The 226,672-nt window shown below is 68.6% G+C and carries 218 protein-coding genes, 2 tRNA genes and 3 pseudogenes; 67 read left to right on the forward strand and 156 right to left on the reverse strand.

What is annotated here, in order from left to right:
- The 4 genes from ACXMYJ_RS02665 to rimP all read right to left on the reverse strand — a co-directional run.
- Window positions 1–366 (reverse strand): translation initiation factor IF-2 N-terminal domain-containing protein (locus tag ACXMYJ_RS02665; protein ID WP_460353811.1); only part of this gene is annotated, 366 nt, incomplete at its 3' end.
- A gap of 113 nt (window positions 367–479) precedes the next feature.
- Complete coding sequence (locus tag ACXMYJ_RS02670; RefSeq protein ID WP_396884386.1) at window positions 480–791, reverse strand: YlxR family protein; 312 nt, start codon at window positions 789–791, stop codon at window positions 480–482.
- A 92-nt stretch (window positions 792–883) separates the two neighbouring features.
- Window positions 884–1,945: a transcription termination factor NusA gene (gene nusA / locus ACXMYJ_RS02675; RefSeq protein ID WP_260751580.1), complete on the reverse strand. Its 1,062-nt coding sequence runs from the start codon at window positions 1,943–1,945 to the stop codon at window positions 884–886.
- Window positions 1,946–1,947: 2 nt separating this feature from the next.
- Window positions 1,948–2,472: a ribosome maturation factor RimP gene (gene rimP, locus ACXMYJ_RS02680; protein ID WP_260751579.1), complete on the reverse strand. Its 525-nt coding sequence runs from the start codon at window positions 2,470–2,472 to the stop codon at window positions 1,948–1,950.
- A gap of 139 nt (window positions 2,473–2,611) precedes the next feature.
- Here rimP and ACXMYJ_RS02685 point away from each other — a divergent pair, with 139 nt between their 5' ends.
- Together ACXMYJ_RS02685 and ACXMYJ_RS02690 are read left to right on the forward strand one after the other, a co-directional pair.
- Window positions 2,612–3,121: a hypothetical protein gene (locus ACXMYJ_RS02685; protein ID WP_260751578.1), complete on the forward strand. Its 510-nt coding sequence runs from the start codon at window positions 2,612–2,614 to the stop codon at window positions 3,119–3,121.
- Window positions 3,118–3,588: a ferritin-like domain-containing protein gene (locus ACXMYJ_RS02690; RefSeq protein WP_260751577.1), complete on the forward strand. Its 471-nt coding sequence runs from the start codon at window positions 3,118–3,120 to the stop codon at window positions 3,586–3,588. The genes ACXMYJ_RS02685 and ACXMYJ_RS02690 overlap by 4 nt, the downstream gene beginning before the upstream one ends.
- A gap of 9 nt (window positions 3,589–3,597) precedes the next feature.
- Here the strand turns inward: ACXMYJ_RS02690 and ACXMYJ_RS02695 are convergent, their stop codons facing one another.
- The 8 genes from ACXMYJ_RS02695 to mqo form a co-directional block, all read right to left on the reverse strand.
- Window positions 3,598–5,358 (reverse strand): proline--tRNA ligase, encoded by a 1,761-nt coding sequence (locus ACXMYJ_RS02695; RefSeq protein WP_260751576.1) that lies wholly within the window; start codon window positions 5,356–5,358, stop codon window positions 3,598–3,600.
- A 46-nt stretch (window positions 5,359–5,404) separates the two neighbouring features.
- Window positions 5,405–7,036 carry an MFS transporter gene (locus ACXMYJ_RS02700; protein ID WP_260751575.1) on the reverse strand — a complete coding sequence of 544 codons (1,632 nt, stop codon included), beginning with the start codon at window positions 7,034–7,036 and terminating at the stop codon, window positions 5,405–5,407.
- Between the two features lie 33 nt (window positions 7,037–7,069).
- Window positions 7,070–8,278 carry a uroporphyrinogen-III C-methyltransferase gene (cobA, locus tag ACXMYJ_RS02705; RefSeq protein ID WP_260751574.1) on the reverse strand — a complete coding sequence of 403 codons (1,209 nt, stop codon included), beginning with the start codon at window positions 8,276–8,278 and terminating at the stop codon, window positions 7,070–7,072.
- A 23-nt stretch (window positions 8,279–8,301) separates the two neighbouring features.
- Window positions 8,302–9,666, reverse strand: a complete 1,365-nt coding sequence (locus ACXMYJ_RS02710) for a cobyrinate a,c-diamide synthase (RefSeq protein WP_460353818.1) — start codon at window positions 9,664–9,666, stop codon at window positions 8,302–8,304.
- 301 nt (window positions 9,667–9,967) lie between these two features.
- Window positions 9,968–10,582, reverse strand: a complete 615-nt coding sequence (gene cobO / locus ACXMYJ_RS02715; protein WP_260751572.1) for a cob(I)yrinic acid a,c-diamide adenosyltransferase — start codon at window positions 10,580–10,582, stop codon at window positions 9,968–9,970.
- Window positions 10,583–10,593: 11 nt separating this feature from the next.
- On the reverse strand, window positions 10,594–12,435 hold the full coding sequence (locus ACXMYJ_RS02720; RefSeq protein ID WP_260758055.1) for a VWA domain-containing protein: 1,842 nt from the start codon (window positions 12,433–12,435) through the stop codon (window positions 10,594–10,596).
- A 74-nt stretch (window positions 12,436–12,509) separates the two neighbouring features.
- The gene (locus tag ACXMYJ_RS02725) at window positions 12,510–12,956 is read right to left on the reverse strand and encodes a GNAT family N-acetyltransferase (protein ID WP_260751570.1); all 447 of its coding nucleotides are present in this window, start codon (window positions 12,954–12,956) and stop codon (window positions 12,510–12,512) included.
- 14 nt (window positions 12,957–12,970) lie between these two features.
- Complete coding sequence (gene mqo, locus ACXMYJ_RS02730) at window positions 12,971–14,530, reverse strand: malate dehydrogenase (quinone) (protein WP_260751568.1); 1,560 nt, start codon at window positions 14,528–14,530, stop codon at window positions 12,971–12,973.
- Window positions 14,531–14,648: 118 nt separating this feature from the next.
- On the opposite strand from mqo, the gene ACXMYJ_RS02735 reads away from it, so the two are divergent.
- Complete coding sequence (locus ACXMYJ_RS02735; protein ID WP_260751566.1) at window positions 14,649–15,671, forward strand: alpha/beta hydrolase; 1,023 nt, start codon at window positions 14,649–14,651, stop codon at window positions 15,669–15,671.
- Window positions 15,664–17,076, forward strand: coding sequence for a mycothione reductase (gene mtr / locus ACXMYJ_RS02740; RefSeq protein ID WP_460353822.1), 1,413 nt, complete (start codon window positions 15,664–15,666; stop codon window positions 17,074–17,076). The genes ACXMYJ_RS02735 and mtr overlap by 8 nt, the downstream gene beginning before the upstream one ends.
- 53 nt (window positions 17,077–17,129) lie before the next feature.
- On the opposite strand, the gene ACXMYJ_RS02745 is transcribed toward mtr, so the two are convergent.
- Window positions 17,130–17,732, reverse strand: a complete 603-nt coding sequence (locus ACXMYJ_RS02745; RefSeq protein WP_460353825.1) for a sigma-70 family RNA polymerase sigma factor — start codon at window positions 17,730–17,732, stop codon at window positions 17,130–17,132.
- Window positions 17,733–17,989: 257 nt separating this feature from the next.
- On the opposite strand from ACXMYJ_RS02745, the gene ACXMYJ_RS02750 reads away from it, so the two are divergent.
- Both ACXMYJ_RS02750 and ACXMYJ_RS02755 read left to right on the forward strand, forming a co-directional pair.
- Window positions 17,990–18,694, forward strand: coding sequence for a response regulator transcription factor (locus tag ACXMYJ_RS02750; protein WP_460354064.1), 705 nt, complete (start codon window positions 17,990–17,992; stop codon window positions 18,692–18,694).
- Window positions 18,691–20,202 (forward strand): sensor histidine kinase, encoded by a 1,512-nt coding sequence (locus tag ACXMYJ_RS02755; protein ID WP_460353828.1) that lies wholly within the window; start codon window positions 18,691–18,693, stop codon window positions 20,200–20,202. The genes ACXMYJ_RS02750 and ACXMYJ_RS02755 overlap by 4 nt, the downstream gene beginning before the upstream one ends.
- On the opposite strand, the gene ACXMYJ_RS02760 is transcribed toward ACXMYJ_RS02755, so the two are convergent.
- The 10 genes from ACXMYJ_RS02760 to ACXMYJ_RS02805 all read right to left on the reverse strand — a co-directional run bounded on the left by ACXMYJ_RS02760 (window position 20,194) and on the right by ACXMYJ_RS02805 (window position 28,326).
- Window positions 20,194–20,943, reverse strand: coding sequence for an energy-coupling factor ABC transporter ATP-binding protein (locus tag ACXMYJ_RS02760; RefSeq protein ID WP_260751561.1), 750 nt, complete (start codon window positions 20,941–20,943; stop codon window positions 20,194–20,196). The genes ACXMYJ_RS02755 and ACXMYJ_RS02760 overlap by 9 nt on opposite strands.
- The gene (gene cbiQ, locus ACXMYJ_RS02765) at window positions 20,928–21,707 is read right to left on the reverse strand and encodes a cobalt ECF transporter T component CbiQ (RefSeq protein ID WP_260751560.1); all 780 of its coding nucleotides are present in this window, start codon (window positions 21,705–21,707) and stop codon (window positions 20,928–20,930) included. The genes ACXMYJ_RS02760 and cbiQ overlap by 16 nt, the downstream gene beginning before the upstream one ends.
- Window position 21,708: 1 nt before the next feature.
- Window positions 21,709–22,077 carry a PDGLE domain-containing protein gene (locus tag ACXMYJ_RS02770; protein WP_260751555.1) on the reverse strand — a complete coding sequence of 123 codons (369 nt, stop codon included), beginning with the start codon at window positions 22,075–22,077 and terminating at the stop codon, window positions 21,709–21,711.
- The gene (locus ACXMYJ_RS02775) at window positions 22,074–22,760 is read right to left on the reverse strand and encodes an energy-coupling factor ABC transporter permease (RefSeq protein ID WP_396885468.1); all 687 of its coding nucleotides are present in this window, start codon (window positions 22,758–22,760) and stop codon (window positions 22,074–22,076) included. The genes ACXMYJ_RS02770 and ACXMYJ_RS02775 overlap by 4 nt, the downstream gene beginning before the upstream one ends.
- Before the next feature lie 99 nt (window positions 22,761–22,859).
- A complete protein-coding gene (locus ACXMYJ_RS02780) occupies window positions 22,860–23,180 on the reverse strand; it encodes an ArsR/SmtB family transcription factor (RefSeq protein ID WP_396884377.1) in 321 nt (106 codons plus the stop codon).
- 87 nt (window positions 23,181–23,267) lie between these two features.
- Window positions 23,268–23,966: a FadR/GntR family transcriptional regulator gene (locus ACXMYJ_RS02785; protein WP_260758052.1), complete on the reverse strand. Its 699-nt coding sequence runs from the start codon at window positions 23,964–23,966 to the stop codon at window positions 23,268–23,270.
- Window positions 23,967–24,060: 94 nt separating this feature from the next.
- On the reverse strand, window positions 24,061–24,834 hold the full coding sequence (locus ACXMYJ_RS02790) for a 3-oxoacyl-ACP reductase (protein ID WP_260751553.1): 774 nt from the start codon (window positions 24,832–24,834) through the stop codon (window positions 24,061–24,063).
- A complete protein-coding gene (locus ACXMYJ_RS02795) occupies window positions 24,835–26,202 on the reverse strand; it encodes an aldehyde dehydrogenase family protein (protein ID WP_260751550.1) in 1,368 nt (455 codons plus the stop codon).
- Window positions 26,199–27,011, reverse strand: a complete 813-nt coding sequence (locus tag ACXMYJ_RS02800; RefSeq protein ID WP_396884375.1) for a gamma-glutamyl-gamma-aminobutyrate hydrolase family protein — start codon at window positions 27,009–27,011, stop codon at window positions 26,199–26,201. Before ACXMYJ_RS02800 ends, ACXMYJ_RS02795 begins: the two co-directional genes overlap by 4 nt.
- Window positions 26,962–28,326: a glutamine synthetase family protein gene (locus ACXMYJ_RS02805; RefSeq protein WP_260758051.1), complete on the reverse strand. Its 1,365-nt coding sequence runs from the start codon at window positions 28,324–28,326 to the stop codon at window positions 26,962–26,964. Before ACXMYJ_RS02805 ends, ACXMYJ_RS02800 begins: the two co-directional genes overlap by 50 nt.
- 281 nt (window positions 28,327–28,607) lie before the next feature.
- Between ACXMYJ_RS02805 and ACXMYJ_RS02810 the strand changes: the two genes are divergently transcribed.
- Window positions 28,608–30,413, forward strand: coding sequence for an N-acetylglutaminylglutamine amidotransferase (locus tag ACXMYJ_RS02810; protein WP_460353833.1), 1,806 nt, complete (start codon window positions 28,608–28,610; stop codon window positions 30,411–30,413).
- Window positions 30,410–32,185, forward strand: a complete 1,776-nt coding sequence (gene ngg / locus ACXMYJ_RS02815) for an N-acetylglutaminylglutamine synthetase (protein ID WP_260751544.1) — start codon at window positions 30,410–30,412, stop codon at window positions 32,183–32,185. The genes ACXMYJ_RS02810 and ngg overlap by 4 nt, the downstream gene beginning before the upstream one ends.
- A 4-nt stretch (window positions 32,186–32,189) precedes the next feature.
- On the opposite strand, the gene ACXMYJ_RS02820 is transcribed toward ngg, so the two are convergent.
- The 3 genes from ACXMYJ_RS02820 to map all read right to left on the reverse strand — a co-directional run bounded on the left by ACXMYJ_RS02820 (window position 32,190) and on the right by map (window position 34,362).
- Entirely contained in the window at window positions 32,190–32,753 is a 564-nt protein-coding gene (locus ACXMYJ_RS02820; protein WP_260751543.1) for an alpha/beta fold hydrolase, read from the reverse strand.
- Window positions 32,754–32,826: 73 nt separating this feature from the next.
- Window positions 32,827–33,483 (reverse strand): hypothetical protein, encoded by a 657-nt coding sequence (locus ACXMYJ_RS02825; RefSeq protein ID WP_260751542.1) that lies wholly within the window; start codon window positions 33,481–33,483, stop codon window positions 32,827–32,829.
- A gap of 21 nt (window positions 33,484–33,504) precedes the next feature.
- Window positions 33,505–34,362, reverse strand: coding sequence for a type I methionyl aminopeptidase (gene map / locus ACXMYJ_RS02830; protein ID WP_260751540.1), 858 nt, complete (start codon window positions 34,360–34,362; stop codon window positions 33,505–33,507).
- 22 nt (window positions 34,363–34,384) lie between these two features.
- On the opposite strand from map, the gene ACXMYJ_RS02835 reads away from it, so the two are divergent.
- Window positions 34,385–34,771, forward strand: a complete 387-nt coding sequence (locus ACXMYJ_RS02835; protein ID WP_260751539.1) for a PaaI family thioesterase — start codon at window positions 34,385–34,387, stop codon at window positions 34,769–34,771.
- 16 nt (window positions 34,772–34,787) lie between these two features.
- On the opposite strand, the gene ACXMYJ_RS02840 is transcribed toward ACXMYJ_RS02835, so the two are convergent.
- From ACXMYJ_RS02840 to dxr, 7 genes are all read right to left on the reverse strand, one after another.
- Window positions 34,788–35,417, reverse strand: a complete 630-nt coding sequence (locus ACXMYJ_RS02840) for a DUF1707 SHOCT-like domain-containing protein (RefSeq protein WP_260751538.1) — start codon at window positions 35,415–35,417, stop codon at window positions 34,788–34,790.
- Between the two features lie 28 nt (window positions 35,418–35,445).
- Window positions 35,446–37,260 carry a penicillin-binding transpeptidase domain-containing protein gene (locus ACXMYJ_RS02845; protein ID WP_260751537.1) on the reverse strand — a complete coding sequence of 605 codons (1,815 nt, stop codon included), beginning with the start codon at window positions 37,258–37,260 and terminating at the stop codon, window positions 35,446–35,448.
- A 127-nt stretch (window positions 37,261–37,387) separates the two neighbouring features.
- Window positions 37,388–38,041 (reverse strand): GNAT family N-acetyltransferase, encoded by a 654-nt coding sequence (locus ACXMYJ_RS02850; RefSeq protein ID WP_460354068.1) that lies wholly within the window; start codon window positions 38,039–38,041, stop codon window positions 37,388–37,390.
- 158 nt (window positions 38,042–38,199) lie between these two features.
- Entirely contained in the window at window positions 38,200–39,063 is an 864-nt protein-coding gene (locus ACXMYJ_RS02855) for a GNAT family N-acetyltransferase (protein ID WP_260751536.1), read from the reverse strand.
- Window positions 39,064–39,118: 55 nt separating this feature from the next.
- A complete protein-coding gene (ispG, locus tag ACXMYJ_RS02860) occupies window positions 39,119–40,297 on the reverse strand; it encodes a flavodoxin-dependent (E)-4-hydroxy-3-methylbut-2-enyl-diphosphate synthase (RefSeq protein ID WP_260751534.1) in 1,179 nt (392 codons plus the stop codon).
- A 28-nt stretch (window positions 40,298–40,325) separates the two neighbouring features.
- Complete coding sequence (locus ACXMYJ_RS02865; RefSeq protein ID WP_460353840.1) at window positions 40,326–41,564, reverse strand: M50 family metallopeptidase; 1,239 nt, start codon at window positions 41,562–41,564, stop codon at window positions 40,326–40,328.
- 16 nt (window positions 41,565–41,580) lie between these two features.
- On the reverse strand, window positions 41,581–42,750 hold the full coding sequence (dxr, locus tag ACXMYJ_RS02870) for a 1-deoxy-D-xylulose-5-phosphate reductoisomerase (protein WP_260751532.1): 1,170 nt from the start codon (window positions 42,748–42,750) through the stop codon (window positions 41,581–41,583).
- A 159-nt stretch (window positions 42,751–42,909) separates the two neighbouring features.
- Here dxr and ACXMYJ_RS02875 point away from each other — a divergent pair, with 159 nt between their 5' ends.
- Together ACXMYJ_RS02875 and ACXMYJ_RS02880 are read left to right on the forward strand one after the other, a co-directional pair.
- The gene (locus ACXMYJ_RS02875) at window positions 42,910–43,593 is read left to right on the forward strand and encodes a fasciclin domain-containing protein (RefSeq protein WP_460353843.1); all 684 of its coding nucleotides are present in this window, start codon (window positions 42,910–42,912) and stop codon (window positions 43,591–43,593) included.
- A 38-nt stretch (window positions 43,594–43,631) separates the two neighbouring features.
- On the forward strand, window positions 43,632–44,216 hold the full coding sequence (locus ACXMYJ_RS02880) for a fasciclin domain-containing protein (RefSeq protein WP_313901308.1): 585 nt from the start codon (window positions 43,632–43,634) through the stop codon (window positions 44,214–44,216).
- Between the two features lie 97 nt (window positions 44,217–44,313).
- Here the strand turns inward: ACXMYJ_RS02880 and ACXMYJ_RS02885 are convergent, their stop codons facing one another.
- Window positions 44,314–45,189 (reverse strand): TIGR03619 family F420-dependent LLM class oxidoreductase, encoded by an 876-nt coding sequence (locus tag ACXMYJ_RS02885; protein WP_460353846.1) that lies wholly within the window; start codon window positions 45,187–45,189, stop codon window positions 44,314–44,316.
- A 70-nt stretch (window positions 45,190–45,259) separates the two neighbouring features.
- On the opposite strand from ACXMYJ_RS02885, the gene ACXMYJ_RS02890 reads away from it, so the two are divergent.
- Window positions 45,260–46,603: a cryptochrome/photolyase family protein gene (locus ACXMYJ_RS02890; RefSeq protein ID WP_260751528.1), complete on the forward strand. Its 1,344-nt coding sequence runs from the start codon at window positions 45,260–45,262 to the stop codon at window positions 46,601–46,603.
- A 48-nt stretch (window positions 46,604–46,651) separates the two neighbouring features.
- Here ACXMYJ_RS02890 and ACXMYJ_RS02895 read toward each other — a convergent pair whose 3' ends face one another.
- Window positions 46,652–47,488 carry a mycofactocin-coupled SDR family oxidoreductase gene (locus ACXMYJ_RS02895; RefSeq protein ID WP_260751527.1) on the reverse strand — a complete coding sequence of 279 codons (837 nt, stop codon included), beginning with the start codon at window positions 47,486–47,488 and terminating at the stop codon, window positions 46,652–46,654.
- A 100-nt stretch (window positions 47,489–47,588) separates the two neighbouring features.
- Between ACXMYJ_RS02895 and ACXMYJ_RS02900 the strand changes: the two genes are divergently transcribed.
- Window positions 47,589–47,843 carry a DUF2631 domain-containing protein gene (locus tag ACXMYJ_RS02900; RefSeq protein ID WP_260751526.1) on the forward strand — a complete coding sequence of 85 codons (255 nt, stop codon included), beginning with the start codon at window positions 47,589–47,591 and terminating at the stop codon, window positions 47,841–47,843.
- Between the two features lie 19 nt (window positions 47,844–47,862).
- Here ACXMYJ_RS02900 and ACXMYJ_RS02905 read toward each other — a convergent pair whose 3' ends face one another.
- The gene (locus tag ACXMYJ_RS02905; RefSeq protein WP_260751525.1) at window positions 47,863–48,480 is read right to left on the reverse strand and encodes a hypothetical protein; all 618 of its coding nucleotides are present in this window, start codon (window positions 48,478–48,480) and stop codon (window positions 47,863–47,865) included.
- A 124-nt stretch (window positions 48,481–48,604) separates the two neighbouring features.
- Window positions 48,605–50,035: a WS/DGAT/MGAT family O-acyltransferase gene (locus tag ACXMYJ_RS02910; protein WP_460353850.1), complete on the reverse strand. Its 1,431-nt coding sequence runs from the start codon at window positions 50,033–50,035 to the stop codon at window positions 48,605–48,607.
- A gap of 255 nt (window positions 50,036–50,290) precedes the next feature.
- On the opposite strand from ACXMYJ_RS02910, the gene ACXMYJ_RS02915 reads away from it, so the two are divergent.
- Genes ACXMYJ_RS02915 through ACXMYJ_RS02925 form a run of 3 tightly spaced genes read left to right on the forward strand, consistent with a single transcriptional unit; the run spans window position 50,291 to window position 52,859 of the window.
- Window positions 50,291–50,980, forward strand: coding sequence for a DUF427 domain-containing protein (locus ACXMYJ_RS02915; protein WP_460353853.1), 690 nt, complete (start codon window positions 50,291–50,293; stop codon window positions 50,978–50,980).
- 12 nt (window positions 50,981–50,992) lie between these two features.
- Window positions 50,993–51,796 carry an acyl-CoA thioesterase gene (locus ACXMYJ_RS02920; RefSeq protein ID WP_460353856.1) on the forward strand — a complete coding sequence of 268 codons (804 nt, stop codon included), beginning with the start codon at window positions 50,993–50,995 and terminating at the stop codon, window positions 51,794–51,796.
- 46 nt (window positions 51,797–51,842) lie between these two features.
- Window positions 51,843–52,859, forward strand: a complete 1,017-nt coding sequence (locus ACXMYJ_RS02925) for an NADP-dependent oxidoreductase (RefSeq protein WP_260751518.1) — start codon at window positions 51,843–51,845, stop codon at window positions 52,857–52,859.
- 30 nt (window positions 52,860–52,889) lie between these two features.
- Here ACXMYJ_RS02925 and ACXMYJ_RS02930 read toward each other — a convergent pair whose 3' ends face one another.
- The gene (locus ACXMYJ_RS02930) at window positions 52,890–53,807 is read right to left on the reverse strand and encodes an LLM class F420-dependent oxidoreductase (RefSeq protein WP_460353858.1); all 918 of its coding nucleotides are present in this window, start codon (window positions 53,805–53,807) and stop codon (window positions 52,890–52,892) included.
- Between the two features lie 106 nt (window positions 53,808–53,913).
- Here ACXMYJ_RS02930 and ACXMYJ_RS02935 point away from each other — a divergent pair, with 106 nt between their 5' ends.
- Together ACXMYJ_RS02935 and ACXMYJ_RS02940 are read left to right on the forward strand one after the other, a co-directional pair.
- Entirely contained in the window at window positions 53,914–54,846 is a 933-nt protein-coding gene (locus ACXMYJ_RS02935) for an LLM class flavin-dependent oxidoreductase (protein WP_460354071.1), read from the forward strand.
- Between the two features lie 117 nt (window positions 54,847–54,963).
- Window positions 54,964–56,529, forward strand: coding sequence for an HNH endonuclease signature motif containing protein (locus tag ACXMYJ_RS02940; RefSeq protein ID WP_460353861.1), 1,566 nt, complete (start codon window positions 54,964–54,966; stop codon window positions 56,527–56,529).
- On the opposite strand, the gene ACXMYJ_RS02945 is transcribed toward ACXMYJ_RS02940, so the two are convergent.
- Window positions 56,526–57,671 (reverse strand): acyl-CoA dehydrogenase family protein, encoded by a 1,146-nt coding sequence (locus ACXMYJ_RS02945; protein ID WP_460353864.1) that lies wholly within the window; start codon window positions 57,669–57,671, stop codon window positions 56,526–56,528. The genes ACXMYJ_RS02940 and ACXMYJ_RS02945 overlap by 4 nt on opposite strands.
- Before the next feature lie 102 nt (window positions 57,672–57,773).
- Between ACXMYJ_RS02945 and ACXMYJ_RS02950 the strand changes: the two genes are divergently transcribed.
- The gene (locus ACXMYJ_RS02950) at window positions 57,774–58,256 is read left to right on the forward strand and encodes an SRPBCC family protein (protein ID WP_460353867.1); all 483 of its coding nucleotides are present in this window, start codon (window positions 57,774–57,776) and stop codon (window positions 58,254–58,256) included.
- Here ACXMYJ_RS02950 and ACXMYJ_RS02955 read toward each other — a convergent pair.
- From ACXMYJ_RS02955 to ACXMYJ_RS02985, 7 genes are read right to left on the reverse strand one after another with little or no spacing between them, the layout of a single operon-like run.
- Window positions 58,233–59,168 carry an alpha/beta hydrolase gene (locus ACXMYJ_RS02955; protein ID WP_260751511.1) on the reverse strand — a complete coding sequence of 312 codons (936 nt, stop codon included), beginning with the start codon at window positions 59,166–59,168 and terminating at the stop codon, window positions 58,233–58,235. The two genes, ACXMYJ_RS02950 and ACXMYJ_RS02955, sit on opposite strands and share 24 nt — an antisense overlap.
- A 6-nt stretch (window positions 59,169–59,174) precedes the next feature.
- On the reverse strand, window positions 59,175–60,683 hold the full coding sequence (locus ACXMYJ_RS02960; RefSeq protein ID WP_460354075.1) for a flavin-containing monooxygenase: 1,509 nt from the start codon (window positions 60,681–60,683) through the stop codon (window positions 59,175–59,177).
- 8 nt (window positions 60,684–60,691) lie between these two features.
- Window positions 60,692–61,420 (reverse strand): SDR family NAD(P)-dependent oxidoreductase, encoded by a 729-nt coding sequence (locus ACXMYJ_RS02965; RefSeq protein ID WP_460353869.1) that lies wholly within the window; start codon window positions 61,418–61,420, stop codon window positions 60,692–60,694.
- Window positions 61,420–62,199 carry an HpcH/HpaI aldolase family protein gene (locus ACXMYJ_RS02970; protein WP_460353872.1) on the reverse strand — a complete coding sequence of 260 codons (780 nt, stop codon included), beginning with the start codon at window positions 62,197–62,199 and terminating at the stop codon, window positions 61,420–61,422. Before ACXMYJ_RS02970 ends, ACXMYJ_RS02965 begins: the two co-directional genes overlap by 1 nt.
- A 1-nt stretch (window position 62,200) precedes the next feature.
- Window positions 62,201–63,169, reverse strand: a complete 969-nt coding sequence (locus ACXMYJ_RS02975; RefSeq protein ID WP_460353874.1) for a zinc-binding dehydrogenase — start codon at window positions 63,167–63,169, stop codon at window positions 62,201–62,203.
- A 1-nt stretch (window position 63,170) separates the two neighbouring features.
- Window positions 63,171–64,343 (reverse strand): cytochrome P450, encoded by a 1,173-nt coding sequence (locus tag ACXMYJ_RS02980; protein WP_460354077.1) that lies wholly within the window; start codon window positions 64,341–64,343, stop codon window positions 63,171–63,173.
- A gap of 56 nt (window positions 64,344–64,399) precedes the next feature.
- A complete protein-coding gene (locus tag ACXMYJ_RS02985) occupies window positions 64,400–65,104 on the reverse strand; it encodes an NIPSNAP family protein (RefSeq protein ID WP_260758040.1) in 705 nt (234 codons plus the stop codon).
- Window positions 65,105–65,179: 75 nt separating this feature from the next.
- Here ACXMYJ_RS02985 and ACXMYJ_RS02990 point away from each other — a divergent pair, with 75 nt between their 5' ends.
- Both ACXMYJ_RS02990 and ACXMYJ_RS02995 read left to right on the forward strand, forming a co-directional pair.
- Entirely contained in the window at window positions 65,180–66,001 is an 822-nt protein-coding gene (locus ACXMYJ_RS02990) for an SMP-30/gluconolactonase/LRE family protein (RefSeq protein ID WP_460353876.1), read from the forward strand.
- 31 nt (window positions 66,002–66,032) lie between these two features.
- Window positions 66,033–66,863: a thioesterase family protein gene (locus ACXMYJ_RS02995; protein WP_260751506.1), complete on the forward strand. Its 831-nt coding sequence runs from the start codon at window positions 66,033–66,035 to the stop codon at window positions 66,861–66,863.
- Window positions 66,864–66,905: 42 nt separating this feature from the next.
- Here ACXMYJ_RS02995 and ACXMYJ_RS03000 read toward each other — a convergent pair whose 3' ends face one another.
- The gene (locus ACXMYJ_RS03000) at window positions 66,906–67,100 is read right to left on the reverse strand and encodes a ferredoxin (RefSeq protein ID WP_260751505.1); all 195 of its coding nucleotides are present in this window, start codon (window positions 67,098–67,100) and stop codon (window positions 66,906–66,908) included.
- Between the two features lie 118 nt (window positions 67,101–67,218).
- Here ACXMYJ_RS03000 and ACXMYJ_RS03005 point away from each other — a divergent pair, with 118 nt between their 5' ends.
- The gene (locus tag ACXMYJ_RS03005) at window positions 67,219–67,782 is read left to right on the forward strand and encodes a TetR/AcrR family transcriptional regulator (RefSeq protein WP_260751504.1); all 564 of its coding nucleotides are present in this window, start codon (window positions 67,219–67,221) and stop codon (window positions 67,780–67,782) included.
- A 26-nt stretch (window positions 67,783–67,808) separates the two neighbouring features.
- On the opposite strand, the gene ACXMYJ_RS03010 is transcribed toward ACXMYJ_RS03005, so the two are convergent.
- Window positions 67,809–68,999 (reverse strand): CaiB/BaiF CoA transferase family protein, encoded by a 1,191-nt coding sequence (locus ACXMYJ_RS03010; RefSeq protein WP_260751503.1) that lies wholly within the window; start codon window positions 68,997–68,999, stop codon window positions 67,809–67,811.
- 80 nt (window positions 69,000–69,079) lie between these two features.
- On the opposite strand from ACXMYJ_RS03010, the gene ACXMYJ_RS03015 reads away from it, so the two are divergent.
- From ACXMYJ_RS03015 to ACXMYJ_RS03035, 5 genes are read left to right on the forward strand one after another with little or no spacing between them, the layout of a single operon-like run.
- Window positions 69,080–70,231, forward strand: a complete 1,152-nt coding sequence (locus ACXMYJ_RS03015) for a phosphotransferase (RefSeq protein WP_396885464.1) — start codon at window positions 69,080–69,082, stop codon at window positions 70,229–70,231.
- A gap of 52 nt (window positions 70,232–70,283) precedes the next feature.
- Window positions 70,284–70,820, forward strand: coding sequence for a TetR/AcrR family transcriptional regulator (locus tag ACXMYJ_RS03020; protein ID WP_260751501.1), 537 nt, complete (start codon window positions 70,284–70,286; stop codon window positions 70,818–70,820).
- A gap of 44 nt (window positions 70,821–70,864) precedes the next feature.
- Window positions 70,865–72,352, forward strand: coding sequence for an aldehyde dehydrogenase family protein (locus ACXMYJ_RS03025; RefSeq protein ID WP_260751500.1), 1,488 nt, complete (start codon window positions 70,865–70,867; stop codon window positions 72,350–72,352).
- Window positions 72,349–72,747, forward strand: coding sequence for a nuclear transport factor 2 family protein (locus ACXMYJ_RS03030; protein WP_460353881.1), 399 nt, complete (start codon window positions 72,349–72,351; stop codon window positions 72,745–72,747). The genes ACXMYJ_RS03025 and ACXMYJ_RS03030 overlap by 4 nt, the downstream gene beginning before the upstream one ends.
- Entirely contained in the window at window positions 72,747–73,190 is a 444-nt protein-coding gene (locus tag ACXMYJ_RS03035; RefSeq protein WP_260751498.1) for a nuclear transport factor 2 family protein, read from the forward strand. The genes ACXMYJ_RS03030 and ACXMYJ_RS03035 overlap by 1 nt, the downstream gene beginning before the upstream one ends.
- Window positions 73,191–73,194: 4 nt before the next feature.
- Here the strand turns inward: ACXMYJ_RS03035 and rlmN are convergent, their stop codons facing one another.
- The 13 genes and pseudogenes from rlmN to rpsB form a co-directional block, all read right to left on the reverse strand.
- A complete protein-coding gene (gene rlmN / locus ACXMYJ_RS03040) occupies window positions 73,195–74,292 on the reverse strand; it encodes a dual-specificity RNA methyltransferase RlmN (RefSeq protein ID WP_460353883.1) in 1,098 nt (365 codons plus the stop codon).
- 51 nt (window positions 74,293–74,343) lie between these two features.
- Window positions 74,344–75,222: a phosphatidate cytidylyltransferase gene (locus ACXMYJ_RS03045; RefSeq protein ID WP_460353885.1), complete on the reverse strand. Its 879-nt coding sequence runs from the start codon at window positions 75,220–75,222 to the stop codon at window positions 74,344–74,346.
- Between the two features lie 2 nt (window positions 75,223–75,224).
- A complete protein-coding gene (gene frr, locus ACXMYJ_RS03050; RefSeq protein WP_443186743.1) occupies window positions 75,225–75,782 on the reverse strand; it encodes a ribosome recycling factor in 558 nt (185 codons plus the stop codon).
- A 40-nt stretch (window positions 75,783–75,822) separates the two neighbouring features.
- Window positions 75,823–76,578 carry a UMP kinase gene (pyrH, locus tag ACXMYJ_RS03055; RefSeq protein WP_443186742.1) on the reverse strand — a complete coding sequence of 252 codons (756 nt, stop codon included), beginning with the start codon at window positions 76,576–76,578 and terminating at the stop codon, window positions 75,823–75,825.
- Window positions 76,579–76,839: 261 nt separating this feature from the next.
- Window positions 76,840–78,858: a primary-amine oxidase gene (locus ACXMYJ_RS03060; RefSeq protein WP_460353888.1), complete on the reverse strand. Its 2,019-nt coding sequence runs from the start codon at window positions 78,856–78,858 to the stop codon at window positions 76,840–76,842.
- A complete protein-coding gene (locus tag ACXMYJ_RS03065) occupies window positions 78,855–80,378 on the reverse strand; it encodes an APC family permease (protein ID WP_460353891.1) in 1,524 nt (507 codons plus the stop codon). Before ACXMYJ_RS03065 ends, ACXMYJ_RS03060 begins: the two co-directional genes overlap by 4 nt.
- Window positions 80,379–80,403: 25 nt before the next feature.
- Entirely contained in the window at window positions 80,404–81,105 is a 702-nt protein-coding gene (locus ACXMYJ_RS03070; RefSeq protein WP_260751492.1) for an ABC transporter ATP-binding protein, read from the reverse strand.
- A gap of 2 nt (window positions 81,106–81,107) precedes the next feature.
- Window positions 81,108–81,677 (reverse strand): FtsX-like permease family protein, encoded by a 570-nt coding sequence (locus ACXMYJ_RS03075; protein ID WP_260751491.1) that lies wholly within the window; start codon window positions 81,675–81,677, stop codon window positions 81,108–81,110.
- Window positions 81,674–82,849, reverse strand: a pseudogene (locus tag ACXMYJ_RS03080) (FtsX-like permease family protein). The gene ACXMYJ_RS03075 and the pseudogene ACXMYJ_RS03080 overlap by 4 nt, the downstream one beginning before the upstream one ends.
- A 125-nt stretch (window positions 82,850–82,974) precedes the next feature.
- A complete protein-coding gene (locus ACXMYJ_RS03085) occupies window positions 82,975–84,381 on the reverse strand; it encodes an amidase (protein WP_460353895.1) in 1,407 nt (468 codons plus the stop codon).
- Window positions 84,382–84,433: 52 nt separating this feature from the next.
- Entirely contained in the window at window positions 84,434–85,921 is a 1,488-nt protein-coding gene (locus tag ACXMYJ_RS03090) for a sugar transferase (protein ID WP_260751489.1), read from the reverse strand.
- A 314-nt stretch (window positions 85,922–86,235) separates the two neighbouring features.
- Window positions 86,236–87,051: a translation elongation factor Ts gene (gene tsf / locus ACXMYJ_RS03095; RefSeq protein ID WP_260751488.1), complete on the reverse strand. Its 816-nt coding sequence runs from the start codon at window positions 87,049–87,051 to the stop codon at window positions 86,236–86,238.
- A 29-nt stretch (window positions 87,052–87,080) separates the two neighbouring features.
- Window positions 87,081–87,917: a 30S ribosomal protein S2 gene (gene rpsB / locus ACXMYJ_RS03100; RefSeq protein WP_260751487.1), complete on the reverse strand. Its 837-nt coding sequence runs from the start codon at window positions 87,915–87,917 to the stop codon at window positions 87,081–87,083.
- Between the two features lie 307 nt (window positions 87,918–88,224).
- Here rpsB and ACXMYJ_RS03105 point away from each other — a divergent pair, with 307 nt between their 5' ends.
- Window positions 88,225–88,725: a M23 family metallopeptidase gene (locus ACXMYJ_RS03105; RefSeq protein ID WP_260751486.1), complete on the forward strand. Its 501-nt coding sequence runs from the start codon at window positions 88,225–88,227 to the stop codon at window positions 88,723–88,725.
- Window positions 88,726–88,770: 45 nt separating this feature from the next.
- Here the strand turns inward: ACXMYJ_RS03105 and ACXMYJ_RS03110 are convergent, their stop codons facing one another.
- The 7 genes and pseudogenes from ACXMYJ_RS03110 to ACXMYJ_RS03140 all read right to left on the reverse strand — a co-directional run bounded on the left by ACXMYJ_RS03110 (window position 88,771) and on the right by ACXMYJ_RS03140 (window position 95,408).
- Window positions 88,771–89,673 (reverse strand): tyrosine recombinase XerC, encoded by a 903-nt coding sequence (locus ACXMYJ_RS03110; protein WP_460354080.1) that lies wholly within the window; start codon window positions 89,671–89,673, stop codon window positions 88,771–88,773.
- 68 nt (window positions 89,674–89,741) lie between these two features.
- Window positions 89,742–90,902 carry a lactate 2-monooxygenase gene (locus ACXMYJ_RS03115; protein ID WP_260751485.1) on the reverse strand — a complete coding sequence of 387 codons (1,161 nt, stop codon included), beginning with the start codon at window positions 90,900–90,902 and terminating at the stop codon, window positions 89,742–89,744.
- Window positions 90,903–90,972: 70 nt separating this feature from the next.
- On the reverse strand, window positions 90,973–91,818 hold the full coding sequence (locus tag ACXMYJ_RS03120) for a siderophore-interacting protein (protein ID WP_260751484.1): 846 nt from the start codon (window positions 91,816–91,818) through the stop codon (window positions 90,973–90,975).
- Between the two features lie 173 nt (window positions 91,819–91,991).
- Window positions 91,992–92,303: a hypothetical protein gene (locus ACXMYJ_RS03125; protein ID WP_460353900.1), complete on the reverse strand. Its 312-nt coding sequence runs from the start codon at window positions 92,301–92,303 to the stop codon at window positions 91,992–91,994.
- A 107-nt stretch (window positions 92,304–92,410) separates the two neighbouring features.
- A pseudogene (gene dprA / locus ACXMYJ_RS03130) lies at window positions 92,411–93,532 on the reverse strand (DNA-processing protein DprA).
- Window positions 93,532–95,043 (reverse strand): YifB family Mg chelatase-like AAA ATPase, encoded by a 1,512-nt coding sequence (locus ACXMYJ_RS03135; RefSeq protein WP_460353903.1) that lies wholly within the window; start codon window positions 95,041–95,043, stop codon window positions 93,532–93,534. The pseudogene dprA and the gene ACXMYJ_RS03135 overlap by 1 nt, the downstream one beginning before the upstream one ends.
- Complete coding sequence (locus ACXMYJ_RS03140; protein WP_460353906.1) at window positions 95,043–95,408, reverse strand: YraN family protein; 366 nt, start codon at window positions 95,406–95,408, stop codon at window positions 95,043–95,045. The genes ACXMYJ_RS03135 and ACXMYJ_RS03140 overlap by 1 nt, the downstream gene beginning before the upstream one ends.
- Window positions 95,409–95,602: 194 nt before the next feature.
- Here ACXMYJ_RS03140 and aqpZ point away from each other — a divergent pair, with 194 nt between their 5' ends.
- From aqpZ to ACXMYJ_RS03155, 3 genes are all read left to right on the forward strand, one after another.
- Entirely contained in the window at window positions 95,603–96,391 is a 789-nt protein-coding gene (gene aqpZ, locus ACXMYJ_RS03145; RefSeq protein WP_460353909.1) for an aquaporin Z, read from the forward strand.
- Between the two features lie 126 nt (window positions 96,392–96,517).
- A complete protein-coding gene (locus ACXMYJ_RS03150; protein ID WP_260751480.1) occupies window positions 96,518–97,369 on the forward strand; it encodes a DUF1206 domain-containing protein in 852 nt (283 codons plus the stop codon).
- 41 nt (window positions 97,370–97,410) lie between these two features.
- Window positions 97,411–99,906: an AMP-binding protein gene (locus ACXMYJ_RS03155; protein ID WP_460353913.1), complete on the forward strand. Its 2,496-nt coding sequence runs from the start codon at window positions 97,411–97,413 to the stop codon at window positions 99,904–99,906.
- Here ACXMYJ_RS03155 and ACXMYJ_RS03160 read toward each other — a convergent pair.
- The 7 genes from ACXMYJ_RS03160 to rplS are packed head-to-tail and all read right to left on the reverse strand — an operon-like array spanning window position 99,866 to window position 105,026.
- Complete coding sequence (locus tag ACXMYJ_RS03160; RefSeq protein ID WP_460353915.1) at window positions 99,866–100,687, reverse strand: acyl-CoA thioesterase; 822 nt, start codon at window positions 100,685–100,687, stop codon at window positions 99,866–99,868. The genes ACXMYJ_RS03155 and ACXMYJ_RS03160 overlap by 41 nt on opposite strands.
- Window positions 100,684–101,892 carry a CoA transferase gene (locus ACXMYJ_RS03165; protein ID WP_460353917.1) on the reverse strand — a complete coding sequence of 403 codons (1,209 nt, stop codon included), beginning with the start codon at window positions 101,890–101,892 and terminating at the stop codon, window positions 100,684–100,686. Before ACXMYJ_RS03165 ends, ACXMYJ_RS03160 begins: the two co-directional genes overlap by 4 nt.
- Before the next feature lie 24 nt (window positions 101,893–101,916).
- Window positions 101,917–102,690 (reverse strand): HAD-IIA family hydrolase, encoded by a 774-nt coding sequence (locus ACXMYJ_RS03170; protein ID WP_260751476.1) that lies wholly within the window; start codon window positions 102,688–102,690, stop codon window positions 101,917–101,919.
- A gap of 35 nt (window positions 102,691–102,725) precedes the next feature.
- Window positions 102,726–103,031 (reverse strand): DUF2469 domain-containing protein, encoded by a 306-nt coding sequence (locus ACXMYJ_RS03175; RefSeq protein ID WP_011895015.1) that lies wholly within the window; start codon window positions 103,029–103,031, stop codon window positions 102,726–102,728.
- Entirely contained in the window at window positions 103,028–103,774 is a 747-nt protein-coding gene (locus ACXMYJ_RS03180; RefSeq protein WP_460353921.1) for a ribonuclease HII, read from the reverse strand. Before ACXMYJ_RS03180 ends, ACXMYJ_RS03175 begins: the two co-directional genes overlap by 4 nt.
- A gap of 10 nt (window positions 103,775–103,784) precedes the next feature.
- Entirely contained in the window at window positions 103,785–104,636 is an 852-nt protein-coding gene (gene lepB, locus ACXMYJ_RS03185; RefSeq protein ID WP_460353923.1) for a signal peptidase I, read from the reverse strand.
- Window positions 104,637–104,684: 48 nt separating this feature from the next.
- On the reverse strand, window positions 104,685–105,026 hold the full coding sequence (gene rplS, locus ACXMYJ_RS03190) for a 50S ribosomal protein L19 (protein WP_260751473.1): 342 nt from the start codon (window positions 105,024–105,026) through the stop codon (window positions 104,685–104,687).
- Window positions 105,027–105,330: 304 nt separating this feature from the next.
- On the opposite strand from rplS, the gene ACXMYJ_RS03195 reads away from it, so the two are divergent.
- A complete protein-coding gene (locus ACXMYJ_RS03195; RefSeq protein WP_460353926.1) occupies window positions 105,331–106,278 on the forward strand; it encodes a serine hydrolase in 948 nt (315 codons plus the stop codon).
- On the opposite strand, the gene trmD is transcribed toward ACXMYJ_RS03195, so the two are convergent.
- From trmD to rpsP, 4 genes are read right to left on the reverse strand one after another with little or no spacing between them, the layout of a single operon-like run.
- Window positions 106,275–106,988 (reverse strand): tRNA (guanosine(37)-N1)-methyltransferase TrmD, encoded by a 714-nt coding sequence (gene trmD / locus ACXMYJ_RS03200; RefSeq protein WP_260751470.1) that lies wholly within the window; start codon window positions 106,986–106,988, stop codon window positions 106,275–106,277. The genes ACXMYJ_RS03195 and trmD overlap by 4 nt on opposite strands.
- Before the next feature lie 13 nt (window positions 106,989–107,001).
- A complete protein-coding gene (rimM, locus tag ACXMYJ_RS03205; RefSeq protein WP_460353930.1) occupies window positions 107,002–107,520 on the reverse strand; it encodes a ribosome maturation factor RimM in 519 nt (172 codons plus the stop codon).
- 11 nt (window positions 107,521–107,531) lie between these two features.
- On the reverse strand, window positions 107,532–107,774 hold the full coding sequence (locus tag ACXMYJ_RS03210) for an RNA-binding protein (RefSeq protein ID WP_003928628.1): 243 nt from the start codon (window positions 107,772–107,774) through the stop codon (window positions 107,532–107,534).
- A gap of 8 nt (window positions 107,775–107,782) precedes the next feature.
- Window positions 107,783–108,259, reverse strand: a complete 477-nt coding sequence (gene rpsP / locus ACXMYJ_RS03215; protein WP_260751452.1) for a 30S ribosomal protein S16 — start codon at window positions 108,257–108,259, stop codon at window positions 107,783–107,785.
- Window positions 108,260–108,490: 231 nt separating this feature from the next.
- Between rpsP and ACXMYJ_RS03220 the strand changes: the two genes are divergently transcribed.
- A complete protein-coding gene (locus ACXMYJ_RS03220) occupies window positions 108,491–108,982 on the forward strand; it encodes a nuclear transport factor 2 family protein (RefSeq protein ID WP_260751451.1) in 492 nt (163 codons plus the stop codon).
- 20 nt (window positions 108,983–109,002) lie between these two features.
- Here the strand turns inward: ACXMYJ_RS03220 and ACXMYJ_RS03225 are convergent, their stop codons facing one another.
- A complete protein-coding gene (locus ACXMYJ_RS03225) occupies window positions 109,003–109,422 on the reverse strand; it encodes a nuclear transport factor 2 family protein (protein WP_443186702.1) in 420 nt (139 codons plus the stop codon).
- Window positions 109,423–109,466: 44 nt separating this feature from the next.
- Between ACXMYJ_RS03225 and ACXMYJ_RS03230 the strand changes: the two genes are divergently transcribed.
- Complete coding sequence (locus tag ACXMYJ_RS03230) at window positions 109,467–110,351, forward strand: D-alanyl-D-alanine carboxypeptidase family protein (protein WP_443186701.1); 885 nt, start codon at window positions 109,467–109,469, stop codon at window positions 110,349–110,351.
- A gap of 78 nt (window positions 110,352–110,429) precedes the next feature.
- Window positions 110,430–111,266: a D-alanyl-D-alanine carboxypeptidase gene (locus tag ACXMYJ_RS03235; RefSeq protein WP_443186700.1), complete on the forward strand. Its 837-nt coding sequence runs from the start codon at window positions 110,430–110,432 to the stop codon at window positions 111,264–111,266.
- 120 nt (window positions 111,267–111,386) lie between these two features.
- Here ACXMYJ_RS03235 and ACXMYJ_RS03240 read toward each other — a convergent pair whose 3' ends face one another.
- The 6 genes from ACXMYJ_RS03240 to ftsY form a co-directional block, all read right to left on the reverse strand.
- Window positions 111,387–112,481 (reverse strand): amidohydrolase family protein, encoded by a 1,095-nt coding sequence (locus ACXMYJ_RS03240; protein WP_460353939.1) that lies wholly within the window; start codon window positions 112,479–112,481, stop codon window positions 111,387–111,389.
- Window positions 112,478–114,043, reverse strand: coding sequence for a signal recognition particle protein (ffh, locus tag ACXMYJ_RS03245; RefSeq protein ID WP_260751447.1), 1,566 nt, complete (start codon window positions 114,041–114,043; stop codon window positions 112,478–112,480). Before ffh ends, ACXMYJ_RS03240 begins: the two co-directional genes overlap by 4 nt.
- Before the next feature lie 51 nt (window positions 114,044–114,094).
- The gene (locus tag ACXMYJ_RS03250; RefSeq protein ID WP_443186698.1) at window positions 114,095–116,563 is read right to left on the reverse strand and encodes a [protein-PII] uridylyltransferase; all 2,469 of its coding nucleotides are present in this window, start codon (window positions 116,561–116,563) and stop codon (window positions 114,095–114,097) included.
- Window positions 116,564–116,644: 81 nt separating this feature from the next.
- A complete protein-coding gene (locus ACXMYJ_RS03255; protein WP_460353942.1) occupies window positions 116,645–116,983 on the reverse strand; it encodes a P-II family nitrogen regulator in 339 nt (112 codons plus the stop codon).
- 33 nt (window positions 116,984–117,016) lie between these two features.
- Window positions 117,017–118,369, reverse strand: a complete 1,353-nt coding sequence (locus ACXMYJ_RS03260; RefSeq protein WP_460354082.1) for an ammonium transporter — start codon at window positions 118,367–118,369, stop codon at window positions 117,017–117,019.
- Window positions 118,370–118,586: 217 nt separating this feature from the next.
- Window positions 118,587–120,011 carry a signal recognition particle-docking protein FtsY gene (ftsY, locus tag ACXMYJ_RS03265; protein ID WP_460353945.1) on the reverse strand — a complete coding sequence of 475 codons (1,425 nt, stop codon included), beginning with the start codon at window positions 120,009–120,011 and terminating at the stop codon, window positions 118,587–118,589.
- 28 nt (window positions 120,012–120,039) lie between these two features.
- Between ftsY and fni the strand changes: the two genes are divergently transcribed.
- The gene (gene fni, locus ACXMYJ_RS03270; RefSeq protein WP_260751442.1) at window positions 120,040–121,068 is read left to right on the forward strand and encodes a type 2 isopentenyl-diphosphate Delta-isomerase; all 1,029 of its coding nucleotides are present in this window, start codon (window positions 120,040–120,042) and stop codon (window positions 121,066–121,068) included.
- Between the two features lie 9 nt (window positions 121,069–121,077).
- Here fni and smc read toward each other — a convergent pair whose 3' ends face one another.
- The 14 genes from smc to ACXMYJ_RS03340 form a co-directional block, all read right to left on the reverse strand.
- Window positions 121,078–124,662 carry a chromosome segregation protein SMC gene (smc, locus tag ACXMYJ_RS03275; protein ID WP_460353949.1) on the reverse strand — a complete coding sequence of 1,195 codons (3,585 nt, stop codon included), beginning with the start codon at window positions 124,660–124,662 and terminating at the stop codon, window positions 121,078–121,080.
- A gap of 26 nt (window positions 124,663–124,688) precedes the next feature.
- Window positions 124,689–124,973 (reverse strand): acylphosphatase, encoded by a 285-nt coding sequence (locus tag ACXMYJ_RS03280; RefSeq protein WP_443186694.1) that lies wholly within the window; start codon window positions 124,971–124,973, stop codon window positions 124,689–124,691.
- The gene (locus ACXMYJ_RS03285; protein WP_260751437.1) at window positions 124,957–125,382 is read right to left on the reverse strand and encodes an OsmC family protein; all 426 of its coding nucleotides are present in this window, start codon (window positions 125,380–125,382) and stop codon (window positions 124,957–124,959) included. Before ACXMYJ_RS03285 ends, ACXMYJ_RS03280 begins: the two co-directional genes overlap by 17 nt.
- 84 nt (window positions 125,383–125,466) lie before the next feature.
- Complete coding sequence (gene mutM, locus ACXMYJ_RS03290; protein WP_460353953.1) at window positions 125,467–126,348, reverse strand: bifunctional DNA-formamidopyrimidine glycosylase/DNA-(apurinic or apyrimidinic site) lyase; 882 nt, start codon at window positions 126,346–126,348, stop codon at window positions 125,467–125,469.
- A 5-nt stretch (window positions 126,349–126,353) separates the two neighbouring features.
- The gene (gene rnc / locus ACXMYJ_RS03295; protein ID WP_260751435.1) at window positions 126,354–127,046 is read right to left on the reverse strand and encodes a ribonuclease III; all 693 of its coding nucleotides are present in this window, start codon (window positions 127,044–127,046) and stop codon (window positions 126,354–126,356) included.
- Window positions 127,043–127,633 (reverse strand): YceD family protein, encoded by a 591-nt coding sequence (locus ACXMYJ_RS03300; protein ID WP_460353956.1) that lies wholly within the window; start codon window positions 127,631–127,633, stop codon window positions 127,043–127,045. The genes rnc and ACXMYJ_RS03300 overlap by 4 nt, the downstream gene beginning before the upstream one ends.
- A 30-nt stretch (window positions 127,634–127,663) precedes the next feature.
- Complete coding sequence (sepIVA, locus tag ACXMYJ_RS03305) at window positions 127,664–128,401, reverse strand: cell division protein SepIVA (protein WP_460353959.1); 738 nt, start codon at window positions 128,399–128,401, stop codon at window positions 127,664–127,666.
- Between the two features lie 148 nt (window positions 128,402–128,549).
- Complete coding sequence (locus ACXMYJ_RS03310; protein WP_460353961.1) at window positions 128,550–129,116, reverse strand: hemerythrin domain-containing protein; 567 nt, start codon at window positions 129,114–129,116, stop codon at window positions 128,550–128,552.
- 85 nt (window positions 129,117–129,201) lie between these two features.
- Window positions 129,202–129,684, reverse strand: a complete 483-nt coding sequence (coaD, locus tag ACXMYJ_RS03315; protein WP_460353963.1) for a pantetheine-phosphate adenylyltransferase — start codon at window positions 129,682–129,684, stop codon at window positions 129,202–129,204.
- Window positions 129,685–129,695: 11 nt separating this feature from the next.
- Window positions 129,696–130,262 (reverse strand): 16S rRNA (guanine(966)-N(2))-methyltransferase RsmD, encoded by a 567-nt coding sequence (rsmD, locus tag ACXMYJ_RS03320; RefSeq protein WP_460354085.1) that lies wholly within the window; start codon window positions 130,260–130,262, stop codon window positions 129,696–129,698.
- On the reverse strand, window positions 130,259–133,687 hold the full coding sequence (locus ACXMYJ_RS03325) for a pyruvate carboxylase (RefSeq protein ID WP_460354089.1): 3,429 nt from the start codon (window positions 133,685–133,687) through the stop codon (window positions 130,259–130,261). The genes rsmD and ACXMYJ_RS03325 overlap by 4 nt, the downstream gene beginning before the upstream one ends.
- Before the next feature lie 91 nt (window positions 133,688–133,778).
- Window positions 133,779–134,414 carry a vitamin K epoxide reductase family protein gene (locus ACXMYJ_RS03330; RefSeq protein ID WP_460353965.1) on the reverse strand — a complete coding sequence of 212 codons (636 nt, stop codon included), beginning with the start codon at window positions 134,412–134,414 and terminating at the stop codon, window positions 133,779–133,781.
- Complete coding sequence (locus tag ACXMYJ_RS03335; protein ID WP_460353967.1) at window positions 134,411–135,184, reverse strand: DsbA family protein; 774 nt, start codon at window positions 135,182–135,184, stop codon at window positions 134,411–134,413. Before ACXMYJ_RS03335 ends, ACXMYJ_RS03330 begins: the two co-directional genes overlap by 4 nt.
- Window positions 135,185–135,217: 33 nt before the next feature.
- Window positions 135,218–136,354 carry an alpha/beta hydrolase gene (locus ACXMYJ_RS03340; RefSeq protein ID WP_460353969.1) on the reverse strand — a complete coding sequence of 379 codons (1,137 nt, stop codon included), beginning with the start codon at window positions 136,352–136,354 and terminating at the stop codon, window positions 135,218–135,220.
- A 91-nt stretch (window positions 136,355–136,445) separates the two neighbouring features.
- Between ACXMYJ_RS03340 and ACXMYJ_RS03345 the strand changes: the two genes are divergently transcribed.
- From ACXMYJ_RS03345 to ACXMYJ_RS03365, 5 genes are all read left to right on the forward strand, one after another.
- Window positions 136,446–137,285, forward strand: coding sequence for an aldo/keto reductase (locus tag ACXMYJ_RS03345; RefSeq protein ID WP_460353971.1), 840 nt, complete (start codon window positions 136,446–136,448; stop codon window positions 137,283–137,285).
- 57 nt (window positions 137,286–137,342) lie between these two features.
- A complete protein-coding gene (locus ACXMYJ_RS03350) occupies window positions 137,343–137,882 on the forward strand; it encodes a hypothetical protein (protein WP_460353974.1) in 540 nt (179 codons plus the stop codon).
- Window positions 137,883–138,013: 131 nt separating this feature from the next.
- Complete coding sequence (locus ACXMYJ_RS03355; RefSeq protein ID WP_460353977.1) at window positions 138,014–139,438, forward strand: PepSY-associated TM helix domain-containing protein; 1,425 nt, start codon at window positions 138,014–138,016, stop codon at window positions 139,436–139,438.
- On the forward strand, window positions 139,431–139,943 hold the full coding sequence (locus tag ACXMYJ_RS03360; RefSeq protein ID WP_460353979.1) for a copper chaperone PCu(A)C: 513 nt from the start codon (window positions 139,431–139,433) through the stop codon (window positions 139,941–139,943). The genes ACXMYJ_RS03355 and ACXMYJ_RS03360 overlap by 8 nt, the downstream gene beginning before the upstream one ends.
- A complete protein-coding gene (locus ACXMYJ_RS03365; RefSeq protein WP_460354092.1) occupies window positions 139,936–141,138 on the forward strand; it encodes a Dyp-type peroxidase in 1,203 nt (400 codons plus the stop codon). Before ACXMYJ_RS03360 ends, ACXMYJ_RS03365 begins: the two co-directional genes overlap by 8 nt.
- An 83-nt stretch (window positions 141,139–141,221) precedes the next feature.
- Here ACXMYJ_RS03365 and ACXMYJ_RS03370 read toward each other — a convergent pair whose 3' ends face one another.
- Genes ACXMYJ_RS03370 through ACXMYJ_RS03380 form a run of 3 tightly spaced genes read right to left on the reverse strand, consistent with a single transcriptional unit; the run spans window position 141,222 to window position 145,868 of the window.
- Window positions 141,222–141,929, reverse strand: a complete 708-nt coding sequence (locus ACXMYJ_RS03370; protein ID WP_460353981.1) for an HNH endonuclease family protein — start codon at window positions 141,927–141,929, stop codon at window positions 141,222–141,224.
- Window positions 141,926–144,223 (reverse strand): ATP-dependent DNA helicase RecG, encoded by a 2,298-nt coding sequence (recG, locus tag ACXMYJ_RS03375; protein WP_460353983.1) that lies wholly within the window; start codon window positions 144,221–144,223, stop codon window positions 141,926–141,928. The genes ACXMYJ_RS03370 and recG overlap by 4 nt, the downstream gene beginning before the upstream one ends.
- Before the next feature lies 1 nt (window position 144,224).
- Complete coding sequence (locus ACXMYJ_RS03380) at window positions 144,225–145,868, reverse strand: DAK2 domain-containing protein (protein ID WP_460353986.1); 1,644 nt, start codon at window positions 145,866–145,868, stop codon at window positions 144,225–144,227.
- Window positions 145,869–146,091: 223 nt separating this feature from the next.
- Here ACXMYJ_RS03380 and rpmB point away from each other — a divergent pair, with 223 nt between their 5' ends.
- Both rpmB and ACXMYJ_RS03390 read left to right on the forward strand, forming a co-directional pair.
- Entirely contained in the window at window positions 146,092–146,286 is a 195-nt protein-coding gene (gene rpmB, locus ACXMYJ_RS03385; protein ID WP_104864700.1) for a 50S ribosomal protein L28, read from the forward strand.
- Between the two features lie 147 nt (window positions 146,287–146,433).
- Window positions 146,434–146,736 (forward strand): hypothetical protein, encoded by a 303-nt coding sequence (locus ACXMYJ_RS03390; protein WP_460353989.1) that lies wholly within the window; start codon window positions 146,434–146,436, stop codon window positions 146,734–146,736.
- Between the two features lie 16 nt (window positions 146,737–146,752).
- Here the strand turns inward: ACXMYJ_RS03390 and ACXMYJ_RS03395 are convergent, their stop codons facing one another.
- Complete coding sequence (locus ACXMYJ_RS03395; RefSeq protein WP_443186685.1) at window positions 146,753–147,430, reverse strand: uracil-DNA glycosylase; 678 nt, start codon at window positions 147,428–147,430, stop codon at window positions 146,753–146,755.
- Window positions 147,431–147,451: 21 nt separating this feature from the next.
- A complete protein-coding gene (locus ACXMYJ_RS03400; protein ID WP_460353991.1) occupies window positions 147,452–148,414 on the reverse strand; it encodes a thiamine-phosphate kinase in 963 nt (320 codons plus the stop codon).
- A gap of 97 nt (window positions 148,415–148,511) precedes the next feature.
- Between ACXMYJ_RS03400 and ACXMYJ_RS03405 the strand changes: the two genes are divergently transcribed.
- Both ACXMYJ_RS03405 and ACXMYJ_RS03410 read left to right on the forward strand, forming a co-directional pair.
- Window positions 148,512–148,754, forward strand: a complete 243-nt coding sequence (locus tag ACXMYJ_RS03405) for an Lrp/AsnC ligand binding domain-containing protein (RefSeq protein ID WP_443186683.1) — start codon at window positions 148,512–148,514, stop codon at window positions 148,752–148,754.
- A 10-nt stretch (window positions 148,755–148,764) separates the two neighbouring features.
- The gene (locus tag ACXMYJ_RS03410) at window positions 148,765–149,388 is read left to right on the forward strand and encodes a DUF3515 domain-containing protein (RefSeq protein WP_260751408.1); all 624 of its coding nucleotides are present in this window, start codon (window positions 148,765–148,767) and stop codon (window positions 149,386–149,388) included.
- A gap of 3 nt (window positions 149,389–149,391) precedes the next feature.
- On the opposite strand, the gene ACXMYJ_RS03415 is transcribed toward ACXMYJ_RS03410, so the two are convergent.
- From ACXMYJ_RS03415 to ACXMYJ_RS03425, 3 genes are read right to left on the reverse strand one after another with little or no spacing between them, the layout of a single operon-like run.
- A complete protein-coding gene (locus ACXMYJ_RS03415) occupies window positions 149,392–150,495 on the reverse strand; it encodes a D-alanine--D-alanine ligase family protein (RefSeq protein ID WP_260751406.1) in 1,104 nt (367 codons plus the stop codon).
- A 29-nt stretch (window positions 150,496–150,524) separates the two neighbouring features.
- Window positions 150,525–151,634: a cystathionine gamma-lyase gene (locus ACXMYJ_RS03420; RefSeq protein WP_260751405.1), complete on the reverse strand. Its 1,110-nt coding sequence runs from the start codon at window positions 151,632–151,634 to the stop codon at window positions 150,525–150,527.
- A 6-nt stretch (window positions 151,635–151,640) separates the two neighbouring features.
- Window positions 151,641–152,618, reverse strand: a complete 978-nt coding sequence (locus tag ACXMYJ_RS03425; RefSeq protein ID WP_260751404.1) for an NAD(P)H-dependent glycerol-3-phosphate dehydrogenase — start codon at window positions 152,616–152,618, stop codon at window positions 151,641–151,643.
- 71 nt (window positions 152,619–152,689) lie between these two features.
- Here ACXMYJ_RS03425 and cofC point away from each other — a divergent pair, with 71 nt between their 5' ends.
- Genes cofC through mutT1 form a run of 3 tightly spaced genes read left to right on the forward strand, consistent with a single transcriptional unit; the run spans window position 152,690 to window position 156,558 of the window.
- Window positions 152,690–153,337, forward strand: a complete 648-nt coding sequence (gene cofC / locus ACXMYJ_RS03430; RefSeq protein WP_443186771.1) for a 2-phospho-L-lactate guanylyltransferase — start codon at window positions 152,690–152,692, stop codon at window positions 153,335–153,337.
- Between the two features lie 48 nt (window positions 153,338–153,385).
- A complete protein-coding gene (locus ACXMYJ_RS03435) occupies window positions 153,386–155,587 on the forward strand; it encodes an RNA degradosome polyphosphate kinase (RefSeq protein ID WP_260751402.1) in 2,202 nt (733 codons plus the stop codon).
- 38 nt (window positions 155,588–155,625) lie between these two features.
- Entirely contained in the window at window positions 155,626–156,558 is a 933-nt protein-coding gene (mutT1, locus tag ACXMYJ_RS03440) for an 8-oxo-(d)GTP phosphatase MutT1 (RefSeq protein ID WP_460353996.1), read from the forward strand.
- Between the two features lie 86 nt (window positions 156,559–156,644).
- Here the strand turns inward: mutT1 and ACXMYJ_RS03445 are convergent, their stop codons facing one another.
- The 3 genes from ACXMYJ_RS03445 to leuC all read right to left on the reverse strand — a co-directional run bounded on the left by ACXMYJ_RS03445 (window position 156,645) and on the right by leuC (window position 159,556).
- Window positions 156,645–157,298 (reverse strand): HU family DNA-binding protein, encoded by a 654-nt coding sequence (locus ACXMYJ_RS03445; RefSeq protein WP_443186682.1) that lies wholly within the window; start codon window positions 157,296–157,298, stop codon window positions 156,645–156,647.
- A 201-nt stretch (window positions 157,299–157,499) separates the two neighbouring features.
- The gene (leuD, locus tag ACXMYJ_RS03450; RefSeq protein ID WP_443186681.1) at window positions 157,500–158,093 is read right to left on the reverse strand and encodes a 3-isopropylmalate dehydratase small subunit; all 594 of its coding nucleotides are present in this window, start codon (window positions 158,091–158,093) and stop codon (window positions 157,500–157,502) included.
- A gap of 17 nt (window positions 158,094–158,110) precedes the next feature.
- Window positions 158,111–159,556 carry a 3-isopropylmalate dehydratase large subunit gene (gene leuC, locus ACXMYJ_RS03455; protein ID WP_460354000.1) on the reverse strand — a complete coding sequence of 482 codons (1,446 nt, stop codon included), beginning with the start codon at window positions 159,554–159,556 and terminating at the stop codon, window positions 158,111–158,113.
- A gap of 38 nt (window positions 159,557–159,594) precedes the next feature.
- Between leuC and ACXMYJ_RS03460 the strand changes: the two genes are divergently transcribed.
- Window positions 159,595–160,296: an IclR family transcriptional regulator gene (locus ACXMYJ_RS03460; protein WP_260751398.1), complete on the forward strand. Its 702-nt coding sequence runs from the start codon at window positions 159,595–159,597 to the stop codon at window positions 160,294–160,296.
- A 138-nt stretch (window positions 160,297–160,434) separates the two neighbouring features.
- Here ACXMYJ_RS03460 and ACXMYJ_RS03465 read toward each other — a convergent pair.
- The 4 genes from ACXMYJ_RS03465 to ACXMYJ_RS03480 form a co-directional block, all read right to left on the reverse strand.
- A tRNA-Glu gene (locus ACXMYJ_RS03465) sits at window positions 160,435–160,507 on the reverse strand.
- Between the two features lie 61 nt (window positions 160,508–160,568).
- Window positions 160,569–160,643 (reverse strand) — tRNA-Gln (locus tag ACXMYJ_RS03470).
- Between the two features lie 117 nt (window positions 160,644–160,760).
- Window positions 160,761–162,248 (reverse strand): glutamate--tRNA ligase, encoded by a 1,488-nt coding sequence (gene gltX / locus ACXMYJ_RS03475; RefSeq protein ID WP_443186679.1) that lies wholly within the window; start codon window positions 162,246–162,248, stop codon window positions 160,761–160,763.
- Window positions 162,245–163,033: a fumarylacetoacetate hydrolase family protein gene (locus ACXMYJ_RS03480; RefSeq protein WP_460354003.1), complete on the reverse strand. Its 789-nt coding sequence runs from the start codon at window positions 163,031–163,033 to the stop codon at window positions 162,245–162,247. The genes gltX and ACXMYJ_RS03480 overlap by 4 nt, the downstream gene beginning before the upstream one ends.
- A 116-nt stretch (window positions 163,034–163,149) precedes the next feature.
- Here ACXMYJ_RS03480 and ACXMYJ_RS03485 point away from each other — a divergent pair, with 116 nt between their 5' ends.
- Window positions 163,150–164,361 carry an MFS transporter gene (locus tag ACXMYJ_RS03485; protein WP_460354005.1) on the forward strand — a complete coding sequence of 404 codons (1,212 nt, stop codon included), beginning with the start codon at window positions 163,150–163,152 and terminating at the stop codon, window positions 164,359–164,361.
- On the opposite strand, the pseudogene ACXMYJ_RS03490 reads toward ACXMYJ_RS03485, so the two are convergent.
- The 3 genes and pseudogenes from ACXMYJ_RS03490 to serA form a co-directional block, all read right to left on the reverse strand.
- Window positions 164,350–164,908: pseudogene (locus tag ACXMYJ_RS03490) on the reverse strand (hypothetical protein). The gene ACXMYJ_RS03485 and the pseudogene ACXMYJ_RS03490 sit on opposite strands and share 12 nt — an antisense overlap.
- 38 nt (window positions 164,909–164,946) lie before the next feature.
- Window positions 164,947–165,957, reverse strand: a complete 1,011-nt coding sequence (locus ACXMYJ_RS03495; protein WP_460354096.1) for a 3-isopropylmalate dehydrogenase — start codon at window positions 165,955–165,957, stop codon at window positions 164,947–164,949.
- Between the two features lie 8 nt (window positions 165,958–165,965).
- On the reverse strand, window positions 165,966–167,579 hold the full coding sequence (gene serA / locus ACXMYJ_RS03500) for a phosphoglycerate dehydrogenase (RefSeq protein ID WP_260751394.1): 1,614 nt from the start codon (window positions 167,577–167,579) through the stop codon (window positions 165,966–165,968).
- A 32-nt stretch (window positions 167,580–167,611) separates the two neighbouring features.
- Here serA and ACXMYJ_RS03505 point away from each other — a divergent pair, with 32 nt between their 5' ends.
- Window positions 167,612–169,051 (forward strand): phytoene desaturase family protein, encoded by a 1,440-nt coding sequence (locus ACXMYJ_RS03505; protein ID WP_260751393.1) that lies wholly within the window; start codon window positions 167,612–167,614, stop codon window positions 169,049–169,051.
- Between the two features lie 66 nt (window positions 169,052–169,117).
- Window positions 169,118–169,714 (forward strand): NAD(P)H:quinone oxidoreductase, encoded by a 597-nt coding sequence (gene wrbA, locus ACXMYJ_RS03510; RefSeq protein WP_260751392.1) that lies wholly within the window; start codon window positions 169,118–169,120, stop codon window positions 169,712–169,714.
- On the opposite strand, the gene ACXMYJ_RS03515 is transcribed toward wrbA, so the two are convergent.
- From ACXMYJ_RS03515 to ACXMYJ_RS03530, 4 genes are all read right to left on the reverse strand, one after another.
- Entirely contained in the window at window positions 169,711–170,337 is a 627-nt protein-coding gene (locus ACXMYJ_RS03515) for a DUF3159 domain-containing protein (RefSeq protein ID WP_443186677.1), read from the reverse strand. The genes wrbA and ACXMYJ_RS03515 overlap by 4 nt on opposite strands.
- 109 nt (window positions 170,338–170,446) lie before the next feature.
- A complete protein-coding gene (ilvC, locus tag ACXMYJ_RS03520; protein WP_460354098.1) occupies window positions 170,447–171,448 on the reverse strand; it encodes a ketol-acid reductoisomerase in 1,002 nt (333 codons plus the stop codon).
- Between the two features lie 51 nt (window positions 171,449–171,499).
- A complete protein-coding gene (ilvN, locus tag ACXMYJ_RS03525) occupies window positions 171,500–172,000 on the reverse strand; it encodes an acetolactate synthase small subunit (protein ID WP_396884309.1) in 501 nt (166 codons plus the stop codon).
- 64 nt (window positions 172,001–172,064) lie between these two features.
- Window positions 172,065–173,942 (reverse strand): acetolactate synthase large subunit, encoded by a 1,878-nt coding sequence (locus tag ACXMYJ_RS03530; protein ID WP_396884307.1) that lies wholly within the window; start codon window positions 173,940–173,942, stop codon window positions 172,065–172,067.
- A gap of 267 nt (window positions 173,943–174,209) precedes the next feature.
- On the opposite strand from ACXMYJ_RS03530, the gene ACXMYJ_RS03535 reads away from it, so the two are divergent.
- Window positions 174,210–174,605, forward strand: coding sequence for a PH domain-containing protein (locus ACXMYJ_RS03535; RefSeq protein WP_460354009.1), 396 nt, complete (start codon window positions 174,210–174,212; stop codon window positions 174,603–174,605).
- A gap of 7 nt (window positions 174,606–174,612) precedes the next feature.
- On the opposite strand, the gene ACXMYJ_RS03540 is transcribed toward ACXMYJ_RS03535, so the two are convergent.
- The gene (locus tag ACXMYJ_RS03540) at window positions 174,613–175,443 is read right to left on the reverse strand and encodes a DoxX family protein (protein WP_460354012.1); all 831 of its coding nucleotides are present in this window, start codon (window positions 175,441–175,443) and stop codon (window positions 174,613–174,615) included.
- A 136-nt stretch (window positions 175,444–175,579) separates the two neighbouring features.
- On the opposite strand from ACXMYJ_RS03540, the gene ACXMYJ_RS03545 reads away from it, so the two are divergent.
- A complete protein-coding gene (locus ACXMYJ_RS03545; RefSeq protein ID WP_460354014.1) occupies window positions 175,580–176,701 on the forward strand; it encodes a PQQ-dependent sugar dehydrogenase in 1,122 nt (373 codons plus the stop codon).
- On the opposite strand, the gene ACXMYJ_RS03550 is transcribed toward ACXMYJ_RS03545, so the two are convergent.
- From ACXMYJ_RS03550 to gatC, 5 genes are read right to left on the reverse strand one after another with little or no spacing between them, the layout of a single operon-like run.
- Window positions 176,698–178,050: a sensor histidine kinase gene (locus ACXMYJ_RS03550; RefSeq protein ID WP_260751386.1), complete on the reverse strand. Its 1,353-nt coding sequence runs from the start codon at window positions 178,048–178,050 to the stop codon at window positions 176,698–176,700. The genes ACXMYJ_RS03545 and ACXMYJ_RS03550 overlap by 4 nt on opposite strands.
- On the reverse strand, window positions 178,051–179,562 hold the full coding sequence (gatB, locus tag ACXMYJ_RS03555; protein WP_260751384.1) for an Asp-tRNA(Asn)/Glu-tRNA(Gln) amidotransferase subunit GatB: 1,512 nt from the start codon (window positions 179,560–179,562) through the stop codon (window positions 178,051–178,053).
- A 20-nt stretch (window positions 179,563–179,582) separates the two neighbouring features.
- The gene (locus ACXMYJ_RS03560) at window positions 179,583–180,614 is read right to left on the reverse strand and encodes an ATP-dependent 6-phosphofructokinase (RefSeq protein ID WP_260751381.1); all 1,032 of its coding nucleotides are present in this window, start codon (window positions 180,612–180,614) and stop codon (window positions 179,583–179,585) included.
- A gap of 17 nt (window positions 180,615–180,631) precedes the next feature.
- On the reverse strand, window positions 180,632–182,113 hold the full coding sequence (gatA, locus tag ACXMYJ_RS03565) for an Asp-tRNA(Asn)/Glu-tRNA(Gln) amidotransferase subunit GatA (RefSeq protein WP_260751380.1): 1,482 nt from the start codon (window positions 182,111–182,113) through the stop codon (window positions 180,632–180,634).
- The gene (gene gatC / locus ACXMYJ_RS03570) at window positions 182,110–182,409 is read right to left on the reverse strand and encodes an Asp-tRNA(Asn)/Glu-tRNA(Gln) amidotransferase subunit GatC (RefSeq protein ID WP_260758027.1); all 300 of its coding nucleotides are present in this window, start codon (window positions 182,407–182,409) and stop codon (window positions 182,110–182,112) included. The genes gatA and gatC overlap by 4 nt, the downstream gene beginning before the upstream one ends.
- An 82-nt stretch (window positions 182,410–182,491) precedes the next feature.
- Between gatC and ACXMYJ_RS03575 the strand changes: the two genes are divergently transcribed.
- Window positions 182,492–183,151: an ACT domain-containing protein gene (locus ACXMYJ_RS03575; protein ID WP_443186672.1), complete on the forward strand. Its 660-nt coding sequence runs from the start codon at window positions 182,492–182,494 to the stop codon at window positions 183,149–183,151.
- Window positions 183,152–183,159: 8 nt separating this feature from the next.
- On the opposite strand, the gene ligA is transcribed toward ACXMYJ_RS03575, so the two are convergent.
- Complete coding sequence (ligA, locus tag ACXMYJ_RS03580; protein WP_260758026.1) at window positions 183,160–185,265, reverse strand: NAD-dependent DNA ligase LigA; 2,106 nt, start codon at window positions 185,263–185,265, stop codon at window positions 183,160–183,162.
- Between the two features lie 88 nt (window positions 185,266–185,353).
- Between ligA and ACXMYJ_RS03585 the strand changes: the two genes are divergently transcribed.
- Both ACXMYJ_RS03585 and ACXMYJ_RS03590 read left to right on the forward strand, forming a co-directional pair.
- On the forward strand, window positions 185,354–185,797 hold the full coding sequence (locus tag ACXMYJ_RS03585; RefSeq protein WP_260751378.1) for an MmcQ/YjbR family DNA-binding protein: 444 nt from the start codon (window positions 185,354–185,356) through the stop codon (window positions 185,795–185,797).
- Window positions 185,794–187,419: a 4-coumarate--CoA ligase family protein gene (locus tag ACXMYJ_RS03590; RefSeq protein WP_443186671.1), complete on the forward strand. Its 1,626-nt coding sequence runs from the start codon at window positions 185,794–185,796 to the stop codon at window positions 187,417–187,419. Before ACXMYJ_RS03585 ends, ACXMYJ_RS03590 begins: the two co-directional genes overlap by 4 nt.
- Here the strand turns inward: ACXMYJ_RS03590 and ACXMYJ_RS03595 are convergent.
- Window positions 187,416–189,212 carry a sensor domain-containing diguanylate cyclase gene (locus ACXMYJ_RS03595; protein WP_443186670.1) on the reverse strand — a complete coding sequence of 599 codons (1,797 nt, stop codon included), beginning with the start codon at window positions 189,210–189,212 and terminating at the stop codon, window positions 187,416–187,418. The two genes, ACXMYJ_RS03590 and ACXMYJ_RS03595, sit on opposite strands and share 4 nt — an antisense overlap.
- Window positions 189,213–189,299: 87 nt before the next feature.
- A complete protein-coding gene (locus ACXMYJ_RS03600) occupies window positions 189,300–190,310 on the reverse strand; it encodes a uroporphyrinogen decarboxylase/cobalamine-independent methonine synthase family protein (protein WP_260751375.1) in 1,011 nt (336 codons plus the stop codon).
- Window positions 190,311–190,345: 35 nt separating this feature from the next.
- Here ACXMYJ_RS03600 and ACXMYJ_RS03605 point away from each other — a divergent pair, with 35 nt between their 5' ends.
- Window positions 190,346–190,984 carry a sensor domain-containing protein gene (locus ACXMYJ_RS03605; RefSeq protein WP_260751374.1) on the forward strand — a complete coding sequence of 213 codons (639 nt, stop codon included), beginning with the start codon at window positions 190,346–190,348 and terminating at the stop codon, window positions 190,982–190,984.
- 4 nt (window positions 190,985–190,988) lie between these two features.
- Here ACXMYJ_RS03605 and mnmA read toward each other — a convergent pair whose 3' ends face one another.
- The 7 genes from mnmA to ACXMYJ_RS03640 form a co-directional block, all read right to left on the reverse strand.
- On the reverse strand, window positions 190,989–192,062 hold the full coding sequence (gene mnmA / locus ACXMYJ_RS03610) for a tRNA 2-thiouridine(34) synthase MnmA (RefSeq protein WP_460354022.1): 1,074 nt from the start codon (window positions 192,060–192,062) through the stop codon (window positions 190,989–190,991).
- A 2-nt stretch (window positions 192,063–192,064) separates the two neighbouring features.
- The gene (locus tag ACXMYJ_RS03615) at window positions 192,065–193,252 is read right to left on the reverse strand and encodes a cysteine desulfurase family protein (protein ID WP_460354025.1); all 1,188 of its coding nucleotides are present in this window, start codon (window positions 193,250–193,252) and stop codon (window positions 192,065–192,067) included.
- Between the two features lie 46 nt (window positions 193,253–193,298).
- Window positions 193,299–194,180 carry a lysophospholipid acyltransferase family protein gene (locus tag ACXMYJ_RS03620; RefSeq protein ID WP_260751371.1) on the reverse strand — a complete coding sequence of 294 codons (882 nt, stop codon included), beginning with the start codon at window positions 194,178–194,180 and terminating at the stop codon, window positions 193,299–193,301.
- Window positions 194,177–195,040 (reverse strand): GNAT family N-acetyltransferase, encoded by an 864-nt coding sequence (locus tag ACXMYJ_RS03625; protein WP_260751370.1) that lies wholly within the window; start codon window positions 195,038–195,040, stop codon window positions 194,177–194,179. Before ACXMYJ_RS03625 ends, ACXMYJ_RS03620 begins: the two co-directional genes overlap by 4 nt.
- Window positions 195,041–195,123: 83 nt before the next feature.
- Window positions 195,124–195,867, reverse strand: a complete 744-nt coding sequence (locus ACXMYJ_RS03630; protein ID WP_460354028.1) for an SDR family oxidoreductase — start codon at window positions 195,865–195,867, stop codon at window positions 195,124–195,126.
- 119 nt (window positions 195,868–195,986) lie between these two features.
- The gene (locus tag ACXMYJ_RS03635) at window positions 195,987–196,943 is read right to left on the reverse strand and encodes an electron transfer flavoprotein subunit alpha/FixB family protein (RefSeq protein WP_260751368.1); all 957 of its coding nucleotides are present in this window, start codon (window positions 196,941–196,943) and stop codon (window positions 195,987–195,989) included.
- A 41-nt stretch (window positions 196,944–196,984) separates the two neighbouring features.
- Window positions 196,985–197,776 carry an electron transfer flavoprotein subunit beta/FixA family protein gene (locus ACXMYJ_RS03640; protein ID WP_260751367.1) on the reverse strand — a complete coding sequence of 264 codons (792 nt, stop codon included), beginning with the start codon at window positions 197,774–197,776 and terminating at the stop codon, window positions 196,985–196,987.
- 207 nt (window positions 197,777–197,983) lie between these two features.
- Between ACXMYJ_RS03640 and ACXMYJ_RS03645 the strand changes: the two genes are divergently transcribed.
- From ACXMYJ_RS03645 to ACXMYJ_RS03655, 3 genes are read left to right on the forward strand one after another with little or no spacing between them, the layout of a single operon-like run.
- Window positions 197,984–198,781, forward strand: coding sequence for a class I SAM-dependent methyltransferase (locus tag ACXMYJ_RS03645; RefSeq protein ID WP_260751366.1), 798 nt, complete (start codon window positions 197,984–197,986; stop codon window positions 198,779–198,781).
- Window positions 198,778–200,376, forward strand: a complete 1,599-nt coding sequence (locus ACXMYJ_RS03650; protein WP_460354032.1) for a 1,4-alpha-glucan branching protein domain-containing protein — start codon at window positions 198,778–198,780, stop codon at window positions 200,374–200,376. Before ACXMYJ_RS03645 ends, ACXMYJ_RS03650 begins: the two co-directional genes overlap by 4 nt.
- A gap of 2 nt (window positions 200,377–200,378) precedes the next feature.
- Complete coding sequence (locus ACXMYJ_RS03655) at window positions 200,379–201,605, forward strand: glycosyltransferase family 4 protein (RefSeq protein ID WP_260758024.1); 1,227 nt, start codon at window positions 200,379–200,381, stop codon at window positions 201,603–201,605.
- Window positions 201,606–201,672: 67 nt separating this feature from the next.
- Here the strand turns inward: ACXMYJ_RS03655 and ACXMYJ_RS03660 are convergent, their stop codons facing one another.
- Entirely contained in the window at window positions 201,673–202,410 is a 738-nt protein-coding gene (locus ACXMYJ_RS03660) for an acyltransferase (RefSeq protein ID WP_260751365.1), read from the reverse strand.
- A 119-nt stretch (window positions 202,411–202,529) separates the two neighbouring features.
- Between ACXMYJ_RS03660 and ACXMYJ_RS03665 the strand changes: the two genes are divergently transcribed.
- Window positions 202,530–203,828: an outer membrane protein assembly factor BamB family protein gene (locus ACXMYJ_RS03665; protein ID WP_460354035.1), complete on the forward strand. Its 1,299-nt coding sequence runs from the start codon at window positions 202,530–202,532 to the stop codon at window positions 203,826–203,828.
- 117 nt (window positions 203,829–203,945) lie between these two features.
- Window positions 203,946–205,499: an alanine/glycine:cation symporter family protein gene (locus ACXMYJ_RS03670; protein ID WP_460354038.1), complete on the forward strand. Its 1,554-nt coding sequence runs from the start codon at window positions 203,946–203,948 to the stop codon at window positions 205,497–205,499.
- Here the strand turns inward: ACXMYJ_RS03670 and ACXMYJ_RS03675 are convergent.
- From ACXMYJ_RS03675 to ACXMYJ_RS03710, 8 genes are all read right to left on the reverse strand, one after another.
- Window positions 205,486–206,199: an esterase gene (locus ACXMYJ_RS03675; RefSeq protein WP_260751363.1), complete on the reverse strand. Its 714-nt coding sequence runs from the start codon at window positions 206,197–206,199 to the stop codon at window positions 205,486–205,488. The two genes, ACXMYJ_RS03670 and ACXMYJ_RS03675, sit on opposite strands and share 14 nt — an antisense overlap.
- Before the next feature lie 75 nt (window positions 206,200–206,274).
- Window positions 206,275–207,477: a THUMP-like domain-containing protein gene (locus ACXMYJ_RS03680; protein WP_460354101.1), complete on the reverse strand. Its 1,203-nt coding sequence runs from the start codon at window positions 207,475–207,477 to the stop codon at window positions 206,275–206,277.
- Entirely contained in the window at window positions 207,435–208,433 is a 999-nt protein-coding gene (locus ACXMYJ_RS03685) for a class I SAM-dependent methyltransferase (protein WP_260751361.1), read from the reverse strand. Before ACXMYJ_RS03685 ends, ACXMYJ_RS03680 begins: the two co-directional genes overlap by 43 nt.
- A 10-nt stretch (window positions 208,434–208,443) precedes the next feature.
- Complete coding sequence (locus ACXMYJ_RS03690; RefSeq protein ID WP_460354042.1) at window positions 208,444–209,124, reverse strand: enoyl-CoA hydratase; 681 nt, start codon at window positions 209,122–209,124, stop codon at window positions 208,444–208,446.
- A complete protein-coding gene (locus ACXMYJ_RS03695; RefSeq protein WP_460354045.1) occupies window positions 209,121–209,954 on the reverse strand; it encodes an NUDIX hydrolase in 834 nt (277 codons plus the stop codon). Before ACXMYJ_RS03695 ends, ACXMYJ_RS03690 begins: the two co-directional genes overlap by 4 nt.
- A complete protein-coding gene (locus ACXMYJ_RS03700; RefSeq protein WP_460354104.1) occupies window positions 209,951–210,790 on the reverse strand; it encodes an ABC transporter ATP-binding protein in 840 nt (279 codons plus the stop codon). Before ACXMYJ_RS03700 ends, ACXMYJ_RS03695 begins: the two co-directional genes overlap by 4 nt.
- Window positions 210,791–210,830: 40 nt before the next feature.
- Complete coding sequence (gene yczE, locus ACXMYJ_RS03705) at window positions 210,831–211,562, reverse strand: membrane protein YczE (protein WP_460354047.1); 732 nt, start codon at window positions 211,560–211,562, stop codon at window positions 210,831–210,833.
- The gene (locus ACXMYJ_RS03710) at window positions 211,562–211,714 is read right to left on the reverse strand and encodes a hypothetical protein (RefSeq protein WP_156448342.1); all 153 of its coding nucleotides are present in this window, start codon (window positions 211,712–211,714) and stop codon (window positions 211,562–211,564) included. Before ACXMYJ_RS03710 ends, yczE begins: the two co-directional genes overlap by 1 nt.
- Before the next feature lie 62 nt (window positions 211,715–211,776).
- Between ACXMYJ_RS03710 and yczR the strand changes: the two genes are divergently transcribed.
- Entirely contained in the window at window positions 211,777–213,219 is a 1,443-nt protein-coding gene (gene yczR / locus ACXMYJ_RS03715; protein ID WP_443186664.1) for a MocR-like transcription factor YczR, read from the forward strand.
- Window positions 213,220–213,226: 7 nt separating this feature from the next.
- On the opposite strand, the gene serB is transcribed toward yczR, so the two are convergent.
- Together serB and ctaD are read right to left on the reverse strand one after the other, a co-directional pair.
- A complete protein-coding gene (serB, locus tag ACXMYJ_RS03720) occupies window positions 213,227–214,486 on the reverse strand; it encodes a phosphoserine phosphatase SerB (protein WP_460354050.1) in 1,260 nt (419 codons plus the stop codon).
- 25 nt (window positions 214,487–214,511) lie between these two features.
- Window positions 214,512–216,257, reverse strand: a complete 1,746-nt coding sequence (gene ctaD / locus ACXMYJ_RS03725; protein WP_260758022.1) for an aa3-type cytochrome oxidase subunit I — start codon at window positions 216,255–216,257, stop codon at window positions 214,512–214,514.
- 196 nt (window positions 216,258–216,453) lie between these two features.
- Here ctaD and ACXMYJ_RS03730 point away from each other — a divergent pair, with 196 nt between their 5' ends.
- On the forward strand, window positions 216,454–217,596 hold the full coding sequence (locus ACXMYJ_RS03730; RefSeq protein WP_460354052.1) for an iron-siderophore ABC transporter substrate-binding protein: 1,143 nt from the start codon (window positions 216,454–216,456) through the stop codon (window positions 217,594–217,596).
- Window positions 217,597–217,726: 130 nt separating this feature from the next.
- Window positions 217,727–218,773, forward strand: a complete 1,047-nt coding sequence (locus ACXMYJ_RS03735) for an NAD(P)-dependent alcohol dehydrogenase (RefSeq protein ID WP_260751354.1) — start codon at window positions 217,727–217,729, stop codon at window positions 218,771–218,773.
- A gap of 3 nt (window positions 218,774–218,776) precedes the next feature.
- Here ACXMYJ_RS03735 and ACXMYJ_RS03740 read toward each other — a convergent pair whose 3' ends face one another.
- Window positions 218,777–219,112, reverse strand: coding sequence for a DUF3349 domain-containing protein (locus ACXMYJ_RS03740; RefSeq protein ID WP_443186662.1), 336 nt, complete (start codon window positions 219,110–219,112; stop codon window positions 218,777–218,779).
- 230 nt (window positions 219,113–219,342) lie between these two features.
- On the opposite strand from ACXMYJ_RS03740, the gene ACXMYJ_RS03745 reads away from it, so the two are divergent.
- Window positions 219,343–219,996: a response regulator gene (locus tag ACXMYJ_RS03745; RefSeq protein WP_260751351.1), complete on the forward strand. Its 654-nt coding sequence runs from the start codon at window positions 219,343–219,345 to the stop codon at window positions 219,994–219,996.
- Here the strand turns inward: ACXMYJ_RS03745 and ACXMYJ_RS03750 are convergent.
- The 6 genes from ACXMYJ_RS03750 to ACXMYJ_RS03775 form a co-directional block, all read right to left on the reverse strand.
- Entirely contained in the window at window positions 219,974–220,342 is a 369-nt protein-coding gene (locus ACXMYJ_RS03750; RefSeq protein WP_443186661.1) for a response regulator, read from the reverse strand. The two genes, ACXMYJ_RS03745 and ACXMYJ_RS03750, sit on opposite strands and share 23 nt — an antisense overlap.
- 150 nt (window positions 220,343–220,492) lie before the next feature.
- A complete protein-coding gene (gene nrdF, locus ACXMYJ_RS03755) occupies window positions 220,493–221,455 on the reverse strand; it encodes a class 1b ribonucleoside-diphosphate reductase subunit beta (protein ID WP_443186766.1) in 963 nt (320 codons plus the stop codon).
- A 194-nt stretch (window positions 221,456–221,649) separates the two neighbouring features.
- Entirely contained in the window at window positions 221,650–223,161 is a 1,512-nt protein-coding gene (locus tag ACXMYJ_RS03760; protein ID WP_460354057.1) for a flavin-containing monooxygenase, read from the reverse strand.
- A 125-nt stretch (window positions 223,162–223,286) separates the two neighbouring features.
- A complete protein-coding gene (locus tag ACXMYJ_RS03765) occupies window positions 223,287–224,852 on the reverse strand; it encodes an HD domain-containing phosphohydrolase (protein WP_460354060.1) in 1,566 nt (521 codons plus the stop codon).
- A gap of 32 nt (window positions 224,853–224,884) precedes the next feature.
- Complete coding sequence (locus ACXMYJ_RS03770; RefSeq protein ID WP_260751331.1) at window positions 224,885–225,631, reverse strand: hypothetical protein; 747 nt, start codon at window positions 225,629–225,631, stop codon at window positions 224,885–224,887.
- A 133-nt stretch (window positions 225,632–225,764) separates the two neighbouring features.
- Window positions 225,765–226,505, reverse strand: coding sequence for a TetR/AcrR family transcriptional regulator (locus tag ACXMYJ_RS03775; RefSeq protein WP_260751330.1), 741 nt, complete (start codon window positions 226,503–226,505; stop codon window positions 225,765–225,767).
- Between the last annotated feature and the right edge of the window lie 167 nt (window positions 226,506–226,672).

The following is a 226,672-nucleotide window of genomic DNA, read 5'->3' on the forward strand; positions in this document are numbered from 1 at the left end:
GGCAGCCGGGCTGGGCGGTGCGGCCGGGGGCTGCGCCGGCGCGGCCGGCGGTGCCGGAGGCGCAGGCGGTGCGGCCGGTGCCGCGGGCTGCTGGACTACGGGAGGGCCGGGCTTGGGCGCCGGCCGGCTCTGCGGCGCGGCCGGCTTGGCCGCGGCTGCTGCGGAGCCGTTTCCGCCGGCGGCACCGGCGGACTTGTCCGGCTTGGATCCGCCGAACGATTCACGCAGCCGGCGCGCGACGGGAGCCTCCACCGTCGAGGACGCCGACTTGACGAATTCACCCTGCTCACTGAGCCGGGCGAGCACTTCCTTACTCGTGACACCGAGTTCCTTAGCCAACTCGTGCACGCGGGCCTTACCTGCCACTACATCTCCTGTCTGGGAGGCGACAGCGGTGGTAGGCGCCGCGCCTCGGTTTAGCTATGACGCATGGTCATCGGGACTTCACGGTGTGCTCATGTTCTTCGCTTACCTGTTCTCTAGCCCGAGTGTGTCGTGGCGCCCCCGGTCGGGAACGCGTCGGACAACGCGGTGATGTCCGGTGAACCGGTGATCCGTAGCGCTCGGCTGAACGCCCGCCGCCGAACTGCGGCTTGCAGGCAACCCGGATCGGGGTGCAGCCAAGCGCCCCGCCCAGGAAGCCGTCTCGCTTCGTCAACGGTCACGGCGTGCTCGCCATTCCCGGAGTCGACAGCGACAACCCGGAGCAAATCGACGGCCAGCTCTCGTTTCCGGCATCCGATGCAGGTCCGCACCGGTGCACCCGAGGGTTTGACGGTGTTTTTCCGCATCCGAGCCGATGTCTCGCGCTGGACCACGGCTGAGTCTACCGTCACCGCAGTGCTGAGAGGAAAACCGGTGCGCAATGGCCAGTGGTGTCGGCTCAGTGTTCGCCGGACCGTTCGCCGGACCTCTCCGGTCGCGGCGCGTGCGCGGACGGGCCGGGATGCCCTTCGGCCGCCGCATCGTCGCTGCGGATGTCGATGCGCCAGCCGGTCAGCCGCGCCGCCAGGCGCGCGTTCTGACCTTCCTTGCCGATCGCCAGGGACAGCTGGAAGTCCGGCACGATGACCCGCGCCGCCCGTGCGGCCTCGTCGATCACCGTCACCGAGACCACCTTGGCCGGCGAGAGCGCGTTGGCAACGAACCGGGCGGGGTCCTCGTCGTAGTCGATGATGTCGATCTTCTCGCCGGACAACTCGCTCATTACGTTGCGCACCCGCTGCCCCATCGGCCCGATGCAGGCGCCTTTGGCGTTGAGCCCGGGCGCCCTGGACGCGACGGCGATCTTGGAGCGGTGCCCTGCCTCCCGCGCCACCGCGACGATCTCCACCGAGCCGTCGGCGATCTCGGGCACCTCCAGCGAGAACAACTTGCGCACCAGGTTCGGGTGCGTCCGCGACAGCGTGATGAGCGGTTCCCTGGCCCCGCGGGTCACCCCGACGACGTAGCAGCGCAGTCGGTCGCCGTGCTCGTAGCTCTCACCGGGCACCTGTTCGGCGGCCGGAATCACGCCCTCGGAACCCTTGGTCTCGCTACCCATCCGCACCACCACCAGACCGCGGGCATTGGCGCGGGCATCGCGCTGGATCACCCCGGCGACGATGTCACCCTCGCGGGCCGAGAACTCGCCGTAGTTCTTTTCGTTCTCGGCGTCGCGCAGGCGCTGCAGGATCACCTGCCGAGCCGTGGTCGCCGCGATCCGGCCGAAACCCTCAGGGGTGTCGTCCCATTCGTGCAGCACATTGCCGTCTTGATCGGTCTGCCTGGCCATGACCTTGACCACGCCGGTCTTGCGGTCGATGTCGATGCGGGCGTCGGGCTCGTGGCCTTCGGTGTGCCGGTAGGCCGTCAGCAGCGCCGTCTTGATGGTGTCGACCACCACGTCGACGGTGATTCCTTTGTCGGCTTCGATGGCATGCAGGGCCGCCATGTCGATGTTCATGCTCAGGCTTCCTCTCCGGAGACGCCGGCCAGCTCCAGCTCCCGTGGGTTCGGCGGCGAAAACTCCACCTGGACAACAGCTTCGGCGATCGAGTCGATCGCGATGTCGCGGACCGTCAGGTTGTTCCGGGCCTCACGCACGACGACCCCGACGGTGCCGTCGCCGACGCGGCCGATGCGGCCGGTCAGCGTCGAGCCGTCGACCAGCGCGATCCGGGCGAGCCGGCCCTGCGCTCTGCGGTAGTGCTTCTCGGTGGTCAGCGGGCGGTCCACCCCAGGTGACGTCACCTCGAGCACGTAGGGTGCGGTGTCGAGATCGTCGAGTAGCGCGGACGCCGTGCGGGACAGTTCGGCGATCGAATCGAGGTCCAGGCCCCGATCACTGTCGGTGACGACGGTGATGCGCGGCGGACGCGCGGCGGTGTCGATGACCACGTCCTCGATGTCGTATCCGGCGCGCGCGAATTCGCCGTCGAGCAGTTCGACCACCTGTCGTTGCGACGGTAATCCCGCAGACCGCTCCGCCACGGCGAGCTCCTCGTCTTGAGTTGTCCGGACACGGCCCGCAGGAAGGGCTCCTGCGAATCCGACACCCCACGATACGCCAGCGCCGAGGGGTCAAGGACCGAAAGCACGCGGCACCGGGACGGGGTGGCAGGATGTGGTCGTGCCGAGCCAGCCGCCGACCGTCAGCCGTCGACGTGTGCTCGTCGGTACGGCCGCCCTGGCCGCCTTGGGTGTCGGCGCTGCGGCCTGCGGCGCCCCGTCGCCTCCCCCTGACCTCGACGATCTCACCACCGCACTGGACCGGGCCCGCTCCGACAGCCGGCTCGCCGGCGACCTCGCCACCACGTCGCGCGGACAGCTCGCCGACGCGCTGACAGAGGTCGCCGCGCAGCGCTCGGCGCACGCCGAGGCGCTGGCCGAGGAGATCGTGCGCATGACCGGGCAGGCCGCCCCGACCACCAGCGCCACCGCCACGACGACGTCGACCCCGGCGTCGGTGCCCGAACCGCGGGTCGACGACGTGATCGGCGCGCTACGCACGTCGGCTGACAGCGCCGCGGCCGCGGCCGGCGCGCTGTCCGGATACCGGGCCGGACTGCTGGCGTCCATCGCCGCCTCCTGCACGTGCGCCTACACCGTCGCCCTGGCCGGCGCGGGGGGTGCGCGATGACCTCACCCCGCCCGGACGCGCCGTCGCGGCCCGACGACGCGGCCGACGGCGCGCTGTTCGACGCCCTGGCCACCGAGCACGCCACCATCTACGGGTACGGCCTGGTGTCCGCGCACTCGACTCCGGAGGTGAACTACCTGGTCTCGGACGCGATGGCAGAGCATCGCAAGCGGCGCGAAGCGGCCGTCGCCCTCCTGGAGGAGCGCGGGGTCGAGCCCGCCCTGCCCGCGGCCGGCTACCGGATGCCGTCGGAGGTGGACACACCGAAGGACGCGGTCAACCTCGCGATCACGATGGAGGAGGACGCCGCGGTGGCCTGGCGCGCCGTTGTCGAGCAGGCCACCGACCAGGACGTCCGAGCCTTCGGCGTGACCGCACTGACCGAATGCGCGATCACCGCCGCACGGTGGCGCACGATCCGCGGAGACACCTCGGTCACCGTCGCGTTCCCCGGCGGAACCGAATAGAGCCTCCCGTCACGCCCCGGCGAGCGCGGCGCTGATCAGCTCGGCCGCCTCCGCCGCGGGGATCTCGCGCTTGTCGCCGCCGAAACGGTCCCGCAGCTCGACCACCCCGTCGGCCCATCCGCGGCCCACCACGACGATCCACGGCACCCCGAGGAGTTCGGCGTCCTTGAACTTCACCCCCGGCGAGGCCGTGCGGTCGTCGAGCAGCACCTCGACACCGCGCCGGTCGAGTTGAGCGGCCAGTTCGGTGGCGCCGGTGCGCGCGTCGGCGTCCTTGTTGGCGATCACCACGTGCACGTCGAACGGCGACACCGACGACGGCCAACGCAGGCCGAGTTCGTCGTGGTGCTGTTCGGCGATCACCGCGACCAACCGCGACACCCCGATGCCGTACGAGCCCATGGTCAGCCGCACCGGTTTGCCGTCCTCGCCGAGCACGTCGGCGCTGAACGCATCGGCGTATTTGCGACCCAGCTGGAACACGTGACCGATCTCGATGCCGCGCGCGGCGACCAGCGGCCCGGCGCCGTCCGGGGACGGGTCACCCTCGCGGACCTCGGCGGCCTCGATGGTGCCGTCGGGGGTGAAGTCGCGGCCGGCGACCAGGTCGACGTAGTGCTTGCCCGACTCGTCGGCGCCGGTGATCCAGGAGGTGCCGTCCACCACCCTCGGATCGACCAGGTAGCGAACACCGTTGGCCAACAGCGCCTTCGGGCCGATGTAGCCCTTCACCAGGAACGGGTAGCGGGCGAAGTCGGCGTCGTCGAGCATCGCGTACTCGGCCGGTTCCAGCGCCGCACCGAGGCGTTTGTCGTCGACCTCGCGATCGCCGGGCACCCCGACGGCGAGCAGTTCCCAGTCCCCGCCCGGCTCCCGCACCTTCATCAGCACGTTCTTCAACGTGTCAGCGGCGGTGACGGCCCGCCCGGAGAAGCTCGGCAGGTTCGCGCCGTTGGCCCAGTCGACCAGCGCGGCGATGGTCGGGGTGTCGGGTGTGTCGTGGGCGACGGCGTCGGGCAGGCCGTCGAAAGGGATCGGTTCGGGCGCGGTGGTGATGACGGCCTCCACGTTGGCCGCGTAGCCGGACTGCACGCAGCGCACGTAGGTGTCCTCACCGACCTCGCTTTCGGCCAGGAACTCCTCCGAGGCGCTGCCGCCCATCGCCCCGGACACCGCGGAGACGATCACGTAGCGAACCATCAACCGGTCGAAAATCCGTTGATAGGCCTCGCGGTGGGCGATGTAGGCGTTCTTGAGGCCGGCGTCGTCGATGTCGAACGAGTACGAGTCCTTCATCAGGAACTCGCGGCCGCGCAGGATGCCGGCACGCGGCCGCGCCTCGTCACGGTACTTGTTCTGGATCTGGTACAGCCGCAGCGGGAAATCCTTGTACGACGAGTACTCACCCTTGACGGTGAGGGTGAACATCTCCTCGTGGGTGGGCCCGAGCAGGTAGTCGTTGGCGCGGCGGTCCTGCAGCCGGAACAGGGTGTCGCCGTACTCGGTCCAGCGGTTGGTGGTCTCGTAGGGCGCACGCGGCAGCAGTGCCGGGAAGAGGATCTCCTGTCCCCCGATGGCGTCCATCTCGTCGCGCACGATCTTCTCGATCTTGCGCAGCACCTTCAGTCCGAGAGGCAGCCAGCTGTACAGGCCGGGGCCGACCGGCCGGACGTATCCGGCCCGGATGAGCAGCTTGTGGCTCGGGACTTCGGCGTCGGCCGGGTCGTCGCGCAGCGTGCGCAGGAACAGCTCGGACATGCGGGTGATCACAGGCGAACACCTTACTGACCCCGCACCTTCCGGCGGATTTCGGGACTTAGAGCTCCCCCGCGTCGATCGCGTCCTTGACTTCCTGGGCGTGCGCGACCTGCTCGGCGGTGTACTTGATGAACAGCGCCGCCCCGCCGACGACGATCGCGACCGCGGCCACCCACAGCAGGCCGTAGGCGTAGCCCTGATCCAGGGCGTGCAGCTGCGCGGGGTTCATGTCTTTGACCGGGCCGGTGGTGCCGCCGAGGTACAGCGTGCGCGACGTGATGACCGCCTGGATGATCGCGAGCACCACGGGACCGCCGAGGTTCTGCAGCATCAGCGCGATCGCCGACACCGGGCCGATCTGGTCGAAGCCGACGCCGGCGATCGCCGAGATCATCAGCGGCACGACGATCATGCCGATACCGAAGCCGCCGATCGTGATGGGCAGCACCAGATTCGGGAAGTACGGGATTCCGGCGTCCAGGGTCGAGCCGTAGAGCATCGCGGCCAGAACCAGGACGCCGCCGCCGATCACGAGCACCCGGGGCGGGAACTTCGACACCAGCGCCGAGGACAAGCCCAGCCCGATGCCGAGTGCGATCACGAACGGGATGAAGCCGACGCCCGCCTTCAGCGCGCTATAGCCCATGATGTCCTGCACGTACAACCCGATGGTCACGGTCAGGGTGAACATCACGCCGCCGGCGAGGAAGATGGCCGCGAACGTGGCGACCCGGTTGCGGTCGTGGAACAGCTCGAACGGCACGACCGGGTTTTCGGCGGTGCGCTCGACCCACAGGAATGCGAGCAGGCAGCCGACGGCGGCGACGCCCGAGGCGATGGTCACCGGCGAGACCCAGCCGGCCTCCGGGCCCATCGAGAACGCGAACACCGCCGCGGTGCAGCCCATGGTGGCCAGCAGGGCGCCGGCCGCGTCGAGCTTCAGGCGCTCGCGGTTGGTCTCGCGCAGAGTCTTGCGGGCCAGATAGATCATGATCAGCCCGATCGGCACGTTCACCAGGAACGCCAGCCGCCAGGACACCTCGGTCAGCGCGCCGCCGACCACCAGGCCCATCACCGAGCCGACGCCGGTCATCGCGGCGAACACCGCGGTGGCCGCGTTGCGTGCGGGGCCCTTCGGGAACGTTGTGGCGATCAGCGCCAGCGCTGTCGGCGACGCGATCGCCGCGCCCACCCCCTGCAGCAGCCGGGCGATGACCAGGGTGGCCTCGTCCCATGCGATGCCGCACAGGATCGAGGCGATGGTGAACAGCGTGACGCCGACGATGAAGGTGCGCTTGCGGCCGATGGTGTCGCCGAGTCGGCCACCGAGCAGCATCAGGCCGCCGAAGGTCAGCACATAGGCGGTGATGACCCAGCTGCGGCCCGCGTCGGAGAGGTTGAGTTCATCCTGAATCTTCGGCAGTGCGACGATGGCGATGGTGCTGTCCATCGTGGCCAACAGCTGCATGCCGCCGATCGCGATGACCGCGGCGATGAAGCGCCGCGACGGCAACCATGCCGGTGTCTTGCCAACTCGTGCTCCGTCGCCTCCGCGGCCGCCGGCCGTCTCACCCGTCCCCGTGACGCGGGCGGGCAGGGCTCGCTTCGGGGCCCGCTCCGAGCCCCGCTTGTCCCTGCCCTCTGCATCACGTCGGATGGCGGCACGCTCCGCATCGTTGAGAGCCGTCATAACGGGCTACCCTACAGTAATATTAAGAATCCTCTAAGCCCCGAAGCCGGCCACAGCGCCGATCACGATGATCGCCGGGGGCCTGATGCCGTCGGACCGGATCCGCTCAGGGGCGTCGGCGAGCGTCGCTCGCAAAGTCCGCTGCGCGGCGGTCGTGCCGTGCTGAACCACCAGAACCGGCGTATTCGCTGGTCTGCCGCCTCTTAGCAGCACTTCCACGAACTGTTCGATCCGTTCCACAGCCATCAGCAAAACGATGGTGCCGCTCATCGCGGCCAGCGCATCCCAATTCACTAACGATTCGGGGTGGTCCGGCGCAACATGGCCGCTGACCACCACGAACTCGTGGGTCAGACCGCGGTGCGTGACCGGTATCCCGGCCAGCGCGGGGACCGCTATGGCACTGGTCACACCCGGTACGACGGTGACCGGAACCCCGGCTTCGGCGCACGCGATCACCTCTTCGTACCCGCGGGCGAACACGAACGGGTCGCCACCTTTGAGCCGGACGACGAACTTGCCCTCCCGGGCCCGCGCGACGAGCACCTCGTTGATCGCGTCCTGCGCCATCGCGCGCCCGTACGGGATCTTGGCCGCGTCGATCACCTCGACCTCGGGCGAGAGCTCGGAGAGCAGGTCCTGCGGGGCGAGCCGGTCGGCGACCACGACGTCGGCATGCGCGAGCAGCCTGCGGCCCCGCACGGTGATCAGCTCGGGATCCCCGGGTCCCCCGCCGACCAGAGCGACGGTGCCCTTCGTCACCCCCGGCGCCGCCGAGCTGTCCACCCCGATCAAGCCCTGCGCAAGGGCCTCGTGAATCGCGGTGCGGATGCCGGCGGAGCGACGGTGCTCGCCGCCGGCCAGCACGCCGACGGACAGACCCTCGTAGTCGAAGGTCGCCGGCGTGACGGCGGTGCCCTCGACCGCGACGTCGGCGCGCACGCAGAACACATGCCTGCGCTCGGCCTCGGACACGATCGCGGCGTTCACCGCGGGGTCGTCGGTGGCGGCGATCACATACCAGGCGCCCTCCAGGTCGCCTTCACGAAACTCGCGCAGCGTCAGCGTGATTCCGTCGATGGCCTCGACCGCCGGGGTGGCGGCCTTGGTGATGACGTGGACGTCGGCGCCGCTGGCGACCAGCAGCGGCAGGCGCCGCTGCGCGACGGTGCCCCCGCCCACGACGACGACCTTCTTGCCGGCCAGACGAAGGCCCACCAGATAGGCGTTCTCGGAACTCACACTGCTCCTCGCGTCCGCCGAACTCACCCGGCGAGCTTAGAGGTTGCCGCGGCCGCGACGAAGCGGGCGACTGCCTGCGGGTGCGCGGCAGGGTGGGTGTGCAGATAGCCGGCGTGCACCCCGCCGAGCACCGCGCCGTCCTCGACCGGGCGTCCACCGCGGCCCGCGTAGCGCCATGCGGGTGTCCGGTCGGAGGCGAATTTCACTGTGGTCCGGTGGAATTCGTGACCGACCACCCGGTCTCCGACGGCGTGCAGCGACGAGTCCGCGACCGCCACCGCGTCACGGTAACCCAGCGTCAGCGAGTCGGTGAACGCCGCCGATCCGGACACCACGCCGCACATCGGGTGTCCGTCGAGGTCGTCCACCAGGTAGGTCAGGCCGGCGCATTCGGCGTGCACGGGGGCGCCGCGCCCGGCCAGCGCCCTGATCTGCGCCCGCACGGGTTCGTTGGCCGACAGCTGCGGCCCGAACTCCTCGGGGAACCCGCCGGGCAGCACCAGCGCCGCGCAGCCCTCGGGCAACGGCTCCGCCAGCGGGTCGAAGTCCACCACATCAGCTCCCGAAGCGGTCAGGATCTCGCGGTGCTCGGCGTATCCGAAGGTGAACGCCCGGCCCGCCGCGAGCGCGACGGTGACCCGCTCGGTCGGCGCGCACTGGGACGGGGTCCACGACGGACCGTCGACTCGGCTGGCGGCGACGGCGACGACGGCGTCGAGGTCGACGTGGCGGGCCACCAGCTCCGTCATCGCGGCGACCGCGGCGGTGGCCCGGCGGCCGTGTTCGACGGCGGTGACCAGGCCGAGGTGGCGCGACGGGACGGCGAGTTCGTCGGCGCGCGGGATGGAGCCGAGCACCGGCACCCCGGCCTGCTCACACGCTTGGCGCAGCACGTCGTCGTGGCGGGGCGAGCCGACCCGGTTGAGGATCACCCCGGCCAGCCGCACGGACCGGTCGAACGTGGCGAAACCGTGCAGCAGTGCGGCGATGCTGTGACTCTGGCCCCGCGCATCGACCACGAGCACCACGGGAGACCCGAGCAGCCCCGCCACGTGTGCGGTGGAGCCCCGGGCCGGGCCGGCAGCGATGTCGGCGATGCGGCCGTCGAACAGTCCCATCACCCCCTCGACCACCGCGATGTCGGCGTCGTCGCTGCCGTGCCGGTACAGCGGCCCGATCAGCGGCTCGCCGACCAGCATCGGGTCGAGGTTGCGGCCCGGCCGGCCGGTTGCCAGCGCGTGATAGCCCGGGTCGATGAAGTCGGGTCCGACCTTGAACGGCGCCACCCGGCGGCCGGCCCGGCCCAGCGCGCCCATCAGCCCGGTGGCCACGGTCGTCTTCCCGCTGCCGGAAGCCGGCGCGGCGATCACGACGGCCGGGGTGCTCACGCGCCGCTCCCCCACCTGCGCGAGCGTGCGTGTCTGCGGGCGACACTCCGCGGAAACTCCGAATATTGCGCACGCTCGGCGGCGGTACCACCGGTTGGGCGACACGCGTGCGCCGCGCTGGGACGAACCTGCGTTGATGGCGGGTGAGTGAGAGAGGCCGACCAACGTGCGCCGGCGCGGGACGAGTACAAGCTGAAACCGAACGAGCGTGCGCCGAATGCGGTGCGAGTGTGCGCTTTCTTCGGGAAATGCACGGCGTGTCGGTCGCAGACACGCACGCTCGCGCAGGGGGGGACGGCGCTCACCACTCGATGCCCTTCTGGCCCTTGCGGCCGGCGTCCATCGGGTGTTTGACCTTGGTCATCTCCGTGACCAGATCGGCCGCGTCGAGCAGCTTCTGCGGCGCGTCGCGGCCGGTGATCACCACATGCTGGGTGCCGGGACGGGCCGTTAGCGTGGCGACCACCTCATCGACGTCCACCCAGCCCCACTTGAGTGGATAGGTGAATTCGTCGAGCACATAGAAGTCGTGGCGCTCCTCGCCGAGGCGGCGCGCGATCTCGGCCCAGCCGTCCGCCGCCGCGGCTGCGTGGTCCACCTCGGAACCCGCCTTGCGCGTCCACGACCAGCCGGCGCCCATCTTGTGCCATTCCACCGGACCGCCGACCCCGCGCTCGTCGTGCGCGCGGCCGAGTTCGCGCAACGCGGTCTCTTCGCCGACCTTCCACTTCGCGCTCTTGACGAACTGGAACACCGCGATGTCGAAGCCCTGGTTCCACGCGCGCAGCGCCATTCCGAACGCGGCCGTCGACTTACCCTTGCCCGGCCCGGTGTGCACCGCCAGCAGCGGAGCGTTGCGCCGCGCGCGGGTGGTCAGGCCATCGTCGGGAACAGTCAGCGGTTGCCCCTGTGGCATCGCGCCACCTCCTATGCAGCGCCCCGGTCGGCCTGCGCCTTGACCAGGGAGGTGAGATTGTCGGCCCGCAGTTCGGCCAGCCGCACCGCCGGCGCGCCGAGCTGACGAGCCAGCTCCTGTGCCAGATCGAGCCTGATGTAGGACGTCTCGCAGTCGACGACCACCGCGGCCGCGCCTTCGGCGACGAGCCGGGCCGCCGCGGTCCGCGCGCGCCCCAGCGGGTCCGGCCCGCCGGTCGCGCGGCCGTCGGTCAGCACCACGACCAGACTGCGACGGGCGCGGTCCCTGGCACGTTCCCGGACCACCATGTCGCGTGCCGCGAGCAGCCCCTGCCCCAGGGGTGTCCGGCCGCCGGTGTCGAAGCGCGAAAGCCGCCGGCTCGCGATGTACACCGACGACGTCGGCGGCAGCAGCACACTGGCGTCCTGGCCGCGAAACGTGATGACCGCGACCTTGTCCCGGCGTTGGTAGGCATCCCGCAGCAGCGACAGGGTGGCACCCGCGACGGCCGACATCCGGTCCCGCGCCGCCATCGACCCCGACGCGTCGACGACGAAGATCACCAGATTGCCCTCGCGTCCCTCCCGGACCGCGCGTCGGACGTCGTCGGGGGCGGGCCGCACCGCGCCGGGACCGGCTTGCCGGCCCGCGGCCGTGAGCAGCGTGGCGAACACGTGCATCCCGTGGCCGGCGTCCGGCTCGGCGGTCTCCGACACCACGGTGCCGGTCCGGTTGCGTGCCCGGGAGCGACGCCCGGGCGCCCCTTCGCCGACGCCGGGGACGACGAGAGCGCGGGTTTTGAAGGTGGTCGACGGCGGTGCGCTCTGGCGCGGCGGCGCACCTGAACGGCGTTGCTGCCCTTGACCATCAGAAGGCTGCTCAGACTCGGGAGCCCCGCCGCCGGACGGATCCGGGTCCGGCTCGGGATCCGGCTGCGCCTCTGCTGATTCGGCCGCCTGCTCCATGGCCTCGTCGAGCCGATCCTGGTCCAGTCCGGGATCATCGAACGGGTCGCGGCGGCGGCGGTGCGGCAGCGCGAGTTCGGCAGCCACACGGATGTCCTCTTCATCGACCGTCACGTCACCCGTCGTTTGGCTCGCCCCGGGGGTCGAACCGCGCCACGCCGCGTGGGCCACCGCGGTGCGAGCCACCACCAGGTCTGCGCGCATGCCGTCGACGTCGAAGGCTGCGCACAGTGCCGCGATGCGCCGTAACTCGCTGTCGGGCAACACCACTTCGGCGACCAACGCCCGTGCCGCCGCGATCCGGGCGGCCAGTTCGGCGTCCTCGGCGGCGTACCGGGCGGCGAACGCGGCCGGGTCTGCCTCGTAGGCCAGCCGGGCGCGGATCACTTCGGCACGGACATCGACGTCGCGCGACGCCGCCACGTCGACGGTGAGCCCGAACCGGTCGAGCAACTGCGGACGCAGTTCCCCCTCTTCGGGATTCATCGTGCCGATGAGCACGAACCGCGCGTCGTGGCTGTGCGAGACGCCGTCCCGTTCGATGTGCACCCGCCCCATCGCCGCGGCGTCCAGCAGCACGTCGACCAGATGATCGTGCAACAGGTTGACCTCGTCGACGTAAAGCACTCCGCGGTGTGCGCGCGCCAGCAGCCCCGGCGAGAACGCGTGTTCGCCGTCTCGCAACACCTTCTGCAGGTCCAGGGATCCGACGACCCGGTCCTCGGTGGCGCCGATCGGCAGTTCCACCAGCTGCCCGCCCTCGTCGCCGGCCGTCCTGAACGCAGCGGCCAGCACCTGCGCAAGGCCGCGCACCGCAGTCGACTTCGCGGTGCCCTTCTCCCCGCGGATCAGGACTCCACCGATGTCGGGCCGAACAGCGCACAGCATCAACGCCAGGCGAAGCCGGTCGTGGCCGACGACCGCGCTGAACGGGTAGATCGGAGGGGACGGATCCAACGAGGTCACGGCTTCACCATCGGCACGTGCGGGATCCCGTCGTCGAGGAACTCGTCACCGTTGCGGACGAACCCGTGCCTGCCGTACATCTCCTCCAGGTAGGTCTGGGCGTTGATATGGCAGGGGAAGTCACCCACCTCGGCCAGCGCGGCCTGCAGGAGCCGGGCGGTGTGTCCGCGGCCGCGGTCACCGCGTTTGGTGCACACCCGGCCGATCCGGAACGCCTTCTGCCCAGCCGGATGTTCCTCCATCAGGCGCAATGTCGAAATAACTTCTCCTTCAGGGTTTTCCAGCCAGAAGTGGCGCGTCTCGGCAAGCAGATCCCGACCGTCGAGCTCAGGGTAGGGGGTGGCCTGCTCGACCACGAACACCTCCACGCGGAGCTTGAGCAACTCATAGAGGGTCGCGGCGTCGAGGTCCTTAGCCCAGCTGCGGCGCAGCGCCACTGTCATCCGGTGGTCCCGGCTCAGACGGTCGCCGCGGTGGTCGGGGTGTGTTCGGTGCCCGCCGTCGATCCGTCGCCGGTGATCGCCGGGACACCGCTGGCCGGCTGGTCAAGCTTGAGCACCTTGGTCCCGTGCGCCCATATTTGCTCGAAAAGCGCAGGCTCATCGGATAATTGGACCCCAAGTGACGGAACCATCTCCTTGAGCTTGGGTTCCCAGCCGGCGTAGCGGTCGGCGAAGCACCGCTTCATCACGTCGAACATGGCGGGCACCGCGGTCGACGCGCCCGGCGACGCGCCGAGCAGGCCGGCGATGCTGCCGTCGGCCGCGGCGAGCACCGTGGTGCCGAATTCCAGCACCCCGCCCTTGCCCTTGGCCTTGCGGATCACCTGCACGCGCTGTCCGGCGATGACGAGTTCCCAGTCGGAATCCCTTGCGCTGGGTGCGAAGTCACGCAGGTTCTCGACGCGGGCCGACTCACTGAGCAGCAGCTGACCGATCAGGTACTTCAGCAGCCCCATCTCGGTGAGGCCCACACCCAGCATGGACACCAGGTTGTCGGGTTTGACCGAGAACGGCAGGTCGGTGATCTTGCCCTGCTTGAGGAACTTCGGCGACCACCCGGCGAACGGGCCGAACAGCAGCCACGACTTGTCGTTGATGACACGGGTATCGAGGTGGGGCACCGACATGGGCGGGGCACCCAGCGGTGGAAGACCGTAGACCTTGGCCTGGTGGGCCGCAGTCAGCACCGGGTTGTCGGTGCGCAGGAACTGGCCGCCGACCGGGAAGCCGCCGAACCCCTTGGCTTCCTTGATGCCGGCCTTCTGCAGCAGCGGCAGCGCGCCGCCGCCGGCACCCACGAACACGAACTTGGCGTTGATGGTGCGCTTCTGCCCGGTGCGGCGGTTGACGATCTTGACCGTCCACGAGCCGTCGGAGTCCTGGCTGAGGTTGCGTACCTCGTGGCCGAACAGCGTGGTCATCCCGTTCTGGGCCCCGAAACCGATGAGCTGGCGGGACAGCGCGCCGAAGTCGACGTCGGTGCCGTCCTGCGTCCAGTTCAGGCCGACGGGCTCGGAGAAGTCACGCTTCTCGGCCATCAGCGGCAGCCGGCGCGCGAACTCGGCGGGATCGTCGATGAACTCCATCGTCGCGAACAGCGGGTTGGTGACCAGCGCGTCGTAGCGCTTGCGCAGGTACTGCACATTGTCGGCCCCGCTGACGAAGCTGACGTGCGGGATCGGGTTGAGGAAGCTGCGCACGTCGGGCAGCACGCCGGTCTCGACGGCGTAGGACCAGAACTGCCGAGACACCTGGAACTGCTCGTTGACGTTGACCGCCTTGGCGATGTCGATCGAGCCGTCGGGGCGCGCCGGCGTGTAGTTGAGCTCACACAGGGCGGAGTGGCCGGTGCCGGCGTTGTTCCACGGATCGCTGCTCTCGGCGGCCGCCCCGTCGAGGCGCTCGACCAACGTCATCGACCAGTTCGGCTCGACCAGCCGCAGCAGCGCGCTGAGGGTGGCGCTCATGATGCCCGCTCCGACCAGCAGGACGTCTGTCTTCTGTGGTTCTGACACCTTTTCGATGGTCCTTCGTGGTCGCTGCCCGTTGAACACGGCTTACCGGTGTTCAGGTTATCCCGCCGACCTCCGGCGTAACCCGCCGACCACTGCCCCGACCACTAGGGTGGCGAACGTGTCTGGATGGGTGCCCGACGTGCTGCCCGGATATTGGCAGCGCACCTTCGCGCTGGGCCCCGACCCGGACGGCGAGGGCGCGCTGGAGGCGACGCTGGTGCGCCGGGGTGACCCGGATCCGTCGGCACGGCATGCGGTGTTGATGGTGCATGGTTTCACCGACTACTTCTTCAACACCGAGTTCGCCGACCACCTCGCGGCCCGGGGGTTTCGCTTCTACGCACTCGACCTGCATAAATGCGGACGTTCGCACCGCGAGGGACAGACTCCGCACTTCACCACGGACCTGGCCCGCTACGACGTCGAGCTGCAGCGTTCGCTCGCCGCGATCACCGCCGAGGCCCCGGGCAGAGTGCTGGTGTACGGACACTCGGCGGGCGGCCTGGTGGTGTCGCTGTGGCTGCACCGGCTGCGTGCCCGGCAGCCTGCCGCGCACCGCAGCGTGTCCGGGCTGGTGCTCAACAGCCCGTGGCTGGACCTGCAGGGTCCCGCGATCCTGCGCACGCCGCCCACGACGGCGGCGTTGACGGCCATGCGCCGGCTGCGCAAGCACTCGGTGGTGCGACGTCCGAGCCAGGGCGGCTACGGCGCCACGCTGCACCGCGACTACTTCGGTGAGTTCGACTACAACCTGCAGTGGAAACCCGTCGGCGGTTTCCCGGTGAAGGCCGGCTGGATCCATGCCGTGCGGCGGGCGCAGGCCAAGCTGCACCGCGGCCTCGACGTCGGCGTGCCCAACCTGATCCTGCGCTCGGACCGCAGTGTGCGCGAGGTCGCCGACCCGGAGCGGATCCAGCGCGGCGACGCGGTGCTCGACGTCAGGCAGATCGCCCGCTGGGCAGGGTGCATCGGCAACCGGACGACCATCGTGCCGATCACCGACGCCAAGCACGACGTGTTCCTGTCCCTGCCGGAACCGCGCCGGGCCGCCTACATCGAGCTGGACCGCTGGCTGGACTGGCATCTGACCGGAACCGCTGGTGGTACAACGAATTTCGACGAAAGAAGAGGCCATGGCTGACTTCGACATCGCCATCATCGGGACCGGCTCCGGGAGCTCGATCCTCGACGAGCGTTATGCCGACAAGCGGGTGGCGATCTGCGAGCAGGGCGTGTTCGGTGGCACCTGCCTGAACGTGGGATGTATCCCGACGAAGATGTTCGTCTACGCGGCCGGGGTCGCGCATCAGATCGTCGAGTCGAGCCGTTTCGGCGTGGACGGCCGCCTCGACGGCGTGCGCTGGCCCGACATCGTGTCGCGGGTCTTCGGCCGCATCGACCCGCTGGCCAGCGGCGGTGAACACTACCGGCGCTCGTCGCCCAACGTGGAGGTCTTCGCCGCCCACACCCGGTTCGCCGGGCGCAGGACCGGTGACGGCTACCGGCTGCGCACCGACGACGGTGACGAGTTCACCGCCGATCAGGTGGTGATCGCGGCCGGCGCGCGCGCCACCGTGCCGCCGGCGATCGCCGAGTGCGGGGTCAGGTACCACACCAGCGACACCATCATGCGGATCTCGGAGCTGCCCGAACACCTCGTCATCGTCGGCGGCGGCTTCGTCGCCGCCGAGTTCGCGCACGTGTTCTCCTCGCTGGGATCACGGGTGACGATCGTGCTGCGCGGCACCACGATGCTCTCGCACTGCGATGACACCGTCTGCGAACGGTTCACCGACCTCGCAGGCAAGAAGTGGGAGATCCGCAGCCGGCGAAACATCGTGGCCGGCGAATCCGACAGCTCGGGGGTGCGTCTGCGCCTCGACGACGACTCGACTGTCCACGCCGACGCGCTGCTGGTGGCCACCGGCCGCGTCCCCAACGGCGATCTGCTCGACGCGCACCTCGCCGGCGTCGACGTCGTGGACGGCCGGGTGGTCGTCGACGAGTTCCAGCGCACCACGGCGCGCGACGTGTTCGCGCTCGGGGACGTCAGCTCCCCCTATCAGCTCAAGCACGTCGCCAACCACGAGGCCCGGGTGGTCAAGCACAACCTGCTGCAGAACTGGGACGACACCGACGCCCTGATGCCCGCCAATCACCGCCACGTCCCGTCAGCGGTGTTCACCGAGCCTCAGATCGCCTGCGTGGGGCTCACCGAGAACGAGGCGCGCGCAGCCGGGTATCGCATCCGCTCCAAGGTGCAGGACTACAGCGACGTCGCCTACGGGTGGGCGATGGAGGACTCGACCGGGTTCGCGAAGCTGATCGTCGACGACGAGACCGGGCTGCTGCTCGGCGCGCACATCATGGGGCATCAGGCGTCGTCGATCATTCAGCCGCTGATCCAGGCGATGACGTTCGACCTGCCCGCCCGGGACATGGCCCGCGGCCAGTACTGGATCCACCCGGCCCTGCCCGAGGTGGTCGAGAATGCGCTGCTGGCGCTGTGCGGCGAGCCGCCTTGGCCGCCGTCGAAGAGGCACTGAAGACGCGGCAGAAGAACCCGCCCGGGATCTCCCGATGACACCAGCGGCCGGCCTCAGGCGGCCACGACGTTCCTCAGGTAGCCGCGGTCGACCGCGACATCGACCAACAACTTGCGCAGCGCGCGACGGCCACGGTGCAGTCGCGACATGACCGTGCCGACCGGAACGTCGAGAATGTGCGCAATCTCCCTGTAGCGCAAACCTTCTACGTCGGCGTAGTACACCACCAGACGCTGGTCTTCACGCAATGCGCCGAGGGCATCCCTGACCTCGTCGTCTCCGAGCGCCTCGAGTGCGGCGACCTCGGCTGACGGCAGGCCGGTGGACGAATGGCGCGCCTGTCCGGCGAACTGGGCGTCGGTGATGTCTTCGGACAGAAGCTCTTCCGGCCGGCACCGAGCCCTGCGGTAGGAGGTGATCCACGTGTTGGTCATGATCCGCAGCAGCCAGGCCCGCGTGTTCGTGCCGTCCTCGAAACGGTGGAATGCGCGGTACGCCTTGACCATCGTCTCCTGCACCAGGTCCTCGGCGTCTGCGGGGTTGCCGGTGTGGCGGACCGCGGCGCGGTAGAGCTGATCGAGCAACGGCAGCACGTCGCGCTCGAATCGTTTTCCGACCAGGTCCTCCTGCACGGTGTCTTCGGACTGTCGCGCCATGGGTGAAACCTCCAATTGGATTCTCCGACTGTTGAATCCACTCTATGGACGAAATACGCGGCCAAGCGGTTCACATAGGAACCACAAACATTTGAGATTCGTGTGAATAGGTTCGAGGGCCGCACATGCAGGTGCACATATGAGATCTCTATGAGGGTGGTGACGTACCGCGGCACGGCGGCGACAATGGTCGGGTGACATTTGCGCCGATCGAGGACCAGGGGCCCCGTCGCGCGATCCTGGGCAAGCTGCCTCGGATGTACCGCGCGGACGGGTCACCGATCCGCGTGTTGCTCGTCGACGACGAGCGGGCCTTGACCAATCTGGTCAGGATGGCGCTTCAGTACGAAGGGTGGGAGATCGACGTCGCCCATGATGCCGCCGAGGCCGTCGCCAAATATCAGTCCGACACGTTCGACCTGCTGGTTCTGGACATCATGCTGCCGGACATGGACGGGCTCGGCGTGCTGGCGCGGCTGCGCGAGTCCGGTCCCTATACCCCCGCGCTGTTCCTGACCGCCCGGGACTCCGTCGCCGACCGCGTCACCGGCCTGACCGCCGGCGGCGACGATTACATGACCAAGCCGTTCTCGCTGGAGGAGCTCGTCGCGAGGCTGCGCGGACTGCTGCGCCGCTCGGCCTTTCTCACGCCGGCGGACGACGAGTCGCTGACGGCCGGAGACCTCACGCTCGACGCCGCGAGTCGGGAGGTGACGCGGGCCGGCGAGCCGGTCTCGCTGACCTCCACCGAATTCGAGCTGCTGCGACTGCTGATGCGCCATCAACGGAAGGCGTTGAGCCGCAGCGATATTCTCAGACAGGTCTGGGACTACGACTTCGGCGGACGCACCAGCATCGTCGATCTGTACGTGTCGTATCTGCGTAAGAAGATCGATGCGGGCCGGGAGCCGCTCATCCACACCGTCCGCGGCGTCGGCTACATGCTGCGGCCGGCCCGATGACACGCACCTGGCAGAGGTGGACGCTGTTGCGGCAGCTCGTCGTCGGGGTGTCGGTGGTCGTGATGCTCGCCCTCGTCTCCGTCGGCGCGCTGACAGTGATGACGATGCGGTCCTCGGTGCTGGGCATCATCGACACCCAACTGTCGGGCGCGGCCGACGGCAGCGTGAACTCGGTGGCCAAATATCGCAGCACACCGGGCCCGGACGGGCAGATGCCCGGACCCGCTGAGATGAAACCGCTGACCCATCTGATCGGCCAGGCACCCGGCAACGTCGTCGCGCTGATCCAGAACGGTCAGGTGGTGGACTCGGCCTACTTCGGTGACGGCGATGCGCAGGCGGCCCCCGCCGAGGCCGTCGCGAAGATCGCCGAACTGTCGTGGACCGACCCGCGGGCCCGCACCGTCGAACTGCCCGCGCTGGGCTGGTACCGGATGGTGAGCCGGCCCGGTGACGGAGACGAGGTGCTCGTCACCGGGGTGTCGCGGGCGCCGGCGTGGGACGTGATGGTCCGCGAGACCGTGATCGTCTCGGGGATCACCGCGGTCGCACTGCTGCTCACCGCGCTGAGCACGCTCGCCATCGTCCGATTCGCGCTGCGGCCGTTGCGTCGCGTCGCCGCGACCGCGGCGGAGGTGGCCGGTCTGCCCCTCGACCGCGACAACCACGCGATCACCGCGCGTGTGCCCGCCGGTGACACCGATCCCAGTACCGAGGTGGGGCTCGTCGGCCACACCCTCAACCGGCTCCTCGATCACGTCGAGCACGCGCTGGCCGATGCCGCGGCGTCCGATCGGCGGATGCGCCAGTTCATCACCGACGCCAGCCACGAGCTGCGCACGCCCCTGGCCGCCATTCATGGGTATGCGGAGTTGACCCGTCAGGACAGCTCGGTGCTGCCCGAAACCACCGAATACTCGCTGTCGCGCATCGAGTCGGAAGCCCGGCGAATGCACTCTCTGGTGGCCGATCTGTTGTTGCTCGCCCGCCTCGACGAGGGCCAGGACCTGCAGACAACCGAGGTGGATCTCACCGATCTGGTCGTCGACGCCGTCAACGACGCGACGGTGTACGCGCCGGAGCACCACTGGCTGGCCTCGGTGCCCGCCGATGTCACGCACGTGCTCGGCGATCGCGCCCGGCTGCACCAGATGCTGGCCAACCTGTTGTCCAACGCGCGCGTGCACACCCCGCCGGGCACCACTGTGACCACCACGGTTTGCCACGGCACAGCGGCCGACGGCACCGGGTACGTGGAGGTGACGGTGGCCGACGATGGACCGGGGATCGACCCGCACCTGTTGCCGCATCTGTTCGAGCGGTTCGTGCGCGCCGACAGGTCGCGGTCCCGCCAGACCGGCAGTTTCGGTCTCGGGCTGGCCATCGTCGCGTCGATCGTCGAGTCGCACGGTGGCGCGATCGCCGCCACCTCGGGGTCGGGGAATACGACGTTCCGCATCCAGCTGCCCACCGTGGCGGTCAGGGCCGAGCAGCCGGCGTCAATGTGAGCCGACCGTGAAACCCCAGGGCAGTTCGAGGCGGTGTGCGGCAAGCAGTTCAGTGTCGGAGAGCACGTCTTCGACGGGCCCGTCGGCGACGATCACGCCGTGGTCCATCACGATCGCCCGTCGGCACAACTGAGCCGCATAGGGCAGATCGTGGGTGACGATGAGCATGGTCGCGTCCAGCCCGGACAACGTCTCGGCCAGCTCTCGGCGTGCGACGGGGTCGAGGTTGGCCGACGGTTCGTCGAGCACGAGCACCTCGGGTGCGCATGCCAGCACGGTCGCCAGCGCGGCGCGGCGCCGCTGCCCACCGGACATGTGGGCGGGGCTGCGTTCGGCGAGCTCGCTCATCGACACCGCGGCCAGCGCGTGGGCGACGCGCGCGTCCAACTCGGCTCCGCGCAGACCGAAGTTCGCCGGGCCGAAGGCCACGTCCTGGGCCAGGGTCGGCATGAACAACTGGTCGTCAGGATCCTGGAAGACAAGGCCAACCTTGCGCCGTATCTCGCGAAGGGTACTGCGGGACAACCGGATTCCGCCGATCTCGATGGTTCCTTCGAGCGCGGACAGCACACCGTTGAGGTGCAGCATCAGCGTGGTCTTGCCCGCCCCGTTGGGTCCGAGCAGAGCCACCCGCTCGCCGGGGGCGATGTCCAAGTCGATGCCCCCGAGCGCGACGTGCCCGTCGGGATAGGCGTAGCGCAGACCGCGCACCCGCACCGCCGGCGTCATATCGTCAGCCATGCGCTCGTGGCCACCACCGCGGCGGCCGCCGCGGGCAGCAGCGCCGCCGCCCACTGCCGCGGTGTCGCTGCGGCGGCGCATCCGGCGCCGACCGCGAGCGCGGGGACTCGGCCATCGAACCCGCGGGACAGCATCGCCAGGTATACCCGTTCCCCTCGCTCGTAGGACCGCAGGAACAGCGACCCGACGCCGGCAGCGGTCGCGCCGATCTGGTGCAGCATCCGCGGTGAGTCCCCGCGCGAGATGCGCGCCATCCGCATCCGGCGGACCTCGGCGGAGAGCACGTCCACGTAGCGGATCATCAGGGTCAGCACCGACACGATGACCGGCGGCACCCGAAGTCTGCTCAGCGCGACCGGCAACTCGCGGGCCGTGGTGGTGGCGGCGACGGTCAGCGACGCGGCCACGCCCAGAGTGCCCTTGATCACGATGCCCCACGCCGCATACAGACCGGCGACCGAGAGCTGCATGCCCGCGACGGTGATCCGCTCACCGCCCTCGGCGAACGGCAGCAGCACGGCGAGCACGATGAACGGCGCCTCGATCAGCATGCGCGGCGCGATCCAGGCCACCGGGATCCGCGCCACCCGCCACACGGCGAGCAGGATCAGCGCGTAGATCGCGAAGGGCCAGAACAGCTCTCGCGGGGTCGCCACGACTGCCAGGACGAAGACCACCAGGCCGACGATCTTCACCTCGGCCGGCGCGCGGTGGACCGGGGAGTCACCGTCGCGGTAGAGCGGATGCGAGTGACCGCCGCCCACGTCAATCCCCTACTGTGGGTTCGGGTTTGGACCGGGAACGCGCGATCAACCAGAACCCGGCGCCGGCGACCGCCACCGTGACGACAACGCCGATGATCCCGGCCAGCCCTCCGGTCCCGTCCCGGCCACCGATCGAGTAGTCCGCCAGTGGTGATTCACCGAGCGGGTGGTCCTCGGCATGCTGGGCGATGCACTCGCCGCGCAGTTGCTCACCGTCGGCGGTCTCGACGACCTCGCAGCCGCGCAGCGTCGCCGAATCAAGGCCGTCGGGGCTGGAACTGGCGAAGTACGAGACGCCACCGGCGATCAGCAGCGTGGCGAGCACGAACCCGATCCAGAACCACCGGCGGCGCGGTGTCGTCACGGTCATGCCGGAACCGCCGTCCGCGAGCGGTCGGTGCGCAGCAGGTACACCAGGTCCGGACGCGCCCTGACCACCGCCACCACCGTCAGCGCGGTGATGGCGCCCTCGCCGATCCCGATCAGGACGTGGGTGCCGAACATGTACGCCGCGACGGTGCCCAGTGATGTGGTCGCCGCCCCGCCGAGTGCGTACTCAAGCACGAATCCCATGGCCGCGCAGACCGTTCCTACCAGCCCCGAGACGAACGCGATGACCCCGACGCCCGCAACGGCGACGTTGTCGCGGCCGCGACGGATGAGCCGGTAGAGCAGCAGCGCCGTGCCGTAGCCGGCAGCCACCCCGAACACCGACATGTTCGTGATGTTCGTGCCGAGCGCGGTCACGCCGCCGTCGGCGAACAACAGCGCCTGCACGACAAGCACGATCGCCACGCACAGCGCTCCGGTGAACGGGCCCACCAGGATGGCCGCGAGCGCGCCGCCGAGGAGGTGGCCGCTGACCCCGGGCAGGATCGGGAAGTTCACCATCTGCACGGCGAAGATGAACGCGGCCACCAGTCCGGCCAGCGGCACCGTGCGCTCGTCGAGTTCCTCGCGGGCCCGCCACGCGCAGACCGCGAGCGCGGCGATCGCGACCATCATGAAGAACACGGAGACAGGCGCGCCGACGATGCCGTCGCTCATGTGCATCGCGACGAGTTGGGTGTTCACACCGCGAGCCTATTCCTGCATCTGAACATCTGTCTACCTGAACAGATGACTAGGGCGGGACCTGCCCGTCCGGACGGTTCAGCCGTGCCTGGCGCCGATCCAGTGCAGAAGATCGTGCACCGTCTCGTCCTCCAGGCGGTAGGTCACCGACCGGCCGGCGCGGGTGCTGTTGACCCAGCCCTGCTGGCGCAGCACCCGCAGGGCCTGCGACACGGCGTTCTCCGAACGTCCCAGCGCGGCGGCCAGATCGCTGACGCAGATGCCGGGCGCGCGGTGCAGGCACAGCAGGATCTCCAACCGGTGCGGGTCCGAAACCAGATCGAACCGCTGCGCCCAACCGGGAGTGTCCACTTCGGCCAGCGCCGACGACGCCCGCTCGACGAGTTGCTGATCCTCCACACGTGCAATCTAGCCCCCGCTCAGGACGCACTGACTGCCCGCTTCGGCGGCGTGTCGACGGGCCGTACGCGCCCCGGCGCCCCGATCTCAGTCCAGAAACCCGTGCAGCAGCGCCGCCGAACCCCACACGTGCGCGGCCATCGTCTCGGCCGCGGCGTCCGCGTCCCCGGCCAGGATCGCCATCACGATCGCCTCGTGCTGTTCATCGGAGTGCGCGATGTTGCGTGTCAGCAGCGGGATGCAATCCAGCAGTTCGTTCAGCCGCATCCGGTTCTGCGCCACCAACGGCACCAGTGACGGCACCCCGGCCGCCTCGGCGATCGCCAGGTGCAGCCGCGAGTCCAGCCGGCGGTAGTCCTCGGGGGCGCAACCGCGGACATCGAGCAACCGGCTCCACAGCGCCTCGCGTTCGGTCGCGGTCAAGGTACGCGCGGCCGCCATCCGCGCCGCGCCCGTTTCGAGGATCTCGCGCAGCCGCACCGCATCGTCGATGTCGGCCCGGCTAAACGCCACCTTCCCGGTCCTCGGCGCCGGAAGCGCATCGGCGAGAAACGTGCCGCCGTACCGTCCGCGACGCGACACCAGGTAGCCGGCGTCGGCCAACGACTTGATCGCCTCGCGGACGGTGTCCCGGCTGACGCCCATCTGCGCGGCGAGTCCCCGCTCCGGCGGCAGTGATTCGCCTGGCTGCAGCACACCGAGCCGGATCGTCTGCAGCAGCCGCTGGACGGTGTCCTCGAACGCGTTGAGCGGGCGCACCGGACGCAGGAGCGCATCTGTGGCCATCTCCTCGCGCAAGCGCTCGTCGGTAGCTGTCTGCTCCTCGCGCAAGCGCTCGTCGGGACCCTCCCGAGCATCCGGTTCCGCCATCGGGCACCTGCTACAGCGGCGTCACGTAGTGACCGCTGATGCCGCCGTCGACGAGGAAGGACGACGCGGTGATGAACGACGCGTCGTCGCTGGCCAGGAAAGCCACCGCGGCGGCGAGTTCCTCGGGCTCGGCGAATCGGCCGACCGGCACGTGCACCAGCCGGCGCGCCGCGCGTTCGGGATCCTTGGCGAACAGCTCCTGCAGCAGCGGGGTGTTGACCGGTCCGGGGCACAGCGCGTTCACGCGGATGCCCTGGCGCGCGTACTGCACGCCGAGTTCACGCGAGATCGCCAGCACACCACCCTTGGACGCGGTGTAGGAGATCTGCGACGTCGCCGAACCCATCACCGCCACGAAGGACGCGGTGTTGATGATCGAGCCCTTCTGCTGCGGCACCATGTGGCGCAGTGCGGCTTTGCAGCACAGGAAGACCGATTTGAGGTTGATGTCCTGGACCCGCTGCCAGGCGTCGAGACCGGTGTTCTCGATGAGGTCGTCCTCCGGTGGCGAGATGCCGGCGTTGTTGAACGCGATGTCGACCGAACCGTGCACCTCGGCCGCGGTGTCGAACAGCGCGTCCACCGCCACCTGATCCGACACGTCGACCTGGACGAACGTCCCATTCAGATCATCGGCCACGCTCTTGCCCGCGGTCGGGTCGATGTCGCCGATGACGATCGTGGCCCCTTCGGCGCGCAACCGGCGCGCGCTCGCCAGCCCGATACCGCTGGCGCCGCCGGTGATCACGGCGACCTTGCCGGCGAGTCGTTGGGTCAGATCCATCTAGTTGGCCTCCTGAACTGCGAAGAAAACATTCTTGGTTTCGGTGAACGACAACGGCGCGTCCGGCCCGAGCTCGCGCCCGAGACCGGACTGCTTGAACCCGCCGAACGGCGTGTTGTAGCGCACCGAGGAATGCGAATTGACCGACAGGTTGCCGGCTTCCACCGCCCGCGACACCCGCATCGCGCGGGACAGGTTCTCGGTCCAGATCGAGCCGGACAGACCGTACACGGTGTCGTTGGCCAGTGCGATCGCGTCGGCCTCGTCGTCGAACGGCAGCACGGTGACCACGGGCCCGAAGATCTCCTCGGTGACCGTGCGGTCGTCGCGCTGCGGCGTCAGCACCGTCGGCGGGAACCAGAACCCCGGCCCCGACGGCGCGTCGCCGCGGAACGCCACCGGCGCCCCGTCCGGGACGTAAGCCGCCACCGAGTTCCAGTGCGCCTTGGACACCAACGGGCCCATCTCGGTGGCGTCGGAGGCCGGGTCGCCGACGGCCACACCCTTGACGGCGGGCTCGAACAACTCCATGAACCGGTCGAATACGTTGCGCTGCACCAGGATACGGCTGCGTGCGCAGCAGTCCTGCCCGGAGTTGTCGAACACCCCGTAGGGCGCCGTCGCCGCGGCACGCTCCAGGTCGCAGTCGTCGAAGACGATGTTGGCGCTCTTGCCGCCCAGTTCCAGGGTGACGCGTTTCACCTGCGTCGCCGCCCCGGCCATCACCCGCATGCCGACCTCGGTGGAGCCGGTGAACACGATCTTGCGGACATCGGGATGGCTGACGAACCGCTCCCCGACCACCGAGCCGCGCCCGGGCAACACCTGGAACAGATCGGCGGGCAACCCGGCCTCGGCGGCGAGTTCACCGAGGCGCATCGTGGTCAGCGGTGTCCACTCGGCGGGTTTGACCAGCACCGCGTTGCCTGCCGCCAGCGCCGGCGCGAACCCCCATGCCGCGATCGTCATGGGGAAGTTCCACGGCGTGATCACGCCGACCACGCCGAGCGGCTCGTTGAACGTCACGTCCAGCCCGCCGGCGACCGGAATCTGCTTGCCCGACAACCGTTCCGGCGCCGCGGCGTAGTACTGCAGCACGTCGCGGACGTGCCCGGCCTCCCACCGGGCGTTGCCGATCGGGTGACCGGAGTTCGCCACCTCGAGCTGGGCGAGCTCTTCGACGTGGGCGTCGACGATCGTGGCGAAGGCGCGTAGCGCGGCGGCCCGCTCGGCCGGCGCCTGCGCGGCCCAGCGGCGCTGGGCCGCCTTCGCCCGCGCCACCGCGTCGTCGACACCGGCCTCGTCGGTGTGCTCGACGCTGCGCAGCACCTCCTCGGTCGCCGGATTGATCACATCGCTGACGGTCATCGACTCACTTTCTGTCTCGTCTGCGCGGCATAACCGGCCGCGGCGCTCACCAGACCCGCGAACAGCCGCAGGTCGTCCAGTCGTTCCTCCGGGTGCCACTGCACCGCCACCACCCAGTGATCGGGGTAGCGCGCCGGGTCGGTCTCGACGGCCTCGATCACCCCGTCGGTGGTATCCGACGCACCGACGATCAGCCCGTCACCGAGCCGGTCGATGGCCTGGTGGTGGTAACACTGCGCCTGGGTGTCCGGCCCGACCAGGGCCGCCACCCGGGTGCCCGGCACGGTGGCGATCGACGACGTGCTGAACACCGCATTGCCCTGCTGGTGGCGGGTGTGTCCGACAACGTCGGGCAGGTGCTGGTGCAGCGTCCCGCCGAGCGCGACGTTGAGCACCTGCGCGCCCCGGCAGATGCCCAGTACCGGCACCCCGCGGCGCAGCGCGGCCCGCAGCAGCGCGAACTCGAACGCGTCGCGGGCAAGCCCGTCCGGAACGGCTTCGTCGGTGTTCGGATGCCGCCCAGCCCCATAGCTTGCCGGGTCCACATCGCGCCCGCCGGTGATGACCAGCCCGTCGAGTCCGTCGATCACACGCTCGGCGACGGCGTCGTCGGCCGGTTGCGGCGGCAGCAGCACCGAGATACCGCCCGCCATGCCGACGCCCTCGAAGTAGATGGCGGGCAGGAAACTGGCCCGCACATCCCACACTCCGGTCTGGGCTTGTTGCAGATACGTCGTCAGGCCGATCACCGGGCGCGCATCAGAGTCGCTCAAAGCCACGTTTCCTTTCCCAGTCCGTGACGGCGGCATTGAAAGCCTTGAGTTCAATCGCCGCATTGTTGAGGTAGTGGTCGACGACGTCGTCGCCGAACGCCTCCCGTGCGACCTTCGACTTGTCGAGCAGGTCGGCGGCCTCGGCCAGCGTGGTCGGCAGCCGGTCGGCGCCGCTGGTGTAGGCGTTGCCCTCCAACGGGTCGCCGAGCTCGAGCTCGTTGTCGATCCCGTACAGGCCGCCGGCGATCAACGCCGACACGGCCAGGTACTGGTTGACGTCACCGCCGGGGGCGCGATTCTCGACCCGCATCGCGTGGCCACGGCCGACCACGCGCATCGCGCAGGTGCGGTTGTCCAGTCCCCAGGCGACGGCGGTCGGAGCAAAACTGCCTTCCACGTATCGCTTGTAGGAATTGATGTTGGGCGCGTAGAACAACGTCATCTCGCGCATCGTGGCCAATTGCCCGGCGATGAAGCTGCGGAACATCTTCGACATTCCCAAGGGGTCCGAGTCGTCGGCCAACACCGCGCTGCCGTCATCCCCCCGCAACGAGATGTGGATGTGACAGCTGTTGCCCTCGCTCTCGTCGAACTTCGCCATGAAGGTCAGGCTTTGGCCGTGCTGGTCGGCGATCTCCTTGGCCCCGTTGCGGTAGATCGTGTGGTTGTCGCACGTCACACGGGCGTGGTCGTACCGGAATGCGATCTCCTGCTGGCCGAGGTTGCACTCGCCCTTGACGCCTTCGCAGTACATGCCCGCGCCGTCCATGCCGAGTCGGATGTCGCGCAGCAACGGCTCCATCCGGGTCGACGCGTGGATTGCGTAGTCGACGTTGTAGTCCGTCGCGGGCGTCAACCCGCGGTAGTCGGCCTTCCAGGCGTCGCGGTAGGTGTCGTCGAAGACCATGAACTCCAACTCGGTGCCGACGTAGGGCACCAGACCGCGCCCGGCGAGGCGATCGATCTGCTTGTTGAGGATGCTGCGGGGCGCCTGCGTGACGGGTGTGTGGTCGGTCCACGACAGGTCGGCCATGACCAGCGCGGTGCCCGGCAGCCAGGGCACCACCCGCAGCGTGTCGAAGTCCGGGGTCATCACCATGTCGCCGTAGCCGGTCGCCCAGCTGGAGATGGCGTAGCCGTCCACGGTGTTCATGTCGACGTCCACGGCCAGCAGGTAGTTACAGCATTCGGCGCCGTGGTCGGCGACGTCCTCGACGAACAGCCGTGCGGACACCCGCTTGCCCGTGAGCCGGCCCTGCATGTCGCAGAACCCGACGATGACGGTGTCAATCACTCCGTCCACCACCAGCTGCTCCAGCGCCGCCTTGGTCAACATGCCGCGTTTATTCATCACCAGCCCGACCTTCCTCGAGGTTTCGTCTGCCGACCGACCATTGCGGGGGCATCGGTGGCGGAATGCCCACTTTGCACGAACACATTTCCATGTCCAAAGGTAGGACACCAGACCAATAGCCGATCTGCTTGTGACGAGCGTCTCGATCTTGATCGCCGTGCCGGGGGTTAGGCGCGTTGACGCCGGGGTAATTACGACCGCACTGCCGGGCGTTGGCGCACGGCTGCGCCATTGGTCAGGTAGAGCCCGTCAAGCCGTCACAGAGTAGGGTCGAAAAGGTGTGTGGAGCCACCGGCGAGGTGCGCCTCGACGGAACAACCCCGAATATCAGCGCCGTCGCGGCGATGGCCGAGGTCATGGTCCCGCGCGGACCGGACGCCGCGGGGGCGTGGTCGCAGGGCCGCGTCGCCCTCGGACACCGGCGGCTGAAGATCATCGACCTGTCCGAGGCGGGCGCACAGCCCATGGTCGACTCCGAGCTGGGCCTGACCGTGGCCTGGAACGGCTGCATCTACAACTACGAGCAGCTGCGCGACGAACTGTCCGGCCACGGCTACCGCTTCTTCTCCCACAGCGACACCGAGGTGCTGCTGAAGGGCTACCACCACTGGGGCGACCGCTTCGTCGACCACCTCAAGGGGATGTTCGCGTTCGCGATCGTCGAACGCGACAGCGGGCGGGTGCTGCTGGGCCGTGACCGGCTCGGCATCAAGCCGCTCTACCTGAGCCGCACCAACGACCGGGTCCGGTTCGCTTCCTCGCTGCCCGCGCTGCTCGCCGGCGGTGACATCGACACCCGGATCGACCCGGTGGCGCTGCACCACTACATGACCTTCCACTCGGTGGTGCCCGCGCCCCGCACCATCCTGCGCGGCGTCGAAAAGCTGCCGCCGGCCACGCTGATGGCGATCGAGCCGGACGGCCAGGTCGCCACCACCACGTACTGGGAGCCCGACTTCACCCCCCGAGACGACCGCGCCGACTGGTCCGAGAAGGACTGGGAGGACGCCGTGCTGGAGTCGCTGCGGGTGGCGGTCAAGCGCCGCCTGGTCGCCGATGTCCCGGTGGGCTGCCTGCTCTCCGGGGGAGTCGACTCCAGCCTGATCGTCGGGTTGCTCGCCGAGGCGGGTCAGCACGGGCTGGCGACGTTCTCGATCGGCTTCGAATCGGTGGGCGGCGTGGCGGGCGACGAGTTCAAGTACTCCGACATCGTCGCCGAGCGCTTCGGCACCGACCATCATGAGATCCGCATCGGCACCGACCGGATGTTGCCCGCGCTCGGCGGGGCGATCGCCGCGATGAGCGAGCCGATGGTCAGCCACGACTGCGTGGCGTTCTACCTGCTCAGCCAGGAGGTCGCCAAGCACGTCAAGGTGGTGCAGTCTGGGCAGGGCGCCGACGAGGTGTTCGCCGGCTACCACTGGTACCCGCCGATGGGGGAGCCCGACGCGGCGTCGCTGGAGGGGTCGGTGGCCGGCTACCGGGCCGCGTTCTTCGACCGCGACCAGGCCGGGTACCGCGACATCGTCTCCCCCGCCTACCTGACCGCCGACGACCCGAGCGAGCTGTTCGTCACCGAGCATTTCGCCCGGCCGGGCGCACAGACCGGCGTCGACAGGGCGTTGCGACTGGACACCACCGTGATGCTCGTCGACGACCCGGTCAAGCGGGTCGACAACATGACGATGGCCTGGGGTCTGGAGGGCCGGGTGCCGTTCCTCGACCACGAGCTCGTCGAGCTCGCCGCCACCTGCCCGCCGCAGTACAAGACCGCCCACGGAGGCAAGGGTGTGCTCAAACAGGCTGCCCGACAGGTGATCCCGTCGGAGGTGATCGACCGCCCGAAGGGGTACTTCCCGGTGCCGGCGCTGACCCATCTCGAAGGCCCGTACCTGGACATGGTGCGTGACGCGCTGTACGAGCCGGCCGCCAAGGAGCGCGGGCTGTTCCGGCCCGAGGCGGTGGAGCGGCTGCTCGCCGACCCCAACGGCCGTCTCACACCGCTGCGCGGCAACGAGCTGTGGCAGATCGCGCTGCTGGAACTGTGGCTGCAGCGCCACGGCATCAACGGGCCGGCCGCATGACCGCAGACCCCACCGCCGACAACCCGGAAGCCATCACCCTGGCGCTGCACGAGGCCGCCACGCCCGACGTGCTCGACACCATGGCCGACGATGTGGTCCTCGAACTCGGTTGGGGCCGGCTGATTTTCGGCCAGACATTCGCCGATCCGGAGCATCTGGCCGACGTCCTGCGGCAGGAGGGACAGGGCCGGCGCGACATCTGCATCTACGCCCGCGAGCCGCACGTGCTGGTGTCCCGGGCCCCCGCCGAGCTGTTCATCGATCCGAGCCACACCTACCGGCTGAGGTTCGCCGACACCGCGATCGACACCAAATCACCGACCGGTTTCCGGGTCCGCGGACTGGAGAGCCGCGACGACGCCGACGAGATGAACCGGGTCTACGTGCGCTGCGGCATGGTGCCGGCACCGACCGACGTCATCTGGGACAACCAGCACGAGCAGCCCGCCGTCGACTATCTGGTGGCGGTCAGCGACGAGGACGGCTCGGTGCTGGGCACCGTCACCGGTGTCGACCACCGCGCGCTGTTCTCCGACCCGGAGAACGGGTCGAGCCTGTGGACCCTGGCCGTCGATCCCGCCGCCGCCCTGCCCGGTGTCGGGGCCGCACTGACGCGCGGCCTGGCCGAGCTCTACCGCGAGCGCGGCCGCGCCTACATGGACCTGTCGGTCACCCATGACAACGACGCCGCGATCGCGCTCTACGAGAAGCTCGGGTTCCACCGGGTTCCGGTGATGGCGGTGAAACGAAAGAACGCGATCAACGAGCCGCTGTTCACCCATCCGCCCGAGACCGTGGAGGATCTCAACCCGTACGCCCGGATCCTCGCCGACGAGGCGCTGCGCCGCGGAATCTGGGTGGAGGTGCTCGACGCCGAGGCGGGCGAGATGCGGCTGTCCCACGGCGGTCGCAGCGTGGTGACCCGGGAGTCGTTGTCCGAGTACACCTCTGCGGTCGCCATGGCGCGCTGCGACGACAAGCGCCTGACCCGCCGCATCGTGTCGGAGGCAGGCATCGCGGTGCCGAAGGGGCGGCTGGCCACCTTCGACAAGGCCGACCACGACTTCCTGGCCCAGGTCGGCGACGTCGTGGTCAAACCCACCCGCGGCGAGCAGGGCAAGGGCATCACGGTCGGGGTCGACGGACCGGACGAGCTCGACGCCGCGTTGGCCCGGGCCCGCGAACAACACCCGGAGGTGCTGATCGAGCAGCGGGCCGAGGGCGACGACCTGCGCCTGGTCGTGATCGACGGCAAGGTGGTGGCCGCCGCGTTGCGCATGCCTGCCGAGATCACCGGCACCGGCCAGCACACCATCGGCGAGCTGATCGAGACGCAGAGCCGGCGCCGCGCGGCCGCCACCGGCGGCGAGTCACGCATCCCGATGGACGCGGTGACCGAGAACACGGTCCGGGAGGCCGGTTACTCCTTCGACGATGTACTGCCCGAAGGCGAGCGGCTGCGGGTCCGCAGAACCGCGAACCTGCATCAGGGTGGCACCATCCACGACGTCACCGCGATCGTCCATCCCGAGCTGTGCCGGGTGGGTGTCGCGGCCGCCGAGGCGATCGGCATCCCGGTGACGGGCATCGATCTTCTCGTGCCCGACGTCACCAAGCCGGAGTACGTGTTCATCGAGGCCAACGAGCGGCCCGGGCTGGCCAACCATGAGCCGCAGCCCACCGCGGCGGCCTTCATCGACTTCCTGTTCCCCGGCCAGCCCGGTCTGCCGCAGGCATGGACCCCGGACGAGGTCCCGGGCGCGCGCGCGTGACCGGCTACCAGGTGCTGGTGCGCATCACGATCTCGGCGGCCAACTGAGCGGTCGAATCGGCGGCGTTGCGCCGTCCGAGCAGATCGACGATGCGGTACTCGCCGTACACATAGCGCTGGCTGGCTTTGGCGACCGCTCGGGCGGCGCTGGTACTGACCAGTGCGGTGGTGTTCAGCTCCACCGGCGGACAGTGTTCGTCACGCACCACACCGTTGAGATCCGCGACCCGCGGGTGTCCCCGGTCGATGACGACCAGCCCGATGAACCGGTCCAGCCGGGTGGCGGCCAGCTCCCAGGCCAGCTCGCCGCCGAGCTTGTCGCCCACCAGCAGTGCCCACCGCACCTCGAGCGTGTCCAGGATGCTGATGACGGCCTTGGCGGTCAGGCGCGGGTCCGGGCCGATCACCACGGTTCTCAGCGAGGCGGTGTGCAGCCGCTGGCACACTCCCGCGTACGCGGCGGGTGACTGCTGGGCTGCACCGAGCAGCACCACCACCGACCCTCGCTCGGGACCGGTGACCTGGACGGGCACCGAGAAGCCGTCGACAGTCACCATGGGAGAGGGCATTGCGCCACGCTACAGTGCAGAGCCGAGTCGGCGCGGCGGTTTTCACGCTGTTGACCTGAGCCTGCGCCGGGCGTCAAACCGCTTGTGCGCGTTGGGCCTGCTTCCCGGTGACCTCCAGAAAGATCTGTGGGAGCGTGCCTTTGACGGCGATCGACGCGTCGTCGGTCGGGAACGCGATGCCGAAGACCGCCATCTGACCGACGTTCTCGAATGCGAAGTACACGCTGTTGTCGGCGCCGCGCAGGCGCATCGTCTGCTGATAGACCAGGGCGTCGCGACGCGGACTGGGCAGCGCCGTAGTAGTCATGGGGATGCCGGGGTCGCCCGGCTCGAAGAAGGTCTCGTACTCGGCGCACCGCCGCGCGGTGTCGGCGAGCCGCTCCAGATCCAGCCGCCAGGTCAGCAGCGTGATCACCATGCGGGCGCCGTCGTAGGCCGCCACATACTCCGCGGCGCTGCCCGGCCCCCATTCCGCGGTCACGGCGATGTCGCGGGTCAGCGCGTCGGCGCATCCTTCGGGGCGGGACAGCATGGCCGGGGGCCGTTCGACGTTGTCCCCGCGCGGTTCGTTGACGACGCGCTCGTAGCGCACCCCGGGAGGGAAGTCGGCCTCGGTGAGCACCGCACGCTCCAGCTTGGCGCCGGGCCAGGTTGCGGTGCCGGTGACGGCGTGACCGCACCCGGCGAGCAGGCAGCAGACCGCCACCGCGACGAGCCCGCGCCTGCCCATGGCGCCAGGCTACCGAGAACCTCAGAGTTGGGTGAGAATCTCTGCCCCGCTGTCGGTGACCACCAGCGTGTGCTCGAACTGGGCCGTCCACTTCTTGTCTTTGGTGGCCACCGTCCAGTCGTCGTCCCAGATCTCGTAGTCCAGGCTGCCCAGGTTGATCATCGGTTCGATGGTGAAGGTCATCCCCGGCTCGAGCACCGTCTCCACCGCGGGCTGGTCATAGTGCAACACCACCAGACCGTTGTGGAAGGTGGTGCCGATCCCGTGTCCGGTGAAGTCGCGAACCACGTTGTAGCCGAAGCGGTTTGCGTAGGACTCGATGACGCGGCCGACGATCGACAGGGCGCGGCCGGGTTTGACGGCCTTGATCGCGCGCATGGTGGCCTCGTGCGTGCGTTCGACGAGCAGCCGGTGCTCCTCGCTGACGTTGCCGGCCAGGAAGGTGGCGTTGGTGTCGCCGTGCACGCCGTCGATGTAGGCCGTGACGTCGATGTTGACGATGTCACCGTCCTCGATGACGGTCGAGTCGGGGATGCCGTGGCAGATGATCTCATTCAGCGACGTGCAGCAGGATTTCGGAAAACCCTTGTAGCCCAGCGTGGACGGGTACGCGCCGTGATCGACCATGTACTCGTGGGCGATCCGGTCGAGGTGATCGGTGGTCACCCCGGGCGCCACCGCCTTGCCGGCCTCGGCGAGCGCGCCCGCCGCGATCCGGCCGGCCACCCGCATCTTCTCGATCACTTCCGGGGTCTGCACCCACGGCTCGTGGCCCTCGGCCGCGGTCGGCTTACCGACATACTCCGGGCGCGGAATCGACTTGGGCACCGGCAGCACGGGCGAGACCGTGCCGGGCCGGAGGGCGGTCCTTACTGACATGTGGCAATGCTAGCGTTCCGCCATGCAGGTCACCCCGGGCCACTTGTTCGCCCAGATGGACTTTCGCGACGTCGAGGTCTCCGATGAGAGCGTGGTGATCGAACTGGACAACCGGCCCGATCTGACGAATCGGCGCGGCGCCCTGCAGGGAGGTCTGGTCGCGACGCTGATCGACATCGCCGCCGGCCGGTTGGCCGAACGCCACGTCGGGCCCGGCCAGGACGTGACCACCGCCGACATGACCATCCACTACCTGTCTCCGGTGTTGGAGGGTCCCGCCCGCGCCGAGGCGACCGTCGTCCGGGCCGGACGCCGCCTCTCGGTGATCGCCGTCGACGTCACGGACGTCTCCCGCGACCGGCTGGCCGCGCGCGGCACGGTCAGCTTCGCCGTCCTCGATCCGCGTTAGCGGAACGGGATCGACGTCAGTTCGTGCGCAGCGGTCCCACACGCCACGACTTGCGCGGTCCGCGGATGTCGACCGATCCGCACACCACCTTGCCGGTGAGAATCACGTGCGGGTTACCTTCGGCCGGAGCGTCCCTGCGGTGGTCACGGGCACTGCCGACGTTGACCTCGACGTCGTCGATGGATGCGCTGGCCCCGTCGGGAAGGCGCAGGTCCAGACCGCCGAACTTCAGGTCCAGCTCGATGACCACGATGGGGCCCGCGAACCGGGCCTTGGTCAGATCGAGATCGACCGAACCCATCCGCCGGTGCAGCGCGAGCCGCGACGGCACCACCCACTCGCCCTGACGTTTGAGCGAGCCGAGCACGCCGCGCAGCTCGATGCGGTCGGCTGCCGACGTCACGATCGCGCCCGGGCCAGGCAGGTCGCCGACAAGGGCGTCGAGTTCTGAACGCATCCGCGCCTGCGACACCGCCGCCGACCGTTCCTCGAATTCGCCGATGTCGATGAGGCCGAGGGCCACGGCGTTGTGCAGCCGGCGCAGGGTGCCGTTGCGGTCGACGTCGGAGATGCGCATTTCGACGGCGTCGGCCGCGCGGGATCCCGAGTTGTCCGGGCGGCGTCGGCCGTGGTTGATGTCCGTCATGACGGTGTCCACGGTACCGCCGTGGGCGTCAGGCCAGATAGTCCGGCGGCAGGGCGTCGAGCATGCCCTTGAGCATCCGCACCGCGTACTCCGAACTGCCGCCGCCGACGATGAGCGCCGAGAACGCCATGTCTCCGCGGTATCCGGTGAACCACGAGTGCGATCCGCCGGCGAACTCGGCCTCGCCGGTCTTACCGCGCACGTCGCCGGCGCCCTGTAGGTCCTTGGCGGTGCCGTTGGTCACGACCAGGCGCATCATCGGGCGCAGACCGTCCACCACCTCGGCCGGGATCGGCTGCTGGTCGCCGGTGACCTGGGTGTCGCGCCCCTCGATCAGGCGCGGCACCGGAGTGCGGCCGGCTGCGACCGTGGCCGCGGCCAGCGCCATCCCGAACGGACTGGCCAGCACCTTGCCCTGACCGAAGCCGTCCTCGGTGCGTTCGGTGAGGTTCACCGTCGGAGGCACCGACCCGCTGACGGTGCTCAACCCGGGGATGTCGTAGTCGGCGCCGATACCGTACTGCGAGGCGGCCTGAGTGAGCCCCCGCGGCGGCATCCGGCTGGCCAGTTCGGCGAAGGTGGTGTTGCACGAGCTGGCGAACGCCCGGGACATCGGCACGGTGCCGAGGTCGAAACCGCCGTAGTTGGGCACGGTGCGGTGACCGATGTCCATACGCCCGGGGCAGCCCAACAGGGTGTTCGGCGTGGCCATCTGGCGTTCGATCGCCGCGCCCGCGGTCACGATCTTGAACGTCGACCCTGGCGGGAACAGGCCCATGGTCGCCAGCGGTCCCTCCCGATCGGCGGCGGTGTTCTGCGCCACCGCGAGGATTTCCCCGGTCGAGGGTTTGATCACGACGATCATGGCCTGCTTGTCGGTGACGTCGACGGCGTTCTGCGCCGCGGTCTGCACCGCACGGTCCAGGCTGATGCTCACCGACGGCGCCGGCTGGCCGGGCACCTCGTTGAGTACATCGACATCGACGCCGTTCTGGTTCACCGTGACGACGCGCCAGCCGGGGTCTCCGTCGAGATCCTCGGCGACCGTCTTCTTGATCTCGTTGACCACCGCGGGCGCGAATGTCGGGTCGGTGGGCACCATCTCCGGCTGCGGAGTGATCACCACCCCGGGCACCGACGCGAGGGCACCGGCCACCGCATCGTGGTCGGCCTGATTCAGCGTCAGCAGGCTCAGCGCGCCCTTCTTCGAGCTGGCCAGCTCGGCGAGGCGCTGCGCGTCGAGGGTGTTGTCGAACCGGTGCAGCGCGCCGACGATCTTGTGTGCGGTGGGCATCAGGTCGGCGCCGGCGGCCTCGGCGTCGAGCGCGAAGTGATACCGGTAGCCGGGCACCAGCACGTTGGTTCCCGTGCGCTCGTGCACCGAGGCCCGCGGCGGGGCGTCGGCACGCAGCGCGAACGTCTGGTTCTCCCCCAGCCTCGGGTGCAGTCCGGTGGCGCCCCAGCGCACCTCCCACCGGCCTTCGTCACGCACCATGTTGAGTTGGCCGTCGTAGGTCCAGGTCCGGTTCTTGGGCAGGTGCCACGTGTAGCGGTAGGTCACGCTGCCGGTGTCCTCCGCGTATTTCGAACTGAGGATCTGTGCGTCCAGCCCGGTCGCCTGCAGCCCCGCCCAAGCCTCGTTGAGCGCCGCCCGCGCCTCCTCGGGCCGGTCGGCCAGCTGCGCGGCGGCGCCGGTGTCACCGGTGGCCAGCGCGGCGAAGAACTCCTCGGCGGTTGGTTCGGGCCCGTTGGGCCGTGGCGTACACGCCCCGAGCGCCATCACCACCGCAGCCACGGTCGCGAGTCCGGTCATGCGCGTTGCAGATGTGAACAGTGATGCCATTGAGGCAAATGTTAAGAAGAAACGATCCGATTTCGGTGCAGGCGCGCGGCCCCTCCGCGCCGAAATTGCATTCCACGCGCGTCAAGTTGCGATATGCGCGCGCGGAACGCAATTTCGGCGGACGGGCTCACCCGCCGGCGGCGGGTGCGCGGACCACCAGCGGCACAGCCGGGAAGTAGGCGGCCATCTCCGAGCGCGACGCGCGCAGCGCCGCGGTGCCGTATCCCTGCTTGCGGTGAGCGGGGTGGATCCAGACCCGCACGCCGACCTCGCCCTCGGCCAGGTCGCCGAACACCATGCCGACCTTCGTCGATCCGACCTCGGCGACCAGCCAGGCAGACTCCTCGGCGGCCACCCGGGCCGCCGCCGCGGCGATCTCATCGCCGAGATCACCTGCGGGCGCGGCGGTTCCGTCCCCGGCCGAGCGCATGTCGTCGGTGCGCGCGGCGAAGATGTCGCGGTCCCGTTCAGGAGCGAACGGCCGCAGCATCAGCCGGCGCGCCGACCCGGCGGTCTGCTCGGGCGGGCGGTAGTCCTGCTCCTGACTGTTGAGGTCCTCCAGCTCGGCGGCGATCCGGCGCCGCGAGACCTTGGTGAGCCGGTCGAACGACAACCGCAGCACGGCCTCGGCAGCCTCGCCCGAGGTGTCGAGCAGATCGGCCAGCGCCTCGATCGCCGCGTCGTAGTCGTCGGAGGCGACGACCGCGTCGAGCACCTCGTGCCGGCGTTCCAGCGCCTGGACGAGCGCGGTCGCCATCTCGCGGCTCGCCGCGGTCGCCATCTCGCGGCTCGCCGCGGTCGCCATCTCGCGGCTCGCCGCGGTGGCCATCTCGCGGCTCGCCGCGGTGGCCATCTCGCGGCTCGCCGCGGTGGCCATCTCGCGGCTCGCCGCGGTCGCGTCAGGCTCGGTCATAGAGGAAGCGTAGGCGCAGTTTCAGATCAGTCGAGCAGCACTGTCGCGAACGACGCGATCTCGGTGAAGCCGATACGGGCGTAGGTCGCCCTCGCCACGGTGTTGAAGCTGTTCACGTACAGGCTGGCGATACGGCCGCCGCCGACGATCGCGGCGGCGACCGTCGCGGTGCCGGCGGTGCCGATCCCCCGGCCGCGCTGGTCGGGGTGCACCCACACGCCCTGGATCTGCCCGACCGCCGGGGACTGCGAGCCGACCTCAGCCTTGAAGACCACCTCACCGCGGTCGAACCGGGCCCAGGCCCGCCCGGCGGCGATCAGTCCGGCGACCCGGCGGCGGTAGCCGCGGCCACCATCACCGACTCGGGGATCGATGCCGACCTCACCGATGAACATGTCAATCGCGGCGACGAGATAGGCGTCGATCTCCTCCATGCGCACCTGGCGCACGGCGGGATCGATGGCGCACAACGGCGCCGCGCTCAGCGCCATCAACGGCTGATGCGCCCGCACGTCGCGGGCCGGGCCCCAGACGGGTTCGAGGCGCTGCCACATCGGAAGCACCAACTCGGCGCGGCCGACCAGGGACGAACAGCGGCGGGCGCTGCTCATCGCCTTGTCCGCGAACGCATTCAGGTCGCCGGGGGCCCCACGCAGCGGAATGAGGTTGGCGCCGGCGAAGCACAGCGACTCGCTGGCGCGCCTGCGGGTCCACAGTTCCCCGCCGATCGCCGACGGTTCGATGCCGTGCTCGGCCACCCGCGAGGCGACCATGCAGGCGGCCACCGGGTCCTCGTCGAGAACCTGCCGGACGGCCACCATGTCGCGGATGTCGCGCACCACCGACACCCTTCGCTCATCTACGAGGCGAAATAGCGGAGGAGCCGACATCTGGACTCTTTCTGAGCTGACCCTGAGCCAATGGCCCCACGCGTGGGGCCGTCTCTCAGCTTACGGTCACAATAGGCGAACCGGTGGCACCTTCAGAACCCTGTGCGTCGCCCATCTCCGCACCCATCTCGCCGGCAAGGCGCAGCGCCTCCTCGATCAACGTCTCGACGATCTGCGCCTCCGGGACGGTCTTGATGACCTCACCCTTGACGAAGATCTGCCCCTTGCCGTTGCCGGACGCCACCCCGAGGTCGGCCTCGCGCGCCTCGCCGGGTCCGTTGACGACGCAGCCCATGACCGCCACGCGCAGCGGCACGTCCATGCCCTCCAGGCCGGCCGTGACCTCGTTGGCCAGCGTGTACACGTCCACCTGCGCGCGTCCGCACGACGGGCACGACACGATCTCCAGGCCGCGCGGCCGCAGGTTCAGCGACTCCAGAATCTGGTTGCCCACCTTGACCTCTTCGGCCGGCGGCGCCGACAGCGACACCCGGATGGTGTCGCCGATGCCCTTGGACAGCAGCGCGCCGAACGCGACGGCGGACTTGATGGTGCCCTGGAATGCCGGCCCGGCTTCGGTGACGCCGAGATGCAGCGGATAGTCGCACTGCGCGGCGAGCTGCTCGTAGGCGGCGACCATGACGACGGGGTCGTTGTGCTTGACGCTGATCTTGATGTCGCCGAAGCCGTGTTCCTCGAACAGCGAGGCCTCCCACAGCGCCGACTCGACCAACGCTTCCGGGGTCGCCTTGCCGTACTTCTGTAGGAAGCGCTTGTCCAGCGATCCGGCGTTGACGCCGATGCGGATCGGGATGCCCGCGTCGGCCGCCGCCTTGGCGACCTCGGCGACCCGGCCGTCGAACTCCTTGATGTTGCCCGGATTCACCCGCACCGCAGCGCATCCGGCGTCGATCGCGGCGAAGATGTACTTCGGCTGGAAGTGGATGTCGGCGATCACCGGGATCTTCGACTTCTTCGCGATGACCGGCAGCGCGTCGGCGTCCTCCTGGCGCGGGCAGGCCACCCGCACGATGTCGCAGCCCGACGCCGTCAGCTCGGCGATCTGCTGCAGCGTGGCGTTGATGTCGTGGGTCTTGGTGGTGCACATCGACTGCACCGAGATCGGGTGGTCACTGCCGACGCCGACGTCACGCACCATCAGCTGGCGGGTCTTGCGGCGGGGAGCCAGTACCGGCGCCGGCGCCGCCGGCATCCCCAGACCGATTGAGGTCATTGTTCGAGTCTCCTACTGGAACCTGCGTTCATTGGAACAGCGTGATCGGGTTGATTACGTCGGCGGTCACGGTGAGCAGCGTGAAGCCCAGCATCGCGATGATCACCACGTACGTCAGGGGCATCAGCTTGAGATAGTTGACGGGAGCCGCGGCGACTTTGCCTCGCGTCTGGCGGACCATGTTGCGGACCTTCTCGTAGAGCGCGATCGAGATGTGCCCGCCGTCCAGCGGCAGGAGCGGGATCAGGTTGACCGCGCCCAGCACGAAGTTCAGCTGTGCGAGAAAGAACCAGAACGCCACCCAGATGCCGTGCTCGACGGTCTCGCCGCCGATCCGGGACGCGCCGACCACGCTGATCGGCGTCTCGGGGTCGCGCTCGCCGCCGGTGATCGAGTGCACGAGCGCCCCGATCTTGGTCGGGATCTTCACGATCGCCTTGCCGAGTTCCACGGCGAGGTCCTTGGTAAACACCAGCGTCCCGGGGACCGCGGTGAGCGGGTTGTACTGCGTCGGCCCGAACTGCGCGGCCGTGACGCCGATGCTCCCGACGTCGACTGGCACGGCGGGACCCTCGTTCCCGCCGACGACGTAGCGCTGGCTCGGGGTGACGTCGACGGTGGTGGTGAACTCGCGCGTCTGACCGTTCTCGTCCCTTTGCACGGTCAGCGCGGTGGGGCCGTTCTCCTTACGCACCGCCTCGACGAGGGCGTCGAACGTGGCGACCTCGGTGTCGCCGACCTTGACGATGACGTCGCCGGCCTGGATGCCGGCGGCGGCCGCCGGGCTGTTGGCGATGCAGTCACCCAACTGGCCCTGCGCCACCTCGGATTTGATGCATGACGTCTCCCCGACCACCCCGGTGGTGGGGGCCTTGATGTTGGGCAGACCCCAGATGATCGCGATCGCGTAGATCAGCACCAGCCCGATGACGAAGTTCATCGCCGGCCCGGCGAACAGCACCGCGACGCGCTTCCAGGTCTTCTGCTTGTACATCGCGTACGGCCGGTCCTCGGGGTCGAGTTCCTCGACCGCGGTCATGCCGGCGATGTCGCAGAATCCGCCGAGCGGCACCGCCTTGACGCCGTACTCGGTCTCGCCCAGCTTGTTGGGCCGCCGGGTCGACCACAGCGTCGGGCCGAAGCCGACGAAGTAGCGGCGCACCTTCATGCCTGTGGCGCGCGCCACCCACATATGGCCGCATTCGTGCAACGCCACCGACACCAGAATGGCGATCGCGAACAGCGTCACGCCGAGCACGTACATCATCGGGCGGGGAGTCCTATCATCTGCGACCTGCGGGTTCCTGCTCGACCGCCTGTCGGGCCCGATCACGGGCCCAGTCCTGGGCGTCGAGTACGTCATCCACGGTAGCTGGTTCGGCCGCCCATCGGTCGGCAGCGCGCAGCACATGGTCGACGGTGCGCACGATGGCCGGGAACCGGATCCGTCCGGCGAGGAACGCCGCCGCCGCCTCCTCGTTGGCGGCGTTGTAGACCGCGGTCAGGCAGCCGCCACCCCGGCCGGCCTCGCGGGCCAGCGCCACCGCCGGGAACACGTCGTCGTCGAGCGGTTCGAAATCCCAGCGCGAGGCCGTGGTGAAATCGCAGGCCGCCGCGGCGCCGGGGACGCGTGACGGCCACCCCAGTGCGAGCGCGATCGGCAGCTTCATGTCAGGCGGGCTGGCCTGCGCGAGGGTGGACCCGTCGGTGAACGTGACCATCGAGTGCACGATCGACTGCGGATGCACCACCACCTCAATGCGGTCGTAGTCGATCCCGAACAGCAGGTGCGTCTCGATCAGTTCGAGCCCCTTGTTCACCAGCGAGGCCGAGTTCAGGGTGTTCATCGGGCCCATCGACCAGGTGGGGTGCGCAGCGGCCTGCTCGGGGGTGACGTCCTCGAGTCGCTCCGCGGTCCAGCCGCGGAACGGCCCCCCGGACGCGGTGAGCACCAGCTTCGCGACCTCGTCGCCGCTGCCGCCGCGCAGGCACTGCGCCAGCGCGGAGTGTTCCGAGTCGACCGGCACGATCTGGCCCGGGGCGGCCGCCTTCTGCACCAGCGGACCGCCCGCGATCAAAGACTCCTTGTTGGCCAGCGCCAGCCGCGCGCCGGTGGCCAGGGCGGCCAGCGTGGGTTTCAGGCCCAGCGCCCCGACCAGCGCGTTGAGCACCACGTCGGCCTCGGTGTTCTCGACGAGACGGGTGGCGGCGTCGGGACCCGAGTACATGGTCCCGCCCAGCGCGGCCGCGGCGGCCTCGTCGGCGACGGCGATGTTGGTCACCCCGGTCTCGGCACGCTGCCGCGCCAGCAGGTCGGCATTGCCGCCGCCGGCCGCGAGCCCGACGACCTCGAAGCGGTCCGGGTTGGCGGCGATCACCTCGAGCGCCTGGGTACCGATGGAGCCTGTGCTGCCCAGGATCAGCACACGCCGTCGCGCTCCGCTTTCGCTCACCGACCCATTGTGCCGGTCGCGCGGCCCCGGTCTCCAAGTGTGACGCGAGTGTGACGTCGGCGCCTGGGACCCATCCGCAGGCACGGCAGCTGGGAATCACCCGTGTGCGAACTCCAGTGCGGGCAACGGAGCCCCGTACTTGACGAAAGGGATCAGGAAATGATGACAGCTCGTCGGAAGACCGCTGCTGTGGCAGGAATCGCTGCCGTGGCCCTCTTCGGTGCCGCTTGTTCGAGCGAGGAAGCCGAAAGCACCGCGACGTCGGCCAGCGTCACAGCCTCGTCGGCCATGGAGTCGGCGACCAACGGGATGACGACGTCGTCGGCGGCGCCGATGGCGGATCCCGCGGCCGACCTCATCGGTTCGGGTTGCGCGGCCTACGCCGAGCAGGTTCCGGACGGGCCCGGCTCCGTGGCCGGGATGGCGGCCGATCCGGTGACGGTGGCCGCGTCGAACAACCCGATGCTCACCACACTGACCCAGGCGCTGTCCGGTCAGCTCAACCCGAACGTCAACCTCGTCGACACGCTCAACGGCGGCGAGTTCACCGTGTTCGCCCCGACCGACGACGCGTTCGCCAAGATCGACCCCGCCACGATCGAGACGCTCAAGACCGACTCCGACCTGCTGACCAGCATCCTGACCTACCACGTGGTGCCAGGCCAGGCCGCGCCCGACCAGGTCGCCGGCGAGCACACCACGGTGCAGGGCGCACCCGTCACGGTCACCGGCGCAGGCAACGACCTCAAGGTCAACGAGGCCGGACTGGTGTGCGGCGGGGTCACGACTGCCAACGCCACCGTGTACATGATCGACACCGTCCTCATGCCGCCCGCTAACTGATCCACCAATCCATCACTGCAGGAAAGGAATTCACGATCATGACCGTCAAGTTGAAGTCTCTGGCCGGTGCGGGCATCGCGGTGGCAGCCGCCGTCGGGCTGTCCTTCGGAGCGGCCGCGACGGCCTCCGCGGCGCCGGTCGGGCCGGGGTGCGCGGGCTACGTGCAGCAGGTCCCGGACGGCCCCGGGTCGGTGCAGGGGATGGCGGCTTCGCCGGTGGCAACTGCGGCGTCGAACAACCCGTTGCTGACCACGCTGACCCAGGCCGTCTCCGGTCAGCTCAACCCGCATGTGAACCTCGTCGACACGCTCAACGGCGGCGAGTTCACCGTGTTCGCGCCGACCGACGACGCGTTCGCCAAGATCGACCCCGCCACGATCGAGACACTCAAGACCGACGCCGACCTGCTGACCAGCATCCTGACCTATCACGTGGTGCCGGGCCAGGCCGCCCCTGACCAGGTGGTCGGTGAGCACGTGACGGTGCAGGGCGCTCCGGTCACCGTGACCGGGTCCGTCGACGACCTGTTGGTCAACGACGCGTCGGTGGTGTGCGGCGGCGTGCAGACGGCCAACGCCACGGTGTACCTGATCGACACGGTGCTGATGCCGCCGGCAGCGTAGCCGGATCAGCACCACTGCAGAGGATCCCCCGCACGCAGTTCCCCCGGCCGGTGCGGGGGATCCTCCTGTCCACCGGAGTTGGGGCGGGAAGGTCTGGTCAGCGTCGCACCTTCGCGATCACGGTCTCGGCGAACCGCTCGATCGGCGCGCGGAACCGTTCCACGCCGCGGACGCCCCCGGTCTCGGCGCCCAGCCACGGCGCGACCATCACCGAGGTGATGCCGGCCTCCTCGGCGCGCAGATACAGATCGGGGGAGGCGGGCTCCATCAGGGCCAGCAGGATGTCGAACGGCTCGTCGGCCCGACCGTACTCTCGCCGCAGTTCGGTGAGTCGGCGCGCGTAGCCGACCGCGTCGTCCCACCGGTAGGCGTACCCGACCCAGCCGTCACACAGCCGGGCGGCGCGCCGCAGCGCGGCCTCGGACTCTCCCCCGGTCAGGATCGGCACCGGGCCCGGCGGGTGCGGTTCGATCATCATCTCGGGCACCCGGTAGTGCTCACCGCTCCAGGACACCCAGCCGCCCTGCCACAGCGCCCGAAGCGCCGGGATCATCTCGTCGAGCCGTCTGCCGCGGGTGCGGAAATCCTGGCCCATCAACGCGTACTCCTCGCGCATCCAGCCGATGCCTGCGGCCAGGCTCACCCGCCCGCCGGACAACACCGCCGCGGTGGCGACCTGTTTGGCCACCTCCAGCAGCGGCCGGGCCGGCGCGATGTACACGGCGTTGGAGAACCGCAACCGGGCGGTGACCGCAGCCATCGCCCCGGTCAGCACCCACGCGTGCGGCCATTCGGTCTCGGGCTGCCACGGCGGCGCCCCGCTCGCCGAATCGGGATAGACCGAGTTCAGCGCGCGCGGATAGATCATGTGGTCGGAAGTCACCATGCCGTCGTATCCGGCTTCGTCGAGCATCCGCGCCAGCGGCACGGCCTCGGTCGCCTTCAGGAATGCCGCACCCGACCAGAACTGCACAGTGCTTACCCTTTCGTCACTTTCGCCGGCTCCTGTTTCTCTAGCGGAGTTTGGGGGCAGCATCAACGACATGCCCGCCGTGTTGTGGTTGCGCCGCGATCTGCGGCTCTCCGACCTTCCGGCCCTGCTGGCCGCCGCCGACGTCGACGGCGCCGACACCGAGGTGCTGGCCTGCTATGTGCTCGACCCCCGGCTGAAGGCTTCGTCGGGTCCACGGCGGCTGCAATACCTGTACGACGCGCTGCGCGACGTACATGACCGGCTCGACGGGCGGCTGCTGGTGACCGAGGGCCATCCCGGGACCCGGATCCCCGCTCTCGCGAAAGCCATCGGGGCATCGTCGGTGCACGTGTCGCAGGACTTCACCCCGTTCGGCCGGCGTCGCGACGACCAGGTGCGCGACGCGCTCGGCGACATCGAGTTGGTGGCGACCGGCTCGCCCTACCTGGTCTCCCCCGGCCGCGTGACCAAGGGCGACGGCACCCCCTACAAGGTGTTCACGCCGTTCTTCGCGGCGTGGCGCAAGCACGGCTGGCGCCGCCCCGCCGAATCGGGGCCGAAGTCGGCGCACTGGATCCACCCGTCCGACGTGAAGGGCGCTCGCGCGGTGCAGATCCCCGACGCCGGGGTTGAGCTCGAGCTCCCCGCCGGCGAGACGGCGGCGCTGCGGGCGTGGCGACAGTTCGTCGCCGATGGGCTCACCGGCTACGCGGAGGACCGCAACCGTCCCGATCTTTCGGCCACCAGCCGCATGTCGGCGCATCTGAAATTCGGGGCGATTCATCCGCGGACGATGGCCGCCGATCTGGGCCGAGGCAACGGCGCGCAGGCCTATCTGCGCGAGCTGGCGTTCCGGGATTTCTACGCCTCGGTGGTGTGTGAATGGCCGGACAGCACGTGGTGGAACTGGAACCGGAGTTTCGACACGATCGAGGTCGACGACGGCCAGGATGCCGAGACATCCTTCGAGGCCTGGAAGAAGGGCAGGACCGGTTTCCCGATCGTCGACGCCGGTATGCGGCAGCTGGCCGAGGTCGGCTTCATGCACAACCGGGTGCGGATGATCGCGGCGTCGTTTCTGGTCAAGGATCTGCACCTGCCGTGGCAGTGGGGTGCCCGCTGGTTCCTCGAACAGCTCGTCGACGGCGACATGGCCAACAATCAGCACGGCTGGCAGTGGGCGGCCGGCTGCGGCACCGACGCCGCACCGTACTTCCGGGTGTTCAACCCGACGACCCAGGGCAAGAAGTTCGATCCGTCCGGTGACTACGTGCGGCGCTGGGTGCCCGAGCTGGCCGGTGTCGACGACGTGCACGACCTCGGGGCCGACCGGCCCGAGGACTATCCGGCACCGATCGTCGACCACGGGCGGGAACGCGCCGAGGCGCTGCGCCGGTACGGCGCCATCGGCTAAAGCCGGTACGGCGCCATCGGCTAAAGCCGGTACGGCGCCATCGGCTGACTACTTCAGCGTCTGGCCCGCATCCAACGGGATCGCAGCGCCGGTCAGATAGCGGCCCGACGGCCCACACAGGTAGACCATCGTGTCGCTGACGTGGTGCGGTTCCATCATCGGCAGTTGCAGTAGCGCCTGCTGCGCGGCGCTGAACGACGGGTGCTCGCCGGCCCACTCGGCCAGTGCCTCGTTGAGCACCATCGGCGTGGCCACGCCGCCGGGGTGCACGGAGTTGACCCGGACGTTCTTCTCGGCCAGCGAGCGGGCGAAGTGGCGCATGACCCCGACGACGCCGTGCTTGGCGGCGGTGTAGCCGGCCGCGCCGTGGTTCATGGTGGCGAATTCGGTACTCACGGAGGTGAACCCGGCTGCCGAACTGGTGATCACGATCGCGCCGCCGTCTGGGTTGCGCAGCAGCGCGGGCAGGGCGGCCTCGATGGTGAAATACACCCCGTTCAGCATCACGGCGATCGCGTCGGTGAACGCGGTGATGTCGCGGCCCTGCGCTCCGGCGGCAGGAAGAATGCCGGCGTTGGCGAGTACGAAGTCGAGCCGGCCGAATTCTGCCACTCCCTTGGCCACCACGTCGGCGAGCCGGTTCCGGTCGCGGACGTCGCCCTGCTCGGCCACGATCCGGCGGCCGGTCTTCTCGACCAACCGCACCGTCTCGTCAAGGTCCTCGGGGGTGGCCATCGGGTAGGCGACGCACTCGAGTTGGTCGCACAGATCCAGCGCGATGACGTCGGCGCCCTCCTCGGCGAACCGAACGGCATGGGCGCGGCCCTGGCCGCGTGCCGCGCCGGTGATGAAAACGACCTTGTCCTGCAGGACCTGCGGTGCCATGACCGCCCAGCCTACCGAGTAGGCCCAAGGTCTACGGCGGTCCGTAGTAGGCCTGTGTCAGAATGACCGTTGACTGTCAGCCCGATCATGAGGAGCAGCCGTGGCAAGCACCGAGGTGGAACGACGCACTGGTGTCGACGTCGAGGACGTGCCGTCTGCCGAATGGGGCTGGTCGACGGAGAACTACCGCTTCTACCAGATCGGTGGGCTGCTGGTGGCGGGCTTCCTGCTGCTGATGATCCACGGCAATCACACCGGACGGGTGGAGGACTGGTTCATGGTCGGCTTCGCGGCCGTGGTGCTCGCGTTCGTCGCGCGCAGCTGGTACATCCACCGCCACCGCGACACGCAGTAACGGCGGGCGCCGGCGTCCACTAGCGATTCGGGAGCGGCACCAGATCGGCGCCGTCCGGCGGATACCAGAGCGCCGCGCTGACGAATTCCTCGACGGTCAGATCGGCAACGATCTGACCGGTTGTCTGCAATGCCCTGCTCTTGAACGCACGGGCGGCGGCACTGAGCCGGTGCCTTACCCGGTCGAATCGTCCGTCGGGACCGAACGAGCCCGCATCGCCCCAGACGGTGATCTCGGCGCGGGCAGTGTCGGCCAGAGCCGACATTTCTGCCCGCAACCCGGCGTTCTCCCGCAGCACTCGCGCGTCCATCGCCACGGCTGCGCCTGCGGTACCGCACAGCGCCTCGAGGAGGGACTCCTGCACCTCGACGTCAACGCCGAGGATCCTCAGGGCCCGGGTGTCGTGGCCCGGCGGAATCGTGACGGTGACCTGCCAGCCCGCCCGCGCCCGGTCGCACAGCCAACCGCCCGCGGCGCCGACCACGCCGTCGACGTCGGCGGCGAACACGGTCAGGTCGTAGGTGCGCAGGGTCTCGCCGGCGATGCGAACCCCGGACCGCCGTCGTTCGAACTGCGCGAAGTCGTCTGTCTCGAACGTCCGGCCTCTCACCGTCTGCCTCCAGTCTGCGTCGCGCATCGCGTGACACTCCAGACAGGGTGACATTTTGGAGTCGATCTGTAAAGTCTCCATCCGATTTCCGCGCGCAGCGGCAGGACCTGCGACGCCGCGAAAGCGCGCGCCGATCAACAGGTTCCGAGGTTCAGAGGGCCGGAGCCAGCGGCAGGGTCTTCTCGACAGGTGTCAGCTTGTCGGACAGACCGGCCGCGGCGCGAATCTCGGCGAACGAGGCGATCAGCGCGTCGGTCGCCTCGTGCGGGTCTTTCAGCGTCCGGTCGTCGGTGAGCACCGAGATCGACAGTTGGTCGACATAGCTCCACACCGTGATGTTCATCCCGCTGCCCGCGACGATCGGCCCCACCGAGTAGATCTCGTCCACGACCGCACCCTTTATCACCCCCCGCTCCTTCGGGCCCGGCACGTTGGAGATGGTCAGGTTCATCACCATCGCGGACTCCACCCGGCGGGCCTGCGTCCGGAAGATCGGCGGAGTGGCGGCCGGCGGCAGATAGGTCAACCAGGACGGCAGCAGTGTCGGCCCGAGCAGGCCGTGGTTCTCCTTCGCGATGGCGGTCGCGGTCGCGGTGAGCCGCACCCGCGCGATGGGATCGGGTACATGAACCGGTAAAGACGGTGTCATGTAAGTGAATTCGTTACCGACGAGCCGCCCGGGTGAGGTGTCGAAACTGACGGGCACACCCGCGATCAACGGCGAGTCGGCCTTCTTGTCGTAGCGCAGCTGCAGTTCACGCAGAGCTCCGGCCGCCGTGGCGAGCACGATGTCGTTGAGGGTGACCCCGAGGTGTCGGGCGGTCTCCTTGACGTCCGCGAGCGCCAGCGGGGCGGTGGCGAAGCGGCGGCCCGGCGTCACCACATGGTTGAGAAAGGTCGGCGGCGGCGCGAAGTTGCGCGCCAGGTCGGGATGCCGGCCACGCTCGCGGGCCTGCCTGCGCACCCGCGAGACACCGGCGGCGGTTTCGTTGACCAACCTGGGCAGCCGGCGCAGCTGACGCACGTGATCGCGGGCCGCGGCCTTTAGTAGGGCGCGCGGCGCTGTCGAGTCCGGGGGCACCTCGGCGAGCTGACCCCCCACCTCGGGCTCGCGGGGCTGGATCGCCATCGCTAGCTGATTCGCCGACGCGACACCGTCGGCGAGCACGTGATGTACCTTGTGGATCACGGCAATCCTGTTGCCCGCCAATCCTTCTGCGACATACATCTCCCACAGCGGGTATCGGCGGTCCAGCGGCGTGCTCGCGATCTCGCCGATGAGCTGGTCGAGCTCGCGCCGCCCGCCGGGAGCCGGCACCCGCGCGCGGCGGATGTGGTAGTCGACGTCGATCTGCGCGTTCTGCACCCACATCGGGTGATGGAACTTCAGCGGTATGTCCACCAGCTGGTAGCGCAACGGCGCCAGCGCGTGCAGCCGCGGCAGCGCGGCCCGGCGGAAGAACTCGAAGTCGAAGCCGTCGACGGCGGTCACATCGAGCACGCCGACCTTCAAGGTGTGCATGTGGATTTCCGGCGTCTCGCTGTAGAGCATCATGGCGTCCACGCCGTTGAGTCGTTTCACCCGCCACCTCGTTCGTCGTCCACCCGGCCTGCAACGTGGTACCCGTTTCGTCGATTTTCGCCACTTCGCCGGTGCGCGGTCGCCCGAATCGCCGTTCCCGCGGGGGCGATGTCAGGAATGTCTCACCGTCCGGGCCCTCGAAGACGGACGCTGCTGTGACAATCCACCAGGAGTTTGTAAACTCCTGCAGGACGTCGCCGAGCGAAGGGAAACCGCTGTGATTTGTCCGAGAGTTGTTGGGGCCGGGGATCTTCGATGAGCCTGGTGGCCGGGAACGGTCCACTCAGCCGGGAGCGTGCCGGTCGGTTCAGTCCGCCGGTCGCCGGAGACCTGGTCTACCTTGAGCCGCATCCGCGGCGCGTACAGGCGTTTCTCGACGGCCTTCCGGTGATCGACACCGAGGACGCGTGGATGGTGCACCGCAGGGGTGCGCCGCTGAGCTACGCGTTCCGATCCGCCGACATCGGCGAGCTGCCGAGCACGCCGGTTCCAGAGCTGCCCGGTTATGTCGTGGTGGCCTGGACCGCGGTCGACACCTGGCTGGAAGAGGGGCGCCGTCTGGTGCACTACCCGCCCAACCCGTACCACCGGGTGGACTGCCGCCCCACCGCACGGAGACTGCGGGTGACCGTAGGGGGCAGCACGCTCGTCGACACCGACGACACGGTGATCGTGTTCGAGACGGCGCTGCAGCCTCGGCTCTACGTGGCCCCGGCGTTCGTCCGAACGGACGCGCTGCGGCGGTCGGACACCACCAGTTACTGCAACTACAAGGGCTACGCCACGTACTGGACCGCGGTCGTCGAGGGGACCGTCGTCGAGGACGTGGCGTGGAGCTATGCGGACCCGCTGCCCGAGAGCCTGGGAATCAAAGACATGCTCAGTTTCGACGGCGACAAGGTCGACATGACCGCCGACCTGCCGGGATCAGTTGCGGCCCGCTAGGGTCGACTTCTTGTGACAGGTGTCAAACAGAGCTGGATCGCCGATCTAGTGCGGTTGGACTGCCGCGACGACGTATTTGTGGCCTGCCCGGCGGCCGCCGGTCCCGGGTCGCGGTTGTTCGGCGGTCTGATCGCCGCGCAGGCGCTGGCGGCGGCCGGCGCCACGGTCGGCGCCGGCAAGCTGCCTCAGTCGCTACACCTGTATTTCGTGCGGGGCGGCCGCTACGGGGTCGAGGTCGAACTCCACGTGGAGCGCACCCGGGACGGGCGCTCCTTCGACACCCGCCGCGTCACCGCAATCCAGCAGGGCGCAGTGATCCTGGAGATGATCGCGTCGTTCCACGTCCCCGAGCTCGGCCCCGATGAGCACCCCACCCCGGCGCAGTCGGTGACCCTGACCGAAGCCGGGGGCAAGGAACCGGACATCGAGTTCGCCGACCGCTTCGACATCCGCACCAGGCCCGACGACGATTCGGTGTTCGCGGTACCGCCGTTCTGGATCCGCACCCGCGACGAGATCGAGGGCGACCCGCTGATCCGGGCATGCACGCTGACGTTCCTGTCCGACTTCGGTCCGGTGCCGGTGGCGCGGCCGTCCGGGGCGCCGCTGGAGCCGGAAGCAGGGTCGGGGACCTTTGCGGCCAGCCTGGACCACTCAGTGTGGTTCCACCGGCCCTTCACACCGCACAACTGGCACCGCTACGAGGTGCACCGGCTCAACGTCGGCGATTCCCGCGGCCTGGTCCAGGGCTCGCTCTACGACACCGCCGGCACGTTGATCGCCACCACGACGCAGGAGGCGCTGTGGCGGTTGTGACCCGATAGGGGCTCGGCGGCCGTGTCGCTTCGGTAGGTTCGGCCGGGTGTCGACGTTGACGAACCGACAGATCGTGTTGCGCCACCGACCGCACGGGTTGGTCGCCCCCGGCGACACCGAACTGGTGACCGCCCCCGTGCCGGAACCCGCCGACGGTGAGGCACTGGTGCGTACGACGTACGTGGGCATCGATGCGGCGGTGCGGACCTGGCTCGACGATCAGCCGAGCTACCTTCCCCCGGTGCAGCTCGGCGAGGTGATCCGCGCGGCGGGGATCGGCGAGGTCGTCGAATCCCGTTGTGCCGCCTACGCGGTCGGGGACATCGTGACCACGCTGACCGGGTTCCAGGAATACACGATCGTCCGCGACGACCTCTTCACCACACCGGTGCCGGGCCCGGGCGACCAGGTGGATCAGCTCGCGGTGATGTCCATCTACGGCCCCACCGGCGCCACCGCGTACTTCGGCATGACGGGCATCGGACGTCCGCAACCGGGCGAGACGGTCGTGGTGTCGGCCGCCGCCGGGGCCACCGGCTCGGTCGCCGGGCAGATCGCCAAGATCGCGGGTGCGCGGGTGGTGGGCATCGCCGGCGGCCCGCACAAATGCCGTGCGGTGGTGGAGGACTTCGGCTTCGACGCCTGCATCGACTACCGCAACGACGACCTGCGCGCGGCGCTGCGGGAGCACTGCCCGCGTGGGGTCGACGTGTATTTCGACAACGTCGGCGGCCCGATCCTTGACGCGGTGCTCGGCCGGCTCGCCCAGAAGGCGCGGGTGGTGCTCTGCGGGGTCATCTCCAGCTACCTCACCGGTGAGCATCCGGGGCCGGCCAACTACGTCAATCTGCTGTCCAAGACCGCGATGATGCAGGGATTCAACGCCCTCGACGAATGGGGCCGCTTCGACGAGGCGTTCGCGGCGCTGCGGAGCTGGGAGGAGCAGGGGCTGATCACCCACCGCGAGCACATCTTCGACGGCATCGAGTCCTGCGTCGACGCACTCAACGGTCTGTTCACCGGAGCCAACATCGGCAAGACCCTTGTCAAGGTCGCCGGGTGACCGGCACCGATGCGACGCGTGTCGCGGCTACTACGCCCCGATGACCGATCCGCCGAACTCCTCGATGGCCTCCAGCGTGTGCGCGAGGCTGTCCCCCGGCACGCTCACCTGAATCCAGGTGACTCCGGCCTTCTCGAGATCGGCGACGCCGGAAAGGAACTCGTCGGCGTTGAAGTCCGCGGCACCGGGAGCGCCACCCGCATCGTTGGTGAACGTGATGTCGATGTCCGACGGATCGCGGCCCTCGCCCTCCAGGCGACGGCGCAGATCGTCCACACCGGCCTGGAGATGGTCCACCGTCTCCAACGGCGCCGTACGGGCGGTCTGCGCCAGCACAGCCGGGGCCCGGAACGGACACCAGCCCTGCGCGTACCTCGCGACCCGCGCCCGCGCGGCCGAGGTGTTGCCACCCACCCAGATCGGCGGATGCGGAGCGCTGACCGGCCTCGGATGCGCGGTGATGCCTGTGGCGCTGAAATGCTTGCCGTCGAAGGTGATGTCATCGCTGGTCCAGACCTCGCGGATCACCTGCAACGCCTCTTCGAAGAGTACCGCCCGCTCGTCGAAATCCACACCAAGGGCGGTGAATTCGCGCTTGAGGTAGCCCACGCCCACCGCGAGGGTGAACCTGCCCTCGGAGATCAGGTCCAGCGTCGCACCGGCTTTGGCCACGACAAAGGGGTTGCGGTACGGCAGCACCACGATGTTGGGGATCAGCTGCAGCGTCGTGGTGTGGGCGGCGGCGAATCCCATCGCCACGAAAGGATCGAGTGCGTCGTGTCCACCGGCCTCCAGCCACCGTTGGGTCGGCGCGGGATGGTCGGTGAAGCCGAAGCCGGCGAACCCTGCCTTCTCAGCGGCCGCAGCCACCTTCGCGATCCCCGCGCCCGTGACGAGCTCGGGGTTGTAGGGATGGCTGTGCATCGGATGGGTGATCGCGAACCGCATGGGCAGCCCTTTACGTCTCGTCGTCGTCAGAATTTGCTTCTCACCTTGCGAGAATGTCGTTACCATGCAGGCGACCGAAAGTACAGCACTGTCGATGGGGAGGGTGATGAGCAGGCCGGAGATCGGCATCTACCTGCCCCAGATGGGCTTCTCATTCGACGAGGTGTTGCACCGCGCCCGGCGCTGCGAAGAACTCGGCATCGAATCGCTGTGGCTCTACGACCACCTGTACGGGCCCGGCATGCCCGACTATCCGTCGATGGAGGCCTGGACGCTGGCCACCGCGCTGCTCAGCCGCACTGACCGTCTGCGGGTCGGACATATGGTGCTGTGCAATCAGTTTCGGCATCCGGTCACGCTGGCCAAGATGGCCACCACGCTGGATCAGATCTCCGGCGGCCGGCTGAGCCTGGGCATCGGCAGCGGATCGATCGAGGACGAACACCGCCGGGCCGGTCTGCCGTGGGGCACCTTCGCCGAACGCTCCGAACAGCTCGGCGAGACATTGCAGATCTTGCATCAGGCCTTCACCGAAGAGCGGATCGACTTTGCGGGCAATCATTTCACCGTGCCCGACATGCCGATCAAACCGGGAGCGGTGCAGCAGCCGCGGCCCCCCATCGTCGTGGGCGGCGTCGGCGAGAAGTTCACGCTCCCTCTGGTGGCGCGATATGCCGACGTGTGGAACGTACCGACCTACGCACTGGGCCAGATCAAGGAGAAGATCGCTGCCCTGCGGTCCATCTGCGACGACGTCGGCCGCGACCCGGACACCATCACGCTCTCGATCGAGGCGGTGATGGCGCTGGCACCGGACGACGCCGCGCTGCCGAAGGTGCGAGGCCTGGCGGAAAAGCGGTTCGGTGGTGAAGGTTTCGGGCTACACGACACCGACTTGATCGGCACGCCGGCAGTGATGGTCGATCGGCTCGGGGGGCTGGTCGAAATGGGCTTCGGGCAGATCGTGCTTTTCACGCACGATCGGGGTTCCGATCGCACGCTCGAACTGCTGGCAGGGGAAGTGATTCCCCAGCTCTGATCGGAGCTTCGGCGCCCGCCAGGCGCTTCACGCATGCTTATCCACAATTGGCGAATCGGTTCACAGCCGGCCAACTACCGACCTGATTCGTCACAGCCCGCCGGTAGAATCGCACACATGTTCGAAGTATCGGTTCCGGAGCCCGGCCAGCTCACCGGGCTCTCGGATGCCGAGCTCATCGACGCCGCCGCGACCGCCTCGCGGATGGAGAACGCGGTGTGTGCCCGCAAGCTGGCGGTGATGGCCGAACTGTTCACCCGCCGCGTCGACCTCGCCCCCGAAGACCGACTGGACTGGTGGGTCGACCCCGAAGCCGCGGTCACCGCCGAACTGGCCGCGGCGTATCGGATCACCCACGGGTTGGCGCTGCACCAGGCCTACCGCGCGGTGGTGCTGCGCGACCGCCTCCCCAAACTCGGGGCGCTGTTCCTGCAGGGGCTGATCAGCGAGATGTTGGTGCGCGCGATCATCACCCGCACCGACCTGATCACCGACCCGGACTTGATCGCCGCCGTCGACGCCGACCTGGCTGCCGACATCCTCGGTTGGGGACCGTTGTCGGTGAAGAAGACCGAAGCCGAGATCGACACCATCGTCGAACGCCACGACCCCGACGCCGTGCGCCAAAGCCGTGGAGGCGACTTGGGGCGCACGATCGAGTTCGGCAACCTCGGTGACGCGCCTGGGTTCACCACGGTGTGGGCGCGGATGTTCGACGGTGACGCCGCTGCTGGGGAACGCACCCTGACCGCGATGGCCTACAGCGTCTGCGACGCCGATCCCCGCACCCTCGACGACCGCCGCAAGGACGCCCTGGCCGCCCTGTTCCACGGGATCACCACCCTGGCCTGCCGCTGCGGCAACGGGGATTGCGAGGCTGCCACCAACCCCCGCCCAGTGCGCGAGATCATCGTCTACGCCCTCACCGACCACACCACCAAGCAGCAGGCAGACACCGACCGGGCGCCCGCCGAACTGCGCGACGACCCGCCCGGCGGCGCCGAGTCTGACGGGCCGCGGGGTGGGGGCACGGCGGCCACACCGCGGCGCAGCGCACCCACCCTGGTCCCGGGGCGCTCGGGCTATATCTTCGGGGCCGGGTTCATGCCTGCGCCGTTCTTCGACGCCATGCTCGACGGCGCCAAAATCCGCGAAGTCGTCCACCCCGGCAATTCCGGGCCGCAGCCTCGCTACACCCCGTCGGCCGCGCTTGCTGAGTTCGTGCGTTGCCGCGATCTGACCTGTCGCTTCCCCGGCTGTGACCAACCTGCCACCACCGCTGACATCGACCACACCGTCCCGCACCCTGTCGGGCCCACGCACGCGTCAAACTTGAAGTGTCTGTGCCGTTTTCATCATTTGCTGAAAACTTTTTGGACCGGACTCGGCGGGTGGCGTGACCGTCAAGACCCCGACGGCACCATCACCTGGACCTCGCCCACCGGCCACACCTACACCACCCACCCCGGCTGCCGTCTCCTCTTCCCGGCCCTGTGCAGGCCGACGGCCACCCTCTGGACCGGTGACCCACCCACCGTCCCCATGACCGACAACCGCGGGGCGATGATGCCCCGGCGCACACGCACCCGCGCGCAGGGCCGCGCCGCCTACATCACCGCAGAACGACAACGCAACGCCGAAACACGCGCCGAAGGCCCGGGCGGCAACGACCCGCCCTTTTAGCGGGGCGGCGAATAGTTCGGCCGGCCGAGCCCGAGGACGTGCTGGGCGATCATGTTGCGGAACACCTCGAGCGTGCCGCCGTAGATGCCGGTCGGCCCGGCCAACCGGAACAGGTACTCGCCGCTGAGTCCGTCCGGCACCGCGGCCACCGCCCCGCGGACGTCCATCAGTTCCGGGGTGATGTCGCGGAGCGTCTGCGCGATGGCCACCCGGCCGAACATCTCCGGCGTGCTCAGGGCCGCTTCCAATCGGGCGATGCTGCGCCCCAGCCGATATGCCACCGAGTCGTCGTCGAGCCGCCCGTTCGCGAATACCTCGCCGGCCACCCGGTCGACCTCGTCGGCGAGTAGTAACGCGTGTTCGGACATGACTGCGATCTTGCTCAGCCCGCCGGCGTCACGCTCGACGGTGCCGTGCTCGGCGTTGAGCGCCTCCCGCAGCACGGCCCAGCCGCCGTTGACGGCGCCGACCCGGTATCTGTCATCCACGCGCACATCGCTGTAGTAGGTGATATTGGTGCGGTCGCCGTCAACGGTCCGGATCGGCTGGATGTCGACGCCGGCCGAGTCGAGTGGCACCAGGAACATCGTCAGGCTCTGATGTTTGGGCGCCGCCGGGTCGGTGTTGGTGATCAGGAAGACGTACTGCGCGTGGTGGGCGTTCGACGTGAACATCTTCGAGCCGTTGATGATCCACCCGTCACCGTCACGCACCGCGCGGGTCTTGCACGTGGCTACGTCGGAGCCGCCCTCGGGCTCCGTGTAGCCCAGACAGAGCCGGAACCGTCCGCTCAGCACCTCGGGCAAGATTTCGTCCCTCAGCTCGTCGGACCCGAACCGGTCGACCGCATTCGCGACCATCGACGTGGTGCCCCAGTGGAACCACGGTGTGTGCGCCCGTCCGATCTCCAGCTCCCAGATCCGCCGTTGGACCGGGGTGAAGCCCTCGTCGTGCGCGGCGCGCCAGTCCCGTTCGAGATACCCCGCTGATCCGAGAGCCAGGTGGACCGTCTCGTCGAAGTTATCGCCTGTGCGCCGGTCCCTGGCGATGACGTCGTCAGTCACCACCGACGCCAGGAATTCCCGCAGCTCTGCCTGGAAAGCTCTGTCCTCCTCGGACAGTGCGACTTCGGAGAAGTCCATCGTGATACCTCCCGCTCCCGGCACTGCTGTGGCAAGCCACTCCGCAGCGTGACATTATGGCGTGGATTTGTAAAGCAGGTGGGACGTCGAAGAGGAGTCGGTGTGGGAATCGTGACGACGACGTCGGAGACCGCGTTCACCCAGTCCCCCGAAGTCATCTACGACTTCGTGACCAATCCGGTGAACTGGACGAAGACGTATCCGGGCAGCGCGCACGTCGGGAAGGTGCCGGACAAATTGCCGCTGGAGGTCGGTGACACCTGGACCGAGACCGGCCCGGACGCCGAACGGATCTTCACCTGGCATCTGGCCATCGCGATGCGGCCGAAGTTGTGGATGTTCAACTCCGTGGGCAACCTCGGCCACGACCGGGACGGCAACGGCGGTATGCCCGGCCGGATCAGCGTCCAGTACAAGTTCACCCGGCCCGGCGAGGGAATCACCCTGTTCAGCAGGACCATGACGGTGGAGGCGTACAAGGACGCGCCGATGCCCGACGGCTTCTTCCGGATCGTGAACCCGGCCAACATCGACGCCTACCACCAGGCGATCGCCCGGGAATTAGCGAACGAAGGCACGGCGTAACGCCGCACCCTGGAGGTTGAAGAGCGCTTCGCTGATCTCCCATTCCGGGACCAGCGAATCGAAACCGTGGCAGGTGCCGCTGAACACATGCAGATCGGTGGCTACACCCGACCACAGCAGTCGTAGCGCATAGTCGATCGCTTCATCACGCAGCGGATCGAGCTCCGAGCAGGTGATCAAGGCGGGCGCCACTGCGGAGAAGTCCTGCGCGCGGGCCGGCACCGCGTCATCTGGAACCGGCCCGTCCGCCCCGTAGTGCCGCCACATCCAGTGCACGGCTTCGCCGTCGAACCCCGGCGTGGTGGTGAACTCCGCCTTCGACGGCGACGGACGGTCGTCGAGCACCGGTTGGTGCAGCATCTGGAACACCACAGGCGGCGCGTCGCCGGCCGCGGCCCGTTGCGCGAGGCCCGCCGCCAGGGCCGCTCCGGCACTGCTGCCCGCCACGGCGATCGTCGCGGCATCGACACCGAGCTCTGCGGCACTGTGGGCCGCCCAGTCCAGGATGGCGGCGGCATCGTCGAGCGCTGCCGGGTACGGGTGTTCGGGGGCCAGCCGGTAGTCGACCGACAGCACGATGCATCGTCCCCGGCGGGCCAGCTCGATGCACTGCCGGTGGTCGGTGTCCAGATTGCCGAGCACGAACGCCCCTGAGTGGCAATAGATCACCGCACCGCACCCGGGCGGTCCGCCGCGGTAGATCCGCACCGCGACCTGGTGCCCGTGCGGGACCGGGACGAAGCGCTGCTCGATCTCCACGCCGACGGGGTCGAGGGTCTCGGCCGTCTCGGCGCGCCGTTGGTTCAGCGAGTCCCGCACCGCGCCGAGGACCGGCGGCGACAGGTCGGTGCGAGCCTGCGCGAGGTGGCGCAGCGCCGGGTCGAGACGCTCGACGATGTCACGCTCGGTCACGGCGGCCTACCGCTGTCCCGCGGTCTGGGCGCCGACACGGATGGCCGACCGGCTCTGCGGTGCGGCGAAGACGTAGTCGCGCGGCCTGAACCGGCGCGTCATCTGCCAGAAGGCCCGAGCGCTGCGCGGCCACTGGGTCACCACGCGGCCGTTGGCGGCGCGGAAGTAACTGCTGCACCGGGTCAGCCACACGGTGCCCTGCATCCAGGCGTCGATCGACTCCAGGTAGCGCGTCATCACGTCGGACCGCACCTCGATGTAGGCCCTGTTCCTGCGCCGCATGTGCTTCAGCGCCCGCACGACGTAGTGCGCCTGCGCCTCCAGAATGAAGATGACGCTGTTGGAGCCGACGTTGGTGTTGGGGCCGTAGAGCATGAAGAAGTTGGGAAAACCGGGCACGGTCATCCCGAGGTAGGCGAACGCCCCGTCGCGCCAGGTGTCACGCAGCAGCGCCCCGTCGGCGCCCCGCACCTCGATCTGCCCGAGGTAATCTGCTGCCGCGTATCCGGTGGCGCACAACACGACGTCGACGTCGAGTTCGGTGCCGTCCTCGGTGACCAGTGATCGCGACCGGAGTCGGCGTGCGGGGCTGGACACCACCTCGACATGCGGCTGGGTCAGCGTCTGCATGTAGTCGGTGGCGAACACCAGACGCTTGCAGCCCAGCGGATGGTCCGGGGTCAGCTTGGCGCGGAGTTCCTCGTCGGGCACGGTCGCTTCCAGCGATCGCAGCGCAACGCTGGTGAATTCCTCGGTCTTGTCACTGCCGTTCTCGATGACCGAGATGTTCGATTCGCTGCGCAGCCACAGCCGGGTCCGGTAGATCTTCTTGGCCAGCGGGACGTGGGCGAACACCCACTTCTCCCGCGCGGTGTACTCGCGGTCCGGTTTGGGCAGCACCCAGGTGGGTGAGCGCTGCACCGAGTACACTTTGGCCGCCTGCTTGGCGACCTCCGGGACCAGTTGGGCCGCAGTCGATCCCGTGCCCAGCACGGCGACGCGGACGCCGCGCAAGTCGACGGAATGATCCCAGCGCGCGGTGTGCATCATCGTCCCGGTGAACGGTTCCTCCTCGACGAGGTCGGGCATCACCGGCTGGGTGAACATCCCGATGGCGGAGACGACGACGTCGAAAGTGTGTTCGTCGCCCGCGGCGGTGGTCAGCAGCCAAGTGCGGGATTCGGGAACCCATTCCGCCGACGCGATCTCGGTGTTGCAGCGCAGGTTCTCGTGCAGGCGGTAGCGCTGCGCGCAGCGTTCGAAGTAGTCCAGGATCTCCTGCTGGCCCGACCACAGTCGCGACCAGTGCGGGTTCAGTTCGAAAGAGTAGGAGTACAGGTGCGATTTCACGTCGCAGGCCAGGCCGGGATAGGTGTTGACGCGCCACGTACCGCCGACGCCGTCCTCGCGGTCGAAGATGGTGAAGTCGGTGAAGCCCGCCTTGCGCAGGAAGACCCCGAGTGCAAGGCCTCCCGGACCGGCGCCGATGATCGCCACGGAGAGCGTCTTGGCCATAGAGATCGTCATCCAATCTGCAGCGACTGCCCACCGTCGACGATGAGCTCCGAACCGGTGATGAAGGAGGCATGCTCGGAGACCAGAAACGCGACCGCGTCGGCGATCTCGGTGGGTCTGCCGATGCGGCCCATCAATGCCGCGCCCGCCAGCCGCGACTGGGTGGCCGGATCCAGCATCGGTGTCTCGACGGGGCCGGGGAACACCGCGTTCACCCGGATCCCCGCAGGCGCCAACTCGACGGCGGCGACCTGGGTCAGGCCGCGCAGAGCCCATTTGGACGAGCCGTAGGCGCTGTGGTTCGGGAACGGGCGGATCGCCCCGGTGCTGCAGGTGTTCACGATCGACGCGTTGGGGACGCCGCGCAGATTCGGCAGTGCCGCCTGGATGCCGAGGAACGGCCCCAGACAGTTGACCCGCCAGCTACCTTCGAAGCCTGCCGCAGTCTCGTCCGACAACGGAGCGCGGTGCAGCACACCGGCATTGTTCACCAGTGCAGTCAGCGCACCGAACCTCTCCACTACCGACGCGACCGCGCCGCACCACTGTTCCTCGGAGGTGACGTCCAGGTCGACGGCAACCGCCCTGTCGCCGAATTCCGCCACGGTCTGCCGCAACACGTCAGCACGCAGATCGCATGCGGCGACGCAGAACCCGTCGCGCACCAGCCGGGCTGTGATCGCCGCACCCTGCCCGCGGGCGGCACCGGTGACCAGTGCGACGCGGTTCGGCGTCATCAGGAGTACCTCGTCGACGCCGGCGCGTCGGTCTGCCCGCGCGCCTCGGCCAGGTGCGCGGCGGCGCCGCGGCGCAGCGCTTGCGACTCCGAGGCCAAGGTGATCATCCGGAATCCTCTCTGCGCCATCTCATTACCGACCAGGCCGGTGTTGGCGTGAACGCCGGCCACCAGGCCGGCACCGGTGGCGACGTGCTGGAGGCGACACATCGCGTCCAGCACATCGGGGTGCGTCCACGCGTCGACCGGGCCGTGCCCCATCGAGATCGCGAGATCGGCAGGGCCGACGTAGATTCCAGCCAGTCCGTCGACACCACAGATGTCGTCGATCGCGGCGAGACCACGGGCGGTCTCGACCATCGCGAACACCGACACACGTTCCTGCAACGCCCTCGGATCGCTGCCCAGGCTCGCGCGCAGCGGCCCGAAGCTGCGTACGCCGGCGGGGGCGTACCGGGTCGCGGCCACCGCCGCGGCGGCCTGTTCGCCGGACTCGACCATCGCTACCACCACACCGTCGGCGCCGGCGTCGAGCACCCTGCCGATCGGCGCCGCGTCGGGGCCCGGCAACCGCACGACCGTGGCGATCGGAACGTGCTCCAGCCGGCGCAGCATCAGCGCGACGTCGGCGTCGCGCAGATACCCGTGCTGGACATCGAATCCGACGTAGTCGTAACCCGCGGCGGCGAACTCCTCCGGCCCGAGCACCGTCGGACCAACCACCCAGCCGCCCCAGATCTGCGACTTGCCCGACAGGGCCTCCTGCAATCGGCTCGCCATGTCAGGCCACGATCACGATCTTGATGCGGCCAGGCATGGGGCGCGAGGCCATCTCGAACGCCGCCGTCGCCTCGTCGACCCCGAAGGTGTGGGTCAGGTAGCGGTCCAGCAGCCCCGGGTGGTCGCGGGCGAACGCGTCGGCTTCGGCGAGCACCCGCCTGCGCTCCAGGGTCACCCCCGACTTCAGTGTCAGGTTGTTACGCAGCATGGTGCGCATGCTGATCGGGTACCAGTCGTCGTCGGGCACACCGAAATAGAACACGGTGCCGCCGAACGCCGCGGCCTCGACCGCATGCGACAGCGTGGCGACCTGGTGTCCCACCGCCTCGATCACGATGTCGGGCTTGGTATCTGGACCCAATCGGCTGACCCAGCGGTCGCTGGTGGCCCGCACCACCGTGTCGACCCCGAAGTCCGGGCCGGCGGCAGTACGGTCGACGGGGTCCACGCCGGTGACGTGCGCGGCCCCGGCGGCCTTGGACACATACGAGAACAGCAGACCGATCGAACCCTGCCCGAGCACGGCGACGTGGCGGCCCCTCAGGTCCGGTAGTTGCTCGACGGCGTAGAGCACACACGCCAACGGCTGCAACGCCACAGCATGAGCGGGGCTCAGCGACCCCGCATAGGCCGCCAACCCGTCGCCGTCGGCGACCACCTGCTCCATCAGGCCGTCGAAGCCGGACGCCCACCCGACCACCCGGTCTCCGGTCCGGTGTTCGGGATGCCGGCTCGCGATCACCTCACCGGCGATCTCGTGGATCGGGAAGCCGTTCATCTCGGCAGCGCACGCACCGGTGTCGCCCGCAAGTTTGCCTTGGGCGCCCCGGAACCCGGGCAGATCGGACCCGCAGATGCCCGCGGCGAGGAAGCGCAGCAGCACCTGGCCCTCGGCGAGCGACTCCGGAGAGCGTTGCGGCACCTCGGTTTTCTCGAAGGTGAACGGCGCGACGAGACGGTAGGCCCACACGTCAAATCTCCACGGGGAGGTTGTTCCAGCCCCACTGGAAGCTCGACGGGGGCCGCGACGCGGCTTCGGTGTCGACGCGGAAGTCGGGCACCCGTTTGAGCCATTCGGTCACCATGATGGCGATCTCCAGTCGCGCCAGATGCGCTCCGAGGCAGAAGTGCTGCCCGCGGCCGAACGCGAGCAGCCTGGCCATCGGCCGGTTCCAGAGGAACTCGTCGGGCTGCAGGTATTCGCGCTCGTCCCGGTTGGCTGAGGCGAGCAGTGAGATGATGCGCTGGCCCGGGCGGATGGTGGTGCCGTGCAGGGTGAACGGCCGGCGCAGCGTGCGCGCGAACCACTGGGCGGGCGCGCAGTAGCGGATCATCTCCTCGCGCGCGACGGGCACGTTGGCGTCCAGATCCGAACGCACCTCGGCGAGTTGACCGGGCTGCGCCGACAGCTCCCACAGTCCGTGCGCGACGATCTTGGGCACGGTCTCGGTGCCGCCGATGAAGACACCCAGCATCTGCACCGCCGCTTCGGTGTCGGACAGCGCCGACCCGTCGGGCAGCCGGTAGGCCAGCAGGTTGTCGACGATGGACAGCGCGTCGCCCTGCTGTGCGCGCCTGCGCTGCACCACCGGGGTGAGGTACTCCAGGTAGCCGGGCCGCGCGTTGGCCACTTCGACGCCGCTGCCCGGTTGCGCAAGGCTGCCCGCGTTGACAGTGGCCAGCACGTCGCCGGCGAGATCGGTTGGCAGGCCGACGAGTTCGCACACCACTGAGGCCGCGACGATCCCGCCGTAGTCCTGCGTCAGGTCGAACCGGCCCAGTGGTAGCAGTTCGTCGAGCCGCTCGTTGGCCAGCACCCGGATGCGCTCGCCGAGCCTGGCGACGTTCTTGGGCCGGAACGGCGCCGCGGTGCAGCGGCGGACCTCGTCGTAGATCGGCGCATCGAAGTTGGCGTGGAACGGCATCGGGTGCAGGGGCGGATCCGCGACCGGTCCGTCGTTGTGTTCGGCGAGCACCGCCGCGGCCGGCAGCGTCCCCTCCGACGCGACGAACGTCCCGTCGTTGATCTCCAGCACCCGCCAGATGTCGTCGAACCGTGACAGCGCGTAGGTGTCCCACTTGTCCAGGTAGTAGACCGGGTGCTCGTCGCGCAGAATGCGGTAGTACTTCAGCGGGTCGGCCATCACCGCCGGATCGAACGGGTCGTACGTGAAGTCTTGTGCCACAGTCACATTCGCCCTCACTGCAGCGGGGACGGGGGCAGCGCGGCCAGGATGGAATCCTCCCAGCCGTCACGCAACGCGGGAGCAACGCTCATCCAGGTCACGATCTCGGCCGGCGGACTGTCCTTCCACGACGGGTAGTGGTTCTCGAAGCAGTCCCAGTCCCCTTCCAGCGCCCAGTAGTGGATCACCTCGTTGAACCGGAAGGTGGTGATGAACGAGCCCAGCCAGCGCTTGCCGGTCGATTCCGACCACGGCACGTAGAGACGTTCGAGCTCGCGGATGTAGTCGTCCTGGCGGCCGGGCTTGGTCTGCATGATCTCCTGAATCACCAGTCCGGCCTTGAAGTCCGACTGTTGCAGCTGTGCCAGGGTCTTGTTGCTGCGCCCGGCGTACATGATTCGGCCCTCGCCGCGCGCCCCGGTCTCGCGCAGGAATGCCGCCCACTTGCCTGCTGCGGCCTCGTGGCTGCCGCTGCGGGCCTGGGCTCGGCCGATGCGCGCGTAGTCGGCGAACGCGTCGATTTCCCAGACGACGGTGACCTGCGGCCAGTGTCCGTTGTACGGCGTTGTCTCCCAGAGGGCGAACAGCCGGGCGCCGAGCTCGGTCATCATCGGGTGGTACAGGCCGTCGAACTCGGCGACGAACCGCTGGCTGCCCGCCGACCCGAGGTCGATCGTCTCGTGCAGGTAGAGCAACGTGTGGCTGTGGTATTTCTTCATGTTCACGACATGCTCCCGGTTGACAGCTGCACCCAGCGAGCGTGACACTTATCCGGTGTTTTGTAAAGTCATGACATGACGTTCACTCCGCTGGCCAACGGCTTCTGCTTCGGCGAGGGGCCGCGCTGGTTCGAAGGCCTGCTGTGGTTCTCCGACATGCTCGGCGAAGCGGTGCACACCGTGACGCTGGCCGGTGAGATGAGCACGCTCAGTCTGCCCGGCCACGCCCCGTCCGGGCTCGGCTTTCGGCCGGATGGATCGCTGTTGATCGTCTCGACCGAACACCGGCACGTGCTCGGCTACGACGGCGAGTCCGTGACCACCGTCGCCGACCTGTCCGCGATGGTCCCCGCCGCGCTCGGGGACCTGGTGATCGACCGGCACGGTTGCGCCTACGTCGGTTCCCAGGCCCGCGAGGGCGGCGTGATCGTGCGCGTCGATCCCGCCGAACAGCGCGCCGACGTGGTGGCCGACGGGCTGGACTTCCCCAACGGGATTGCCATCACCGCCGACGGACAGACCCTGATCGTCGCCGAATCGACCGGGCGGCGCCTGACGGCGTTCAGCATCGACGACGGCGGATCTCTATTCGCTCCAAGGGTTTTCGCCGATAGCCTGGACGGCCCCCCGGACGGCATCTGCGTTGACGCCGCGGGCGGGGTGTGGGTGGCGATGACGCTGGCGCACCGGTTTGACCGCATCGAGGACGGCGGCACGGTCACCGACCGGATCGATGCCGACGGCCGCGCCGCCATTGCGTGCACCCTGGGTGGCCCCGAGGACCGCACCCTATTCCTGCTGACCGCTCCGGACGCCTACCCTGAGCGCCTGCGCGGCACCAAGCTGTCCCGTCTGGACGCCGTGACCGTCGACATCCCGGCCGCCGCGCCGGCCTGACCCGCCCCGATCGGCCCCGAGAAAGGCAGCGATGTCCGATTCCTATTACGAACTCGTCGACACCGCCGAGGACCGCGGAGAGAAGTTCACCGCCACTGACTTGGTGCGCAGTACGTGGTCGGCGGCCATCCAGCACGCCGCACCGGTGTCGGCACTGCTGGTGCGCGCCCTGCAACGCTGCGAGCCACGGGCCGACACCAGACTCAGCCGCGTGCTGGTCGACCTGCTCGGCCCGGTGCCCGCCGACGGTGAATTCTGGGTCCGCGCGCGACGGGAGCGTCCCGGTACGCAGATCGAACTGATCAGCGCCGAGATGCTGGCCCCGGGGCCCGGCGGCCGGCTGCGGCCGGTGGCCAGGGCCAGCGGCTGGCGGTTGCAGACACTGGACACCGCCGCGGTGGCGCACGCCCCCGCCGAACCGCTGCGCCCGCTCTCGGAGGCCCGCGGCCGGGACATGAAGAAGGACTGGGACCGCAACTACGTCCACAGCCTGGACTGGCGGTGGCTGACCACGCCGATGGCCGCGGGTCCCGGCGAGTCGTGGATCAAACCCGAGGTCGACCTGGTCAGCGGCGAAGCGATGACGCCGCTCGAGCGGTTGTTCGCCGTGGCCGACGACGCCAACGGGATCGGCACCAGACTCGACATCCGCACGTGGACGTTCCTGAACACCGATCTGGCCGTCCACATCCATCGGGTGCCCGCCGGCGAGTGGATCGGGATCCGCGCCGAAACCAGCTACGGCCCGGATGGAATCGGTGCCACACTGGGCACCTTGTTCGACGAGTCCGGACCCGTCGGAGCGATCCAGCAGTCGGTCCTCCTCCGCCCCCGCCCGCCCAAACCCTCTCCCGCGGAATAGCGTTCCTGGCTGCCGCCGGGCCCTCGGCCACGACCAGGAACTCTATTCCGCGGCGAAGTACAGGGCGGCCGCGGGGCACTGCGTCACGGCCTGCTGCATCCGCTCCCGGTCCGACTCAGGACGCTCGGCGCCACGGATGACGACGGTGCCGTCGTCCTGCACCTCGAACACGTCCTCGGCGAGCGATTCGCAGATGCCGTGCCCGGTGCACTTGGTGAGATCGACTCCGACCCTCATGAACGCTCCGATCCTCAGCGCAGATTCCGCAGCTCCGTCTTGGCGGGCTGATCTCCCAGGCGGGGTGCAGTCACCGAAATAGCGTGACACTTAGCCGTAAATTTGTAAAGCTATCCTCATGCCGCAACGGACGCCGGATGCTCGGCCAACTCACGATGCCGACGACCCGGACATCTCCGCGCGTCAACGCATTCTGAGTGCTACGGCAGAAGTGTTGGGCCGCAACGGTATGACAAAGCTCTCGCTGTCGGAGGTGGCGGCCCAGGCCGGGGTCTCGCGGCCGACGTTGTACCGATATTTCGCCGACAAACGGGAACTGCTCGACGTGTTCGTGGTGTGGGAGCGGCAGTACTACGAACAGGCGATCGCGCGCGCCACAGCCGGCCTACCCGAATCCGAGCGCCTCGACGCGGCTCTGCGGGTCATCGTGGAATATCAACTGTCCTACCCAGGTTTGCGCATGGTCGACGTCGAACCCGACCAGGTGATCCGGCGACTGGCCCGCGTGCTGCCGCTGATGCGCGAGCGGCTGCAGCGACTGTGCACCGGACCGGACGCCGCGCTCGCCGCCGCCACCGCCGTGCGGGTCGCGATCTCGCAGTACCTGGTCCGCAGCGACGATGCCGAGCAGTTCCTCGACCAGCTGCGCCACGCCGCGCGGGTCAGGAACCCAGGACCGTAGATACGTCCGCGCGGTACAAGGATCGCCTATTCCGAGCTGAGCGCACGCGCAGCGACCTCGGCCAGCACCTCGTCGGTGTGCTCACCCAGACCGGGTGCAACACTACGTATTTGGGCGGGAGTGCCGTGAAAGTCGGCCGGGGTGGCAACCATCGGCACCGAACCGCCGCCAGCGTCGGGGACGTACACGATCCCGCCCGCGGCATGGAACTGTTCGTCGGCGACGACCTGCTCCAGCGAGTTGATCGGCGACCAGAACAGATCCGGCTGTCCGGCAAAGACTTCCGCCCAACCGGCGAGGGTCCTGCTGGCGAAGATCTCGTCGAGCTCGGCGATCAACTCGGTTGCGTGGGCGGCCCGGGCGCGGCCCGTGGCGAACCGTTCGTCGGTCAACCACCCGGGTCGCTGCACCGCCGCGCACAGCGCGGGCCAATGCCGATCACCCTGCAGGCCCACCAGCCAGAACCGTCGTCCGTCGCCGGCGGTGTAGTTGTTCATGCACGGGTTTGCCATCGACTCGCGTTGTCCGATGGCGATCGGATGGCCGGTGATCAGGAACGTGTTGAGGTCGAAGCTGACCGTGTAGGCGCCCTGGCGGTACAGCGAGGTCGTCACGAGTTGCCCTGTCCCGGTGCGGTTACGCGCCACCAACGCAGCACAGACCGCCCCGGCGAGCGTCATACCCGCCATGTGATCGCCCATGCCGCCGCGCTGAAACGGCGGGGTCTCCCCCGGGCGCGTGAGCAGATGGGCCAGGCCGGCCCTGGCCCAGAACGCGGCCACGTCGTAGGCCGGCCGGTCCGCGTCAGGGCCCTGGCTGCCGTATCCGGTGATCAAGCCGTAGACGAGCCGCGGGTTGGCCGTCGCGACCTCGTCGAAGTCCAGCCCGATGCGGCGCAACGCCCCGGTGCGGATGTTGGTCAGGAACACGTCGGCGCCGGCCAGCAGATCGCGCGCTGCGGTGTTGCCGTGAACCGTCGTCAGGTCCAGCACGACGCTACGCTTTCCGCGGTTGTCCATCTCGAACGGCGGGCTGACGTGGTGGCGATCCTGCGGATCGATACCGAGCATCCGGCCGAACGTGCGCGCCGGATCGCCCTCGGGAGGTTCGATCTTGACGACGTCGGCCCCCCAGTCGGCAAGGATTCCGCCGGCGGCCGGACCCGCCACCCACACGCCGAGTTCGACGACTCGAACACCCGCCAACGGACCCGTCATACCGACCACCTCGCGACACTTTACAAAAACACGTGGATTTGTAAGCCTTTGTGAGCTACCGGTCCAAGCCTAGGAGTCAACTGGTGTCCGTCATCGCCAATCGGATCGCTCCCGCCGCGGGGTTGGCCTCCCATCTTGGCCGCGGTATCCGCCGGATCGGGACCGACGCGCTGATCGGCCACCGGCGCGCACTACCCCGCACCCTCGCCGACCTCGACGCGACGGCGATGTCGTCGCTCATGGGACGCACCGTCACATCGGTGACGGTGCTCGACGGCGACGCCGGCACCTCCTCCCGTGCCCGGCTGGCGCTGACCGGCGACGACGTGCCGGGGTCGGTGTTCGTCAAGATGGCGGCGGAGACCGTCGCCATCCGAATCATGGGTGAGCTGGGCAACCTCGCCGCGACCGAGACGCGCTTCTACCGCCAGCTCGCCCCGGAGCTGACCGGCGTACCGGGCAGCTACGGCTCGCGGTTCGACCCGGTCACCGGACGCTTCGTTCTGGTGCTGGAGGATCTGGCCGACCCCTCGAAGGCGCCGTGCGAGTTCCCCGACACCCTGCACCCGATCGATCCGGAGCGGGCCGCTCTGGTGGTCGAACTGCTCGCCCGGCTGCACGCGACGTTCTGGGGCCGATTGCCGGAGCGCAGCGGGACCGGTCCGCTGGGCTGGCTCTACACCGCGTCCGGCGACAGCGCGTCACTGCTCACCGCGCCGCTGCTGCGGACCTCGGCACGGCGGCTGGCCGAGCGCACCGATCTACCGGTGTACCGCGGCCACTTCATCTGCGAGAACTACCGCGCCGCGGCCTCGCTGATCGACCGGCCGCCACACACCGTGATGCACGGCGACGCCCACCCCGGCAACCTGTACTTCCGCGCAGGCCACCCCGGCCTGCTGGACTGGCAGGCGGTCAGGCGTGGACACCCCAGCCGGGAGCTGGCGTACACGCTGGTCACCAGCATGACCGGCGAGGACCGGCGACAGTGTCAACGCGATCTGCTCGACGTGTACCGGGGGGCGCTGGCGGCGTCCGGCGGTCCGGAGCTCGACCGCGACGAACTCTGGGACCGCTACCGGCAGGGCGCGATGTACCCGTATGTCGCGGCACTGATCACCGCCGGGATGGGCGGAATGCAGGACGAGCAGATCGCGGTCAAGGGAGTGGAGCGCAGCCTTGAGGCGCTGGAGGACCTCGACACCGTCGCGTTGCTCGACAAGAGTTTGTGACCGACAGGCCACGCTTTACGATCGACACCGAACCCGTAAGTGAGGCCCCTACGTGAATCAATCCGCAGCCGACGCCGCCGAGGACACCTCGACGAGGACCAGGATTCTCGCGGCCACCGCAGAGGTGCTGGGCCGTTCCGGTCAGACCAAGCTGAGCCTGTCCGAGGTCGCGTTGCAGGCCGGGGTGTCGCGACCGACGCTGTACCGCTGGTTCGCCGACAAGCAGGCGCTTCTCGAGGCGTTCGGCGTTCATGAACGGCAGATGTTCGAGACCGGCATCGCCAAGGCCACGGCCGGCCTGCGGGGTAACGACCGGGTCGATGCGGCGATGCGGTTCATCGTCGAATATCAGCAGTCCTATTCGGGAGTGCGGCTCGTCGACATCGAACCCGAGGTCGTCATCTCCCGGTTGTCCCACATCATTCCGGTGATGCGCGCGCAGTTGGAGAAGCTGCTGCCAGGCGCCAACGGTGCGGTCAAGGCCGCCACCGCGATCCGAGTTGCGGTCTCGCATTACATCGTGCGCGCCGACGACGACGATCAGTTCCTGGCTCAGTTGCGCCATGCGGTGGGAATCAAGACAAGCTAACCGAAACGCGTGACACTCGGCGGAAAACTTGTAAAGCTGTCCCCATGACGACAGCGGAGACCGAAACCGGAGTGCTCGCCGGCGACGAGCGCATGCTCATCGACGGGGAACTGCAAGCCACCGGAAGCGGAGCCACCTTCGAGGTCATCCATCCGGCCAGTGAGCAGGTCGCCGGACACGCCACCGACGGCACGGTCGAGGACATCCAGCGTGCCGTCGGCGCGGCGCGGCGGGCCTTCGACGAGACCGACTGGTCGCGCGATCTCGACTTCCGCTATCACTGCCTCAGCCAGTTGCACGATGCGCTGGAGCGCAACAAGGAGCGGCTGCGTCGCATCTTGATCACCGAGGTGGGCTGTCCCGTCTCGGTGACCGGCAGCCAGATCGAGAGCCCGATCGAAGAGGTCAGGCACTGGGCAGAACACGGCCGCAACTTCGACTATCTAATCGACAACGGCGTCCATGACACGCCGCTCGGGCCGGCACGACGCAAGATCCACTACGAGGCGGTCGGCGTCGTGGGCGCGATCACCCCCTGGAATGTGCCGTTCTATCTCAACATCGCCGAGACGGTGCCGGCGTTGATGGCCGGCAACACCGTGGTGCTCAAGCCCGCCCAGCTGACCCCGTGGTCGGGCACCGAGTACGGCCGAATCGTGGCCGAGGAGACCGACATTCCGGCCGGGGTGTTCAACGTAGTGGTCTCCAACGCCAACGAGGTGGGTGCCGCGCTGTCCGCCGATCCCCGCGTGGACATGATCACGTTCACCGGGTCCACCGCGACCGGGCGGGCGATCCTGGCCGCGGGCGCGCCGACGGTCAAGAAGACGCTGCTCGAACTCGGCGGCAAATCGGCCCACATCGTGCTCGACGACGCCGACTTCAACGCCGCGCTGCCGATGGCGGCGATGATGGCGTGCGTGATGTCAGGCCAGTCCTGCATCCTGCCGTCCCGGATCCTGTTGCCGCGCAGCCGGTATGACGAGGGCATCGATACGCTTCGGACGATGATGGAGAACTTCCCGGTCGGGGATCCGTGGACGCCGGGCAACATGCAGGGACCCCAGATCAGCGAGACGCAGCGGCAGAAGGTCCTCGGCCTGATCTCCTCGGGTATCGACTCCGGTGCGCGGCTGGTCACCGGCGGTGGCATCCCGGAGAACCTGCCGGTGGGGTACTACACACAGCCCACCCTGCTCGCCGACGTGGATCCGAATTCGGTGGTGGCGCAAGAGGAGATCTTCGGGCCGGTACTGACCGTCACCCCCTACGGCACCGACGACGAAGCCATCGCGATCGCCAACAACACGATCTACGGTCTGTCCGGCGAGGTCAGCAGCGCCGACGTTGACCGCGCGTTCGCCGTCGCCTGCCGGATGCGCACCGGCAATGTGACCATCAACGGCAAGAGCCACTTCGGCATCGGCAGCCCGTTCGGCGGCACCAAGCAGTCCGGCCTGGGGTACCGCAACGGTGAAGAGGGTTACAAGGAGTATCTGGAGGCCAAGACGATCGGCATGCCGGACCAGTGAGTCTGCGGCAGCTGGCCGATCGTCTGGAGATCGAGAACCTGCTGACGCGCTACTGCCGTGCCGTCGACTCCAAGGACTGGGCGCTGTACCGGTCGATGTTCGCCGACGGCGCCCGCGTGGACTATTCGGCGGCCGGCCTGTTCGCAGGCACCTCCGACGATGCGGTCGGATATCTCACCAGGCACCAGGGGTCGATCACGGTCGGCATGCACTACGTCACCAACATCGAAGCCGAGATCGACGGCGACACCGCCCGCGTGGTGGCCATGTGGTTCAACGCCGTTGAGCTGCCCGGGAAGTCGGGCATCAGTTTCTTCGCCGGGCGGTGGCACGACGAGATGACACGGACTCCGCAGGGCTGGCGGATCCGCGCCCTGCGACTGGAGGTGGTGTGATGACCGACGCTTCCCGGGTGAGCGACGAACTGGAGATCCGTGATCTGTTGAGCCGCTACGCCCGCGGCGTCGACACCAAGGACTGGGAGCTGTACCGCTCGGTGTTCACCGAGGACGCGGTGATCGACTACTCGTCGGCAGGCATCCCGCCGGGCTCCCGGGACGAGATCACCGGCCTGTTCAGCAAGGCGTTCGCGGCGATTCCGTGGACGATGCACTACATCACCAACATCGAGGCCGAGTTCGATTCGGGGCCCGATGGCGACACCGCCACCGTGCGCGCGATGTTCTACAACCCGATGCAGCTGCCGGGCATGGCGGAACAGAGTTCGTGCGGCGGGTACTACTTCCACGACCTCGTCCGCACGCCGGACGGCTGGCGCAGCCGCCACCTGCGGGAGGACAACGTGTGGTTCGTCAACCGGCCCGGCGCCACGCCGTGACGCGTCAGCTCTGAGCAGCGAGTTGGCCGCAGGCGGCGGCGATTTCGCGGCCGCGGGTATCACGCACGGTGCAGGAGACCCCACGCTCGCGCACCCGCCGGACGAACTCGCGCTCGACCGGCTTGGGGCTGGCGTCCCACTCACTGCCCGGGGTCGGGTTCAACGGGATCAGGTTCACGTGCACCAGGGGGCCGAGCTTGCCGTGCAGCTTCTTGCCCAGCAGATCCGCCCGCCACGGCTGGTCGTTCACGTCGCGGATCAACGCGTATTCGATCGACACCCGGCGCCCGGTCACGTCGGCGTAGTAGCGGGCCGCGTCGAGGACTTCGTCGACCTTCCACCGGTTGTTCACCGGCACCAGGGTGTCGCGCAGCTCGTCGTCGGGGGTGTGCAGCGACACCGCCAGCGTCACGTTGAGCCGCTCGTCGGCCAGCTTGCGGATCGCCGGGGCCAGGCCGACCGTCGACACCGTCACCGACCGGGCCGAGATGCCGAAGCCGTGCGGCGCGGGCGCGGTGATTCGCTTCACGGCGGCCAGGACGCGGTTGTAGTTGGCCAGCGGTTCGCCCATGCCCATGAAGACGATGTTGGACAGCCTTCCCCCATCGCGGTTGCGCAGTTCGGCGCCGGCGAAGCGGACCTGTTCGAGGATCTCCGCCGTCGACAGGTTGCGCTTCAGTCCGCCCTGCCCCGTCGCGCAGAACGGGCACGCCATCCCGCAGCCGGCCTGTGACGAGATGCACACGGTGTTGCGGTCGGGATAGCGCATCAGCACCGACTCGAACGTGGTGTTGTCGCCCGCGCGCCACAGCACCTTGCGGGTCTCACCGGAGTCGCACTCGATCTCGCGATCGGCGTGCAGCAGCGTCGGGAACAGCGTGGCGCCGACCTGGTCGCGTACCGCAGCAGGCAGGTCGGTCATCTCGCGCGGGTCGGCGATCAGCCGGCTGAAGTATTGGTTGGCCAGCTGTTTTCCCCGGAAGGCGGGTAACCCGAGCTCGGCGACCGCGGCTGACCTCTCGGCGTCGGTGAGGTCGGCGAAATGCTTCGGCGGCAGCGCGCGGCGCGGAGCGTCGAAGACCAGAGGAAGTGGATTCGGCATGACTGCCGTCCAGTATCCCCTGCTGACGGGCGCTCAAGCCAACAGCGGCGGTCAGGCCAGCAGCGTCAGCACGATCCAGGTGGCGACCGCCGACGGCAACATGGCGTCGATGCGGTCCATCATGCCGCCGTGGCCGGGCAGCAGATTGCTCATGTCCTTGATGCCGAGGTCGCGTTTGAACTGGGACTCGACCAGATCCCCGAGGGTGCCCGTGATCACCAGCATCAGGCCGAGCGCGACGCCGGCCCACCACGGCTTGTCGAGCAGGAAGACCACGGCAAGCACCGACGCGGTCACGCCGAACAGCAGCGAAGCGGCCAGTCCCTCCCAGGACTTCTTGGGACTGATCGCCGGGGCCATGGTGTGCTTGCCGAACAGCACTCCGGCGATGTAGCCGCCGATGTCGGAGAACACCACGCCGAGCATCAGGCAGAACACGCGGTTGGCGCCGTCCTCGGGGTAGATGAGCAGCGCGCCGAAGCTGGCGAACAGCGGCACCCAGGTCGCGAGGAACACCGCGGCGCCGATGTCACGCGAGTAGTTCTCCGGTGCGTGTTTGAGGCCTTGCCCGACCAGCCGCCAGATCATGCACACCACGACGGTGGCGGCGAAGCCGCCCAAGGCTCCCGCCGGACCGAACGGCCAGGTCAGCCATAGCGTGGCCTGACCGCCGACCAACAGCGGCACCATCGGGATGCGGTATCCGGCCTCCCGGAGGCGGCTGCTGACCTCATAGGTGGCGATCGCGACCGCGGACGCCACCAGGGCGAGCCACAGGTAGGGCGCGAAGAGCAGGATCGCGATGAGTCCGCCGCCGAGGGCGGCGCCCACGGCGATGGCGGCGGGCAGATTGCGCCCGGCACGTGACGACTTCGTCGGCGGCTCGTCGACCGGCTGGGGTCCCACGGGGGTCGAGTGCTGGTCGGTCATGGTCAGACCTCCAGCAACTCGCCTTCCTTGTGCTTGACCAATTCGTCGATCTGGTTGGTGTACTGGTGGGTGGTCTTGTCGAGGTCCTTCTCCGCGCGGGTCACCTCGTCCTCACCCGCGTCGCCGTCCTTCTTGATGCGCGACAGCTCCTCCATCGCCTTGCGGCGGATGTTGCGCACCGACACCTTGGCGTCCTCGCCTTTGGCCTTGGCCTGCTTGACCAGGTCGCGGCGCCGTTCCTCGGTGAGCTGCGGGATCGACACCCGGATGACGTTGCCGTCGTTGGTCGGGTTCACCCCCAGGTCGGAGTTGCGGATCGCGTCCTCGATGTTGCGCAGCTGGTTGGACTCGTAGGGCTTGATGACGACGAGCCGGGCCTCGGGCACGTTGATGCTGGACAGCTGGGTGATCGGGGTGGCGGCGCCGTAGTAGTCGACGTGGATGCGGTTGAACATCCCCGGGTTGGCGCGGCCGGTGCGAATCGACGCGAGGTCGTCGCGTGCCACCGAGACGGCCTTCTCCATCTTCTCCTCGGCATCGAAGAGGGTTTCGTCGATCACTGCTTGTCTCCCGTCGCTGTCGCTGCCCCGGTGCCCACGGCTAGGTGGTGACCAGTGTCCCGATCTTCTCACCCGCGACGGCGCGCGCGATATTGCCGTCGACGAGCAGATTGAACACCAGGATCGGCATACCGTTGTCCATGCACAAACTGAACGCCGTCGCGTCGGCGACTTTGAGCCCGCGGTCGATGACCTCGCGGTGACTGATCGCGGGGAGCAGTTCTGCGTTCTGGTCCACGCAGGGGTCGGCGGTGAACACCCCGTCGACCGCCTTGGCCATCAGCACCACGTCGGCCCCGATCTCCAGCGCACGCTGGGCGGCGGTGGTGTCGGTGGAGAAGTACGGCAGCCCCATGCCGGCGCCGAAGATCACGACGCGGCCCTTCTCCAGGTGCCGTACCGCGCGCAGCGGAATGTAGGGCTCGGCCACCTGTCCCATGGTGATGGCCGTCTGCACGCGGGTGTCGATGCCCTCCTTCTGCAGGAAATCCTGCAGCGCAAGGCTGTTCATCACGGTGCCGAGCATGCCCATGTAGTCCGAGCGGGTGCGCTCCATGCCCCGCTGCTGCAGTTGGGCACCGCGGAAGAAGTTGCCGCCGCCGATGACGACCGCGACCTGCGCCCCGCTGCGGACGACTTCGGCGATCTGGCGGGCCACCAGTGCGACCACGTCGGGATCGAGCCCGACCTGCCCGCCGCCGAACATCTCGCCGCCGAGTTTCAGCAGGACCCTGCCGTACGCGGGTCTGATCGGGGAGGACGGGTCGGCGATCGGCTTGGCCGTTGGGTCTGCCATCGGGCTCCTTCCGGACTGCGAACGCGACACGATTGCCCCAATCCTGCCAAACTCGCGCGCCACTTTTTCCCGCGACCGTGCGAGTCTGCGGCCGCCACGCCGAGAAATCCTCCGACTCGGCGCACGCTCGCCGCCGCCACACGTGTCGCCGCGGTCTCGCCAGCCCAGGTAGAGGGGGTGACGCCACGGCTTTTCCCGGCGCTGACCCCGGCCGCCGGCGCCGCGCCGGCGGTGGTCGGGAGGTAGGTGAGTGCGTTCGGCTCAGGACTCCAGGGCCCGGTCCGCCACGGGCAGGGCGGCGTGACCGCTGTGGCAGGCCTTGGGTGGTGACGGCGGCAGATCCAGCGCCGGGTTCCCGTCGAAGAAGCCGATCGGCTTCAGATGGAACCCGGTGTACGCGCACGGCATCACCGGCCAGTCCTCGGGCCGCACGACGTGGTGGGCGCCGAGGGTGTACCAGAGCACGACGTCGGTGTTCTCCAGCGGCGCGTCGTCGGCGATGAACTCAGGCAGACCCTGGACGTCCGCCGACTGGTACATGTAGTCGCCCGCCGCGAACCGCTCGGCCGGGTCGTACTTGGTCACCCAGAGATTGTGTTGCAGGAACCGGGCGCGGTCGTAGATGTAGGACCCCTCCTGCACCATCACCGGCACGATGTCCTTGGGCACCAGCTTGTAGGCCACCGGGATGCCGAGTTCGTTGGTTTTCGACGGGTTGGTGATCTTCCAGTACCGGCCGGTGGACCAGTTCCAGTCACGCGCGCCGCAGGCCTCGGAGGCCACCACGGTGTCCTTGGTGATCCACGCGTTGCGGTGCGGGTTGAGCGCCGGATCCGGTTCCGGCACCGAATCGACTTCGTAGACACTGTTTCCCGGACCGTCGATGCACATGTCGAGGCGGAAGTTGAAGAAGTGCTGGTGATTCGGGCCGTAGATTCCGGGCGCGACCATCTTGCCCCAGCGCGGCTGCTCCCCCGGACCGACCTCGACCGCCCCGGTGGTCAGCACACCGGAGAGCTTGACCTCGACCTCGATTGACGCGTCGTTGTAGAAGTACCAGAAGAACCCGTACTCGTAGTTGCCCACGGTGCAGATCATCGAGATCACCAACCGGCGGGAGCGCCGGACCTCCACCTCGCCGGTGCGGAAGTCGGTGTGCTTCCAGGAGATTCCGAAGTCCTCTTCGTGCATGCAGATCGCGTTGGGGATGGTGACGGCGTTGCCGTTGGAATCGTTGACCGTGCCGTCGAAATAGTGGATCTCGCCGAGGCAGTCGCAGCCGAGCGTCAGTGGGTTCGCCGAGAACCCCATCCCGACCTCGCCCATGTCGAAGACGTTCTTGTTCCAGTGGGTGGGCGCGCTGTCGCCGTAGGGCACCACCATCTCCGACAACGATGCCCGGTACATGATCGGGCGGGTCTCGCCGCGGTCGGTGTAGGTGACCTCGTGCAGTGTGATGCCCTCGCGAGGGTTGAACCCGATCCGCAGAGACCACTTCTGCCACTGCACTTTCCAGCCGTCGACGGTGAAGCTGGGGCCGTCAGGCTGGGTGATCTCGATGGCTTTCACGTCGTCGCGGAACTGGGTGAACGCCGGCCGGTTGTTCGGGTCGAACATGAACTGCTCGGTGTAGTTGCCCGCGGTCGGGGGCAGCGGCACCACGCCGTGGTCTTCGACGTCGAGGACGGTCATGGCGTCGAGGTCGAACGTGACGATCAACCCCTCGACCGGACGGGCATACCCGTGTTCGGAGGGGGCGGCACGCACGAAGGTCAGCGGCCGGCAGATCAGCGCGGAGCGCTCGTAGTGGTCCTGCGCACCGTAGTAGCCCGCCGGCCACGGGTCGATCATCGCCAGGCCGAAATCGGTGACCCCGCGCTTTCGCATCGCGTCCTGCCAGCGGGGGTCCTCCCGGACCTTCTCCTCCACCCCCGTCATGTGCTCGACGAGATACGACGGAAATCGTCCCGGGATGGGGGTCCAGGAGTCGATCACGCGCGCGGTGAGGTCGACGACGGCCTCGTAGATCAGCTTCGCCGCGGCGTCGTACATGGTCAGGAACGCCCGCCGGGCGACGGCCTGCCCCTCGAAGGTCAGCGCCGGGTTCTTGTCCGGCTCGGCAAGCTGGATCATCACGAATTTCAGCGTGGTCGTTGCATATTCGGAGGCCGTCACCACCGCCGCGGCGGCCTCGATCTCAGCTCCGGTCAACGGATCGAGCGGGTAGGCCCCGAGCGCCGCATCGTGCTCGCCGCGAGTGCGGGTGTCCTCCATCGTCATTTCGCGGTTTCCTTGTTCCCTGTGGTTTCTTCTGTGGTGGTGAGATCGAAGACCGCAAGGTGTGCCAGCGCGTCCTCCTGACTGACCTTGTGCGCCGACCGCCGGCCGAAGATGTACACCGTCAGGCCGAGGACGAACATGCCCAGGCTGATGCCGCCGACCCAGGTCATCCAGGTGGCGCCGGGCACGTCGATCCACGGCGTGACGAACGAGTAGTAGATGCCGCCGACGGTGCCGACAGACCCGACGACGACCGCAGTCCACACCCCGGCCATACCACCGGGAATCCGCCAGAACTGTTCGCTGGCATACCGATCCGCGTACTTCTTGCGTGCCACCACCACCGGGATCAGGAAGAAGAAGCCGGACAGCAGCCACACCGTCGACAGGCCGCCCTGCAGGTAGATGGTGACGTTGGCCATGCTGCTCTGCGAGTACAGACCGACCAGGATCACCGAGGAAATCACGCCCTGGATCAGGATGGCGGTCACCGGGTTCCGCGTGCGCGGGTTCAGATGGGTGAAGAGCCGGGGCAGGTGGCGCTCCAGACCGGACACGAAGATCAGTCTCGAGTAGGCGACCTGGTAGGTCATCAGGGCCACGATGATGATGAACGCCAGCACGACCGCGCAGACCTCCATCAGACCGGGGAAGCCGGCGACGTCGAGCATGCCGATGACGCCGGTCACGGGATCGATTTCGTCGCCGGGCAGCGCCATCATGGTCCCGAGCGTGGTCATCAGGTAGATGGCGACCAGAGCCGTTGATCCCCAGAGGATCATCTTCGGACCGCTCTTGCGCACCGACAGGAACTCCGCGCCCATGTTGTAGGGCGTCTCGACGCCGAGCAGGTACAGCAGCACCGTTCCGTACAGGAATCCGGCGACCGCGAAGTTCGGGATGGTGGCTTCGGCCCAACTGAACGGAGTCGCCGACCCGTTGTCGACGGCAAACAGCAGACCACTGAGGAAGATGGTCAGTGCCAGCACCCCGTAGACCACGAAGACGACATTCATGATCTTCTGGTTGGCGGCCAGCTTCGCCAACGCCAGACCGATCACCGTCCACAGGATGACCAGCTGACAGATGATGCTGGTGGTGAGGCCGAGTTCGGCGTGGAAGGCCAGCAGCAGGAACTGCAGCACCACCGCCGGCGAGGACGCGGCGTTGAGGATCACCGGCACCCAGGACAGATAACCGCCGATGAATCCCCACGTCTCCCCCATGGTCCGGGTGGCCCAGATGTAGACCCCGCCCTGGCCCGGCCACAGGTTGCCGAGTTCGACGACCGCCATCCCCGCGGGGACCAGGAAGGTGAGGATCCCCAGCACCCACATCGGAATCGCCGTCCACCCTCCGGCTGCCATCACCGAGGAGCCGGTGATCCAGCAGATGATGAAGACGTAGGCGGCCGTGAGGCCGAAGGTGGTCATCACCTTGGGCAGGATCTGTTCGGGGACCAATTCGGTGGTCATGAGTTTGTCGCGCTGAGCCGACGCCGCGGGCTCGGTTTGGGTCATTGTGCTCTCCCACTGGGATTCTCGTTCAGTTGACGATCTGTCCGTCTTTCATCCGGACGACACGGCTCGCTTCGTCGGCCACCGTGGGGTCGTGGGTACTCGCGACCACGGTCACGCCGAGGGTCGAGCACAGGTCGCGCAGCATCCGCACCACCGTCTCGCCGGTGCGGTGATCGAGATTGGCGGTGGGTTCGTCGGCCAGCACCAGCTTGGGGTTGCTGATCAGCGAGCGGGCGATCGCGGTGCGCTGCTGTTCCCCGCCCGACATCTTGGTGGGCTGATGGTTGATGCGATGTCCGAGCCCGACCAGCTCCAGAAGCTCGATGGCGCGGGTACGCAGCGCTTTGCGGTCATAGGGCTCGAACATCAGTGGCAGCTCGACGTTCTCGACGGCCGACAGGAACGGGATCAGGTTGTAGCTCTGGAAGATGAACCCGATCGTGTCGTGGCGCAGGGCCGCGTACTGGCTCTCGGTCAGCGTCGCGGTGTCTTGACCGGCGATGCGCACGGTGCCCTTGGTGGGCCGGTCCAGACCGCCGATGATGTTGAGCAGCGTGGACTTTCCGCTGCCGCTGGGTCCCATCAGGCACACGAACTCACCGGGTGTCACCGTCAGGTCGGCGGCCTTGAGCGCCTTGACGACCTCGTCGCCGAGTTTGTGCAGCTTCCACACGTCGGCGATCTCGATCACCGGTGCGGCGCCGGTGGTCTCCTCGAGAGCGGTCACGGTCAGCCTCCTGAGGCCAGGGAGCGGATCGGCGGCCGCGACGCCGCCTTCCAGGTGGGCACGATGCTGGTGGCCAGCGCGGCCACGACGCTGACCAGGACCGCGACCGCGGCCCCGACGGCCAGACCCGGGTAGGAGACCCCGGTCGCGACGACGCCCAGCAGCGCCAGCACGATCCCGGCCGCGACCGCCAGGGCGGCACCGGCCAGCGCGCCGAGTACGGCGGCGGTCACCGGCTCGACGAGCAGCGCGGCCACCACCGGCCCGCGCCGCACACCGTTGGCGGCCAGCACACCGAGTTCGCGGGTGCGGTGGGCAACGGTCCTGGTGGTCGCCACGGCGACCTCGGCGATACCGACGAGAAGGACGGCGATGGCGATCAGCACCACGGCACGAGCGATTTCGTCGGCATGTCCGAGCGAGGCCGATTGGGCGCGGATGCCGTCGGACATCGCGAAGACCAGCACGACCAAGAACGCGCCGGTGGCCGTCGTGACGGCGGGCAGCACCAGTTCCTGCGCCCGCCGGCGGGTCGCCAGCCAGCCGTATGCCAGACCTCTGCGGGTGCTCATCGGTCCCCCAGCAGCGCGACCGGCCGTTGTTGCAACAGGCGGTGGACCGGGACCAGCGCGCCGACGATCGCCATGGCCGGTAGGAACATCGCGGTCAACGCCGCGCCCTGCAGCCAGGACCCCAACGACGAGATCTCCGGAATCACCACCGCGACAACAGCACCGGCGGTCACGACGCCGACGACGTACGCGGTGAGGAAGATGAGTGCCGACTCGACGAGAAAGAAGTACAGCACCTCGTCGGCGAGGCCGATGCTCGACATGATCCCGAACTCGCGTCGCCGTTCGGTCACCGCGCCCAGGAACGACGACACCGCGATCACGAAACCCAGCCCCAGCCCGACGGTCGAGATCAGTCCGAGCGTCGATCCGGTAACCTTGCCCGAGAACAGCGCGGAGTACTTCTGTTCGAACGTCAGGGGTCCGGAGCCGCCGACGGTGTCGTAGATCAGCCCCGCTCCGGCGGGATCCGGTGCCACCGCTGGATCCGGCGTCGCCGGAAGACCCACCGCCGCGCCGAAGATCTGGGCGAGATCACGGCGTTGCTGCTGGCCCTCGGGCGCCCACACCGTCCACCAGCCGTGGTCACCGATCACGGACCGCGCCACCGAGGTCGGGACCGTCAGCGACTGCCCGGTGCCGTCGATCGAAACTGCCAGTTGTCGGGTGCCGACGGTGATACGGTCGCCGTAGGAGAGCGAAAGACGCTCTGCTGCAGCCCCTCCCAGCAGAGCGTCACCGGTGGGGACATCATCTGCGCCGCGCAGCGCTACGGTGTGACCGCCGAGTTGGATGACGCCGGATACCGTGCGCGTCGCGGTCCAGCCGTCGGGTAGGGCGATGGCCGGGGGCGGTCCGTCGGCGACCAGCGCCTCCGCGGCGGGGTCGAAGTGCACGCCCGCGGCGGGCACCACCCAGAGTTGTGCTCCGCCAAGCACTTCGGCGACCGAAGCTTCACCGGTGGTGGCGAATCCGGCGGAGACGGTGCGCACCACCGTCACTCATGCGATGGCCAGCGCGATGCCGAGCACCGAGAGCACGAAGCGCTCCGGGCGGCGTGCGACATTGGCCAGCGCGAACCGGATCAGGCACATGAACGTGCTTGCTGACCCGGTGGGGAGCTGCGGCGATCGCACTGCGGTCGGCGCTGCACCGGCCTGACTGGTCTCCACGAGAAGCGATGGTGCGAGCCGAACGTTTCGCGCACCGCGCTGCGCAGTGTCGGGGTTGTTAACAGCACCCCGGTGCCGTTACGGCGTCGTGTCGTCGCCGCAACGGATTTCGCCGGTGGGGCCGGTCAATCCTGGATCCGACGCCAGGGTTGCGCCTCTTCGAGCTCGAACGCCAGCCGCAGCAGGCGGGCCTCCTCTCCCACACCGGCGGAGAACATCATGCCGACGGGGAGCCCGTCCTCGGACTGCGCCAGCGGCAACGAGATTGCCGGCTCGCCGGTGGCGTTCTGCAGCGGGGTGAACGCCACCCAGTCGACGAGCCGGTCGATGATCTGCCGGTACGGCGCGGTCGGGTCGAGATGCCCGACGCGCGGCGGCACGTCGGCCAGGGTCGGCATCAGCACCACGTCGTAGCTCGCGTGCAGTCGCGACGTGACGCGGCGGACCCGGGCCAGCCGCGCGATCGCGGTCGGCAACCGGTGCAGATTGCGGGCGGCGTGCTGCTCGAGGCCCAGCGACAGGTTGTCGAGGCGACTGCGGTCGAAGGTCGGACCGAAGCTGCGCCGGCCGCCACGCACGAGGGCGAACGCCAGGAACGACCAGTAGAGCAGGAAGTCGTCCATGAACCGCTGCGGCACCGGGTTGTCGATGACGGTGATGCGGTGGCCGAGGGACTCCAGAAGGGCCGCCGTCTTGAGGGTGAGTTCGCTGACCTCGGGCCCGGCTTCACGTGCGATGGACTGCGTGCACACCGCGATGCTCAGGCGCCGCGGGTCGGGTCCGGCGACGTCGCCGATCCTCGGCAGCTTCGGGTTCATCACGACCTTCTCCATCTCGCGGTAGAAGGCCGCGGTGTCGCGCACCGACCGCGTCACCACGCCGTTGGCCACGATGCGCAACGGCATCTGACGCATTTCCTTGTCCAACGGCAGCCGGCCGCGGGACGGCTTGAGCCCTACCAGCCCGTTGCACGAGGCCGGGATACGGACGGAGCCGCCGCCGTCGTTGGCGTGCGCGATCGGCACCACACCGGCGGCGACGAACGCCGCGGATCCGGAGGACGAGGCGCCGGCGGTGTGGTCGGTGTGCCACGGGTTGCGCACCGCCCCCAGTCGGGGGTGCTCGGCGGCGGCACTGAATCCGAACTCCGACATGCGGGTCCGCCCGAGGGGTACCAAACCGGTGGCCAGGTACGCGGCGGCGAAGTCACCGTGGTCGGGGGCGGGCACCGGATCCCAGGCGTCGGTGCCGTTCATCGTGGGCATTCCGGCGACGGCCACGTTGTCCTTGACGAAAGACGGCACGCCGTCGAAGAACCCGCCGTGGGGGCGATGCGCCCGGCCGCGGGCCCTGGCCCGGTCGTAAGCCTCGTAGGCGAGACCGTTCAGAGCGGGGTTGACCTTCTCGGTGCGGGCGATGGCGGCCTCGAAGAGTTCGCCGGCGGACACCGCCCCGCGCTTGAGTGCGTCGACCAGGCCGACGGCATCGGAGTCACCCAGGGCGTCGTCGCCGAACGCGTGCACACGATCCATGGCCGAACGGTACCAAAGCGTACCGAGTGGGACGGGATGTTCGCCGCGGCCGTCACTCCGCGCGGCGCAGCACCGCTCCCACGGTCATCGCCAGGACCTTCCAGTCCAGCCACAGCGACCAGTTCTCGATGTAGAAGTTGTCCCATTCGGCGCGGTCGGCGATCGAGGTCTGCCCGCGGAGGCCATGCACCTGCGCCCAGCCGGTGATACCGGCCTTGACCCGGTGCCGATCGCCATAGCGCGCGATCTGGATGTTGAACAGGTCGACGTACTCGGGTCGTTCCGGCCGCGGTCCGACCAGGCTCATCTCGCCCTTGATGACGTTGATCAACTGAGGCAGTTCGTCCAGCGACGTGGCCCGCATGATCTTGCCGATCGCGGTGCGCCGATCCTCCCCCTCGACACCGCCGGGCGCCGAATCCGGGTTCAGCGTGAACGCGGCATCGGATTCCCTGGGCGGGCGCATCGAACGGAACTTCAGGCATCTGAACACCCGGCCGTCGCGGCCGACCCGAGGCTGACCGAAAAAGATCGGCCCCGGGGAGCTCAACCGCACCAGCAGCATCAGGGTGAGGAACAGCGGCGAGATCGCGACGAGGCCCAGTGTGGCGACCACGCGATCGGACACGTGCTTGGCCACGAACTGCCAGCTTCGCGGATCGGTGCGTGGCGCGGCGATCAGCGGCAGGCCACCGATGTGGTCGATGCGGGCGTGCACGCCGATGGTGTCGAAGATCCGCGGCACGATCCAGACCGCCACCCCACGGTCGTGCGCGATGCGGACCGCCGCGGACAGCGCCTCGTCGCGGGTGCGGGAGAACGCGACGACCATGCATTCGGCGCCGGTGAGGGTGATCGCCTCATCGAGGCGGTCCAGCTTGCCTAGATACGGGATGCTCGACGGCTTGTCCCTGTCGATCCCCATCGACGGCGCCTCGTCGTCGACCAGTCCGACGGGCCTCAAGCCGTACTCCGGGGTGACGTCGAGCCGGTCGACGACCTTGGCGGCGATGCGCCCGTTGCCCACGATCAGGGTGGGCGCGGTGAGGATGTTGCGCCGGAACAGCCGGCGCCTGATCGAGAAGCGCAGCAGCCTGCCGAGGGGCACCAGGATGGCCGCGCACATCCAGATCCGGGCCACAGCTCCGCTGCGAGATCCCTCGATGGTGGTGTTGAGAACGAGACCGGACAGCAACAGCATCGCGGCGAGCGCCGTGACCGCCTGGATCGTGGGCAGCTCGTCCAGAAAGGTGCGCTGCAGGGAGCGCTGGTAAAGGCCACGGATCGCGCTCATCGCGACGATCGTCGGTGCGAAGAACCATAGCATCCAGATCGGAGGACCTTGCACGTCCGCGTGGGTGGCCCACGTCATTCCGACGGCCACCGAAATCGACCCGGTCGTCAGGTCGACCAGCGGACCTACAACCGACTCCCAGGCCTTGCGCAGACGTAACTGTCCGAAGTCGACTTCTTCGTCGACCGCATAATCTTCCCCGACATCGCTGTTTGCCGTGCGGCGGGACTCAACGGTGTCGGTCACCGCGGACCATGGCGGTTTTGCCCGGCGAACATGCAGTGAGGTTAACTCTGAACCGCCAGATTCTGGCAAAAATTGAGCCTTGACGCGGCCATCAATTGGCAACCGGGTTAGCTGTAGGTTTTGCTGCGTGTAATGATCTTGATCGGCGGCAAAGACTGGGGAAGCCCGACTGGCGCACGTGGGCGATGTTGCGCCGGTTGCGTCAGGTACAGCAAACAACCCGGGCCGGAGCGGCATTCCGTGCGTCGCACTCCTGGCACCAAGCACAAGGCCCCCGAGACGTGGTCTCGGGGGCCTTGGCGGATGTCAGCGGGTCAGGCCTGACCGACCTCGAAACGGACGAAGCGCGTCACAGTGACGCCGGCTTCGTCGAGCAGGGCCTTGACCGACTTCTTGTTGTCGGACACCGACGGCTGGTCGAGCAGCACGACGTCCTTGTAGAACCCGGTGACGCGACCTTCGACGATCTTGGGCAGCGCCTGCTCGGGCTTGCCCTCGTTGCGGGCGGTCTCCTCGGCGATGCGCCGCTCGTTGGCGACGATGTCCTCGGGCACGTCCTCACGGGTGAGGTACTTGGCCTTCAGCGCGGCGATCTGCAGTGCGACCGCGTGCGCGGCCGACTTGTCGTCACCGGTGTACTCGACCAGCACACCCACAGCGGGCGGCAGGTCGGCGGCGCGCTTGTGCAGATACGTCTCGACCGTGCCGTCGAAGTAGGTGGCACGGCGAAGCTCCAGCTTCTCACCGATCTTGGCCGACAGGTCCGCGATGGCCTGTTCGACGGTGGTGTCTCCGAGCTTGACGGCCTTGAGGGCCTCCACGTCGCCCGCCTTGGCCCCGGCGGCCGCGGCGACGACCTGGTCGGCCAGCGCCTGGAACTCGCTGTTCTTCGCGACGAAGTCCGTCTCGGAGTTCAGCTCGATCAGCGCGCCGTCCTTGGCGGCGACCAGGCCCTCGGCGGTGGCGCGTTCGGCCCGCTTGCCGACGTCCTTGGCGCCCTTGATGCGCAACAGCTCGACGGCCTTGTCGAAGTCGCCCTCGGCCTCGACCAGCGCGTTCTTCGAATCCAGCATGCCGGCACCGGTCAGCTCCCGGAGGCGCTTGACGTCGGCGGCGGTGTAGTTAGCCATAGGTGTCTTTCCTTAAAAGGCGTCGCGAATTAGGAGGACTGCTCGGGCGCGGCGGCCTCGCCGGCCGCCGCCTCGGGTGCGGCGGTGGTGGCACCGGCAAGGAGCTCCTGCTCCCACTCGGCCAGCGGCTCGGCGGCCACCCCTTCTTGGCCGGCGGCCTGCTTGTCCGAACCGGCGCCGGCACGAGCCTGCAGGCCCTCGGCGACCGCGGAGGCGATCACCCTGGTCAGCAGCGCGGCCGAGCGGATGGCGTCGTCGTTGCCCGGGATCGGGTAGTCGACGAGATCCGGGTCGCAGTTGGTGTCGAGGATCGCGATGACCGGGATGCCCAGCTTGCGGGCCTCACCGACGGCGATGTGCTCCTTGTTGGTGTCCACGACCCACACGGCGCTGGGCACCTTCTGCATGTCGCGAATACCGCCGAGGCTGCGCTCGAGCTTGTTCTTCTCGCGGGTCAGCATCAGGATTTCCTTCTTGGTGCGACCCTCGAACCCACCGGTCTGCTCCATGGCCTCGAGTTCCTTGAGGCGCTGCAGACGCTTGTGCACGGTGGAGAAGTTGGTGAGCATGCCGCCCAGCCAGCGCTGGTTCACGTACGGCATGCCGACGCGAGTCGCCTCCTCGGCGATGGATTCCTGGGCCTGCTTCTTGGTGCCGACGAACATGATCGAACCGCCGTGCGCGACCGTCTCCTTGACGAACTCGTACGCCTTGTCGATGTAGGTCAGCGTCTGCTGCAGGTCGATGATGTAGATGCCGTTGCGGTCGGTGAAGATGAACCGCTTCATCTTGGGGTTCCAGCGACGGGTCTGGTGCCCGAAGTGTGCGCCGCTGTCGAGCAGCTGCTTCATGGTTACAACAGCCATAATCGGCCATACCTCTTTGGTTGTCGGTTGTCGTCCGGCATCGGGTGAGCCGAACCCTGGCGACTGCTTCGATGCCGGACCCGCTTTCGAGGAGAACCCCGGGGGCGGGACCGCCCGGCATACGAGGTAACGAACCGGTGGGTTCGTGCCACAGACGCGCGAAGTCAGCCCGCGCAAACGAGCTGCGGGTAGGAGTTTACACGCTCGGAGCAGGTGCTTTTACCACCCAGCGGCGCTACGGCCGGTGATCCACAGGTTCGAATTCTCCGACTTCATCTTTCTCGCGACACTCCGCTGAACTGGGAAGATGCGAATCAACGGGGTGGCCGGCGGGGTCGCCGTGGTCGTCGGGCTGCTCTGTGCGCCGTCGGCCGCGGCCGACGAGGGCCGGCTCGGGTGGCCGCTGCAGCCGCGTCCGGCGGTGGTCCGAACGTTCGACGCTCCGTCGCCGAACTGGCAGCGCGGGCACCGCGGGGTTGATCTGGCCGCTTCCGCCGGGCAGCCGGTGTATGCGGCGGCGGCGGGCACGGTCGTCTTCGCCGGTGAGCTCGCGGGCCGGCCGCTGGTGTCGATCGCCCACCCGGGCGGGCTGCGCACCAGCTACGAACCCGTCGATCCCGCCGTGAGGCAGGGCCAGACGGTGGCACAGGGCTCCGCGCTCGGTGTGCTCGTCGCAGGGCATCCGGGGTGTGCCGCAGCCACCTGCCTGCACTGGGGCGCGATGTGGGGGCCGGCGGCGCGCGCCGACTATGTCGATCCGCTGGGGCTGGTGGCCACCACACCGATACGGCTGAAACCGGTGCGCTGAGCATTTCAGGCGAACACTGCTGCGGCGCAAACGGATCGGGCTCACCTATGCGCGCGGATGGGCCTGATCGTGCACGGCACGCAGCCGCGCGACGGTGACGTGGGTGTAGAGCTGGGTGGTGGCCAGCGTCGAGTGGCCCAGCATCTCCTGCACGACGCGCAGGTCGGCACCGCCCTCGAGCAGATGGGTCGCGGCGCTGTGCCGCAACCCGTGCGGCCCGATGTCGGGTGCGCCGTCCACCGCGGCCATCGTCTGGTGCACCACGGTCCGGGCCTGGCGGGGGTCGAGGCGTCCACCTCGGGCACCGAGCAGCAGTGCGGGCCCGGAGCCGGCGGTGACCAGTTCGGGACGACCGTAGGTCAGCCAGGAGGTCAGCGCGGCGTGTGCCGGTTCCCCGTACGGCACGGTGCGCTGCTTGTTGCCCTTGCCCAGTACCCGCACCAGCCGCCGCGACGTGTCGACGTCGTCGATGTCCAGCCCGCAGAGTTCGCTGACGCGGATCCCGGTGGCGTAGAGCAGCTCGACGATGAGGCGATCGCGCAACGCGAGCGGATCCCCCTGCTCCGCACCGGAGGTCGCGGCCTCCATCGCGTCGCGGGCCTGATCCTGGCGCAGCACCGCGGGCAGCGTGCGGTGCGCCTTGGGCACCTGCAGCCGGACCGCCGGATCCTCGGTCAGCAGTCCGCGCCGCACCGCCCAGGCCGTGAACGTCTTGACCGCAGAGGTGCGGCGGGCCAGCGTCGAGCGGGCCGCGCCCGCGCTCGCCTGCGCCGCCAACCAGGATCGCAGGACCGGCAGGGTGATCGCCCCTGGTCCCGCCCCGGGGCGGCGTTCGTCCACGAAGTCGAACAGCGAGCGCAGATCGCCGAGGTAGGCGCGGCGGGTGTGGTCGGAGCGCCCGCGTTCCAGCGCGAGGTATTCGTCGAACTCGTCGAGGTAGGCCTCGATGGCCGGGTCGCTGCGCTCCTGACCGCCGGTCTGCACGCCCCTACCGTGGCAGAACCCCGTCCGGGGTTTCAGAGGACGCGCCGCACCGTGTCCGGAGTGAGATCCGCCAGGCTGCGATAGCCGTCGACGGCCATGATCAGATCGGTCTCGGCCAGCAGCGACCGCAGCACATGCACGAGCCCGTCCTCACCGCCACCTGCCAGACCGTAGGCATAGGGCCTGCCGACCCCGACGGCGGTGGCGCCGAGGGCGAGTGCCTTGACGATGTCGGCACCGCTGCGGATCCCCGAGTCGAACAGGACCGGCAGGCCGTCGGCGGCCGCCACCACCCCGGGCAGGCAGTCCAGTGCCGGCAGTCCCCCGTTGGCCTGACGTCCGCCGTGGGTCGAGCAGTAGATCCCGTCGACGCCGGCGTCCTTGGCGCGGCGCACGTCGTCGGGATGACACAAGCCCTTGAGCACCAGCGGCAGGTCGGTGAGTGAGCGCAGCCAGGGCAGGTCGTCCCACGTGAGCGGATTGCCGAACAGCCCAACCCATTTGAGGACGGCGGCCTGCATGTTCTCCTCCGGCGGCTGGGCCAGGGAGGCCCGGAAGACGGGGTCGCTGGTGTAGTTGGCCAGGCAGCGCCCGCGCAGCTGCGGGAAGTTCGACATCGCAAGGTCGCGCGGTCGCCAGCCCGGGATCCAGGTGTCGAGGGTGACGATGATCGCCTTGTAGCCGGCGGCTTCGGCGCGGTGCACCAGGCTGGCGGCCAGGTCCCGGTCGGTCGGGGTGTACAGCTGGAAGAAGCCCGGGGTGTCGCCGAACTCTGCGGCGACATCCTCCAGCGGGTCCTCGGTGAGCGTGGAGACGGTCATCGGGACCCCCGTGCGCGCCGCGGCACGGGCGGTCGCCAGATCGCCGTGGCCCGTCTGCGAGCAGATGCCGATGACGCCGATCGGCGCCATGAACAGCGGCGACGGCAGCCGCATCCCGAACAGGTCGACGGTGAGGTCACGTTCGGTGGCACCGACGAGCATCCGCGGGATCAGTCCCCAGCGGTCGAACGCGGTGCGGTTGGCGCGCTGGGTCTGTTCGTCCCCGGCCCCGCCGACGACGTAGGACCAGACAGATGGCGGCATCGCCGACTCGGCTTTGGCCTCCCATCCGGCGTAGTCCATCGGGAAATTGGGCAGAATGCCGGACAGGCCCTGCAGATAGATCTCGAGCTGGTAGTTGCCGAAGGTCATGGGGCTAAGCGTGCCATCGACGTGCCAGCCCGACGGTCATCGGGCTGTGCCAGCGTTGGTTCGGCGCGCCCTACGTCGACTCGGCCTCGGCGAGCTCGCGCTTCCACTGCCGGAACGTCTCCTCGGTGCGGCCGCGCCGCCAGTACCCCGAGATCGAGGACGCCCACTTGGGCTCGACCCCGCGTTCCTTGCGGATATAGGGCCGCAGGTTGTGCATCACCGCCTGAGCCTCACCGTGGATGAAGACCTGCACCTGCCCCGGCAACCACGGCGTCTCCTTGACTGCTGCGATCAACGGGGCGTGGTCGCCCGCCACGTCGTCGAAGACCAGATCCGCGCGGCCGCCGCGATAGATCCATGACACGTCGACGCCGGGGGGCGCGTTCAATTCGATCTCGTCTTCCGGACCGGCGACCTCGATGAACACCTTGCCGATCGCATCGTCGGGCAAGGCTTCCAGCGCGACGCTGATCGCCGGTATCGCCGACTCGTCGCCGGCGAACAAATGCCAGTCGGCGGCAGGATCAGGGGCGTAGGCGCCGCTAGGTCCCATCACGAACAAGCGCTGCCCCGGCGCGGCTGATGCCGCCCACGGACCGGCGACGCCGTGTTCGCCGTGCACGACGAAGTCGATGGTGAGCTCCCGCCGTTCGGTGTCGGCGCGGCGAACGGTGTAGGTCCGCACGGTGGGCCGCCGTTCGGGCGGCAGCGCGTTGAAACTGTCCTGCGTCAGAGGCTGCGCGAGTTGCGAGGCGTCGACGTCGTCGGCGACGAACACCAATTTGACGTAGGAGTCCGTGTACTGGCTCGGCGTGAACGTATCGAAGCCGTTGCCGCCGAGTACAACTCGCACGATATGAGGGCCCAGTTGCTCGGTGCGTACCACCTCGAAGGTGTGCACGGGACGTCCTGCCACTTCACTTCCTTTGCTACTCAGCTGTCCTTGACGACTATACGAGCGGAAGCCGCCGCGCAGCGGCCTCCCCGGCCGGGCACTTACCCGCTACGTGACCGCCGATGCCAGCGCCGCCAGTTTCGCGTCGAGTTCGCGGGACGCGGCCGACAGCTCCGGATTCGGTGTGACCACCATCAGCGACGACGGTTGCACGTAGATGAGGCTGCTGCGGCCCGCGGGCTCGTCGGTGATGAGCAGTTCGTGGTGATCCAGCCGCCGTGGTCCAGCGTCGCGAACAGCATGAACCCGTGCGGCCCGGCGTGCGGTGCGACGCGTGCACGGTAGTCGGCCCAGTCGGTCGATGCCGCGGCGATGCCCTCGATTCTCACGGGTTCCTCGCCGACGTCGGTCTTCAGCGCCCGCACCAGGTCGTCGAACGTCTTGCCGCTGTCGTACCGGATTCGCACACCCTGAAACGGGATCCGTTGCGGCACAACATCGGACATGATCTTTCTTATAGCGCGCGTCGCCGGCATCACCTGGACATCGGCGGCCGATGCGCTCACCCCTGGCTCCACGCCGGCGGCCGATGATTTCATTTCCCGAGGCCGCCTCAGGTCAATCGCCACTGGCCGTCCTCACACTCGACGAGGCCGTCGATCTCCATGAGCGCCAGCGGCCCCAGCACCTGCTCGGGCGCCACCCCGGCACTGACGGCGATCTCGTCGACGGTGCGCACGCCGCGCCGCGGCAACGCCTCGTAAACCTGGCGCTGCACCTCGCTCAAGTGGTCCAACGGCGTGACCGGATGCTCCAGATCGGGGGCGAACTCGCCGATGTGTCCCATCACCTCGACGATCTCCGGCGCGCGCGTCACCAGCACGGTGTGTTCCCGCCGCAGCAACTCGTGACAGCCCGCCGACGCGGTCGAGGTCACCGGCCCCGGAACCACACACACCCGCCGGCCCAGCGACCTGGCCCAGGCCGCGGTGTTGGCCGCCCCGCTGCGCAGCCCCGCCTCGACCACCACCGTCGCACCCGTCAGCGCGGCCACCAGCCGGTTACGCGTCAGGAACCGGTGCCGCGCAGGGCGCACACCCGGCGGATACTCGCTGACCACGAGGCCGTTACGCGCGATGCGATGCAACAGCGCCGAATGCCCGGCCGGATACGGCACATCCACACCGCACGCCAGCACCGCCACGGTCTGGCCGTCCGACCCGAGCGCCGCGCGGTGCGCCGCGCCGTCGATGCCGTAGGCACCGCCGGATACCACCGCGACGTCACGCTCGACCAATCCTGCGGCGAAGTCCGCGGCGACGTACTCGCCGTAGGCCGTCGCCGCGCGTGTCCCGACGACCGCGACGCTCCGTTCAGTGAGGTCCGCCAAATGTGCAGGGCCCAGCACCCACAGCGCGAGCGGCGCCAGACCCTGCGGCCGCTCGGTGCGGTCGACGCCGGCGAACGAACGGAATGCCAGGGTCGGCCACTCCTAGTCGCCGGCGGTCAGCAGCCGCCCGCCCATCCGGTCCAGAGTCTCCAGATCTGTTGCCGCGCAATCGACGGCGTGTCTGGCTTCGGTGGCCCCCAGCAGGTCGCCCCCGACGGCGCGGCGGCGGACGCGCTCGGCGGCCGCGACCGCCCCCTCCTCGGACACCAGCTCGGCCAGCGCCTGATTGGGCGGTTCGGCCACCCTCGACAGATAGGCCCACGCCCGGCGTGTGGTCTCGTCCATCAGAACCCCCGTCCCTGACGGAAACTCATCGCAGTGGCGACGTCGTCGAGGTTCGGTGTGGTGCGACCTGCCAGATCGCACAATGTCCACGCGACGCGCATCGCCCGGTCCATGCCGCGGATACTCATGGTTCCGCGGTCCACCGCCGCGCGCAGCGGCTTCATCGCCTGCGGGCTCAGCCGGAACCGGCGCCGCAGCAGAGCTCCGCTGACCTCGGCATTCGTAGTGATCCCGTGTGGCCGCCAACGGTCCTCGGCCGCAGCCCGTGCCGCCCAGACACGCTGCCGGACAACCGAAGTCGTCTCCGCTTCCTGATCGGTGAACGTCCCCTCCCGCGACGCGTGCATCTCCACCCGCAGATCCACCCGGTCGACCAACGGCCCGGACAGCTTGCTGCGGTAGCGTCGCTTCTCGGCCACCCCGCAGATGCAGTCGCGGGGATCCGGCGGCGCGCACGGGCAGATGTTCGCGGCCAGGACCAACTGGAAGCGGCATCGGTAGCACGCCACGCCGTCGCGCCGGGCCAGCCGGATCTCGCCGTCCTCCAACGGGGTTCGCAGCGCCTCCAGCACCGCCGAGTTGATCTCGGCGAACTCGTCGAGGAACAGCACTCCGCGGTGGGCCCGGCTGACCGCGCCGGGGCGCGCCATCCCCGAGCCGCCGCCGACGAGCGCGGCGACACTGGTGGTGTGGTGTGGGGCCACAAAGGGCGGCCGGGTGATCAACGGCGCGTCACCGGCCAGCAGACCCGCCACCGAGTGGATCGCGGTGACCTCGAGTGACTCGGCATCCGACAGCGGCGGCAACAGTCCCGGAAGCCGCTGCGCCAGCATGGTTTTCCCGACCCCGGGCGGGCCGGTCATCAACAGGTTGTGAGCGCCCGCTGCGGCCACCTCGACCGCATAGCGCGCCTGGGTCTGCCCGATCACATCGGCGAGGTCGGGCACCTGCTCGGCCATCTGCGGTATCTGCTCGACCGGCCGCTCCAGATCCGCTGTGCCGGCCAGCCACGCGTGCAGCTGCCGCAGGGTGCCCACGCCCCACACCTCGATTCCGTCGACGAGGCTCGCCTCGGCCACATTGGCCATCGGCACCACCGCCGCCGGCCAGCCCTGTCGCTGGGCGGCCAGCACCGCGGGCAGCACGCCGTTGATCGGGCGCACCCGCCCGTCCAATGCCAGCTCGCCGAGCAGCACCGTCTTCTCCAGCCGCGGCCAGGACTTCTTCTGGTCGGCCGACAACACCGCCGCAGCCAGCGCGATGTCGTAGACCGAACCCATCTTCGGCAACGTCGCCGGTGACAACCCCAGCGTCAGCCGCGCCATCGGCCACTCGAAGCCGCAGTTGCTGATCGCCGCGCGGACCCGGTCACGCGACTCCCGCAGCGCGGCGTCGGCCAGACCGACCAGATACACCCCGGGCAGGCCCGAGGAGATGTCAGCCTCGATCTCCACGATCTCGCCCTCGACCCCGCGCACCGCCACCGAGAACGCCCGGCCCAGCGTCCCCATCACCCCACCGCCTTCACATGGGTGAGCTCCGGGGTGCGCCGGCGCCCGACCCGCACGGTGATCACGTCGACCCGCACCGCAGCCCAGCGCTCGCTCTGGGTGGCCAGCCACAGCCCGGCCAGTCTCCGCAACCGGCGCACCTTGGCCGGGGACACCGCCTGCGCGACCCCGCCGAAGTGCTCAGTGGTGCGGGTCTTCACCTCGACGAACACCACCACACGGCCGTCCGCGGCGATGACGTCCAATTCCCCGTAGCGGCAGCGCCAATTACGCGCCAGCACCCGCAACCCCAAAGCCTGCAGGTACTCCACCGCGAGCTGTTCCCCCAGCGCCCCGATCTCGGCGCGGCTTTCTGTTCCGGTCATACAGCCACCGTTGTCGATGGCGCCGACAGAACCGCCGACCCATCCCCAGACCCGAATCGATCCCCAGAATGCGACAGTTGTGGGAACCCACAGTTTCTGTGAGAGGACAGATCTGGCATATCCGGCTCGCCGCCACCACGCGAGTGTCACGCTGGTGACACCGAGGTCGTCTCTGGGGAAGATGCGGTGGCACCATGCGCGATCCCACACTTTTTCATCGTCTTGCAGCCGAGTTCATCGGAACGTTCTGGCTGGTTCTCGGTGGATGCGGCAGCGCGGTGTTCGCCGCGAAGTTCCAGAGCGACGACGGCTTCCCGTTGGGTATCGGGTTCGCAGGAGTGGCGCTGGCATTCGGCCTCACCGTGCTCACCGGTGTGTACGCGTTCGGCACGATCTCCGGCGGGCATTTCAACCCCGCGGTGACGCTGGGCGCAGCCCTGGCGCGACGGGTGGAATGGAAGGCACTGCCGTCCTACTGGATCGCGCAGGTTCTCGGGGGTCTGCTCGCCGGCCTGGTGATCTTCGTGGTCGCGCGCGGCCGAGCCGGCTGGACGGCGACCGGCAACATGGCCGCCAACGGATACGGCGCCCACTCCCCCGGCGGCTACACACTGTGGGCGGTGCTCCTCGCCGAGGTCGTTCTGACCTTCATGTTCCTGCTGGTGATCCTCGGCGCCACCGATGATCGCGCGCCCAAGGGATTCGCCGGACTGGCGATCGGCCTGACGCTCACACTCATCCACCTCATTTCCATCCCGATTTCGAACACCTCGGTCAACCCGGCGCGCTCGACCGGCGTCGCCTTCTTCAACGGCGACGGCGCACCCGCGCAGTTGTGGGTGTTCTGGCTGGCTCCTCTGATCGGCGCCGCGATCGCCGGGCTGGCCTACCCGTTCCTGTTCGGCCACCGGGAAGAACTGGCCGACCGCCCGGTGCGCACCGACTCATTGGATGTCGACCTGGAAGTCGACGACACCCGCTGACTCTCGGCGGGCTCTGCGGACGATCGCTACGCTCCGCTGACGCCGGACGCCCGTCTTCGGGAACGTCGTTTCACCGGCGTCAAATCGGGGGATCCCGGGACCATCAGTCGACCAGGAGGACCTCCGATGGGCACCCGACCTTCTGCAGCGTCGCTGCACCGCTCCGCCCACGGCGCCGCCGACCGCGCCACCGACAGCGGAGCGTTCGAGTATCTAGCCCGGGCGGGTTTCGCCGCCAGCGGTGTGTTGCACCTGCTGGTCGGCTTCATCATCGCCCGGCTGGCGTTCGTCGGCGGCGGGTCTCCTCAGGGCAACGCCGACCAGTCCGGTGCGCTAGCCACGCTGGCCCACCAGACCGGCGGCACCGTCATCCTGTGGGCGGCGGCGGCGGGACTGGTGGCTCTGGGGTTGTGGCGCGTCGCGGAGGCCGTGATCGGCGCCAAACCGGGTGAGAGTTCCGGGCGCCGGGGCGACAACCCGGCATGGAAACGGGGCAAGGCTCTGGCGCTGGCCGCGGTGAACTTCGCGATCGCGTTCTCGGCCGCCCGCTACGCGATGGGCTCCGGCCAGTCCAGCACCCAGCAGAACGCCGGTATGTCCGCGCAGCTGATGCAGTCCGGGTGGGGCAAGGCCGTGCTGATCGCCGTCGGCGTCGGCGTCGCCGCGGTCGGCGCCTACCACGTGTACAAGGGCGTATCAGAGAAATTCCTGGACGACCTGCGCGTCTCGGGTGGCACGGCGGTCACCGCGATCGGCATCACCGGATACGTGGCCAAGGGTCTGGTCCTGGCCGGTGCCGGTCTGCTCGTCGTGATCGCGACCCTGCAGGCCGATCCGTCCAAAGCCACCGGCCTGGACGCCGCGGTCAAGACGCTGGGTCAGGCGCCGTTCGGCAAAGTACTGCTGATCGCCGCGGCGCTGGGTATCGCCGCGTTCGGTGTATACAGCTTCATCAGGAGCCGGTACAGCCGGATGTGATGGCTGGGGCCCCGAGGTGAGGTGAGGGTATCTTCACTCGGGTGGACAGGCTGGTCGACCATCTGCGCGGTCACGGTGACCGTCCCGCGCTGTTCACCGTCGACCAGCAGCTCAGCTACCGCGAGCTCGCACAACGGGTCGACGACTGCGCGCAGACGCTGGGACCGCGTCGTCGGCTGATCCTGCTGGAAACCAGGAACGACGTCACCGCGCTGGTCCGCTACCTCGGTGCGCTGGCGGGCGGACACGTCGTACTGCCCGTCCCCGCCGGGCGCGACCACAGCGACATGATCGCCACCTATCAGCCCGACGTGGTCATGAACACCGCAGGCGTTCACGTCCACTCCGAGGCGGCCCATACACTGCACGACGACCTCGCGCTGGTGATGTCCACGTCGGGCAGCACCGGCTCTCCCAAGCTGGTCCGGCTGTCGCGCACCAACCTGCTCGCCAATGCCAGGTCGATCGCCCAATATCTGCAGATCCGCCAAACCGACCGCGCCGCAACCACCTTGCCGATGTCGTACTGCTACGGCCTGTCGGTCATCCACAGCCATCTGCTCATCGGCGCGGCGCTGATCCTGACCGAGAAGTCGGTGACCGACGACTGTTTCTGGGAGTTGTTCCACGGCCGACGCGGCACCACCTTCGCCGGCGTCCCATACACCTTCGAACTGCTCGACCGAATCGGCTTCGAGTCCCTTCACCTGCCGGATCTGCGCTACGTCACCCAGGCCGGCGGCCGGATGGCCCCCGAGCGGGTCCGCAGATACGCAGCCCTCGCCGACCGGCAGGGTTGGGAGCTGTACGTGATGTACGGGGCCACCGAAGCCACGGCCCGCATGGCCTACCTACCCCCCGATCTCGCCCGAACGCGCAGCACCGCGATCGGGCGCCCGATCCCGGGTGGGTCGTTTGCCCTCGAACCCGTCGACGAGTGGCCCGAGCCCGGCGCCGGCGAGCTGGTGTACCGGGGCGCCAACGTGATGATGGGCTACGCCCATCACCCGGCCGACCTCGCCCGCGGCCCGGAACTCGACGCACTGCGCACCGGTGACATCGCCCGCCGGGGCGCCGACGGGTTGTACGAGGTGATCGGCCGCAGAAGCCGGTTCGTGAAGATGTACGGTCTGCGCCTCGACCTCCAGCAGCTCGAGGACACGCTGGGCGACGCCGGGGTGCGCGCGCTGTGCACCGACAACGGCGACCGCCTCGCCGTGGTGGCCACCGCCGACCACGACGCGGACGAGGTGCGACGCATTGCGGCCGGCGCGGCCGGGGTACCGGCGGGCGCCGTCGACGTCGCCTGCGTGCGCGAACTGCCCACCTTGCCGACCGGCAAGCCCGACTACCGCGCCGCCCGGGCGCTGACCGCGCGCGCTCCCCGCCCGGCGCAGCACGACGGTGACCTGCGGCGGCTCTTCGCCGACGTACTGCATCTCGACCCGGACACGATCGACGACCACGCCAGCTTCGTCGATCTCGGTGGCAACTCTCTGAGCTACGTCACCATGTCGGTACGGCTGGAGCGCACCCTCGGTCGGCTGCCCGCCGACTGGCAGCGACTGTCGCTTCGCGAACTGCAGAACCTGCCCGCGCCGCGACGGCCACGGTGGCAGGTGTGGGCCGGCACGCTGGAGACCAGCGTGGCGCTGCGCGCCGTGGCGATCCTGCTGATCGTCGGTTCGCACGCCGAACTTTTCGAGCTGTGGGGCGGCGCGCACATCCTCCTCGGCGTCGCCGGCTACAACTTCGGCCGGTTCTGCCTGACGCCGCTACCACGCACCACCCGCATCAGGCACCTGCGCGCCACGATCGCGTGGGTCGCGGTCCCGGCGATGCTGTGGGTGGCGTTCACGCTCGCCGTCACCGATGACTATCACGCGTCGAACCTGTTGCTGGCCAACAAATTCCTCGGGCCGCACGACAGCATGACCGCCGGGCGGCTGTGGTTCGTCGAAGTGCTGGTGTGGACGCTGATCGCGCTGGCCGCGCTGTTCTGGATACCGGCCGCCGACCGCCTGGAACGCCGCCATCCATTCGCCGTCGCGATGGCGTTCCTGGCATTGGGAATGCTGCTGCGTTACGGCGTTCTCGACGGCGACACCAGAGACGCCTGGTTCACGATGTTGGCGTTCTGGTTCTTCGCGGCGGGATGGGCCGCCGCGAAGGCCTCCACCGCGTGGCAGCGCGCCGCCGTCACCGCGGTGCTGTTGGCCGGCATGATCGGCTACTTCGACGACCCACTCCGCCAGTTCCTGGTGTTCACCGGTCTGGCGCTGTTGATCTGGCTGCCCGCGGTCCGCTGCCCGTCGGGTGTCGCCGTGGTGGCCGGTGTCATCGCCGAAGCGTCGCTGTACACCTATCTGACGCACTACCAGATCTATCCGCTGTTCGGCAGCCACGAACTGGTCGGCGTCGTCGCCTCGGTCGTCGTGGGTGTCACGGTGTCCGCGGCGGTCACCCTGGCCCGGCAGCGGTGGCATGAGCGCAGACTCAGCCGGCCGGGTCCGGCGCGGGCTCCCGCTCTGCGATGAGTCCCTCCTGAACGAGGGTCGCCGCGACGATGCCGTCGGCGCCGATGAGGCTGGCAGTCACCACGCCGCGGCCCCGGGCGGCGGCCGGTGACCGGCACTCGAGCAGGTTCCATTGGTCGGCACGCAGCTCCCGGTGGAACCACACCGACGAATCGGTGGTGCCGCTGCGGTGGGTGCGCGCCCGCATCGAATGGCCGTGGACCTGCAGGGCGGGATCGATCAGGTACACATCGGTGACGTAGACGGCGACGAGCGTGTGCAGGAACGGCTCGTCGGGCAGGTCGACAGTGGTCCGCCACCACAGCCGCCGGACGAAGTCCTCGCCGGTGCCGGAGTCGACGAAGCGGAGGTCGAGTTCGTCCAGCGGCATCGACGGCGCCGGCCCGGCCGGCCCGGTCTTCGGCAGCGTGCCGGGATCCACGTCCGGCCGTATCCTGCGGCCGTGTTCGGGACCGGGCAGCGCGGCCGCGAAAGACACCGTGGCCGTGGTTAGCAGCCGCCCGTTCTGCGCGGAGTCGATCCGCCGCGATGCAGCGGTACGGCCGTCGTGAACCTTCGCCACCCGGTAGTCGACCGGTTCACCGGCCTCGCCGCCGCGCAGGAACTGCAGGTGCATCGCCGTCGGCGCCTTCGCGGGGTCCACGGTGCGGGCGGCCGCCGCGAGGCTCTGCGCCACCAGCTGTCCCCCGTAGGCGCGTTTTCCCGCCGGACCGCCGGCACGACCCCGCCAGGTGTCGGGCCCGCTCGCGGTGACGTCGAGCAACTCGCGCAGCACGCTCACGCGACGGTGCCCGACCCGTACAGGTCGTCGATCTGGCCGCGGTCCATGGCCAACCAGTCCCCCAGTACCGCGGCGGTGTCGTCGCCGAGTGCCGGGGCGGGCACAGCGCGCGGATAGGCGCCGTCGATCGACACCGGGAGACCGGCCGCCAGGTAACGGCCCACCCGCGGCTGATCGAGCTCGGTGAACAGCGGGTTGTGGGTCACCCGGGGATCGGCGGCGGTCTCACCGAAGGTCTGGTAGCGCTCCCACAGCACCGAAGTCGTCGACAGCGCGGTCGCGATCTCGGCGCCGGTGCGGGCGCTGAACCACTCGGCGAACAACGCGCTCAACGGTTCCCGGTGCCGGTACCGCTCACCCTCGTCGGAGAAGTCGGCCCCCAGCGAATCTGCGAGCGCGGCAACGGCTTCGGTGGTCCCGGTCAGGGAGGTCAGGTCACGGAAGTGCCGGCCGGTCAGCGCGACGACCATGTAGGAGACTCCGTCGCTGCTGGTGAAGTTCTGCCCGTAGGTGCCGTAGACGGCGTTGCCGATGCGTTGGCGCGAGGTGCCGTTGATCATCGCCTCGGTGAGCAGGCTGAGGTTGCCCGCGGTCGCCAGCGCGACGTTCTCCAGCGGGATGCTGACCTGCTGGCCGCGCCCGGTGGCGTCGCGGTGGCGCAACGCAGTGAGCACCGAGAGTGCCGCGTAGAGACCGCAGCTCACGTCCCACGCCGGAAGCACGTGATTGACCGGGGTGCTCAGCTCCGCGGGACCGGTCACCAACGGGAACCCGATGGCGGCGTTCACCGTGTAGTCGACTCCGGTGCCGCCGTCGTGGCGCCCGGACACCTCGACATGGATCAGGTCGGGGCGCACCCTGGCCAGGGTCTCGTAGGAATGCCATTGCCGCCCAGCGACATTGGTGATGAACACGCCGGCATCGGCGACCAGGCGGGTGACCAGTTCCTGCCCGTCCTCGGAGCGCATGTCCACGGCCAGCGACCGCTTGCCCTTGTTCAGGCCGGCCCAGTAGATGCTGTCGCCGGATTCGGTGAGCGGCCAGCGGCGGTAGTCCGCAGCCCCGCCGACCGGATCGACGCGCAGCACCTCGGCGCCGAGCTGAGCCAGGGTCATCCCCGCCAACGGGACTGCCACGAAGCTCGAGATCTCGACGACCCGTACTCCGGCCAGCGGCCGCGCCGGGTCGGGCGCTGATTCGGTCATCCGCTCAAGCTAGCAAGCGCCGGATCACACCAACTCGATCGCCTCGGCGATCGACGGCAGCACCCGGCTGGGGCGGAACGGGTAGCGCTCGACGTCCTCGATGGTCGTCGACCCGGTCAGCACCAGGATGGTCTCCAGCCCGGCCTCGATACCCGCCACCACGTCGGTGTCCATCCGGTCCCCGACCATCACGGTGGATTCAGAATGCGCCGCAATGCGGTTCAGCGCGCTGCGGAACATCATCGGGTTCGGCTTGCCCACGAAATACGGTTCCCGCCCGGTGGCCTTGGTGATCATGGCCGCGACCGATCCGGTGGCCGGCAACGGCCCCTCGGCCGACGGTCCGGTGACGTCTGGGTTGGTCGCGATGAACCGCGCGCCACCCAGGATGAGGCGCACGGCCTTGGTGATCGCTTCGAACGAGTAGGTGCGGGTCTCGCCGAGCACCACGAAGTCCGGCGAGATGTCGGTCAATGTGTAACCGGCCTCGTGTAGTGCCGTGGTCAACCCCGCTTCCCCGATCACGTAGGCGGAGCCGCCGGGCAGCTGGTCGGCCAGGAACGCCGCGGTCGCCAGCGCGGAGGTCCAGATCGAGCCCTCCGGGACGGCCAGCCCGGAGCGGACCAGCCGGGCGGCCAGATCCCGGGGGGTGAAGATCGAATTGTTGGTGAGCACCAGGAACGGCCGCTCCCGGTCGATGAGACGCTGCAGGAATTCTGCAGCACCCGGAAGCGCGTGTTCTTCGCGGACGAGCACGCCGTCCATGTCGGTCAGCCAGCATTGCGGTGTGGAACGCACGCCCTCCAGTGTGTCAGCCGTGGCTACCGGGCAAGCTACTCGGGCAGCCGCAGTTCGGGCTTCTCGACCTCTTCGATGTTGACGTCCTTGAACGTGATCACCCGGACCTGCTTGACGAACCGCGCCGGCCGGTACATGTCCCAGACCCACGCGTCGCCCAACCGCAGCTCGAAGTACACCTCGCCGTCGGCGTTGCGCGGGATCATCTCGACGCTGTTGGCCAGATAGAACCGCCGCTCGGTCTCCACGACATAGCTGAACTGCCCGACGATGTCCTTGTACTCGCGGTAGAGCGAGAGCTCCATCTCGGTTTCGTACTTCTCGAGATCTTCGGCACTCATCGGCTCAGCTGTCCTTCGGGTTGATCGCCGTCCATCGGCATGTCCACCAGCATTGTCCCGCACACCAGTTCTGCATGCTCCCGGGGTTCCCCGTCGATCACCAAACGCCGCACATTGATGAACGAGTACCGGTGCTGACGGGACGGACCGAGCCGGTTCAGCGCCGCACTGTGGGCGCGCGTGCTGTATCCCTTGTGCTCGGCGAAACCGTAGCCCGGATGCTCGTCTTCCATCGCCACCATCAACCGGTCGCGGCTCACCTTGGCCAGCACACTGGCTGCGGCGATGCAGGCCGCGGCCGCATCGCCGCCCACCACCGGCAACGACGGCATCGGCAGACCTGGCACCCGGAATCCGTCCGAGAGCACGTACCCCGGCCGCACCGACAACCCGGCGACCGCGCGCCTCATCCCCTCGATGTTGGCCACGTGCACCCCGCGCCGGTCCACTTCCTCCGACGGGATGAACACCACGTGGTAGGCCAGCGCGTAGCGGCGGATCAGCGGGAACAGTCGTTCACGCTCGGCTTCGTTGAGTTTCTTCGAGTCGTCGAGGGCAGCCAGGCTCTCCAGCCGATTGGGTCCGAGCACACATGCGGCCACGACCAGCGGGCCGGCGCAGGCGCCGCGGCCGACTTCGTCGACGCCGGCGACCGGGCCCAGGCCGGCCCGGTAGAGCGCCGACTCCAGGGTCCGCAGTCCCGACGCTTTGCGGATGACGGTCCGTGGCGGCCAGACAGGCACGTGTCCCCCGTTAAGTCTGCGGGTTCACCGAGCTCACAGCGCCCCACCGCCCGGGCGGCCAGGCGATGAACCGGGCCTTTCCGATGACATTCTCCTCCGGGATCGTCCCGGCCGTCGGGTCACCGGTGCAGAGCAGGCCGCGCTGTGCGTCGGCGGGCACGTTCGCGCAATGCGTCCGCGAGTCGGCCGAATGGGTGCGGTTGTCGCCCATCACCCACAGCCGGCCCTCGGGCACGGTCACCGGCCCGAACTCGTTGCCCAGGCACGGGTACACCGCGGGGTCGGCCATCATCGTCTCGGGGTCGAGGTACGGCTCGTTCAGCCGCTTGCCGTCGACCGTCAGACCGGTGTCGACCCGGCACTGCACGGTCTGTCCGCCCACGGCGATGATCCGCTTCACCAGATCGTTCTGGTCGGGAGGCACGAAACCGACGACCGACAGCGCGTTCTGCACCCATCGAACCGCGGTGTTGTCGGAGCGGATCGATTTGTAGCCGATGCTCCAGTTGGGCGGACCCTTGAAGACGACGACGTCGCCGGGCTCGGGCGAGGAGAACCGGTAGGTCAGCTTGTCGACCATGATCCGGTCACCCACACACCCGTTGCAGCCGTGCAGGGTCGGCTCCATCGACTCCGACGGAATCAGATAGGGCCGCGCGATGAACGTCAGCATCACGTAGTACAGCACCAGCGCGATGCTGATGAGGATCGCAGCCTCACGGACCGCACCGCGCTTCTTCTTGCCCGGCAACTCGTCGCTCTCGGTCGAGACGGGATCGGGCTTTTCGAGTGTGCGCTCGGCGGACGAATCGTCGGGACCCGAGGATCCCGCGGGCCCGGAGGGGTCGGAAGCGGATGTCACGGGATCAGCGTAGCCACCGCGGCGTCACCGCCTGCGCGGTGAGCAGGCTCAGCGCTTTTCCTTGATCTTGGCCTTCTTGCCACGCAGCTCGCGCAGGTAGTACAGCTTGGCCCGGCGGACATCACCGCGGGTGAGCACGTCGATGTGATCGATGTTGGGCGAGTGCACGGGGAAGGTGCGCTCGACGCCGACGCCGTAGCTCTCCTTGCGGACCGTGAACGTTTCGCGAACCCCGCCACCCTGACGGCGGAGGACGACACCCTTGAAGACCTGGATGCGTTCCTTGGAGCCCTCGATGACCTTCACGTGGACGTTGACGGTGTCACCGGGGCCAAAGTCCGGGACATCGTCACGCAACGACGCCTGGTCGACGAAATCCAGCGTGTTCATCGGTGACACTTCCTTGCTGTTCGCGGCTCCGTACCGGCGTCGTGGTGACGCACACGGGACCGATGGGGTTTCGGACGTCTTGGGCAGGTCGTGCGGCGTGGACGTACCCGCCGTGCACAGACAACTGCCCAATTGTGCCAGACGCGGGGCTTATCCCCGAAATCCGGTGGCCACCGCCACGTCGGCGACGTGTTTGCGCCACCCGCGGCCGGTCTGTACCCGCTACCCTGGCTGTACCGGGCGGCAACGGCACGCTGTCCGGATTCGGGGACAGCGTCGGCCCACACATTACGGAGGAAGCACGATGCGACGGCCGTCACGGCTGTTCACGACCACCGCGGCGCTGACCGTCGCCGCGGCCACCGCCGCAGGGTGCACGGCCACGGGCAACACGTCCTCACCGCCCCCGAACGGTCCGCACCTCACGGTGGTGGCGCCGCTGGGCACCATGGCCCCGCTGCCTGAGGCTCCTCCCGACGAACCTCCGGCCGCCTTCTCCGGTCTGCCCGACCGCGCGGCCCGGGCGACCGCGCAGGCCGCGGATGCCGCGGATGCCGGCGCAGAGATCACCACGGCGGTGCTGGACCGCAACACCGGCCAGCTGGTGACCAACGGCAACGACATGACGATCGCGATCGCCTCGGTGGTGAAGCTGTTCATCGCCGACGACCTGCTGCTTCAGGTCGCCAACGGGGATACCGAGCTGTCCTCCAAGGACCGCGCGTCGCTGGACCTCATGCTCCGGGCCTCCGATGACAGCGCCGCGGAGGTTTTCTGGAACCGCAGCGGCAGAAGCGCGATCATCGACCGGGTGGTCAAGCGCTACGGGTTGTCCGCCACCCGCCGGCCCGGTAACGGCCGCTGGTTCAACACCACCAGCACCGCGACCGACCTCGTCCGCTACTACGACATGCTGCTGTCCGGGGCCGGCGGCCTGCCGCCCGAGCAGGTGAAGATCATCCTGTCGAACCTCGCGGCGTCCACTCCCACGGCGCCGGACGGGATGGTGCCCGGCGGGGTCTACCCGCAGCGGTTCGGCATCCCGGAGGGCTTGTTCGCCGAACGCGTCGCAGTCAAGCAGGGCTGGATGTGCTGCGTCGGCGCCGACTGGATGCACCTGTCGACCGGTGTGGTCGGCACCGATCGCCGCTACATCGTGGTCATCGGTTCGATGCAGCCGGCCAGTGACGATGTCGCGCGTCAGACCATCACCGACGCCGTCAAGACGATGTTCCCCGGCGGCCGGATCTAGTCGGGCCGGTCCTGGCCGTCGTTGCGCTCCAGCAGGTCCGGGCGCCGCTCCTGCGTGCGCCGCAGCCCCTGCTCGCGTCGCCAGGCGGCGATCCGGGCGTGGTTACCGGAGAGCAGCACCTCGGGAACATCGAGTCCGCGCCAGCTCGCGGGCCGCGTGTAGCTGGGCCCCTCCAGCAGACCGCCGACCAGTTCGGAGTGCGAATCGTCCTGGTAGGAAGCAGGATTGCCCAGGACGTCGGGCAGCAGACGCACGACGGCCTCGATCATCACCACCGCGGCGGACTCACCGCCGGGCAGCACGTAGTCGCCGATCGAGACCTCTTCGACCCGCATCCGCCGGGCGGCGTCGTCCATCACCCGCTGATCGATGCCCTCATACCGCCCGCATGCGAACACCAGGTGGCGCTCCCCCGCCCACCGCTGCGCGGTGGCCTGTGTGAACAGCCGTCCTGCCGGCGACGGCACCACCAAAAGGCTTTCCGGCGTGCAGATCTCGTCGAGCGCCGCACCCCAGACCGGCGCTTTCATCACCATTCCGGGGCCGCCGCCGTACGGCGAGTCGTCGACCGAGCGGTGCACGTCGTGCGTCCAGTCCCGCAGGTCGTGCACCGCCAATCCCACGATGCCCGCCTCGATCGCTTTGCCGGGCAACGCCTGCCGCAGCGCGTCCAGGAACGCGGGGAAGATGGTGACGACATCAATCTTCACGGGCTCTGCATCCTCAGAGGTCGAGCAGACCCTCGGGAGGGTCGATCTCGATCGCGTTGTCCGCCAACGACACCGACACCACGATCGCCGACACGAACGGCACCAGCACCTCGGCGCCGTCGGGATCACGCACGGCCAGCAGTTCGCCCGCGGCGGTGTGCAGCACCTCGGCGACGGTACCCACAGGCCGGCCGTCGGTGGTGGTGACGACCATGCCCTCGAGTTGATGGTCGTAGAACTCGTCGGGGTCCTCGATCGGCGGCAGATCGGCCGAGTCGACCAGGAAGATCGTGCCCCGCAACGCGTCGGCGCCATCGCGGTCGCCGACACCCTGCAGGCGGACGAGCATCCGATCCCCGTGGGGACGCACGGTCTCGATGACGTAGTCACGCTCGGCGCCACCCCGCGACGGACGGCCACGCAATACGGCGCCGGGAACAAAACGGGCTTGGGGGTCGTCGGTGCGAACCTCGACCGAGAGTTCACCCGTGACGCCGTGCGCTTTGACGACGCGCCCGACAACCAGGTCCATCAGGTGCGACGCTACTGGTCGGTGTCCACCACGTCGACGCGGATCCCTCGACCGCCGATGCCCGCCACCAGGGTGCGCAGCGCAGTCGCGGTGCGACCGCCCCGGCCGATGACCTTGCCGAGGTCATCGGGGTGGACGTGGACCTCGACGGTGCGGCCACGGCGATTGGTCACCATGTCGACACGGACGTCATCGGGGTTGTCGACGATTCCGCGGACCAGATGCTCGACGGCGTCGACGACGACAGAGCTCACGTCCGCGCTCAGCTCTCGGACTCAGCAGGAGCCTCGGCGGCGGGCGCCTCGGCCCCGGTGGTCTCGGCCGACTCGGCGGCCTCGTCCTTCTTGGCCGGCGCCTTCTTCTTCTTCGGCGTGGTGGCCGCGGTGGCCGGGGCGCCGTCGGCCTCGGCGAGGGCGGCGTTGAACAGGTCCAGCTTGGACGGCTTGGGTTCCTTGACCTTCAGCGTGCCTTCCGCACCCGGCAGGCCCTTGAACTTCTGCCAGTCGCCGGTGATCTTCAGCAGCTGCAGCACGGGCTCGGTGGGCTGGGCGCCGACGCCCAACCAGTACTGTGCACGCTCCGAGTCGATTTCGATGACGCTCGGCTCTTCCTTCGGGTGGTACCGGCCGATGACCTCGATGGCGCGACCGTCGCGGCGGTTGCGCGCATCGGCGACGGCGATGCGGTACTGCGGATTGCGGATCTTGCCGAAGCGGGCGAGCTTGATCTTGACAGCCATGGTTGAGCGACTTCTCCTGTGATTGCCACGTTTGCAATTCGAGCGATCACCGGCGGGATGCCGGGACCCGGTTTTGCCTTACGCGTGTGACCGCCACACGGCACATCCCGTCGAGGAAGCCGTGCGCGGACAGCCGCCTATTGTGCCAGACCGGCGCCCACCCGAGGAAATCCGCGGGCCACCCGCCGCCTGTACCTTTACAAAACTGGCCCCGGATGTCACCTTCTAGCCATGGATGACGCCGCCGTGCTGGTGGAGATCGAGGCGATCAAGCAGCTCAAGGCACGCTACTGCAGATACCTGGACACCAAGGACTGGAACTCCTGGCGGTCGCTGTTCACCGACGACTTCCACAGCGACACCACCGGGGCCGGCGGAACAGTGATCGACGGCGCCGACGAGTTCGTCGCGTTCACCCGCAAAAGCCTCGGCGCCCGCGCGACCGTGCATCAGGTACACGCGCCGGAGATCGCGCTGTCGTCGCCGACGACCGCGAACGGGGTCTGGGCGCTGGAGGACGTGGTGCGGCTGGCGCCCGGGGTGAACATGCGCGGATACGGCCACTACACGGAGGCATACGCGAAGATCGACGGCCGCTGGGTGATCACCTCGTCCACGCTGACCCGGCTGCGCGAGGACATCTTCAACCTCGCGGTGTCGGTGTACGTGTCGGACCGGATCAAGCGGACCGTGGGCCGGGTGGGCCGCCGGTTGGTGCGCTGAGCGCACAGCACCGTCAGGTCTCACATCAGCTTGTCGAAGCACTTCTCCTCGACCCGCCGGCTCATCCGCCACCCTTGCCGGGTGCGGACGAACTCGTCGACGTACCAGATTCCGACGAAGTAGATCTGCGGGTTCTCCCCGCCCATCACCATCGGATTGAAACAGATCGCCCGGCACGACGCCCTGTCGCCGTCGATGCGGATGTCGGCATTGCTGACGAGGTGGTAATACGCCGGGAAGTTCGGCAGCACTTCCTTCAGCCACGCCTTCACCTCGGGGAAGGCCCCGTCGACGCCGCCGCTGACGCGGTAGTCGATGTAGGCGTCCGGGGTGAAGACGGCGTCGAGGTCGTCGAACCGCCGTCCGTCGATCGCGCTCGAGTAATCGATCAGCAGTTGCTGGATCTCCAGCCGGTCCGAGATCTCCTCAAGGCTCAACATGGCTCGATTGAACACGACCGGGGCGCGGTTTAGGCTCACCTGTCGTGCGAACGCTTCTCGCGTGCCTCGGCGCCGTGCTGTGCCTGACCGGTGGCTTCTCCCTTCCCCCGGCCGCCGCAGTGCCTGTCACGGGGATCGTGCAGCCCGCAGGGTCGACGCCGATCCCCGACGGCCCCGCCCAGGCCTGGATCGTTGCCGACATGGACACCGGCGAGGTGTTGGCCGCCCGCGACGAGCACGGGCATTACGCCCCGGCCAGCACCATCAAGGTGCTGCTGGCCATGGTCGTGCTCGACGAACTCCCGCTGGACGCGACCATCGTCGCCAACGAGGCCGACACCAGGGTCGAGTGCAACTGCGCCGGGGTGGCTCCCGGTCAGACGTACACGACCCGTCAGCTGCTGGAGGCTCTGCTGCTGGTGTCGGGCAACGACGCCGCCAACACGCTGGCCACCATGCTCGGCGGGCACGACGTCGCGGTGACGAAGATGAACGCCAAGGCCGCGATGCTGGGCGCCTACGGCACGAACGCGGGCTCGCCATCGGGTATCGACGGACCCGGCATCGACATCTGGTCCACCCCGCACGATCTCGCGGTGATCTTCCGCGCCGCCATGGGCAACCCGGTGTTCGCGCAGATCACCGCCCAGCCCACCGCGGTGTTCCCGACCAAGGCCGGTGACGTCGTCCTGGTCAACCAGGACGAACTGCTGCACCGCTATCCGGGCACCTTCGGCGGCAAGACCGGCTACACCGATCTGGCCCGCAAGACCTTCGTCGGCGGCGCTGCCCGCAACGGCCGCCACCTGGTCGTGGCGCTGATGTACGGGTTGGTCAAGGACGGCGGGCCGACGTACTGGGACCAGGCGGCGGCCCTGCTGGATTGGGGTTTCGCGCTGGGCCCGAACTCCGGCGTCAGCCGGCTCTGAGCCGGTCCGGGAACTCGATACCCGAAGGAGACCTGTTCGCGCGCCGGACGAGTCCTTTCCCGATTAACGTCGCCACTCGTGCGAAGACGACTCGCGGGGCTGGCGCTCGCCCTCAGCGCGGTGCTGCCTGCGGCCCCGCTGTCGGCTGCACCGACTACGCAAGCCCAGCCTGCCGCTGAACCCGTTGCAGCGCAACCACTTCCGGATGGACCAGCCCAGGCCTGGCTGGTTGCCGATCTCGACACCGGTCGCGTGCTGGCCAGCAAGGACCCGTACGGCAGCTACGCCCCGGCCAGCACGATCAAGGTGCTGCTGGCGATGACGGTGCTCGACCATCTTCGGCCGGACAACTTCGCGCGCGCCAACGAATCCCACACCAAGGTCGAATGTTCCTGTGTGGGGCTCAAACCAGGGCAGGCCTACACCACCGCGCAACTGGTCGCGGCGATCCTGATGGTGTCGGGCAACGATGCGGCCAACATGCTGGCCGACATGCTCGGCGGGCAGCGGGTCGCCGTCGCGGCGATGAACCGCAAGGCAGCGCTGGTCGGCGCACGCGGCACCAAGGCGTCGTCGCCGTCGGGACTGGACGGACCCGGCTGGGAATCCGTCACCACCCCGCACGACCTCGCCGTCATCATGCGCGCGGCACTGAAGTATCCGTTGATCGCGCAGATCATGCGGTCCCCGTCCGCGCCGTTCCCCGGAAAGACGCTGCACAACCAGAACGAGTTGCTCAGCCGCTATCCCGGCGATCTCGGCGGGAAGACGGGTTTCACCAACCTGGCTCGCAAGACCTACGTCGGCGCGGCGCAACGCGGCAACCGGCGCCTGGTCGTCGTCCAGATGTACGGCACCGGCGACCTCTACGGTCAGGCGATCCGGCTGCTGGACTACGGATTCAGCCAGCCGTGAGTCGCGAAGTCGCAGCGCCCTCAGGCGCCACAGCTATCCGCATACTGCAGGGCGCCACTCGCACTTCTCCTGCAGAACGTGGATAGCTGTGACGGACGACGCCGGCGCCGGGTCACCACATCAGTAGACGACGCCCCGCAGCATCACCAGTGTCGGGTCGGCCAGCACGCCGGCCCCTGAGCGCGGATCCTCGCGGTAGCACACCAGGTCCGCCGACGCGCCGTGGGCCAGGCCGGGACGGCGCAGCCACTCGCGGGCGTCCCAGCATGCCGCGCCGAGCGCCTCGGTGGGCGTCATGCCGATGGCCTTGAGCGCGTCCACCTCCTCGGCGATGCGGCCATGCGCCACCGCGCTGCCCGCATCCGAACCCGCGAAGATCGGCACGCCCGCCTCGTGTGCGGCACCGATGCGGGCAGAACAGGATTCGTAAAGCGCCCGCATGTGCTTCTGATAGACCGGGTACCTGTGCGCCGAGGCGGCGATGTCCGGGAAGTTCTCGATGTTGATCAGGGTGGGCACCAGCGCCGTGCCGTGCTCGACCATCAGACCGATGGTGTCCTCGGTCAGCCCGGTGCCGTGTTCGATGCAGTCGATGCCGGCCTTGATCAGGCCGGGCAGCGCGTCCTCGCCGAACACATGCGCGGTGACGCGGGCGCCATTGGCATGCGCGGCGTCGATCGCCGCCGCCAGCACGTCGTCGGACCACAGCGGCGCCAGATCCCCGCTGTCGCGGTCGATCCAGTCCCCTACCAGCTTGACCCAGCCGTCTCCCCAGCGGGCCTGCTCGGCCACCGCCTCCGGGAGCTGCCATTCGTCTTCGAGCTCCTGGGCGAACCCCCGGGAGTACCGCCGCGGCCGCGCCAGGTGACGCCCGGCGCGAATGATGCGCGGCAGTTCGGGGCGGTCGTCGAAGCTGCGGGTGTCGGTCGGCGAGCCGGCGTCGCGCAGCAGCAGAGCGCCCACGCCACGCTCGGTCTCGGCCTGGGCGATCGCCTCGTCCATCGGGATCTCGCCGTGCGGCCCGAGCCCGACGTGGCAGTGCGCGTCGACGAGCCCGGGCAGGATCCAGCCGTCATCCCCGTCGGCGCCGAAAACCGTCTCGGCGCCGGCCACCGGCTCCGCGCTGAGGCGTCCATGGACGATCCACCACTCAACGGGTTCGCCGTCGGGCAGGCTGCGGCCCCGCAGATGCAGCGGGGTGCGGTCGGCCGTCAATTCTTGGGGAACTTCAGCTTCGACAGATCGATGTCGGCCAGTCCCGGCGGCAGCTCGTCGAGCCCCTTGGGCATGTTCGACAGGTCGGGGAAGCCGGCAGGCATCCCGGGCATACCGGCGCCGAGCGGATTGCGCTTCGGCGGCGTCGGTCCCTTGCGTCCCTTCTTGCCCGCCTGCTTGTTCTTGCCCTTGCCGGCCTTACGCGTGTTCTTGCGGCCGAACGGCATCCCCATCTGTCCGGCCATCTGCGACATCATCTTGCGGGCATCGAAGAACCGGTCGACGAGCTGGTTGACCTCGGCCACCGTGACGCCGGAGCCGTTGGCGATACGCAGCCGGCGGGAGGCATTGATGATCTTGGGGTCCGCGCGCTCCTGCGGCGTCATACCCCGAATGATGGCCTGCACGCGGTCGAGCTGGCTGTCGTCGACCGCGGCCAGCGCATCCTTCATCTGGCCCGCACCGGGCAGCATGCCCAGCAGGTTCCCGATCGGCCCCATCTTGCGGATCATCAGCATCTGCTCGAGGAAGTCCTCGAGCGTCAGCTCACCGCTGCCGATCTTGGCCGCGGTGGCCTCGGCCTGCGCGGCGTCGAAGTGCTGCTCGGCTTGCTCGATGAGGGTCAGCACATCGCCCATGCCGAGGATCCGGCTGGCCATCCGGTCAGGATGGAAGACGTCGAAGTCCTCGAGCTTCTCCCCCGCCGATGCGAACAGGATCGGCACCCCGGTGACCTCCCGCACCGACAGTGCCGCGCCGCCGCGGGCGTCGCCGTCGAGCTTGGTCAGCACCACACCGGTGAATCCGACGCCCTCGCGGAACGCGTCGGCGGTGGTCACCGCGTCCTGACCGATCATCGCGTCGAGGACGAACAGCACCTCGTCGGGGTTCACGGCGTCGCGGATCGCCGCGGCCTGCGCCATCAGCTCCTCGTCGATGCCGAGCCGGCCCGCGGTGTCGACGATCACCACGTCGAAGAGCTTGGCCTTGGCCTCGGCCAGACCCGCCGCCGCCACCGACACCGGATCGCCGGTGGTCATCTGCTCGATCGTCGCGCCGTCCGGGGACACGCCCGGGTGCGGCGCGAACACGCTCACGCCCGCCCGCTCACCGACGATCTGCAGCTGGTTGACCGCCCCCGGCCGCTGCAGGTCACAGGCCACCAGCAGCGGTGTGTGCCCCTGGCCTTTGAGCCACCGGGCGAGCTTGCCTGCCAGCGTCGTCTTACCCGAACCCTGCAGACCGGCCAGCATGATGACCGTCGGTGGGTTGCGCGCGAACGCCAGCTGGCGCGTCTGGCCACCGAGGATCCCGATGAGCTCCTCGTTGACGATCTTGACGACCTGCTGGGCGGGATTCAGCGCCGCGGACACCTCGGCGCCCTTGGCGCGGTCCTTGATGCGCGAGATGAACGCGCGCACGACGGGCAGCGAGACGTCGGCCTCGAGAAGTGCCAGTCGGATCTCGCGCGCGGTGGCATCGATGTCGGCGTCGGTGAGCCGACCCTTGCCGCGCAAGCCCGAGAGGGCTCCGGTCAACCGGTCGGACAGGGATTCAAACACGAGGCCAAGCCTATCGCGGGCGGCGCAGCGGGTTCGGGGCGCTGCTGGCCACTAGCTGGCCTCGACGGCTGCGGGCTTTGCCGGCGGGGCCGGCAGAACCGCGTACAGTTCCCGTTCCACGTTGTGCCGGGCCGCCGGGTCGTCTGTGGGCAGCACGATCCCGAACGCGTCGACCACCGACGAGCCCATGGTGGTGACCTTGGCCCATGCGATGTCGGCCCCGGCGCGTTCGAACACACGGGTGAGCACGGCGAGCAGGCCGGCGCGGTCGGTGGCCCGGATCTCGGCGACCGCCTGGCCGGCACCCGCGCCGTCGTGCCACAGCACCCGTGGTGGTGCCGCAGGAGCGTTGATCGGCACCGCGGCGCGGATCTCCCCCGCCCGGACCGTCCCGGCGGCGTCGGCTTCCTTCTTCTCCAGCAGGCCCATCACATCGAGTTCGCCGTCGAGGGCGAGAATCAGCTGCTGGCGCAGCAGCTGCGCGGCGGGCGGTGTGCCGAAGTGCGGTGAGACCACGAAACTGTTGATGGCCGAGCCCTCGTGTCCGTTCACCGACGCCGAGTGCACGCGCAACGAGTTCAGCGCCAGCACCCCGGCCGCTTTGGACAGCACCCCGCGGCTGTCGGGGGCGATCATCGTGACGTTGTAGATGTGCGGCGTGTCGGCGGGAGTCAACTCCACGTGGACCCCGACCTCGCGGGCCAGCTCGACGAACCGCGGATCGATGGGATCGGGATGCGGAAACGGCTCCCCGGCCATCACCAGCCGACAGCGGCGGACGAGTTCGCCGATCAGCGACGCCTTCCAGTCGCCCCACACCCCGGGACCGGTAGCCAGCGAGTCGGCCTCAGCCAGGGCGTGCAGCAGTTCGAGCACCACGGGGTCACCGTCGAGCGCGTCCACGACGGCGGAGATGGTGGTGGGATCCTGCAGGTCACGCCTGGTCGCGGTGTGCGCCAGCAGCAGGTGATGGCGCACGAGGGTGGACAGGATCTTGATGTCCGACGGCCACAATCCGAGCCGGCTGCCGATCTGATCGGCCAGTTCGGCGCCGATGACGCTGTGATCGCCGCCGCGACCCTTGCCGATGTCGTGGACCAGCGCGCCGAGCACCAGCAGGTCGGGACGCGACACGCGCGTGGTGAAAGCGCTTGCACGGGAGACTGTTTCGACAAGATGGCGGTCGACGGTCCAGATGTGGACGACATCGCGCGGCGGCAGGTCGCGCACCGCGCCCCATTCGGGAAACAGCCGGCCCCACAGCCCGGTGCGGTCGAGGGCCTCGATGGTGGCCACCGCCGACGGCCCTGCCGCCAGCATCACCAACAGATCCTTAAGGGCCTGCCGCGGCCACGGTGTCCGCAGTTCCGGCGCGGCCGCGGCCAGCCGACTCAAGGTCGAGGCCGCCATCGGCAGCCCCGTGGTCGCCGACGCGGCGGCCACCCTCAGGATCAGTCCGGGGTCGCGCTCCGGACGGGCGTCGCGGGCCAGGATCACCTCGCCGTTGAACTCGATGACCCCTTCGTCGAGCGGTCGGCGGACGGGTCGGCGGAGCACGGCCAGCCCACGTCGGGGCAGCGCGTTGGCCGCGGTGCGGATACCCGCGTCGACGTAGTAGCTGACGGTGCGGGCGGCATCGGAGAGCATGCGCGCCAGGTCGAACCGATCGCCGATGCGCAGCGCGGCACCGATCTCGTCGGCGTGCTGGGCCAGCAGGAGTTCCCGGCCGCGGCCGGCCACCCGGTGCAGCTCGGTGCGGACGTTGAGCAGCGAAAGATGCGCCTCGCCAAGGGTTTCGATCGGTGAGGCCAATGAACGGCTGGGGTAAACGTCGGCCAACTGGGCGATCGCCAGCGCATTGAGGAGTTGGACGTCGCGCAGCCCACCCCTGCCGCACTTGAGATCCGGCTCGGCGCGGTGCGCGATCTCGCCGCTGCGTTGCCACCGGGCTCTGGTGTGCTCGACGAGTTCGTCGAACCGCGACGCGATCCCGGTGCGCCACTGCCGCCGGGCCCCGCCGATCAGCAGTGCGGACAGGTCGCCGTCACCGGCGATATGCCGCGCCTCGAGCATCGCGAGCCCCGCCGAGATGTCCTCACCCGCGACGCGCAGCGCCCCGGGCACCGTACGGACGCTGTGGTCGAGACGAATGTTGGCGTCCCACAATGGATACCACAACAATTCGGCCACCTCAGCGACGTCCTCGGGTGGCATGTTGTCGTGCAGCAGCATCAGATCCAGGTCCGAGTACGGCAACAGCTCGCCGCGCCCCAGACCGCCGGTCGCGACGATAGCGAACCCGCTCGTCGCGGTGATGCCGATCTCGGTGGCCTTTGTGGTGAGCCAGAAGTCGTAGAGATCGAGCAGTGCGTCGCGCAGCGCCGCCGCGTCGAGCTGGTGGCTGCCGGAGACCAACTGCTCGGCTGCGGCGACGAGATCGGTTGCCGGCCGCGACGATACCGCCGCCGGACGCTCCCAACGGGGAGCGCCGGCGGCGGAATGAGATTTCTGCTCTTTCATGGGTTGTCCTCCCGGCACTTGACGATCCAGCACTCACACGGCGCAAATGCCGGGAGACGACCATTCACTCCACGTTACGGATCAAAGGGCATCGGCCCCGCGTTCACCGGTGCGCACCCGCACCACCGCCTCGACCGGACTGACCCAGACCTTGCCGTCACCGATCTTTCCGGTGCGGGCGGCCTGGACGATGACGTCCACCACCTTGTCGACGGCGGCGTCATCGACGATCACCTCGACGCGCACCTTCGGGACGAAGTCCACCGAGTACTCCGCGCCGCGGTAGACCTCGGTGTGCCCCTTCTGCCGGCCGTAGCCCTGGACCTCGCTGACGGTCATGCCGAGAATGCCCGTCTGCTCCAGACCGGTCTTGACATCTTCCAGCGTGAACGGCTTGACGATCGCGGTTATCAGCTTCATGTAGTTGATCCCTTCCGATGAAATTGTCGCCGGTCAGGCGAGCTCGTAAGCCGTTTCGGCATGTTCGGTTTCATCGATACCAGTGTCCTCATCCTCCTTGGACACCCGCCATCCCAGAGGCTTGACGATGAACGCGATGATGGCGGTCATGATTGCGGTGAACACTACGGCAACCAGTGCGATCACGATCTGCACCACGAGTTGCTGGAAGCCGCCGCCGTAGAACAGCCCGGTCTCGGTGGCCAGCAGACCGATGCCGATGGTGCCCCACAGGCCGGCCACGAGGTGCACACCGACGACGTCGAGCGAATCGTCATACCCGAACTTGTACTTCAGCGCGATGGCCAGCGCGGACAGCACACCCGCGACCGCACCGAGGATGAGCGAACCGATCGCGCTCAGCGAGCCACACGCCGGGGTGATGGCCACCAGACCCGCCACGATGCCCGATGCCGCGCCCACGCTGGTGGCGTGACCGTCCCGGATACGCTCGACGAGCAACCAGGACAGCATCGCCGCTGCGGTGGCGGCGGTGGTGTTCACCCACACCGCACCGGCCAGCATGTCGGCGGCGCCCTCGGAGCCTACGTTGAAGCCGAACCAGCCGAACCACAGGATCGCCGCGCCGAGCATCACGAACGGGATGTTGTGCGGCCGGAAAGCGGTCTTGCCGAAGCCTGTCCGCTTGCCGAGCAGGATTGCCAGCACGAGAGCGGCTACACCGGCGTTGATGTGCACCACGGTGCCACCGGCGAAGTCGATGGGAGACACGTTGGCCGCGCCCTCGTCATCGACGCCGAAGAGCTTGGCCGCGATGCCGCCCTCGGCACCGGAGAGCAGGCCGCCGCCCCAAACCATGTGCGCCAGAGGGAAGTACACCAGCGTGACCCAGATGCCGCCGAACACCAGCCAGGTGCCGAACTTCATGCGCTCGGCGACCGCACCGCTGATCAGCGCGACGGTGATCACCGCGAAGGTGAGCTGGAAGGCCACCCACACGATGGCCGGTACGGTGCCGAAGCCGCCGAGCACATAGGTGCTGACCCCGTCGACCTCGCGGACCTCGGTGAGCTGGCTGAGCCCGAACAACGCGAAGGGATTGTCGAAGACCCCGAAGAAGTTGCCCTCCCCGGTGTGCGCCGACGAGAACGACATCGAGTAACCCCACAACACGTAGATGACGCTGACGACTCCGATCGAGCCGAACGACATCATCATCATGTTGAGGACGGACTTCTGCCGGGACAGACCACCGTAGAAGAACGCCAGGCCCGGGGTCATGAACAGCACCAGCGCTGCGGAGGTGAGCACCCATGCCGTGTCTCCGGCGCTCAATCCCCCTTCCCCGAATGGCGCGAACTGGTCGTCTGGCAGGGCCAAGACCACATCGTGTAAGCCGAATGCCACTTTGTGTGAACCTCCTTGGGATGACGGCCGACCACGATCGGCCTCCCGAAGAGACTCTTTTGCGAGCGTTTCACCTGTGATTCTGTTGTGTTTCGCCGACGTGAACGGACGCGCCGATGTCGTTACGCTCGTGTTTCACCAGGGGTGATCAGCAAAATTCCGGAGCACTTTCTGGGAATTCGCTGTCCGCCGAACGTCAGCCGAGCAACGCGTCGACGAACGCCGCCGGCTCGAACGGAGCCAGATCGTCGGGTCCCTCGCCGAGGCCGACGAGCTTGACCGGCACACCGAGCTCCTGTTGCACACGGAACACGATGCCGCCCTTGGCCGTCCCGTCCAGCTTGGTCAGCACCACGCCGGTGATGTCGACGACCTCGGCGAAGACCCGGGCCTGCGGCAGGCTGTTCTGGCCGATCGTCGCATCCAGCACCAGCAGGACCTCGTCGACGGCGGCGCGCTTGCCCACCACGCGCTTGACCTTGCCCAGCTCGTCCATCAAACCCGTCTTGGTGTGCAGGCGGCCGGCGGTGTCGATGACCACGACGTCGGCGCCGGACTCGATACCGGTGTCGACGGCGTCGAAGGCGACCGAGGCCGGGTCGGCCCCTTCCGGACCACGCACCACCTGCGCGCCCACCCGCGACGCCCAGGACTGCAGCTGATCGGCGGCCGCCGCACGGAACGTATCCGCCGCACCGAGCACCACGCGGCGACCGTCGGCGACGAGCACGCGGGCCAGCTTGCCGACGGTCGTCGTCTTACCGGTGCCGTTGACACCCACGACGAGCAACACCGACGGTTTGTCGGCGTGCGGCAGCGCCTTGATCGAGCGATCCAGGTCGGGTTGCAGCTCGGCGATCAGGACCTCACGCAGCACAGCCCGCGCGTCGGCCTCGGTGCGCACACCGCTGCTGGCCATCTTGGTCCGCAGCGAGGTGATGACCGACTCGGCGACGACCGGACCGAGGTCGGCGATCAACAGCGTGTCCTCGACCTCTTCCCACGAGTCCTCGTCGAGGTCGCCGCCGCCGAGCAGCCCCAGCATGCTGCGCCCCAAGGTGTTCTGCGACTTCGACAGCCGGCCGCGCAGCCGGTCCAGCCGGCCCTCGGTGGGCGCGATGTCCTCGATCTGCGGTGCGACAGGCTCGGCGGTCTCCGTGGCCGGCTCCGGCGCGGCGGTCTCGGGAAGCGCTTCGGGCTCAGGGACCGCCTCGGGTTCCGGTGGGGGGACCACCTCGGGTTCCGGTGCGGGGGGCGCGGCGGGAGCCTCGGTGACCGGCTTCTCGACGGGCTCAGGCGGCAGCACCGGCGGCTCGGGCAAGCGGACGTCGGCGATGGGACGCTTGGGTGCGTCGCGCGGGATGGTGGCATCATCGCCGACGGCGGGTAGACCACTGGTGTCTATCCGTTCCGGGGCCTTCGGTGGGGCCTGCACCGGTGCCGACTGGGCGAATGTGATGCCTGACTTGGCGGTATAGCCGCCCGAACGATCGACGGGAGTGGCAGTGTCTGGAGCCGACAACTTGATCCGGCGACGGCGGTACCGCACCAGGCCCACGACGAGCGCGACGAGCAGCAGAACGGCGATGACCGCGATGGCGATCCAGAGACCTTCACTCACCGCCCCATTGTCTCAGGGGACCTGACCGGTGACGTCCGACCCCGGCTCCGCCCTGCAGCACCGCAAACGCCGGCACATCGACGTGTGCCTCACCGAGGCCGTCGACTACCAGACGGTGAGCACCGGTCTGGAGCGCTACCGGCTGCCCTACAACGCGCTGACCCAGACCGATCTGGGCGGCGTCGATCTGAGCACCGAGTTCCTCGGCTGCCGGTTGCGCGCCCCGGTGCTGATCGGTGCGATGACCGGCGGCGCCGCGCTGTCGGGAATCATCAACCGAAATCTGGCCGCCGCGGCGCAACAGCTTGGTATCGGGATGATGCTCGGCTCGCAGCGCGTGATGCTCGACGACGCCGAGGCGGCGTCCAGCTTCGACGTCCGCGGCGTGGCGCCCGACGTGCTGCTGATCGGCAACATCGGGCTTGCGCAGCTTCGTACGTCGATGATGCCGGGGCTGGCCGCGGCCCTGGACAAGGTTGGCGCCAACGGCCTTGCGGTGCACACCAACCCGCTGCAGGAAGCCATGCAGCACAACGGCGACACCGATTTCTCGGGCTCGATCGCACGGCTGTGCGAGGTCGCCGGGGAGATCGGCTACCCGGTCATGCTCAAGGAGGTCGGCCACGGCATCGGCGGCGCCGCCGCCGAGCAGCTCATCGACTGCCCGATCGCCGCCGTCGACGTCGCGGGCGCCGGCGGCACCTCGTGGGCGCGCATCGAGCAGTTCGTCCGCTACGGCGACGTGCGCTATCCGGCACTGGCCGAATGGGGCATCCCGACCGCCCAGGCGTTGACAGAGGTGCGGCGCGTCCTTCCCGACATGCCGCTGGTCGCCTCCGGTGGCATCCGCACCGGAATGGACGCCGCCAAGGCGCTCGCGATGGGCGCTCGGGTGGTGGCCGTCGCGCGGCCCCTGCTCGCCCCGGCCGTCGAATCCGTCGACGCGGTGGTGGACTGGCTGCAGCGCTTCCTCGACGAGTTGCTGGTCTGCCTGCACGGGAGCGGCGCGTCCGACCTGGCGGCACTGCGCGAGCGCGGAGTCACCCCGCTCGCCTGACGATGATCGTCAGGACGGGCTGGTGACGAGCTCCTGGCCGCGCATCCGCTGCGAGATCACCGTCGTGATGCCGTCGCCGCGCATCGTGACACCGTAAAGCGCGTCGGCGACCTCCATCGTCGGCTTCTGGTGGGTGATGACGATGAGCTGCGAGCGCTCCCGCAGCTGCTCGAACAGACTGATCAGGCGCCGCAGATTGACGTCGTCGAGCGCGGCCTCCACCTCGTCCATCACATAGAACGGTGAGGGCCTGGCCCGGAAGATGGCCACCAGCATCGCGACCGCGGTCAGGGACTTCTCGCCACCGGAGAGCAGCGACAGCCGTTTGATCTTCTTACCCGGAGGCCTGGCCTCGACCTCGATGCCGGTGGTGAGCATGTCGGACGGGTCGGTCAACAGCAGCCGACCCTCACCGCCGGGAAACAGCGTGGAGAACACCTGCGTGAACTCGCGCTCGACATCCATATATGCCTCGGTGAAAACCTGAAGGATCCGCGAGTCCACGTCGGCGATGACGTCGAGGAGGTCCTTGCGGGCGGCCTTGACGTCCTCGAGCTGGGTGGACAGGAAATTGTAGCGCTCCTCCAGGGCCGCGAACTCTTCCAGTGCAAGGGGATTGACCCGCCCCAGTTCGCGCAGCTCTTTCTCGGCGCGCTTGGCCCGCCGCTCCTGGGTGGCCCGGTCGTACGGCATCGGCGCCGGCGCCACCACCTGCTCACCGCGCTCACGGGCCTGCTCGTACTCGACCATCTCCAGTTCGGTCGGTGGCAGCGCAACATCGGGCCCGTACTCGCCGATCAGGTCGGCGACGGCCATGCCGAACTGTTCGAGCACCTGCTGCTCCAGCTGTTCGATCCGCAGCGCCGCCTGGGCCTTGGCGACCTCGTCGCGGTGCAGCGCGTCGGTGAGCGCCGCGATCCGGGTGCTCAGTTCGTTGACCTCTTCGCGGGCCTTCGTCAGCGCGCCCGCCCTGACCTGGCGTTCGGCGGCGACTTCGTCGCGCACACGCGACGCCACCGCCACCGCCTCGCTCAACCGCCGGGCGACGAGCCGTCCGGACTCCGCGACGGCCGAGGCGACTGCGGCCGCATGCACGCGCGCCTCCCGCGCCCGCGCCGCCCGCGCCCTGGCCTCACGCTCGGCGACCGCTGCGCGTCGCAGCGAATCAGCACGTCCGCGAACGGCGTTCGCCCGTTCCTCGGCGGTACGCACGGCAAGCCGGGCCTCGACCTCTGCCGAACGGGCGGCCTCGGCCGCGGCCGTCGACTCCGAGCGGTCGACGACCTCGACGTCGAACATCGGCTCCTGCTGGGCCTGGTGCAGACGCTGCTCCAGCTCGGTCAGTTCCTCGACGGTGCGGTTGCGGCCTGCCTCCAGTTCGTCGCGCTGCTTGATCAGCCGCTGCCACTCGTCGTCGGCCGCCCGGGCGTCCTGCCCGAGGCGACCTAGCTGTTCGTAGATCGCCGAGATCGCGGCGTCGGACTCGTTCAGCGCGGCCAGGGCCTGTTCGGCGGCGTCTTGGCGCGCCGACTGCTCGGCCAGTGCACCGGACAATGCCGCCGAGAGTTCTCTGGTCTGCCGCTCGGCGGCGGCCAGTTCAGTGCGGGCCTTGTCCACCTCGGAGGTGATCTCCAGCGTGCTGGGTTTGCGATCCGAGCCGCCGCTGACCCACCCCGCCCCGACCAGATCGCCGTCGGCGGTCACGGCGCGCAAGTGAGGTTGGGCGGCAACCAATTCCAGCGCCGAGGCGAGGTCGTCGACGACCGCCACACCGGCGAGCATCGCGGTGACCGCGCCCCGGATCCGCGGCGCCGGGTCGATCAGGTCGCCGGCCCACACAGCTCCCGCCGGCAACGGCCCCGTCACCGGTGCCTGAGCCGCCCAGTCCCCCAGCACGATGGCGGCCCGCCCGCCGTCGGCCTCCTTCAGCGCGACCAGAGCCTGCCTGGCGGCCCCGGAGTCCTCGGCGGCGAGCGCGTCGGCCGCCGCACCCAGGACAGCCGCCACCGCGGCCTCGTGCCCGGGACGCACCTTGACGAGATTGGCGAAGGAATCGAAAAGCCCTCCGCCGCCGTGGTTCTCTTTGAGCCAGGCAGCACCGTCGCGGCGCTCCAGGCCCACCGACAGCGCGTCGATACGGGCCTGCAACGACGCCACCTGGCGCTCGGCGGCACGCTCGGCGGCCTGCAGTTCGGCAACACGTTCGTCGGCCAGACGCAGTGCCGCCACGGTGCGGTCGTGGTGGTCGTCCAGACCGACCTCGCCGGCGTCGAGTTCGGCGACCCGGCCCTGGACGGTCTCGAACTCGGCCTGCGCCTGCTGGGCGCGGGCGGCGGCCTCGTCGATGCCGGCGGTCAGCCGCGCCACCGTCTCGTCGACGGAGTCCACCCGGGTGCGCATGGTGTCGACCTGGCCGGACAGCCGGGCCAGACCCTCGCGGCGGTCGGCCTCGGCGCGGGCGGCCGCCATATGGGCGCGCTCTGCCTCGGCGGCCGCCCGTTCGCGCTCGCTGAGTTCCTCTCGGGCGGCCTCCAGTCGGGCCTGGGACTCGGCGAGCGCGTCGAGCAGCTGCCGTTCCTGCTCGGCGACGGCGTCGGCCTGGGCTTCGAGCTCGTCGGGGTCGGGACCGGCGGAGAAGTCGGGCTCGGCGTCGAGGTGCTGGGCCCGTTCGGTGGCGATGCGCACCGTCGCGCCGACCCGTTCGGCCAGCGCGGAGAGTCGGAACCATCGCTGTTGAGCGGCATCGGCCCGCTCACTGAGGTCCCCGACGGCGTTCTCGTGGGCGTCCAGTTCGCCGGTCCTGGCCTCCAGCCGCTCGCTGAGTTCGTCGTGCTCCCGGCGCAGCGCCGTCTCGGCCTGGTTGGTGTCGTCGAATTCGGCCTTGCGGATGACCAGGTCGTCGGCGGCCAGCCGCAGCCGAGCGTCCCGCAGGTCGGCCTGGATGGTCTGCGCCCGGCGCGCCATCTCGGCCTGCCGGCCCAGCGGTTTGAGCTGACGGCGCAGCTCGGTGGTCAGATCGGTCAGGCGCGCCAGGTTCGCCGACATCGAGTCGAGCTTGCGGACCGCCTTTTCCTTGCGTTTGCGGTGCTTGAGGACCCCGGCCGCCTCCTCGATGAACGCGCGCCGGTCCTCCGGGCGGGATTCCAGGATCTCGGAGAGCTTGCCCTGACCCACGATGACGTGCATCTCGCGGCCGATGCCGGAGTCGGACAGGAGCTCCTGCACGTCCATCAAACGGCAACTGCTGCCGTTGATTTCGTACTCTCCCGCGCCGTCGCGGAACATCCTGCGGGTGATCGACACCTCGGAGTACTCGATGGGCAGCGCGTTGTCGGAGTTGTCGATGGTCAGGGTCACCTCGGCGCGGCCGAGCGGTGCCCGCGACGAGGTGCCGGCGAAGATGACGTCTTCCATCTTGCCGCCGCGCAGCGTCTTGGCGCCCTGCTCCCCCATCACCCAGGTCAGCGCGTCGACGACATTGGATTTGCCCGAGCCGTTGGGACCGACGACGCAGGTGATGCCCGGTTCGAAACGCAGAGTCGTCGGCGAGGCGAAGGACTTGAAGCCCTTCAGCGTCAGACTCTTCAGATGCATGACGCGTTACCCTACCGCCGGAAACCTCACCGCTCGGTGAAGCCCGAGATCGCGTCGGCCGGCTCGCTCCAGTCGGCGATGACCTTGTCCACCTGGCCGGGGGTCTTACCCCCTTTGAGCAGGTCAAGCAGCTGTTCGCAGGCCTGCCGCGGCCCCTGGGCCACCACCTGCACACGGCCGTCGGGTTTGTTGGCCGCGTAGCCGGTCAGGCCCAGTTCAAGCGCCCGGGAACGCGTCCACCAGCGGAAACCCACCCCTTGAACATGCCCGTGCACCCAGGCGGTGAGCCGAACATCACTTTCCGCCAACATCTTTCACCTCAGTCACCCCAAACGTCACTTCCGTCCCGCTCTTCAACGTCCGCCCCACTGTGCACACCTGATCGACGGCCCGCTCGACCACCGTGAGCAGGCGGGCCTTGTCCTGCTCGCCAAGCCCGGACAGGTCGATCTCGAGTACCTCACTGAGCAGTGGATAGCGCTCCTGCTCGCGGTCCGCGGCTCCGGACACGCTGATCGTGGCCTGATAGTCGTCGCCCAGGCGGCGGCGCAGCGGCTGGTCGCTGGACATCCCGCTGCAGGCGGCCAGCGCGATCTTCATCAGCTCACCCGGCGTGAACACGCCTTCGACGTCCTCGGAGCCGATCAGCACCTCGGCGCCCCGCGTGCTGCGCCCCGTATAACGACGCACGCCCGTGCGCTCCACCCACAGTTCGGTCACGCACTATTTGTACTACCTGCGCCGAAATCGCATTCCACGCGCGTCAAGTCGCCGGTCGAGCGCGTGGAATGCGATTTCGGCGGTTCAGGTTCGGGGACGGGGTTGGCAGCGGGGGCAGTAGAACGACGAGCGGTTCATGAACTTGTCGCGCCGCATGATCGCCCCGCACCGGCGGCACGGCTCGCCTTCGCGGCCGTAGGCGTCCAGCGAGCGGTCGAAGTAGCCGGATTCCCCGTTGACGTTGACGTAGAGCGAGTCGAACGACGTGCCGCCCTGGGCCAGCGCATCGGTCATCACGGCCGCGGCGGCGTCGAGCAACTCGGCGAGCTTGGCCCGCGACACCCCCGAGGCGAGCCGGGCGCCGTTGATCTTCGCCCGCCACAGCGCCTCGTCGGCGTAGATGTTGCCGATCCCCGAGACCACGGTCTGGTCGAGGAGCTGACGCTTGATCTCGGAGTGCTTGCGCCGCAACACCTTCACCACCGCATCGCGGTCGAAGAGCGGATCGAGCGGGTCGCGCGCGATGTGCGCGACCGGGGCGGGCACCGCGGTGCCGTCGACGGTGACCAGCTCGGCGATCATCCAGCCGCCGAAGGTGCGTTGGTCGACGAAACTCAGCGTGGTGCCGTCGTCGAGCAGTGCCGCGATGCGCAGATGATTCTCGTTCTCTATGGGCCCCAGCAGCATCTGCCCACTCATGCCCAGATGCACCACCAGCGCTGCGTCAGATTCTCTTCGCGCCAGCGGCTCATCGGTCCCGTCGCCCAGCGTCAGCCACAGGTACTTGCCCCGCCGGCCGGTTCCGGTGATCGTCGTGTCGAGCAATCGGGCGGTCAGGTCGGCGGGTCCGGCTTCGTGGCGGCGCACCGCACGGGGGTGGTGCACCCGGACCGCTGTGATCGTCTTGCCGGTGACGTGTTCGCCGAGCCCGCGCCGGACCACCTCCACCTCGGGGAGTTCAGGCATGCCGGTCAGTCACCGTTGAGGGCGTGCCACGCCGCCGCGGCCGCCTTGAGTTCGGCTTCCTTCTTCGTCCGGCCGACGCCCCTGCCGTGCTCGCTCTCCCCGACCACCACCAGCGCGGTGAACTCCTTGTCGTGGTCGGGCCCGGTGGAGGTGACGACGTACGCCGGCGCGCCCAGGCCTCGCGAGGCGGTCAGCTCCTGCAGGCTGCTCTTCCAGTCCAGACCCGCCCCGAGGGTCGGCGCGGTGTCCAGCAGCGTGCCGAACAACCGCAGGATCACCTGGCGGGCGACCTCCACGCCGTGTTCGAGATAAATTGCGCCCAAAAGAGATTCGACGCCGTCGGCGAGAATGCTGGACTTGTCGGCGCCGCCGGAGTTCTCCTCGCCCTTGCCCAGCAGCAGGTAGGCGCCCAGACCGTGCTCGGTCAGCCGGCGGCCGACGTCGGCGAGGGCCTGGGTGTTGACGATGCTGGCCCGCAACTTGGCCAGATCGCCCTCGGAGCGGTCCGGATGACGGTGGTACAGCTCTTCGGTGATGGTGAGGCCCAGCACCGAATCGCCCAGGAATTCCAGACGTTCGTTGGTCGGAACGCCACCGTTCTCGTAGGAGTAGCTGCGATGCGTCAGCGCGATGGTGAGCAGCTCACCCGGCAGTTCGACACCGAGCGCGTCGAGCAGGAGCGCACGGTCCACCGTCACGAGTCATCTCCAGGGTTCTGCTCGCGAAGCTCGGTCAGCTTCGCCCATCGCGGATCGATCTGCTCGTGGTGATGCCCCGGTTCGGCATCGGCCAACCGGACCCCGCACTCGGGGCACAGACCCGCGCAATCGGGCGTGCACACGGGCGAGAACGGCAGGGCCAACCCCACCGCGTCGGTGATCGACTGTTCCAGGTCGACGGTCTCGACGCCCCTGTTCAGGCCTACCCGCGGGACCTCGTCGGCCTCGGTGGTCTCCTCGGTCTTGCTGTCGGGATAGGCGAAAAGCTCGGTGAGATCGATGACCACCTCCCCGGTGATCGGCGTCAGGCACCGCGCGCATTCACCGGTGGTCGGGGCCGACATGGTCCCGGTGACCAGCACACCTTCGGACACCGACTGCAAGCGCAGATCCAGGTCCAGCGGCGCGCCTTCGGCCACCGCCACCAGCTCCACGCCCATCCGAGCCGGGCTCGGCACTGTCTCGTCCACCGTAATCATCGAGCCCGGTCGCCGGCCGAGCCGGGAAATGTCGATCACCAACGGCGACCGTGGTCCTCGGTGCGCTGCGTTGACGTCCGTCGCCATGCCCGTATCGTACGGTGGCCCTTCGGCGAGCTACCGGGCCGCGTAGTCGTGCGTGCCGGCGGCGGTGCGCAGCTGGTGGCGTCCACGACCGACCGACCGCAGCGTGCCGTTGAGGAAATCCTCGAACTCGGCCAGCTTGCTGTCGACGTAGATGTCGCACTCGCCGCGCAGCCGGTCGGCCTCGGCGTGCGCGGAGTCGATCATCCGGGTCGCCTCGGCGGTGGCGGTGGCCACCACCTCAGTCTGGGACACCAAACGCTGCTGCTCTTTGATGCCCTCCTGCACGGCCTTCTCGTAGGCGAGGTTGCCGCTCTCGATCAGCCGGTCCGCCTCGGACTTGGCGCGTCCGGTGCTGGCCTCGTACTCGCGTTTGGCAGTCGCCGCGATGCGGGCGGCCTCCTCCCTGGCCTCGGTCACCATGCGCTCGCTGTGCGCACGCGCCTCGGCGACCATGCGGTCGGCCTGGGATTTGGCATCGGCGAGTAGCCGGTCCGCCTCGGCCCGGGCGTGGTTGACCATCGAATCCGCCTCGGCATTGGCCGTCGACACGGTGGACTCGGCGTGCTCCTTCGCCTCACGCAGCAGGGAGTCCCTCGCGTCCAGGACGTCCTGCGCGTCGTCGAGCTCACCGGGGATCGCGTCCTTGATGTCGTCGATCAACTCCAGGACGTCCCCGCGCGGCACCACACAGCCCGCCGTCATCGGCACACCGCGGGCTTCTTCGACGATCGCACCCAACTCATCGAGAGCTTCGAACACTCGGTACACGGCGACACCCTCCAGGCGTAGTTGTTAGTTACCAGTGTGCCTGGTGTTACGCCTGTGACTGGGCTTCCGTTGCCGGTGTGTCGCAGACGAGGCTCGACTGGCATCCGTCCGCGTGAATTATGTCAACCAGCCGGACACGGGGCCAATGTCAGCGCAAGGCCGACCCGATCGCGTCGCGGGCACGGTCCAGCATCGACGCGAACGGTCCGACCGCGAAATTGAGCTTGGCCGATTCCACCCCGGGGTGCGGTCGGGTCGGCGCGATCGCCTCGGCGGCACGCACCGCCCCTGCCAGGCTCTTGAGCTCGTCGGCGTCGAGTTCACGCTTGAGCTTGGTGAACTCCTCGCTCTCCTCACGCTCGGCATGCTCGAGCACGGCGTCGCGGAACTTCGTCAGCTCGGTGAGAAACTCCTCGGACGCGATGTCGAGCTTCTCCAGTGCGACCAGCTGCTCCTTGGCCTCATGTTCCTCGCGCAGGCGGGCATCGACGATCTCGTCACCGGATTCCACCTCCCGCCGGGCTCGTGGATGAATCACCATCTCCTCGGCGGTCTCGTGTACGGCGAGCAGCTGACGCAGATCGGTGAACGCCTTCTCGCGCGCCTTGTCTTCAGACGCGTGGAGCACGTCGTCGAACATGTCCTTGATCAGGTTGTGCTGATCCCTCAGAAACGCGACGACGTCGTCGGTGGATTGAACGAATGTCTCAGGCACGGTCGGCACCTCCGTGTGACGGGCTGAATGGCCGGTGCTCAAGGGCTGCACACCGGTTCCCTGTGCGTACCCGCGCGCGGGTGACTCAACCCCGCTCGGCGAGCCTGGCCTTCAGCCGTGCGTTCACCGGCTCCGGCAGCAGTTCCGAGACGTCACCGCCGAGCATCGCCACCTCCTTGGCCAGCGACGACGACACGAACGAGTAGCGCGGTGTGGTGGCGACGAAGAACGTGTCGACTCCGGCGACGTGCCGGTTCATCTGCGCCATCTGCAGCTCGTACTCGAAGTCGGTGCCGGTGCGTAGGCCCTTCACGATGGCGGTCAGCCCGCGCTCCTTGACGAAGTCGACGATCAGCCCCTGCCCCGACTCGACGCGCAGGTTGGGCAGGTGGGTGGTCGACTCCTCGATGAGCGCGATGCGCTCGTCGTGGGTGAACAGCCCGGACTTGTTCGGGTTCACCATCACCGCGACCACGACCTCGTCGAACTGCGCCGCGGCACGCTCGAAGACGTCGATGTGACCGAGGGTCACCGGATCGAAGGATCCCGGGCACACCGCTCCACTCATGTCGGTCGACGCTAGCAGCGTTGCGCGGCCTCGACGCGGGTGTCCCCGTAGCGGCGGGGCTTCCATACCGACCACCCATCCGGCCAGGCGATGTCGCGGCCCGATGCGGGACGTTCCACCACGACGACCGTGCCTGGCGCGGTCCACCCGGCCGCGACCAGCGACCGCAGGACGTCGTCGACTTGTGCGGCGTCGATCTCGTAGGGCGGGTCGGCCAGCACCAGATCCACCGGCCGGGGTGCGCCCGCGGACAGGACCGACGACACCGTGCCGCGCCGCACGTCCGCGTGGCGAACCCCCAGCCCGGCGATGTTCTGCTCGATCACCGCCGCGGCCCTGGCATCGGACTCGACGAACAGCGCCGACGCCGCTCCGCGCGACAACGCCTCAAGGCCCAGCGCACCCGAACCGGCGTACAGGTCGAGCACGCGCAGGCCGGCGAAGTCGATCCTCGCCGACAGGACGTTGAACAACGACTCGCGCACCCGGTCGGTCGTCGGCCGCGTGCCCCGGCCCGACCGTTGCTGCGGCACCGCGATGCGCCGACCGCCGAACTTCCCGGCGACGATCCGGGTCAGGATGCGTCCCCGGTCGCTTCACTCTTCCCCGCCGAACCGATCACCACCAGCAGATCTCCGCCCTCGACCTGAGCGGTGGCCGACACCGCGATCCGGGCGACCGTGCCCGCCTTCGGCGCGGTGATCGCGGCCTCCATCTTCATCGCCTCAATGGTCGCGATGGTCTGGCCCGCCTCGACCGTGTCCCCCTCCCCGACGCTGACGGTGACCACGCCGGCAAAGGGTGCGGCCACATGGTCGGAATTGGTGCGGTCGGCTTTCTCGGCGGTGGGCACGTCGCTGGCGACACTGCGGTCGCGGACCACCACCGGCCGCAGCTGCCCGTTGATGATGCACATCACGGTGCGCATGCCCCGCTCGTCGGCATCGGAGATCGCCTCGAGGCCGATCAGCAGTTCCACGCCCCGTTCCAGGGTGACGCGGTGCTCGTCCCCGTGGCGCAACCCGTAGAAGAACTGGTTGGCCGACAGGCTCGACGTGTCGCCGTAAAGCTCGCGGTGCGCCTCGAATTCCTTCGTGGGACCGGGGAACAGCAGCCTGTTCAGCGTTGCCTGCCTGGTCGGGCCCGCGTCGGCCAGCGCCGCGGTGTCCTCGTCACTGAGTTCGGCAGGCGGCTTGGCCGGCGCCCGACCGGCCAGTGCCTTGGACCGCAACGGTTCCGGCCACCCGCCGGGAGGATCTCCCAGCTCGCCGCGCAGGAAGCCGATCACCGAGTCCGGAATGTCGAAACGAGCCGGGTCCTCGGCGAATTCGTCGGCCGACACGCCGGCGCCGACGAGCGCCAGGGCCAGATCGCCGACCACCTTCGACGACGGTGTCACCTTGACCAGCCGGCCCAGGATCCGGTCGGCCGCCGCGTAACTCGCCTCGATCTCCTCGAAGCGGTCCCCCAGCCCCAGCGCGATCGCCTGCTGACGCAAATTCGACAACTGACCGCCCGGGATCTCGTGGCGGTAGACCCGGCCGGTGGGAGTCGGCGGACCGGCCGCGGCGACATCGAAGGGCGCGTACACCTTTCGCAGCGCCTCCCAGTACGGCTCCAGATCGCACACCGCCGACAACGACAGCCCGGTGTCGAACTCGGTGTGCGCGGTGGCCGCCACGATCGAACTCAGCGCAGGCTGGCTGGTCGTGCCCGCCAGCGGCGCCGACGCGCCGTCGACCGCACTGGCGCCGGCCTGCCACGCCGCCAGGTACGTGGCGAGCTGACCGCCCGGGGTGTCATGGGTGTGGACGTGCACAGGCAGGTCGAAGCGACTACGCAGCGCGCTGACCAACTGCGCCGCCGCCTGCGGGCGTAGCAGTCCGGCCATGTCCTTGATCCCGAGCACATGCGCGCCCGCGTCGACGATCTGCTCGGCGAGCTTGAGGTAGTAGTCCAGCGTGTAGAGGTTCTCGCCCGGATCGGACAGGTCCCCGGTGTAGGACATCGCGACCTCGGCGACCGCCGTGCCCGTCTCGCGGACCGCATCGATCGCCGGCCGCATCGAGTCGACATTGTTGAGCGCGTCGAAGATCCGGTAGATGTCGATGCCCGTCGCGGTTGCCTCCTGCACGAACGCATGGGTCACCGACTCCGGGTACGGGGTGTAACCGACGGTGTTGCGGCCCCGCAGCAGCATCTGCAGACAGATGTTGGGCACCGCCTCACGCAGAGCGGCCAGCCGCTCCCACGGATCCTCTTTGAGGAACCGCAGCGCCACGTCATAAGTGGCGCCGCCCCAGCACTCGATGGAGAGCAGCTGCGGAGTCATCCGCGCGATGTAGGGCGCCACCATCAGCAGACCGGACGTGCGAATCCTGGTGGCCAGCAACGATTGATGTGCGTCGCGGAAGGTCGTGTCGGTGACGCCGACCGCCTTGGACTCACGCATCCAGCGCGCGAACGCCTCCGGTCCGACCTCGGAGAGCAGATGCTTGCTGCCCCGCGGCGGCATCGAGTCCAGGTCGATCGGCGGCAGCTTGTCGTGCGGATACACCGTCGACGGCCGGGGCCCGTGCGGCTGATTGACCGTGACGTCGGCCAGATAGTTCAGGATCTTGGTGCCGCGGTCGGCGGGTGAGCGTGCGGTGAGCAGATACGGGCGTTCGTCGATGAAGGACGTGTTGACGCGTCCGGCGCGGAAGTCCGGGTCGTCGATCACCGCCTGCAGGAACGGGATGTTCGTCGACACCCCGCGCACCCTGAACTCTGCGAGCGCGCGGTGGGCCCGGGCCACTGCGGTGTCGAAATCCCTTCCGCGACATGTCAGTTTGACCAGCATCGAGTCGAAATGCGCACCGATCTCTGCGCCCAGGTGCGCACCACCGTCGAGACGGATGCCGGCGCCGCCCGGTGACCGGTAGGCGGTGATCCGCCCGGTGTCGGGCCGAAACCCGTTGGCGGGGTCCTCGGTGGTGATCCGGCACTGCATCGCGAATCCCCGTGGCGCCGTCAACATCTCCTGGCTCAGCCCGAGATCGCCGAGCGTCTCCCCCGAGGCGATCCGCAACTGGCTGGAGACCAGGTCGACGTCGGTGATCTCCTCGGTGACGGTGTGTTCGACCTGGATGCGTGGATTGCATTCGATGAACACGTGGTGGCCGCGTTCGTCGAGCAGAAACTCCACGGTGCCCGCGCAGGAGTAGTCGATCTCCCGCGCGAACGCGACGGCGTCGTCGCAGATCTTCTGCCGCAGCTCCGGGGACAGGTTCGGCGCCGGCGCCAGCTCGATGACCTTCTGGTGACGGCGCTGCACGCTGCAGTCCCGTTCGAACAGATGCATCACGTTGCCGTCGTTGTCGGCGAGAATCTGCACCTCGATGTGACGCGGGTTGAGTACCGCCTGCTCGAGGTAGACATTCGGGTCGCCGAACGCGGACTCGGCTTCCCGGCTGGCGGCTTCCACCGCCTCGGCCAGCGCGTCCCGGTCGGCGACGCGGCGCATGCCCCGGCCGCCGCCGCCGGACACGGCCTTGACGAACAGCGGGAACTCCATCCCCTGGGCCGCCTCGACGAGTTGCTCGACCGACGACGAGGGTACCGACGACGTCAGGACCGGCAGGCCGGCCGCGCGCGCTGCCTCGATGGCACGCGCCTTGTTCCCGGTCAACTCCAGCACACCGGCGCTGGGGCCCACGAATGTGATGCCCGCCGCGGCGCACGACGCGGCCAGTTCCGGGTTCTCCGACAGGAAACCGTAGCCGGGGTACACCGCGTCACACCCGGCCTGCACGGCCACCCGCATGATCTCGTCGACAGACAGGTAGGCCCGGACAGGATGCCCGACCTCGCCGATCTGATAGGACTCGTCGGCCTTCAACCGGTGCAGCGAATTGCGATCTTCGTATGGATACACCGCCACCGTCGCGATGCCCATCTCATAGGCCGCGCGGAACGCGCGGATCGCGATCTCACCACGGTTGGCGACGAGGACTTTGGAGATCTGACCGGCCACGGTTCACCTTAACCTCGCAGGTCAGTCTCACAGGAACCGCATGCGGGATGTGATCGGATCACGACGGCGGCGCCGTGGGTCAGATGAGGGTGGACCAGTAGTTCCAGAAGCGCTCGAGGATCAGCAGCAGCACCGCGGTGAACCACAGCGTCACCAGTGACCAGCGCCAGGTGTGCAGTGCACGGATCACGCCGCTGTTGCTGCGCTGCGGCTGGACCGCGATCGAGGCGGCCACCACCAGCAGCGGGATCGTGACCGCCCACACCACCATGCAGTACGGGCACAGTGCACCGATGCGGTACAGGCTCTGAAAGATCAGCCAGTGCACGAAGACCGTGCCGGCCAGGGTGCCCACGGCCAGGCCTGCCCAATACCACCGGCCAAGCCCGACCTTCGCCAGCGCGAGGACACCGGTGACGACGACGACGGAGAACGCCACGATGCCGATCAGCGGGTTCGGGAAACCGAACAGTGACGCCTGCGGGGTGACCATCACCGACCCGCACGACAGCACCGGGTTGATGCTGCAGGAGGGCACGTAGCTCGGGTCGATCAGCAGTTCGATCTTTTCGACCGTCAGGGTCAGCGCGGCGGCGAGCCCGACCACTCCGGCGATGAGCACCCACAGCGCGGATGCCCGCGGAACCTCGACCGCGGCCGGCCGGTCGACCGACGGATCGGGGTAGTCGACGGACCCGGCCATGGTCGCGGTCATGACGCCGGGACGGGTTGCGGGGCGGGCGCCGGCGGTGCGGCTTCCAGCCCGGGCACGTCGCCGACGATCTCCTTGACCTTGGCGACCAGCGCGTCGGGGGTGCTGTACTGGTAGTCCTCGCCGTTGATGCGGACCGACGGTGTGGACTTGATGCCCGTCGCCGCAGCAAGGCCGGCCACCATGTCGACGTAGGTCCCCTTGTTGATGCAGTCCGCCACCCCGCCGGAGGCACCGGACTGACGCGCGATCTCGATGAGGCGGGCGTTGTCCGGGTAGACCGCGCCGGTCTCACCGGGTTGCTGGGCGTAGAGCGCTGCATGGAAGCGGCGGAACGCGTCGATCGACTCATCGGCGACGCAGTACGCGGCGCCACCGGCGCGCGACGGGTAGTTGTTGTTCTGCGGCCGGTCGAGGATGGCGACCATGTAGTAGTCGGCCGCGATCGCGCCGGAGTCGATGAGCTTGCCGATCGTAGGACCGAACTGCTGCTCGAAGGCGCCGCAGTGCGGGCAGAGGAAGTCTTCGTAGAGGCTCAGGACGGCCTTGGGCTCGTCGGTGCCTTCCTTTTTGATCAGGCTGCTCGATTCGACCCGAATGGCCCGGGACTCACCGGCGGTGGGCTTGTCGTCGGCGGAGAGCACGATGTACAGCACCAAAGTGACCGCGAAGATCACCACGACGGCGGTCAGACCGATCTGGACGAGCAGGTTGCGCTTACGGTCGGCTGCCTTCAGGTCGTATCGCGCGTTCTTCTTGGGTTTGGTGGCCACGGGTCTCAGAGTACCGGCGTCGCCGGCCCCCCTTCAGTGGGCGCGGGTCAAATGCGCACGCATCGCCGAGATGAGGTCGCCGGTGGCGGCCGCGCTGGCACCGCCGAGCGGGAAGAAGTTCGCGAAGCCGTGGATCAGCGAACCGTATTCGCGGTAGTCCACGGGCGTGCCGGCGGTGCGCAGCGCGTCGGCGTAATGCCGGCCCTCGTCGCGCAGCGGGTCGAAGCCGGCGGTCGCGACCAGTGCCGGCGACAACCCGGACAGGTCGCCGGCCCGCAGCGGTGACACCCGGGCGTCGGTGCCTTCGAGCTGCGCCTCCCCGAGGAATCGCTCGCTGAACCAGTCCATGTCCCGCTTGGTCAGGAAGAAGCCGCGGGCGAACAGCGTCTTGGACCTGGTCTCGCTCTGGTAGTCGGTCACCGGGTACAGCAGCAACTGCAGGGCGGGCCGCGGCGCGCCCTCGTCCCGGGCCCGGATCGCGACCAGCGCGGACAGATTCGCGCCCGCACTGTCACCGCCGACGGCCACCCGGCCCGGGTCGGCGCCGAAGTCGGCGGCGTGCTCGCGTGCCCACAGGTAGGAGGCGTAGGCATCCTCGGCTCCGGCGGGTGCCGGATGCTCCGGCGCCAGGCGGTAGTCCACGGACAGCACGTGTACGCCGCCGGTGCGGCAGATCTCCCGGCACAGGTCGTCGTGGCTGTCGATGCTGCCGATCACGTGGCCGCCGCCGTGGAAGAACACCAGCAGCGGCGCCTCGGGCAGATCGGTGCGGTAATGCCGCGCCTTGCGGGGGCCGTCGGCCCCGTCGACCGTGAGGTCTGTCACGGCCGCGACCGGGATCCGCTTCGCGAAGCTGCTCGCGAGCTGTTCCAGTTGCCGCCGGGCGGCCACGTGGTCGTCGTCGGCCACCAACCCGTCGAGCCCGAGCAGATGCTGGCCGGCGAGCATCAGCTGCATCGTGGTGTCGAGGGTGTTCCCGTCGAGCGTGATCGAGCGTCCACCCAGCAGAATCCGCTTGACGGAGTCGGGGATCCGCGGCATCCCGCGCAACGTGACACCGGCGATCCTGTTCGCCAGCACGTCACTGCTCGGCCCCGCGACGCCGAGTTTGCGACGCACCTGCGGCTGTGCTGATCGGTCGGCGACGGGGTCCGTCACGGTTTCGGTCACGGTTGCTCCTCGTGGTGTGGCGCTGATTAGGCCGGTACAGATGGCGGCAATATAGTCTTCGCCAGCATTCCACTTCAGAAAAGAAGGTGACATGACGTCGGCGGCAGCTATCCCCACCGTCACACTCAACGACGACAACACCATGCCGGTGATCGGCCTCGGTGTGGGTGAGTTGTCGGAGGCCGAGGCCGAGCAGTCCGTGCTGGCGGCGTTGGAGGCCGGCTACCGGCTGATCGACACCGCAGCCGCGTACAGCAACGAAGCCGCCGTCGGGCGCGCGGTCGCACAGTCCGGGGTGCCGCGCGAGGAGCTGTTCATCACGACCAAGCTCGCCACCGAGGAACTCGGCTTCCAGTCCTCCCAGGACGCCATCAGGGCGAGCCTGGAGCGTCTGGGTCTGGAGTACGTCGACCTGTACCTGATCCACTGGCCCGCGGGCGAGCAGGGCAAGTACATCGACAGTTGGGGCGGGCTGATGAAGTCCAAAGAGGTCGGCTTGGCTCGTTCGATCGGGGTGAGCAACTTTTCCGCCCACCACCTCGACGACGTCATCGGCTTGTCGTTCTTCACGCCGGCGGTCAACCAGATCGAGCTGCACCCGCTGCTCAACCAGGCCGAATTGCGGGCGGTCAACGCCGAGCACGGCATCGTGACCGAGGCCTACGGCCCGTTCGGTGTGGGCCGCCTGCTGAGCAACAGCGTGGTGACCGGCATCGCCGACGCGCACGGCAGGACACCGGCGCAGGTGCTGCTGCGCTGGAGCCTGCAACTCGGCAACGTCGTGATCTCGCGGTCGAGCTCGCCGGAGCGCATCACGTCGAACCTCGACGTGTTCGGCTTCGAGCTCGACGACGAGCAGATGAACGCCCTCAACGCGCTCGACGAAGGCACCCGGTTCCGCCCGGACCCCGAGACCTACGCCGGCTCCTAACGGGCAACCGTCCAGCGATGGCCGACTTCGGCGAACCCGAGCGGTAGGGTCTGCCGCATGCGTACGCCGAGAGCGCGTGCCCGAGGGCTTCGCGGAGCCCTGATCGGGCTCTCGTCGGCGACGCTCACATCCGGCGCCCACCTCGCGGCGGGCGGAAGCTTCCCGCGCGGCGGCGCTTTGATACTCGCCGTGCTGATCTGCGCGACGGTCGGGGCGCTCTCGGCCACTGTCCGTGTCGAGGGACGAGCAGCGAGTTGGGCCGCCACCACGGCCGCCCTGGCCTTCGCCCAGGTTCTGGGGCACGTGGCGCTGACCGTGACAAGCCATCACCACGGCGGTGACGGGCTCGTACCCGGCACGCTGATGACGGCCGTGCATCTCGGCGCGGCGGTCACGCTCGGCGGCGCGATCGCCGCGGCGGAATATCTGTACATCGTCTGCGCTTCGGTGCTGTGCTGGCTGCGGCTCTTCGCCGGCCGCGCCCCCCGCCCTGTTCCGCGCGCCAGGCGCCGGACGACGAAAGTGGTTGTGGCCCGGCCTGTTCTGGCTACCGGGTTGGGGATGCGGGCCCCGCCTCGGGGTGTCGCGACCGCCTGACGGTCGCCCTCGCTCTCACCCCATTTCCTTGTGCGCCGCAGCGGTTGCGCTGCGGTCTTCATGTGCCCACCGGTGCCGCGTCGTGCGCACCGGATGGCGCGTGTGCGCACTGACCCGTAAAGGCCTCACCGATGCCCCTTCCCGAGAACACCCTCGACCCGTCTGATGACCTGTCCCTGCCTCAGGCGATTCCCCAGCGCCGATGGCGGGCGCTGGCCACTCGGCTCCATTTCTACGCAGGGGTGCTGGTGGCGCCGCTTCTCGTGGTCGCCGCCGTCACCGGCGCGTTGTATGCACTGGCGCCCACCGTCGAAAAGTGGTTCTACCGCGACGTTCTGACCGTCGATTCCGGCGACGTCGCGCTGCCCTTGGACCAACAGATCACCGCTGCGCGCTCGGCGTTCCCCGACCTTGACGCGACCGGGCTGCGGCCGCCGGCCACGGCGACCGAGTCCACCCGCGTCTACTTCGCCGACCCCGGGCTGGCCGAGGACATGCTGCGAGCGGTGTTCGTCGACCCGTACACCGGGCAGGTCCTCGGCGATCTGCCCACGTGGTTCGGATACCTGCCGGTGAGCACGTGGCTCGATGGCCTGCACCGCCATCTCAATCTCGGCGAGCCCGGCCGCATCTACAGCGAGACCGCTGCATCCTGGCTCTGGGTGATCGCGCTCGGGGGCCTGTTTCTATGGCTGGCGAAGGCCTCGGACGACCGCCGCCGCGGCCGCACCGCACGGATCCTGACCGTGGATCGCGGCGGGCGCGGGCGCTCCCGCACCCTGAACTGGCACGGCGCCACGGGTGTGTGGCTGCTCGCCGGGCTGCTGTTTCTGTCCGCCACCGGGATCACCTGGTCCACCTACGCCGGCGCCCACGTCAGCGACATCCGCACAGCACTGAACTGGCAACGCCCGCAACTGGATTCCACACTGCCGACCACGGATGGGCATTCCGGACACGACGGGCACCAGGCGGGCGGCCCGGTACCCGCACCGACGCCGATCGACTACGACGCCGCACTCGACGCCGCGGCCGGTGCCGGCGTCCACCTCCCGGTGGAAGTCAGCGTGCCCGCCGACCACGGCCAGGGCATCACCGTGACCGAGATCGACAAGCCGTACCGGTTGACCACCAACTCCGCCGTGGTCGACCCCGGCAGCAACGCGGTCACCGCGCGCATCGACTACTGGCGCGACTACGCGTTGGTCGCGAAGCTCGCCGACTGGGGCATCCGCGCGCACATGGGCATGTTGTTCGGACTGCTCAACCAGTTGCTGTTGCTGGGCGTCGCGGTGGGTCTGCTTACCGTGATCGTCCGCGGCTACCGGATGTGGTGGCACCGCAGGCCTACGCGCGGCTCCGCCTGGGCCGTTGGCCGACCTCCGTTGGGCGGAGGGCTACGGTCGCTCCCCCTGCCCGCGACGTGCGCAGTCATCGTGACCGCCGTGGCCGTCGGGTGGTTCCTACCGACGCTCGGACTCACCCTGGCCGCGTTCGTCGCGGTCGACACTGTCATCGGCACCACCAAACGACGTAAGGCGGAACACCATGTTTGACAGACGATTCGGTATCACCCTGGCGGCACTGGTGATCTCGGTGTCGACCGCCTACACGTCGACGGGTCATGACGCAGATGCGACGATGGCTTCGCGAGTCACCGTCGAGGACCAGTGGGCACGTGCGGCGGACACCGGCATGACGGCGGTGTTCGGAACGTTGACCAACACCGGCGGCGCAGAAGTGCACATCGTCGGCGCGGAATCGCCCTCGGCCGCGCGGGTGGAGATCCACGAGATCGCCCGCAGCGGCGACGGCGCCAACACCATGCGGCCCAAGGCAGGCGGGATTACGATCGCGCCGGGCCGCAGTCATGAACTGGCGCCCGGCGGCGACCACTTGATGCTGATGGACCTCGCCGGTCCGCTGCGCCCGGGCACCGACGTGGAGGTCACCGTCGCGTTCGGCGATGGCTCCACCCTGCCCGTCACCGCGCAGGTCCGCGATTTCTCCGGGGCCGACGAGGAGTACTCCTCCGGTGACCACCAACACGGTCATGGCTGACCGGCGGCATCCCCTGGTCAGCAGGCGTCGCCTGCTGACCGGGGGTGCCGCACTGGCCGGTGCGGCATCCCTGACCGGGTGCGCACCCGTAGAACCGGCAAGTCCGCCAACAGGATTCGGCAGTGAGACGATTCCGTTTCACGGTCCGCACCAGGCGGGAGTCGGCACGGATCCCCAGGCCCACGCCCTGTTCGTGGCGTTGGACCTCGTTCCCACCCACGGGCGTGACCTTCGCGAGACGCTCGCCGCGGTCCTCAAGCTGTGGAGCGCGGACGCCGCACGCCTGACCCAGGGGCGCCCCGCACTGGCGGACACCGAACCGGAACTGGCCCACCGGCCCGCCCGACTGACGGTCACCGTCGGTGTCGGTCCGCAGGTTTTCGGCAAGAGCGGTCTGGCGCATCGGCTCCCGAGTTCGGTCGCCGAGCTGCCGCGGTTCAGCACCGACCGCCTCGAACCGCGGTGGTGTGGCGGGGACGTTGCGCTCCAGATCTGCGCCGACGACCCACTCGTCGTCGCGCACACCGCGCGAGTGTTGTTGAAGAACGTCCGCACCATGACGACCCAGCGCTGGCGTCAGAGCGGCTTCCGTACGGCCCGGGGCGCCGACTCGTCGGGCGCCACCATGCGCAATCTGATGGGGCAGGTCGACGGCACCGTGAATCCGAGGGAGAGCGCCGATCTGGACCGTCTGGTGTGGGACGACGGCTCCTGCCAGCCGTGGTTCGCCGGCGGGACGGTGCTGGCGCTTCGCCGCATCCGTATCGAATTGGACACATGGGACGAACTCGACCGGGCCAGCAAGGAGTTGACGGTGGGCCGGCGGCTCGCCACCGGAGCGCCGCTGACCGGCTCTCACGAGAGCGACGAGCCCGATCTGGACGCCACGGAGAACGGCATCCCGGTCATTGCCCCCAATTCTCATGTGGCGTTGGCCCGACACCGATCCGACGGTGAGCAGTTCCTACGCCGGGCCTACAACTACGACGACCCTCCGTTGACCGGCACCACCGACGCCGGGCTGATCTTCGCGGCCTACCAACGCAATCCGGCACGCCAGTTCGTGCCCGTCCAGCAGAGGCTGGCCGAAGCCGATGCGCTCAACCCGTGGATCACCACGATCGGGTCGGCGGTGTTCGCGATCCTGCCCGGCGCCGCCGAGGACGGCTACCTGGGCCAGGGTTTGCTGGAATGAGCTGCGCGCGACTGCCGTCCAGTTCAGATGGCCCCTTGCATACCGTGGCTGCGGATATCGCCGGCGGCGGTTTCTCTCCTCGTTCAACCGCGCGGGCAGGTCTCTGCCGCCTCCCGCAGCACCGGCGCCGACGGCGCATCCACCGGCAGCCCGTATCCCCGCAGCACCGCGATGAATTGGATCGCGTACTGACAGTGGAACGCACCGTTGGCCGGCATCCACACCGCCGGCGGCTTGTCGCCCTTGTCCTGATTCGCCTCACCGGACACGGCCAGCAGGTTGGCCGGATCATTGGCGAACCGCTCCCTCAGCTCGTCGGTCCAGTGCCGCGCACCGAGATCCCATGCCAGCGCCAGCGGCACGATGTGGTCGATCTGCACCGAGGCGCCCACCTGGTTGCCGCGGACGAAGGCCACCGTCGCGTTGGTGTACGGGTCGCGCAGCGTCCCCGTCGCGACGGCGGTGGGGCAGCGAGAGATCGCCACGTAGGTCTTGTCGACGAGGTCACGGTCCAGGATGTCGTTGCGGGTGTCGCACCCGTTGCGCCCGCCCGGGGCGCTGGTGTCGTCGGTCCAAGACTCGCCGAAAGCCGACCGGCGGTAGTCATTTCCGCGCACCCGGGCGGGAACGGTCGGAATGCCTTCCAGCACATCGGCACCGGGGGCGACGGTCGGGATGTCCGCCACAGCGATGTGGGACGACGGCGACTGCGCAACGACGCTGACCTGGTAGGCGACGATGACGGCGAGCAGCACCGAGACCGCGAGCCACAGTGTCTGCTTACGGCTCACGACATGTCCAGGAACTGGACCCGATCGGTGTCGGTGAACGGCGCCGACAGCGTCGCCATGCCCCGGTCGTGCGGATCAGTGTCGTAGACGGTCTCGCACAGTTCCCGGGCGGCCAGGATGATCTCGAGGTGTTGGGCCAGCGACAGGAACCGCAACGTGATGGGCCGGCCGGACTGGAAGTACCCCAGCACGTCGCCCTCGCTGCGCTCCCGCAGGTCGAGATCGGCCAGGGCGAACCCGTCCAAGGTGCTCGCCACCGCCGTCAAGCGTTGTCCGGCTTTGGAATGCTGGGGCAGCCTGGTGACGAGCAGGCAGAGGCTGGGATGCTCACCGCGGCCGATGCGGCCACGCAACTGGTGCAGCTGGCTGATGCCGAAGCGGTCGGCGTCCATCACCACCATCATCGTGGCGTTGGGCACGTCGACACCGACCTCGATCACCGTCGTGCACACCAGCACGTCGATCTCACCGGCCCGGAACGCGGCCATCACCGCTTCCTTCTCATCGCCCGACAGGCGTCCGTGCATCAGGCCCAGGCGCAGGTGCTTCAGCGGGCCGCGCTGCAGCCGCTCGAACATCTCCACCACCGTGACCGGCGGCGGGCCCTGCTCGTTGCTCTGGTTCTTGGCCCTGGTGTGGGGGTCCTTCTTCCCGGCAGCCGTCTTCGGGTCGCCCCTCCCATTGCCGTCGGATTCGTCGTCGGATTTGTCGTCCTCGTCGATCCGCGAGGCGACGACGTAGGCCTGACGGCCGGCCGCGACCTCCTCGGCGATGCGGGCCCACGCGCGGTCCAACCAGGCCGGTTTCTGGGTCTGGAAGATCGTGTTGGTGCTGATGGGTTGGCGTCCGCGGGGCAGCTCGCGCAGGGTGGAGGTTTCCAGGTCGCCGTAGTAGGTGAGCGCGACGGTCCTCGGGATCGGCGTGGCGGTCATCACCAGCAGGTGCGGTGTGATGCCGACACGGGACTTGGCGCGCAACCGGTCTCGTTGCTCCACGCCGAACCGGTGCTGTTCGTCGACCACGACCATGCCCAGGTTGTCGAACTCCACGGCGTCCTGCAGAAGCGCGTGTGTGCCGATGACGATGCCGGCCGCACCGGAGGTGATCTCCCGGCGCGCATCGCGTTTCTGTTGGGCGGACATCGATCCCGTCAGCAGTGCGACCCGGGTGGCGTTGTCGGCCGCGCCGAGCTCTCCGGCCCCCGCCAGCGGTCCCAGCATCGACCGGATCGACAGAGCATGTTGGGCGGCAAGGACTTCGGTGGGCGCCAGCAGCGCGCATTGGTAGCCGGCGTCGACCATCTGGAGCATCGCCAGCAGCGACACCACGGTTTTGCCGGAACCCACCTCGCCCTGCAGCATGCGGTTCATCGGCCGGGCGCCGCCGAGTTCGGCCGAGATGACGTCGAGGACCTCGAGCTGGCCCGCGGTGAGAGCGAACGGCAGCCGCGCCGACATCGCTGCCATGAGGCCGTCGTCGCGCCGTCGTGCCGGCGGCCCTGATGCGCTGAGCTCGCCGTGCCGTCGCACCACCAGACCCCATTGCAGACCGACCGCTTCGTCGAAGGTCAGCCGCTCGATCGCGCGGGCGCGCTCCTGGGCGTCGTCGCTGCGGTGCACCGCGCGCAACGCGTCGTCCTCGGACATCAGATCGTGTTCGCGCACAAACCAATCGGGCAAGGTTTCGGGGACGGGATCGAGCACGGCCAGCATCTGGCGCACGCACGCGTAGATCTCCCAGGTCTGCACCTTGGCGGTGGCCCCGTAGATCGGGAAGAAATTCTTCTCGAACTCGGCCAGCAGCTCGTCGTCGCTGGCGTCGGTGGTGGCGGCGATCGACGTCAACGATTTGGTGCCGATCTTCTTGCCGGACGCCGAGTTCAGCACCATGAACGCCGGATGGGTCAACTGCATGGTGCCGCGGTAATAGCCGACCTCACCGGAGAGCATCACCTTGGCGCCTTCGACCAGAGTGTTCTTCAGGTACTTGGGGTTGAAGAAGGTGGCCGTCACCTTGGGCCGGCGGTCGCGCAGCGTGACGACGAGGAACTCGCGCGACGGCGGGCGTTGAGCCCGCTTCAGCTCGGCCTTCTCGATCACGTCGACGAAGGTGACGTGCTCGCCTTCGGAGAGGTCGAGCTCCTCGCCTTCGCCTCGGACGGTCATCGCGTCGCTGTATTTGCGCGGGAAGTAGCGCAGCAGATCGTTGACGGTGCGCAGCCCGAGGTGCTCTTCGAGCGATGCTGCGGCCTTCTTGCCGAGCACGAAATCCAGGCTGTCGTCGAGTTTGGCCATCTCACTCCACTCCGATCAGCACCGCGTCGACGCGGTGGCCGGTGTGGAAGGCCGCCATCTCGGTCCCCGGATGGTGGCGGTGGACGTGCCGGATCAGCGCGTCGGCGATCTCGGGATCCACACCGTCACCGGTCAGCACGGTCACCAGCTCACCTCCGGAGGCGAGCAGCAGGTCGATCAATCCCGCCGCCGCCGCCGTGAGGTCGTCGCCGACGATGACCACCTCGTCGCCGACGATGCCCAGACCGTCTCCGGGCTTGCAGGCGCCGGCCCACGTCAATGCCTCTTCGGCGGCGACGCGCACCGCGCCGTACCGAGCCGCCGCCGCGGCCCTGGCCATGGTGTAGCCGTCGTCGACGACGCGGCGTTCGGGGTCGTGGACGGCCAAGGCCGCCAGGCCCTGCACCATGGACCCGGTCGGCACCGGCACCATGTCGATCCCCCAGTCGGAGGCGACCGCGCATCCGGCGACGATCTCCTCGGCGGCGACGTACCCGTTGGGCAGCACCATCACCTGGGCGGCTCCGGTGTTGACCAGGGCATGCAGCAACTGTTGAGCGCTGACCGGCTCATCGGGGCGTGGCCGCAGCACCTCGGCGCCCTCTCCGGTGAACAGGCTTTCGGCGCCGTCCCCGTCGGCGACAGCCAGCACGGCGCGCTGCCGGCTCCAGCTGCCGGCGGCCGGCCGGTCCGCACCACCGCGCAGCGACGTGATCTGGATCCGGCTCAGGGTGCCCACCGCCAAACCCGCCTCGACCGCGGCCCCCGCATCGTCGGCGTGGACGTGGACCGAGAAGTGCCCGGGGCGGGCATCGCCGCCGAATCCCGAGGCCGCGATCGCGATCGAGTCGCCCAGTTCGTCGAGTCGGGCCCGTAGTTTCTCGACGCCCTCGGCCTGGCATCCGCTGAGCAGGTACATCACCTCGAAACCGGGACCGGTGTGCGCTGCCGGTGCCGGCGGTGGGGTTTTCGAGGGTGCATAGACGGTCCGGCGCGGCGCCTGTCCGGTCAGCGTCGCGCACAGTGCGTCGAGCAGGACCACCAGGCCGCGGCCCCCGGCGTCGACGACCCCGGCGTCGGCCAGCACGTCGAGCTGGGAGGGGGTGCGATCCAGCGCGGCTCCGGCGGCGTGGGCGCACACGGTCACCACCTCAGGCAGGTCCGCATCCGCCAGGACCGAGTCCTCGGCCGCCTCGGCCGCGTCGTGCAGGACCGAGACGATGGTTCCCGGCACGGCTTCGCCCATCGATGCGACGACGAGCGTCAGCGCGTGCCGCAGCGAAGCGCTCAGCAGCGCACCGCTGATGTCGGTGAGCACGCCTTGCCGATCTTCAGCGGCGGACGCGGTGACCTCGGCGAGGGCCCGCAGGATCTGGGACAGGATCACCCCGGAGTTGCCGCGGGCGCCGCGCAGCGCCCCGTCGGCCAGCGCCGCGGCGACTTCCGCGACGTCCGCACCGGCGTCGCAGGCGTCCGCCTGCGCCCACGCCGCACGCATCGTGAACAGCATGTTCGTCCCGGTATCCGAGTCGGCGACCGGGAACACGTTCAACCGGTTGATCTCGTCGGTGTGGCTGACCAGGTCCGCGACGGCAGCATGCGCCCAGCGCCGTAGGGCGGACGCATCGAGGCGCCGAACCGACATCCCACCTCCACACTGCTTCCGACGTCGGCGTCAGCCTAGCCAGTGGCGGGGACAGCGCCGAAGCGTGCAGGATGGCCTGTGCACAGCGCGGCCCCGGGTTTTGGTGTTCTCTACGACGGCCGGTATCCTGATCAGGTTGTCGGGTCGCGCCGCCTCTGAGGTGGCCGGAGGAATCCAGACCCCGACCCAAGAACCCTTAAGTACTAATTCGAGGAGTTTCAACATGGCTGCCGTGTGCGAGATCTGCGGGAAGGGCCCCGGCTTCGGCAAGTCGGTGTCGCACTCCCATCGCCGGACCAGCCGTCGGTGGAACCCGAACATCCAGTCGGTGCGTGCGGTGTCGGGCCCGGGCGGGAACAAGCACCGCGTCAATGTGTGCACGTCCTGCCTGAAGGCCGGCAAGGTTTCGCGCGGCTGATACTGGACCCGGCGAGGCATTCGACGGGTGACGAAGCGCGGTCGGTGTGATACGCCGACCGCTGTTCGTTTATGCGCGGAGTCGGAGGGTAAGGCCGATTCTTGAGGCAGGGCATCGGGCCCGGCCGGAAAGGAATTGGTCTCGACGATGAGCCACGCAGAGTTATCACGATCAGCAGTTCTCACGGTATCCGGTCTGGCCGCCGCCGGATGGCTACTGGTGGGCTGCGGCAATGGCAACGACGAAAGCCCCGACGGGGGAACGTCGCCCGCTGAGGTGACGACCACCGAGACGGCGACCAGCGAGACGACCACCACCGAGGCAACTACCACTGAGCCGACGTCGCCCGAGACGACCACCGACGGTGAGAACACCATCGAGATTCCATCTCCGAACATTGACATCCCGTCGCCGGAGATACCGGAAGTGACCCCAAGCCCGGTGCCCTGACCCCGCGCGCCGCCCGCTAGGGCAAACGCCAGTCGATCGACTCGGCACCCATCTGGGTGAGCAGGTTGTTGGCGCGGCTGAACGGTTTTGACCCGAAGAATCCGCGCGACGCCGAGAGCGGCGACGGATGCGGGGATTCGATGACTGCGGTGTCGCCCAGCATGGGGCGCAGTGTCGAGGCGTCCCTGCCCCACAGCACGGCCACCAGAGGCTGCTCGCGGGCAACCAGCGCGCGGATCGCGCATTCGGTGACCGCCTCCCAGCCCTTACCCCGATGTGAGGCGGGGGTGCCCGGCCGCACCGTCAGCACCCTGTTGAGCAGCATCACGCCCTGTTCGCACCAGGGCGTCAGATCCCCGCAGACAGGCGCCGGGTGGCCGAGATCCGCCCGGTACTCCTTGAAGATGTTGTCGAGACTGCGCGGCAGCGGCTTCACGTCGGGCGCGACCGAGAAACTCAGGCCGACGGCGTGGCCGGGTGTCGGGTACGGATCCTGACCGACGATCAGCACCCGGACCTTGTCCAGCGGAAACGTGAACGCACGCAGTACGTTCTCCCCGGACGGCAGGTACCGGTGTCCGGCGGCGAGTTCGGCGCGCAGGAACTCCCCCATCTGTGCCACCTGGGATTCGACCGGCGCCAGCGCCGCGGCCCACCCGTCGTCGATCAGTTCCCGCAGAGGACGTGCTGTCACGAGAGGCCAACTTAGCGGGCCTCAGAACGACTGCCAGCCCGGGTCTCCCTGCCACGGTGCGCCGTCGACGGTGACACCGGCGGCAGCGGGCGGAACCGCCACGCTGCCGATGACGCGCCAACCCGGCGGCGGTTCGGCGCGGAACGTGGCCACCAGTGCGTGGTCCTCTCCCCCGCCGAGCACCCACTGCAGCGCATCGGCGCCGGCCTCGGCCGCCGCCTCGGCGACTGCCTCGATGTCGGGACGCAGACCTTCGCTGGAGAGATCGATGTGCACGTTCGACGCGAACGCGATGTGCCCGAGGTCGGCAAGCAGTCCGTCGGAGACGTCGGTCATCGAGGTCGCGCCCGCCCGGGACGCGATCCGGCCCTGCCCGTAGGGCGGCTCGGGAACGAGATGGCGGCGACGCAGCGCCGCATGCCCTTCGATTCCCTTGTGCCACAATGCGTATCCCGCATGGGAGCGACCGAGTTCACCGGTTATGGCCACGATGTCCCCGGGTCGGGCACCGTCGCGACGCACCGGCTCCCGACCGTCGAGGTCGCCCAGCGCGGCGACCGACACCACCCACTGCGGTGCCGAGACGGTGTCTCCGCCGACGATGCTCGCGCCGATCGACTCGGCCTCGTGCCACATCCCGTCGGCCAGTTCCACCGCGCTCGCGGTGCGGGTGTGCCCGGGCGCCCCGAATCCGATGACGAACGCGGTGGTCCGCCCGCCCGTGGCTTCGATGTCAGCGGCGTTCTGCGCGATGGCTTTTCGCCCGACGTCGTGCGGGGTGGACCAGTCCAGCCGGAAATGCCGGTTCTCGATGAGCATGTCGGTGCATACGACGGTCCGGCCGTCCGACGCGACGACGACGGCCGCGTCGTCACCGGGGCCGAGCGCGACGAACGGGGGCTGGCGACGGCCGGCGACCAGTCTGTCGATCACGGCGAATTCGCCCGACTGCGACAGCGTGTCGTCGGCGCCCTCGTCCGCCATCGCCCGATCCTCCCGCCGTCCTGAACGCTCGACGCACCTGCGGTACGTTTGGTCCCTGCGGCGTGGAGTCTATGCAGCCAATGAAGGGATTTCGCCAGTGGTCGAGGCTTTCGTTCTCATCCAGACCGAGGTCGGCCGCGCCGAAGTCATCGCCAAACAGCTCGCGGGGCTGACCGGTGTGTCGTCGTCGGAGTACGTGACCGGCCCCTATGACGTGGTGGTGCGGGTGACCGCGGGGTCTCTCGACGAGCTGAAGACGACGATCGTGCCTGGTGTGCAGCAGGTTGCCGGGATCACCCGCACCCTGACCTGTCCTATCGCCGGCGGGGCGCACCCCTAGAGTTTGACGTGTGAACAGCCCGACCACAGACGGTCCGCCGCGGTGGGCGCTGCTCGCCGCGCTGATCATCGCCGTCGGCAGTGTGGTCGCCGTGATCGGCACGATCGCGGTCAGGCAACGCGTGCCGGCGCCTCAGCCGGTGGCGATCGCGGCGCTGCCCGCCCCCCAGGCCGAGAGCCCGCAATGCGCGGGGTTGGTCGCTGCGTTGCCCGACGCGCTCGGCGACTACCGGCGCGCCGAGGTCGTGGAACCCGCGCCCCCCGGCACGGCCGCGTGGCAGCGGGAGCACGGTGGTGAAGCGCTGATCCTGCGGTGCGGACTGGAGCGGCCCGCCGAGTTCGTATCCGGGACTCCCGTGCAGGTGGTGGACGGGGTGCAGTGGTTCCGGGTGGGCGAAGCGGGGGCGGGAAATGACCGGGTGGGCGAAGCGGGGGCGGGAAATGACCGGTTGGGCGAAGCGGGGGCGGGAGATTCGCGCAGCACCTGGTTCGTCGTGGACCGGCCCGTGTACGTGGCGCTGACGTTGCCGGCGGATTCCGGCCCGACACCGATCCAGGTGCTCTCGCAAGCGATCACCGACACTCTTGCGCCCCGCCCGCCGGATCCTGGGCCCGTTGGCGCGCCGCCGCGCTAGCCGCTACCGCAGACCGGTGCCGCGGGCGAGCGCCGTGTCGACCATGGTCGCCAGCAGGGTCGGGTAATCGACGCCGCTGGCCGCCCACATCCGCGGATACATCGAGATCGTGGTGAATCCGGGCATCGTGTTGATCTCGTTGATGACGGGCCCGTTATCGGTGAGGAAGAAGTCCACCCGGGCCAGACCCTGGCAGTCGATCGCCTGGAAGGCGCGGATCGACAGTTGCCGCACCACGTCGGCGACGTCGTCGTCGACTTTGGCGGGCACGTCGAGTTCGGCGGCGTCGTCGAGGTACTTGGTCTCGAAGTCGTAGAAGCCGTCTTCCCTGCCGCGCACGCCGGCCACCCGGATCTCACCCACCGTGCTGGCCGCGAGCCGCCCGTCCGGGAATTCGAGCACACCGCATTCGAGTTCGCGTCCCGGGATGGCGGCCTCGACGATGACCTTCGGGTCGTGACGTCGGGCCAGCTCGACCGAGGCGTCCAGGTCGTCCCAGGACACGACGCGGCTGACACCGATCGACGACCCTCCGCGGGAGGGTTTGACGAACACCGGTAAACCGAGCCGCTCCCGGTCATCGAGCGACACGGTGGCGGCACCGCGGCGCAGCACCACATGGTCGCCGACCGGCAGTCCCGCGGCGGTGAGCAGCTTCTTGGTGAACTCCTTGTCCATGCCGGCCGCACTGGCGAACACCCCGGCGCCGACGTACGGCACCCCGGCGAGTTCCAGCAGTCCCTGAATCGTGCCGTCCTCGCCGTAGGGGCCGTGCAGCACCGGGAACACGACGTCGACGGAGGCCAGCAGCTCACCGGCGTGGTCGCCGAGGGACACCAGCTGGCCGCGCCGACCGGGGTCGGCGGCCAGGGCAAGCTCGATGCCAGACGAGGGGCTGACGCCCGGCAGGGTGCCGTCGGTGATCGCCAGCGCCTCGGGCCGGCCGTCGGTGAGCACCCACGATCCTTCGGGCGTGATGCCGACGGCGACCACCTCGAACCGCTGCGGGTCGAGGTTGCGCAGGATGCTGCCTGCGGATACACACGAGATCGCGTGTTCGGAGCTACGTCCGCCGTAGACGACGGCGACTCGGATGCGGGCAGTCACAACCTAGAGAGGCTACCGGCCCGCCCGTGTCACGCCGCCCCGAGTGCCTGCCGGACGTCGTCGACGATGTCGTCGGTGTCCTCGATCCCCAGCGAGATCCGGGCGAACCCGCCGGAGACGGGGTCCCCCCAGCGGGCCCGTCGGTCGACCGAGGTGTGGATTCCGCCGAAGCTCGTGGACGCCACCAGCAACGCGCTTCGCCGCACGAGATCGTGCACCGCGTCGGCGTCGGCCAACTCCACCGCCACGATGCCGCCGAACCGCCGCATCTGAGCGGACGCGATCGCGTGTGACGGATCCTCGGGTAGGCCGGGATAGCGCACAGATCGCACCGCCGGGTGGGAACGCAGCATCAGCGCCAACGCCGCGGCGTTCTGGCACTGTCTCTCGAACCGCAATCCGGCACTGCCCAGGCTGCGTAGCACCAGCCAGGCTTCGAAGGCACCGAGGATGGGCCCGGCGAGAAGTCGTTCGCGCTCGATGCGTTCCATCAGTTCGGGGTGGCTTCCCGCCACGTAGCCGGCGAGGACATCGTGATGGCCGGCCAGCGCCTTGGTGGCGCTGGCGACCACCAGGTCGGCGCCGAGCGACAACGGTTGCTGTCCGAGCGGAGTGGCGGTGGTGTTGTCGACGACGAGCACCGTCCGCTGCGACCGGCACGTCATGGCCAGCCGGTGCAGTTCCACCACGTCGAGTCCGGGGTTCGACGGGGTCTCGGCCAGCACCACGTCCGCGTCACGGGCTGCGTCGCACATCTGGTCGCACCGCGCTTCGACGACGGTGACGCCGCGCGGCGCGAGGTACTCCTTGGCGTAGGCACGCACCTGGTAATACCCGTCCGCCGGCACCACCAGCGTGTGGCCCGGCTCGGCCAGGATCCGCAGCACCGCGGTCAGCGCGGCCATTCCCGAACCGAAAGTCAGTGCGCGCGCAGCCCCTTCGAGCTGGGCCAGCGCGGACTCCAGTTGCCGCCACGTCGGGTTGGACTTGCGGCCATAGCTGTCAAGGGCTTCGTCCTCGTCCGCGCCGAGGTGATAGGCCGCCACCGGCACCAGCGGCTGTGCCACTGGCTCGCCCGGAATACCCTGGGCGACAACGGATTTGACGCTGCGTGTGGAGTCTCCGTAGGTGCCGGTCATCGGCGCTCACTCCGGCTTGGGGGTGCGACCGAGGAGCAGCGAGACCGCATCGTCGACCGACAATCCCCGGTGGCACACCCGGTGCACCGCCTCGGTGAGCGGCATCTCGACGTCGTAGCTGGAGGCCAACGCCAGCACTGACTGGCACGACGTCACCCCCTCGGCCACGTGGCCTCCGGTCGCCTCCCGGGCGGCCTCGATGGTGCCACCCTTGCCCAGATGTTCCCCGAACGAGCGGTTCCGGGACTGCGGTGAGGTGCAGGTGGCCACCAGATCTCCGATCCCCGCGAGGCCGGCCAGGGTGGCGGGCTTGGCTCCCAACGCAATTCCCAGACGCATGATCTCGGCCAGCCCACGCGTGATGATGGCCGCTGCGGTGTTCTCGCCGAGCCCCACACCGGCGGCCATTCCGCAGGCCAGCGCGATGACGTTCTTGCATGCGCCGCCGATCTCGGCGCCGATGACATCGGAGTTGGTGTACGGCCGGAAGTACCCGGTGGCCAGCGCCCGCTGCAGTGCGACCGCCCGGCCGGAGTCGCTGCAGGCGACGACCGTGGCCGCCGGCTGCTCCTCGGCGATCTCGCGGGCCAGATTCGGCCCGCTGACGACGGCGACCCTTCCCGGGTCGGCGCCGGTCACCGAGATGATGACCTGACTCATCCGCATCAGCGTGTCCAGTTCGATGCCTTTGGCCAGATTCACCAACGTGGTGTCGGCGCCGAGGTACCCCTTCCACAGTTCGAGATTGGCCCGCAGGGTCTGTGACGGAACCGCCAGAAACACCGTGCACGGTGCACCGAGCGCTTCGGCCGGATCACTGGTGGCGCGAATCGATGGGGGCAGCGCGACATCCAGGTAGCCGGCGTTACGGTGGGTCCGGTTGATCTCGTCGGCCAACTCCGCCCGGCGGGCCCACAACGTGACGTTGTTGCCGGCATCGGCCAACACCTTGGCCAGGGCTGTTCCCCAGGCCCCGGCCCCCATTACCGCTGCTTCCACCACGGCTTCAGACTAACCGGGAATAACCGACTGGCAGGATGGCGCTCGTGAGCGGCATGAACATCAACCGCGCCGACATCGGCCTGGTGATCGCGGTCAAGCGGCTCACTGCTGCCAAGACACGGCTGGCTCCGGTGTTTTCGGCCGCGGCCCGCGAGGACGTCGTGCTGGCGATGCTCGTCGACACCATCACCGCTGCCATGGCCGTCCCAGCCCTGCGCTCGGTGCTGGTCGTGACCCCCGACCGCGATGCCGCCGAGGCCGCCCGCAGGACCGGCGCCCGCGTGCTCACCGACCCGACACCGGAGGGCCATCGGGACCCACTGAACAACGCGTTGAACGCGGCCGAGGCAGTGGCCCGCCGGCAGAGCGCGAATATCGTTGCTTTACAGGGTGATCTGCCCTGTCTGCAGACCATCGAACTGGCCGAGGCGATCGCCGCGGCGCGGGCGCATCCGCGCAGTTTCGTCGCCGACCGGCACGGCACCGGAACCTCGGCTCTGTTCGCGTTCGGAGTCGCGCTTAAACCGCGGTTCGGACCCGACTCCGCGCGGCGTCATCGCCGTTCCGGTGCGGTCGAGCTGGCCGGGCCCTGGCCGGGGCTGCGCTCGGACATCGACACCCCTGAGGACCTGCTCGCCGCCCGTGACCACGGCGTCGGCCCGGCCACCGCGCAGGCGATCGGACGCGTCGTGAATCCGTGACCCATCTCGGTGGCAGGAGCACCCGGGTATAGGGAATCATCGACAGATATGACCGAAGCCCAGACCAGGCCCGACCAGGCGGAGCCCTCCGGGCTCTCCGAGACGTCCGAGACGGTCGCCCCGCCGCCGGTCGCCGCACCCACGGATTCGGCACCCGTGGCGCCACCCGCGGCGACGTCACCCACCGTCGAGAACCCACTGCCTGATGACCGCTACCTGAACCGGGAATTGAGTTGGCTGGACTTCAACGCCCGTGTGCTCGCGCTCGCGGCCGACCCGTCGTTGCCGCTGTTGGAACGCGCCAAGTTCCTGGCGATCTTCGCGTCCAATCTCGACGAGTTCTACATGGTGCGGGTGGCTGGGCTGAAGCGCCGCGACGAGATGGGACTGTCGGTGCGTTCTGCCGATGGGCTCTCGCCGCGTGAACAGCTGCGCCGCATCAGCGAACGGACCCAGCAGATCGCCAGCCGGCACGCGCGAGTGTTCCTCGACTCGGTACGGCCGGCACTGGCCGAAGAGGGCATCGTCATCGTCACCTGGGCCGAACTCGACGAGGCCGAGCGGGGCAGGCTCTCCACCTATTTCCACGAGCAGGTCTTCCCGGTGCTCACTCCGCTGGCGGTCGATCCTGCCCACCCGTTCCCGTTCGTGAGCGGGTTGAGCCTGAACCTCGCCATCACCGTCAAGCACCCCGACGACGGCGGCCAGCATTTCGCGCGAATCAAAGTGCCCGACAACGTGGACCGCTTCGTCGAACTCGCCGGCAGGGAAGACACCCCCGGCACGGTGCGGTTCCTGCCGATGGAGGAATTGATCGCGGCGTTCCTTCCGGTGTTGTTTCCGGGCCTGGAAGTGGTGGAGCACCATGCGTTCCGCATCACCCGAAATGCCGATTTCGAGGTGGAGGAAGACCGCGACGAAGACCTGTTGCAGGCGCTCGAACGCGAGTTGGCCCGGCGGCGCTTCGGATCTCCGGTGCGCCTTGAGGTCTCCGACGACATGACCGAGAGCATGCTGGAACTGCTGCTGCGTGAACTCGATGTCGCGCCCGGGGACGTGGTCGAGGTGCCCGGGCTTCTGGATCTCTCGTCGCTGTGGCAGATCTACAAGGTGGACCGGCCGGCGCTCAAGGATCCGCCGTTCGTGCCGGCCACGCCGTCGGCGTTCGGCGAGCGCGAGACCCCCAAGAGCATCTTCGCCGCGCTGCGTGACGGCGACGTCCTGGTGCATCACCCCTACGACTCGTTCTCGACCACCGTGCAGCGCTTCATCGAACAAGCTGCCGCAGACCCCAATGTGCTTGCCATCAAACAGACCCTCTACCGCACCTCAGGTGATTCGCCGATCGTCAACGCGCTGATCGACGCCGCCGAGGCCGGCAAGCAGGTGGTGGCATTGGTTGAGATCAAGGCCCGGTTCGACGAACAGGCCAACATCAAGTGGGCGCGCGCACTCGAACAAGCCGGTGTGCATGTGGTCTATGGGCTCATCGGATTGAAGACACACTGCAAGACGTGCCTGGTGGTGCGCCGGGAGGGATCGACCATCCGCCGCTACTGCCATGTCGGCACCGGCAATTACAACCCGAAGACGGCGCGCCTCTACGAGGACATCGGCCTGCTGACGGCCGCACCCGACATCGGCGCCGACCTGACCGACCTGTTCAATTCACTGACGGGTTACTCACGCAAGGAGTCCTACCGCAACCTGCTGGTGGCGCCGTACGGTGTGCGCAAGGGCATCATCGAGCGCATCGAACGGGAGATCGCTGCCACCCGGGACGGAGCCGACGGCCGGATTCGCTTGAAGGCAAATGCTTTGGTCGACGAGCAGGTCATCGACGCGCTGTACCGCGCGTCGCAGGCCGGGGTGCGCGTCGAGGTCGTGGTCCGCGGAATCTGCGCGCTGCGCCCGGGTGTACCCGGCTTCTCGGAGAACATCACGGTGCGGTCGATCCTCGGCCGGTTCCTCGAACATTCACGGATCATTCATTTCCGCGCCATCGACGAATACTGGATCGGGAGCGCCGACATGATGCACCGTAATCTCGACCGGCGGGTGGAAGTCATGGCGCAGGTCAAAGATCCACGTTTGACCGCACAACTGAACGACATCTTTGAATCTGCGGTCGACCCGAGTACGCGGTGCTGGGAACTCGGTCCCGACGGGAATTGGACCGCGTCGCCACAGGAAGGGCACACCGTGCGGGACCATCAGCGATCGCTGATGGAGCGACATCGGCACCCGTGACCGCTCTTCCCATTCGCGAATGACACGCAGGAGTTGAGGTGCCGAAGGAGCACAAGCGGGATGCCGTCGTGGTGAAGAAGTCACCGATCCTGGCAGCCGGCGCAGTACTGTGGCGTCCCCAGGAGTGCACGGACACACCGGAGATCGCGGTGGTGCACCGACCCCGCTACGACGACTGGTCACTGCCTAAAGGCAAGGTCGACCCGGACGAAACCGAGCCGGTCACCGCGGTGCGTGAGATCGAGGAGGAGACGGGTTACCGCGCCCGCCTCGGGCGGCGGCTGCCCACCGTCACCTATCCGGTCGACAACGCCACGAAGAAGGTGCGGTACTGGGCCGCGCGCTGCCTGGGCGGCGAATTCGCCCCGAACGCCGAAGTCGACGAACTGCGGTGGCTCTCCGCCGAGGACGCGATGTCCACGCTGAGCTACCCGCACGACCGCAAGGTTCTCCGCCACTTCCTCAAACATCCCGCCGACACCCAGACGGTGCTCATCGTTCGGCACGGCACCGCCGGTGACAAGAAACGCTACCGCGGCGACGACCGAAAGCGCCCATTGGACAAGCATGGCCGCGCCCAGGCCGAGGCACTGGTCACACAGTTGCTGGCGTTCGGAGCCGAAGAACTGTTCGCCGCCGACCGGGTGCGCTGCCGGCAGACGCTCGAGCCGTTGGCCGAAGAACTCGGCACGGTGATCCACGTCGAGCCGATGCTCACCGAAGAGGCGTACGCGGAGGACCGCAAGGCCGCCCGGCACCGCGTTCTCGAAATCGCCGAGAAGTCGGTCACACCGGTGATCTGCAGCCAGGGGAAGGTGATTCCCGACCTCATCGCCTGGTGGTGCGAGCGCGACGGGGTACGGCCGGACAAGTCCCGCAACCGCAAGGGCAGCACGTGGGTGATGTCCCTGCATGAGGGCCGGCTCATCGCCGCCGACCACATCGGCAGCCCACTACCCCCGAAAAAGTGATGCCGCAATTGAATACAACTTCGTCGTAACGGCGACACGAAATACGCCGCGGATCATCAGATCCGCGGCGTATCCGTGAGAACGTGTTACTTGCGTCCGCGCTTGGCCGGAGCCTTCTTGGCGGGCGCCTTCTTCGCGGCGGTGGCCTTCTTGGCCGGAGCCTTGGTCGCGGCCTTCTTGGCCGGAGCCTTCTTGGCCGGAGCCGCCTTCTTCGCGGCGGTGGCCTTCTTGGCCGGAGCCGCCTTCTTCGCGGCGGTGGCCTTCTTGGCCGGAGCCGCCTTCTTCGCGGCGGTGGCCTTCTTGGCGGGAGCCTTGGTCGCGGCCTTCTTGGCCGGAGCCTTCTTGGCCGGAGCCGCCTTCTTGGCAGCGGCCTTCTTGGCCGGAGCCTTCTTGGCTGCCTTGCGCGCGGTGCTCGTCGCGGTCACGCCGCGCTTGACCGCCGGCCCTTCGGCCGGAAGCTTCTGTGCGCCAGAGACAACAGCCTTGAACTGAGCGCCGGGACGGAACGCCGGAACTGAGGTGGGCTTCACCTTTACGGTCTCGCCGGTACGCGGATTGCGCGCCACGCGGGCGGCGCGACGCCGCTGCTCGAAAACACCGAAGCCGGTGATGGTGACGCTCTCACCCTTGTGCACGGCGCGCACGATGGTGTCGACAACGTTCTCCACCGCCGCAGTCGCTTGCCGACGATCCGAGCCCAACTTCTCCGTGAGTACGTCGATGAGCTCTGCTTTGTTCATGCAAAACCTCCGAAACCAGTGGCCCTCTCTGGGCCGACTAGTGGACACGGTAAACCCATTGCCTGCTGATTTCCAAGAGCCACGCGCAATTTCAGGCGTGCACAGCGAACTTTTTTCAATCCGCTTGGCTCCCTTACCGTCCTATCGGAGCCCGCGAAAAGAGGGTTTCAGGCGCGGGATTTCGGCCTTTCGGCCGCCCGATCACGCCGGAAGTGTGGAGGGTTTCCACTCCGGCCTGCGTCGCTCAAAATTCTCGATTTCGTCGAGTTTGCGCAGCGTAAGGCCTATATCGTCGAGTCCCTCGAGCAGCCGCCAAGCGGTGTAATCGTCAATGTTGAACGGCACCATCATGGTTGCGGCGGTGATGGTCCGATCTTGAAGATTGACAGTGATTTCCGTCCCGGGATGCTGCTCTATGAGCTTCCACAACAATTCGACGTCATCCTGCGCCACTTCCGCCGCCAGTAGACCGGCCTTGCCGGCGTTGCCCCGGAAAATATCGGCGAATCGGGATGAGATGACTACCCGGAATCCGAAGTCCATCAGCGCCCAGACCGCATGTTCGCGTGACGACCCGGTGCCGAAATCCGGTCCGGCGACCAGAACCGAGCCCTTGTCGAACGGCGGTGAATTCAAGACGAAGGACGGGTCGGTGCGCCAGGCCGCGAAAAGACCGTCCTCGAATCCCGTTCGGGTCACCCGCTTCAAATAGACCGCGGGGATGATCTGGTCGGTGTCGACGTTCGAGCGGCGCAGCGGAACGCCGATCCCGGTGTGGGTGCGGAAAGCTTCCATGACAGTCTCCTGAGGTCTCAGTGGGCCGAATCGGCGGCCAGGTCGGCGGGGGAAGACAGCGTGCCGCGCACCGCGGTCGCGGCGGCCACCGCGGGCGAGACGAGATGCGTTCGTCCGCCCTTGCCCTGCCGCCCCTCGAAATTCCGGTTCGAGGTCGATGCGCATCGCTCCCCCGGGGCGAGTTGATCCGGGTTCATCCCGAGGCACATCGAGCATCCCGCCTGGCGCCATTCGGCCCCTGCGGCAGTGAAGATCTCACCCAGGCCCTCGGCTTCGGCCTGGGCGCGCACCCGCATCGAACCGGGAACGACCAGCATCCGGACGTCGTCGGCCACCTTCCGGCCGCGCAGCACGTCGGCGACCACGCGCAGATCCTCGATCCGGCCGTTCGTGCACGATCCGACGAACACCGTGTCGACCGGGATTTCACGCAGCGGAGTACCCGGACGAAGGTCCATGTAAGCCAACGCCTTTTCGGCGGCCAGGCGCTCCCCCTCGTCGAAGATCATCTCGGGGTCGGGGACCGATCCGCTCAGTGCGACACCCTGGCCGGGATTGGTGCCCCACGTCACGAAGGGGCTCAGCGTCGAGGCGTCGATGTAGATCTCGGTGTCGAACTGGGCGCCCTCGTCGGTGCGCAGCTGACTCCACGCCTCGACCGCGGCGTCCCACTGAGCCCCCGCAGGAGCATGCGGACGGCCACGCAGGAATTCGAACGTCTTCTCGTCGGGGGCGATCATGCCCGCCCTGGCGCCCGCCTCGATGCTCATGTTGCAGACCGTCATCCGGCCTTCCATGGACAGCGATTCGATGGCGCTGCCCCGGTATTCGATCACGTGACCCTGACCGCCGCCGGTGCCGATCTTTGCGATGACGGCGAGGATGATGTCCTTGGCGCTGACTCCGGGCGGGAGTTCGCCGTCGACATTGACCGCCTGGGTCTTGAACGGCCGCAGCGGAAGCGTCTGGGTGGCAAGCACATGTTCGACCTCAGAGGTTCCGATCCCCATCGCCAGAGCGCCGAACGCACCGTGCGTCGAGGTGTGGCTGTCACCACAGACCACGGTCATGCCCGGCTGGGTCAGACCCAACTGCGGCCCGATGATGTGCACGATGCCCTGCTCGACATCTCCCATCGGGTGGAGTCTGATGCCGAAATCCGCACAGTTCCGCCGGAGAGTCTCGACCTGGGTGCGTGAGACCGGGTCGGCGATCGGCTTGTCGATGTCGACGGTCGGCACGTTGTGGTCCTCGGTGGCGATCGTTAGATCGGGCCGGCGCACCGGGCGTCCGGCCAGCCGCAAGCCGTCGAAGGCCTGGGGGCTGGTGACCTCGTGGAGGATATGCAGATCGATGTAGATGAGGTCCGGCTGACGCGCGGCACCCTCACCGGTGCCCGGAACGACGACGTGATCGCTCCACACCTTCTCGGCGAGCGTGCGGGGCTGGTTCGCGATGACCATCTTGACTGTCTCACAATCTGGGAAGCTAGTATCTCCTTGTGAGACAGAATAGCGGTATCGGCGTGCTGGACAAAGCGGTCACCGTGCTTCACGCGGTAGCCGAGTCCCCCTGCGGTCTCGCCGATCTCTGCGAGCGCACCGACCTACCGCGGGCGACTGCGCACCGGCTCGCCGTCGGATTGGAAACCCACCGGCTCCTCGCACGCGACGGCGACGGACAGTGGCGTCTCGGTCCGGCACTGACCGAACTCGCCGGGCATGTCAACGATCCGCTGCTGACCGCCGGTGCTGTGGTGCTGCCCCGGCTGCGCGAATTGACCGGGGAGAGTGTGCAGCTCTACCGGCGGGAGGGTACCGCCCGCATCTGTATCGCGGCCCTGGAGCCGCCCGCCGGTCTACGTGACACCGTTCCCGTCGGCACCCGACTGCCCATGACGGCGGGTTCGGGAGCCAAGGTGCTGCTCGCCTTCGCAGATGCGGCCACCCAGCAGGCGGTGCTGCCGTCGGCCATGTTCACCGACCGGACCCTGGCCGAGGTGCGCAAGCGGGGCTGGGCCCAGAGCGCCGCCGAACGCGAGCCCGGTGTGGCCAGCGTCTCGGCTCCGGTGCGCGACGGCCGGGGCGCGGTCATCGCCGCCGTCTCGGTCTCCGGGCCCATCGACCGGATGGGCCGCCGGCCCGGGGCGCGCTGGGCGGCCGATCTGGTCGCCGCGGCCGATGCGCTGACCCGGCGGCTGTAGCGAGCGCCCGGCGCCCGGGCTACGGAGACACCACCGCCCGGCCGACATTGCGTGGTCTCACGCGGTCCCGGGCGAGTGCTGGGCGAGTACGCAACGAAAAACTCCGGCCCTCGGATGAGGAACCGGAGTGTTGCTTTGTACCCCCGATGGGATTCGAACCCACGCTACCGCCGTGAGAGGGCGGCGTCCTAGGCCGCTAGACGACGGGGGCTAGAACTGGTGCCGGTTGGAAAGCATAGCTCAGGTGAGAATGCAGACCTAATCAGTGGCGTTGGCTGGGGTACCAGGACTCGAACCTAGAATGGCTGAACCAGAATCAGCTGTGTTGCCAATTACACCATACCCCATTGGCTGCTTGTAACCGCTGGTCACAAGCCCCTTTTCGGCCCGGCGTGCGTCGGTGTCACCTTCGCGCGCCTTTCACGGGCCGACGAGCAGACTACCAAAGATTTCGGACTGATTTTTCACGGCACCGCCGTCGCGGCCGCCGCGGCGTGATCCCGGCCGGCCTGCAACCGCGCCAAGCTGCGGTCGCGGCCGAGAAGCTCCAGCGACTCGAACAGCGGCGGGCTCACCGACGAGCCCGTCGCGGCCACCCGGACCGGACCGAAGGCCTTGCGCGGTTTGAGCTCGAGCGCTTCGATCAGCGCGGACTTCAGCGCCGCCTCGATGGCCGCCGCGTCCCACGTCGCGATGCCCTGAAGTGCTTGCACCGCGGCGTCGAGTACCGGCACCGCCTCGGCCTTGAGTTCCTTGGCCGCCGATTTGTCGTCGAGTGCGAACGAGGCGTCGTCGAGGAACTTCAACAGATCCCAGGCATCGCCGAGCACGACGATCCGGGTCTGCACCAGCCGGGCCGCCTCGGCGAAGCCGACCTCGTCCAGACCGGTGCGGTAACCGTGAGCGGCGAAGTACTCCCCGAGCCGGCGGATGAACTCGGCCTCTTCGAGCATCCGGATGTGCTCGGCGTTGAGCGCTTCGGCCTTCTTCTGGTCGAACCGCGCCGGATTGGAGTTCACGTCGGCGACGTCGAACGCGGCGACCATCTCGTCCAGGCTGAAGATGTCGCGGTCACCGGCGATCGACCAGCCCAGCAGGGCAAGGTAATTGAGCAGGCCCTCGGGGATGAACCCACGGTCCCGGTGCAGGAAAAGATTGGATTGCGGGTCGCGTTTGGACAGCTTCTTGTTGCCCTCGCCGAGGACCGGAGGAAGATGGGCGAATTGCGGTGTCATATCGGTCACACCGATGCGGATCAGCGCGGCGTAGAGCGCGAGCTGCCGGGGAGTGGACGGCAGGAGGTCCTCGCCACGGAGCACGTGTGTGATTTTCATCAACGCGTCGTCGACCGGATTGACCAAGGTGTACAACGGGTCGCCGCTGGCTCGCGTGAGCGCGAAATCCGGCACCGACCCCGCGGGGAACGTGGTCTCGCCGCGGACGAGGTCGTTCCAGGTCAGGTCCGTGTCGGGCATGCGCAGCCGGACGACTGGCCGGCGGCCCTCGGCGCGGAACGCCGCGCGCTGCTCCTCGGTCAGCTCGCGGTCGTAGTTGTCGTATCCGAGTTTGGGGTTGCGCCCGGCGGCGATATGGCGGGCCTCGACCTCCTCGGCGGTCGAGTAGGCCTCGTAGGCTTCGCCGGCGGCGAGCAGGCGCTCGATCACGTCGAGATAGATCTCGCGGCGCTGCGACTGGCGGTACGGGGCGTGCGGACCGCCGACCTCGGGACCTTCGTCCCAGTCCATTCCCAGCCACCGCAGTGCGTCCAGCAGCGCAACATAGCTGTCCTCACTGTCGCGGGCGGCGTCGGTGTCCTCGATGCGGAAGACGAACGCGCCGCCGGTGTGCCGGGCGTAGGCCCAGTTGAACAGCGCGGTACGGATCAGGCCGACGTGGGGCGTCCCGGTCGGCGACGGGCAGAATCTGACACGTACCGCATTCGAGGTCGTCACGATCTTCCTTTTCTGACAACAGGATTGGTGAGGGTCCCGATCCCTTCGACAGTGATGCTGACGACGTCACCGTGCTCCAGCGGGCCCACGCCTTCCGGGGTTCCGGTCAAGATGAGATCACCGGGCAGCAAGGTCATCACCGCCGAGACCCACTCGATGATCGCGCCGACGTCGTGGATCATCAACGACGTCCGGCTCCGTTGTTTGACTTCGCCATTGACCTCCGTGCGGATTTCGAGGTCGGAGGGGTCGAGGTCTGTTTCGATCCACGGTCCCACCGGGCAGAAGGTGTCGTGGCCCTTGGCACGCGTCCACTGGCCGTCCTTGCGCTGCTGATCCCGCGCCGACACATCGTTGGCGATCGTGTAGCCCAGAATGTTCTCGGCGGCGCGCGAGGCCGGAACGTCCTTGCAGGGCCGGCCGATCACCACGGCCAGTTCGCCTTCGAAGTGCACCGGGTTGGCGTCGGCGGGAAGTTGGATCGGCGTATAGGGCCCGATGATCGCCGTGTTCGGCTTGAGGAAGATGATCGGGTCCTCGAAGGTGCCCCCGCCCATCTCCTCGATGTGCGCGGCGTAGTTCTTGCCCATCGCCGCGACCTTGCTGGCCAGGATCGGCGCGAGGAGTCGCACATCGGCCAGCGGCCACTGCCTGCCGGTGAAGGTGGGCGTACCGAAGGGATGCTCGGCGATCTCTCGGGCCACCGCCGCGGCCGGGTCGTCGGGCGGACCCTCGATAGAGACGAAGGCGACACCGTCGGGGCTGGCAATTCGTCCGAGACGCATAGGGCCAGCCTAGTGCGCGGTACACCCGCCGCCGACGGCACGCCACCCACGCCAGAAAGTCTCATATTTTGGGAACCCCATTCAGGATTGTGAGACACCTGTGCGACCATGGCGCCATGGGAACCACGTCGGTCAGCGCGTTGAGGCGCTGGTCGATGCTGGCTGTCGGGCTGTCGGCGACGCTGTGCGCCAACGTGTTCATCAACGGTGTCGCGTTCCTGATACCGACCCTGCACGACGAACGCGGCCTCGATCTGGCGGCGGCCGGGCTGATGTCGTCACTGCCCAGCCTGGGGATGGTCACGACGCTGATCGCGTGGGGCTACGTCGTCGATCGCGTCGGCGAACGGGTCGTACTGACGCTCGGGTCGGCCCTGACCGCCGCGGCGGCGTTCGCGGCGGCCTCGGCGGACTCCCTTCTGACCACAGGTGTTTTCCTGTTCCTGGGTGGTATGGCCGCCGCGAGCAGCAATACCGCCAGTGGACGGCTCGTGGTCGGCTGGTTCGACGCCGAACAGCGTGGCCTGGTGATGGGCATCCGGCAGACCGCTCAGCCCCTCGGCGTGGGCGTCGGCGCGCTGGTGATCCCGCGGCTGGCCGAGGCCGAGGGAGTCTCGGCAGCGCTACTCTTCCCGGCCGTGGTGTGCGCGGCGGCAGCGGTGCTCTGCGCGGTCGCGGTGATCGACCCACCGCGGCCCCCGCGCGCCGAGGCCGGCGATAGTGTCCTGAGCAACCCGTACCGCGGCTCACCGATGCTGTGGCGCATCCACCTCACGTCCGTGCTGCTCGTCGTCCCCCAGGTCGTGGTGTGGACGTTCACGCTGGTGTGGCTGATCGCCCGGCACGGCTGGTCGGCCGAATCCGCGGGCCTGCTGGTGATGCTGGCCCAGATCCTCGGGGCCGCAGGGCGAGTCGGTGCGGGCCGGTGGTCGGACATGTTCGTCAGGCGCACCGGCGACCTGATCGCTTCACGGCTGCGTCCGATCCGCATCATCGCCGCCGCCGCGGCGGCCGCGATGGCCCTCTTGGCAGTGACCGACTGGCTGGGTTCGCCAGTGAGCATCGCGCTGATGATCGTCGCCTCGGTGATCACCGTGTCGGACAACGGTTTGGCGTTCACTCTCATCGCCGAGTACGCGGGTCCGTTCTGGAGCGGACGCGCACTGGGCACCCAGAACACCAGCCAACTGTTCGCCCAGGGCATCGCTCCGCCGCTGTTCGGCGGACTGATCGCGGTCGCCGGCTACCCGGTGGCGTTCGCGGTGTGCGCCCTGTTCCCGTTGTTGGCGATTCCGGCGGTGCCGCTGACGGTCGAGTCAGACCGCTGACCGACTGTGGCGGGGCAGCGCGATCAACGCCGCGGCCAGGAAGCACAGCGCCCCGAGAAATGTGCCGAAGTTGGCCAGCCATTCGTCTGCGGTGACGCCGTCCTTGCGGATGAACGCGGCGGCCGCCGACACCCCGAACGCGACGCAGCCGGTGAGGTTGACCGCGTTGGTGATCCAGTCGCGCGACCCGAACCTCACCGCCCCGACGGCGGCGACCGCCGCCATCGCCATCGCGCCGCTGATCAGGAAGAACAATGAGCCGGTCACGTCGGGCACCCAGACGTAGCGACGTTCGGCGAGCACCGCGTGGGCCCATACCGCGGCGCCGGCGCTCAGGTTGAACCACAACGTCCCGGCGAACTGTGCTGCGGCTGCCGACCATTCGAGACGCTCGGCGCGGTCGGCGAGGACCAGTTGCATCCACGCCGCGGTGGTGAAGAACTCAGGAGCCGACAAAGCACAGCAGATCCGCCGGCGCGGCCCCCACCCATCCCGGGAAGCGGGGCGCGGTGGCGAGCGCGAAGAGCGACGAGCCGATGGCGAACAACCAGCACTGCCGCGTCAGCGACGCGCACGCCGCGATGGCTACAGCTTTCCGAGGATCCGGTCGCCGACCTCGGTGGTCGACAGCTTCTCGTCTCCCCGGGTGGCCAGGTGTTCGGCGACCGCCCGGTCGACCCGCGTCGCGGCATCGATCTCGGCCATGTGGGCCAGCAGCAGCGACACCGACATGATGGCCGCCGTCGGATCGGCGATCCCCTGCCCCGCGATATCGGGCGCGCTGCCGTGCACCGGCTCGAACATCGACGGATTGGTCAGCGTGGCATCGATGTTGCCGCTGGCGGCCAGCCCGATACCACCGCAGACCGCGGCGGCGAGGTCGGTGATGATGTCGCCGAACAGGTTGTCGGTGACGATCACGTCGAAGCGGCCGGGATCGGTGACCATGTGGATGGTCGCGGCGTCGACGTGCTGATAGGCGACCTCGACCTCCGGGAACTCGGCGGCGACCGCCTGCACCGTGCGCCACCACAGTGAGCCGGCGTTGGTCAGCACGTTGTTCTTGTGCACCAGGGTCAGGTGCTTACGCCGTTGGTAGGCGCGCTTGAACGCGTCCTGAACCACCCGGCGCACCCCGTAGGCGGTGTTCACGCTGACCTCGGTGGCGATTTCGTGCGGCGTGCCCACCCGGATCGCGCCGCCGTTGCCCGTGTAGGGCCCTTCGGTGCCCTCACGCACGACGACGAAATCGATCTCCGGGTCGCCGGCGAGCGGACTCTGCACACCGGGGTAGAGCCGGCCGGGCCGCAGATTGATGTGGTGGTCGAGTTCGAACCGGATGCGCAGCAGCAGACCGCGCTCCAGCAGTCCGCTGGGCACCGAGGGATCCCCGATCGCGCCCAGCAGGATCGCGTCGTGACCCTTCAGCTCCTCGAGCACGGAGTCCGGCAGCACCTCACCGGTCTTGTGGTACTGCCGTGCGCCGAGGTCGTATTCGGTCTTCTCCACTGCCGGCAGCACGGCGTCAAGCACCTTGAGCGCCTCGCCGATCACCTCCGGTCCGATGCCGTCACCGGCGATCACGGCCAGTTTGATCGTTGCACTCATGTCAGGTCCACCACTTCCAGCGTCACGGCGTCCACGTCGCGGCCGATGGCAGCGAGGACGTCCTCGGGCACTTCACGGTCGAGTCGCAGCATGATCGTCGCACCGCTGCCGTCGGCGTCCTGGCTCAGCTGCGCGGCCAGAATGTTCACCGCGGCGCCGCCGAGCAGGGTGCCGATCTTGCCCAGCGCGCCGGGCTGATCGTCGTAGTTGATGATCAGGTTGACGCCCTCGGCACGCAGATCGAAATTGCGACCGTTGATCTGGACGATCTTCTCCACCAGCTGGGGGCCCGACAACGTGCCCGAGACGTTGACCGTGGAACCGTCGGCGGCCACCCCGCGGACGTCGACGACGCTGCGGTGGTTGGGGCTCTCGGACTCGGTGTCGATCGAGGCCTCGACGCCGCGCTCGGCGGCCAGTGCCGGGGCGTTGACGAACGTGACACGCGACGCGGAGCCGGAGCCGTCGTCGAGGTCCTCGATGACCGCGGAGAACAGGCCGCGCAACGCCGAAAGCCGGAGCACCCCGACGTCCTCGGAGGCCAGCTCGCCGCGCACCTGCACGCACAGGTTGGTGGGCAGCTCCGTCGACAGGGCCCCGACGAGCAACCCGAGCTTGCGGACCAGGTCCAGCCACGGGGCGACCTCCTCGCCGACGGCGCCGCCGCCGACGTTGACCGCATCCGGGACGAACTCACCGGCCAGGGCCAGCTTCACGCTGACCGCCACATCGGTGCCGGCGCGATCCTGCGCCTCGGCGGTCGACGCGCCCAGATGCGGCGTGACGACGACCTGCGGCAGATCGAACAGCGGGCTGTCGGTGCACGGTTCGGTGGCGAACACGTCCAGTCCGGCACCGCGGACGTGGCCGCTGGCGATCGCCTCGGCCAGGGCAGCCTCGTCGATCAACCCGCCGCGGGCCGCGTTGACGATGATCACACCCGGCTTGGTGCCGGCCAGCGCCTCCTTGCCGATCAGGCCGGCCGTCTCCTTGGTCTTGGGCAGGTGCACGGAGATGAAATCGGCGCGGCTGAGCAACTCGTCGAGCGGCAGCAGCTCGATGCCGAGTTGCGCGGCGCGCGCGTGGGACACATACGGGTCATAGGCGGTGATGTGCGCACCGAATGCGGCGAGCCGCTGGGCTACCAGCTGCCCGATGCGGCCCAGACCGACCACGCCCACGGTCTTGCCGAAGATCTCGGTTCCCGAGAATGCCGAGCGTTTCCACGTGCGCTGGCGCAACGTCGCATCGGCGGCGGGGATCTGGCGAGCGGTCGACAGCAGCAGGGCCACGGCATGCTCGGCGGCGCTGTGGATGTTGGACGTCGGCGCGTTGACGACCAGCACACCGCGGGCGGTCGCGGCGTCGACGTCGACGTTGTCCAGGCCCACGCCCGCGCGGGCGACGATCTTGAGTTTCGGGGCCGCGGCGAGGACCTCGGCGTCGACGGTCGTGGCCGAGCGCACCAGCAGCGCGTCGGCGTCGGCCACCGCGGCCAGCAGCTTCTCCCGGTCCGGTCCGTCGACCCAGCGGACCTCGACCTGGTCGCCCAGGGCCTCCACGGTCGATTGGGCCAGCTTGTCGGCGATCAGTACCACAGGAAGACTCACGAGGCCTCAGCCTAATGGGCTCTAATGGCCAGGTGGAATTGACCGTCGTCGGGAGTGGACCCAACGGACTGGCCGCGGCCGTGATCTGCGCGCGAGCAGGGCTGTCGGTGCGGGTGATCGAAGCGCAGGCCACACCCGGTGGGGGCGCACGGACGCTGCCCGATCCGGAGTTCGGCGGTGTGACGCACGACATCTGCTCGGCGGTGCACCCGCTGGCGCTGGCGTCACCGTTCTTCTCCGAGTTCGACCTGCGTGCCCGCGGGGTGACACTGGCGGTGCCGGAGGTGTCCTATGGCAATCCGCTGCTCGGCCGCCCGGCGGCCATCGGCTACCGCGACATCGAACGCACCTGCGCCGAGCTCGACCACGGGGCGTCCTGGCGGCGGCTGCTCGGGCCGTTGGTCGCCGACTGCGACGGCGTGGTCGGATTGCTGCTGGGCGACAAGCGGTCGATCCCGCCGAGTCTGCCCGCCGCCGTGCGGGTCGCTCCCCGGCTGTTGGCCCAGGGCACCCCGGCCTGGGGCACGCTGGTCGGCGAGGATGCCCGCGCTTTGTTCACCGGCGTTGCGGCACATACGATTTCGAGGATGCCATCGCTCGTATCGGCCGGCGCCGGGCTGATGTTGGCGACCCTGGGCCATGCGGTCGGATGGCCGATCCCGGTAGGGGGCTCGCAGGCGGTCCCGGACGCGCTGATCGCGGATCTGCGCGCCCACGGCGGGGAACTGATCCTCGGCGAGACGGTGACGAGTCCGCCTGCGGGCGTGGTGCTCTACGACACCGCGCCGACGGCCCTACTAGACATCTACGGCGACCGGTTGCCCGAGCGCTACGCGAAAACGTTGCGGCGCTACCGATATGGGCCCGGTGTGGCGAAGGTCGACTTCGTACTCTCCGGCGAGATCCCTTGGCGGGACGCACGTCTGGCCGATACGCCGACACTGCACCTGGGTGGTGATCGCGCCACGATGGCCTTGGCGGAGAAGGAAATCGCCGCGGGTAGGCATCCTCAGTGGCCGATGGTGCTGGCCTCGCTGCCTCATCTGGCTGATCCGGGTCGCATCGACGCGCAGGGCCGCCGGCCCCTGTGGACCTATGCCCATGTGCCTGCCGGCTCGACGGTCGACATGGCCGAGGCCGTCACCGAGGTGTTCGAGAGGTTCGCCCCCGGCTTCCGGGACGTGGTGGTCGGCGTGCGCAGCATCCCGGCGGCGCGGTTGTCCGACCACAATGCCAACCTGGTGGGCGGGGACATCGGCGTCGGCGCCAACAACATGGTCAGCGCCCTGACCGGACCCGCGCTGCGGTGGAACCCGTGGACGACGCCGGTACCGAAGGCGTATCTGTGTTCGTCGGCCACCCCGCCCGGCGGCGGCGTGCACGGAATGGCCGGTTTCTACGCCGCCCGCACCGTGTTGCGGCGGGAGTTCGGCATCAAGACTCTGCCGTCGCTGGCCCCGCGGCCCCAGTGATGTCGGCGCGTTCATACACTCCTTTCACGACGACGGGCACGCCGATATCGCGCGTAGGGTGGCGCCATGACGAAACTGGCGGTCATCTACTACTCGGCGACGGGCCACGGCACTGCCATGGCCCACCGTGTCGCGACCGCGGCCGAGGCGGCCGGCGCCGAGGTACGGGTGCGGCACGTCGCCGAGACCCGCGACCCCGAGACATTCGCCAACAACCCCGCGTGGATGGCGAATTATCAAGCGACGAAGGACCTTCCGGCCGCGACCGGCGACGACATCGTGTGGGCGGACGCGGTGATCTTCGGCTCCCCCACCCGCTTCGGCAACATGGCCTCGCAATTCCGGACGTTCATCGACTCCCTCGGTGGGCTGTGGGCGCAGGGCAAGCTCGCCGACAAGGTGTACGCCGGATTCACGTCGTCCCAAACCGCCCACGGCGGCCAGGAGACCACGCTGATCACCCTGTACATCACGCTGATGCACTTCGGCGGCATCATCGTGCCGCCCGGATACACCGACGCGATCAAGTTCGCCGACGGCAACCCGTACGGCGTCGGCCACATCACCGGCCCCGAGAACCGCAACGAGCTCGACGACACGACGCTGGCCGCGCTCGATCACCTGGCCCGGCGGGTCGTCGGCGTCGCCGACCGGCTGCATTAGGCGGGCTCGCCGCCCTTGGGCAGCGCGCGCATCGCCGTGCGGATGGCCAGGAAGATCAACGTCGACGTCACCAGGAACACCGGCCACCCCATGGCGATCCTCGCCACGGCGAGCATGCCGTCCTGGTCGGTGTCGTAAAGATAGAACTGCACCCCGAACCGCGTCGCCGACACCGACGCCATCATCAGCGTCACCAGGTCGAAGGCCGTGCGGACACGGCGGGTTCGCCGCCAGGTGCCGTCGCGCCCGGTCATCCACGCCCACACGACCCCGATCAACGGCCGGCGGACGATGACCGAGCCGGTGAACAGGACCGCCATCAACAGATACAGCCAGATGCCGGGAAGGTAGAAGTCCTTGGCCTGCCCGGTGACCAACGCGAAACCCGCGCCCACTGCGACTCCGGCGAAACCGAACAGCGCGGGCCGGGTGGACTCGCGGTGCACCAGCTGCCAGGCCAGCACGCACGCCCCGGCGACCACCGCCGCGATCAGTGCGGGTGTCAACCCGGCAACCGCGTTGAGCGCGGCGAACGTCGTGACCGGCAGCGCGGTGTATACAAGTCCGCGGATGCCGCCGGCACGCGCCAGCAGCGCCGAGGCCGGAGTCGGGGTGCCCGTCATGATCACCGAGAGTACCGACCCCCGCGCGGGTCCCCCGGAACAGCAATCCCGGTCGTGATCAGCGACTGATCACGACCGGGATTACTATTCCGCGACGGGAACGGACCGGCTAGGCGGTCTCGGTGATGGGGCGGTCGACCCAGCTCATGAGGTCGCGCAGCTTCTTGCCGGTGACCTCGATCGGATGCTCGGCGTTCTGCTTGCGCAGACCCTCGAGCTCCTTGTTCCCACCCTCGACGTTGGCGACCAGACGCTTGACGAACGTGCCGTCCTGGATGTCCTTGAGGATGTCCTGCATGCGCTTCTTGGTGTCGGCGTCGATCACGCGCGGGCCGGACAGGTAGCCGCCGAACTCCGCGGTGTCGGACACCGAGTAGTTCATCCGCGCGATACCACCCTCGTACATCAGGTCGACGATCAGCTTGAGCTCGTGCAGCACCTCGAAGTAGGCCATCTCGGGGGCGTAGCCCGCCTCGACCATGACCTCGAAGCCGGTCTTGACCAGTTCCTCGGTGCCACCGCACAGCACAGCCTGCTCACCGAACAGGTCGGTCTCGGTCTCCTCCTTGAACGTGGTCTTGATGACACCGGCGCGGGCACCGCCGATGGCGGCGGCGTACGACAGCGCCAGCGCCTGGCCCTCACCCTTGGGATCCTGGTCGATCGCGATCAGGCAGGGCACACCCTTGCCGTCGACGAACTGGCGGCGCACCAGGTGACCCGGGCCCTTGGGGGCCACCATGCCGATGGTGACGTTGGCCGGCGGCTTGATCAGGCCGAAGTGGATGTTGAGGCCGTGGCCGAAGAACAGGGCGTTGCCGTCTTCGAGGTTGGGCTCGATGTCCTTGGTGAAGATCTCGGCCTGCGCGGTGTCGGGCGCCAGCAGCATGATCACGTCGGCCCACTTGGCGACCGCGGCCGGCGTGTCGACCTCCAGGCCCTGCTCGGTGACCTTCTCGCGGGACTTCGAGCCCTCCTTGAGGCCGACCTTCACCTCGACGCCGGAGTCGCGCAGGCTCAGCGAGTGCGCGTGCCCCTGGCTGCCGTAGCCGATGACGGCGACCTTGCGACCCTGGATGATCGACAGGTCCGCGTCGGCGTCATAGAACATCTCAACTGCCATCTTCGTGAATCTTCTTTCTTTTGTTTACTTTTCAGGTATTTACTTGGTGCTGATGCCGCGCGGGCCGCGGGACAGCGACACCACACCGGACTGGACGATCTCCCGGATCCCATAAGGCTCGAGCACCCTCAGCAGCGCCTCGATCTTGCCAGGTGTCCCGGTGGCCTCGACGGTCAGTGACTCGTTGGAGACGTCGACGACCTTGGCGCGGAACAGGTTGACGGCCTCGATGACCTGACCGCGGGTGGCGGCGTCGGTGCGGACCTTGATCAGCGCGAGCTCGCGGGAGACCGAGTGCTCCTCGTCCTGCTCGACGATCTTGATCACGTTGACGAGCTTGTTGAGCTGCTTGGTGATCTGCTCCAGCGGCGATTCCTCGACGTCGACCACGATGGTCATCCGGGAGAGGTTCTTGTGTTCGGTGCCCCCGACGGCGAGCGACTGGATGTTGTAGCCGCGCCTTGAGAACAGCGAGGCCACGCGGGCCAACACGCCGGGCTTGTCCTCGACCAGCACCGACAGCGTGTGGGTGATGCTCATCAGTGCGCTCCGTTCTTCGCGCAAGCGCTCATGCCCGCGTCCATGTTCTTCGCGCAAGCGCTCATCAGGCGTGCCCCTCTTCGTTGTCGAACAGCGGCCGGATACCGCGGGCCGCCTGGATCTCGTCGTTGCTGGTGCCCGCGGCCACCATCGGCCACACCTGGGCGTCGGCGCCGACGACGAACTCGATCACCACCGGGCGGTCGTTGATCGCGCGAGCCTGGGCGATCACGTCGGCGACGTCCTCTTCACGCTCGCAGCGCAACCCGACACAGCCCAGCGCCTCGGACAGCTTGACGAAATCCGGGATGCGGCGGGTGTGGGTGGCCAGATCGGTCTGGCTGTAGCGCTCCTCGTAGAACAGCGTCTGCCACTGGCGCACCATGCCGAGGTTGCCGTTGTTGATCAGCGCGACCTTGATCGGCACCCCTTCGATGGCGCACGTCGCCAGCTCCTGGTTGGTCATCTGGAAGCAGCCGTCGCCGTCGATCGCCCACACCTCGGCCTCGGGCCGGCCCATCTTGGCGCCCATGGCCGCCGGCACCGCGAAACCCATGGTGCCCAGACCACCGGAGTTGATCCACGTCTTGGGGTTCTCGTAGGAGATGAACTGCGCGGCCCACATCTGGTGCTGGCCCACCCCGGCCACGTAGACGGCGTCGGCTCCGGCCATCTTGCCCAGCGTCTCGATGACGAACTCCGGCGACAGGCTGCCGTCACTCTGCGGGCCGTAGCTCAGCGGGTAGGTCGACTGGATTCCGCGCAGGTACTCCGACCAGTTGTCCAGTCGCGCCGAATCGGCCGCGCCATCCCTGCGCAGGGCATCGATCAGATCAGTGATGACGGCCTTGACGTCACCCACGATCGGCACGTCGGCGTGGCGGTTCTTGCCGATCTCGGCGGGATCGATGTCGGCGTGGATCACCTTGGCCTCGGGGGCGAACGAATCCAGTTTGCCGGTCACTCGGTCGTCGAAACGGGTGCCCAGCGCGATCAGCAGATCGCTGCGCTGCAGGGCGGCCACCGCGGCGACCGTGCCGTGCATGCCGGGCATACCCATGTTCTGCGGATGGCTGTCCGGGAACGCGCCGCGGGCCATCAGCGTGGTCACGACGGGGATGCCGGTCAGCTCGGCCAGCTCGAGCAGCTGCTCGCTGGCCTCGCCGCGGATCACGCCGCCGCCGACGTAGAGCACCGGCTTGCGCGCCTCGGCGATCAGTTTGGCCGCTTCGCGGATCTGCCGGTTGTGTGGTTTCGTATTCGGCTTGTAGCCGGGCAGCTCGAACTGCGGCGGCCAGGCGAACGTGCATTCCCCCTGCAGGATGTCCTTGGGGATGTCGACCAGCACAGGCCCGGGCCGTCCGCTGGAGGCGATGTGAAACGCCTCGGCGATGACCCGCGCGATGTCGTCGCCGTCGCGCACCAGGAAGTTGTGCTTGGTGATCGGCATCGTGATGCCGGAGATGTCGGCTTCCTGGAACGCGTCGGTGCCGATCAACCCGCGTCCGACCTGCCCGGTGATCGCCACCATCGGGATCGAGTCCATGTAGGCGTCGGCCAGCGGGGTGACCAGGTTGGTGGCCCCGGGCCCGGAGGTCGCCATGCACACGCCGACCCGCCCGGTGGCGTGCGCGTAACCGCTGGCGGCGTGCCCGCCGCCCTGCTCGTGACGCACCAGCACGTGCCGGAGCTTCTGCGAGTCGAACAGCGGGTCATAGACCGGCAGCACCGCACCGCCGGGGATGCCGAAGATGACATCGACACCGAGTTCCTCGAGCGCACGGATCACCGCCTGCGCTCCGGTCAGCTGTTGCGGGGCAACGTTGTTCGGTCGGCCAATGGCTTGCGACGGGGATGACGCGGAGTCGTGCTTCGCGTCATCCGCTGTCCCGTTCGTCGGGGTCGCCGACTGCTCGGGCGGTCGCTTGGTAGGTGCGCTCACGGTGTCCTCTTGGTCCTTGTCGGTCGGCTGATCTTCTCAAATCGATGCTGGGGCAACAAAAAACCCCCGTCAGCCCGGCGGCTGTACGAGGGTTGCGCGTCGATGCGGTTTTGCTATGCCCCGAACAGGGCCAGCGCGGCATCAACGCGCAACCCAATTACTACGAGCCCGGGGGTCTGCATAGCAGACGACGGTAGCCGCCGAACTGGCAAAAGGTCAAATCAGCTCGGCGCGGGAAGCCGACCGCGACGGTGGGATGATGGCGGCATGCGTACTCCCCCGGCTTCGGAGAAGGCTCCCGTCGTCATCAGGATCTCACCGATGGCTCATGTCGCGATCGGCTTTCTGACGGTGGCCATGCTCGCCGTCGTCTTCGCCGGGCCGGCCTGGTACATCCTGTTCTTCCTGATTCCGCTGACCCTGTCGATCGTCGTGATGCGCTACCGCACGGTCGCCGACCGGGACACCGTCACCGCGCGCACCATGCTGCACAGCCGGACGGTGCGCTGGGATGACATCGACGGGCTGCGATTCGGGCGCACCGCGTGGGCGGTGGCACACAAGCGCGACGGGACCGAGCTGTCCTTGCCGGCCGTGACGTTCTCGACGCTGCCGTTGCTGACCGCCGCCAGCGGCGGACGGGTGCCCAACCCGTACGAGTGAGGGTGGATCAGCCCAGCGGGTTGGTCCCGTTGAGCAGCACCCAGATCGCGATGCCGGCGCCCACACCCAGCAGCAGCGCGGCGAAGGATCCGATGAAGGGACGGCGGGCCCAGCCCCGTCCCGCGTCCAGGCCGTAGCGGCCGGGGCCCACGAGGATGATGGCCGCCGCGGCGCAGACCAGCACGATCTTGTACTCGTGCCCGTCGGTGAGGAAGGCCGAGAGTCTGGCTTCCTGATGGGCGATCGTGGCCTCGGCCAGCACCGAGGTGATCAGGTAACCGAGGGCCCCGGCCGCGGCGATCGGGGTGCAGAGACCGATGACCAGCAGTACACCGGCGGCGATCTGGCCGCCGGCGGCGACATAGGTCAGGATGTCGGCGTGCCGGAACCCGACGTCGCCGAGTGAGTCACGGAAACCGTCCAGTCCGGGGCCGCCCCACCAACCGAACACCTTCTGCAGGCCATGGCCGATGAGCAGCACGCCGACCGCGACGCGCAGCAGCAACAGCCCGAGGTCCTGGGTGCCCCTGCGATCGTCGCGCCGGTCGGCGTCGACCACACCGACCTCGGTGGGTGCTGCCGTCGCACCGTAGGCCCCGGGCGCCAGCCCGGCGCCGGGCTGCACGTAGGGCAGCGGTTCAGGGTCGTTGAGCAGCGCGAATGGCTGCTGATTGGCCGGTTTGGCCGAGTCGTAGCGCGGAATGGCGGTGGTCTCGAAGTCGCCGCCGTAGTTCGTCGTGGGGAGGTCGTCTTCCGGGTCCACCAGGCTCGCCGACGCAGGCCGCCCAGCCGAATCGTCGGGCCGCTGCCAGAGGCCTGGGTCATGGGGGCTCGTCACGTCAGCCAGGGTAAGTGCTGTCCGGCTCACAACCGGGGATTGGCGCGGCGCGTTGAACACGTGTTTCTTTCAGCCGTCCCAGGTCGCGGCGGGAGCGCGTGGCGGGCTCCGTCCGGGGATCCGTAACCTGGCCTGCATGAGCGAGCGTCGGTCGTTGGGGCCTGTTGTCGTGCTGCTGAGCGCGGCGCTGCTTGCCGGGGCCGGCTGTGCCCGGTTCGACTCCGCGCAGTCCCAGCCGTTCACGACCGAACCGCAGCTTGCCCCGGGTCCGACGTCGACGCCGCCGCCTCCTCCTCCCCTGCCGGCCAAGCCGTTTCCCAAGGAGTGCCCGGCGCCCGGCGTCATGCAGGGCTGTCTGGAGAGCATCAGCGGTCTGATCATGCTGCCCGACAGCCAGTCCGCGCTGGTCGCCGAACGCACCACCGGCGCGGTCAAGCAGGTGTCGGTGCGGGCCGAGCCCATCACCAAGATGGTCATCCCGGTCGACCCCAGCGGTGACGGCGGCCTGATGGACATCGTGATGTCGCCGACCTTCATCCAGGACCGGCTGATGTACGCCTACGTCAGCACACCGACCGACAACCGTGTCGTGCGCATCGTCGAGGGTGACCCGCCTAAGCCGATCCTGACCGGCATCCCGAAAGGGGCCACCGGCAACACCGGCTCGGTGATCTTCACCAGCCCGACCACCCTGATGGTGCAGACCGGGGACGCCGGAAACCCGGCGCTGGCCGCCGATCCCGGCTCGCTGGCAGGCAAGCTGCTGCGCATCGAGCAGCCGACCACCGTCGATCAGGCCCCCACCACCACCGCGCTGTCAGGGTTGGGTCCCGGCGGCGGGGTGTGCGTGGACCCGGCCGACGAGTCGCTCTACGTCACCGACCGGACGCCGACCGCCGACCGGCTGCAGCGCATCACCAAAGACTCCAAGGTGTCCACGGTGTGGACGTGGCCGGACCGACCCGGTGTCGCGGGCTGCGCCGCGCTCGACGGCACCGTGCTGGTCAATCTGGTCAACACCAAGCAGACCGTCGCGGTGCGGATGGCCCCGGAAACCGGTGCGGTGACCGGGGATCCGGAGGTGGTCCGTCAGGACCAGCACGGGCACGCCTGGGCACTGGAGGTCTCTCCCGACGGCAACGTGTGGGGCGCCACCGTCAACAAGACCTCCGGCGACGCGATGAAACTCGACGACGTGGTGTTCCCGTTGTTCCCGCAGGGTGGCGGGTTCCCGCGCACCAACGCCGACAACACCTAGCCCGGCAGACGCAGCATCAGCCTGGTGCCGCCCTGCGGGCTGACCTCCAACGAGGCTGTGCCACCGTGGATCTCAGCCTGCTGAGCGACCAGCGCCAGTCCGAGTCCTGAACCCGAGCGGGACGCGGTGGTCCCCCGGTGGAAGCGCTCGAACACCGCGGCGCGCTCCTCTTCGGGCACCCCGGAGCCGTTGTCGTCGACGGCGATCTCCACCCCGGACTGCGAGCTGACCACACTCAGCCGGATCTGGGTGGCACCACCGTGCTTGACGGCGTTGGCGATGGCGTTGTCGATGACGAGCCGCAGCCCCGCGGGCATGCCGAGCATCAACACCGACGTCGACGACGCCAGCGACACGTCCAGGCCGGGATAATTGCGCATCGCGTCGTGGGCGGCGCGGTCGAGCAACTCGGCGACGTCGACCGGGACGAAGTCGTCCACCGTGGTCAGCTGTCCCTGCGCCAGCCGCTCCAACGCCGACAGCGTGGCCTCGATCCGCGACTGGGTGCGGATCACATCGCCGATGACCTCGTCGCGCTGCTCGGCACCGAGGTCGAGCGTGGTGAGCACCTCGAGGTTGGTCCGCATCGCCGTCAGTGGGGTCCGCAGCTCGTGGGAGGCCACCGACGCGAAGTCGCGCGCCGTCTCCAGCGCGGCCCGGGTGCGCTGCTGCTCGTCGCCTATCCGGGCCAGCATGCCCTCGACCGCCTCGGAGATCTCGACCGCCTCCCACACGCCGCGCACCTGCACCTCGTCGGGCGCGGACTGCGCGTTGATGGCGCGGGCCTGCTGGGCCAGCAGCCGGAACGGGTTGACCATGATCAGCCCGATGACCCAGCCGATCACCAGCGTGCTGAGGATCACCCCGAAACAGATCCAGAACACCCGCCAGTGCAGGGAATCGATGCGGGCCTGGGTGTCGGCCAGCGGCGCACCGAGCGCGATCGACGCACTCGGCGTGGTGATGGTGCGCACCCGGTACTCGACTCCGTCGATCGTCGCGTCGGCGTACCCGCTCGGCAGTTCGGGGAGCACGATGTCGGCCGGGATCGACACGGTGGTGCCGCCGGTGCGAGCGGTGCGCACCAGTCCGCCCTCGGTCGGTTCCGGGCCGACGCCGTCCTGCGCGCTGCGCAGCAGCGTGGTGACGTCGCCGAGGCTGGACAGTGAGTCCAACCGCCGGTCGAGCTGGTCGTACTGGTCGTTGGTGACGCCGACCCAGACCCATACACCCAGCGTCAGCACCAGGATGATCACCCCTAGCTGGGCGAGGATGACGATCGACCGCAGCGACAGCAGCCGCAGCGGGTGCTGCAGGACGCGAAAGACCAGGTCCTGGATGCGGGTCATCTAGTTGCAGGCGGCCATGACGAGTTCACGCACCCGCGCGGCGTCGGCCTGGCCCTTCGTGGCCTTCATCACCGCGCCGACGATCGCGCCCGCGGCCTGCACCTTGCCGCCGCGGATCTTGTCGGCGATGTCGGGATTGGCGGCCAGCGCCTCGTCGACCGCGGCTTGGATCAACGAGTCGTCGCGCACCACGACCAGTCCGCGGTCGGCCATCACCTGCTCCGGCTCGCCCTCCCCGGCCAGCACACCCTCGACGACCTGGCGGGCGAGCTTGTTGGACAGCTTGCCGTCGTCGACGAGCTTGACCACCGCAGCCACCTGCGCCGGGGTGATCGGCAACGCGTCGAGTTCGACGTCGAGTTCGTTGGCCTTCTGCACCAGAAAGTTGCCCCACCACGCGCGCGCGGCGTCGCTGGACACACCGTGCTCGACCGTCGCGGCGATCAGGTCGAGCGCGCCGATGTTGACGAGGTCGCGCATCACCTCGTCGGAGATGCCCCAGTCCTGCTGAATCCGCTTGCGCGCCAACCACGGCAGCTCGGGAAGCGTGCCGCGCAACCGTTCCACCCAATCGGCGCTGGGCGCCACCGGCTCGAGGTCCGGCTCGGGGAAGTAGCGGTAGTCCTGCGCCGTCTCCTTGCTGCGCCCGGGCGAGGTGTGTCCATCCTCGTGGAAGTGCCGGGTCTCCTGGACGACGGTGCCGTCGCTGTCCAGAACCGCGGCCTGTCTGCGCATCTCGTAGCGGACCGCGATCTCGACGCTCTTGAGGGAGTTGACATTCTTGGTCTCGGTGCGGGTGCCGAACTCGGCCTGCCCGATCGGTTTGAGGGACACATTGGAGTCGCAGCGCATCGAGCCCTGATCCATCCGGACATCGGAGACGTCCAACGCGCGCAACAGGTCCCGCAACGCGGTGACATACGCCCGGGCGATCTCGGGGGCACGCTCGCCGGCGCCTTCGACGGGTTTGGTGACGATCTCGATCAGCGGCACGCCGGAGCGGTTGTAGTCGGCCAGCGAGGTCGTCGCCCCCGCGATACGTCCGGTGTCGCTGCCGAGGTGGGTCAGCTTGCCGGTGTCTTCCTCCATGTGGGCGCGCTCGATCTCGACGCGCCAGGTGCTGCCGTCGTCGAGCGGGACGTCGAGATACCCGTTGAACGCGATCGGCTCGTCGTACTGCGAGATCTGGTAGTTCTTCGGCTGGTCCGGATAGAAGTAGTTCTTCCGCGCGAACCGGCACCACGACGCGATCTCGCAGTTGAGTGCCAGACCGATCCGGATCGCGGACTCCACCGCGGCCTCGTTGAGCACGGGCAGGGAACCGGGCAGGCCCAGGCAGACCGGGCACACCAGGGTGTTGGGTTCGGCGCCGAACCGGTTGGCGCACCCGCAGAACATCTTGGTCGCGGTCGAGAGCTCGACGTGGACCTCCAGGCCGAGCACGGGTTCGTACTTGGCGATGACCTCGTCGTAATCGAGCAGCGGTGCGTTGGCCGAGGTCACGGAAGTCATGCCCCCGATCCTAGTGGCCGTCAACCGAAGAACTCGGCGGCGTCGTCGTAGCGGCTCTGCGGGACCAACTTGAGCTGGCGCACCGCGTCGGCCAGCGGCACCCGCCCGATCTCCTGGCCGCGCAGGGACACCATCATGCCGTACTCGCCGGCGTGCGCGGCGTCGGCGGCGTTGACCCCGAACCGGGTGGCCAGCACGCGGTCGTAGGCGGTCGGCGTACCGCCGCGCTGCACGTGCCCGAGCACCGTCACGCGGACCTCTTTGCTGATCCGTTTCTCCACCTCGATCGCCAGTTGCTGCGCGACGCCGGTGAACTTCTCGTGGCCGAACTCGTCGATGCCGCCCTGGCGCAGCTGCATCGACCCCTCGGCCGGCTTGGCGCCCTCGGCGACCACGCAGATGAAATGCGAATCACCTCGCACGAAGCGCTGCTTGACCAGCCGGCACACCTCTTCGACGTCGAACGGCTGCTCGGGGATCAGCGTCATGTGCGCCCCTGAGGCCAGGCCGGCGTTGAGCGCGATCCAGCCGGCATGCCGCCCCATCACCTCGACCAGCATCACCCGCTGGTGGGATTCGGCGGTGCTGTGCAGCCGGTCGATGGCCTCGGTGGCGACAGTCAGCGCGGTGTCGTGGCCGAACGTGACGTCGGTGCAGTCGATGTCGTTGTCGATGGTCTTGGGCACCCCGACGACGGGAACGTTCTCCTCGGACAGCCAGTGCGCCGCGGTCAGCGTGCCCTCTCCCCCGATCGGGATCAGCACGTCGATGCCGTTGTCCTCCAGCGTCTGCTTGATCTGGTCCAGACCGGCGCGCAGCTTGTCGGGATTCACCCGCGCGGTGCCGAGAATGGTGCCGCCCTTGGCGAGCAGCCGGTCGTTGCGATCGTCGTTGCGCAGCTGGATGCGCCGGTCCTCCAGCAGACCGCGCCAGCCGTCCTGGAAGCCGACCACTGACGATCCGTACCGCACGTCGCACGTGCGCACGACCGCCCTGATCACGGCGTTCAGCCCGGGACAGTCACCTCCGCCGGTCAGCACTCCGATACGCATGGCTCCATCTAACCCGCTCAGAGCGCGGTCGGCAGCGGTCCTCTCGCGGTTTCGTAGGCCGCACCCACCCGGTAGAGCCGGTCGTCGGCCAGTGCCGGGGCCATGATCTGCAGGCCCACGGGAAGATTGTCGTCGGCCGCGAGGCCCGACGGCACCGACATCCCGGAGTGGCCGGCCAGGTTCAGCGGCAGCGTGCACAGGTCGAACAGGTACATCGCCAGCGGATCGTCGACCTTCTCGCCGAGCGGGAACGCCGTAGAAGGAGTAGTGGGGGTCACCAAGACGTCGACCTTCTGATATGCCTCGTCGAGGTCACGGGCGATCAACGTGCGTACCTTCTGGGCCTGGTTGTTATAGGCGTCGTAATAGCCGGCAGACAACGCGTACGTGCCGATCATGATGCGGCGCTTGACCTCTGGCCCGAACCCGACTGCACGGGTGATCGCCATGACCTCTTCGGCGCTGCGGGTGCCGTCGTCGCCGGCCCGCAACCCGTACCGCATGCCGTCGAACTTCGCGAGGTTCGACGACACCTCCGAGGGCAGGATCAGGTAGTAGGCCGACAGCGAGTGGTCGAAGTGCGGGCAATCGACCTCGCTGACCTGCGCGCCGAGCGCGGTCAACTGCTCGACGGCGGCGTTGAACGACTCGAGCACGCCCGGCTGGTAGCCCTCGCCACTGCGCAACTGCTTGACCACCCCGATGCGCACCCCCTTGAGGTCGCCGTGCGCACCGGCGCGCGCCGCGGCGACGACGTCGGGCACCTCGGCGTTCACTGACGTCGAGTCGCGCGGATCGTGACCCGCGATCACCTGGTGCAGCAGCGCGGTGTCCAGGACCGTGCGCGCACACGGGCCGCCCTGATCGAGCGAAGACGCGCACGCCACCAGCCCGTAGCGGGACACGGTGCCGTAAGTCGGTTTGACCCCGACGGTGGCGGTCAGCGCGGCGGGCTGACGGATCGATCCGCCGGTGTCGGTGCCGATGGCCAGCGGGGCCTGGAAGGCGGCCAGCGCGGCGGCGCTGCCGCCGCCCGACCCGCCGGGCACCCGGTCGACGTTCCACGGATTGCGGGTGGGCCCGTAGGCCGAGTTCTCGGTCGACGATCCCATCGCGAACTCGTCCATGTTCGTCTTGCCGAGGATCGGGATGCCGGCGGCCCGCAGCTTCGCGGTGACGGTGGCGTCGTACGGCGAGGTCCAGCCCTCCAGGATCTTCGATCCGCAGGTGGTGGGCATGTCGGTCGTGGTGAAGACGTCTTTGAGCGCCAGCGGGACACCGGCCAGCGGCGAGGCGGGCCTTTCACCGGCGGCGAGAGACTTGTCGACGGTGGCCGCGGCGTCCAGCGCCCGCTCCGCGGCGACGTGCAAGAACGCGTGGTAGCGCTCATCGGTGTCGGCGATCTGGTCCAGGAAGGCCTGCGTCACCTCGGTCGAGGACACCTCTTTGGCGGCGATCTTCTCGCCGAGGGTTGCCGCATCGAGCTTGATGAGACTCATTCGGGCTCCCCCAGGATCCGCGGCACCGCGAAGCGGCCGTCAACGGCTTTCGGCGCGGCTGCCAGCGCCTCTTCCTGGGACAGGCTCGGCTGCGGGTCGTCGGGCCGGAACACGTTCACGTCCTTCAGCGGGTTGTCGGTGGCTTCGACGCCGGTGACGTCGACGGCCTGGATCTGGCTGACGTGAGCGAGGATGGCGTCCAGCTGACCGGCGAAGCTGTCCAGTTCGCTGTCGGTCAGGGCGAGTCGGGCGAGGCGCGCCAGGTGGGCTACCTCGTCTCGGGAGATCTGTGACACGACCATCAAGCCTAGTTCAACCGGGCCCGGGCGCCGCCGCCCGAGTCGCCCGCCCCGCCCGGACCGTGACACAGTGTTGGCCGTGCCTTCCTATCTGCTGCGGGTTCAGCTGGCGGACCGGCCGGGCAGCCTGGGTTCCCTGGCCGTCGCGCTCGGCTCGGTGGGCGCCGACATCCTGTCCCTCGACGTGGTGGAGCGCGGCGCCGGTTACGCGATCGACGACCTGGTGGTCGAACTGCCCGCCGGGGCGATGCCCGACATGCTGATCACCGCAGCCGAGAACCTCAACGGCGTCTACGTCGACAGCATCCGCCCGCACACCGGCCTGCTGGAAGCACATCGTGAACTCGAGTTGATCGACCACGTCGCGGCCGCGCACGGCAGACGCACCCGGCTGCAGGTGCTCGTCGACGAGGCGCCACGGGTGTTGCGCGTCGGCTGGTGCACCGTGGTGCAACTGACCGACACCGGCTCCGAGCGTGTGGTCGGCAGCCCGGGCGCACCCGAGACTCAGGCCGCCGAGACACCCTGGCTGCCGCTGGAACGTGCGGTGGCCCTGGACGGCACCGCGGATTGGGTGCCCCAGGTGTGGCGGGACATGGACACCACGCTGGCCGCTGCACCGCTGGCCGACCCGCGGACCGCGATCATGCTCGGCCGCCCCGGCGGCCCGGCGTTCCGGCCCAGCGAGGTCGCCCGCCTGGGCTACCTGGCCGGGATCGTCACCACCATCATCGGCTGACCGGCGACTCAACCGTCGCCGGTGTCGCCGTCCGGCGCGGCGTCGGGTCCGTTCTCCAGCAGCCGGCGGAAGCCGTCCTCGTCGAGCACCGGCACACCCAGTTCAATGGCCTTGTCGTACTTGGACCCCGGCGAATCACCGGCCACGACGTACGCGGTCTTCTTCGATACCGATCCGGCCGCTTTGCCGCCGCGGGCGATGATCGCCTCCTTGGCCTCGTCGCGGCTGAAGCCGGCAAGCGAGCCCGTGACCACGATCGAGAGGCCCTCGAGGGTGCGTTCGATGCTGGCGTCGCGCTCGTCGGCCATGCGGACCCCGGCCGTGCGCCACTTGTCGACGATGGCGTGGTGCCAGTCGACGGTGAACCATTCGGTGACCGCCGCCGCGATCGTCGGCCCCACCCCTTCGGTGGCGGCCAGCTGTTCCTCGGAGGCGGCCATGATCGCGTCGAGGCTGCCGAACTCGGTGGCCAGCGCCCGCGCCGCGGTCGGCCCGACGTGGCGAATCGACAGGGCGACGAGCACCCGCCACAGCGGTTGGGATTTCGCCTTACCCAGATTGGCCAACAGCCGCTTGCCGTTGGCCGAGAGCTCACCGGCTTTGGTGGTGAACAGCTCGGTGCGCAACAGATCTTCGGCGGTGAGATCGAACAGGTCGCCCTCGTCGCCGATCGCGCCTGCCTGCAGCAGCGCCGTCGCCGCTTCGTAGCCGAGCCCTTCGATGTCGAAGGCGCCACGGCCGGCGACGTGAAAGACCCGCTCCCGCAACTGTGCCGGGCAGGTCCGCGAGTTCGGGCAGCGAATGTCGGCGTCGCCCTCCTTGGCCGGGGCCAGCTTGGTGCCGCATTCCGGGCAGTGGGTCGGCATGTGGAACTCGCGTTCGCTGCCGTCCCGCAGGTCGACGACCGGGCCGAGCACCTCGGGGATCACGTCGCCGGCCTTGCGGATCACCACGGTGTCACCGATCAGCACACCCTTGCGTTTGACCTCAGAACCGTTGTGCAGCGTGGCCAGCCCGACGGTGGATCCGGCGATCTTGACCGGTTCCATGTAGGCGAAGGGGGTCACGCGCCCGGTGCGCCCGACGTTGACCCGGATATCGAGCAGCTTGGTCTGCGCCTCTTCCGGCGGGTACTTGTAAGCCACCGCCCAGCGCGGTGCGCGCGAGGTCGCCCCGAGCCGCCGCTGCAGTGCGACGTCGTCGACTTTGACCACGACGCCATCGATCTCGTGCTCGACGTCGTGGCGGTGCTCGCCCCAGTAGGCGATCCGTTCGGTGACCGCGTCCAGGCCCTTCACCTGGGCGGTGTTTGACGAGACCGGCAGCCCCCACGCCTTGAGCGCGCGGTACGCCTCGTGCAGGGAGGTGAAGGGGAATCCCTCAGAACCCTCGATGTGGCCCAGGCCGTGGCAGATCATCCGCAACCGGCGCCGTGCGGTGACGGCGGGATTCTTCTGGCGCAGTGAGCCGGCCGCGCTGTTGCGCGGGTTGGCGAACGGCGGTTTACCCTCGGCGACCAACCCGGCGTTGAGGTCCTCGAAGTCGGCCACCCTGAAGAACACCTCGCCGCGTACTTCGAGCACCGCCGGAAGCGGGAATTCGTCTGTGCCGCTGAGCCGTTCAGGAATATCGTCGATCGTGCGAGCATTGAGCGTGACGTCCTCACCGGTACGACCGTCACCGCGGGTGGCCGCGCGCTCGAGCCGACCGTCGCGGTAGACCAGGGCCAGCGCCACCCCGTCGATCTTCAGCTCGCAGAGATACTGCGCGCTCGCCCCGATCTCGGTCTTGATGCGGGCGGCCCACGCGGCGAGCTCGTCGGGGGTGAAAACATTGTCCAGGCTGAGCATCCGATCCAGATGCTCGGCGGGGGTGAAGTCCGTCGCGAACCCGGCACCGCCCACGAGCTGGGTCGGCGAGTCGGGGGTGCGCAGCTCGGGATGGTCGTCTTCGAGGGCCTGCAGCCTGCGCAGCATCGCGTCGAACTCGGCGTCGGTGATGATCGGAGCGTCGCGCACGTAATAGCGGAACTGATGGTCGCGCACCTCGTCGGCGAGCTCCTGCCACTGGCGCCGCAGATCCGCGTCGCGCGGGTCGTCGGCCTGCTCGGCCAGCACTGCCTCGGGATCCGGGGTCGCCTCGGGACTCACCCTGGAAGGCTATCGAAGGCTCCCGACACAGACCCCTGCGTAGGCTGCACACATGCCTCATCCGTTGATGTTCGGCGAGGACGACATGGGTCTGGCCGAGGTCCGCGACATCGCGCTCGGGTTCCCCGAGGCGTTCGAGAAAGTCTCCTGGGGCCGGCCGGTGTTCTGCGCGCCGAAGATGTTCACCGTCTACGGAGGCAGTGTCAAAGGCGCCGCGAAGGGTGAGTTCACCGAGCATCCGCATTCGGTGCTGGTGAAAGTCGACGACAGTGACCGCAAGGCGCTCGAGCAGGACCGCCGGTTCTTCCTCCCGGCCTACCTCGGTCCGTTCGGTTGGCTGGGGCTGGACCTGACCGCGGCGAAGGTGGACTGGACGGAGGTCGCCGAACTCGTCGACGCATCCTTCCGGATGGCGGCCTCGAAAAAACTCGTCAGGCAGCTCGACCAACGGCGGGCCGACGGGGCCCACGGCATGGTTCGATCGGAGTCACCATGACCTTTCCCAGCCCTTTCCCCGAAGTCGACATCCCGACCGCCAGCGTCTACGACTACCTTTTCGCCGACATCTCCGGACCCGACGACCCTCACCTCGACCGGGTGGCGCTGATCGACGCGAGGTCGGGCAGACACACCACCTACCGCGAGATGATAGCCCGGATCGACTCGTTCGCCGGAGCGCTGGCCCAGCGCGGCATCGGCGTCGGCGATGTGGTCGGGCTGCTCGCCCCCAACAGCTCGGCGTTCGCCGTCGCCTTCCACGGCATCCTGCGTGCCGGTGCCACGGCGACGACGATCAACGCGCTGTTCACCGCCAAGGACATCGCCAAGCAGCTCACCGACTCCGGGGCCGGCATGCTTCTTACGGTGACGGCTCTGCTCCCGCAGGCCAAGGAGGGCGCGGCGGCGGCCGGGCTGTCCGACGAGGATCTGGTGGTGCTCGACGGCGCCGGCCGTGACGGCTCCGGCGAGGGGGCGGGTCATCCCAACGCGGCCGACCTGCTGGCGTCGGGAATGCCTGCGCCGCAGGTGAATTTCGCGCCGTCATCACATCTTGCGGTGCTGCCCTACAGTTCCGGGACGACGGGCAACCCCAAGGGTGTGATGCTGACGCACCGCAACCTGGTCGCCAACGTCGCCCAGATCCGCCCGCTGCACGGCATGGAGCCCGACGACGTCGTGCTGGCCGTGCTGCCGTTCTTCCACATCTACGGGATGACTGTGCTGCTCAACGCCGCGCTGCACTCGCGCGCCAGGCTGGTCATCATGCCGAGTTTCGACCTCGGCGAATTCCTGCGCAACATCGCCGAACACCGCTGCACCATCGCGTTCATCGCACCGCCGGTGGCGGTGGCGCTGGCCAAGCACCCGCTGGTCGACGAGCACGATTTGTCCTCGCTCAACGTCGTGATGTCGGGGGCCGCCCCGCTCGACGCCGATCTCGGCCACGCCGTCGCGAAGCGCCTGGACTGCAAGGTGGTTCAGGGTTACGGCATGAGTGAGCTCAGCCCCGTCAGCCACATCACCCCGTTCGACGGCGGCCTGGTCGACATGCACGACGAGGCGCCGCTGAGTTCGGTGGGCTGGACGGTGCCCAACGCGGCCTCCAAACTCGTCGACCCGGAGACCGGCAAGGAGATCCCGATCCCCGACGAGGGTCTGAGCCAGACCGGCGAGCTGTGGTTCAAAGGCCCCAACGTGATGGCCGGGTACCTCAACAACGACGAGGCCACCCGCACCACCATCGACGACGACGGCTGGCTGCACACCGGTGATCTGGCCCAGATCGACGCCAAGGGACTGGTGTACATCGTCGACCGGCTCAAGGAGCTGATCAAGTACAAGGGCTACCAGGTGCCGCCCGCCGAGCTCGAAGCGGTGCTGCTGACCCATCCCGGCATCGCCGACGCCGCGGTGATCGGCGTGCACGACGACGAAGGCGAGGAGGTGCCGAAGGCGTTCGTGGTCAAGCAGCCCGACGCGACCCTCACCGCAGACGAGGTCATGGAGTTCGTCGCCGGCCAGGTCGCGCCCTATAAGAAAGTCCGTCAGGTCGAGTTCATCGACGCGATCCCGAAATCGGCCTCCGGCAAGATCCTGCGCAAAGACCTGCGCGCCTAGGCGCGGTCTAGCCGCCAGATTTGGTTCCTGCCACGGCTTTTCGCCTCATAGAGGGCGCTGTCGGCGCGGGACACGGTGGCGACCAGGGTGTCGGCCGGGGTGTGGGCGGTGTAGCCGATCGAGCACGTCTGACCGAACGACACACACTGGCGCAACCGGTGCAGGATCTTTTCGGCCTGCTCGGGTGTGGTGTCGGGCAGTGCGACGATGAACTCCTCGCCGCCCCAGCGCGCGAAGATGTCGCCGCTGCGGATCGATGCGCTCGCCGCTGTCGCGAAGTGCTGCAGCAGCGCGTCCCCGACGGTGTGTCCACGGGTGTCGTTGAACGCCTTGAAGTTGTCGAGATCGATGACGGCCACCGTCATCGGTGCACCGTCGGCATCGGCCAGCAGTGCAGCCACCCGGGTGTCCCACGCGCGCCGGTTCAGCACACCGGTCAACGGGTCGGTGGACGCGGAGTGTTTGAGCGCGGCGTGCACCGCGGCGATCGCGGACACGTCACGCACCTCCAGCTGGACGCTCACTTCCCCGGCGTGATCGATCGTCGTCACGTTGAACTCCACCGCGATCTCGGTGCCGTCCATCCGCAACAGCGTGCCGCGTTGGGAGCGCTCCAGGCGTCCGCCGGCGGTGACCTCGTCCAACAGCCTGCGCGCGGTCGAGCGAAAGCGTTCCGGCACGAACTCCAGGCCGGGAACCGAGGTGATCTGCTCGGCGGACTGCCCGCCCAGCAGCGTGACCGCTTCGCCGTTGACGTAGGACAGGCTGCCGTCGACGTTGGCGACCACGACCGCGGCAGGTGACTGCTCGACCAGTGCCCGCCACCGCTGTTCGGCCTCGGCGTGCGCGGCGCGCGCGGTGGCCAACTCTGTCACGTCGGTCGAGACCCCGCCGGTGCCGATCACCTCGCCACGGTCGTCGAACAACGGGAACTTCGACGAGCGGTAGATGTGCGCCGAACCGTCCTGGTGCACGACCTCCTCGGTGAACACGCGCCACTCCCGGCTTTCCATGATCTGCAGATCGTTGCGGCGGTAGTCGTCGGCGATCTGCGGGTCGAAGAAGTCGTGATCGGTCCCGCCGATCAACGTCCGGCCGGCGCCCGTGACGTGTTCCAGTGCGCGATTGGCCATCACGAATCGGCCGTCGACGTCCTTGGCGAAGACCAGCACGTCGGTGTGTTCCAGCACCGCTTCGATCATCCGCTGCTGGGCGTGCAGCGCGGAGTCCGCGGCCAGGCGCCGCTTGATCTCGGAGGCGTACAGGCGGGCCCGGCTGCGCAGCTCCAGCAGGTTCATCACCTGCCCGGCCAAGGTTTGCAGGTGTGTGCGCTGAACGTCGGACAACGTGCGGGGTGTCCGGTCCATGACACAGAGGGTGCCCACCGCGTGTCCGTCCTCGGTGACCAGCGGCACCCCGGCGTAAAACCGCACGTGCGGCGCCGTCGTGACCATCGGGTGGTCGACGAACCTCGGATCCCGGTGGGTGTCCGGAATTTCGAGCAGGGCCGCATCCGCGATGGTGTGCGCGCAGAGCGAGTGCTCCCGGGCGGTCTCCGTGATGTCCACGCCATGGCGGGATTTCACCCACTGGCGGGCGGCGTCGATGAAGCCGATGAGCGCCATCGGCATCTCGCACACGTGCGCAGCAAGCATCGTCAGACCGTCGAACGACTCTTCAGCGGCGGTGTCGAGGATCTCGAAGGAGTCCAGCGCGAGCAGGCGCGGGATCTCACCGTCGAGACAGTCCCCGGCACCGTGTCGACTCGAGCACTTCCCAGACAACAGCACCATCCCCGTGACGTGCGGCGCTCTACCCGTGACCGATCTCGATCAGCGCCTACCCGAGAGTAGACGAGTCCGTACCAAGGGTCGACCGTTTCAGATCCCCTCGGGGTCGTCGACCAGTCTGTCAACGGCCTGCTGCGACAATTCGATTGCGCTGCGCGCCCAGGTCACTGTCGCACCGGCGAGTCCGCAGGCCGGAGTGATCCCGATCCGGCTGCGCAGCACGTCGCGGGCGAACCCGAGTCGGTCGGTCACCGTGGCCACCGACGCGGCGATCTGTTCTGCCGCCGGTCGGGGGTCGGGGGCCGTGGCGGGCACCGCACCGAGAAGCACCGTGCGGTCGGACTCGACGAACTCGCCGATCCCGTCCAGATCTGCGGCGGTGAGCGTGCCAAGGTCCACAGAAACGGCGCTTATCACACTGCGCTGCAACACCTTCCACGGCACCTCGGCAGCACAGCAGTGCACCGCGGCTTCACCGCCGACCGCCTCTGCGCACTCGTCGAGCAGCGCGGTGACCAAAGACTCGTCCACGGGATGCACCGGGTTCAGACTGGTGACCCCGGTGAGCCGGCCCGCCAGTGCCGCCGGCAGCGACGGTTCGTCGAACTGAACCACGATCGGGCTCTCCAGCCGGCGGGCGAGCTCTGCCCGGTGCGCGGCCACCCCCTCGGCCAGCGACGTCGTCAGGTCCCGGACGGCGCCTCGGTCGGTGATCGCGCGGTGTCCCCCGCCGAGCTCCAGCTGCGCCGCCAGCGTCACCGGTCCCGGCGCCTGCACCTTGACCACCCGGCCCGTACCGCGCAGCCCGGCCTTCTCCCAGGCCTCTTCGAGAGCGTCCATGTCCTCGTCGAGTAGACCGGCGGCGCGGCGGGTCGCCGAACTACGGCCCTGGGCGATGCGGTAACCGCGAGGCACGATGTCGAGGCCGATGTCGACGAGCAGCGCACCCGCCCGGCCGATCATGTCTGCCCCGACACCCCGCCCGGGAAGCTCCACCAGGTGCGGAAGGCGGTGCAGTTCACCGACGACCACCTCCGCGGCGTCCCTGGCCGACGTGCCCGGCCAGGATCCGATACCGGTCGCGGTCGCGAAAACACTCACTCGTACGACGATATTGGACCCACTATGGTCAGTACATGACGGGCCGTGTATCGGTGCCACTGTGGTGCGCCGTGGCGATCCTGGCCGCTGGATGCGCACAGCAGGTGACCGGGTCGCCGACCCGCGCCGCCCCCGGCGTGGACGAGGGCTCCCGCTCGCCGGTGGACGTGGACGCCATCCTGCTCGATCGCCCTCAGATGCAGGCGGTGACCGGCGCCGGCGAACATCTGACCGCGATTCCGGGAACCGACAGCAAGGCGCCGGTCGACATCGATTTCATGATCGGAACCGTTCCGCCGCAATGTGATTGGATTTACGCCGAGACCCGGGTGTTCGGACCCGAGGTCGAGGAGTTCCACAAACTGACCTACCAGAATCCCCCGCGGGGCGCGCTGATCTCACAGGGCGCGGCCGGCTACCGGGATGCCGGCACCGCGCAACGGGCCTTCGATTCGGTCGTCGCCCAGATCGACGGCTGCGCCGCGACGAGCCCCGGCCGCGCATTGGTCGGCGCGGTGACGACCACCGCCGACTCGGTGCACACCAGACCCGGCGACTGCGGGCGCGACTACCGGGTGAAGTCGGCGGTGCTCGTCGAAGTCACCTTCTGCGGGTTCCCGGAGTCGGTGCCCGAGCTGGTGATGACCAACATCCTGGTCGACGTTCCGGGGTGAACGGTCAGCGGGCGGTGCGGATGGTCGCGCTGCCGAGCACCTCGTCGCCGTCCGGGTCGGGCCGGTACAGCACCACGGTCTGCCCCGGCGCCACGCCACGCAGCGGGCTGCGCAGATTCACCTCAAGCACACCGTCGCCGAGTTCGGCGACCGCCCCGACCACCCCGCCGTGCGCGCGGACCTGCACGGCGCACTCGACCGGCCCGGCGGGTGCGGCACCCGAGGTGAACACCGGCGCATCGCCGACGAGCCGGGTGACCTCCAGGTCGTCGAGGTCACCGACCTGCACGGTGCCGGTGGTCGCGTCGATCCCCGTCACATAGCGCGGACGGCCGTCAGGGCCGGGGCCGGGGATGCCGAGGCCCTTGCGCTGACCGATGGTGAACCCGTGCACGCCGTCGTGCTCGGCGAGCACGGCGCCGGCGGCGTCGACCACCGCACCGCGGCGCACGCCGATGCGGGCTCCGAGGAACGCCTTGGTGTCGCCGGACGGGATGAAGCAGATGTCGTGGCTGTCGGCCTTGTCGGCGACCGCCAGGCCTCGCCGTGCCGCCTCCTCGCGGATCGCGGACTTCGGGGTGTCCCCGATCGGGAACACCGCGTGGCGCAACTGCTCGGCGGTCAGCACCGCCAGCACGTAGGACTGGTCTTTGTCGTGGTCGACCGCGCGCCGCAACCGGCCGTCGGCCAACCGCGCGTAGTGCCCGGTGGCCAGCGCGTCGAATCCCAGCGCCAGCGCGCGGGCGGCCAGCGCCGAGAACTTGATCCGCTCATTGCAGCGCACACACGGATTCGGCGTCTCGCCGCGCGCGTAGGACTCGACGAAGTCGTCGATCACGTCCTCTTTGAAGCGGTCGGCGAAATCCCACACGTAGAACGGGATACCGAGCACATCGGCGACCCGGCGCGCATCGCCGGCATCCTCCTTGGAACAACAACCGCGGGATCCGGTGCGGAGCGTGCCTGGCGCCGTCGACAGCGCCAGATGCACCCCGACCACGTCGTGTCCGGCATCGACCATTCTGGCGGCGGCCACCGAGGAGTCCACGCCACCGCTCATCGCGACGAGCACCCGCATGGCTACTGCCGCCCCGAACTGGCCAGCGCGGCCGCTCGTGCACGTTCCACGGCGGCGGGCAGCACGTCGAGCACGGCGTCGACGTCGGCGTCGGTGCTGGTGTGCCCGAGCGACAGCCGCAGCGAGCCGCGGGCACTGGCCGGATCGGCGCCCATCGCGGTCAGCACATGGGACGGCTGCGCCACCCCGGCTGTGCACGCCGACCCCGTTGAGCATTCGATTCCCTTGGCGTCCAGCAACATCAGCAGCGAATCGCCCTCGCAGCCGCGGAACGTGAAGTGTGCGTTGCCCGGTAACCGCCCCGGCCCCGGTGCACCGTTGACGTCGACGTCGTCGATGGTGTCGAGCACGCCGTCGATCAGCCTGTCGCGCAGCGCGCGGATCCGCTCGGCCGCGGTGTCCATTCCGTCGACGGCGACACGCGCGGCTGCGGCCATACCCATCACGCCGGCGACATCCTGTGTCCCCGAACGGACGTCACGCTCCTGACCTCCGCCGTGCAGCTGCGGAACGCACGCGGTCTCGCGGCGCAGCAGCAGTGCGCCCACACCGGTGGGGCCGCCAAACTTGTGCGCGGTGACGCTCATCGCCGACAGGCCGCTGGCGGCGAAGTCCACCGGCAGCTGACCGACCACCTGGATCGCATCGCTATGCATCGGTATGCTGAATTCACTTGCGACAGAGGCGATTTCAGAGACAGGCATGATGGTGCCGACCTCGTTGTTGGCCCACATCACCGAGATCAGCGCGACATCGGAGGGATCGCCGACCGCCGAACGCACGTCGGACGGATCGACGGCGCCGTACCGGTCGACCGGCAACCAGGTGACCTCGGCGTCCTCGTGCTCGACCAGCCACTCCACCGCGTCCAGCACCGCATGGTGCTCGACCGGGGTGGTGACGATCCGGCGCCGTTGCGGCGACGAACGGCGCCGCGCCCAGTAGATGCCCTTGATTGCGAGGTTGTCACTCTCGGTGCCACCGGCGGTGAAGATCACTTCCGACGGGCGCGCGCCCAGCAGCTGGGCCAGGGTCTCGCGGGACTCCTCCAGCCTGCGCCGGGCCATGCGCCCCGAGCCGTGCAGCGAGGCGGCGTTGCCCACCGTCGCCATGGCAACCGTCATGGCCTCGATGGCGGCGGGGCGCATCGGGGTGGTGGCGGCGTGGTCGAGGTAGACCGGCGAAGACATAACCGTTCAAGGATAGCCGTCGCAGAATGGGCGGCCGCCATCGCGCTCAGGCCACCATGCAGTGACCCTCGGCGCAGTCGGAGATCGCCCGGCGGTCGAGTCCCGCCCCGCCGGGGGCGGCGAATCCGTCCCCGCCGCGGACGGCGGCCTCACAGCGGGCCGCCAGGTCACGGCGGTCGACGCCCGGCAGTTGCAGCGAGTCGACGTGGATGTGGCAGACGGTGCGGCGTGCGGTGATCACCCGCCTGATAGAGGTCAGCAACGTGTCGTCCCCCACGAAGGCCGGCACGGTGGACGCCCGGCCGTCCTTGTGCCGGTAACTGAGCCGCAGTGGCTGCACCGGGCGTCCCGCGTCGATCGCGGCCTGGAACATCGCCGGGCGGAACCGGCCGTAGCTCAGCCCGCACCAGGTGGTGCCTTCCGGAAACGCGACCACCGTGTCCCCTGCCCTGAGCCGATTGGCGACTGCGGCCACCACCGCCGGCAGCCGGCGCAACCGGGCCCGGTCGATCGGGATCACCTTCATGAGCCGGACGATCGGACCGAGCGCGGGCCAGTCGACGAGGTCGGCGCGGGCGACGAAGGAACCGGGCAGCACCGTCGCGATGGCGAAGACGTCCAGCCACGACACGTGCCCGCTGACCACCAGCACGCCCCGCAGGTTGCGTATCGGCCCTCCTGACACGGACATCCGCACACCGAGACTGCGGAGCATCAGCCGGCAGTACCCGCGCTGCAGATGCGACCGGCCGGGCAGCGGCAGTGCCAGCAGCCACACTCCGGCGAACAGCGTGGCTGCTGCGCAGACGCGCACCGTGGTGCGCACGGCGACCACCCAGCGCCGGCCGGGGCCGTCGGCTCCAGTGTGCACACACCGCGCGCCGCAGGTCGCGCGCTGCAGCCACGCGTGTTCGCGGGTCAGGTTCATGACCGCGTCCCGTCGGCGACCGCGGCCGAAGCCATCCCGACCGAGCGGAGCCGGCGCAGGTACCGCGTGTCGGCGTCCTGCTTGCCGAGCAGCGCGGGGAAGTCGCCGACGCCGAAATCCGGGTCGTGGGCGGGTTCGCCGCACACCTGGGCGCCCAATCTCAGATATCCGCGCATCAGGGCCGGCACCGACAACCGGGCGGGTGGGTCGATCTCGTCGAGGGTGCGACCGTCGACCATCACGGGCCGGTACGGGTACACGGTGTGTTCGGCGGGCGCGGCGTGCCGGCGGTTGACGAAGTCGCGCACGCCGCGCAGGTGGCTGCCAGCCGGGCTGCGACCGGCGGGATCCGCGACGGGCACCGAGACGCATCCGGCCACGTAGTCGTAGCCACTGCGGTCCAGGTAGGCGAGGATGCCCGCCCACATCAGCAGCACCACGGCACCGTTGCGGTGTCCCTCACGCACCACAGCGCGGCCCATTTCGACCAGCGAGGGCCGGAGCGGGTCGAGGGCGGTGACGTCGAACTCGGTCGCCGTGTACAGCCCGCCTGCGGCGATCGCACCGGGCGGCGGCAGCATCCGGTAGCAGCCGACCAGTTCGCCGGTGGCGTCGTCGCGGACGAGCAGATGATCGCAGTATTCGTCGAACCGGTCGGCGTCCAGACCGCCGGAATTGCCGTCGCCGGCGAGCGCGAAGCCGGGCTCGGTGCTGAACACGTCGTAGCGCAACCGCTGCGCGGCCTCGATGGAGTCGCCGTCGGTGCACAACAGCAGGCTGTAGCGGGGCGTGGACGGGGCGGATCCGCGCTGCGCGTGATCGATGTCGTCGGGGGCGATGAGTACAGAAGCAGTGCTCATGGCGCCACGCTCGTGCAGCCGCCTCTCGTCAGGGCGTCCAGCGCGTGTCGTGTCCGTGAGCGCCAGGTGACGTCTTGGCCCGTTCAGCCCGCCGTCGGCCGGGCGTCGAACCGAACGGTGCCCAGCACGGCGCCGTCGCCGGTGACCAAGCTCGTGTCGTCGACGGGAGTGCCGAAGTACGTGGACCGCGGATCGACGACGACCGTCTTGTCGGCACCCCGCCCGGCCAATACCGTGCGCACCAGGTCGGCGAACGAGATCTTCTCCGGCCCGCCGACGTTCACGACCCCGTTGACGGGCGCGGCGACGGCGACGCGGACCACCTCGAGGGCGACGTCATCGGCGGCGATCGGCTGGATCCGGGCATCCGGCACCCGCACCTCGTCGCCGTCCTGCATCGAGCCGACGATCGCGTCGGCGAACTCCTGAAACTGGGTGGCGCGCACGATGCTGAAGGGCAGACCGGATGTGGCGATCGTCTCCTCCTGCACGACTTTTGCGCGCATATAGCCACTCGCGGGCAGTCCGTCGGCGCCGACGATCGACAGCGCGACGTAGTGCCGGACACCCGAATCCCGGGCGGCGTTGACCAGGTTCGCCGAGGACCGGGTGAAGAAATCCATCACCGGGTCGTCGTCGAACGACGGGGAATTGGTGACGTCGACGAGGACGTCGGCGCCGGTGAGGGCCTCGGTGAGGCCCTCGCCGGTGAGCACGTCGGCCCCCGACGAACGCGATGCCGCCACGACGTCGTGACCGTCGCGCTGCAGCAGGTCGACCACCTTCGAGCCGATGAGGCCGGTGGCCCCGACAACTGAAATCCTCATGGGTCAATACTGACCCTCGGCTACCTGTGAGGGAACCCGCGGTGTCCAACCCACCAGACACAAAATCGCACGTCCGCGAGGCGAAACGTGCGATTTTGTGTCTGCTCGCGCAGCGGAACTCAGCCCTTGCGGGCCTTCACCGCGTCGGTCAGCTGCGGCGTCACCTTGAACAGGTCACCGACGATGCCGAGGTCGGCGATCTCGAAGATCGGCGCTTCCTCGTCTTTGTTGACCGCGATGATGGTCTTCGAGGTCTGCATGCCGGCGCGGTGCTGGATCGCCCCGGAGATGCCCAAGGCGATGTACAGCTGCGGCGACACGGTCTTACCGGTCTGGCCGACCTGGAACTGGCCAGGGTAGTAACCCGAGTCGACCGCGGCACGCGAGGCGCCCACCGCGCCACCGAGCGAGTCCGCGAGATCCTCGACGATGCCGAAGTTCTCGGCACTGCCGACGCCACGGCCGCCCGACACCACGACGGTGGCCTCGGTGAGCTCCGGACGGTCGCCGGCCACCGCAGGCTCTCGCGAGGTGATCTTGGTGGCGTTCTCGGCCGGGGCGGGCACGTCGACGTTGACGACCTCTCCTGCACCGTCGGCAGGCTGGGCCTCGACGGAACCGGGGCGCACGGTGATGATCGGGGTGTCCCCGACGGCCTCGGCCTCGACGGTGAAGGCACCACCGAAGATCGAGTGGATGCCCTTGCCGCCCTCCTTGACCTCGACGACGTCGCTCAGGATGCCCGAGCCGATGCGGGCCGCGAGCCGACCTGCGATCTCCTTGCCGTCAGCACTGGACGCCAGCAGCACCGCCGCCGGCGTGGCGGACTCGGCCAGCGCGGCCAGCACGTCCACGTACGGGGTGATCAGGTAGTTCTCGGCGTCGTCGGACTCGGCGACGTAGATCTTCGCCGCACCGGCCGACTTCAGGCCGTCGATCAGGCCCTCGGCGGTGCCCGGCTTGCCGACCACGACGGCGGCGGGTTCACCGAGCGCGCGGGCGGCGGTGATCAGTTCGGAGGTGACCTTTTTCAGCGCACCTTCAGCGTGCTCGGTGAGCACAAGTACTTCAGCCATGGGTTCGTTTGCCTCTATGTCTGTCTGTCGATGGGAAGGTTCTAGATGATTTTCTGGGCAACCAGGTACTCGGCGATCTTGGTGCCGCCGTCGCCCTCGTCGGTGACCTTCTCGCCCGCGGTCTTGGGCGGCTTCGGCGTCGAGGACAGCACCTTCGACCCGGCGTTGGCCACGCCTACCTCGTCACTCTCGACGCCGATGTCGGCCAATGTCAGCTTGGTGACTTCCTTCTTCTTCGCGGCCATGATGCCCTTGAAGGACGGGAAGCGGGGTTCGTTGATCTTCTCGTTCACGCTGACCACGGCCGGCAGCGAGGCCTCGAGGGTGAAGACACCGTCGTCGGTCTCACGCTCGGCGGTGACCTTGCCGTTCTCGACGGTCAGCTTGCGCACGTGGGTCAGCTGCGGCAGGCCGAGGTACTCGGCGATGATCGCCGGTACGGCGCCGCCGGTGCCGTCGGTGGCCTCGTTGCCCGCGAGCACCAGCTCGGTGCCCTCGATGGTGCCCAGCGCGCGAGCCAGCGCCCAGCCCGTCTGGACCATGTCGGAGCCGTGCATGCCCTCGTCGACCAGGTGCACGGCCTTGTCGGCGCCCATCGACAACGCCTTGCGGATCGCCTCGGTGGCCCGCTCGGGACCGGCCGTCAGGACCGTGACCGTGCTGTCGCCGCCCTCGCGCTCCTTGATCAGGAGTGCCTCTTCGACGGCGCGCTCGTTGATCTCGTCGAGCACAGCGTCGGCGGCCTCCCGGTCCAGGGTGTAGTCACCGTCGGACAACTTGCGCTCAGACCATGTGTCTGGGACCTGTTTGATCAGGACCACGATGTTCGTCATGACTCTGGTTCGTCCTCCTCGAAAGGGGCCGGTGGTCGACCCGCCATACCACGATTGCCGCAGGCACCACGATGTTACCCGCGGGTAACTTTGGGTGCTTCGCACGAACACCATAGCTGGTCGATGTTTGCGTTCAGTCAGGGCGGCGATCAGATGGTGCTCACGAAGAGTTCGCCATCGGTCGGTTACGGGTTAGCCTGCCTTGCAATGAGCGCATCTGTTACCAGCGGTCCGGTCGGCGAGCCGGTCCCCATGGCATTGACCGGCGAGCGGACCGTCCCCGGGGTTGCCGAGGAGAACTACTGGTTCCGCCGCCACGAGGTGGTGTACCGCCGGCTGGTCGAGCGGTGCCGTGACCGTGACGTGCTGGAGGCCGGCTGCGGCGAGGGATACGGCGCGGACCTGATCGCCGACGTCGCCCGTTCGGTGATCGGCCTGGACTACGACGAGTCGGCGGTGGCGCACGTGCGGGCGCGCTATCCCCGCGTCGACATGCGCCACGGCAACCTCGCCGAGTTGCCGTTGCCGACGGCTTCGGTCGACGTGGTGGTGAACTTCCAGGTGATCGAACACCTTTGGGATCAGGGCCAGTTCGCGGCCGAGTGCGCCAGGGTCCTGCGCCCCGGCGGGGTGCTGCTCATGTCCACGCCCAACCGCATCACGTTCTCCCCCGGTCGGGACACCCCGGTCAATCCGTTCCACACCCGCGAACTCAACGCCGCCGAGCTCACCGAGCTTCTGGAAGGAGCCGGTTTCACGATGGAGGCGATGCTCGGGGTGTTCCACGGGCGCCGCCTCGCCGAGATCGACGCCCGGCACGGCGGTTCGGTCATCGACGCACAGATCGAGCGGGCGCTGGCCGACGCGCCGTGGACTGCAGAACTGCTCGCGGACATCGAATCGGTCACGATCGACGACTTCGACCTGGTGCAGGCGACGGCCGGCGAAACCGGGCGACACATCGACGACAGCCTCGACTTGGTGGCTATAGCGGTGCGGCCGTGAGCGGAGCGAACAAAGCACCGGAGAGCGGAGCGAACAAAGCACCGGTACCCGGGCTGTTCACTCTGGTGCTGCACACGCACCTGCCGTGGCTGGCTCATCACGGCCGCTGGCCGGTCGGCGAGGAGTGGCTGTACCAGTCGTGGTCGGCGTCCTATCTGCCCCTGGTGCGGGTGCTGCGCACGCTGGCCGCCGAGGACCGCCGCCATCTGATCACCCTCGGTGTCACACCGGTGGTCGCCGCGCAGCTCGACGACCCGTACTGCCTGCAGGGCATGCAGCACTGGCTGGCCAACTGGCAGCTGCGTGCGCTCGAGGCGGCGACCATGCGCACCGCGGCGGGGACCTCGCCGGCCTCGGACCCGAAAGCCTTGCGCCGGTTCGGTTCCCGCGAGCACGCCGAGGCCGAGCGTGAGCTCGGCGAGTTTGACTCGCTGTGGCGTCACGGCGCCAGCCCGGTGTTCCGGGAGCTTCTCGACGGTGAGGTCGTCGAGCTACTCGGCGGACCGTTGGCCCATCCGTTCCAGCCGCTGTTGAACCCTCGGCTGCGCGAGTTCGCGCTGCGCGAAGGCTTGGCCGACGCCGGACATCGGTTCGCGCACACGCCGGCCGGCATCTGGGCGCCGGAGTGTGCCTATGCGCCGGGCATGGAGACCGGTTACGCCGCGGCGGGCGTGGGCCACTTCATGGTGGACGGGCCGTCGTTGCGCGGCGACACCGCGCTGGGCAGGCCGGTCGGCGATTCCGGCGTCGTCGCTTTCGGCCGCGATCTGCAGGTCAGCTACCGCGTGTGGTCGCCGCGGTCCGGCTATCCGGGTCACGCCGCCTACCGCGACTTCCATACTTACGACCACGCCACCGGCCTCAAACCCGCCCGGGTGACCGGCCGCAATGTGCCGTCGGAGGACAAGGCGCCGTATGACCCGGCCCGTGCTGATGCCGCGGTCGACGTCCATGTCGCTGATTTCGTGGAGACGGTGCGCCGGCGTCTGCAGTCCGAGAGCGAGCGGATCGGCAGGCCCGCACATGTGGTCGCCGCCTTCGACACCGAGTTGTTCGGCCACTGGTGGTACGAGGGCCCGGTCTGGCTGGAGCGGGTGTTGCGGGCACTGCCTGCCGGCGGTGTGCGGGTCGGAACACTCTCGGACGCGATCGCCGAAGGCTATGTCGGCGAGCCGGTGGAACTCCCGCCCAGCTCGTGGGGTTCGGGCAAGGACTGGCAGGTGTGGTCGGGTGAGAAGGTGGCCGATCTGGTGCACCTGAACAACGAGGTCGTCGACACGGCGCTGAGCACCGTCGACAAGGCACTGGCCCGCGGCGCATCGTTGGATGCCGCCGCCCCAAGGGATTTCGTGGCCGATCAGATCCTGCGCGAGACCTTGCTGACGGTGTCGAGCGACTGGCCGTTCATGGTCAGCAAGGACTCCGCGGCCGACTATGCGCGCTACCGCGCCCACCTCCATGCACACGCCACGCGCGAGATCGCGGCGGCGGCGGCCTCGGGCCGCGACGAACAGGCGCAGCGGCTGGCCGAGGGCTGGAACCGTGCCGACGGGCTGTTCGGAGCACTCGACGCCCGGAGGTTGCCCACCGAATGAACATGAAGATCCTGCTGGTGTCGTGGGAATACCCGCCGGTGGTGATCGGCGGGCTCGGCCGCCACGTGCACCATCTGGCCACCGAACTCGTCGCGGCCGGCCACGAGGTCGTGGTGCTCAGCCGGCGTCCGACCGGAACGGATCCGCAGACCCATCCGACCACCGACGAGGTCCACGAAGGGGTGCGGGTGATCGCGGCCGCCGAGGATCCGCACGAGTTCACCTTCGGCACCGACATGATGGCCTGGACCCTGGCGATGGGTCACGCGATGATCCGCGCCGGTCTGGTGCTGGCCGACTGGCGGCCCGACCTCGTCCACGCGCACGACTGGCTGGTCGCCCATCCCGCTGTCACCCTCGCCCAATTCTTCGATGTGCCTTTGGTTTCCACGATCCACGCCACCGAGGCGGGGCGACACTCCGGTTGGGTCTCGGGCGCGGTGAGCCGTCAGGTGCACGCGCTGGAATCGTGGCTGGTCCAGGATACGGACTCGCTGATCACCTGTTCGGCGTCGATGCGCGAGGAGATCACCACCCTGTTCGGACCCGAGCTCGCCGAGATCTCGGTGATCCCCAACGGGATCGACACCGACGGTTGGCCTTTCGCGACCCGCCGGCCCCACCCCGGACCGGCGGAACTGCTGTACTTCGGCCGCCTCGAGTACGAGAAGGGCGTCCACGACGCCATCGCGGCGCTGCCGCGGATCCGCCGCACCCATCCCGGCACCACGCTGACCATCGCCGGTGACGGCACGCAACTGAACTTCCTGACCGAGCAGGCGCGCAAACACAAGGTGTTCAAGGCGACGAATTTCATCGGCCGCGTTGACCATTCAGAACTGCTGCAGTTGCTGCACCGGGCCGATGCGGCGGTGCTGCCGTCGCATTACGAGCCGTTCGGAATCGTCGCGCTCGAAGCGGCCGCGACCGGCACGCCGCTGGTGACCTCCACCGCGGGCGGACTCGGCGAGGCGGTCATCGACGGGGTGACGGGTGTGTCCTATCCGGCCGGTGATGTGGCGGCATTGGCCACCGCGGTGCGCACGCTGCTCGATGATCCGGCGGCGGCCCAGCGGAGGGCGATCGCGGCGAGGGAACGCCTCACGTCGGACTTCGCGTGGCACACCGTGGCGGCCGAGACCGCACAGGTGTACCTGGCGGCCAAGCGTGCCGAGCGCAGGCCCCAGCCCCGGCGACCGATCGTGGAACGGCCGCTGCCCGACCGGTGACGCGCCGAACTCGCATTCCTTGCGGTCGCTGGTGCGGAACGGCCGCGTGGAATGCGGTTTCGGCGGACTAGCGGGAGGCCTTCTTGCGTTCGATGTCGGCTAGCGCCGCGGCCAGTTCGGCCCGCTCGGCCGCCGACGTCTCCCACGACAGCTTGCGGTTCTTGACGACCTTGCCGGGTGCGCCAACGACGATCGAGTAGTCCGGGATCTCACCCTTGACCACCGCGTGGGCACCCAGTACGCATCCGCGGCCGATGCTGGTGCCGCGCAGCACGGTGACCTTGGCGGCCAGCCAGGTGTCCGGGCCGATCCGCACCGGGCTCTTCACGATGCCTTGATCCTTGATCGGTAGTTCGATGCTGTCCATCTTGTGGTCGAAATCGCAGACGTAGCACCAGTCGGCCATCAGCACGGAATCACCGAGCTCGATGTCGAGGTAGGTGTTGATAACGTTGTCGCGGCCGAGCACCGTCTTGTCCCCGATGCGCAGCGATCCCTCGTGGCAGCGGATCGTGTTCTTGTCGCCGATGTGCACCCAGCGCCCGATCTCCATCTGCGCGAGTTCCGGCGTGCACTGAATCTCGACGTTCTTGCCGAGGAACACCATGCCGCGGGTGATGACGTGCGGATTGGCCAGCTTGAATTTCAGCAGCCGCCAGTACCGCACCAGGTACCACGGGGTGTAGGCGCGGTTGGCCAGGACCCATTTCAGCGAGGCGAGCGTGAGGAAATCGGCCTGGCGAGGGTCCCGTAGACGGGATCCCCGCCAGCGCTTGTGCAGCGGCGCTCCCCACATCGTTGTCATGGCCGGAGAGCCTACGCGCCCGCCCGTGACATTCCCGGGTCGCTCCGCTCCCGCCCTCCGAAAGGGTCAACGGTTACCCTCACGTGGGCTCGATGTACACCGCGATCAGAAGGGATCCCGTGCTCCGGCGAATCATCGCATTGGCCTCGACGGCGCTGATCGCAGGTGCGCTGGCTGGGTGCGGCAACACCGACTCCTGGGTGGAGGCCCGTGCCGCCACCGGCTGGTCAGCACAGTATGCCGACGCCGCAAACAGCAGCTCCTCCCCCGTCACCGGGGCCGACACGCTGCGTCTGGAGTGGGCGCGGTCGGTCAAGGGTGAGCTCGGCGCGCAGGTGGCGCTCGGCTCGGGCAACTACCTGGCGGCCAACGGGCAGACCAGGGCGGGTTGCTCGCTGATGGTGTGGGAGACCGACAACCGCGGCAGGCAACGCTGGTGCACCCGCCTGGTGCAGGGCGGCGGCATCGCCAGCCCGCTGTTCGACGGATTCGACAATCTCTACATCGGCCAGCCCGGCGCCATCCTGTCCTTCCCGACCACCCAGTGGGTCCGCTGGCGCCAGCCGGTGATCGGCATGCCCATGACGGCCCGCATCCTCAACCCCGGGCGCTTGCTCGTGGTCACCCATCTGGGGCAGGTGCTGGTGTTCGACGCCCACCGCGGCACCGTCACCGGCACGTCACTGGATCTGGTCGCCGGGGTGGACCCGACCGACTCGGAGCGCGGGTTGCAGGACTGCCGGCTGGGCGGGCCGCGGTGCCCGGTGGCCGCCGCCCCGGCCTACTCGGAGGCCGCCGGCATGGTGGTGCTGACGCTCTGGGAGCCGGATGCGGACAAACCGATGCTGGTCGGTCTGCGCTATCAGCCCGGTCAGACCCCGCAGCTCAGTCGCGCATGGACCAGTGACGCCGTCGGCGGCGGCCCGCTGGCCAGCCCGGTGCTGTCCCCGGACGGGTCGACGGTGTACGTCAGCGGCCGCGACGAAAGACTGTGGGCGCTCAACGTCGACGACGGCAGTGCGAAGTGGTCGGTTCCGCTGGACTACCTGGCTCAGACCCCGCCGTCGGTGACGCCCGGTGGCCTCATCATCGCCGGGGGTGGGCCGGGGTCACGGCTGACTGCGGTGCGCGACACCGCCGAAGAGGGCGAGGTGCTCTGGACCCGCGACGACGTGTCACCCCTGACCACCTCCAGCCTGACCGGGGTCGGCTATACCGTGGTGCGCGACGGCGAGGACACCGACGAGCGGCCTGCCGGGCTGGCGCTGCAGGTGTTCAGCCTCGGCGACGGCGCGACCCTGCACACCCATCCACTCCCGAACGCGACCGGATGGCCGGTCGGCGTGTCGGTGGGTCATGACCGCCGCGTCGTCACGGCCACCAGCGCCGGGCAGGTCTACGGCTTCGCGCCTGCGTGAGCGGAGCTGCTAACGCAGGCGTCACCGTCCGGAAATACCGACCTTGCGCAGTGATGCGAACATGCACACTCAGATGACCCGGACAAGCCGACGAACCAATAGGTAGAGGGGACGCATATGTCCGAATTCCTGAGCGCATTCAACGACCTGGTCTGGCATGAGACCCTCGTCTACCTCTGCCTGGCCGCGGGCGTCTACTTCTCGGTCAGATCGCGCTTTGTGCAGGTGCGCCAAGTCCCTGAGATGGTCCGGCTCATGCTCAAGGGCGAGAAATCGCCGTCAGGGGTGTCCAGTTTCCAGGCGCTGACGATGTCGCTGGCCGGGCGGGTCGGCACCGGCAACATCGCCGGCGTGGCCACCGCGATCGCGTTCGGCGGGCCCGGTGCGCTGTTCTGGATGTGGGCGGTCGCCTTTCTCGGCGCATCCACGTCATTCGTGGAATGCACGCTCGGCCAAATCTATAAGGACCGCGACAAGCTCACCGGCGAATACCGCGGCGGGCCCGCCTACTACTTCAGCACCGCGTTGTCCCACACCGCCGCAGCGGGAGCGATGAAGGCCTACGGCTTCGTCTTCGCGGCCGTCACGCTGCTGGCGATGGGTCTGCTGCTGCCCGGCGTGCAGTCCAACTCGATGGCGTCGGCGATGAACTCCGCATGGGGTTTCTCGAAATGGTGGGTTGCGGTCGGCATAGTGATCGTGCTGGCCTTCGTCATCATCGGCGGGGTGAAGCGGATCGCGACGTTCGCGTCGATCGTGGTGCCGTTCATGGCGGTCACCTACATCGTGCTGGCGCTGATCGTCGTGCTGATGAACGCCGGTGACATTCCGGAGATCATCGGCTTGATCTTCTCCAGTGCGTTCGGCGTCGACGCGGGGTTCGGCGCGATCATCGGTGCAGCGGTGATGTGGGGCGTCAAACGCGGAATCTATTCGAACGAGGCGGGTCAGGGCACCGGTCCGCACGCCGCGGCAGCAGCGGAGGTGTCACACCCGGCCAAACAGGGGCTCGTGCAGGCGTTCGCGGTCTACGTCGACACCCTGTTCGTCTGCTCGGCGACCGGCTTCCTGATCTTGTCCACCGGCGCCTACCGGGTGTTCGAGGGTGAGAGCGCCGACGGTGCGGTGCTCAGCGAGGGCGGCAGTATCCTGCCCGCCGACGCCGAGGTGGGCCCGACTTTCGCGCAGGTAGGCTTCGACACCCTGTGGAGCGGGGCGGGCTCCAGTTTCATCGCGGTCTCGCTGGCGTTCTTCTGCCTGACCACGATCATCGCCTACTACTACATGGCCGAGACCAACCTGCGCTTCCTTCTGGGCAACGCCGCCACCGTCGACATTCCCTACCTTCGGAGCACGGTCGGATCGACGGCCACGATGTTGCTGCAGGCGCTGATCCTGGTGTCGGTGACGATCGGCGCCGTCTCGACCGCCTCGGAGGCGTGGACGCTCGGTGACATCGGCGTCGGCCTGATGGCGTGGCTGAACATCATCGGCATCCTGATCCTGCAGCAGCCCGCCTACAAAGCGCTGTGGGACTACGAAAGGCAGAAGAAGCAAGGTCTGGATCCCAGGTTCGATCCGGTCGCCCTGGGCATCAGGAACGCGACGTTCTGGGAGAACTACGACCCCGCCACCGGCAGGGACAAGCAGCCGACCGTCACCGGGGGCTGACGGGTGTCTCCAGCGCCAGCATCGGAGCGACCGCGCTGCGCGGGACGGTGGCCTGCAGCGCGCCGCCGGCACCGGGCATGATCTCGCCCTGACCGAAATAGAAGATCAGCGAATCGTCGGTGATCGCGAACTCTTGATACTTCGCCGGATCGAGCCCGTCGGCCGCTGAGATCGGCGCGTCGACGCCGAGCTGGCGGGAGATGTCGGCCTGCACTATCGGGAAGATCGCGTCCAGTGGCTTGCTGTCCGCCTTGAAGAGCGTGTCGAAGGTGATCGGGGCCTTCTTCGCCACGTCCCAGTTGAACGCCTTGAACCAGGTCTGCGGGTGCGCGCCGCCGACATTCTCGTAGACCTCGAATACCACGCTGCGGGTGCCGCCGTCGTCGCGCCCGGTCCGGTAACCGGTTCCCCGGGCGTCGAGGACGTAGGGCAGATTCCACGAACCCGGCATCTCCGAGACGTTGACGAAGCCATCACGGGTCTGCCTCAGATAGTCGACGAGCGCCCGCTGGTCGGGATAGTCGGCCGGGAACGTGTAATCCAGTCGATAGGTGGGGTTCTCGGCGTGCACGTGGCAGATCTGGTCGGCGTCGACGGTGCCGCCCAGCTCCGCGCAGGCCGACTGGGCCGCGGCCGTGGGTGCGGCCACCAGGCCCACCGAGAGACCGGCGGCCGTCAAAGCAGCGGCTAAGATGCGCATCGTCGGACGTCCTCGTGATCGGCGCCTCGTGGACTCGGCGCATGGCGAACTGATAGGGCCAGGGTACGTGAGCTTTCAGCGTGACGGACGACATATGAATGCCGTTGCCCGGCTTGCCACCCCGGAACCCAGCCGGGTGATGACCACGCTCACATGAGCGTCCCCGCGCAGCCGCAGCCGACTGCGCACCACGTCCGGATCGACGGCGACACCGCGGACGAGGATTTCGACAGCTCCGGCGGCGTGGCGCGAAAGCGCCTGCCGCAGGTGTCGTTCGCTGAACGCCACCTGCTCCAGGACCTCGAAGCCGCGCTGACCGTCGGGTAACCGGTCGCCGGACAGGTAGGCAATGTCGCGGTCGAGCTGCCAGAGCCCGTGCCGCGCGGCGTACTGGCGCACCAGTCCAGAGCGCACCACCGCGCCGTCGGGGTCGACGATCCACCGCCCCGCCGGCGCCACCGCGCACTCCCCGGGATCGGTGTCGGTGAGCTGTTCTCCGGTGTCCAGGACGGTCGCTCGCCGCCGCACGCCTGCCGCCAGTCCCCGTGACCACAGGCATGCCTCGCGGACACTTCCTCCCAGCGATGTCACCTCGATCTCGCCTTCGAAGCCGAGCTCGGCGAGAACCGCGAAATCGACTCCAGGGGCGCACTTCACGACGTGGTCGCGGTGCCGCAGCACGTCGAGCAGCTCGTCCAGCGCAGGCACGTAACCACGCGGATCGAACCGCCTCCTGGCGCCGATGCGCCGCGCCGGGTCGACGACGACGACCGCGTCGGCGGTGACCGGCGCGAGCGCGTCGGCCCGGCACAGCGGCACGGTGGCGCCCACGTTGTGCCGGGCCATCGCCAGCCGTACCGGGTCGATGTCGCTACCCAGTACGAAGTCGGCCCGATTGCGAAGCGCGGCAAGCTCACTGCCGATCGAACAGGTGGCGTCGTGCACCGTTCTGCCGGACAGCCTGCGCGCCCGATGTTCGGCGACCGGTGCTGCGGTGGCCTGCTGCAGCGCGTCGTCGGTGAACAACCAGTCCGCCGCATCGGCGAACTTCGCGACTGCTTTGCGCCGCAGTCTGACGGTCTCCACCAGCACCGCTGTCCGGTCACCGAAACGGCTTCTGGCCGAGGCGATATCCGCTACCAACGATGAGTCGGTCAGCGCGTGGCGGGACATCTCGGCCAGGGCCTGCCGGCCGGTGCCACTGCGCAGGTAGGCCACATCGGAAAGGCCGAACTCTACGACGGTTTGACCCCGGTCACCATGACGTTGTAAAACCAGCCCTTCGGCACCACACGGCGCCAAACGTTGGCGTCCACCCAGGACAGCGTGGTCCAGCTTCCGAAGGCGAATTTCGCCCAGCCCCAACCCAACCGGCCCGGCGGCACGGCCGCCTCGAAGGTACGGACCGGCCAGCCCAGCATCGCGGCGGTGAATTCCTCGCTGGCCGTGCGGACTTCGACCGCTCCGGCGTTGGCGGCCATCCGCTCCAGGTCGGCGGGATCGAAGGTGTGCAGATCGACCACGGCCTCGAGTGCGGCCGCCCGCGACGACTCGTCGAGCTCGGCCTGCGGCCTGCGCCAGCCGGCCAGCATCGGCAGCTTGGTGACGTTGGTCGCGACGCGCCACGTCAGCGTCGACAGCTCACGGGCATACCGGTTACCGACTGTGGTGGGCTCCCCCGCGAACACGAACCGCCCCCCGGGCTTGAGCACCCGCACGACCTCACGCAGCGACAGCTCCACGTCGGGAATGTGGTGCAGCACGGCGTGGCCGACCACCAGGTCGAAGGTGTTGTCCTCGTACGGGATGCCCTCGGCGTCGGCGACGCGGCCGTCGATGTCCAGTCCCAGCGACTGACCGTTGCGGGTGGCGACCTTGACCATCCCCGGCGAAAGGTCCGTCACCGATCCGCGACGCGCAACCCCGGCCTGGATCAGGTTGAGCAGAAAGAAGCCTGTCCCGCAGCCCAGCTCGAGGGCCCGATCGTAGGGCAGCTCGCGCTGCACCTCCTCGGGCACCGCGGCGTCGAACCGGCCGCGGGCGTAGTCGACGCAGCGCTGGTCGTAGGAGATGGACCACTTCTCGTCGTAGGTTTCGGCCTCCCAGTCGTGGTAGAGCACCTGGGCCAGCTTGGTGTCGTGCATCGCGGCTTCGACCTGCTCTTTGGTCGCGTGGGGCTGCGGAGCCGGGACGGCGACATCAGAGTAGGCGCCGGGTTCCTTCGTTTCCGTCATGCAGGGCAGCCTAACGTCCGTCGGCGCCGGTGCTCTCATCGCGGGTGAACGACCACTTCGCGGCTGCCAGCACCTCGGCCGGGTAGTCGGTGAAGCGACCGGCCCAGGCCCGCGCCGCGTCGTAGACGCCGTCCGGGGCCACCATCTCGTCGATCAGGCCGAGCGCCAGCGCCTCCCGGGCATCGACGAACCGGCCGCTGAACACCAGATCCCTGGCCTTGCTCTGGCCGATCGCGCGGGCCAGGCGCGCGGCGCCGGTGCCGGTGGGCGCCCGGCCGGCCAGGATCTCCGTCGCCCCGAACTTCACGTTGTCCCCGCTCACCCGCCAGTCGGCCGCCAACGCCAGCGTCAGCCCGGCGCCGAGCGCATAACCGGTGATCGCGGCCACGGTCGGCTTGGGCAGGTTCACCAGCGCGTCGAGCGCGTCGACGGCGACCCGTTCCGCGGCTGCGGCCTCCTCGGCGGTCAACGTGTTCAGTTCCGGCATGTCCTCCCCGGCCGAGAAGATCTCATGGCCGCCGAACAGGATCACCGCGCACACCTCGGGACGGGCGCCCAGGTCGGCTGCGGCCTCGGCGAGCTCCCGATACACCTGTCGGGTCAGCGCGTTCGTCGGCGGCCGGGACACCAGCAGCGTGGCGATCCGTTGCCCGTCGCCGGGGGCCAGGACCGTGCTGACGAACTCCGTCACGCGAGCGGCGCCCCGTCGGTGTAGCCCTGCGGGGCCCGCCGGTTGCGCGCCGCGTTGTAGCGCTCACCGTCGAAGAACTCGATCTGCCAGTTCCCGCCGTTGCGGGCGGCGAGCGAGGGTTCGATGGCGACGATCTTGCGTTCCACGGCGAGCACCTCGGCCACGGTCCGGCCGTTCAGCGCGTCGAGCTGCGTCCACGTCGGCGGCAGCAGAAAGCTGCGACCTTCGGCGAAGTCGTCCAGGGCGGCCTGCGGTGTAACCCAGCCGGCCTTGTCGGTTTCGGTGTTGTCGCCGTCGGCGCGCTGTCCCTGAGGCAGCGCACCTACGAAGAAGTAGGTGTCGTAGCGGCGGGTGCGCTCCTCCTTGGGGGTGACCCAGTTCGCCCAGGGCCGCAGCAGATCGGCGCGCAGCACCAGCTTCTCCGAGCGCAGGAACTCACCGAACGACAGCGACTTGTTCTCCAGTGCCGCCCGCTGCTCGCGGTACACCGAGGCGTCGTCGACCAGCAGGTCTGGATCGTCGGCCGCGCCGGCGAACAGCACGCCGGACTCCTCGAAGGTCTCGCGCGCCGCGGCGCACACGAGTGCCTCGGCGAGTTCGGGATCCACGCCGAAACGCTCGGCCCACCAGTTGCGGTCCGGACCGTGCCAGGCGACGTCGGCGTTGCGGTCCCGGTCGTCGACGCCGCCGCCGGGGAACACCATCACCCCGGCGACGAAGTCCATCGCCGAATGCCTGCGCATCAGGAAGATCTTGATGCCCTCAGGCGTGTCGCGCACCAGCATCACGGTCGCGGCGGGGCGGGGCACCAGCGGGTCGGGGTCGGTCATGCACGTCTCCTGTGGGCGGCGCGGCTACGGGTGCGGCGGGCGAAATAGCGTCCGTCGATGTAGTCCAGCGCGATGGACTGGCCGAAGGCCTTGGACAGATTCTCGGCGGTCAGCACATCGCTGAGGAGTCCGGAGTCAACCACTTTGCCTTCGGACAGGATCAGGCAGTGGGAGAAGTCCGGCGGGATCTCCTCGACGTGATGGGTGACCAGCACCAGCGCCGGGGCATCGGGATCGGCGGCCAGATCGCTCATCCGCGCCACCAGCTCCTCCCGGCCGCCCAGGTCGAGCCCTGCGGCCGGCTCGTCGAGCAACAGCAGCTCCGGGTCGGTCATCAGGGACCGCGCGATCAGTACCCGCTTGCGCTCGCCCTCCGACAGCGTCCCGAACGTGCGCTCGGCGAGGTGCTCGGCGCCGACGCTCTCCAGCATGTCGACGGCCTGCACGTAGTCCACCTCGTCGTATTCCTCGCGCCACCGCCCCAGCACCGCGTAGCCCGCGGACACCACGAGATCCCGCACCGTCTCGTCGTCGGGAACCCGCTGGGACAGCGCCGCGCTGCTCAGCCCGACGCGCGAACGCAGTTCCGACATGTCGACGCGGCCGAGCCGCTCCCCCAGGACATACGCGGTGCCCGACGAGGGGTGCTCCATCGCGGCCGCCATGCGCAGCAACGAGGTCTTGCCCGCCCCGTTCGGCCCGATCACCACCCAGCGTTCGTCGAGTTCCACCGACCAGGTCAGCGGGCCCACCAGCAACCGCCCGTTGCGGCGCAGGGTGACGTTGGCGAAGTCGATCAGCAGGTCGGGGTCGGCTTCCGGCACCGGATCCTGCACGGCATCGGAGCGGTCGTCGACTGGCACCCGACCATCGTAGTCAGCTCGAAATCGCCCGCCCGTCGCCGCCGTTGAGGACGACCCGATCGGCCACCACGGCGGTGCCCGCATCCCGTTCGGCGATGCGCCGGCCGGTCCCCGGACGCGGCGATTCGACCCGGGCCCATCCGCTGGCCGCCAGTACCCGCCGCGGCGTCAGCCGCAGAAACAGTTGCACCAGCGGACCGATACCGAACGCGTAGACGAGCGTGCCGATGCCGACCGTGCCGCCGAGCACCCAACCCACCGCCAGCACCGTGACTTCGATGCCGGTCCGGATCAGGCGCACCGACCGCCCTGTGCGCACGACCAGACCGGTCATGAAGCCGTCGCGCGGTCCGGGACCGAGCCCGGCGCCGATGTAGAGCACGGTGCTCTGTGCGTTGAGGACGACCGCGGCGCCCAGAAGCGCCGCGCGCACCGGCAGAGACTCCGGCGCCGGAATGAGCCACAGCGCGACGTCGACGCTGACCGCGATCACGACCACGTTGGCGAAGGTGCCGATCCCGGGCCGGTTGCGCAGCGGGATCCAGGCCAGCAGCACCACCACGCCGGTCACCGCCGAGGCGGTCCCGATGCTCATGCCGGTGCGCTCCGACAAGCCCTGATGGAACACGTCCCACGGGTCCAGGCCCAGGCCGCTGCGGACCATCATCGCCATCGACACGCCGTAACCGCACAACCCGGCGAGCAGCGCCGCGCTTCGCAGTGCGGCGCGCTTGACCGCTGCCACTACGCGTGGTCCGGGAAGTGCATTCGGATCGCGTCCAGTTCACTGCGCACGCGTCGGGCGTCGGAATCGCGCTCGTCGACGGCGCTGCCCATCGAAGGCAGGTAGTACAGGTCGGCCAGCCGCTGGCCCAGGCGAGATAACCAGTGCGTCATGCGGCCATGATGGGCCACAACTGGCTTGCCTCTCAATATCCAGTTGAGCAATACTGGCCCTAATGACTGGCGCAATGGCGGTGCGATCGCTCGATGTGGACCTTTTGGCACGCGAGCTGGGTAACTGGCGGACGTCCAGTCGCACGGGGCCGGCGTATCACGGTCTCGCCGATGCCATCCGGTTGCTGATCATCGACGGCCGGGTCCCGGTCGGTGCCCGGCTGCCCAGCGAGCGGGCACTCGCCGAGGCGCTGCACGTGTCCCGCACCACGGTCACGGCGGCCTACGCGCAGTTGCGCGACGACGGCTACCTCAATGCACGGCGCGGCGCCCGCAGCACCACCGCGCTGCCGCTGAGCCCGACCGAGCCCGCACCCGCCACCACGGCCGCCGCCAATCTCGCGGCGGCCACCCTGGCCGCCCCTGCGGCCGTCGTCTCGCAGGCATTCGTCGACGCCGCCGCACAGGTCACCCCGTACCTGCACGACATCGGCATCGAATTGTTCGGGGTGCCGCCACTGCGTGCTGCGATCGCCGAAAGATATTGTGCGCGTGGGCTTCCCACTGAGCCTGACGAGATCATGGTGACCACCGGCGCGTTGCACGCGATCGGGTTGATCCTGGCCACCTACACCCAGCCCGGTGACCGCGTCCTCGTCGAACAACCCACCTATCACGGGGCACTGGCGGCGATGGCCTCGCGCGGCGTGCGACCGGCGCCGGTGGCGATGACACCCGACGGCTGGGAGCTCGACGCCGTCGAGGCCACTATTCGGCAACTGGCACCCAAGCTCGCGTACCTGATCCCCGACAACCACAATCCGACCGGTATGACCATGCCGGTCGCCGAGCGGAAGCGCTTGGCGCACATCATCAGTGACACCCGCACCCGCACGGTTGCCGACGAGACCATCACCGACATGTGGCTCGACGAACAGGTACCCGCCCCGTTCGCCGCGTCGATGACGACGCGGCGCGACCTGGTGCTGACGGTCGGCTCGATGTCGAAGTCGTTCTGGGGCGGTTTGCGGATCGGCTGGATCCGCGCCGACCGAAGCTCGCTGGCCACCATCGCCGCGTTGCGGCCTTCGGTGGACATGGGCACCCCGATCCTCGAACAGCTTGCCGGGGCCCGGCTTCTGGCGGCCGAGGACGAGGTGCTGCCCGAGCGCCGCGACCTGCTGCGGTCCCGGCGGGCCCTGCTGCTGCGGCTGCTCGCCGAGCACCTTCCCGACTGGCAACCGGTGCCGGGCACCGGCGGCCTGTCGCTGTGGGTGCGGTTGCCCGCCCCGATGAGTTCGGCGTTGTCGGCGGCGGCGTCCCGGATGGGTCTGGAGATCCCGCCCGGTCCGCGCTTCGGGGTGGACGGCACGCTGGAACGCTTCATCCGGGTGCCCTACGCGCTGCCGGATCCTCAGCTGGTCGCCGCGATCGAGTTGCTGGCGCGGGCCTGGCGCAGCGTCACCGGTATGACCCCGCCGGAACCGACCGCCGTCGTGGTCTGAGCCGGCCTCAGTCGGGAATCTCGACGCGGCGGACCACGCCGTCGAGGGCGTCCGCCGCTTCGATCTCGCCGCGGGTGATGCCGAGGATGAACAGCACGGTGTCCAGATAGGGATGGTTGAGCGAGGCGTCGGCAACCTCACGCAGTGCCGGCTTGGCGTTGAATGCCACACCGAGTCCCGCGGCCGACAGCATGTCGATGTCGTTTGCGCCATCGCCCACCGCCACCGTCTGCTCCATCGTCACCCCGGCCTGTTGGGCGAAGTTGCGCAGCGCCTTGGCTTTTCCCGGCCGGTCGACGACGTCGCCGACCACCCGGCCGGTGAGCTTGCCGTCGACGATCTCCAGTTCGTTGGCGGCGACGAAGTCCATCATCAGCTCGTGCGCGAGCGGCTCGATGACCTGCCGGAAGCCCCCCGAGACGATGCCGCAGTAATAGCCGAGTCGGCGCAGCGTGCGGATGGTGGTGCGCGCGCCCGGTGTGAGCTCGATCTGCTCGGCGACGTCGTCGAGGACCGAGGCAGGCAGACCGGCCAGGGTCGCCACCCGCCGGTGCAACGATTCGGCGAAATCGAGTTCGCCGCGCATCGCGGCCTCGGTGACCTCGGCCACGGCGGCCTCGGCGCCGGCGTGGGCGGCCAGCATCTCGATGACCTCGCCCTGGATCAACGTGGAATCGACATCGAAAACGATCAGCCGCTTGGCCCGCCGCGACAGGCTGTAGTCCTCCAGCGCGATGTCGACGCTCTCCTGCACGGCGACGCGGGCCAGCACCTGCTGCAGCCGGCTGTACACCCCCGCAGGAACCGAGACCCGTAGCTCGAGCCCGGTCACCGGGTAGTCGGAGACACCGCGGATGTAATCGATGTTCACCCCGAGCGCGGCGGCCTCCTTGGCGACGACGCCGAACGCCGAGGCGGTGATCGGCCGGCCCAGCACCACGATGGTGTGGGTGGACGGCTCCCGCATCACCGGCAGCCCGTCGCTGCCCTCGATGGTGACGTCGAGGCCGACGCCGTGGATCGCCGCTTCAACGTCGTCGCGCAACTCGGAGCGGCCGGCGACCTCGGGGGTCACCGCGACCAGCACTCCGAGCGTCAGCCGACCGCGGATCACGACCTGTTCGACGTTGAGCAGCTCAACCCGGTGCCGGGACAGCACCTCGAACAGTGCGGACGTGACGCCCGGCTGGTCCTTCCCGGTGACGGTGATCAGCAGCGACGACCGGTCGCGTGACGAGCCGACAGTCCAGTTCTGTGATGCGCTCACGCGTGGGTGCCGCTCGTCGGCTCCGTCAGCTACGTACTTCGACGTCGTCGATCCGGGTCACGTCGCCGTCCTCCGGCCCGTGGGCCCGGCCCACGTGGGCTTCGCGGCGCATCCGCTCGATCATGTGCGGGTAGTGCAGTTCGAACGCGGGACGCTCGGAGCGGATCCGGGGCAGCTCGGTGAAGTTGTGCCGCGGCGGCGGGCAACTGGTGGCCCACTCCAGCGAGTTGCCGTATCCCCACGGATCGTCGACGGTGACGACCTCGCCGTAACGCCAGCTCTTGAACACGTTCCACAGGAACGGCAGCGTGGAGGCGCCGAGGATGAACGCGCCGATGGTCGACACCACGTTGAGCGTGGTGAACCCGTCGCTGGGCAGGTAGTCCGCGTAGCGGCGCGGCATGCCCTCGTCACCGAGCCAGTGCTGCACCAGGAAGGTGGTGTGGAAACCGATGAACGTCAGCCAGAAGTGCAGCTTGCCCAGCCGTTCGTCGAGCAGCCGGCCGGTCATCTTCGGGAACCAGAAATAAATGCCGGCGTAGGTGGCGAACACGATGGTGCCGAACAGCACGTAATGGAAGTGCGCGATGACGAAGTAGCTGTCGGTGACGTGGAAGTCCAGCGGCGGGCTGGCCAGCAGCACGCCGGACAGGCCACCGAGCAGGAACGTCGCGATGAAGCCGATCGAGAACAGCATGGGTGTCTCGAACGTCAACTGGCCCTTCCACATCGTGCCGATCCAGTTGAAGAACTTGATACCGGTCGGCACCGCGATCAGGAACGTCATGAAGCTGAAGAACGGCAGCAGCACGGCGCCGGTGGCATACATGTGGTGCGCCCACACCGCGACCGACAGAGCGGCGATGCCCAGGGTGGCGTAGATCAGCGTGGTGTAGCCGAAGATCGGCTTGCGGGAGAACACCGGGAAGATCTCGCTGACGATGCCGAAGAACGGCAGCGCGATGATGTAGACCTCGGGGTGGCCGAAGAACCAGAACAGGTGCTGCCACAACAACACACCGCCGTTGGCGGGGTCGTAGACGTGCGCCCCGAGGTGGCGGTCGGCGGCCAGCCCGAACAGCGCCGCGGTCAGGATCGGGAACGCCAGCAGCACCAGGATCGAGGTGACCAGGATGTTCCAGGTGAAGATCGGCATCCGGAACATCGTCATGCCCGGCGCACGCATGCACACCACGGTGGTGATCATGTTCACGCCGCCCAGGATGGTGCCCAGACCACCGACCGCCAGGCCCATGATCCACAGGTCACCGCCTGCTCCGGGTGAGTGGATCGCGTCGGTCAGCGGCGAGTACGCGGTCCAGCCGAAGTCGGCCGCACCACCGGGGGTGATGAAGCCGGCGGTCGCGATCAGCGCGCCGAACAGGAACAGCCAGAACGAGAACGCGTTCAGCCGCGGGAACGCGACGTCGGGGGCGCCGATCTGCAGCGGGAGCACCAGGTTCGCGAAGCCGAACACGATCGGCGTCGCGTAGAACAGCAGCATCACCGTGCCGTGCATGGTGAACAGCTGGTTGAACTGCTCGTTGGACAGGAACTGCAGCCCGGGCGCGGCCAGCTCGGTCCTCATGAACAGCGCCATCAGGCCGCCGATCAGGAAGAACGCGAAGCACGCGACGCAGTACATGATGCCGATCAGCTTGTGATCGGTGGTGGTGATCAGTTTGTAGATCAGGTTGCCCTTGGGTCCCAGCCGTGCCGGGAACGGCCGCCGAGCCTCAAGTTCTCCGATTGGGGGCGCTTCCGCTACCAACTGGTCCTCCAACCTTCCGTATCGCTGACCGGGATGACCGGATCGAACAGTCGGCGGGGCCGACGATTCGTATGAATCCTAACTCCCCGGAGCGACTGCGGTCGGGGTGGTCCTACATACCGTCGTAATTGGCCTGGCGCGGATCTTGTGACATGCCCTGACCTGCCGGGCGATGCACAGATGTTAACGTCGGCCCGTGCTGATCACGGGAGCGCGGGCGGGCCGCTGGGCCTCCCGGTCGGCGGGCCTGACCGCGGTCGGCACCGCGATCGTCGTCGCCGCGCTCAACGGCTGCGGCTCCTCCGGTGATGCCCCCGCCGCCGCGCCCGGCGCGACCTCGGTCACCACCAGCGTCACCCGCATCGCGAGCGCGGGCGTGCTCGGCAACGACCGCAGGCCCGACGAATCCTGCGCGCCCGAACCGGCACCGCTCGACGACGGTCCCCCGGACCGCGAGGTGCGCAACGCGACCGGGCACGGCATCTCTCCCCCGATTCCCGAAGTCACCCAGGTGCGCGCGGACCCGCAGCGCATCGTCGTGCTCGCGGGCGACCAGCTCGACGCCCTGTGCGCGCTCGGGCTGCAGTCCCGCATCGTGGCGGCCGCGCTGCCCGACGGTTCGCAGACACAACCGGCCTACCTCGGCACGGTGATCCATGAACTGCCCGGCGCCGGTGACCGCAGTGACCCCGACCTCGACGCCGTCCGGGCTGCCGAACCGGATCTGATCCTCGGATCGGTGGCGCTGACCCCACAGGACCATCCCGGGCTCGCCGAGATCGCGCCGACCGTCTTCACCGGTCCTGCGGGCGCGGCGTGGAAGGACACGCTGCGGACCGTGGGTGCGGCCACCGGGCGCATAGGGGCAGCGAACGCGGTGATCGAGGAGTTCGACCGCCAGGCCGACCAAATCGGTCAGGACAGCGACGCGACACATTTCCAGGCATCGGTGGTGCAGTTCACCGACACCACGATGAGGGTGTTCGGCCCCGACAGCTTCCCCGGCAGCGTGCTGGCCGAGGTCGGGGTCGATCGCCCGGCCGCGCAGCGCTTCACCGACAAGCCGTACGTCGAGGTCGGCATCACAGACGAGGATCTGGGGGATTCGCCCGACTTCTCGATCGCCGACGGCGACATCCTCTATGTGTCGTTCGCCACTGCCGAAGCCCGCGAACGCGCGCCTGAGGTGCTCAACAGCGATGCGTGGCGGCGGCTGTCGGCCAACCGCGACGATCGGGTGTTCGCGGTGAACAACGAGGTGTGGCAGAGCGGCGGCAATGTGGTGGCCGCACGCGGAATCCTCGCCGACCTACGATGGGTCAACGCACCGATCAACTGACGGCCCGGGATTAACGCACCGGCCCCCGCGGTTGGAAATCGACGAGCCGCAGCGTTGCGGCAATTTTCGCGGCACCCGGCCTGCCCAGGCAGGGGTCTCATGCCAGAAATTCGATGAGTTAGAGGTAATGATGAGCACCGTTTCCGCATTCGCAGCCACTTCGCCCGACGCTCCGCTGACCAGAACGACCGTCACGCGCCGTGACGTCGGACCGCACGACGTGGCGTTCGACATCCACTTCGCCGGCATCTGCCACTCCGACATCCACACCGTGCGGGGCGAATGGGGGGCCGCCGAGTACCCGATCGTGCCGGGACACGAAATCGCCGGCATCGTCACCGAAATCGGCTCCGAGGTAACGAAATTCAAGGTCGGAGACCGGGTCGGCGTGGGGTGCTTCGTCGACTCGTGCCGCGAGTGCGAGGCATGCCGCGCCGGCGAGGAGCAGTACTGCACCGGCGGTGGGATGGTCGGCACCTACAACGCTGTCGGTCGTGACGGCGAGCGCACGCAGGGCGGGTACAGCGGCGCGATCGTGGTCGACGAGAACTATGTGCTGACCATTCCGGACGCGATCCCGCTGGACCAGGCGGCCCCGCTGCTGTGCGCGGGCATCACCACGTATTCGCCGCTGCACCACTGGAACGCCGGGCCGGGCAAGAAGGTGGCGGTAATCGGTCTGGGCGGACTCGGACACCTTGCGGTCAAGCTGGCCGTCGCGATGGGCGCCGAGGTGACGGTGCTCAGTCAGTCACTCAAGAAGATGGAGGACGGTCTGCGCCTGGGCGCGTCCGACTACCGCGCCACCAGCGACCGCGACACCTTCAAAGAGCTGCAGGGCACTTTCGACCTGATCCTCAACACCGTGTCAGCCAACCTGAAGATGGACGACTACCTCAAGCTGCTCAAGCTGGACGGCACCCTGGTCGAACTCGGCATGCCCGAGCATCCGATGGAGGTCCCGGCCGGTGCGCTGGTGTTCGGACGGCGCAGCATCGCAGGCTCGTTGATCGGCGGCATCGCCGAGACCCAGGAGATGCTCGACTTCTGCGCCGAGCACGGGGTGGCCCCGGAGATCGAGATCATCGAGCCGGACGACATCAACGAGGCCTACGAACGTGTCGTGGCCAGCGACGTGCGATACCGGTTCGTCATCGACACCAGCTCGCTGCGCTGACGGTCAGTCCGCGTCGTCTCTGTCGGCGTCCAGCCCCGCCAGCGGCCACCCTGCCGCGGCCAGTATCGCCGCCACCCGAGCGACGTTCTCCGGCCCGGCATCGTGGTGTGTGACGTCCTTGATGAAGGCCTCGATCTCGTCGTGGTCGATCTTCGTTTCGGCGGCGGTCGGCGAGCGGTTTTCGGTGAGGCGGGCGATCACCTCGCGGATCTGTTCCTCGGTCAATGGGGTGGCACGTAACAGCGCCAACAGCGGTACACGATCCGGACCGGGGACGCCCCCGGGATAACCGGCGCGCAGCCATTCCAGGATCGACTGGAACAGGGACTTGGCGTTCACGGATCCAGTGTCCTCTCAACCGGCGGCGCGCCCGCTGCCGGGGCGGCCGACCGCGGTCCCAAGTGAGTTCCTCCGGGAGTGCTTGCAGCGCAGGGCAGTTCAACGGCGTCAGCATGTACAGCACCCCGTGCGCGGCGGCCGCGCGCGCCGATGCTGCGCGAACTGATTCGACGGTGACATGACAGTGCGAGAATGAGGCGCCACGCTCACGCCGGGGGCCGGGAGGACACATGAGCGCGCCGAGGGTTGTCGTCGCCGACGACGACGTGTTGTTGCGCGAAGGGCTTGCCAGCCTGATGGAGCGCTCGGGTTTCGATGTGGTCGGACAGGCCGGTGACGGTGTGTCGCTGCTGGATCTGGTCCGGGAACATCGGCCGACACTGGTGTTGACCGACATCCGGATGCCGCCGACTCACACCAGCGAAGGGCTCGACGCGGCCCGCACGATACGGGCGGAATCTCCGGAGGTCGGCATCGTGGTGCTGTCGGCCCATGTCGACGTCGACCATGCGATGGAGCTGCTGGCCGGTGGCCACGCCATCGGCTATCTGCTGAAGAGTCGGGTCACCGACGTCGCCGATTTCGTCGACACGCTGCAGCGGGTCGCCAATGGCGCGTCCGTGGTCGACCCGGCCCTGGTGGCCGAACTGGTCTCGGCCCGCAAGCGCGACGATCCGCTGGCCGCGCTCAGCGCGCGCGAGCACGAGGTGCTGACGTTGATGGCCGAAGGATTGTCCAACGCCGGCATCGGGCGCCGCTTATGGGTGACCGAGGGCACGGTGGAAAAGCACGTGCGCAGCATTCTGACCAAGCTGAACCTGCCGGAGACCGGTGACGATCACCGCCGGGTGCGCGCGGTGATCATGTACCTGGAATCCCGCTGACCCGGTCCAGCAATTCTCTGATCGCCCGCGGAGTCAGGGCGAGTTTGGACAGGAAGCCCAAAGCCGGGCTGGCGGCGATCAAGTCGGCGAAGTCCTGCCCGTCGTGGGTCGACGTCAGGATGACGGGGATGTCGCGCATCTTTTCGGCGACGTCGAACCCGCTTTCGGCGCCGAGGTTCACGTCGACCAGCGCCACGTCCGGATGCAGTTCCCGGGCTCGGCGCAGCGCCTCGTCGGTGTCGCCCGCAGTGCCGACGACCACGATGCCGCCGCGCTCCAGCAGCGTGCGGGCTGCGTCCCGGAAGTCGGCGCTGTCGTCGACGATCAGGCAGCGCGGAGCAGTCATGCTTCCAGCTTGGCAGCATCGGCCACCGACGGCATTCCTGTTAGCGGGAAAACACGGTGCCCTCCGCGCACCGCCCGCCACACGCTCAGTCTGGTTGCACCGCAGCGCCGTACGGAGGACAGGCGACGTCGCCGCGGGTCACCCGACGGGCTAGAAGTCCCAGTCCTCGTCTTCGGTGTTGACGGCCTTGCCGATCACGTAGCTGGAGCCGGAGCCGGAGAAGAAGTCGTGGTTCTCGTCGGCGTTGGGGCTCAGCGCGGACAGGATCGCCGGGTTGACGTCGGTCTCATCGCGCGGGAACAACGCCTCGTAGCCGAGGTTCATCAGTGCCTTGTTGGCGTTGTAGCGCAGGAACTTCTTGACGTCCTCGGTCAAGCCGACCTCGTCGTACAGATCCTGGGTGTATTCGACCTCGTTGTCGTAGAGCTCGAAGAGCAGTTCGTAGGTGTAGTCCTTGAGCTCCTGGCGGGTGGTCTCGTCGGTGAGCGCGAGGCCCCGCTGGAACTTGTAGCCGATGTAGTAGCCGTGCACGGCCTCGTCGCGGATGATCAGCCGGATCATGTCGGCGGTGTTCGTCAGCTTGGCCCGGCTGCTCCAGTACATCGGCAGGTAGAAGCCGGAGTAGAACAGGAAGCTCTCCAACAGGGTCGAGGCCACCTTGCGCTTGAGCGGCTCGTCGCCTTTGTAGTACTGCATGACGATCTCGGCCTTGCGCTGCAGGTTGGGGTTTTCCTCCGACCAGCGGAACGCGTCGTCGATCTCGGAGGTGGAGCACAGCGTCGAGAAGATGTTGGAGTAGCTGCGCGCGTGCACGGACTCCATGAACGCGATGTTGGTGTACACCGCTTCCTCGTGCGGGGTCAGCGCGTCCGGGATGAGGCTGACGGCGCCGACGGTGCCCTGGATGGTGTCGAGCAGCGTAAGACCGGTGAACACCCGCATCGTCAGCTGCTTCTCGTGGTCGGTCAGCGTGTTCCAGGACGGGATGTCATTGGACACCGGGACCTTCTCCGGCAGCCAGAAGTTGCCGGTGAGGCGGTCCCAGACCTCGGCGTCCTTGTCGTCCTGCAGGCGGTTCCAGTTGATGGCCGAGACACGGTCGATCAGTTTCATGCCATCGCTCACGAAAACCCCTTCACCTGCGAAAAGTTGTCACACCAGACCAATCCGGGCCGGCTGGATCGACACTACCCCTGGTATCGGGAGTCGCGCGCCAACACGAGATGTTGTGTCTGGCGTGTCGCCTCGAGAGTGCACACAGATCGCCTGTCGGCGCCGTTTCGCGATCTCACCGCACTCTCGAACGGTCAGCTGGAGAACGCGTACTCCGAGGCGTCGAACCGGCGGGTGGCCAGCCAGTACTGCCAGGTCATACCGCTCCAGAGGGTGCGATTGACGCCGTGCTCGTCGAGATACCAGCTGCGGCAGCCACCGGTGCTCCACACCGTGTCGGCGAGCTCGTTCTGCAGCTCGTCGTTGTAGCGGTCCTGCGCCGCGCGCGTGGGCGCCAGCGCCTGCGCGCCGGCCTTGTCGACCGCGGCGATCGCCTTGGCGGCATAGCGGATCTGCGACTCGATCATGAACACCACCGAGTTGTGTCCCAGCGCGGTGTTGGGGCCGAGCAAAAAGAACAGGTTCGGCATGTCGGCGACGGTGATGCCGCGCAGCGCGGCGATGCCCTCGCGGTTCCACCGGTCGACCAGATCCTCCCCGCCAGGGCCCTTGATGTCGACGTAGGTGTAGGAGTCGGTGACGTGGAAGCCGGTCGCGAACACCACCACGTCGGCTTCCCTTTCGACCCCGTCGGCGGTGACGATGCCCCGTGAGGTGAACCGCGCGATGCGGTCGGTGATCACCTCGGTCTTCGGGTCGGCGATGCCGCGGTAGTAGGTGTCGGAGTTGAGGATTCGTTTGCACCCCGCCCGGTAGTCCGGGGTGAGTTTGCGCCGGAGTTCGCGGTCCTTGACCGAGCGGCGGATGTTCCACTTGCCGGCCATCTCCCCGAGCTTGAGCAACCGGGGCTGCTTGGTCATCGCGAATCCGACCGCCTCGTGCAGCCAGTAGATGCCGGCGCGCATGGCGGCCCTGGTACCGGGCACGTTGCTGAACACACGCTGCAACCGTTCCGGGATCGGGTTGTTCGGCCTGGGCATCACCCAGGCCGGGGTGCGCTGGTAGAGCTGCAGTTCACCGACGTCCTTGACGATCTCGGGCACGATCTGGATGGCGCTGGCGCCGGTGCCGATCACCGCCACCTTCTTGCCGGTGATGTCGACGTCGTGGTCCCACTGAGCGGAGTGGAATGCGATCCGCCCGGCGGCCAGGTAGTCGTCGTAGCCGTCGAACTCCGGGATCAGCGGGATGTGCAGCCCGCCCGCTCCGGAGACCAGGAACTGCGCGACGAACTCGCGGCCGTCCTTGGTGTAGACGTGCCAACGCATCTCGTCGTCGTCCCACACCGCGCGGTCGACATGCGCGCCGAACTCGATGTAGCGGCGCAGCCCGTACTTGGCGGTGACCCCGAGTAGGTAGTCCTGGATCTCCGGCTGGAACGACCACATGTGTGTCCAGTCGGCCTTCGGTTCGAACGAGAACGAGTACATGTGCGACGGGATGTCGCAGGCGCAGCCGGGGTAGGTGTTGTCCCGCCAGGTGCCGCCGATCTCGTCGGCCTTCTCCAGGATGAGGAACTCGACGCCGCGTTGCTGCAGTTCGATCGCCATGCCGAGCCCGGAGAAGCCGGAGCCGATGATCAGGGCGCGGGTGCGGACCGGCACCTGTCCGGTGGAGGTCGTGTCAGCGTGTTCAGCCACGGTCATGACGCCGACTGTACCTGGGAACGCCGGTACCGTTTAAGTACATTCCGCCGAAATCGCATTCCACGTGGGCTTTCGGGCGGTTTCGGCGCGCGGAATGCAATTTCGGCGCTGATCAGGCCCGCTGATCAGGCTGGAGTGACCAGGCCGTGCTTGAGCGCGAACATGCTGGCGCCGATGCGGTTGCCTGCGCCGATCTTCGTGTAGATCCGCTCGACGTGGTTGCGTGCCGTTTTTCCCGAGATCCCGAGCGTCGCGGCGATCTCCTTGTTCGACGCGCCGCGGGCGACCAGGCACAGCACCTCGATCTCGCGCGGGGTGAGCCCGCAGGGACGCGGGCTGGGGCGACGGCTGCGGTGGCCGCCGGCCTGCAGGACCGCGTCGACGGCGGCCTCGTCGAGCTGACCTCCGCGCACCCGCTCACGCAACCGGGCGGCCGCCCCCGCTCCGGGCAGCGGCTCGCGGTACGGGCGGGGCTCCAGCGCGGATCGGTAGGCCACGGCTGCGGCGAGAATCCGGTCGGGCAGGCCCAGGGCCGCGGCGGGCAGCCCGCGTGGATACCCGGAACCGTCCACGCACTCGTGGTGATTGCCGGCCACTGCCGCGACCACCCCTAGGCCGTCGACCTGGCTGAGGATGCGCACGGTCAGATACGGGTGCAGCCGCACCCGCTCGAGCTCCCCGGCGGTCAGCGACGACGGCTTCGACCAGATCTGGTTGGACACCCCGATGCGGCCCAGATCGTGCACGTGTCCGGCGCGGCGCACGACGGTGACGGTGTCGGAATCCAAACCCGCCAGGCTCGCGGCATCGGCGGCGAGCGCGGCGACCGCACGCGAATGCCCAAGTGTGAAAGGGCATTTGAGGTCAACGAAGTCGCCGAGCGCCACCAACATGGAGTCGAGTTCCGCGGCGCCGAGCCGCTGTCCGTAGTCGGGAGCTTCGCGCGAGGCGACCGTCCAGGCCTCCCCTGGGGCCGGAAGCGACAGGACACGCCCGGCGTCGGCGGTGAACGCATCGACCACGCGCGGATCGAACTGACCACCGCGCCGACTGCGGGCCATCGCGACCGCTCCGTCGACGCCGTAGGTGCGATGGTGCACCTCCGCCACGTCGGCGAGCTGTGCCACCCGCATCGGCATCGGGATGCCGTCCCCGCCGACGCCGGCGGGAAGTCCGCCGCCGTCGTAGCGCTCGAAGGTGTAGCCGAGCACGGACTGCACCTCCGCGCTCAGGCCCAACCGGTCGGCCAGCATGCCCGCCGACGAGCAGTGGGAATGGATCAGTTGCGAGATCTGGCCCCGCGCATCGGCGAAAAGCGTTGCCATGACGCTCAATCGGTGCAGCAGCGGCTGTCCCCGGCCGGTGTTGGCGAGTAGGAACCGCAGGTACGGCAGACCCGACCAGTCGACGAGGTAGGAGTCATGCCGCACGGCGATGTCGTCACCGAACCAGCGTGCGTACTCGTGCGAATCGGCGTGACATCCGATCCACATGAGCAACGCGATGTAGTAGCAGCAGTCGCGCTCGGCGCGGTCCAATCCCAGCCGGTCGGCGATCCGGGTGGCGATGACCGCCGACCGCAGCATGTGCTCGGCCGGCTGCCCGAGCCCGAGGTCGATGGCAATGGACAGCGCCGCCAGCAGTTCGGCTCTGCTGGGCGATCGGGCCGGATGCTCGGCCGGCGGCGCCATCCGCTGATTCTGCCTGTTCACGCTCGCACTGGTCAGCCGAACGCCACGGTGCGCTCGGCGGCCCGATGCCGATCGGCGTCGAAGTTCTCGAAGTGGCCGGACCCGATCACGCCGATGCCGCGCTGCGGGAGCCGGAAGTCCCCGAGCCGGGCCTGGCGCAACAACGGGCCGATCGGACCGAGGTCCTGACCGCGCAGCATCGCCTCAGACGCGCTGACAGCCCACACCGTTCTCGGGGCGACCATGTAGCGCTGGCCGTTGGCGGCGGTGCCGGTGAGCCGGATGTCGCCCACCCCGAGGGTGGGGCCGGCGATTCGGCTGATCAGCGACAGCGTCGACGGATTGGTCCACGCCGACTCCGGCAGCCGCCCGCCGATGGAGGTCATCAGCCGGGTGGCCCAGGTGTTGCGCATCTCGACCGTCCATCGGAGCAGTCCGGGGATCTCGATGCGCACCGACCACGGCGACTCCCAGGTCAGGCCGATGTCGCACTGCACGGGATCGTTGGGGGTTGCCGAGCTGAAGTACCGCGCGCAACTCTGCTGGCCGGGTGTGGTGGCGTAGAAGGTCCACGTGCATGCCGGGTCTCGGTGCCAGACGGAGACGTAGGCGGGTGCGAAAGTCGTTGCGGGGAACTGTCGCAGAGCCAGGTAGTGGCCGTTCGAGAAGGGCAGCCCCATGATGCCGAACCCGACGAAGCGTTCGTCGTCTCCGGCGGGAAGGACGGGATGTGCGGTAACGGCCGCGGCGGCGGCCCGGGGGGTGAGGTAGGTGTTCATGCCTGTCGATCGTCGGCGCGCGCCCGTCGCGCCACATGAGGCATCTGCCTCAATTTCCGGACCCGCCGAAACTGCATTCCGCGCGGCCGTTCGCGCGAAAAGTGCACGTGGAACGCGATCTCGGCGAAGAGGGTCAGGCGACCTCTTCGCGGCGTTTGACGCCCTCGTGCAGCGGCACGTCAGGGTCGATCTTGATGCCCAGCACCTCGCAGGTGCCGTTGATGGAGCCGACCATGATGGTGGTCAGGTAGTCGACGAACTTCTCCGACGGCAGCCGCCGCGGACTGTCCCGCTCGGGGCCCAACCACCAGTCGGTGGCCGAAGCCGCCGCCCCGAAGGTCGCGAACCCGGCGAGTTCGAAGGCCGCGTAGTCGAGCTCCATGTCGCTGAGCTCGTTGTTGAACATGTCGGCCATCGCCAATGTGATGTCGCGGCCCTCGTTGAGTGCGCGCATCGCCGACTCGCTCTGCTCGGCGAAGCGGCCCTGCATCAGGAAACGGATGACGTTGGGGTGCTCGTCGACCAGTCGGACGTATTGCTCGATGGCCCGGTAGACCACGGTGCGCGCGGCGTCGGTGGAGAGGTTGATCGACGGGAAGATTGCGGCCCACAGCATGTCCCGCATGCGCTGACCGATCGCCTGGAACAGGTCGGACTTGTCGGTGAAGTGTCGGTAGATCTTGGGTTTGGCGGTGCCGGCCTCTTCGGCGATCTCGCGCAGCGAGACCTCGGGTCCCAGCCGGTCGATGGCCCGGAACGCGGCGTCGACGATCTCCGAACGCACCTTCTTGCGGTGCTCACGCCAGCGTTCGCTGCGGGCGTCCACCTTGGCACCCGGCTCTTCGGAGGAGCGCGTCCTCGACCCTCGTCGCACGCGATCACTGTACCCGCCCCAGCGTTGCTGACCTGCTAAGCCTGAATCCACCGATGAATTGCCTGGTAGGCGAGTGTTGATATGAGGAAAGTGCCCTCTGAGCTGCGATGATGAGTGTTCCTTACGCACTTATCGGCACAACTTCAGAAAGGCACTTCCGGTGAAAG

This window comes from Mycobacterium sp. ZZG (assembly GCF_054786995.1).

Excerpts from the sequence above, each read along its gene's own strand:
- mnmA (WP_460354022.1), bottom strand. The coding sequence starts at position 192,062 with ATGCGGGTGCTCGTCGCGATGAGCGGTGGCGTGGACTCCTCGGTGGCC.
- ACXMYJ_RS02775 (WP_396885468.1), bottom strand. The coding sequence starts at position 22,760 with ATGCACATGAGCGACGGCATCGTCGGCGCGCCTGTCTCCGTGTTCTTC.
- ACXMYJ_RS03225 (WP_443186702.1), bottom strand. The coding sequence starts at position 109,422 with ATGTTGAGCCTTGAGGAGATCTCGGACCGGCTGGAGATCCAGCAACTG.
- leuC (WP_460354000.1), bottom strand. The coding sequence starts at position 159,556 with ATGGTCATCGCGAACCAGCCCCGCACGCTCGCCGAGAAGGTGTGGAGC.
- ACXMYJ_RS03060 (WP_460353888.1), bottom strand. The coding sequence starts at position 78,858 with ATGACGATGGAGGACACCCGCACTCGCGGCGAGCACGATGCGGCGCTC.
- rplS (WP_260751473.1), bottom strand. The coding sequence starts at position 105,026 with ATGAACACGCTGGATTTCGTCGACCAGGCGTCGTTGCGTGACGATGTC.
- ACXMYJ_RS03380 (WP_460353986.1), bottom strand. The coding sequence starts at position 145,868 with ATGTCGGTTCGGCGCCTCGATGCGTCCGCCCTACGGCGCTGGGCGCAT.
- ACXMYJ_RS03250 (WP_443186698.1), bottom strand. The coding sequence starts at position 116,563 with ATGAAAGAGCAGAAATCTCATTCCGCCGCCGGCGCTCCCCGTTGGGAG.
- ACXMYJ_RS02755 (WP_460353828.1), top strand. The coding sequence starts at position 18,691 with ATGACACGCACCTGGCAGAGGTGGACGCTGTTGCGGCAGCTCGTCGTC.
- ACXMYJ_RS03165 (WP_460353917.1), bottom strand. The coding sequence starts at position 101,892 with ATGACCGAATCAGCGCCCGACCCGGCGCGGCCGCTGGCCGGAGTACGG.
- ACXMYJ_RS03280 (WP_443186694.1), bottom strand. The coding sequence starts at position 124,973 with ATGTTGGCGGAAAGTGATGTTCGGCTCACCGCCTGGGTGCACGGGCAT.
- ACXMYJ_RS03765 (WP_460354060.1), bottom strand. The coding sequence starts at position 224,852 with ATGGCGCCGCCGGCCGAGCATCCGGCCCGATCGCCCAGCAGAGCCGAA.
- ACXMYJ_RS03630 (WP_460354028.1), bottom strand. The coding sequence starts at position 195,867 with ATGAGGATTTCAGTTGTCGGGGCCACCGGCCTCATCGGCTCGAAGGTG.
- ACXMYJ_RS03140 (WP_460353906.1), bottom strand. The coding sequence starts at position 95,408 with ATGACCGGAACAGAAAGCCGCGCCGAGATCGGGGCGCTGGGGGAACAG.
- ACXMYJ_RS02770 (WP_260751555.1), bottom strand. The coding sequence starts at position 22,077 with ATGACCGTGACGACACCGCGCCGCCGGTGGTTCTGGATCGGGTTCGTG.
- ACXMYJ_RS03220 (WP_260751451.1), top strand. The coding sequence starts at position 108,491 with ATGGATGACGCCGCCGTGCTGGTGGAGATCGAGGCGATCAAGCAGCTC.
- ACXMYJ_RS03350 (WP_460353974.1), top strand. The coding sequence starts at position 137,343 with ATGCGTACGCCGAGAGCGCGTGCCCGAGGGCTTCGCGGAGCCCTGATC.
- ACXMYJ_RS03535 (WP_460354009.1), top strand. The coding sequence starts at position 174,210 with ATGCGTACTCCCCCGGCTTCGGAGAAGGCTCCCGTCGTCATCAGGATC.
- ACXMYJ_RS03480 (WP_460354003.1), bottom strand. The coding sequence starts at position 163,033 with ATGCGTCTCGGACGAATTGCCAGCCCCGACGGTGTCGCCTTCGTCTCT.
- ACXMYJ_RS03685 (WP_260751361.1), bottom strand. The coding sequence starts at position 208,433 with ATGACGGAAACGAAGGAACCCGGCGCCTACTCTGATGTCGCCGTCCCG.
- ACXMYJ_RS03025 (WP_260751500.1), top strand. The coding sequence starts at position 70,865 with ATGACGACAGCGGAGACCGAAACCGGAGTGCTCGCCGGCGACGAGCGC.
- ACXMYJ_RS03605 (WP_260751374.1), top strand. The coding sequence starts at position 190,346 with ATGACGGGCCGTGTATCGGTGCCACTGTGGTGCGCCGTGGCGATCCTG.
- ACXMYJ_RS02855 (WP_260751536.1), bottom strand. The coding sequence starts at position 39,063 with ATGTCGGCTCCTCCGCTATTTCGCCTCGTAGATGAGCGAAGGGTGTCG.
- yczR (WP_443186664.1), top strand. The coding sequence starts at position 211,777 with ATGACTGGCGCAATGGCGGTGCGATCGCTCGATGTGGACCTTTTGGCA.
- coaD (WP_460353963.1), bottom strand. The coding sequence starts at position 129,684 with ATGAGTGGAGCGGTGTGCCCGGGATCCTTCGATCCGGTGACCCTCGGT.
- ACXMYJ_RS02945 (WP_460353864.1), bottom strand. The coding sequence starts at position 57,671 with ATGGACTTCTCCGAAGTCGCACTGTCCGAGGAGGACAGAGCTTTCCAG.
- aqpZ (WP_460353909.1), top strand. The coding sequence starts at position 95,603 with ATGCGCGATCCCACACTTTTTCATCGTCTTGCAGCCGAGTTCATCGGA.
- ACXMYJ_RS03195 (WP_460353926.1), top strand. The coding sequence starts at position 105,331 with ATGCGACGGCCGTCACGGCTGTTCACGACCACCGCGGCGCTGACCGTC.
- ACXMYJ_RS02940 (WP_460353861.1), top strand. The coding sequence starts at position 54,964 with ATGTTCGAAGTATCGGTTCCGGAGCCCGGCCAGCTCACCGGGCTCTCG.
- ACXMYJ_RS02785 (WP_260758052.1), bottom strand. The coding sequence starts at position 23,966 with ATGGCCACAGATGCGCTCCTGCGTCCGGTGCGCCCGCTCAACGCGTTC.
- ACXMYJ_RS03760 (WP_460354057.1), bottom strand. The coding sequence starts at position 223,161 with ATGACCGTGGCTGAACACGCTGACACGACCTCCACCGGACAGGTGCCG.
- nusA (WP_260751580.1), bottom strand. The coding sequence starts at position 1,945 with ATGAACATCGACATGGCGGCCCTGCATGCCATCGAAGCCGACAAAGGA.
- ACXMYJ_RS03365 (WP_460354092.1), top strand. The coding sequence starts at position 139,936 with ATGGCTGACCGGCGGCATCCCCTGGTCAGCAGGCGTCGCCTGCTGACC.
- ACXMYJ_RS02990 (WP_460353876.1), top strand. The coding sequence starts at position 65,180 with ATGACGTTCACTCCGCTGGCCAACGGCTTCTGCTTCGGCGAGGGGCCG.
- ACXMYJ_RS03695 (WP_460354045.1), bottom strand. The coding sequence starts at position 209,954 with ATGACCGACCCCGACCCGCTGGTGCCCCGCCCCGCCGCGACCGTGATG.
- ACXMYJ_RS02670 (WP_396884386.1), bottom strand. The coding sequence starts at position 791 with ATGCGGAAAAACACCGTCAAACCCTCGGGTGCACCGGTGCGGACCTGC.
- ACXMYJ_RS03750 (WP_443186661.1), bottom strand. The coding sequence starts at position 220,342 with ATGACTGCTCCGCGCTGCCTGATCGTCGACGACAGCGCCGACTTCCGG.
- ACXMYJ_RS03010 (WP_260751503.1), bottom strand. The coding sequence starts at position 68,999 with ATGACGGGTCCGTTGGCGGGTGTTCGAGTCGTCGAACTCGGCGTGTGG.
- ACXMYJ_RS02795 (WP_260751550.1), bottom strand. The coding sequence starts at position 26,202 with ATGACCGTCAGCGATGTGATCAATCCGGCGACCGAGGAGGTGCTGCGC.
- ACXMYJ_RS03065 (WP_460353891.1), bottom strand. The coding sequence starts at position 80,378 with ATGACCCAAACCGAGCCCGCGGCGTCGGCTCAGCGCGACAAACTCATG.
- rimM (WP_460353930.1), bottom strand. The coding sequence starts at position 107,520 with ATGGACCTGGTTGTCGGGCGCGTCGTCAAAGCGCACGGCGTCACGGGT.
- ACXMYJ_RS03420 (WP_260751405.1), bottom strand. The coding sequence starts at position 151,634 with ATGACCGGCACCTACGGAGACTCCACACGCAGCGTCAAATCCGTTGTC.
- ilvC (WP_460354098.1), bottom strand. The coding sequence starts at position 171,448 with ATGTTCTATGACGCCGACGCGGACCTGTCGATCATCCAGGGTCGCAAG.
- gatB (WP_260751384.1), bottom strand. The coding sequence starts at position 179,562 with ATGACTTCCGTGACCTCGGCCAACGCACCGCTGCTCGATTACGACGAG.
- leuD (WP_443186681.1), bottom strand. The coding sequence starts at position 158,093 with ATGGAAGCTTTCCGCACCCACACCGGGATCGGCGTTCCGCTGCGCCGC.
- ACXMYJ_RS02985 (WP_260758040.1), bottom strand. The coding sequence starts at position 65,104 with ATGAAGAAATACCACAGCCACACGTTGCTCTACCTGCACGAGACGATC.
- ACXMYJ_RS02890 (WP_260751528.1), top strand. The coding sequence starts at position 45,260 with ATGCCCGCCGTGTTGTGGTTGCGCCGCGATCTGCGGCTCTCCGACCTT.
- ACXMYJ_RS02800 (WP_396884375.1), bottom strand. The coding sequence starts at position 27,011 with ATGCCGCCGTCACGGACTGGGAAAGGAAACGTGGCTTTGAGCGACTCT.
- ACXMYJ_RS03710 (WP_156448342.1), bottom strand. The coding sequence starts at position 211,714 with ATGACGCACTGGTTATCTCGCCTGGGCCAGCGGCTGGCCGACCTGTAC.
- ACXMYJ_RS03425 (WP_260751404.1), bottom strand. The coding sequence starts at position 152,618 with ATGGGGGCCGGGGCCTGGGGAACAGCCCTGGCCAAGGTGTTGGCCGAT.
- ACXMYJ_RS03105 (WP_260751486.1), top strand. The coding sequence starts at position 88,225 with ATGCGAATCAACGGGGTGGCCGGCGGGGTCGCCGTGGTCGTCGGGCTG.
- ACXMYJ_RS03590 (WP_443186671.1), top strand. The coding sequence starts at position 185,794 with ATGACCTTTCCCAGCCCTTTCCCCGAAGTCGACATCCCGACCGCCAGC.
- ACXMYJ_RS02880 (WP_313901308.1), top strand. The coding sequence starts at position 43,632 with ATGACCGTCAAGTTGAAGTCTCTGGCCGGTGCGGGCATCGCGGTGGCA.
- mtr (WP_460353822.1), top strand. The coding sequence starts at position 15,664 with ATGGCTGACTTCGACATCGCCATCATCGGGACCGGCTCCGGGAGCTCG.
- ACXMYJ_RS02690 (WP_260751577.1), top strand. The coding sequence starts at position 3,118 with ATGACCTCACCCCGCCCGGACGCGCCGTCGCGGCCCGACGACGCGGCC.
- map (WP_260751540.1), bottom strand. The coding sequence starts at position 34,362 with ATGTCAGTAAGGACCGCCCTCCGGCCCGGCACGGTCTCGCCCGTGCTG.
- ACXMYJ_RS02930 (WP_460353858.1), bottom strand. The coding sequence starts at position 53,807 with ATGCGGTTCGCGATCACCCATCCGATGCACAGCCATCCCTACAACCCC.
- ACXMYJ_RS03150 (WP_260751480.1), top strand. The coding sequence starts at position 96,518 with ATGGGCACCCGACCTTCTGCAGCGTCGCTGCACCGCTCCGCCCACGGC.
- ispG (WP_260751534.1), bottom strand. The coding sequence starts at position 40,297 with ATGACCTCAATCGGTCTGGGGATGCCGGCGGCGCCGGCGCCGGTACTG.
- ACXMYJ_RS03660 (WP_260751365.1), bottom strand. The coding sequence starts at position 202,410 with ATGACAACGATGTGGGGAGCGCCGCTGCACAAGCGCTGGCGGGGATCC.
- ACXMYJ_RS03085 (WP_460353895.1), bottom strand. The coding sequence starts at position 84,381 with ATGGATCGTGTGCACGCGTTCGGCGACGACGCCCTGGGTGACTCCGAT.
- ACXMYJ_RS02865 (WP_460353840.1), bottom strand. The coding sequence starts at position 41,564 with ATGATGTACGTGCTCGGCGTGACGCTGTTCGCGATCGCCATTCTGGTG.
- rpmB (WP_104864700.1), top strand. The coding sequence starts at position 146,092 with ATGGCTGCCGTGTGCGAGATCTGCGGGAAGGGCCCCGGCTTCGGCAAG.
- ACXMYJ_RS03330 (WP_460353965.1), bottom strand. The coding sequence starts at position 134,414 with ATGACCGCGACCATGGCCGGGTCCGTCGACTACCCCGATCCGTCGGTC.
- ACXMYJ_RS03615 (WP_460354025.1), bottom strand. The coding sequence starts at position 193,252 with ATGTCTTCGCCGGTCTACCTCGACCACGCCGCCACCACCCCGATGCGC.
- ACXMYJ_RS02840 (WP_260751538.1), bottom strand. The coding sequence starts at position 35,417 with ATGACGGACATCAACCACGGCCGACGCCGCCCGGACAACTCGGGATCC.
- ACXMYJ_RS02960 (WP_460354075.1), bottom strand. The coding sequence starts at position 60,683 with ATGGCCAAGACGCTCTCCGTGGCGATCATCGGCGCCGGTCCGGGAGGC.
- smc (WP_460353949.1), bottom strand. The coding sequence starts at position 124,662 with ATGCATCTGAAGAGTCTGACGCTGAAGGGCTTCAAGTCCTTCGCCTCG.
- ACXMYJ_RS02820 (WP_260751543.1), bottom strand. The coding sequence starts at position 32,753 with ATGCCCTCTCCCATGGTGACTGTCGACGGCTTCTCGGTGCCCGTCCAG.
- ACXMYJ_RS03360 (WP_460353979.1), top strand. The coding sequence starts at position 139,431 with ATGTTTGACAGACGATTCGGTATCACCCTGGCGGCACTGGTGATCTCG.
- ACXMYJ_RS02790 (WP_260751553.1), bottom strand. The coding sequence starts at position 24,834 with ATGGATCTGACCCAACGACTCGCCGGCAAGGTCGCCGTGATCACCGGC.
- ACXMYJ_RS02875 (WP_460353843.1), top strand. The coding sequence starts at position 42,910 with ATGATGACAGCTCGTCGGAAGACCGCTGCTGTGGCAGGAATCGCTGCC.
- ilvN (WP_396884309.1), bottom strand. The coding sequence starts at position 172,000 with ATGAGCATCACCCACACGCTGTCGGTGCTGGTCGAGGACAAGCCCGGC.
- ACXMYJ_RS03000 (WP_260751505.1), bottom strand. The coding sequence starts at position 67,100 with ATGAGGGTCGGAGTCGATCTCACCAAGTGCACCGGGCACGGCATCTGC.
- ACXMYJ_RS02980 (WP_460354077.1), bottom strand. The coding sequence starts at position 64,343 with ATGGCCGACCCGCTGAAGTACTACCGCATTCTGCGCGACGAGCACCCG.
- rpsB (WP_260751487.1), bottom strand. The coding sequence starts at position 87,917 with ATGGCTGTTGTAACCATGAAGCAGCTGCTCGACAGCGGCGCACACTTC.
- mutM (WP_460353953.1), bottom strand. The coding sequence starts at position 126,348 with ATGCCTGAACTCCCCGAGGTGGAGGTGGTCCGGCGCGGGCTCGGCGAA.
- recG (WP_460353983.1), bottom strand. The coding sequence starts at position 144,223 with ATGGCCAAACTCGACGACAGCCTGGATTTCGTGCTCGGCAAGAAGGCC.
- ACXMYJ_RS03620 (WP_260751371.1), bottom strand. The coding sequence starts at position 194,180 with ATGAACCTGACCCGCGAACACGCGTGGCTGCAGCGCGCGACCTGCGGC.
- pyrH (WP_443186742.1), bottom strand. The coding sequence starts at position 76,578 with ATGGCAGACCCAACGGCCAAGCCGATCGCCGACCCGTCCTCCCCGATC.
- rlmN (WP_460353883.1), bottom strand. The coding sequence starts at position 74,292 with ATGCCGAATCCACTTCCTCTGGTCTTCGACGCTCCGCGCCGCGCGCTG.
- ACXMYJ_RS03035 (WP_260751498.1), top strand. The coding sequence starts at position 72,747 with ATGACCGACGCTTCCCGGGTGAGCGACGAACTGGAGATCCGTGATCTG.
- ACXMYJ_RS02750 (WP_460354064.1), top strand. The coding sequence starts at position 17,990 with ATGTACCGCGCGGACGGGTCACCGATCCGCGTGTTGCTCGTCGACGAC.
- ACXMYJ_RS03625 (WP_260751370.1), bottom strand. The coding sequence starts at position 195,040 with ATGAGCACTGCTTCTGTACTCATCGCCCCCGACGACATCGATCACGCG.
- ACXMYJ_RS03545 (WP_460354014.1), top strand. The coding sequence starts at position 175,580 with ATGAGCGAGCGTCGGTCGTTGGGGCCTGTTGTCGTGCTGCTGAGCGCG.
- tsf (WP_260751488.1), bottom strand. The coding sequence starts at position 87,051 with ATGGCTAACTACACCGCCGCCGACGTCAAGCGCCTCCGGGAGCTGACC.
- gatA (WP_260751380.1), bottom strand. The coding sequence starts at position 182,113 with ATGAGTCTCATCAAGCTCGATGCGGCAACCCTCGGCGAGAAGATCGCC.
- ACXMYJ_RS02895 (WP_260751527.1), bottom strand. The coding sequence starts at position 47,488 with ATGGCACCGCAGGTCCTGCAGGACAAGGTCGTTTTCATCACCGGCGCG.
- ACXMYJ_RS03125 (WP_460353900.1), bottom strand. The coding sequence starts at position 92,303 with ATGTCCGATGTTGTGCCGCAACGGATCCCGTTTCAGGGTGTGCGAATC.
- ACXMYJ_RS03345 (WP_460353971.1), top strand. The coding sequence starts at position 136,446 with ATGACGTCGGCGGCAGCTATCCCCACCGTCACACTCAACGACGACAAC.
- ACXMYJ_RS03655 (WP_260758024.1), top strand. The coding sequence starts at position 200,379 with ATGAAGATCCTGCTGGTGTCGTGGGAATACCCGCCGGTGGTGATCGGC.
- ACXMYJ_RS03400 (WP_460353991.1), bottom strand. The coding sequence starts at position 148,414 with ATGGCGGACGAGGGCGCCGACGACACGCTGTCGCAGTCGGGCGAATTC.
- ACXMYJ_RS03175 (WP_011895015.1), bottom strand. The coding sequence starts at position 103,031 with ATGAGTGCCGAAGATCTCGAGAAGTACGAAACCGAGATGGAGCTCTCG.
- ACXMYJ_RS02725 (WP_260751570.1), bottom strand. The coding sequence starts at position 12,956 with ATGACAGTGGCGCTGCGCCGCAGCTGGGCTAAGGACCTCGACGCCGCG.
- cobO (WP_260751572.1), bottom strand. The coding sequence starts at position 10,582 with ATGCCACAGGGGCAACCGCTGACTGTTCCCGACGATGGCCTGACCACC.
- ACXMYJ_RS03045 (WP_460353885.1), bottom strand. The coding sequence starts at position 75,222 with ATGACCGACCAGCACTCGACCCCCGTGGGACCCCAGCCGGTCGACGAG.
- ACXMYJ_RS02745 (WP_460353825.1), bottom strand. The coding sequence starts at position 17,732 with ATGGCGCGACAGTCCGAAGACACCGTGCAGGAGGACCTGGTCGGAAAA.
- ACXMYJ_RS03640 (WP_260751367.1), bottom strand. The coding sequence starts at position 197,776 with ATGACGAACATCGTGGTCCTGATCAAACAGGTCCCAGACACATGGTCT.
- cofC (WP_443186771.1), top strand. The coding sequence starts at position 152,690 with ATGAACATCAACCGCGCCGACATCGGCCTGGTGATCGCGGTCAAGCGG.
- ACXMYJ_RS03445 (WP_443186682.1), bottom strand. The coding sequence starts at position 157,298 with ATGAACAAAGCAGAGCTCATCGACGTACTCACGGAGAAGTTGGGCTCG.
- ACXMYJ_RS02915 (WP_460353853.1), top strand. The coding sequence starts at position 50,291 with ATGAGCCTGGTGGCCGGGAACGGTCCACTCAGCCGGGAGCGTGCCGGT.
- ACXMYJ_RS03255 (WP_460353942.1), bottom strand. The coding sequence starts at position 116,983 with ATGAAGCTGATAACCGCGATCGTCAAGCCGTTCACGCTGGAAGATGTC.
- wrbA (WP_260751392.1), top strand. The coding sequence starts at position 169,118 with ATGACGAAACTGGCGGTCATCTACTACTCGGCGACGGGCCACGGCACT.
- ACXMYJ_RS02720 (WP_260758055.1), bottom strand. The coding sequence starts at position 12,435 with ATGCTGTGCGCTGTTCGGCCCGACATCGGTGGAGTCCTGATCCGCGGG.
- ACXMYJ_RS03355 (WP_460353977.1), top strand. The coding sequence starts at position 138,014 with ATGCCCCTTCCCGAGAACACCCTCGACCCGTCTGATGACCTGTCCCTG.
- ACXMYJ_RS03390 (WP_460353989.1), top strand. The coding sequence starts at position 146,434 with ATGAGCCACGCAGAGTTATCACGATCAGCAGTTCTCACGGTATCCGGT.
- ACXMYJ_RS02760 (WP_260751561.1), bottom strand. The coding sequence starts at position 20,943 with ATGGCTGACGATATGACGCCGGCGGTGCGGGTGCGCGGTCTGCGCTAC.
- ACXMYJ_RS03075 (WP_260751491.1), bottom strand. The coding sequence starts at position 81,677 with ATGAGCACCCGCAGAGGTCTGGCATACGGCTGGCTGGCGACCCGCCGG.
- ACXMYJ_RS02965 (WP_460353869.1), bottom strand. The coding sequence starts at position 61,420 with ATGACGCCGAACCGCGTCGCACTGGTCACCGGTGCCGCCCGCGGGCAG.
- ACXMYJ_RS02825 (WP_260751542.1), bottom strand. The coding sequence starts at position 33,483 with ATGGGCAGGCGCGGGCTCGTCGCGGTGGCGGTCTGCTGCCTGCTCGCC.
- ACXMYJ_RS03300 (WP_460353956.1), bottom strand. The coding sequence starts at position 127,633 with ATGGCGACGGACGTCAACGCAGCGCACCGAGGACCACGGTCGCCGTTG.
- ACXMYJ_RS02845 (WP_260751537.1), bottom strand. The coding sequence starts at position 37,260 with ATGGCATCACTGTTCACATCTGCAACGCGCATGACCGGACTCGCGACC.
- ACXMYJ_RS03670 (WP_460354038.1), top strand. The coding sequence starts at position 203,946 with ATGTCCGAATTCCTGAGCGCATTCAACGACCTGGTCTGGCATGAGACC.
- ngg (WP_260751544.1), top strand. The coding sequence starts at position 30,410 with ATGACCGCAGACCCCACCGCCGACAACCCGGAAGCCATCACCCTGGCG.
- ACXMYJ_RS03585 (WP_260751378.1), top strand. The coding sequence starts at position 185,354 with ATGCCTCATCCGTTGATGTTCGGCGAGGACGACATGGGTCTGGCCGAG.
- ACXMYJ_RS03005 (WP_260751504.1), top strand. The coding sequence starts at position 67,219 with ATGCCGCAACGGACGCCGGATGCTCGGCCAACTCACGATGCCGACGAC.
- ACXMYJ_RS03550 (WP_260751386.1), bottom strand. The coding sequence starts at position 178,050 with ATGACCCGCATCCAGGACCTGGTCTTTCGCGTCCTGCAGCACCCGCTG.
- ACXMYJ_RS02850 (WP_460354068.1), bottom strand. The coding sequence starts at position 38,041 with ATGGCGACCGCGGCGAGCCGCGAGATGGCGACCGCGCTCGTCCAGGCG.
- ACXMYJ_RS03645 (WP_260751366.1), top strand. The coding sequence starts at position 197,984 with ATGAGCGCATCTGTTACCAGCGGTCCGGTCGGCGAGCCGGTCCCCATG.
- ACXMYJ_RS03115 (WP_260751485.1), bottom strand. The coding sequence starts at position 90,902 with ATGACCTTCGGCAACTACCAGCTCGAGATCTATCTGCAGGGCCTGTCC.
- ACXMYJ_RS02700 (WP_260751575.1), bottom strand. The coding sequence starts at position 7,036 with ATGACGGCTCTCAACGATGCGGAGCGTGCCGCCATCCGACGTGATGCA.
- ACXMYJ_RS02970 (WP_460353872.1), bottom strand. The coding sequence starts at position 62,199 with ATGGCGAGCCGATTGCAGGAGGCCCTGTCGGGCAAGTCGCAGATCTGG.
- ACXMYJ_RS03560 (WP_260751381.1), bottom strand. The coding sequence starts at position 180,614 with ATGCGTATCGGAGTGCTGACCGGCGGAGGTGACTGTCCCGGGCTGAAC.
- ACXMYJ_RS03745 (WP_260751351.1), top strand. The coding sequence starts at position 219,343 with ATGAGCGCGCCGAGGGTTGTCGTCGCCGACGACGACGTGTTGTTGCGC.
- ACXMYJ_RS02805 (WP_260758051.1), bottom strand. The coding sequence starts at position 28,326 with ATGAATAAACGCGGCATGTTGACCAAGGCGGCGCTGGAGCAGCTGGTG.
- ACXMYJ_RS03770 (WP_260751331.1), bottom strand. The coding sequence starts at position 225,631 with ATGAACACCTACCTCACCCCCCGGGCCGCCGCCGCGGCCGTTACCGCA.
- ACXMYJ_RS03595 (WP_443186670.1), bottom strand. The coding sequence starts at position 189,212 with ATGGTGCTGTTGTCTGGGAAGTGCTCGAGTCGACACGGTGCCGGGGAC.
- ACXMYJ_RS02935 (WP_460354071.1), top strand. The coding sequence starts at position 53,914 with ATGAGCAGGCCGGAGATCGGCATCTACCTGCCCCAGATGGGCTTCTCA.
- ACXMYJ_RS02905 (WP_260751525.1), bottom strand. The coding sequence starts at position 48,480 with ATGCGCGACGCAGACTGGAGGCAGACGGTGAGAGGCCGGACGTTCGAG.
- ACXMYJ_RS03485 (WP_460354005.1), top strand. The coding sequence starts at position 163,150 with ATGGGAACCACGTCGGTCAGCGCGTTGAGGCGCTGGTCGATGCTGGCT.
- ACXMYJ_RS02995 (WP_260751506.1), top strand. The coding sequence starts at position 66,033 with ATGTCCGATTCCTATTACGAACTCGTCGACACCGCCGAGGACCGCGGA.
- ACXMYJ_RS03635 (WP_260751368.1), bottom strand. The coding sequence starts at position 196,943 with ATGGCTGAAGTACTTGTGCTCACCGAGCACGCTGAAGGTGCGCTGAAA.
- ACXMYJ_RS03515 (WP_443186677.1), bottom strand. The coding sequence starts at position 170,337 with ATGACGGGCACCCCGACTCCGGCCTCGGCGCTGCTGGCGCGTGCCGGC.
- nrdF (WP_443186766.1), bottom strand. The coding sequence starts at position 221,455 with ATGAAACTGATCGACCGTGTCTCGGCCATCAACTGGAACCGCCTGCAG.
- ACXMYJ_RS03735 (WP_260751354.1), top strand. The coding sequence starts at position 217,727 with ATGAGCACCGTTTCCGCATTCGCAGCCACTTCGCCCGACGCTCCGCTG.
- ACXMYJ_RS03435 (WP_260751402.1), top strand. The coding sequence starts at position 153,386 with ATGACCGAAGCCCAGACCAGGCCCGACCAGGCGGAGCCCTCCGGGCTC.
- ACXMYJ_RS02835 (WP_260751539.1), top strand. The coding sequence starts at position 34,385 with ATGCAGGTCACCCCGGGCCACTTGTTCGCCCAGATGGACTTTCGCGAC.
- rpsP (WP_260751452.1), bottom strand. The coding sequence starts at position 108,259 with ATGGCTGTCAAGATCAAGCTCGCCCGCTTCGGCAAGATCCGCAATCCG.
- ACXMYJ_RS03135 (WP_460353903.1), bottom strand. The coding sequence starts at position 95,043 with ATGGGGACGCTGGGCCGGGCGTTCTCGGTGGCGGTGCGCGGGGTCGAG.
- ACXMYJ_RS03675 (WP_260751363.1), bottom strand. The coding sequence starts at position 206,199 with ATGCGCATCTTAGCCGCTGCTTTGACGGCCGCCGGTCTCTCGGTGGGC.